The 183,900-nt window shown below is 50.8% G+C and carries 178 protein-coding genes, 2 tRNA genes and 3 pseudogenes; 101 read left to right on the top strand and 82 right to left on the bottom strand.

The features are described 5' to 3' along the window. Positions 1-351: 351 nt before the first annotated feature. The gene (asnS, locus tag A7098_RS14155) at positions 352-1,752 is read right to left on the bottom strand and encodes an asparagine--tRNA ligase (protein WP_000117892.1); all 1,401 of its coding nucleotides are present in this window, start codon (positions 1,750-1,752) and stop codon (positions 352-354) included. Positions 1,753-1,920: 168 nt separating this feature from the next. Further along, a complete protein-coding gene (gene pncB, locus A7098_RS14160) occupies positions 1,921-3,123 on the bottom strand; it encodes a nicotinate phosphoribosyltransferase (RefSeq protein ID WP_010344462.1) in 1,203 nt (400 codons plus the stop codon). Positions 3,124-3,388: 265 nt separating this feature from the next. Here pncB and pepN point away from each other — a divergent pair, with 265 nt between their 5' ends. Next, complete coding sequence (pepN, locus tag A7098_RS14165; protein WP_105280974.1) at positions 3,389-6,001, top strand: aminopeptidase N; 2,613 nt, start codon at positions 3,389-3,391, stop codon at positions 5,999-6,001. Between the two features lie 184 nt (positions 6,002-6,185). Here pepN and ssuB read toward each other — a convergent pair whose 3' ends face one another. The 5 genes from ssuB to ssuE are packed head-to-tail and all read right to left on the bottom strand — an operon-like array spanning position 6,186 to position 10,422. Beyond that, positions 6,186-6,953, bottom strand: coding sequence for an aliphatic sulfonates ABC transporter ATP-binding protein (gene ssuB / locus A7098_RS14170; RefSeq protein ID WP_105280975.1), 768 nt, complete (start codon positions 6,951-6,953; stop codon positions 6,186-6,188). Next, on the bottom strand, positions 6,950-7,741 hold the full coding sequence (gene ssuC / locus A7098_RS14175; RefSeq protein WP_105280976.1) for an aliphatic sulfonate ABC transporter permease SsuC: 792 nt from the start codon (positions 7,739-7,741) through the stop codon (positions 6,950-6,952). The genes ssuB and ssuC overlap by 4 nt, the downstream gene beginning before the upstream one ends. Positions 7,742-7,752: 11 nt before the next feature. Next, on the bottom strand, positions 7,753-8,898 hold the full coding sequence (gene ssuD, locus A7098_RS14180; protein WP_105280977.1) for an FMNH2-dependent alkanesulfonate monooxygenase: 1,146 nt from the start codon (positions 8,896-8,898) through the stop codon (positions 7,753-7,755). Continuing rightward, positions 8,895-9,854, bottom strand: a complete 960-nt coding sequence (gene ssuA / locus A7098_RS14185) for an aliphatic sulfonate ABC transporter substrate-binding protein SsuA (protein WP_001244251.1) — start codon at positions 9,852-9,854, stop codon at positions 8,895-8,897. The genes ssuD and ssuA overlap by 4 nt, the downstream gene beginning before the upstream one ends. Next, positions 9,847-10,422: an NADPH-dependent FMN reductase gene (gene ssuE / locus A7098_RS14190; protein ID WP_001263924.1), complete on the bottom strand. Its 576-nt coding sequence runs from the start codon at positions 10,420-10,422 to the stop codon at positions 9,847-9,849. The genes ssuA and ssuE overlap by 8 nt, the downstream gene beginning before the upstream one ends. Positions 10,423-10,658: 236 nt before the next feature. Between ssuE and pyrD the strand changes: the two genes are divergently transcribed. Together pyrD and zapC are read left to right on the top strand one after the other, a co-directional pair. After that, positions 10,659-11,669: a quinone-dependent dihydroorotate dehydrogenase gene (pyrD, locus tag A7098_RS14200; RefSeq protein ID WP_010344456.1), complete on the top strand. Its 1,011-nt coding sequence runs from the start codon at positions 10,659-10,661 to the stop codon at positions 11,667-11,669. Between the two features lie 173 nt (positions 11,670-11,842). Continuing rightward, positions 11,843-12,385, top strand: a complete 543-nt coding sequence (zapC, locus tag A7098_RS14205; protein ID WP_001220665.1) for a cell division protein ZapC — start codon at positions 11,843-11,845, stop codon at positions 12,383-12,385. Here zapC and ycbX read toward each other — a convergent pair. Continuing rightward, the gene (ycbX, locus tag A7098_RS14210) at positions 12,382-13,491 is read right to left on the bottom strand and encodes a 6-N-hydroxylaminopurine resistance protein YcbX (protein ID WP_032225475.1); all 1,110 of its coding nucleotides are present in this window, start codon (positions 13,489-13,491) and stop codon (positions 12,382-12,384) included. The genes zapC and ycbX overlap by 4 nt on opposite strands. Positions 13,492-13,588: 97 nt before the next feature. On the opposite strand from ycbX, the gene rlmKL reads away from it, so the two are divergent. The 6 genes from rlmKL to rmf all read left to right on the top strand — a co-directional run bounded on the left by rlmKL (position 13,589) and on the right by rmf (position 21,686). After that, positions 13,589-15,697 (top strand): bifunctional 23S rRNA (guanine(2069)-N(7))-methyltransferase RlmK/23S rRNA (guanine(2445)-N(2))-methyltransferase RlmL, encoded by a 2,109-nt coding sequence (gene rlmKL / locus A7098_RS14215; protein WP_032225474.1) that lies wholly within the window; start codon positions 13,589-13,591, stop codon positions 15,695-15,697. A gap of 11 nt (positions 15,698-15,708) precedes the next feature. After that, positions 15,709-17,616, top strand: coding sequence for an ABC transporter ATP-binding protein (locus tag A7098_RS14220; protein ID WP_105280978.1), 1,908 nt, complete (start codon positions 15,709-15,711; stop codon positions 17,614-17,616). Positions 17,617-17,804: 188 nt separating this feature from the next. Continuing rightward, positions 17,805-19,058, top strand: coding sequence for a membrane integrity-associated transporter subunit PqiA (gene pqiA, locus A7098_RS14225; protein WP_000333155.1), 1,254 nt, complete (start codon positions 17,805-17,807; stop codon positions 19,056-19,058). 4 nt (positions 19,059-19,062) lie between these two features. Beyond that, entirely contained in the window at positions 19,063-20,703 is a 1,641-nt protein-coding gene (pqiB, locus tag A7098_RS14230) for an intermembrane transport protein PqiB (protein ID WP_000445527.1), read from the top strand. Next, positions 20,700-21,263, top strand: coding sequence for a membrane integrity-associated transporter subunit PqiC (gene pqiC / locus A7098_RS14235; protein ID WP_000759125.1), 564 nt, complete (start codon positions 20,700-20,702; stop codon positions 21,261-21,263). Before pqiB ends, pqiC begins: the two co-directional genes overlap by 4 nt. A 255-nt stretch (positions 21,264-21,518) precedes the next feature. Continuing rightward, a complete protein-coding gene (rmf, locus tag A7098_RS14240) occupies positions 21,519-21,686 on the top strand; it encodes a ribosome modulation factor (protein ID WP_000828648.1) in 168 nt (55 codons plus the stop codon). Positions 21,687-21,754: 68 nt separating this feature from the next. Here rmf and fabA read toward each other — a convergent pair whose 3' ends face one another. Next, on the bottom strand, positions 21,755-22,273 hold the full coding sequence (fabA, locus tag A7098_RS14245) for a bifunctional 3-hydroxydecanoyl-ACP dehydratase/trans-2-decenoyl-ACP isomerase (RefSeq protein WP_000227927.1): 519 nt from the start codon (positions 22,271-22,273) through the stop codon (positions 21,755-21,757). A 68-nt stretch (positions 22,274-22,341) separates the two neighbouring features. Beyond that, on the bottom strand, positions 22,342-24,102 hold the full coding sequence (locus A7098_RS14250) for a Lon protease family protein (protein WP_085460592.1): 1,761 nt from the start codon (positions 24,100-24,102) through the stop codon (positions 22,342-22,344). 185 nt (positions 24,103-24,287) lie between these two features. On the opposite strand from A7098_RS14250, the gene matP reads away from it, so the two are divergent. Continuing rightward, on the top strand, positions 24,288-24,740 hold the full coding sequence (gene matP / locus A7098_RS14255; protein WP_000877169.1) for a macrodomain Ter protein MatP: 453 nt from the start codon (positions 24,288-24,290) through the stop codon (positions 24,738-24,740). A gap of 75 nt (positions 24,741-24,815) precedes the next feature. Here the strand turns inward: matP and ompA are convergent, their stop codons facing one another. After that, positions 24,816-25,868 (bottom strand): porin OmpA, encoded by a 1,053-nt coding sequence (ompA, locus tag A7098_RS14260; RefSeq protein WP_024165063.1) that lies wholly within the window; start codon positions 25,866-25,868, stop codon positions 24,816-24,818. Between the two features lie 355 nt (positions 25,869-26,223). After that, positions 26,224-26,733: an SOS-induced cell division inhibitor SulA gene (sulA, locus tag A7098_RS14270; RefSeq protein WP_105280979.1), complete on the bottom strand. Its 510-nt coding sequence runs from the start codon at positions 26,731-26,733 to the stop codon at positions 26,224-26,226. 217 nt (positions 26,734-26,950) lie between these two features. On the opposite strand from sulA, the gene sxy reads away from it, so the two are divergent. After that, positions 26,951-27,580 carry a CRP-S regulon transcriptional coactivator Sxy gene (sxy, locus tag A7098_RS14275; RefSeq protein ID WP_000839139.1) on the top strand — a complete coding sequence of 210 codons (630 nt, stop codon included), beginning with the start codon at positions 26,951-26,953 and terminating at the stop codon, positions 27,578-27,580. Here the strand turns inward: sxy and yccS are convergent. Further along, positions 27,543-29,705, bottom strand: a complete 2,163-nt coding sequence (gene yccS / locus A7098_RS14280) for a YccS family putative transporter (protein WP_123056762.1) — start codon at positions 29,703-29,705, stop codon at positions 27,543-27,545. The genes sxy and yccS overlap by 38 nt on opposite strands. Positions 29,706-29,714: 9 nt before the next feature. Next, a complete protein-coding gene (locus tag A7098_RS14285; RefSeq protein ID WP_001261238.1) occupies positions 29,715-30,161 on the bottom strand; it encodes a YccF domain-containing protein in 447 nt (148 codons plus the stop codon). A 122-nt stretch (positions 30,162-30,283) separates the two neighbouring features. Here A7098_RS14285 and helD point away from each other — a divergent pair, with 122 nt between their 5' ends. Further along, complete coding sequence (gene helD, locus A7098_RS14290) at positions 30,284-32,338, top strand: DNA helicase IV (protein ID WP_105280981.1); 2,055 nt, start codon at positions 30,284-30,286, stop codon at positions 32,336-32,338. 31 nt (positions 32,339-32,369) lie between these two features. Here helD and mgsA read toward each other — a convergent pair whose 3' ends face one another. After that, positions 32,370-32,828 (bottom strand): methylglyoxal synthase, encoded by a 459-nt coding sequence (mgsA, locus tag A7098_RS14295; protein ID WP_105280982.1) that lies wholly within the window; start codon positions 32,826-32,828, stop codon positions 32,370-32,372. Between the two features lie 95 nt (positions 32,829-32,923). Further along, the gene (locus tag A7098_RS14300; protein ID WP_000847775.1) at positions 32,924-33,586 is read right to left on the bottom strand and encodes a DUF2057 family protein; all 663 of its coding nucleotides are present in this window, start codon (positions 33,584-33,586) and stop codon (positions 32,924-32,926) included. A gap of 172 nt (positions 33,587-33,758) precedes the next feature. On the opposite strand from A7098_RS14300, the gene A7098_RS14305 reads away from it, so the two are divergent. Then, positions 33,759-34,172: a CoA-binding protein gene (locus A7098_RS14305; protein ID WP_105280983.1), complete on the top strand. Its 414-nt coding sequence runs from the start codon at positions 33,759-33,761 to the stop codon at positions 34,170-34,172. 44 nt (positions 34,173-34,216) lie between these two features. Here A7098_RS14305 and hspQ read toward each other — a convergent pair whose 3' ends face one another. After that, entirely contained in the window at positions 34,217-34,534 is a 318-nt protein-coding gene (gene hspQ / locus A7098_RS14310; protein ID WP_001295356.1) for a heat shock protein HspQ, read from the bottom strand. A gap of 57 nt (positions 34,535-34,591) precedes the next feature. Further along, positions 34,592-35,782: a 23S rRNA (cytosine(1962)-C(5))-methyltransferase RlmI gene (gene rlmI / locus A7098_RS14315; protein ID WP_000116321.1), complete on the bottom strand. Its 1,191-nt coding sequence runs from the start codon at positions 35,780-35,782 to the stop codon at positions 34,592-34,594. A 93-nt stretch (positions 35,783-35,875) separates the two neighbouring features. On the opposite strand from rlmI, the gene yccX reads away from it, so the two are divergent. Continuing rightward, on the top strand, positions 35,876-36,154 hold the full coding sequence (yccX, locus tag A7098_RS14320; protein ID WP_024212532.1) for an acylphosphatase: 279 nt from the start codon (positions 35,876-35,878) through the stop codon (positions 36,152-36,154). Here yccX and tusE read toward each other — a convergent pair. The 3 genes from tusE to A7098_RS14335 all read right to left on the bottom strand — a co-directional run bounded on the left by tusE (position 36,151) and on the right by A7098_RS14335 (position 37,524). Beyond that, complete coding sequence (gene tusE / locus A7098_RS14325; RefSeq protein ID WP_000904442.1) at positions 36,151-36,480, bottom strand: sulfurtransferase TusE; 330 nt, start codon at positions 36,478-36,480, stop codon at positions 36,151-36,153. The genes yccX and tusE overlap by 4 nt on opposite strands. Positions 36,481-36,570: 90 nt before the next feature. Continuing rightward, entirely contained in the window at positions 36,571-37,230 is a 660-nt protein-coding gene (gene yccA, locus A7098_RS14330) for an FtsH protease modulator YccA (RefSeq protein WP_105280984.1), read from the bottom strand. Positions 37,231-37,436: 206 nt separating this feature from the next. Next, a tRNA-Ser gene (locus A7098_RS14335) sits at positions 37,437-37,524 on the bottom strand. Positions 37,525-37,929: 405 nt separating this feature from the next. Here A7098_RS14335 and hyaA point away from each other — a divergent pair. The 10 genes from hyaA (at position 37,930) to A7098_RS14390 (ending at position 47,731) form a co-directional block, all read left to right on the top strand. Beyond that, a complete protein-coding gene (hyaA, locus tag A7098_RS14345) occupies positions 37,930-39,048 on the top strand; it encodes a hydrogenase 1 small subunit (protein WP_010344442.1) in 1,119 nt (372 codons plus the stop codon). Continuing rightward, positions 39,045-40,838: a Ni/Fe-hydrogenase large subunit gene (hyaB, locus tag A7098_RS14350; protein WP_105280985.1), complete on the top strand. Its 1,794-nt coding sequence runs from the start codon at positions 39,045-39,047 to the stop codon at positions 40,836-40,838. Before hyaA ends, hyaB begins: the two co-directional genes overlap by 4 nt. 18 nt (positions 40,839-40,856) lie before the next feature. After that, on the top strand, positions 40,857-41,567 hold the full coding sequence (gene hyaC / locus A7098_RS14355; protein WP_001156753.1) for a Ni/Fe-hydrogenase b-type cytochrome subunit: 711 nt from the start codon (positions 40,857-40,859) through the stop codon (positions 41,565-41,567). Further along, complete coding sequence (gene hyaD, locus A7098_RS14360) at positions 41,564-42,151, top strand: hydrogenase 1 maturation protease (protein ID WP_000003651.1); 588 nt, start codon at positions 41,564-41,566, stop codon at positions 42,149-42,151. Before hyaC ends, hyaD begins: the two co-directional genes overlap by 4 nt. Beyond that, the gene (hyaE, locus tag A7098_RS14365; RefSeq protein ID WP_000606443.1) at positions 42,148-42,546 is read left to right on the top strand and encodes a hydrogenase-1 operon protein HyaE; all 399 of its coding nucleotides are present in this window, start codon (positions 42,148-42,150) and stop codon (positions 42,544-42,546) included. The genes hyaD and hyaE overlap by 4 nt, the downstream gene beginning before the upstream one ends. Further along, positions 42,543-43,400, top strand: a complete 858-nt coding sequence (locus A7098_RS14370) for a hydrogenase expression/formation protein (RefSeq protein WP_105280986.1) — start codon at positions 42,543-42,545, stop codon at positions 43,398-43,400. Before hyaE ends, A7098_RS14370 begins: the two co-directional genes overlap by 4 nt. 134 nt (positions 43,401-43,534) lie before the next feature. After that, positions 43,535-45,079, top strand: coding sequence for a cytochrome bd-II oxidase subunit 1 (gene appC / locus A7098_RS14375; protein WP_000263590.1), 1,545 nt, complete (start codon positions 43,535-43,537; stop codon positions 45,077-45,079). An 11-nt stretch (positions 45,080-45,090) separates the two neighbouring features. Continuing rightward, positions 45,091-46,227, top strand: coding sequence for a cytochrome d ubiquinol oxidase subunit II (gene appB / locus A7098_RS14380; RefSeq protein ID WP_105280987.1), 1,137 nt, complete (start codon positions 45,091-45,093; stop codon positions 46,225-46,227). Positions 46,228-46,240: 13 nt separating this feature from the next. After that, positions 46,241-46,333, top strand: coding sequence for a cytochrome bd-II oxidase subunit CbdX (cbdX, locus tag A7098_RS14385; RefSeq protein ID WP_000270307.1), 93 nt, complete (start codon positions 46,241-46,243; stop codon positions 46,331-46,333). Positions 46,334-46,420: 87 nt separating this feature from the next. Further along, a complete protein-coding gene (locus A7098_RS14390) occupies positions 46,421-47,731 on the top strand; it encodes an AppA family phytase/histidine-type acid phosphatase (protein ID WP_024212534.1) in 1,311 nt (436 codons plus the stop codon). On the opposite strand, the gene cspH is transcribed toward A7098_RS14390, so the two are convergent. Next, complete coding sequence (gene cspH / locus A7098_RS14395; RefSeq protein WP_000087760.1) at positions 47,719-47,931, bottom strand: cold shock-like protein CspH; 213 nt, start codon at positions 47,929-47,931, stop codon at positions 47,719-47,721. The genes A7098_RS14390 and cspH overlap by 13 nt on opposite strands. Positions 47,932-48,216: 285 nt before the next feature. Here cspH and cspG point away from each other — a divergent pair, with 285 nt between their 5' ends. The 4 genes and pseudogenes from cspG (at position 48,217) to A7098_RS14410 (ending at position 48,993) form a co-directional block, all read left to right on the top strand. Then, positions 48,217-48,429 (top strand): cold shock protein CspG, encoded by a 213-nt coding sequence (gene cspG, locus A7098_RS14400; protein WP_000066493.1) that lies wholly within the window; start codon positions 48,217-48,219, stop codon positions 48,427-48,429. Between the two features lie 10 nt (positions 48,430-48,439). Then, positions 48,440-48,628, top strand: a complete 189-nt coding sequence (locus tag A7098_RS14405) for a cold-shock protein (protein WP_071524879.1) — start codon at positions 48,440-48,442, stop codon at positions 48,626-48,628. Beyond that, a pseudogene (locus tag A7098_RS23965) lies at positions 48,603-48,830 on the top strand (cold-shock protein). The gene A7098_RS14405 and the pseudogene A7098_RS23965 overlap by 26 nt, the downstream one beginning before the upstream one ends. After that, positions 48,820-48,993: an addiction module toxin, GnsA/GnsB family gene (locus tag A7098_RS14410; RefSeq protein WP_001019200.1), complete on the top strand. Its 174-nt coding sequence runs from the start codon at positions 48,820-48,822 to the stop codon at positions 48,991-48,993. The pseudogene A7098_RS23965 and the gene A7098_RS14410 overlap by 11 nt, the downstream one beginning before the upstream one ends. A gap of 48 nt (positions 48,994-49,041) precedes the next feature. Here A7098_RS14410 and A7098_RS14415 read toward each other — a convergent pair whose 3' ends face one another. After that, on the bottom strand, positions 49,042-50,115 hold the full coding sequence (locus A7098_RS14415; RefSeq protein ID WP_105280988.1) for a 4Fe-4S binding protein: 1,074 nt from the start codon (positions 50,113-50,115) through the stop codon (positions 49,042-49,044). Between the two features lie 71 nt (positions 50,116-50,186). Continuing rightward, the gene (gene torS / locus A7098_RS14420) at positions 50,187-52,931 is read right to left on the bottom strand and encodes a TMAO reductase system sensor histidine kinase/response regulator TorS (RefSeq protein WP_105280989.1); all 2,745 of its coding nucleotides are present in this window, start codon (positions 52,929-52,931) and stop codon (positions 50,187-50,189) included. Between the two features lie 82 nt (positions 52,932-53,013). Here torS and torT point away from each other — a divergent pair, with 82 nt between their 5' ends. Next, entirely contained in the window at positions 53,014-54,042 is a 1,029-nt protein-coding gene (gene torT, locus A7098_RS14425) for a TMAO reductase system periplasmic protein TorT (protein ID WP_105280990.1), read from the top strand. Here torT and torR read toward each other — a convergent pair. Beyond that, positions 54,015-54,707, bottom strand: coding sequence for a two-component system response regulator TorR (gene torR / locus A7098_RS14430; RefSeq protein ID WP_001120129.1), 693 nt, complete (start codon positions 54,705-54,707; stop codon positions 54,015-54,017). The two genes, torT and torR, sit on opposite strands and share 28 nt — an antisense overlap. Before the next feature lie 129 nt (positions 54,708-54,836). Here torR and torC point away from each other — a divergent pair, with 129 nt between their 5' ends. From torC to torD, 3 genes are read left to right on the top strand one after another with little or no spacing between them, the layout of a single operon-like run. Continuing rightward, complete coding sequence (gene torC, locus A7098_RS14435) at positions 54,837-56,009, top strand: pentaheme c-type cytochrome TorC (protein ID WP_001230242.1); 1,173 nt, start codon at positions 54,837-54,839, stop codon at positions 56,007-56,009. Continuing rightward, positions 56,009-58,555 carry a trimethylamine-N-oxide reductase TorA gene (gene torA, locus A7098_RS14440; RefSeq protein ID WP_105280991.1) on the top strand — a complete coding sequence of 849 codons (2,547 nt, stop codon included), beginning with the start codon at positions 56,009-56,011 and terminating at the stop codon, positions 58,553-58,555. The genes torC and torA overlap by 1 nt, the downstream gene beginning before the upstream one ends. Beyond that, positions 58,552-59,151, top strand: coding sequence for a molecular chaperone TorD (gene torD, locus A7098_RS14445; RefSeq protein WP_105280992.1), 600 nt, complete (start codon positions 58,552-58,554; stop codon positions 59,149-59,151). The genes torA and torD overlap by 4 nt, the downstream gene beginning before the upstream one ends. Before the next feature lie 53 nt (positions 59,152-59,204). Here torD and cbpM read toward each other — a convergent pair whose 3' ends face one another. The 5 genes from cbpM to A7098_RS14470 form a co-directional block, all read right to left on the bottom strand. Further along, positions 59,205-59,510: a chaperone modulator CbpM gene (cbpM, locus tag A7098_RS14450; RefSeq protein ID WP_000024502.1), complete on the bottom strand. Its 306-nt coding sequence runs from the start codon at positions 59,508-59,510 to the stop codon at positions 59,205-59,207. After that, positions 59,510-60,430 carry a curved DNA-binding protein gene (gene cbpA / locus A7098_RS14455; RefSeq protein WP_000420621.1) on the bottom strand — a complete coding sequence of 307 codons (921 nt, stop codon included), beginning with the start codon at positions 60,428-60,430 and terminating at the stop codon, positions 59,510-59,512. Before cbpA ends, cbpM begins: the two co-directional genes overlap by 1 nt. Positions 60,431-60,643: 213 nt before the next feature. Beyond that, complete coding sequence (locus A7098_RS14460) at positions 60,644-61,000, bottom strand: RidA family protein (RefSeq protein WP_024165060.1); 357 nt, start codon at positions 60,998-61,000, stop codon at positions 60,644-60,646. After that, positions 60,997-62,250 carry a D-amino acid dehydrogenase gene (locus tag A7098_RS14465; protein ID WP_105280993.1) on the bottom strand — a complete coding sequence of 418 codons (1,254 nt, stop codon included), beginning with the start codon at positions 62,248-62,250 and terminating at the stop codon, positions 60,997-60,999. Before A7098_RS14465 ends, A7098_RS14460 begins: the two co-directional genes overlap by 4 nt. 50 nt (positions 62,251-62,300) lie before the next feature. After that, entirely contained in the window at positions 62,301-63,215 is a 915-nt protein-coding gene (locus A7098_RS14470) for a LysR family transcriptional regulator (protein WP_000776565.1), read from the bottom strand. 272 nt (positions 63,216-63,487) lie between these two features. Here A7098_RS14470 and A7098_RS14475 point away from each other — a divergent pair, with 272 nt between their 5' ends. Together A7098_RS14475 and agp are read left to right on the top strand one after the other, a co-directional pair. Continuing rightward, positions 63,488-64,921, top strand: a complete 1,434-nt coding sequence (locus A7098_RS14475) for a hypothetical protein (RefSeq protein ID WP_001285185.1) — start codon at positions 63,488-63,490, stop codon at positions 64,919-64,921. Positions 64,922-65,078: 157 nt separating this feature from the next. Next, on the top strand, positions 65,079-66,320 hold the full coding sequence (gene agp / locus A7098_RS14480) for a bifunctional glucose-1-phosphatase/inositol phosphatase (RefSeq protein WP_105280994.1): 1,242 nt from the start codon (positions 65,079-65,081) through the stop codon (positions 66,318-66,320). 37 nt (positions 66,321-66,357) lie between these two features. Here agp and A7098_RS14485 read toward each other — a convergent pair whose 3' ends face one another. Both A7098_RS14485 and wrbA read right to left on the bottom strand, forming a co-directional pair. Further along, positions 66,358-66,585, bottom strand: coding sequence for a YccJ family protein (locus A7098_RS14485; RefSeq protein ID WP_001143120.1), 228 nt, complete (start codon positions 66,583-66,585; stop codon positions 66,358-66,360). 20 nt (positions 66,586-66,605) lie between these two features. Beyond that, a complete protein-coding gene (gene wrbA / locus A7098_RS14490) occupies positions 66,606-67,202 on the bottom strand; it encodes an NAD(P)H:quinone oxidoreductase (protein ID WP_001151442.1) in 597 nt (198 codons plus the stop codon). A gap of 361 nt (positions 67,203-67,563) precedes the next feature. Here wrbA and A7098_RS14500 point away from each other — a divergent pair, with 361 nt between their 5' ends. Together A7098_RS14500 and rutR are read left to right on the top strand one after the other, a co-directional pair. Next, complete coding sequence (locus A7098_RS14500; RefSeq protein WP_001273661.1) at positions 67,564-67,737, top strand: general stress protein; 174 nt, start codon at positions 67,564-67,566, stop codon at positions 67,735-67,737. A 221-nt stretch (positions 67,738-67,958) separates the two neighbouring features. Next, positions 67,959-68,597 carry an HTH-type transcriptional regulator RutR gene (gene rutR / locus A7098_RS14505; RefSeq protein ID WP_105280995.1) on the top strand — a complete coding sequence of 213 codons (639 nt, stop codon included), beginning with the start codon at positions 67,959-67,961 and terminating at the stop codon, positions 68,595-68,597. Between the two features lie 39 nt (positions 68,598-68,636). Here rutR and putA read toward each other — a convergent pair whose 3' ends face one another. Next, entirely contained in the window at positions 68,637-72,599 is a 3,963-nt protein-coding gene (putA, locus tag A7098_RS14510; protein WP_105280996.1) for a trifunctional transcriptional regulator/proline dehydrogenase/L-glutamate gamma-semialdehyde dehydrogenase, read from the bottom strand. 421 nt (positions 72,600-73,020) lie between these two features. Between putA and putP the strand changes: the two genes are divergently transcribed. The 5 genes from putP (at position 73,021) to phoH (ending at position 79,573) form a co-directional block, all read left to right on the top strand. Further along, the gene (putP, locus tag A7098_RS14520; protein ID WP_001018481.1) at positions 73,021-74,529 is read left to right on the top strand and encodes a sodium/proline symporter PutP; all 1,509 of its coding nucleotides are present in this window, start codon (positions 73,021-73,023) and stop codon (positions 74,527-74,529) included. A gap of 219 nt (positions 74,530-74,748) precedes the next feature. Beyond that, positions 74,749-75,579 carry an iron uptake transporter permease EfeU gene (gene efeU, locus A7098_RS14525; RefSeq protein ID WP_085460612.1) on the top strand — a complete coding sequence of 277 codons (831 nt, stop codon included), beginning with the start codon at positions 74,749-74,751 and terminating at the stop codon, positions 75,577-75,579. Positions 75,580-75,636: 57 nt separating this feature from the next. Then, a complete protein-coding gene (gene efeO, locus A7098_RS14530) occupies positions 75,637-76,764 on the top strand; it encodes an iron uptake system protein EfeO (protein WP_105280997.1) in 1,128 nt (375 codons plus the stop codon). Between the two features lie 5 nt (positions 76,765-76,769). Then, positions 76,770-78,041, top strand: coding sequence for an iron uptake transporter deferrochelatase/peroxidase subunit (gene efeB / locus A7098_RS14535; RefSeq protein WP_105280998.1), 1,272 nt, complete (start codon positions 76,770-76,772; stop codon positions 78,039-78,041). 743 nt (positions 78,042-78,784) lie between these two features. Next, positions 78,785-79,573: a phosphate starvation-inducible protein PhoH gene (phoH, locus tag A7098_RS14545; RefSeq protein ID WP_000533536.1), complete on the top strand. Its 789-nt coding sequence runs from the start codon at positions 78,785-78,787 to the stop codon at positions 79,571-79,573. Positions 79,574-79,768: 195 nt separating this feature from the next. Here the strand turns inward: phoH and A7098_RS14550 are convergent. Beyond that, positions 79,769-79,856: transfer RNA gene (locus A7098_RS14550), tRNA-Ser, on the bottom strand. A 233-nt stretch (positions 79,857-80,089) separates the two neighbouring features. Here A7098_RS14550 and ghrA point away from each other — a divergent pair. The 4 genes from ghrA (at position 80,090) to A7098_RS14570 (ending at position 82,991) form a co-directional block, all read left to right on the top strand. Continuing rightward, positions 80,090-81,028: a glyoxylate/hydroxypyruvate reductase GhrA gene (gene ghrA / locus A7098_RS14555; RefSeq protein WP_000351340.1), complete on the top strand. Its 939-nt coding sequence runs from the start codon at positions 80,090-80,092 to the stop codon at positions 81,026-81,028. 54 nt (positions 81,029-81,082) lie between these two features. After that, positions 81,083-81,820, top strand: a complete 738-nt coding sequence (locus tag A7098_RS14560) for a phosphatase (RefSeq protein WP_000283652.1) — start codon at positions 81,083-81,085, stop codon at positions 81,818-81,820. Positions 81,821-81,843: 23 nt separating this feature from the next. Next, a complete protein-coding gene (gene ycdY, locus A7098_RS14565) occupies positions 81,844-82,398 on the top strand; it encodes a molecular chaperone YcdY (RefSeq protein ID WP_001001898.1) in 555 nt (184 codons plus the stop codon). Positions 82,399-82,499: 101 nt separating this feature from the next. Next, the gene (locus tag A7098_RS14570) at positions 82,500-82,991 is read left to right on the top strand and encodes a DUF1097 domain-containing protein (RefSeq protein ID WP_032147879.1); all 492 of its coding nucleotides are present in this window, start codon (positions 82,500-82,502) and stop codon (positions 82,989-82,991) included. 62 nt (positions 82,992-83,053) lie between these two features. On the opposite strand, the gene csgG is transcribed toward A7098_RS14570, so the two are convergent. Genes csgG through csgD form a run of 4 tightly spaced genes read right to left on the bottom strand, consistent with a single transcriptional unit; the run spans position 83,054 to position 85,399 of the window. Further along, positions 83,054-83,887, bottom strand: coding sequence for a curli production assembly/transport protein CsgG (gene csgG, locus A7098_RS14575; RefSeq protein ID WP_001189336.1), 834 nt, complete (start codon positions 83,885-83,887; stop codon positions 83,054-83,056). A 26-nt stretch (positions 83,888-83,913) separates the two neighbouring features. Continuing rightward, a complete protein-coding gene (gene csgF, locus A7098_RS14580; RefSeq protein ID WP_001264078.1) occupies positions 83,914-84,330 on the bottom strand; it encodes a curli production assembly/transport protein CsgF in 417 nt (138 codons plus the stop codon). Between the two features lie 24 nt (positions 84,331-84,354). Continuing rightward, positions 84,355-84,744 (bottom strand): curli production assembly/transport protein CsgE, encoded by a 390-nt coding sequence (gene csgE / locus A7098_RS14585; RefSeq protein WP_000833234.1) that lies wholly within the window; start codon positions 84,742-84,744, stop codon positions 84,355-84,357. Between the two features lie 4 nt (positions 84,745-84,748). Further along, positions 84,749-85,399, bottom strand: coding sequence for a biofilm master transcriptional regulator CsgD (gene csgD / locus A7098_RS14590; protein WP_000481491.1), 651 nt, complete (start codon positions 85,397-85,399; stop codon positions 84,749-84,751). Between the two features lie 756 nt (positions 85,400-86,155). On the opposite strand from csgD, the gene csgB reads away from it, so the two are divergent. The 6 genes from csgB (at position 86,156) to clsC (ending at position 89,980) form a co-directional block, all read left to right on the top strand. Continuing rightward, on the top strand, positions 86,156-86,611 hold the full coding sequence (gene csgB / locus A7098_RS14600; RefSeq protein WP_010345644.1) for a curli minor subunit CsgB: 456 nt from the start codon (positions 86,156-86,158) through the stop codon (positions 86,609-86,611). Between the two features lie 40 nt (positions 86,612-86,651). Then, on the top strand, positions 86,652-87,110 hold the full coding sequence (csgA, locus tag A7098_RS14605) for a curli major subunit CsgA (protein ID WP_000771421.1): 459 nt from the start codon (positions 86,652-86,654) through the stop codon (positions 87,108-87,110). A 58-nt stretch (positions 87,111-87,168) separates the two neighbouring features. Next, the gene (gene csgC, locus A7098_RS14610; RefSeq protein ID WP_000992819.1) at positions 87,169-87,501 is read left to right on the top strand and encodes a curli assembly chaperone CsgC; all 333 of its coding nucleotides are present in this window, start codon (positions 87,169-87,171) and stop codon (positions 87,499-87,501) included. A gap of 116 nt (positions 87,502-87,617) precedes the next feature. Continuing rightward, positions 87,618-87,929, top strand: a complete 312-nt coding sequence (locus A7098_RS14615; protein ID WP_000489603.1) for a type 1 fimbrial protein — start codon at positions 87,618-87,620, stop codon at positions 87,927-87,929. Between the two features lie 94 nt (positions 87,930-88,023). Next, the gene (gene ymdB, locus A7098_RS14620; protein WP_000842234.1) at positions 88,024-88,557 is read left to right on the top strand and encodes an O-acetyl-ADP-ribose deacetylase; all 534 of its coding nucleotides are present in this window, start codon (positions 88,024-88,026) and stop codon (positions 88,555-88,557) included. Further along, complete coding sequence (gene clsC / locus A7098_RS14625; RefSeq protein ID WP_123056765.1) at positions 88,499-89,980, top strand: cardiolipin synthase ClsC; 1,482 nt, start codon at positions 88,499-88,501, stop codon at positions 89,978-89,980. Before ymdB ends, clsC begins: the two co-directional genes overlap by 59 nt. A 7-nt stretch (positions 89,981-89,987) precedes the next feature. Here the strand turns inward: clsC and mdoC are convergent, their stop codons facing one another. Next, positions 89,988-91,145: a glucans biosynthesis protein MdoC gene (mdoC, locus tag A7098_RS14630; protein ID WP_105281000.1), complete on the bottom strand. Its 1,158-nt coding sequence runs from the start codon at positions 91,143-91,145 to the stop codon at positions 89,988-89,990. Between the two features lie 392 nt (positions 91,146-91,537). Between mdoC and mdoG the strand changes: the two genes are divergently transcribed. From mdoG to A7098_RS14650, 3 genes are all read left to right on the top strand, one after another. Beyond that, positions 91,538-93,073, top strand: a complete 1,536-nt coding sequence (gene mdoG, locus A7098_RS14640; RefSeq protein WP_077629659.1) for a glucans biosynthesis protein MdoG — start codon at positions 91,538-91,540, stop codon at positions 93,071-93,073. Further along, positions 93,066-95,609, top strand: coding sequence for a glucans biosynthesis glucosyltransferase MdoH (mdoH, locus tag A7098_RS14645; RefSeq protein ID WP_071995174.1), 2,544 nt, complete (start codon positions 93,066-93,068; stop codon positions 95,607-95,609). Before mdoG ends, mdoH begins: the two co-directional genes overlap by 8 nt. Positions 95,610-95,757: 148 nt before the next feature. Further along, the gene (locus A7098_RS14650) at positions 95,758-95,985 is read left to right on the top strand and encodes a YceK/YidQ family lipoprotein (protein WP_001211109.1); all 228 of its coding nucleotides are present in this window, start codon (positions 95,758-95,760) and stop codon (positions 95,983-95,985) included. Here A7098_RS14650 and A7098_RS14655 read toward each other — a convergent pair whose 3' ends face one another. The 3 genes from A7098_RS14655 to lpxL all read right to left on the bottom strand — a co-directional run bounded on the left by A7098_RS14655 (position 95,986) and on the right by lpxL (position 98,760). Then, on the bottom strand, positions 95,986-96,360 hold the full coding sequence (locus A7098_RS14655; RefSeq protein WP_000180062.1) for a MysB family protein: 375 nt from the start codon (positions 96,358-96,360) through the stop codon (positions 95,986-95,988). An 82-nt stretch (positions 96,361-96,442) separates the two neighbouring features. Continuing rightward, positions 96,443-97,669 (bottom strand): multidrug efflux MFS transporter MdtG, encoded by a 1,227-nt coding sequence (gene mdtG, locus A7098_RS14660; protein ID WP_105281001.1) that lies wholly within the window; start codon positions 97,667-97,669, stop codon positions 96,443-96,445. Between the two features lie 170 nt (positions 97,670-97,839). Then, complete coding sequence (gene lpxL, locus A7098_RS14665; RefSeq protein WP_010345635.1) at positions 97,840-98,760, bottom strand: kdo(2)-lipid IV(A) lauroyltransferase; 921 nt, start codon at positions 98,758-98,760, stop codon at positions 97,840-97,842. Between the two features lie 224 nt (positions 98,761-98,984). Between lpxL and A7098_RS14670 the strand changes: the two genes are divergently transcribed. Further along, positions 98,985-100,037 carry a rhodanese-related sulfurtransferase gene (locus A7098_RS14670; protein WP_010345633.1) on the top strand — a complete coding sequence of 351 codons (1,053 nt, stop codon included), beginning with the start codon at positions 98,985-98,987 and terminating at the stop codon, positions 100,035-100,037. Positions 100,038-100,078: 41 nt separating this feature from the next. On the opposite strand, the gene A7098_RS14675 is transcribed toward A7098_RS14670, so the two are convergent. The 9 genes from A7098_RS14675 to mdtH form a co-directional block, all read right to left on the bottom strand. Next, the gene (locus A7098_RS14675; RefSeq protein WP_105281002.1) at positions 100,079-100,654 is read right to left on the bottom strand and encodes a YceI family protein; all 576 of its coding nucleotides are present in this window, start codon (positions 100,652-100,654) and stop codon (positions 100,079-100,081) included. A gap of 1 nt (position 100,655) precedes the next feature. Further along, positions 100,656-101,222: a cytochrome b gene (locus A7098_RS14680; RefSeq protein WP_000060038.1), complete on the bottom strand. Its 567-nt coding sequence runs from the start codon at positions 101,220-101,222 to the stop codon at positions 100,656-100,658. Positions 101,223-101,483: 261 nt separating this feature from the next. After that, positions 101,484-101,597 (bottom strand): YceO family protein, encoded by a 114-nt coding sequence (locus A7098_RS14685; RefSeq protein WP_001253424.1) that lies wholly within the window; start codon positions 101,595-101,597, stop codon positions 101,484-101,486. A 46-nt stretch (positions 101,598-101,643) separates the two neighbouring features. Beyond that, positions 101,644-102,762, bottom strand: a complete 1,119-nt coding sequence (gene solA, locus A7098_RS14690; protein ID WP_000872755.1) for an N-methyl-L-tryptophan oxidase — start codon at positions 102,760-102,762, stop codon at positions 101,644-101,646. 114 nt (positions 102,763-102,876) lie between these two features. Beyond that, positions 102,877-103,131: a biofilm formation regulator BssS gene (gene bssS / locus A7098_RS14695; protein WP_000414435.1), complete on the bottom strand. Its 255-nt coding sequence runs from the start codon at positions 103,129-103,131 to the stop codon at positions 102,877-102,879. A gap of 276 nt (positions 103,132-103,407) precedes the next feature. Continuing rightward, a complete protein-coding gene (gene dinI / locus A7098_RS14700; RefSeq protein ID WP_001217767.1) occupies positions 103,408-103,653 on the bottom strand; it encodes a DNA damage-inducible protein I in 246 nt (81 codons plus the stop codon). Between the two features lie 73 nt (positions 103,654-103,726). Next, positions 103,727-104,773 carry a dihydroorotase gene (pyrC, locus tag A7098_RS14705; RefSeq protein ID WP_000126572.1) on the bottom strand — a complete coding sequence of 349 codons (1,047 nt, stop codon included), beginning with the start codon at positions 104,771-104,773 and terminating at the stop codon, positions 103,727-103,729. A gap of 105 nt (positions 104,774-104,878) precedes the next feature. Continuing rightward, positions 104,879-105,439, bottom strand: coding sequence for a lipoprotein (locus A7098_RS14710; RefSeq protein WP_010351783.1), 561 nt, complete (start codon positions 105,437-105,439; stop codon positions 104,879-104,881). Between the two features lie 171 nt (positions 105,440-105,610). Then, the gene (gene mdtH / locus A7098_RS14715) at positions 105,611-106,819 is read right to left on the bottom strand and encodes a multidrug efflux MFS transporter MdtH (protein WP_000092224.1); all 1,209 of its coding nucleotides are present in this window, start codon (positions 106,817-106,819) and stop codon (positions 105,611-105,613) included. 235 nt (positions 106,820-107,054) lie between these two features. Between mdtH and rimJ the strand changes: the two genes are divergently transcribed. The 4 genes from rimJ to murJ all read left to right on the top strand — a co-directional run bounded on the left by rimJ (position 107,055) and on the right by murJ (position 110,867). Beyond that, on the top strand, positions 107,055-107,639 hold the full coding sequence (gene rimJ, locus A7098_RS14720; protein ID WP_000468197.1) for a ribosomal protein S5-alanine N-acetyltransferase: 585 nt from the start codon (positions 107,055-107,057) through the stop codon (positions 107,637-107,639). Positions 107,640-107,649: 10 nt separating this feature from the next. After that, positions 107,650-108,297, top strand: a complete 648-nt coding sequence (locus A7098_RS14725; protein ID WP_000877121.1) for a YceH family protein — start codon at positions 107,650-107,652, stop codon at positions 108,295-108,297. 1 nt (position 108,298) lies between these two features. Next, positions 108,299-109,222: a Gfo/Idh/MocA family protein gene (locus tag A7098_RS14730; RefSeq protein ID WP_000736172.1), complete on the top strand. Its 924-nt coding sequence runs from the start codon at positions 108,299-108,301 to the stop codon at positions 109,220-109,222. A 109-nt stretch (positions 109,223-109,331) separates the two neighbouring features. After that, complete coding sequence (gene murJ / locus A7098_RS14735; RefSeq protein ID WP_001050689.1) at positions 109,332-110,867, top strand: murein biosynthesis integral membrane protein MurJ; 1,536 nt, start codon at positions 109,332-109,334, stop codon at positions 110,865-110,867. A 39-nt stretch (positions 110,868-110,906) separates the two neighbouring features. Here murJ and flgN read toward each other — a convergent pair whose 3' ends face one another. From flgN to flgA, 3 genes are all read right to left on the bottom strand, one after another. Then, a complete protein-coding gene (gene flgN / locus A7098_RS14740) occupies positions 110,907-111,323 on the bottom strand; it encodes a flagella biosynthesis chaperone FlgN (protein WP_105281003.1) in 417 nt (138 codons plus the stop codon). 4 nt (positions 111,324-111,327) lie between these two features. After that, a complete protein-coding gene (flgM, locus tag A7098_RS14745) occupies positions 111,328-111,621 on the bottom strand; it encodes a flagellar biosynthesis anti-sigma factor FlgM (protein WP_000020870.1) in 294 nt (97 codons plus the stop codon). Between the two features lie 75 nt (positions 111,622-111,696). Next, positions 111,697-112,356: a flagellar basal body P-ring formation chaperone FlgA gene (gene flgA, locus A7098_RS14750; RefSeq protein WP_105281004.1), complete on the bottom strand. Its 660-nt coding sequence runs from the start codon at positions 112,354-112,356 to the stop codon at positions 111,697-111,699. Positions 112,357-112,509: 153 nt separating this feature from the next. On the opposite strand from flgA, the gene flgB reads away from it, so the two are divergent. The 11 genes from flgB to flgL all read left to right on the top strand — a co-directional run bounded on the left by flgB (position 112,510) and on the right by flgL (position 122,441). Beyond that, positions 112,510-112,926, top strand: a complete 417-nt coding sequence (flgB, locus tag A7098_RS14760) for a flagellar basal body rod protein FlgB (RefSeq protein WP_105281024.1) — start codon at positions 112,510-112,512, stop codon at positions 112,924-112,926. A gap of 3 nt (positions 112,927-112,929) precedes the next feature. Further along, positions 112,930-113,334, top strand: coding sequence for a flagellar basal body rod protein FlgC (flgC, locus tag A7098_RS14765; RefSeq protein ID WP_001196460.1), 405 nt, complete (start codon positions 112,930-112,932; stop codon positions 113,332-113,334). An 11-nt stretch (positions 113,335-113,345) separates the two neighbouring features. Continuing rightward, complete coding sequence (gene flgD / locus A7098_RS14770) at positions 113,346-114,041, top strand: flagellar hook assembly protein FlgD (protein WP_105281005.1); 696 nt, start codon at positions 113,346-113,348, stop codon at positions 114,039-114,041. Positions 114,042-114,065: 24 nt separating this feature from the next. Next, positions 114,066-115,271: a flagellar hook protein FlgE gene (gene flgE, locus A7098_RS14775; RefSeq protein ID WP_105281006.1), complete on the top strand. Its 1,206-nt coding sequence runs from the start codon at positions 114,066-114,068 to the stop codon at positions 115,269-115,271. Positions 115,272-115,290: 19 nt separating this feature from the next. Further along, positions 115,291-116,046, top strand: coding sequence for a flagellar basal-body rod protein FlgF (gene flgF / locus A7098_RS14780; RefSeq protein ID WP_105281007.1), 756 nt, complete (start codon positions 115,291-115,293; stop codon positions 116,044-116,046). A gap of 137 nt (positions 116,047-116,183) precedes the next feature. After that, positions 116,184-116,966, top strand: a complete 783-nt coding sequence (gene flgG, locus A7098_RS14785; RefSeq protein WP_000625837.1) for a flagellar basal-body rod protein FlgG — start codon at positions 116,184-116,186, stop codon at positions 116,964-116,966. A 51-nt stretch (positions 116,967-117,017) separates the two neighbouring features. Further along, complete coding sequence (flgH, locus tag A7098_RS14790; protein WP_010345611.1) at positions 117,018-117,716, top strand: flagellar basal body L-ring protein FlgH; 699 nt, start codon at positions 117,018-117,020, stop codon at positions 117,714-117,716. 11 nt (positions 117,717-117,727) lie between these two features. After that, the gene (gene flgI / locus A7098_RS14795) at positions 117,728-118,825 is read left to right on the top strand and encodes a flagellar basal body P-ring protein FlgI (protein WP_000589295.1); all 1,098 of its coding nucleotides are present in this window, start codon (positions 117,728-117,730) and stop codon (positions 118,823-118,825) included. After that, positions 118,825-119,766 (top strand): flagellar assembly peptidoglycan hydrolase FlgJ, encoded by a 942-nt coding sequence (gene flgJ, locus A7098_RS14800; RefSeq protein ID WP_105281008.1) that lies wholly within the window; start codon positions 118,825-118,827, stop codon positions 119,764-119,766. Before flgI ends, flgJ begins: the two co-directional genes overlap by 1 nt. A gap of 65 nt (positions 119,767-119,831) precedes the next feature. After that, complete coding sequence (flgK, locus tag A7098_RS14805; protein ID WP_085460619.1) at positions 119,832-121,475, top strand: flagellar hook-associated protein FlgK; 1,644 nt, start codon at positions 119,832-119,834, stop codon at positions 121,473-121,475. A 12-nt stretch (positions 121,476-121,487) separates the two neighbouring features. Continuing rightward, positions 121,488-122,441, top strand: coding sequence for a flagellar hook-associated protein FlgL (gene flgL, locus A7098_RS14810; protein ID WP_001212795.1), 954 nt, complete (start codon positions 121,488-121,490; stop codon positions 122,439-122,441). Between the two features lie 195 nt (positions 122,442-122,636). On the opposite strand, the gene rne is transcribed toward flgL, so the two are convergent. After that, positions 122,637-125,822, bottom strand: coding sequence for a ribonuclease E (gene rne / locus A7098_RS14815; RefSeq protein ID WP_105281009.1), 3,186 nt, complete (start codon positions 125,820-125,822; stop codon positions 122,637-122,639). A 572-nt stretch (positions 125,823-126,394) separates the two neighbouring features. On the opposite strand from rne, the gene rluC reads away from it, so the two are divergent. Next, positions 126,395-127,354, top strand: a complete 960-nt coding sequence (gene rluC / locus A7098_RS14825; RefSeq protein WP_065226606.1) for a 23S rRNA pseudouridine(955/2504/2580) synthase RluC — start codon at positions 126,395-126,397, stop codon at positions 127,352-127,354. A 111-nt stretch (positions 127,355-127,465) separates the two neighbouring features. Here rluC and yceF read toward each other — a convergent pair whose 3' ends face one another. Further along, the gene (gene yceF, locus A7098_RS14830; protein WP_010345602.1) at positions 127,466-128,050 is read right to left on the bottom strand and encodes a 7-methyl-GTP pyrophosphatase; all 585 of its coding nucleotides are present in this window, start codon (positions 128,048-128,050) and stop codon (positions 127,466-127,468) included. A gap of 198 nt (positions 128,051-128,248) precedes the next feature. On the opposite strand from yceF, the gene yceD reads away from it, so the two are divergent. The 8 genes from yceD (at position 128,249) to fabF (ending at position 134,636) form a co-directional block, all read left to right on the top strand. Further along, on the top strand, positions 128,249-128,770 hold the full coding sequence (yceD, locus tag A7098_RS14835; RefSeq protein ID WP_001174481.1) for a 23S rRNA accumulation protein YceD: 522 nt from the start codon (positions 128,249-128,251) through the stop codon (positions 128,768-128,770). 51 nt (positions 128,771-128,821) lie between these two features. Beyond that, on the top strand, positions 128,822-128,995 hold the full coding sequence (gene rpmF, locus A7098_RS14840; protein ID WP_000290727.1) for a 50S ribosomal protein L32: 174 nt from the start codon (positions 128,822-128,824) through the stop codon (positions 128,993-128,995). Between the two features lie 80 nt (positions 128,996-129,075). After that, positions 129,076-130,146, top strand: a complete 1,071-nt coding sequence (plsX, locus tag A7098_RS14845) for a phosphate acyltransferase PlsX (protein ID WP_105281010.1) — start codon at positions 129,076-129,078, stop codon at positions 130,144-130,146. A 67-nt stretch (positions 130,147-130,213) separates the two neighbouring features. After that, positions 130,214-131,167, top strand: coding sequence for a beta-ketoacyl-ACP synthase III (gene fabH / locus A7098_RS14850; RefSeq protein WP_000288127.1), 954 nt, complete (start codon positions 130,214-130,216; stop codon positions 131,165-131,167). A 15-nt stretch (positions 131,168-131,182) separates the two neighbouring features. Continuing rightward, positions 131,183-132,112, top strand: coding sequence for an ACP S-malonyltransferase (gene fabD, locus A7098_RS14855; protein WP_105281011.1), 930 nt, complete (start codon positions 131,183-131,185; stop codon positions 132,110-132,112). 12 nt (positions 132,113-132,124) lie between these two features. Next, positions 132,125-132,859, top strand: coding sequence for a 3-oxoacyl-ACP reductase FabG (gene fabG, locus A7098_RS14860; protein ID WP_001008544.1), 735 nt, complete (start codon positions 132,125-132,127; stop codon positions 132,857-132,859). Positions 132,860-133,069: 210 nt separating this feature from the next. Then, positions 133,070-133,306: an acyl carrier protein gene (gene acpP, locus A7098_RS14865; protein ID WP_000103754.1), complete on the top strand. Its 237-nt coding sequence runs from the start codon at positions 133,070-133,072 to the stop codon at positions 133,304-133,306. Between the two features lie 88 nt (positions 133,307-133,394). Further along, complete coding sequence (fabF, locus tag A7098_RS14870) at positions 133,395-134,636, top strand: beta-ketoacyl-ACP synthase II (RefSeq protein WP_000044680.1); 1,242 nt, start codon at positions 133,395-133,397, stop codon at positions 134,634-134,636. A 58-nt stretch (positions 134,637-134,694) separates the two neighbouring features. Here the strand turns inward: fabF and A7098_RS14875 are convergent, their stop codons facing one another. The 6 genes and pseudogenes from A7098_RS14875 to A7098_RS14900 all read right to left on the bottom strand — a co-directional run bounded on the left by A7098_RS14875 (position 134,695) and on the right by A7098_RS14900 (position 140,034). Further along, on the bottom strand, positions 134,695-135,222 hold the full coding sequence (locus tag A7098_RS14875) for a fimbrial protein (RefSeq protein WP_000632673.1): 528 nt from the start codon (positions 135,220-135,222) through the stop codon (positions 134,695-134,697). A gap of 14 nt (positions 135,223-135,236) precedes the next feature. Continuing rightward, the gene (locus A7098_RS14880) at positions 135,237-135,761 is read right to left on the bottom strand and encodes a fimbrial protein (protein ID WP_236582690.1); all 525 of its coding nucleotides are present in this window, start codon (positions 135,759-135,761) and stop codon (positions 135,237-135,239) included. A gap of 6 nt (positions 135,762-135,767) precedes the next feature. Next, complete coding sequence (locus A7098_RS14885) at positions 135,768-136,790, bottom strand: fimbrial protein (protein ID WP_301005543.1); 1,023 nt, start codon at positions 136,788-136,790, stop codon at positions 135,768-135,770. 1 nt (position 136,791) lies between these two features. Beyond that, positions 136,792-138,678, bottom strand: a pseudogene (locus A7098_RS14890) (fimbria/pilus outer membrane usher protein); the annotation flags it as partial. Between the two features lie 70 nt (positions 138,679-138,748). After that, entirely contained in the window at positions 138,749-139,426 is a 678-nt protein-coding gene (locus A7098_RS14895) for a fimbria/pilus periplasmic chaperone (RefSeq protein WP_000778187.1), read from the bottom strand. A gap of 74 nt (positions 139,427-139,500) precedes the next feature. Beyond that, positions 139,501-140,034, bottom strand: a complete 534-nt coding sequence (locus tag A7098_RS14900) for a fimbrial protein (RefSeq protein ID WP_000669543.1) — start codon at positions 140,032-140,034, stop codon at positions 139,501-139,503. Between the two features lie 356 nt (positions 140,035-140,390). Here A7098_RS14900 and pabC point away from each other — a divergent pair, with 356 nt between their 5' ends. From pabC to ptsG, 6 genes are all read left to right on the top strand, one after another. Further along, positions 140,391-141,200, top strand: coding sequence for an aminodeoxychorismate lyase (pabC, locus tag A7098_RS14905; protein ID WP_000478694.1), 810 nt, complete (start codon positions 140,391-140,393; stop codon positions 141,198-141,200). Positions 141,201-141,202: 2 nt separating this feature from the next. Next, positions 141,203-142,225, top strand: coding sequence for a cell division protein YceG (gene yceG / locus A7098_RS14910; RefSeq protein ID WP_105281013.1), 1,023 nt, complete (start codon positions 141,203-141,205; stop codon positions 142,223-142,225). Next, positions 142,215-142,856, top strand: a complete 642-nt coding sequence (gene tmk, locus A7098_RS14915; protein ID WP_001257008.1) for a dTMP kinase — start codon at positions 142,215-142,217, stop codon at positions 142,854-142,856. Before yceG ends, tmk begins: the two co-directional genes overlap by 11 nt. Continuing rightward, entirely contained in the window at positions 142,853-143,857 is a 1,005-nt protein-coding gene (holB, locus tag A7098_RS14920) for a DNA polymerase III subunit delta' (RefSeq protein WP_105281014.1), read from the top strand. The genes tmk and holB overlap by 4 nt, the downstream gene beginning before the upstream one ends. A 10-nt stretch (positions 143,858-143,867) precedes the next feature. Beyond that, positions 143,868-144,665, top strand: coding sequence for a metal-dependent hydrolase (locus A7098_RS14925; protein WP_105281015.1), 798 nt, complete (start codon positions 143,868-143,870; stop codon positions 144,663-144,665). A gap of 292 nt (positions 144,666-144,957) precedes the next feature. Next, positions 144,958-146,391, top strand: a complete 1,434-nt coding sequence (ptsG, locus tag A7098_RS14930) for a PTS glucose transporter subunit IIBC (protein WP_032225414.1) — start codon at positions 144,958-144,960, stop codon at positions 146,389-146,391. 59 nt (positions 146,392-146,450) lie between these two features. On the opposite strand, the gene fhuE is transcribed toward ptsG, so the two are convergent. Continuing rightward, entirely contained in the window at positions 146,451-148,640 is a 2,190-nt protein-coding gene (fhuE, locus tag A7098_RS14935; protein ID WP_032225412.1) for a ferric-rhodotorulic acid/ferric-coprogen receptor FhuE, read from the bottom strand. A gap of 333 nt (positions 148,641-148,973) precedes the next feature. Here fhuE and hinT point away from each other — a divergent pair, with 333 nt between their 5' ends. The 8 genes from hinT to A7098_RS14975 all read left to right on the top strand — a co-directional run bounded on the left by hinT (position 148,974) and on the right by A7098_RS14975 (position 155,245). Further along, on the top strand, positions 148,974-149,333 hold the full coding sequence (gene hinT / locus A7098_RS14940; RefSeq protein ID WP_000807125.1) for a purine nucleoside phosphoramidase: 360 nt from the start codon (positions 148,974-148,976) through the stop codon (positions 149,331-149,333). A 2-nt stretch (positions 149,334-149,335) separates the two neighbouring features. Continuing rightward, positions 149,336-149,713 (top strand): YcfL family protein, encoded by a 378-nt coding sequence (locus A7098_RS14945; protein ID WP_001225287.1) that lies wholly within the window; start codon positions 149,336-149,338, stop codon positions 149,711-149,713. Between the two features lie 13 nt (positions 149,714-149,726). Then, the gene (gene lpoB / locus A7098_RS14950) at positions 149,727-150,368 is read left to right on the top strand and encodes a penicillin-binding protein activator LpoB (protein WP_000164436.1); all 642 of its coding nucleotides are present in this window, start codon (positions 149,727-149,729) and stop codon (positions 150,366-150,368) included. Further along, the gene (gene thiK, locus A7098_RS14955; RefSeq protein ID WP_001116778.1) at positions 150,349-151,173 is read left to right on the top strand and encodes a thiamine kinase; all 825 of its coding nucleotides are present in this window, start codon (positions 150,349-150,351) and stop codon (positions 151,171-151,173) included. Before lpoB ends, thiK begins: the two co-directional genes overlap by 20 nt. A gap of 10 nt (positions 151,174-151,183) precedes the next feature. After that, on the top strand, positions 151,184-152,209 hold the full coding sequence (gene nagZ, locus A7098_RS14960) for a beta-N-acetylhexosaminidase (protein ID WP_105281016.1): 1,026 nt from the start codon (positions 151,184-151,186) through the stop codon (positions 152,207-152,209). A gap of 22 nt (positions 152,210-152,231) precedes the next feature. Beyond that, positions 152,232-152,774 carry an alpha/beta hydrolase YcfP gene (gene ycfP / locus A7098_RS14965; protein ID WP_000587921.1) on the top strand — a complete coding sequence of 181 codons (543 nt, stop codon included), beginning with the start codon at positions 152,232-152,234 and terminating at the stop codon, positions 152,772-152,774. A gap of 400 nt (positions 152,775-153,174) precedes the next feature. Then, a complete protein-coding gene (ndh, locus tag A7098_RS14970) occupies positions 153,175-154,479 on the top strand; it encodes an NADH-quinone dehydrogenase (protein WP_032225408.1) in 1,305 nt (434 codons plus the stop codon). 226 nt (positions 154,480-154,705) lie between these two features. After that, entirely contained in the window at positions 154,706-155,245 is a 540-nt protein-coding gene (locus tag A7098_RS14975; RefSeq protein ID WP_024212421.1) for a glycine zipper 2TM domain-containing protein, read from the top strand. A 61-nt stretch (positions 155,246-155,306) separates the two neighbouring features. Here the strand turns inward: A7098_RS14975 and comR are convergent, their stop codons facing one another. Next, on the bottom strand, positions 155,307-155,939 hold the full coding sequence (comR, locus tag A7098_RS14980; protein ID WP_032225406.1) for a TetR family copper-responsive transcriptional repressor ComR: 633 nt from the start codon (positions 155,937-155,939) through the stop codon (positions 155,307-155,309). A gap of 240 nt (positions 155,940-156,179) precedes the next feature. Between comR and bhsA the strand changes: the two genes are divergently transcribed. Next, positions 156,180-156,437 (top strand): multiple stress resistance protein BhsA, encoded by a 258-nt coding sequence (gene bhsA, locus A7098_RS14985; RefSeq protein ID WP_000800147.1) that lies wholly within the window; start codon positions 156,180-156,182, stop codon positions 156,435-156,437. Between the two features lie 80 nt (positions 156,438-156,517). Here the strand turns inward: bhsA and ldtC are convergent, their stop codons facing one another. The 3 genes from ldtC to A7098_RS15000 form a co-directional block, all read right to left on the bottom strand. Next, positions 156,518-157,480, bottom strand: coding sequence for a L,D-transpeptidase LdtC (gene ldtC / locus A7098_RS14990; protein ID WP_105281017.1), 963 nt, complete (start codon positions 157,478-157,480; stop codon positions 156,518-156,520). Between the two features lie 143 nt (positions 157,481-157,623). Then, the gene (gene mfd / locus A7098_RS14995; protein ID WP_085460632.1) at positions 157,624-161,070 is read right to left on the bottom strand and encodes a transcription-repair coupling factor; all 3,447 of its coding nucleotides are present in this window, start codon (positions 161,068-161,070) and stop codon (positions 157,624-157,626) included. Positions 161,071-161,197: 127 nt separating this feature from the next. Then, on the bottom strand, positions 161,198-162,268 hold the full coding sequence (locus A7098_RS15000; RefSeq protein ID WP_105281018.1) for an acyltransferase family protein: 1,071 nt from the start codon (positions 162,266-162,268) through the stop codon (positions 161,198-161,200). Positions 162,269-162,531: 263 nt separating this feature from the next. Between A7098_RS15000 and lolC the strand changes: the two genes are divergently transcribed. The 5 genes from lolC to cobB are packed head-to-tail and all read left to right on the top strand — an operon-like array spanning position 162,532 to position 167,446. Next, positions 162,532-163,731, top strand: a complete 1,200-nt coding sequence (lolC, locus tag A7098_RS15005; protein WP_000284716.1) for a lipoprotein-releasing ABC transporter permease subunit LolC — start codon at positions 162,532-162,534, stop codon at positions 163,729-163,731. Next, a complete protein-coding gene (gene lolD, locus A7098_RS15010) occupies positions 163,724-164,425 on the top strand; it encodes a lipoprotein-releasing ABC transporter ATP-binding protein LolD (protein ID WP_001033695.1) in 702 nt (233 codons plus the stop codon). Before lolC ends, lolD begins: the two co-directional genes overlap by 8 nt. Beyond that, positions 164,425-165,669, top strand: coding sequence for a lipoprotein-releasing ABC transporter permease subunit LolE (gene lolE, locus A7098_RS15015; RefSeq protein ID WP_001251371.1), 1,245 nt, complete (start codon positions 164,425-164,427; stop codon positions 165,667-165,669). Before lolD ends, lolE begins: the two co-directional genes overlap by 1 nt. Positions 165,670-165,697: 28 nt before the next feature. Beyond that, positions 165,698-166,609, top strand: coding sequence for an N-acetylglucosamine kinase (gene nagK / locus A7098_RS15020; protein ID WP_000291315.1), 912 nt, complete (start codon positions 165,698-165,700; stop codon positions 166,607-166,609). A gap of 15 nt (positions 166,610-166,624) precedes the next feature. Then, positions 166,625-167,446, top strand: coding sequence for a Sir2 family NAD+-dependent deacetylase (cobB, locus tag A7098_RS15025; protein WP_032225396.1), 822 nt, complete (start codon positions 166,625-166,627; stop codon positions 167,444-167,446). 163 nt (positions 167,447-167,609) lie between these two features. Here the strand turns inward: cobB and A7098_RS15030 are convergent, their stop codons facing one another. The 5 genes from A7098_RS15030 to potA are packed head-to-tail and all read right to left on the bottom strand — an operon-like array spanning position 167,610 to position 171,940. After that, on the bottom strand, positions 167,610-168,071 hold the full coding sequence (locus A7098_RS15030; RefSeq protein WP_105281019.1) for a DUF3592 domain-containing protein: 462 nt from the start codon (positions 168,069-168,071) through the stop codon (positions 167,610-167,612). Between the two features lie 57 nt (positions 168,072-168,128). Continuing rightward, positions 168,129-169,175: a spermidine/putrescine ABC transporter substrate-binding protein PotD gene (gene potD, locus A7098_RS15035; protein ID WP_000759309.1), complete on the bottom strand. Its 1,047-nt coding sequence runs from the start codon at positions 169,173-169,175 to the stop codon at positions 168,129-168,131. Beyond that, positions 169,172-169,966, bottom strand: a complete 795-nt coding sequence (potC, locus tag A7098_RS15040) for a spermidine/putrescine ABC transporter permease PotC (RefSeq protein WP_000580316.1) — start codon at positions 169,964-169,966, stop codon at positions 169,172-169,174. Before potC ends, potD begins: the two co-directional genes overlap by 4 nt. Next, complete coding sequence (potB, locus tag A7098_RS15045; RefSeq protein ID WP_105281020.1) at positions 169,963-170,820, bottom strand: spermidine/putrescine ABC transporter permease PotB; 858 nt, start codon at positions 170,818-170,820, stop codon at positions 169,963-169,965. The genes potC and potB overlap by 4 nt, the downstream gene beginning before the upstream one ends. Further along, positions 170,804-171,940 (bottom strand): spermidine/putrescine ABC transporter ATP-binding protein PotA, encoded by a 1,137-nt coding sequence (gene potA / locus A7098_RS15050; RefSeq protein WP_105281021.1) that lies wholly within the window; start codon positions 171,938-171,940, stop codon positions 170,804-170,806. Before potA ends, potB begins: the two co-directional genes overlap by 17 nt. 249 nt (positions 171,941-172,189) lie before the next feature. On the opposite strand from potA, the gene pepT reads away from it, so the two are divergent. Further along, on the top strand, positions 172,190-173,416 hold the full coding sequence (gene pepT, locus A7098_RS15060; protein ID WP_000359429.1) for a peptidase T: 1,227 nt from the start codon (positions 172,190-172,192) through the stop codon (positions 173,414-173,416). A 48-nt stretch (positions 173,417-173,464) separates the two neighbouring features. On the opposite strand, the gene roxA is transcribed toward pepT, so the two are convergent. The 8 genes from roxA to rluE all read right to left on the bottom strand — a co-directional run bounded on the left by roxA (position 173,465) and on the right by rluE (position 181,287). Next, a complete protein-coding gene (roxA, locus tag A7098_RS15065; RefSeq protein WP_000456504.1) occupies positions 173,465-174,586 on the bottom strand; it encodes a [50S ribosomal protein L16]-arginine 3-hydroxylase in 1,122 nt (373 codons plus the stop codon). 75 nt (positions 174,587-174,661) lie between these two features. Beyond that, on the bottom strand, positions 174,662-176,122 hold the full coding sequence (gene phoQ / locus A7098_RS15070; protein ID WP_105281022.1) for a two-component system sensor histidine kinase PhoQ: 1,461 nt from the start codon (positions 176,120-176,122) through the stop codon (positions 174,662-174,664). Then, entirely contained in the window at positions 176,122-176,793 is a 672-nt protein-coding gene (phoP, locus tag A7098_RS15075) for a two-component system response regulator PhoP (RefSeq protein WP_001265482.1), read from the bottom strand. Before phoP ends, phoQ begins: the two co-directional genes overlap by 1 nt. A 158-nt stretch (positions 176,794-176,951) precedes the next feature. Then, positions 176,952-178,322, bottom strand: coding sequence for an adenylosuccinate lyase (gene purB / locus A7098_RS15080; protein WP_000423715.1), 1,371 nt, complete (start codon positions 178,320-178,322; stop codon positions 176,952-176,954). A gap of 3 nt (positions 178,323-178,325) precedes the next feature. After that, positions 178,326-178,967: a high frequency lysogenization protein HflD gene (gene hflD / locus A7098_RS15085; RefSeq protein ID WP_001297479.1), complete on the bottom strand. Its 642-nt coding sequence runs from the start codon at positions 178,965-178,967 to the stop codon at positions 178,326-178,328. Positions 178,968-179,002: 35 nt separating this feature from the next. Next, positions 179,003-180,109 carry a tRNA 2-thiouridine(34) synthase MnmA gene (gene mnmA, locus A7098_RS15090; RefSeq protein WP_105281023.1) on the bottom strand — a complete coding sequence of 369 codons (1,107 nt, stop codon included), beginning with the start codon at positions 180,107-180,109 and terminating at the stop codon, positions 179,003-179,005. Positions 180,110-180,162: 53 nt separating this feature from the next. Further along, positions 180,163-180,624 carry a phosphatase NudJ gene (gene nudJ / locus A7098_RS15095; RefSeq protein WP_032225390.1) on the bottom strand — a complete coding sequence of 154 codons (462 nt, stop codon included), beginning with the start codon at positions 180,622-180,624 and terminating at the stop codon, positions 180,163-180,165. 9 nt (positions 180,625-180,633) lie between these two features. Continuing rightward, entirely contained in the window at positions 180,634-181,287 is a 654-nt protein-coding gene (gene rluE, locus A7098_RS15100) for a 23S rRNA pseudouridine(2457) synthase RluE (protein WP_001248687.1), read from the bottom strand. Positions 181,288-181,458: 171 nt separating this feature from the next. On the opposite strand from rluE, the gene icd reads away from it, so the two are divergent. Further along, on the top strand, positions 181,459-182,709 hold the full coding sequence (icd, locus tag A7098_RS15105; RefSeq protein WP_000444487.1) for an NADP-dependent isocitrate dehydrogenase: 1,251 nt from the start codon (positions 181,459-181,461) through the stop codon (positions 182,707-182,709). A gap of 113 nt (positions 182,710-182,822) precedes the next feature. Here the strand turns inward: icd and A7098_RS15110 are convergent. Next, positions 182,823-183,096 (bottom strand): annotated as a pseudogene (locus A7098_RS15110) (IS3 family transposase); the annotation flags it as partial. A gap of 226 nt (positions 183,097-183,322) precedes the next feature. Then, on the bottom strand, positions 183,323-183,616 hold the full coding sequence (locus A7098_RS15115) for a hypothetical protein (protein ID WP_024165126.1): 294 nt from the start codon (positions 183,614-183,616) through the stop codon (positions 183,323-183,325). Positions 183,617-183,900: the final 284 nt, after the last annotated feature.

Here is a 183,900-nt window from a genome sequence, read left to right on the forward strand (position 1 = left end):
TTTAATGATGTTTGCAGAGAGTTTGATCTATATATATGATTTCCTTATATTAAATTTAGCTAAACGAAAATTTTCGCTCTGATAATTCCTCTCAGTGGCTTCGCTAAAACACAGATTCAGACGTCCAGAAAGCTAATAAGAAGTATAAAAATTGTGCTATCAGCTAAGAAATAACTAATCCGCAATAAGAATGCGGATTATTTTTTGTTCATAAATATTACGTGGAAATATTCCGTAACAGGAAGGTTGTTGTGACAGGGTTGCAAATAGATTGATTGACTTAACAAACAGATAACTTGACAGAAGGGAATAGAAAAGAGCCAGCGGACGCTGGCTCTCGGAAAAACTAAATTAGAAGCTGGCGTTACGCGGAGTACGCGGGAACGGAATCACGTCACGCACGTTTTGCACACCAGTCACGTAGGCGATCAGACGTTCAAAACCAAGACCGAAACCGGAATGCGGAACAGTACCGTAGCGACGCAGATCGCGATACCACCAGTAATCTTCTTTGTTCAGGCCCATCTCCAGCATACGCTCGTCCAGCACGTCCAGACGTTCTTCACGCTGGGAGCCACCAATAATCTCACCGATGCCCGGTGCCAGAACGTCCATTGCCGCGACGGTTTTACCGTCTTCGTTAAGACGCATATAGAACGCCTTAATATCTTTCGGATAGTTTTTCACCACGACCGGCGCTTTAAAGTGTTCTTCTGCCAGGTAACGCTCATGCTCGGAAGAGAGATCCACGCCCCAGTAAACCGGGTTTTCAAATTTCTTACCGCAATTTTCGAGGATGGTTACCGCATCGGTGTAATCAACCTGCGCAAAGTCGGCTTCAATGAAGCGTTCCAGACGGCTGACAGCATCTTTATCTACGCGTTCAGCGAAGAATTTCATGTCGTCTGCACGTTCTTCGAGAACCGCTTTGAAGACATATTTCAGCATGGCTTCAGCCAGACCGGCGATATCGTTCAGGTTAGCAAACGCCACTTCCGGCTCCAGCATCCAGAATTCCGCAAGGTGACGGCTGGTGTTGGAGTTTTCTGCACGGAAAGTCGGGCCGAAGGTATAAATTTTGGACAATGCGCAAGCGTAGGTTTCACCGTTCAACTGACCAGATACGGTCAGGAAAGACTCTTTACCGAAGAAGTCTTTGTCGAAATCCACTTTGCCCTGATCGTTACGCGGCAGGTTTTCCAGATCCAGCGTTGAAACGCGGAACATTTCGCCAGCGCCTTCGGTATCAGATGCGGTAATCAGTGGCGTTGAAACCCAGAAGAATCCCTGCTCGTTAAAGAAGCGATGCAGCGCCTGTGCCAGCGTGTGGCGAACGCGCGCAACAGCGCCAATCAGGTTGGTACGTGGACGCAGGTGAGCGACTTCACGCAGATACTCAATGCTGTGGCGCTTTGCTGCCATCGGGTAAGTATCTGGATCTTCAACCCAGCCGGCAACTTCAACGTTGCTGGCCTGAATTTCAAATTGTTGCCCCTGACCCGGCGACGCCACGACTTTACCCGTCACAATGACCGAGCAACCGGTGGTCAGACGCAGGACGTCTTCATTGTAATTGGGCAGAGAATTATTGATGACAGCCTGTACAGGATCAAAGCAGGAACCGTCATAAACGGCGAGGAAGGAGATGCCAGCTTTTGAATCTCGGCGGGTACGCACCCATCCGCGCACGGTGACTTCGCTGTCAACGGCTACGCGGCCCTGGAGTACGTCGGCTACAGGCACAACGCTCATAATATTCTCTCTGTTAATAGTCGGAAAAAATAAACACTTGTCCACCCGTCAATGGGGGGATACCTATGTTACCTGGCATCTGCAATCAGACAAGCAGAATTCGCAGATGGGACAAAAGATTTCGGAATAAAAGGCAAAAAAGGGAGCCGTTATGGCTCCCTGATGATATTAACTGGCTTTTTTAATATGCGGAAGGTCGAACGCTTTACGCAGCGCACGGACAAACGCTTTGTCATGGCAGATAGTTTTGCCAGGGCTGTCAGAAAGTTTCGCCACCGGTTTACCGTTACACTCCACCAGCTTAATCACAATATTCAGTGGTTTGACCTGGGGGATATCGCAGGTCAGGCGTGTACCGATACCAAAACTTAATTGCACACGGGAAGAGAAGTGGCGATAAAGCTCGACCGCTTTGCGTAAATCCAGATTGTCAGAGAAAACCAGCGTTTTGCTCTGCGGATCAATTCCCAGCTTCTCATAATGTGCAATGGCTTTTTCGCCCCATTCTACCGGGTCGCCGGAATCATGGCGAAGCCCCTGGTAACGACTGGCAAATTCCACGCCGAAATCACGCAGAAAGGCATCCATAGTAATGCAGTCGGTTAACGCAATGCCAAGTTGGTCAGGATATTCTTCCAGCCACGCAGCAAGTGCAGCGCGCTGACTATTGGCAAGATCCGGGCTGATTTGTTGATGCGCCTGGAACCATTCATGCGCCTGTGTTCCCATCGGGGTGAGGGAAAGCCGACGTGCCAGATCGTAGTTACTGGTGCCAACGAACCAGGGTTCCTGTTGCAAACGTTTAACGATGGTTTCTTGTACTTCGCGGGAAAAACGGCGACGAGTGCCGAAATCCATCAGATGGAAGCGCGACATCTCGAGATCGGCGGTTAATGCCGAAAAGTCGACTAATTTGCTTTCCAGGGTATCGAGGGCTTGCGCAACGTCGGCCTGCGGTGAGCGATAGCGATGTACCATTTCACTGATGACCGCCAGCAGAGGAACTTCCCAGAGGATGACTTCACGCCACGGGCCGGTTAAACGAATATCCAGCTTACCGTTATCGTTGGTGACGGTGACCTGTTCCGGATTAAAGCGGAACTCGCGCAGCCAGTTGAGATAGTCGGCCTTAAAAAAAGGCAGGGCAGAGAGCCATTGATATTCATCATCCTGCAGGCGCAGGTGCTGCATCGCCTGAACCTGTTCACGAATAGCATCGGCATAAATACCCAGCAGATCGTCACCTCGGCAACGAAACTCCGCCGCGACATGCACATCATAATAGTGATGAAACACGGCTTGCTGCATATGCAACTTATAAGCATCTGTATCCAGCAACGAGTGCAGAACAGGAGAAGCGAATTGTGTCATAGGTGCGCAGTAGCGTCCTCGTACGGGAGCGTTTAGTACAATAAACATCTTCAGGAACTGCTGGAGTATACCTTGTTTCGCAATTTATTGAACCCCGATCACACCATATGCCACCTTTATGGTCGATGGCATTGCGCACCTTATGTTATAAAAATGTAGCAATAAAAGCGTTTGTACCTGAAAAGATGAAGATTCTGCGTAGCGAGATTTATGCAACAGGAATAGACTGAACACCTGACTCTATAAAAGATGCTAAAGGTTATTTATGACTCAACAGCCACAAGCCAAATACCGTCACGACTATCGTGCGCCGGATTACCAGATTACTGATATTGACTTGACCTTTGACCTGAACGCGCAAAAGACGGTGGTTACCGCGATCAGCCAGGCTGTCCGTCATGGTGCATCAGATGCTCCGCTTCGTCTGGACGGCGAAGCCCTTAAACTAGTCTCTATTCATATTAATGATGAGCCGTGGACAGCCTGGAAAGAAGAAGAGGGCGCACTGATCATCAGTAATTTACCGGAACGTTTTACGCTCAAGATTATTAATGAAATTAGCCCGGCGTCCAACACCGCGCTGGAAGGGCTTTACCAGTCAGGCGATGCGCTCTGCACTCAGTGTGAGGCTGAAGGTTTCCGCCATATTACGTACTATCTTGATCGCCCGGATGTGCTGGCGCGTTTTACCACCAAAATTATTGCGGATAAAACCAAATACCCGTTCCTGCTTTCCAACGGTAACCGTGTTGCGCAAGGCGAACTGGAAAATGGACGTCACTGGGTACAGTGGCAGGATCCATTCCCGAAACCGAGCTATCTGTTTGCGCTGGTAGCTGGTGACTTCGATGTACTTCGCGACACTTTCACTACCCGCTCCGGTCGCGAAGTGGCGCTGGAGTTGTATGTCGATCGCGGCAATCTTGATCGCGCGCCGTGGGCGATGACCTCGCTGAAAAATTCCATGAAGTGGGATGAAGAACGCTTTGGTCTGGAGTATGACCTCGACATCTATATGATCGTTGCAGTGGATTTCTTCAACATGGGCGCAATGGAGAATAAAGGTCTCAACATCTTTAACTCCAAATATGTGCTGGCGCGTACCGACACTGCAACCGATAAAGATTATCTCGACATTGAGCGTGTCATCGGTCATGAATATTTCCATAACTGGACCGGCAACCGCGTTACCTGCCGTGACTGGTTCCAGCTCAGTTTGAAGGAAGGCTTGACTGTTTTCCGCGATCAGGAGTTCAGTTCTGACCTTGGTTCCCGCGCGGTAAACCGTATCAACAACGTGCGCACCATGCGCGGATTGCAGTTTGCGGAAGACGCCAGTCCGATGGCGCACCCAATCCGTCCGGATATGGTCATTGAAATGAACAACTTCTACACCCTGACCGTTTACGAGAAGGGCGCGGAAGTGATTCGTATGATCCACACTCTGCTGGGTGAAGAAAACTTCCAGAAAGGGATGCAGCTCTATTTCGAGCGTCACGATGGTAGTGCTGCGACCTGCGACGATTTCGTTCAGGCGATGGAAGATGCGTCAAATGTCGATCTTTCCCATTTCCGTCGCTGGTACAGCCAGTCCGGTACGCCGATTGTGACTGTTAAAGACGACTACAATCCGGAAACCGAGCAGTACACCCTGACCATCAGCCAGCGCACACCAGCCACGCCGGATCAGGCAGAAAAACAGCCGCTACATATTCCGTTTGCTATCGAACTGTATGACAACGAAGGCAAAGTGATTCCGTTGCAGAAGGGTGGCCATCCGGTCAATCCGGTATTGAATGTCACCCAGGCGGAACAGACCTTTGTCTTCGATAACGTCTACTTCCAGCCTGTGCCTGCGCTGCTTTGCGAATTTTCTGCGCCGGTGAAACTGGAATATAAGTGGAGCGACCAGCAACTGACTTTCCTGATGCGCCATGCGCGTAATGATTTCTCTCGCTGGGATGCGGCGCAAAGCCTGCTCGCAACCTACATCAAACTGAACGTCGCCCGTCATCAGCAAGGTCAACCATTGTCTTTACCAGCACATGTTGCCGATGCTTTCCGCGCGGTACTGCTCGATGAGAAGATTGATCCGGCGCTGGCGGCAGAAATCCTGACGCTGCCTTCCGTCAATGAAATGGCAGAACTGTTCGATATCATCGACCCGATTGCCATTGCTGAAGTGCGCGAAGCTCTCACCCGTACTCTGGCGGCTGAACTGGCGGATGAGTTGCTTGCTATTTATAACGCGAATTACCAGAGCGAGTACCGCGTTGAGCATGAAGATATTGCAAAACGCACTCTGCGTAATGCCTGCCTGCGTTTCCTCGCTTTTGGTGAAACGCATCTGGCTGACGTGCTGGTGAGCAAGCAGTTCCACGAGGCCAACAATATGACCGATGCGTTGGCGGCGCTCTCGGCGGCGGTTGCTGCGCAGTTACCATGTCGTGATGCGCTGATGCAGGAGTACGACGACAAATGGCATCAGGACGGTCTGGTGATGGATAAATGGTTTATCCTGCAAGCCACCAGTCCGGCGGCGAATGTACTGGAGACGGTGCGCAGCCTGTTGCAGCATCGTTCGTTCACCATGAGCAACCCGAACCGTATTCGTTCGTTGATTGGGGCGTTTGCGGGCAGCAACCCGGCTGCGTTCCATGCCGAAGATGGCAGCGGTTATCAGTTCCTGGTGGAAATGCTCACCGACCTGAACAGCCGTAACCCGCAGGTGGCTTCGCGCCTGATTGAGCCGTTGATTCGCCTGAAACGTTACGATGCTAAACGTCAGGCGAAAATGCGTGCGGCGCTGGAGCAGTTAAAAGGACTGGAAAATCTTTCTGGTGATCTGTACGAGAAGATCACCAAAGCTCTGGCTTGATACAAACATGCCTGATGCGACGCCTTATCAGGCAACCTGTTGAAATTGCTGGTTTTGTAGGCCGGATAAGGCGTTCACGCCGCATCCGGCAACCATGCCCAACGGCCTGATGCGACGCTTGACGCGTCTTATCAGGCCTACAATTCCATTGAAATTGCTGGTTTTTTGCGCTGTATCCGGCATGTTAACCATGACGCCGAATCGGTTGTTCAGAGTGCCCACGCTGCATCACCCGCTGTAATACTTCCGCTTCCAGCTCCGCTAATCGCACCGACCCTAACCGGCGCGGACGGGGGATATCCACCGTCAAATCCAGACCAATTTTTCCCTCTTCAATCAACAACACCCGGTCAGCCATCGCCACCGCTTCGCTCACATCATGCGTTACCAGCAAGACGGTAAAACCGTGCTCCTGCCAAAGTGACACAATCAAATCCTGCATCTCCAGTCGCGTTAAGGCGTCCAGTGCCCCGAGCGGTTCATCAAGCAACAATAAACCCGGTCGATGAATCAACGCTCTTGCCAGCGCCACACGCTGTTTCTGCCCGCCAGACAGCGCCGCAGGCCATTCCCCGGCGCGATTCTCCAGCCCTACCGCAGCCAGCGACTGACGCGCGGCATCGCGCCACTGGCCTTTCAGACCTAACCCAACGTTATCAATTACCGATTTCCACGGCAGCAGACGGGCATCCTGAAACATCATGCGTGTATCGTCCTGAATTTCGGCAAGTGGCGTTGTACCCGCTAACACATCGCCTGCGGTTGGCGTTTCCAGCCCCGCCAGCAGGCGCAGCAGGGTACTTTTGCCACCACCGCTGCGACCGACCACTGCCACAAACTGACCCGCTGGAATATGCAAATCCAGGTGGTTCAGGACGATATTATCCGCGTAATGTTTGCATACCGCATTGAGCAACAGCGGTGTGCCCTGGTTCAGACGAGCAGTATTCATACCGTGGCCTCCTTCAGATGATAAGCCGGGTTCCAGCGCAACCAGAGGCGCTCTAATAGTTGCGCGCTGACGTCAGCAAGTTTGCCGAGCAGGGCGTAAAGAATAATGGCGACCACCACCACGTTCGTTTGCAGAAACTCCCGCGCATTCATTGCCAGATAACCAATGCCTGAATTGGCAGAAATGGTTTCGGCAACAATCAGCGTTAGCCACATCAGACCCAACGCAAAACGCACGCCGACCATAATTGAGGGCAGGGCTCCGGGCAGGATCACATGGATAAACAGCGGCACGCCGGATAAGCCATAGCTGCGCGCCATCTCTACCAGCCCGCGATCGATATTACGGATCCCATGCCAGGTGTTGATATAAATGGGGAATAGCGTGCCAAGCGCCACCAGGAAAATCTTTGCGGACTCATCAATGCCAAACCACAAAATCACCAGCGGGATCAGCGCCAGATGCGGTACGTTGCGCAACATCTGAATTGAGGTATCCAGTAGTCGCTCACCCCAGCGTGACAGCCCGCTAATCAGCCCCAGAATCAACCCCAGCGATCCGCCAATGGAAAAACCAATCAGCGCCCGCCAGGAGCTGATCGCCAGATGCTGCCACAATTCGCCGCTGGCTGAGAGCGTCCAGAACGCCGTCACCACCCCTTGCGGAGAGGGCAAAATACGCGTCGACAACCAGCCAACTGACGAGGCCAGTTGCCACACCGCCACGATGCCCACCGGTAAAAACCAGGGGGCAACGCGCAATAACCACTTTTTCACTGGCGTTGCCATCATCTTGTTCCTTAGCTTTGCGCGACTTTACGTGGGATAAACTCATTTGCCACCGCTTCGCCTTGCAGGTTCAGCGGCTGCGGTTGGGGAATCTGTGGGATGGCGACATCCAGATGTGGGAACAACAACTCGCCAACCCGATACGCTTCTTCCAGATGTGGATAGCCAGAAAGGACAAAACTGTCGATGCCAAGCGCGGCGTATTCGTTGATTCGCGCAGCGACTGTCGGCCCATCGCCCACCAGCGCCGTTCCGGCACCGCCGCGTACTAAGCCAACTCCCGCCCATAAATTGGGGCTGATCTCCAGATTGTCGCGCTTACCGTTATGCAGCGCCGCCATTCGTTGTTGACCGACTGAATCCGTCCGGGCAAATGCTTCTTGTGCTTTGGCAATCGTCTTATCATCAAGATGGGAGATTAACCGTTCGGCGGCCTGCCAGGCTTCGTCGTTGGTTTCGCGGACAATTACATGCAGACGAATACCGAAACGAATTTTGCGCCCATGCGCGGCAGCTTTTGCCCGCACTTGTTCGATCTTCTCTTTTACCCGCTCCGGCGGTTCGCCCCAGGTGAGATAAAGATCAACCTGTTCAGCAGCCAGATCCTGAGCAACGTCGGACGATCCGCCAAAGTAAAGTGGCGGATACGGCTGTTGAATCGGCGGGAAGAGCAGTTTTGCTCCGCGCACATGAATATGTTTACCGTTGAAATCGACGGTTTCTCCCTGCAATAAACGTCGCCAGACCTGAGTAAATTCCGCCGAGGCTTCGTAACGCTCGCTATGATCAAGGAACACGCCGTCGCCTGCCAGCTCTTGCGGATCGCTGCCTGTGACCAGGTTAAACAACGCGCGTCCATTAGAGAGGCGATCAAGCGTGGCAGCCTGGCGAGCGGCTACGGTAGGCGATGTCACACTTGGGCGTAGGGCGACGAGGAACTTAAGCCGTTGCGTCACCGGGATCATCGATGCCGCCACCAGCCACGCATCTTCGCAGGAACGGCCTGTTGGGATCAGCACGCCGGTATAGCCAAGACGATCCGCCGCTTGTGCAATCTGTTGCAGATACCCATGATCAACCGGGCGAGACCCTTCTTCCGTTCCCAGATAATGACCGTCACCGTGCGTGGGTAAAAACCAGAACATATTCAGACTCATAATTGTTTTCCTTCCAGTTGAGTGGGCTGCCAGATGCGTTGGCGGATATCGACTTTTTTCGGCACCAGACGATTTTCATAAAACAGGTCGGCAGTGTGTTGCTGTAAAGCGGCAACCTCGGCGTTCACGGGTTTGATGGTGGTAGGGGGACGATGGTCAAGATATGAGGCAATGACCGGCGCCGGTAAACCCATTGTTTTTGCCAACAGGGCGATGCTTTGTTCGCGCTGGCTATGGGTTAACGCATCGGCCTCGCTAAAGGTTGCCAGTACGCCCTGAATAAATGCGCCGTTTTTTTCTGCATACGGACGGGCTGCCAGATAAAACGATCCGGTTTGATTGAGATCGGTGCCATCTTTCAGCACCCGCACGCCGCCCTGCAATAACGCAGCGGAGTAGTAGGGATCCCAGATAGCCCAGGCGTCGACGTTACCCTGCTGGAATGCAGCGCGCGCATCGGCGGGCGTCAGATAGGTCGGCTGGATATCAGTGAAATTAAGCCCGGCTTGTTGCAGTGCGCGCAGTAAAAGGTTGTGCGAACTTGAACCTTTCTGAAACGCGACTTTGTGGCCCTTTAGTTCAGCCACAGTTTTGATCGGGCTGTTTTCGGGCACCAGAATCACTTCGGCTTTTGGTTTCGGTGGCTCGACACCGACGTAGACCAAATCAGCACCGGCGGCCTGAGCAAAAATTGGAGGAATGTCCCCCGTACTGCCCAGATCGATACTGCCGACGTTTAACGCCTCCAACATTTGCGGACCAGCGGGAAACTCCACCCACGAGATTTTGGTTTGCGGATAGCGTGTTTCCAGTAACTGGTGGCTTTTTGCCAGCACCATGCTGATGCTGCCTTTTTGATAACCTATCCGTAACGCTTCAGGAGAAGACTCCGCAGCAATCGTGAGCGTAGAGACGCTGAATAATCCCATCAGCACCAGTTTAAAAATATTACGCATGAGCGTTACCTCGCAGAGAGAGAAGGTCAGGAACCTGGACATCGCGGCGGTGCAGCGCCTGCCAGAAGGTATCGAGCGCGGTATCTAGACGGGATTGCAGATTCGGCGTGAATTGCGGCTTATGTTGGAAATCAAGCACCTGCGAGTCATCGGCAAATACGCCGTGTAGGATCTCCTGCGCTTTTAAGGCGCTTAGTACCGGTTTGAGGGCATAATCGACAGCCAGTAGATGAGCCACCGTGCCACCTGTCGCCAGCGGCAACACCACTTTTCCTTGTAGTGCGCGTTCTGGTAGCAGGTCGAGAAGCGTTTTCAGTGCGCCGGAATAGGCGGCTTTGTAGACGGGAGTGGCGACAATCAGCCCATCAGCCTGTTGCAACTGATCGGTGAAAGTCTTGAGTGCCGGACTATCGAAACGGGCATAAAGCAAATCTTCCGGGGCGAAGTTTTGCAGATTCCAGTGATAAACTTCCACATCCAGGCCATTCAATTTTTCCCGCGCATATTCCAGCAAAGAGCTGGAGCGAGAAGGAAAGCGAGGACTTCCTGCCAGGGTAATGACACGCATACTCTCTCCTTATAACCAATAGTTCTTGTTTTGTTAAAATTGATAACAATTCGGTCAGTCTGACAGAGAGAGCTTGTGAGTCGAAATGATTTATCTGATGAAGAAAAGCCAAAAAAAGCATAAAAAAAGCACAACAAGAAAACGTTTGCTATTTATTGCCACAGGTCAATTCCCTTTTGATCCGAACTCGCACATAATACGCACCCGGTTTGCACACCGGGAATCCAGGAGAGTTCATGTACTACCCCTTCGTTCGTAAAGCCCTTTTTCAGCTCGATCCTGAGCGCGCTCATGAGTTTACTTTTCAGCAATTACGTCGCATTACCGGAACGCCGTTTGAAGCACTTGTTCGACAGAACGTTCCAGCGAAACCGGTTAACTGCATGGGACTGACCTTTAAAAATCCGCTTGGTCTGGCTGCCGGTCTTGATAAAGACGGGGAGTGTATTGACGCTTTAGGCGCAATGGGATTTGGATCGATCGAGATCGGCACTGTCACCCCTCGTCCACAACCAGGAAATGACAAGCCGCGTCTCTTCCGTCTGGTGGATGCTGAAGGTTTGATCAACCGTATGGGCTTTAATAACCTCGGCGTTGATAACCTCGTTGAGAACGTTAAAAAAGCACATTATGACGGCGTTCTGGGAATTAATATCGGTAAAAATAAAGATACACCGGTTGAGCAAGGCAAAGATGACTATCTGATTTGTATGGAAAAAATCTACGCCTATGCAGGATATATTGCCATCAATATTTCATCACCGAATACCCCAGGATTACGTACTCTGCAATATGGCGAAGCACTGGATGATTTATTAACAGCAATTAAAAATAAGCAAAATGATTTGCAAGCGATGCACCATAAATATGTGCCGATCGCAGTGAAGATCGCGCCGGATCTTTCTGAAGAAGAGTTGATCCAGGTTGCCGATAGTTTGGTACGTCATAATATTGATGGCGTTATTGCGACTAATACCACCCTCGATCGTTCTTTAGTTCAGGGAATGAAAAATTGCGATCAAACCGGTGGCTTAAGTGGTCGTCCGTTGCAATTAAAAAGCACAGAAATTATTCGCCGCTTGTCGCAGGAATTAAACGGTCGTTTACCGATCATTGGTGTTGGTGGTATTGACTCGGTTATTGCTGCCCGTGAGAAGATAGCTGCGGGGGCTTCACTGGTGCAAATTTATTCTGGTTTTATTTTTAAAGGACCACCGCTGATTAAAGAAATCGTTACTCATATCTAATTATTTCTTTCACTTTCTCTTTATAAGATAATCAGGGCTTTATTTTCAGCCCTGGTTGTTTTATATTCATTCCTGTTACTTATTTAGACATTTTGTACTTTTCTTGTTGAGGTTATTAAGCAAAGCGACAATGGAATGTGTTGCAGTGAATTTATAGGGTAGAGGAGAGGCATATGCGAATTAAACCAGACGATAACTGGCGTTGGTATTACGATGAAGAGCATGATCGAATGATGCTTGATTTAGCCAATGGTATGCTGTTTCGCTCACGTTTTGCGCGTAAGATGTTGACGCCGGATGCTTTTTCTCCTGCGGGATTTTGCGTTGATGACGCCGCGCTCTATTTCACGTTTGAAGAAAAATGCCGCGACCTTAACTTATCAAAAGAACAAAAAGCTGAACTGGTGCTTAATGCACTGGTAGCGATTCGTTATCTCAAACCGCAAATGCCGAAAAGCTGGCATTTTGTTTCTCATGGCGAAATGTGGGCACCAGCGTCAGGTGATGCTGCCTGTGTCTGGTTAAGCGACACCAATGAGCAGGTCAATTTACTGGTTATTGAATCTGGCGAAAATGCCGCACTGTGCCTGCTGGCACAGCCTTGCGTCGTCATCGCCGGGCGCGCCATGCAACTGGGTGACGCCATCAAAATTATGAATGACAGGCTGAGACCGCATGTGAGTTATGACAGCGTCAGCCTTGAACAAGCCGTTTAACTTTTCAGTTTCAATGCAGTCTTCGGTACGCAACTACAGCAAAGAATTGTTCCATCGTCGCTCATAGCTGATTTTTTCAGCGGGGTGACTTCGCCTTCGAGAAGCTGAACACGACAACTTCCGCATATGCCGGCACGGCAAGAATAGGGAATACGAATCCCTTGATTTTCTAATTGTTCCAGCAGTACCTGTTGGTTATTACCGCGAAATGCCCGCCCTTGCCAGTTGATATCAACATTCGCGTTTGGTTGTTGTGTCGCGGAGAAAGCATCGTCGGCTGCGGCCGCACCGTAGACTTTTGCCGGTGCTGTCGCCAGGATTTCCACCTCATCGCCAACACGGATAACACCACTGTTACGGGCAATTAAGTTTTGACCGAAATCGACATCGCCGTTATCCTGGGCTGTACGGAAAGATTGCAGCGTTTTTAATGGTTCGCCAGCCGGATGCTTTTGCCCTTTTTCCGGGCTAACGGTGGTGAAAATACAACGGCTACAAGGTTTCACCACATCGAACACCACATCGCCAATACGAATCACTTTCCAGGTGTCTTCTTCCCACGCGGCTACGCCAGAAACAACCAGATTGGGGCGGAATTGTTCCATTTTGACGCTTGCCGGACAGCGTTGTTGGAGATCGCGCAATGAAGCTTCATTGACGAGCAGATACGGATAGCCATCAGCGAATGACAGGGGTACAGTGTTGTGGCGTTTTACGCGCCGCGTCATCTGTGGCCCCACCCAGCGCAATTGCACGTCGCGGGAGAAAAATCCGCTTAACCATTTGTTTATCTCATCTGGCGCAATGCGCGCAGTAAAATGGTTACCCCACACTTCCGTTGGTGCGTCCTGTTCGGCGAAATCGGCAAAGCGTACCCACGCACTACTACCATCGGGCGCAGTGAGATGCAGACCGTCATGAACGGGAGATGGGGTAAAGCGCACCATCTGTGGAAACTGACGGGCGGTAATAAATGTACCGTCGGGTTCTGTCAGCATAAAAATGCGATCGAAGGCCAGCCCGCTGATATCTGCAAGAGCGTGCGTCAGACCGATGCCACGCATGGATTTAACAGGATGAATAAAAAGCCGGGTTAATGTCGCCACGGTGCGGTCCCCAAATGAAAATAAGCCCTCAACTTTATGACATGACGGACTTATTAGCTATAATGCGCAACAATTTTCTTAGAGTAAAAGTGACGATATGAATTCTCTGTTTGCCAGTACGGCCCGTGGGCTGGAAGAGCTGTTAAAAACTGAACTGGAAAACCTGGGGGCCGTTGAATGCCAGGTGGTTCAGGGTGGGGTCCATTTCAAGGGCGACACGCGGCTTGTATACCAGAGCCTGATGTGGAGCCGCCTGGCCTCGCGTATTATGTTGCCGCTGGGCGAGTGTAAGGTTTACAGCGATTTAGACCTCTATCTCGGCGTTCAGGCGATCAACTGGACAGAGATGTTTAATCCTGGCGCGACCTTTGCTGTCCACTTTAGCGGTCTGAATGACACTATCCGCAACAGCCAATACGGTGCGATGAAAGTTAAAGACGCAATTGTTGATGCTTTCACGCGTAAAAATCTGCCGCGACCAAATGTTGATCGCGATGCGCCGGACATCCGCGTTAACGTCTGGCTGCATAAAGAAACCGCCAGTATCGCCCTTGATCTCAGTGGTGATGGTTTGCATCTGCGTGGCTATCGTGATCGTGCAGGTATTGCGCCAATCAAAGAAACACTGGCGGCAGCCATTGTGATGCGATCTGGCTGGCAGCCGGGAACACCACTGCTCGACCCGATGTGTGGTTCCGGTACGTTGCTGATTGAAGCCGCGATGCTGGCGACCGACCGCGCGCCGGGCTTGCACCGTGGGCGTTGGGGATTTAGCGGCTGGGCGCAGCACGACGAAGCCATCTGGCAGGAAGTGAAAGCGGAAGCACAAACTCGCGCCCGTAAAGGTCTGGCAGAATACAGCTCTCATTTCTACGGTTCCGACAGCGATGCGCGGGTGATTCAACGTGCGCGTACTAACGCCCGCCTGGCGGGGATTGGCGAACTGATCACTTTTGAGGTGAAAGATGTCGCGCAACTGACCAATCCGCTACCAAAAGGACCGTATGGCACCGTACTGAGCAACCCGCCGTACGGTGAGCGTCTGGACAGCGAACCGGCGCTGATTGCGCTGCATAGCCTGCTGGGTCGAATCATGAAAAACCAGTTCGGTGGCTGGAATCTCTCTTTATTCAGCGCCTCGCCGGATTTGTTAAGTTGTCTGCAATTGCGCGCAGACAAACAGTACAAGGCGAAAAATGGCCCGCTGGACTGCGTGCAGAAAAACTACCACGTTGCCGAAAGTACCCCGGACAGCAAACCGGCGATGGTGGCGGAAGATTACGCCAACCGTCTGCGTAAGAACCTGAAGAAATTCGAAAAATGGGCGCGGCAGGAAGGGATTGAATGCTACCGCCTGTATGACGCCGATTTGCCAGAATACAACGTCGCTGTTGACCGCTACGCCGACTGGGTGGTCGTGCAGGAGTACGCGCCGCCGAAGACCATCGATGCGCACAAAGCGCGTCAACGTTTGTTCGATATTATCGCTGCGACCATTTCGGTACTGGGGATTGCGCCAAACAAACTGGTGCTGAAAACCCGTGAACGCCAGAAGGGCAAAAATCAGTATCAGAAACTGGGCGAGAAGGGCGAGTTTCTTGAAGTCACCGAATATAACGCGCACCTGTGGGTGAACCTGACGGATTACCTTGATACGGGTTTGTTCCTCGATCACCGTATCGCCCGTCGTATGCTCGGTCAGATGAGTAAAGGCAAAGATTTCCTCAACCTGTTCTCCTATACCGGTAGCGCCACTGTGCACGCGGGCTTAGGCGGCGCGCGCAGCACCACCACGGTGGATATGTCGCGTACTTATCTGGAGTGGGCAGAACGCAACCTGCGTCTGAATGGCTTAACCGGTCGTGCGCATCGCCTGATTCAGGCCGATTGTCTGGCGTGGTTGCGTGAAGCTAATGAACAGTTCGATCTGATTTTTATCGATCCGCCAACCTTCTCTAACTCAAAACGAATGGAAGATGCGTTTGATGTTCAGCGCGATCATCTGGCGCTGATGAAAGATCTGAAGCGTCTGCTGCGTGTTGGCGGGACTATCATGTTCTCGAACAACAAGCGTGGCTTCCGTATGGATCTCGACGGCCTGGCCAAACTGGGACTGAAAGCACAAGAAATTACGCAAAAAACGCTCTCCCAGGATTTCGCCCGTAACCGCCAGATCCACAACTGCTGGCTGATTACCGCAGCCTGAAAGGAATAGTAATGTCATTAATCAGTATGCATGGCGCATGGCTGTCGTTCAGCGACGCGCCGCTTCTCGATAACGCAGAACTGCATATCGAAGATAACGAACGTGTTTGTCTGGTGGGCCGCAACGGCGCAGGCAAATCGACGTTAATGAAAATCCTCAACCGTGAACAAGGGCTGGATGACGGTCGCATTATTTACGAGCAAGATTTGATTGTAGCTCGTCTGCAACAGGATCCGCCGCGTAACGTTGAGGGTAGCGTTTATGATTTCGTTGCCGAAGGCATTGAAGAACAAGCGGAATACCTGAAACGCTATCACGATATTTCGCGCTTGGTGATGAATGACCCGAGCGAGAAAAATCTCAATGAACTGGCGAAAGTCCAGGAGCAGCTTGATCACCATAATCTGTGGCAACTGGAAAACCGCATCAACGAAGTATTGGCACAGCTGGGATTAGACCCCAATGCTGCGCTGTCGTCACTTTCCGGCGGTTGGTTGCGTAAAGCGGCGTTGGGACGCGCGTTGGTGAGCAATCCGCGCGTGTTACTGCTCGACGAACCGACTAACCACCTGGATATCGAAACCATCGACTGGCTGGAAGGGTTCCTTAAAACCTTCAATGGGACGATTATTTTCATCTCCCACGACCGTTCGTTTATTCGCAATATGGCGACGCGCATTGTTGATCTCGATCGCGGCAAGCTGGTGACCTATCCAGGGAATTACGACCAGTACCTGCTGGAAAAAGAAGAAGCCCTGCGCGTGGAAGAGCTGCAAAACGCCGAGTTCGACCGCAAACTGGCGCAGGAAGAGGTGTGGATCCGTCAGGGGATCAAAGCGCGTCGTACCCGTAACGAAGGTCGCGTGCGTGCATTGAAAGCGATGCGTCGTGAACGTAGCCAACGCCGGGAGGTAATGGGTACGGCGAAGATGCAGGTCGAAGAAGCCAGCCGCTCCGGTAAAATAGTCTTTGAAATGGAAGATGTTTGCTATCAGGTTGAGGGCAAACAACTGGTGAAAGACTTTTCCGCTCAGGTACAACGTGGCGACAAAATTGCGCTGATTGGCTCGAATGGCTGCGGTAAAACCACGCTGTTAAAACTGATGCTGGGGCAACTTCAGCCAGACAGCGGACGTATTCACGTTGGCACCAAACTTGAAGTGGCTTATTTCGATCAGCACCGCGCGGAACTGGATCCCGATAAAACGGTGATGGATAACCTTGCCGAAGGTAAGCAAGAGGTGATGGTTAACGGTAAACCACGCCACGTGCTGGGTTATTTGCAGGACTTCCTGTTCCATCCGAAACGGGCGATGACGCCGGTACGTGCGCTTTCTGGCGGGGAACGTAACCGTCTGCTGTTAGCACGTTTGTTCCTTAAGCCAAGCAATTTACTGATCCTCGACGAACCGACCAACGACCTTGACGTCGAAACGCTCGAACTGCTTGAAGAGCTAATCGACAGCTACCAGGGGACGGTGTTGTTAGTAAGCCACGATCGTCAGTTTGTCGATAACACTGTGACAGAATGCTGGATCTTTGAGGGCGGCGGCAAAATTGGTCGTTATGTTGGCGGTTATCATGATGCCCGTGGTCAGCAAGAACAGTATGTGGCGCTTAAACAGCCGGTGGTGAAAAAAACCGAAGAAGCGGCAGCGCCAAAAGCAGAAACTGTAAAACGCAACACTAGCAAACTAAGCTATAAATTGCAGCGCGAACTGGAACAGCTTCCGCAATTGCTTGAAGATCTGGAAGCGAAGCTGGAAGCCTTACAGGCGCAGGTGGCGGATGCCTCCTTCTTCAGCCAGTCTCATGAACATACGCAAAAAGTGCTCGCTGATCTGGCTGCTGCGGAGCAGGAGCTGGAGCAGGCTTTTGAACGCTGGGAGTATCTTGAAGCGTTAAAAAATGGTGGCTGATCGCAAAACAGTTGATTGATATAGAGGCTGATGACAAAGGTAAAATTGCCTGATGCGCTACGCTTATCAGGCATGGGGGAAATCATTTGTATTCTCTCAGACCGGTAAAGGCACCAATGCTGCATCCGGCATGAAAAAAGGACACTTTGTCAGCAATCTGTAGAATAGCGCATCATTAAGGAGTACCAATGTGCGAACATCATCATGCCGCGAAGCATATCTTGTGCTCGCAGTGTGACATGCTGGTGGCATTACCCCACCTTGAGCATGGTCAGAAAGCGGCATGTCCTCGGTGTGGCACAACGTTAACCGTTGCGTGGGACGCGCCCCGGCAGCGTCCTACCGCCTATGCGTTGGCCGCACTGTTCATGCTGTTGCTGTCCAACTTATTCCCTTTTGTGAATATGAACGTCGCAGGAGTTACCAGTGAAATTACATTACTGGAAATTCCGGGCGTGCTGTTTTCTGAGGACTACGCCAGCCTCGGCACTTTTTTCTTGTTGTTTGTGCAACTGGTTCCTGCATTTTGCCTGATTACCATACTGCTTCTGGTGAATCGCGCCGAATTACCGGTACGTCTGAAAGAGCAACTGGCACGGGTGCTCTTTCAACTCAAAACCTGGGGAATGGCAGAGATTTTCCTCGCGGGTGTGCTGGTCAGTTTCGTCAAACTGATGGCCTACGGCAGTATTGGTGTGGGCAGCAGTTTTCTCCCCTGGTGTTTATTTTGTGTGCTGCAACTGCGCGCCTTCCAGTGCGTTGATCGTCGCTGGTTGTGGGATGATATCGCGCCGATGCCAGAGCTACTTAAGCCGTTAAAACCGGGCATTACGGGTATCCGACAAGGATTGCGCTCTTGCTCTTGCTGTACGGCGATCCTTCCCGCCGATGAAACGGTGTGCCCGCGTTGCGGTACGAAAGGATACGTTCGGCGCAGAAATAGCCTGCAATGGACGCTGGCGCTGCTTGTTACGTCCATCATGCTGTATCTCCCGGCTAATCTTTTACCCATCATGGTGACTGATTTATTAGGCTCTAAGATGCCGTCAACGATTCTCGCCGGGGTCATCCTGTTGTGGAGTGAAGGCTCTTATCCTGTTGCTGCAGTTATCTTTTTAGCCAGTATCATGGTGCCAACGTTAAAGATGATCGCCATCGCATGGTTGTGCTGGGATGCCAAAGGGCACGGCAAGCGTGACAGCGAAAGAATGCATTTGATTTATGAAGTTGTTGAGTTTGTAGGCCGCTGGTCGATGATTGACGTTTTCGTGATTGCGGTGCTCTCGGCGCTGGTGCGTATGGGAGGTTTAATGAGTATTTATCCTGCAATGGGTGCGTTAATGTTTGCTTTAGTCGTCATAATGACAATGTTTTCTGCAATGACGTTTGATCCACGCTTGTCGTGGGATCGTCAACCTGAATCAGTGCATGAGGAGTCCTGACAGTATGGAATCTAATAATGGGGAAGCCAAAATCCAGAAAGTGAAGAACTGGTCTCCCGTGTGGATATTTCCTATCGTCACGGCGCTTATAGGGGCGTGGGTTCTTTTTTATCATTACAGCCATCAGGGACCGGAAGTTACCCTGATCACCGCGAATGCGGAAGGGATTGAGGGCGGCAAGACTACCATTAAAAGCCGTAGTGTTGACGTCGGCGTGGTCGAGAGCGCAACGCTAGCCGATGATTTGACGCACGTTGAAATCAAAGCGCGCCTGAACGCCGGTATGGAGAAGCTGCTGCATAAAGATACCGTCTTCTGGGTGGTAAAACCGCAGATAGGTCGAGAAGGTATTAGCGGCCTGGGCACACTGCTTTCCGGTGTGTATATCGAACTGCAACCGGGGGCGAAAGGCAGCAAACAGGCAAGTTATGATTTGCTCGATTCGCCACCGCTGGCACCGCCTGATGCGAAAGGTATTCGTGTGATTCTTGATAGCAAAAAAGCCGGACAACTCTCGCCGGGAGATCCGGTGCTGTTCCGTGGCTATCGGGTAGGTTCGGTTGAAACCAGCACCTTCGATACGCAAAAACGCAATATCAGCTATCAACTGTTTATCAATGCACCTTATGACCGGTTGGTGACCGGCAATGTTCGCTTCTGGAAAGATAGTGGCATTGCGGTTGATCTGACGTCAGCGGGAATGCGCGTAGAGATGGGATCGTTGACAACGCTACTCAGCGGCGGCGTCAGCTTTGACGTGCCTGAAGGTCTGGATTTAGGGCAGCCTGTTGCGCCGAAAACCGCATTCGTTTTGTATGACGACCAGAAGAGCATTCAGGATTCGCTATACACCGATCACATTGACTATCTGATGTTCTTTAAAGATTCGGTACGTGGCCTGCAGCCTGGCGCTCCGGTAGAATTCCGGGGTATTCGCCTGGGTACAGTAAGTAAAGTTCCTTTCTTTGCGCCGAATATGCGTCAGACATTTAATGATGATTACCGTATTCCGGTACTCATACGCATCGAACCGGAACGGCTGAAAATGCAGCTTGGCGAAAATGCGGATGTCGTTAAGCACCTTGGAGAGTTGTTGAAACGTGGCTTGCGCGGATCGCTGAAGACCGGAAATCTGGTCACTGGTGCGCTCTATGTTGATCTCGATTTCTATCCAAATACGCCTGCAATAACCGGTATTCGTGAATTTAATGGTTATCAGATTATCCCGACCGTTAGCGGCGGTCTGGCGCAAATCCAGCAACGTCTGATGGAAGCATTAGATAAGATCAACAAGCTGCCGTTGAATCCGATGATTGAGCAGGCGACCAGTACGCTGTCTGAAAGCCAGCGCACGATGAAAAACCTGCAAACGACGCTGGATAGTATGAACAAGATCCTCGCCAGCCAGTCGATGCAGCAGTTGCCAACGGATATGCAGTCAACGTTGCGTGAGCTGAATCGCAGTATGCAGGGCTTCCAGCCAGGCTCCGCAGCCTACAACAAGATGGTAGCGGATATGCAGCGGCTTGATCAGGTGTTGCGTGAACTGCAACCGGTGCTGAAAACGCTTAACGAGAAGAGTAACGCGCTGGTATTTGAAGCGAAGGACAAAAAAGATCCAGAGCCGAAGAGGGCGAAACAATGAAAAAGTGGCTAGTGACGATTGCGGCACTGTGGCTGGCCGGATGCAGCTCCGGCGAGATCAATAAAAACTATTACCAGTTACCTGTTGTGCAGAGCGGTACGCAAAGTACCGCCAGCCAGGGCAATCGCCTGTTATGGGTAGAGCAAGTCGTTGTTCCAGACTATCTGGCGGGGAATGGGGTGGTTTATCAGACCAGTGATGTGAAGTATGTGATTGCCAACAACAACCTGTGGGCCAGCCCGCTGGATCAACAGTTGCGCAACACCCTGGTGGCGAATCTGAGTACGCAACTCCCCGGTTGGGTGGTTGCCTCCCAGCCTCTGGGAAGCGCACAGGACACGCTCAACGTAACCGTAACGGAGTTTAACGGTCGCTATGATGGCAAGGTCATTGTCAGCGGCGAGTGGTTGTTGAATCACCAGGGACAATTGATCAAACGACCGTTCCGTCTGGAAGGGGTGCAAAATCAGGATGGCTACGATGAAATGGTCAAAGTGCTGGCCAGTGTCTGGAGTCAGGAAGCCGCTGCTATTGCGCAAGAGATAAAGCGTCTACCTTAATTATAAATATTTGTAAATATAACCGTCTCCGGCATGTAGCCTGAGGCGGTTTTTTTGTTTAACTCACCGAGAAAAACTTGTTCCGCTTCACATTTTTTGTACAACCAACATGCCCGTGTGGCTCACAAATATGACAGTGGCGTGAATTTTGCGCATTGACGGCAGTTATGATTCGCGGTATTGCTTAACTGTGATTGCACATTTAGTAATCACTGTTTTCTTTTCCACCAGAAACCAGTATGAGGGAAACGAGGCATGAAGAGACAAAAACGAGATCGCCTGGAACGGGCACATCAACGTGGTTATCAGGCCGGCATCGCCGGACGCTCAAAAGAAATGTGTCCCTATCAGACGCTGAATCAAAGGTCACAATGGCTGGGAGGCTGGCGAGAAGCCATGGCGGACAGGGTAGTAATGGCCTGATTCTGTCTCTTTAAAAAGAAACCTCCGCAATGCGGAGGTTTCGCCTTTAATATGTAGCCTGATTTAAATCAGAATGCAGAAGTATCCTGGAACAGACCGACTTTCAGGTCGCTGGCGGTGTAGATCAGACGACCATCTACCAGTACTTCGCCGTCTGCCAGACCCATGATCAAGCGACGGTTAACAATGCGTTTAAAGTGAATACGGTAGGTCACTTTTTTCGCGGTAGGTAGAACCTGACCAGTGAACTTCACTTCGCCTACACCCAGTGCGCGGCCTTTACCTTCGCCGCCCAGCCAGCCAAGGTAGAACCCTACCAGCTGCCACATCGCATCCAGACCCAGACATCCCGGCATTACCGGATCGCCGATGAAGTGGCAGCCGAAGAACCATAGGTCTGGATTGATATCCAGTTCTGCTTCGACATAGCCTTTGTCGAAGTTACCACCGGTCTCGGTCATTTTGACCACTCGATCCATCATCAGCATGTTTGGTGCTGGCAATTGCGGGCCTTTAGCGCCAAACAGTTCTCCGCGACCAGAGGCAAGAAGGTCTTCTTTTGTATAGGATTCGCGTTTATCTACCATGTTCTCTGTAAGCCTTATTTTAGTGAAGCACGCAGGATAGCTAACACGTGTACGCTGAACAAGTCCGATCAGTTCGGAATAAACCAGTTCAGCCAACGTAATGGCCATGGAAAACGGTGACGTCCTTCCTGTTGCGATGCTTGCGCAATACGTTCCTGGATAGTTTGCATCAGCGTTGTCTGGCCTTCACCATCCCACACAAGATTTAATAATAAAGGCAGTGCGTCAGTCACATCGTCTACTGCCCAGATGGTGAATTTGCCTTCCTCTACCGCTTTCACCAGTTCACTGTGAAGACTTAAATGGCGAACGTTAGCGGTGGGGATAATGACACCTTGTTTCCCCGTTAACTCACGTTGCTGACAAATAGCAAAGAAGCCTTCGATTTTCTCATTCAAACCACCGACCGGCTGGGCGCGACCGAACTGATCGACTGAACCTGTGATAGCGATACTCTGATTCACCGGCACATCGGCAAGGGCACTTATCAGGGCGCAGAGTTCCGCCATCGAGGCGCTATCGCCGTCCACTTCGCTATATGACTGCTCAAACGTCAGCGATGCTGAGAAAGGGATCTGTTGCTCAAGCTGAAGCTCCGACATTAGGAACGCCTGCATGATCATCATCCCCTTAGCGTGTATGTTGCCGCCAAGCTCGGCCTTGCGTTCGATATCGGTAAATTCGCCATCACCAATATGCACAACGCAGCTAATGCGAGAAGGTTCGCCAAAAGCGCGCGGATGGCCCGGAAATTCGATGACCGAAAGGGCGTTAATTTGCCCGATGCGTTCGCCTTCGGTTTCAATCAGGATCTGCTCCTGAAGGATCTCATCCTGCATTCGTTCGGCAAGGAAGCCTTCGCGCCATTCCCGTTGTTGTAGCATTAAGTTTAGCTGCTCGCCGGTAAAGCTATTGCCTTCGCACAAGGATGCGACCTCTTTACACTGGCGGAGGATCCACTGCGGGCTAAGCGGCAGTGTTTCTTGTTCACCGGTGTAGCGTGCTGCTTCGCGGATAAGTACCGGCCAGGCATCCGCTCCCGGTGCAGGTAAGTGGTTATGTCTGGCGGTAAATGTCACCCAGCGACACCACTGGTTTACTGACTCCGCATCGACAATCTGCAGAGTATCTTCAAATTCGCTATAAATAGCCTGCTCAGAAAGCTCTGGCTCCATCTCCTGGAAATCAGCCAATGATTCGCGTTCGCCTACCAGAATGACTTTCAGCTTCAATGGCATCGAAGGCACAGAGACGGGGAGAGGGCGCGACTCATCAAACGCTATCCAGTCAAAACGCTCGCGGTTAACGATGTTTTTCAACCGCATCCACAGCAGAGGTTGCGCCAGCAGAGTACGCAAAGAGATGATGAGAATACCGCCATTTGCCTGATGCACCAGGCCTGGCTGCAAGGTAATGTCGCCATTAAACTGGCGCAGGCAGCCAAAGAGTTGTTCCGCTTCTACCCAGTCGGCAGCGACAACCTGCGTTAAAGTCGCAAAATTATCATCTACGCTCACTGCGTTACTTAAGCGAATGGTGTGGCCGGAAACCTCATAGTGACCACCCACCAGTTGGCCTGCATCGCTTTGTAGCGCACGTGCGGCATCGGCAATAAGATTCAGATACTCAGACTCTTCCGGGGCCTTTGCCAGCATAAACGAGGAGGATGCTCGCGTATGCAGCAACTGCTCCAGCGCAAATTGCAGTCGCGGTTGAGTATCACTGAATAAAGGATCGTTTTCGTCAATCAAATGTGGCTGAGCAAATATTTCCTGATAGCTATCGGTATCAGGAACCAGGTCACGCCATGCAAGTTTCGTAATGGTCAAAGTTGATGTTTTTTAGTCTGTTGTCAAAGCCGCGATTATACCGTAACCGGCACTGCAGCACACGTAGAAAGCACCGACAATACTCCTTGCATGGGCGTTAAAGCTCACAGGATGGAGATTCTTTTCATCACACAGTTAAAAAACTGATATTCTGTAAAGAGTTACACGGTAACATTGAGATCGCTATGAAATATCAACAACTTGAAAATCTGGAAAGCGGTTGGAAATGGAAGTATCTGGTGAAGAAACACCGTGAAGGGGAGCTAATTACCCGTTACGTAGAAGCCAGTGCCGCCCAGGAAGCCGTTGACGTGTTGCTATCGCTGGAAAATGAACCCGTGCTGGTAAATGGCTGGATTGACAAGCATATGAATCCTGAGCTGGTCAATCGCATGAAGCAGACTATTCGAGCCAGACGGAAACGCCATTTTAATGCGGAACATCAGTACACGCGTAAGAAATCAATCGATCTGGAATTTATTGTCTGGCAACGGCTGGCTGGTCTTGCACAGCGGCGCGGTAAAACACTTTCCGAAACGATTGTCCAGCTGATAGAAGATGCGGAAAACAAAGAGAAATATGCAAATAAAATGTCTTCTTTGAAGCAGGATTTGCAGGCTTTACTCGGAAAGGAATAACTTGCCAGGGTTATTTATTTTACTGAAGACGAAAAAAACCCCGCATGAAGCGGGGTTTTTTTACCAGACGAGAACTTAAGCCTGCGGCTGAGTTACAACGTCTTTGATGCCTTTAACTTCGATCTCTACGCGACGATCCGGAGCCAGGCAGTCAATCAGTGCAGCGCGTTGTTTCACGTTGTCACAGGTGTTGCCGGTAACCGGGTTGGATTCGCCCATACCACGTGCGGAGATCTTGTCAGACGGGATACCTTTAGAGATCAGGTAATCAACGACGGACTGAGCACGACGCTCGGACAGACCCTGGTTGTAAGCATCAGAACCGATGCGGTCAGTGTAACCCAGAACAACTACGGAACCGTCTTTCGGATCCAGGTTGCTCAGCTGGCTGTACAGCTGATCCAGAGCAGCCTGACCTTCCGGTTTCAGGGTTGCTTTGTTGAAGTTGAACAGAACGTCAGACTTCAGAGTGAAGTGCTTGGTCTGTACTTCCGGAGCTGGAGCCGGAGCCGGAGCAACTACCGGAGCTGCTTCGCCCTGACCGAAACGGTAGGAAACACCCAGGCTCAGCAGACCGTTGTCCGGACGAGTACCGATGGTGTGTGCGTCACCGATGTTGTTGGTCCACTGGTATTCCAGACGGGTAGCGATTTCAGGAGTGATCGCGTACTCAACACCACCTGCGAATACCGGAGAAACGCCGGTGTCGTGGTCTTTATAGGATGCGCCACCAGGTACGTTAGCCTTGGTGTCTGCACGCCATACCATACCACCCAGACGAGTGTAGATGTCCAGATCGTCAGTGATTGGGTAACCCAGTTTAGCGGTCAGCTGAACGCCCTGAGCTTTGTATGCGCCATTGATGTTGTCGCCTTTGTACGGCATACGACCTAACCAGTCGTAACCCATTTCAAAGCCAACATACGGGTTAACCTGGTAACCACCAAAAGCACCTGCACCCAGTTGGTTTTCGTGGGTCGGACCATTGTTAGGAATGAAACCAGTGTCATGGTACTGGGACCAGCCCAGTTTAGCACCAGTGTACCAGGTGTTATCTTTCGGAGCGGCCTGCGCTACGGTAGCGAAACCAGCCAGTGCCACTGCAATCGCGATAGCTGTCTTTTTCATTTTTTGCGCCTCGTTATCATCCAAAATACGCCATGAATATCTCCAACGAGATAACACGGTTAAATCCTTCACCGGGGATCTGCTCAATATTAACTCTACCGATATCTTCGGCTTATGCCGAGCACCCCTGGCGATGTAAAGTCTACAACGTAGTTGAAAACTTACAAGTGTGAACTCCGTCAGGCATATGAAAAAAAAGATTTGTATAAGGCGCGTTTAACCTTTTTTGTTAACGACACTTTACAGCATAAAATCGCGGAAACCGCTTCAGACAAGCCTCCGCAGGGAAAGTTAGCCATGAGTGAAATCATCAGACGGGCGATAAAAAAAGTTCCAGGATTAATCCTAAATTTACTTAATGATACAAATTAGAGTGAATCTTTACCACGGAAAGTTGTCTCGTGGCGTGAGAGGTTGTGCTTACTGGACGCATAATAAACCCCATTGCGTTACCTTCATTAGCGGCATCCACAAGCTCTGCATGTTCTTCTTCTGTCAGATCATCTGCTAACCAACCGATCACCACGCTGTAATTTCCCGTGCGTAAAGCGCGAACCATTGATTCCACCGTGTGGCAAGGGGAAAGCTGGTTTATCTGCATCACTTTCGTTAAAGGTAGCCCAGCAGCCTGAACCCATTCACGACTCAGTTTTTGTTTTGGTGTTAACCATAGTTGCCAACGTGATTGCTGACCGAGTTGCTGCAACAATGGCAAAAGCAGCAGTTGCGTCATCATGGGCTGATCTTCGCGATAGACAACTTCACTAATTAGCCCAGCTGTAGTGTTTTCCGTGGAGACACGCGCAATTTTGCTTGCTGCGGATGAGAACAACGAAGAACGATGTGCATAGCCTGAAGTGTACATAATCAATCCAGCCCTGTGAGTTACTGTATGAATATACAGTACATCCAGTGGCAACAAAGATCAACCCTAATTTCGGAAAGAGCCTCGCAAATTTTGTCGTTCGTGACCTGAAAACTTAAATTAATCTTGCCCCTTGATAATAAGTTGCCTATTTTCGTATTTAACGGATCCGTTAATGTGAATCATTCTTTTATATTATGATTTTAAAAGGAATTTTATGAAAAGCCTCTCTTATAAGCGGATCTATAAGTCACAAGAATACCTGGCTACGCTGGGCACTATTGAATACCGATCATTGTTTGGTAGTTACAGTCTGACCGTTGATGACACGGTATTTGCAATGGTTTCTGATGGCGAGTTGTATCTTCGGGCTTGTGAACAAAGTGCACAATACTGTGTAAAACATCCGCCAGTATGGCTGACATATAAAAAGTGTGGGCGGTTTGTTACCCTCAATTACTACCGGGTCGATGAAAGCCTATGGCGAAATCAACAAAAGCTGGTGCGCCTGTCGAAATTTTCTCTGGACGCCGCGCTTCAAGAGAAAAGTACGCGCAATATCCGGCAACGGCTGAAAGATTTACCCAATATGTCTTACCATCTTGAGGCTATTCTCGGGGAAGTGGGGATTAAGGATGTACGGGCGTTACGTATTCTTGGGGCGAAAATGTGTTGGCTGCGACTGCGGCAACAAAACAGTCTGGTGACAGAAAAAATCTTATTTATGCTTGAAGGCGCAATTCTCGGTATTCATGAAGCTGCGCTCCCGGTGGCACGCCGCCAGGAGCTTGCAGAATGGGCAGATTCTCTTACGCCGAAACAGGAGTTTCCTGCGGAACTTGAGTAATTCTGCGCTGCAGACGACCAATTTCTGGTAGTAATGCAATCAATAATCCGACTTGCTGTACAACCAGAGGTTCTTTGCTGTCTGCCCGTGGTTCAAGTTGCTGCATCTGTTGTTTCAGGTCAGCTAATGCCTGATTGACGCGTTCTTCATCGGCAGGTTGATGATGTAGCGCGTCATCCACATAGCAAACTGCGTCATCAAGAAACGCCAGAATTTCAGGGTTAGTTAACTGCTCACGGTGTGCTCCGAGGGCAGAAATGTAACTGGTAAACGTATGGTTAAGGCAGAGTAACCGGAACGCGTCCTCGCGAATTTGCGGTGTGACATTCGGTTCGCTGGACATATTCGACACCACCGACGCCAGCTCTGCATCACGATTGTGTGCATCGCGACGAGCAATACGATATGCCAGACGGTTATCGCGCCCCTGGTGGTATTGTTCGAGAATAGCATCGAGATAACGGCAGTTAGCATCGGTTGCGCGCTCAAGCATTCGGGGCAGATTACGAAACCGCCAGTCTGGCCAGATGTAACTTACCGCTGCCCATGCAATGGCACATCCGATTAGCGTATCGATTACGCGAGGCAATGCCACTTCAAAACCTTCACCCAGCAAGTTAAAGCACAGTAGCACCAGAAGCGTAATGAACATCGTTGCATGAGCGTATTGCACGTTACGGAAGGCAAAAAAGAGAACACCGGTAATGACCAGCAGCACCAGTTGCCCTTCCAGTGACGGCACAAACCACAGCACAGGAATGCCAATCGCAATACCCACCAGCGTACCAATAATCCTTAATTTCAGGCGGTGGCGCGTGGCGTTATAGTTTGGCTGGCAGACAAACAAACTTGTCAGCAAGATCCAATATCCGTGATGCATCCCGGTTATCTGAATGATGGCGTAGCCGAAGCACAAGACCAGTGACATTCTTACCGCATGACGGAAGAGGGCGGATTCCGGCGTGAAGTGACGGCTAAGACGCAGCCAGATATCGCTCAACCCGTGCGGGCTGTCATCTGCGAGTTCATTTTCGTCATTATTATGGGGCAGCGCCTGAGCCTGTTCTGATTCAATTGTTGCCAGTTGGGCATCAATGGCACGTAAATTGTTCAGCAAAAATCCCAGTGTTTTGAGTAAATCGGCGGGCGCGCCGTTATCGCGCATTCGCTCCAGCGCAGCATCAATATGCGTAAAAGCGCGATCAAAATGCGGATCGTGTTGATAAGGCTGACGCAGCAAAATACAGCGTGACAGTTGCTGGCAGGCCTGTCCCTGCATTGACATCAGTCGCTGGAAACGGAACAGCACGTCGCTGTGGCGAAAATGTTCCCGCAACGTTTGATACTGAATATGGGAAGAGCTGGCACGTTCGTGGATATCCTGCGCTACAAAGTAGTAATGCAATGTGCGACGTGTCCCCCGCTGACCACGATCGCCGCGTAAACGAGTCAGCAACGAGAGTTTCGTCTGATTCAGTGTCGCCATCAGTTGCCCGTTGGCGAGAGCCAAATCGTACAGCGGTGCCTGGCTTTCATCCTCTATATCAGGATCGAACATGCGTGATTTCAGTTCCAGATAACGCGCCAGTTGTTCATAGCAACGCGCCAGATTGTCCTGCAATGGGCGGACAGGGAACAGTAGATGACCAATAAGCGTCAGAACGTTGTACCAGACGGCACCAGCAAGCAGATACATCGGCTGCTGATACCAGTGCTCATAGAGAGACGTCCCCAGCATGGTGTAAATGGCGATCAGCAACGCACCAAAGGCGATTGTTGCATAGCGTTGACCCAAACCGCCAAGCAAAATGAAACCGCTGGTGGAGAGCGTTAAGCCAATGGCAAATAACCAGGGCCAGGGGAAAAGGAGTTCTACCGAGGCCGAGGCAATAAAAAAGCAGAACAGCGTAATGATGAGGTTACGCAGACGCCCAGCCAGTCGGTCGTCGAGATCGGTTAGCGCCGCTGCCACCATTCCCAGCGTCAGCGGAATCGTCAGTTTTACATCACCCAGCCACCACGGAAACGCTGTGGTTCCACAAAGCGCAATAAAAATACGCACGTAATACAGCCAGGCGCTGTTCCAGGTATAGCGTTTGAGCAAAGGACTTAGCATAAAAGCCATAATGTTAGATTATTCAAAACGACGTCGCGCATTGGCTTCACGCGCAGCACGAGCTGTTTCCACAGAAACTACGCGGCGACCGACCGGCCACAGTGCAATAGCGGCAATTTTAAAATTCGCAATGCCAACCGGAATGCCAATGATGGAAATGCATTGTGCGATACCTGTCGCAATGTGCATCAGGCATAACCACCAGCCAAAGAAAATCAGCCAGAAAATATTCAGTACCGTACCGCCAGTATTCAGCAGTACATTTTTACCTGCCGGATTCAGTTCATCGACATGAATGGCCTCATTGCCGTAAGGCACCAGAGACAGTTTGGTGATCTCCCAGCAGGATCGTGTCAGCGGTAAGGTAAAAATCAGCACAATACTGACCAGGGTTGCCAACAGCCAGCCCAGAGTGGTGGCAAATCCGCCAAGCACAAAGTTCAGAATGTTCAAAACGGTACGCATAAAACCTCGCTTTACTGTGGTTTTCAGTAATGGGCGGCAATTGTAACGTTTTTTTGGGCTGGAGCACGTTTTCTCTGACGGTTACACTGATAAGAAATAACATCGTGTGGATCTACAGAGTCATGGAACTGAAAGCGACAACTCTTGGCAAACGTCTGGCACAGCACCCTTATGATCGGGCGGTGATCCTCAATGCCGGGATAAAAGTCTCCGGCGATCGTCACGAATATCTCATTCCTTTCAATCAATTACTGGCAATTCACTGCAAGCGCGGTCTGGTATGGGGTGAGCTGGAATTTGTACTACCTGATGAAAAAGTAGTGCGTCTGCACGGCACCGAATGGGGTGAGACGCAGCGTTTTCACCGCCATCTTGATGCTCACTGGCGGCGCTGGAGCGAGGAGATGAGCGAAATTGCGGCTGGCGTATTACAGCAGCAATTGGATCTTATCGCCGCACGCACCAACGATAATAAATGGCTGACGCGGGAGCAAACTTCTGGCGTGCAGCAACAAATCCGCCAGGCTTTGTCGGCGTTGCCGTTGCCGGTTAATCGACTGGAAGAATTCGATAACTGCCGTGAGGCGTGGCGCAAATGTCAGGCCTGGTTGAAAGATATTGAAGGCGCTCGGTTGCAGCATAATCAGGCGTATACCGAAACCATGCTTAATGAGTATGCGGATTTTTTCCGCCAGGTTGAATCTTCACCGCTTAATCCGGCGCAGGCTCGGGCAGTCGTTAATGGCGAACATTCTCTGTTAGTGCTGGCAGGCGCAGGAAGCGGTAAAACATCGGTGCTGGTAGCGCGTGCAGGCTGGTTGCTGGCGCGTGGTGAAGCGTCCCCTGAGCAAATTTTATTGCTGGCGTTTGGTCGCAAAGCTGCTGAAGAGATGGACGAGCGTATTCGCGACCGGCTACATACCGAAGACATTACCGCACGCACGTTTCATTCACTGGCGCTACATATTATTCAGCAATGTAGCAAAAAAGTACCCACAGTCAGCAAACTGGAAAATGACACCGCTGCCCGACATGAACTCTTTATTGCTGAGTGGCGCAAGCAATGCAGCGAGAAGAAAGCGCAGGCGAAGGGCTGGCGGCAATGGCTGACGGAAGAAATGCAGTGGTCAGTGCCAGAAGGTAACTTCTGGGATGATGAAAAATTACAGCGTCGTCTTGCCTCACGCCTCGATCGCTGGGTAAGTCTGATGCGGATGCACGGCGGTGCACAGGCAGAAATGATTGCCAGCGTGCCCGAAGAGATTCGCGCTCTGTTCAGTAAACGTATCAAGTTGATGGCCCCGTTATTAAAAGCCTGGAAAGGTGCGCTGAAGGCAGAAAACGCCGTCGATTTTTCGGGCCTTATTCACCAGGCGATTGTGATTCTGGAGAAAGGTCGCTTTATCAGCCCCTGGAAGCATATTCTGGTTGATGAATTTCAGGATATCTCGCCGCAGCGCGCAGCGTTGTTAGCGGCATTACGCAAGCAAAACAGCCAGACGACGTTGTTTGCCGTTGGCGATGACTGGCAGGCGATTTACCGCTTCAGTGGCGCGCAAATGTCGCTCACCACGGCTTTCCATGAAAACTTTGGTGAAGGCGATCGCTGTGATTTAGACACGACTTACCGTTTTAACAGTCGTATCGGTGAGGTGGCAAACCGGTTTATTCAGCAGAACCCAAGTCAGTTGAAAAAGCCGCTAAATAGCTTAACCAATGGAGACAAAAAAGCCGTCACGTTATTGGATGAGAGCCAGCTTGACGCTTTGCTGGATAAGCTCTCTGGTTATGCCAAACCGGAAGAGCGCATTCTGGTTCTGGCGCGTTATCACCACATGAGGCCTGCCAGCCTGGAAAAAGCGGCAACACGCTGGCCGAAGTTGCAAATCGACTTTATGACTATTCATGCCAGCAAAGGGCAACAGGCGGATTACGTCATCATCGTTGGCTTGCAGGAGGGGAGTGATGGTTTTCCGGCTGCGGCGCGGGAGTCGATTATGGAAGAGGCGCTACTGCCACCGGTTGAGGATTTCCCGGACGCTGAAGAACGGCGATTAATGTACGTGGCGCTGACCCGCGCACGCCATCGGGTATGGGCACTGTTTAACAAAGAGTATCCCTCTCCCTTTGTGGAAATACTGAAAAATCTGGATGTGCCGGTGGCGAGAAAACCGTAAGAAACAGGTGGCGTTTGCCACCTGTGCAATATTACTTCAGGCGTTCTGCGAGATAACGCTGATAATCGGGGATCAGAATATCGACCGCGTCGTTGAAATGCGGCGACTGGATGATGAAATCTGCCGTTGCCACGTTGGTAGCGACCGGAATGTTCCACACCGTCGCCAGTCGCAGTAACGCTTTCACGTCAGGATCGTGCGGTACGGCGTTTAATGGATCCCAGAAGAAAATCAGCACATCAATTTTTCCTTCCGAAATCAGTGCGCCCACCTGCTGGTCACCGCCCATTGGGCCGCTCAACATGGCGTTAACATTCATACCGGTAGCGCGGGAAATTAAGTTACCCGTGGTGCCCGTCGCATAAAGCTCGTGCTGTTCCAGTAATGGTTGATGCCGTTCCACCCAGCTCATGAGCATTTGTTTACAGTGATCGTGTGCCACCAGCGCAATATGTTTCCGCGCTGGTAAAATGCGAGTCGTCAGTTCCATAATTTACATCCATAGTTAACTTTCCTACAGATTACTGTAAGCACTTATCGCTGCAAGATAAAGACCGAAAAAGCCTGCGCACAGGCACAAAAATCTCAGGAAGATGGTTGTTTTTCCGCCCATTGCAGGAAGTTATTGCGCGTTTGCGGATCTGCCAGTTTAAACCAATACTTCAGCCGTTGTTCAGTGAGCACCTGGGACTGTGGTGGGATGGCATCCAGTTCGGAAACACCAGAGAGCAGTGTACTGTCATCTGCCATCATGGTGGCAAATTGCGGTAGAGAAGCGCGTTTCGCGGATTTGTTATAACGCTCGACCTCGACTTCATAATCAATCGTTTTTGCGGTTGAAGTAATAGCCAGAATATCCAGCTTTACCGGAATCGGCGTCGCATCGCCATCTAACAATTCAAGGCGCGGCGTTGTGTCGAAATGATTGGCTTCCCGTTCATTCTCCAGGCGTGGCAGGCGAAAGTTCACCTGGCTAATGAGCTGTGTATTAAAACTGACGACCAGCGGCGGGGAGATATAAAGCCGTTCTTCACTACTGGAAAGATGGATAGTCTTCTCGACGCGAAACACTAACTGATGCGGCCCATTATCCAATTCAATGCTATCCGCTCCGCGTAACAGAGAGCTTGAAACCTTTTTGCCGTCGAGTACCAGAAGATCAATATCGCTGGACAGCCGTAGCGTGGTGGCAAAAACGGATACCGGCAAACATAATGCAATCAAGGTGGTCAAAATGCCGGTTTTCATAGATAGCTCCTGTCTAATGACCGCCTGAATAATAATGTATCAAAATTTTTCTTTAATCATACTTACTAACATATAGACATGTTTTCCGCTTTTGCTCTCATTCATTCGTATTAGCTGCATGGTTGGTATGTTGGGATTGTCGTACACTTTGATAAATAGTCTGGAGGAAATGATGAAAGAGACCGATATTGCAGCCATTTTAACGTCCACTCATACCATTGCGCTGGTAGGGGCAAGTGATAAACCCGACCGTCCAAGTTATCGCGTGATGAAATACTTGCTTGATCAGGGCTATCACGTTATTCCGGTCTCACCTAAAGTCGCCGGTAAAACGCTGCTGGGTCAGCAGGGCTACGGCACGCTGGCAGAGGTTCCGGAAAAAATCGATATGGTCGATGTTTTCCGTAATTCAGAAGCCGCGTGGGGCGTGGCGCAGGAAGCTATCGCCATTGGTGCGAAAACCTTATGGATGCAGCTAGGGGTGATTAATGAGCAAGCGGCTGTACTGGCACGTGATGCCGGGTTACAGGTAGTCATGGATCGCTGCCCGGCAATTGAGATCCCTCGCCTGGGGCTGGCTAAATAAAAAATACCCGGAAGGTTTTTGCCTTCCGGGTATTTGTATGAGGGTTAGTTACGCAGACGCGGCGCCTGGAGTTGTTTGCGGATGGTCTGCGCCAGCTCATCCATGGATGGCTGTTCAGGATGTTCATCCTGCAATTCGCTACTTAGCTGGGCTTCAGCCAGGTAGGTATGAACCGGTAGGCCGTTGTCATCCTCCATCACCACGTGATACCACGGAGCGGCGCGAAGCTCATCGTTCACCGCCAGCTCATCAGGCGACGGTTCAGAGAGCGAATAAACCGGGTCGATATCCACGACCACTCCGAGATAACCTAACAGGGAATGGCGGACCTGCTGGCCGATACCGAATTTGCTGGCAATCATAGTCACCTCCCGGGAAATCTTCACCTTTGATATAAGGGTAAAATTCCACATTTCAAGTTACATGACGCGACAGGCAAACCCTTTCAGATATAGCCCTTCCGGGTAGGTAGCGATCACCGGATGATCGGCTGCCTGACGGAACTGCTCTATAAATTGTATATCACGACCGGCATCAATTGCGGCATCCGCGATGATTTTCTGAAATAAATCGCTGGTCATCAGGCCTGAACAGGAGAACGTCAGGAGAACACCGCCCTCATTCAGCAACTGAATCGCCAGCATGTTGATGTCTTTATAGCCCCGGCAGGCGCCCATCAACTGGCTTTTGTTCTCAACAAACTTCGGCGGATCCATCACGATAACGTCAAATTTCTCCCCGCGATCGCGATAAGTTCGCAGCAATTTAAAGACGTCATCACGCACGAACTCTGCCTTGCTCAGATCCAGTTTGTTCAGCTCAACGTTCTGCCGTGCAATGTCCAGTGCTTCCTGGGAGGTATCAACACTAACAACGTTGCTGCAACCGCCCATTAATGCCGATACCGCGAAACCACCGGTATAGGAGAAACAGTTCAGTACGCGTTTATTTTCAACGTAGCGGCGGGTTGCCAGGCGGCTGTCACGCTGATCCAGGTAGTAGCCCGTTTTGTGCCCGTGCTGAATGTCCACCAGCAGCTTCATACCGTGTTCTTCTATCGGCAGCAGGGCAGGAGGCAACTCGCCGGTGACGGGGCCCTGGGTCAGCTCCATCCCTTCTTTTTTACGTACCGCGACGTCGCTGCGATCGTAAATCGCACATTCCGGGTATAGCGTTTGCAGGGCGCTGATCAATGCCGCCCGCTGATATTCTGCGCCAGCACTCAGCAGTTGCAGCACCAGAAAATTACCGAAACGATCGATAGTTATACCCGGCAGGCCATCAGACTCACCGGCAATTAAACGATAGCTATCGAGGCCATCTTTTTGCGCCAGCCAGTCGCGCCACTTTTGCGCCTGTTGTAAGCGTCGGGTGAAAAAGGCAATGTCGATGGATTCCGAAGGATCGAAAGTCCAGACGCGAGCGCGGATTTGCGAAGCCGGCGAATAAGCGCCGCGTGCTAACCATTTTCCCTGATGATCAACAATATCGATGGTTTCACCGAGGCTGGCTTTACCTTCCATGCGGGCAACGGCCCCGGAAAAGACCCACGGATGGCGACGAAGTAATGATTTTTCGCGCCCTTTGGCTAACACTAAACGTACACTCATAATTTACTATTCTGTCGATGCAAAGAAATGGGCGCCATTGTCCGGAGTTTTCCATGGATTTGCAACGCAGCTATAAGAATAAGGAGAGCGGTGATGTCGAAAGTATGCATAATTGCCTGGGTTTTCGGGCGAGTTCAGGGGGTAGGCTTTCGCTATACCACGCAGTACGAAGCGAAAAAACTGGGATTAACCGGGTACGCCAAAAATCTTGACGATGGCAGCGTGGAAGTGGTTGCCTGCGGTGAAGAAGGGCAGGTGGAAAAATTAATGCAGTGGTTAAAGAGTGGCGGCCCGCGTTCTGCGCGTGTGGAACGGGTGCTCAGCGAGCCGCATCATCCCTCGGGGGAATTAACCGATTTTCGTATCCGTTAAATACATTTTACCGGTTTTGGCAGGCCAGCAATTTTGGTGGCTTGCTTAGCCGGACCTTTCGGAAACAGTCGGTATAAGTATCGGCTGTTACCTTTTTCTTCGCCAAATTTATTCGCCATCGCTTTTACCAGCATACGAATTGCCGGAGAAGTATTAAATTCCAGATAGAAATCACGCACAAAACGCACCACTTCCCAGTGTTCTGGCGACAGCGAAATCCCTTCGTTCTCTGCAATCACCACTGCCAGCGGCTCACTCCACTGGCTGCTTTCTTTGAGATAGCCTTCGGTATCGGTCTCTATCTCTTTACCTTCGAAGATCAGCATAATTATTACTACCTTAATCAGACTGGCGGCAGTGTAACAAAAAACAAAGCCCCGCATAAAGCGAGGCTATGAAAGTGTTAGCGGGTGAGATTAATCGCGGCTGGCGAAGCCCAGAATGCTCAGCAGGCTGACGAAGATGTTGTACAGCGACACATACAGGCTAACCGTGGCACGAATGTAGTTCGTTTCACCGCCATGAATGATGTTGCTGGTTTCAAACAGAATTGCGCCAGAGGAGATCAGAATGAATACCGCACTGATTGCCAGATGCAGGGCAGGCAGTTGCAGGAAGATATTCGCTACCATTCCAATCAGTACCACCACAATACCCGCCATCAGCATACCGCCGAGGAACGACATATCTTTGCGGGTGGTCAGCACATAGGCAGAGCAGCAGAAGAACACTAACGCCGTGCCGCCCAGTGCCATAGCGATTACGTTGCCCATTCCGGCAGACAGATAGGTGTTCAGAATCGGGCCGAGGATATAACCCAGAAAACCGGTAAAGGCGAACGCGGAGATAATCCCGGTCGGCTTATTCGCCGTTTTATAGGTCAGGAACATCAAACCATACATACCTACCAGCGTCAGAATCAGACCCGGAGATGGTAGCATCAGAACCGTACTGGCCGTCGCGGTAATCGCAGAAAAGGCCAGCGTCAGGCTCAGCAAGAAATAGGTATTACGCAGCACCTTATGGGTGCTAAGTAGCGATGTACGGTCATGTGAAGAACTAACTATACGATCCATGGAGTCACTCTCTATGACAGGTGTAATTAATAAAGCAGCATAATGATATTGCCGAAAGCTACCCAGAGGTTTTACCCATCTTTACGCATTTGATCTGGAACAGGTTTAGCAAAGACAGATTAAGTCATTGGGATGGCATAACGGCATGGCGATTTTGACAGGTAAAAGAAAAAGGGGTTAGCATTTAGCTAACCCCTTATCTTATTTGGCGGAAGCGCAGAGATTCGAACTCTGGAACCCTTTCGGGTCGCCGGTTTTCAAGACCGGTGCCTTCAACCGCTCGGCCACACTTCCGGAATGACGCGAACTATAAACATCCCGATGCGTCGTGTAAACCCCCAATGTGTTTGTTTGCCTGAAAAACAGACAAAATCGTGTTGATTGCGTGAAATAACAGCAATTTGCGCATTCCATCGCCATAAAAATCGCTTCATAACCTTCCTGCGGTAAACCTTAAGGAAAATAAGGTTCATTTTTATCGCTAAAAGATAAATCCACACACTCTGTGTTGTTTTGTGCAAAAGTTTCACTACGCTTTATTAACAATACTTTCTGGCGACGTGCGCCAGTGCAGAAGGATGAGCTTTCGTTTTCTGTCTCTCTCGTGAAGCGATGGTTTGCCTTGCTCCAGGGACGTCGCTTGCCGACCAAAAGCGCCCGGCACTCCAGTCGGTGTCGCAAGGAGAAGAGACGTGCTATATGAATAACGAGGAAACCTTTTACCAGGCTATGCGACGTCAGGGGGTTACCCGGCGAAGTTTTCTTAAATATTGCAGTCTGGCTGCCACGTCGCTGGGATTAGGCGCGGGGATGGCACCAAAGATTGCCTGGGCGCTGGAGAATAAACCGCGCATTCCAGTGGTGTGGATCCACGGTCTTGAATGCACCTGCTGTACCGAATCTTTTATCCGTTCTGCTCATCCGCTGGCGAAGGATGTCATTCTTTCCCTTATTTCTCTCGACTACGACGATACTCTGATGGCTGCCGCAGGCACTCAGGCAGAGGAAGTCTTTGAAGACATCATCACGCAATACAACGGCAAATATATCCTCGCAGTAGAAGGTAACCCGCCGCTGGGCGAGCAGGGGATGTTCTGTATCAGTAGCGGTCGACCGTTTATTGAGAAACTCAAACGTGCAGCTGCCGGAGCCAGTGCAATTATTGCCTGGGGCACCTGTGCGTCCTGGGGCTGTGTGCAAGCCGCCCGACCCAATCCGACGCAGGCCACCCCCATCGACAAAGTCATCACCGACAAACCGATCATTAAAGTGCCCGGCTGCCCGCCGATCCCGGATGTGATGAGCGCCATCATTACTTACATGGTGACATTCGATCGTCTGCCGGATGTCGACAGAATGGGGCGTCCGCTGATGTTCTACGGTCAGCGAATCCACGATAAATGCTATCGCCGCGCTCACTTTGATGCCGGAGAGTTCGTCCAGAGTTGGGATGATGACGCCGCGCGTAAAGGTTACTGCCTGTACAAAATGGGCTGCAAAGGGCCTACCACCTATAACGCCTGTTCCTCCACACGCTGGAATGATGGCGTTTCTTTCCCAATCCAGTCTGGTCATGGCTGCCTGGGCTGTTCTGAAAATGGTTTCTGGGATCGCGGTTCGTTCTATAGCCGCGTGGTCGATATTCCGCAGATGGGAACGCACTCTACCGCCGATACCGTGGGCTTAACCGCGCTTGGTGTCGTGGCTGCGGCTGTTGGCGTACATGCAGTCGCCAGCGCCGTTGACCAGCGCAGACGTCATAACCAGCAACTTGCAGAAGCCGAACAACAGCCGGGCAACGAGGATAAACAGGCATGAGCACTCAGTACGAAACTCAGGGATACACCATCAACAATGCCGGACGCCGCCTGGTGGTCGACCCGATTACGCGCATCGAAGGTCATATGCGCTGCGAAGTGAATATTAACGATCAGAATGTGATCACCAATGCTGTTTCCTGCGGCACTATGTTTCGCGGGCTGGAGATCATCCTGCAAGGCCGCGATCCGCGTGATGCGTGGGCGTTCGTTGAGCGTATCTGCGGCGTCTGCACTGGCGTACACGCTCTGGCTTCGGTCTATGCAATAGAGGATGCCATCGGCATTAAAGTGCCGGACAACGCCAATATCATCCGTAATATTATGCTGGCGACGCTCTGGTGCCACGACCATCTGGTGCACTTCTATCAGCTCGCCGGGATGGACTGGATAGATGTGTTAGATGCGCTGAAAGCCGACCCACGGAAAACGTCAGAACTGGCGCAAAGCCTCTCCTCGTGGCCGAAATCATCCCCTGGCTATTTCTTCGACGTACAAAACCGCCTGAAGAAATTTGTTGAAGGCGGGCAGTTGGGGATCTTCCGCAATGGCTACTGGGGGCACCCGCAGTACAAACTGCCGCCGGAAGCCAACCTGATGGGCTTTGCCCACTATCTCGAAGCCCTCGATTTCCAGCGGGAGATCGTCAAAATTCACGCCGTTTTTGGTGGTAAAAACCCGCATCCGAACTGGATTGTCGGCGGGATGCCATGCGCCATTAACATTGACGAAAGCGGCGCGGTCGGGGCGGTCAATATGGAACGCCTGAACCTGGTTCAGTCGATCATTACCCGCACGGCGGACTTCATTAACAACGTGATGATCCCCGACGCCTTAGCCATCGGTCAGTTCAACAAACCGTGGAGTGAAATCGGCACTGGTCTTTCTGATAAATGCGTCCTTAGCTACGGCGCATTCCCGGATATTGCCAACGACTTTGGCGAGAAAAGTCTGCTGATGCCTGGTGGTGCGGTAATCAATGGCGACTTCAACAATGTGCTGCCAGTGGATTTGGTTGATCCGCAGCAGGTGCAGGAGTTTGTCGATCACGCCTGGTATCGGTATCCCAACGATCAGGTTGGGCGTCATCCTTTTGATGGTATTACCGACCCGTGGTACAACCCGGGCGATGTTAAAGGTAGCGACACCAACATTCAGCAGCTGAATGAACAGGAACGTTACTCGTGGATCAAAGCGCCACGCTGGCGCGGTCATGCGATGGAAGTGGGGCCGCTGGCGCGCACGTTAATCGCCTACCACAAAGGCGATGCTGCGACCGTTGAGTCGGTCGATCGCATGATGTCGGCGCTGAACCTACCGCTTTCTGGCATCCAGTCGACGTTAGGCCGCATTCTGTGCCGCGCGCACGAAGCGCAGTGGGCCGCAAGTAAGTTGCAATACTTCTTCGACAAGCTGATGACCAATCTGAAAAACGGCAATCTTGCCACTGCCTCCACTGAAAAATGGGAGCCTGCGACCTGGCCGAAAGAGTGCCGTGGCGTCGGCTTTACCGAAGCGCCGCGCGGGGCGTTAGGCCACTGGGCCGCCATCCGCGATGGCAAGATTGATCTCTACCAGTGCGTGGTGCCGACCACCTGGAACGCCAGCCCGCGCGATCCCAAAGGGCAGATTGGCGCTTATGAAGCGGCGCTGATGAACACCAAAATGGCGATCCCCGAGCAACCGCTGGAGATCCTGCGTACTCTGCACAGCTTTGACCCGTGCCTCGCCTGTTCGACACACGTGCTGGGCGACGACGGTAGCGAGCTTATCTCCGTGCAGGTGCGTTAACAGCGAAGGAGAATCATCATGCAAGAGAAAAGCGACAACGTTGTCAGCCACTATGTCTTTGAAGCGCCAGTCCGTATCTGGCACTGGCTGACGGTGTTATGCATGGCGGTGTTGATGGTCACCGGTTACTTTATCGGTAAGCCGCTGCCTTCGGTCAGCGGCGAGGCGACGTATCTGTTCTATATGGGCTACATCAGGTTAATTCACTTCAGCGCCGGAATGATTTTTACCGTGATATTGCTGATGCGGATTTACTGGGCGTTCGTGGGTAATCGCTATTCACGCGAGCTTTTCATTGTGCCGGTATGGCGTAAAAGCTGGTGGCTGGGCGTGTGGTATGAAATCCGCTGGTATCTGTTTCTGGCAAAACGCCCGAGTGCCGACATCGGTCATAACCCCATCGCCCAGGCGGCGATGTTCGGCTATTTCCTGATGTCGGTCTTTATGATCGTCACCGGTTTTGCGCTGTTCAGCGAACACAGCCAGTATGCCATTTTCGCGCCGTTCCGTTATGTAGTGGAGTTTTTCTACTGGACGGGCGGCAACTCGCTGGACATTCACAGCTGGCATCGGCTGGGGATGTGGCTAATTGGTGCGTTTGTGATCGGTCATGTCTATATGGCGCTGCGTGAAGACATCATGTCTGATGACACGGTGATCTCCACGATGGTGAACGGTTACCGCAGCCACAAGTTTTTTAAAGTCAAAAGCAACAAGGAGCGTTCATGAGCGAGCAGCGCGTGGTGGTGATGGGGCTGGGCAACCTGCTATGGGCCGATGAAGGTTTCGGTGTGCGGGTGGCGGAACGGCTATATGCACATTATCACTGGCCCGAAAACGTGGAGATTGTCGATGGTGGCACTCAGGGGCTGAATTTGTTGGGCTACGTTGAAAGCGCCAGTCATTTGTTGATCCTCGATGCCATTGATTATGGGCTGGAGCCAGGAACGCTACGGACATATGCCGGAGAGCGCATTCCGGCATACCTTAGCGCAAAGAAAATGAGTCTGCACCAGAACAGTTTCTCCGAAGTGCTGGCGCTGGCGGATATTCGTGGACATTTGCCTGAACAAATCGCCCTGGTCGGGCTGCAACCGGCAATGCTCGACGACTACGGTGGCAGCCTGAGCGAACTGGCACGTGAACAACTGCCATCAGCAGAACAGTTGGCGCTGGCGCAACTGGCAGAGTGGGGAATCGTACCGCATCTGGCAGAGGAATCACGCTGTCTCAACTATGACTGTCTGTCGATGGAAAATTATGAAGGCGTTCGCTTACGCCAGTACCGGATGAGCCTGGAGGAGCAGGGATGATCAATGACTCTCCTTTTAATGCGTTGTGGCAGCGTATGCTGGCGCGCGGCTGGACACCTGTCACAGAATCCAGCCTTGATGACTGGTTATCGCAGGCACCAGACGGCGTAGTGCTGTTAAGCAGCGATCCGAAACGCACGCCGGAGGTCGGTGATAATCCGATAATAATTGGCGAATTATTGCGCGAATTTCCAGACTATGCGTGGCAGGTGGCGGTAGCCGATCTTGCGCAGAGCGAGGCTATCGGCGATCGCTTTGGTGTTTTTCGCTTTCCCGCCACACTGGTGTTTACCGGCGGTAGCTATCGCGGCGTGCTGAATGGTATTCACCCATGGACGGAGTTGATAAACCTGATGCGTGGGCTTGTCGAACCGCAACAGGAGCGTGCCTCATGAGTGACACTTTTTTCCATTTACTGAGGCCAGGAACGCAACCTGATGACGACAGCTTCAGTATGAATCCGCTGCCGATCACCTGCCAGGTGAATGATGAACCGAGCATGGCGGCACTGGAACAGTGTGCATATAGCCCGCAGGTGATTGTGCTGTTAAACGAACTGCAACAACAGCTAAGCCAACGTATCCCCCCTTTGGGCGAGGTGCTGGCAGTCGATCTGTTAAATCTCAACGCTTACGATCGCCACTTTATCAATACGCTTCTCGGGGAAGGGGAAGTGTCAGTTCGCATCCAACACGTTGATGGCAGTGAAAGTGAAATTCAGGAGGCAATTTTTTGCGGATTATGGCGAGTGCGCAGACGTCGCGGAGAGCAGTTACTGGAAGACCGTCTGGAGACTGGCTGCGCGCCGCTGCCTTTGTGGCAGGCGGCAACGCAAAACGTCTTGCCGACAGATTCGCTGTTACCGCCACCCATCGATGGCCTGATGAACGGACTGCCGTTGGCTCATGAATTGCTGGCGCATGTGCGTAACCCTGACACGCAGCCGCACAGTATTAACCTGACGCAATTGCCCATCAGCGAGGCTGACCGACTTTTTCTGTCGCGCCTTTGCGGGGAGGGGAATATTCAGATTCGCACCATTGGCTATGGCGAGAGCTATATCAACGCCACCGGGTTACGCCATGTCTGGCATTTACGTTGCACGGACACCCTAAAAGGCCCGCTGCTTGAGAGTTATGAAATCTGCCCTATACCGGAAGTTGTGCTGGCAGCGCCGGAAGATTTGGCTGATTCTGCGCAGCGGTTGGGCGAGGTGTGTCAGTGGCTGGTGGAAAACGAGCAACAGTGAAAACGGCGGCAAATGTCGCTTTCAGTCTTATGAATATCGCAATCAGCGAATACGACCACCTACAAACTGTAAGGATAAAAAGGGAGATCTACTATTAAAGGGTTATTTCCCTCTCTTCGCCTACAGGAGTTCGCATGTGGGATGTTATTGATTTATCGCGCTGGCAGTTTGCACTAACCGCGCTGTACCACTTTTTATTCGTGCCCCTTACCCTGGGGCTGATTTTTTTGCTGGCTATCATGGAAACCATTTACGTGGTCACCGGCAAAACAGTCTACCGCGATATGACGCGTTTCTGGGGTAAGCTCTTCGGTATCAACTTCGCTCTCGGTGTGGCCACCGGCCTGACGATGGAGTTTCAGTTTGGTACTAACTGGTCATTCTATTCCAACTATGTGGGCGACATTTTTGGCGCACCGCTGGCGATGGAAGCATTAATGGCCTTTTTCCTCGAATCCACCTTTGTCGGTCTGTTCTTCTTCGGCTGGCAACGGCTGAATAAATACCAGCATCTGCTGGTGACCTGGCTGGTGGCATTCGGTTCCAATATCTCCGCATTGTGGATTTTGAATGCCAACGGCTGGATGCAGTTCCCGACCGGCGCGCATTTCGATATCGACACCCTGCGTATGGAGATGACCAGTTTCAGCGATCTGGTTTTTAACCCTGTCAGCCAGGTGAAATTTGTCCATACGGTGATGGCGGGCTATGTGACCGGAGCCATGTTTATTATGGCGATCAGCGCCTGGTATTTACTGCGCGGACGGGAGCGTGATGTTGCGCTACGTTCGTTCGCCATCGGTTCGGTCTTTGGCACACTGGCGATAATCGGCGCGCTGCAACTTGGAGACAGTTCTGCTTATGAAGTCGCACGCGTTCAGCCGGTAAAACTGGCCGCAATGGAAGGGGAGTGGCAAACCGAACCCGCACCTGCGCCGTTCCATCTCGTTGCCTGGCCGGAACAGGATCAAGAACGTAATGCCTTTGCCATCAAAATTCCCGCACTGTTAGGGATCCTCGCCACTCACTCATTAGATAAGCCCGTTCCGGGGCTGAAAAATTTGATGGCTGAAACCTACCCACGATTGCAACGCGGACGTATGGCCTGGCTGCTGATGCAGGAGATCTCGCAAGGTAACCGGGAGCCGCATGTGTTGCAGGCATTCCGGGAGTTGGAAAGCGACCTTGGTTACGGCATGTTGCTCTCCCGCTATGCGCCGGATATGAATCATGTCACACCGGCGCAGTATCAGGCAGCAATGCGTGGCGCTATTCCACAGGTTGCGCCGGTGTTCTGGAGTTTCCGCATCATGGTGGGCTGCGGTTCGCTGCTGTTACTGGTAATGCTGATTGCGCTCGTTCAGACGCTGCGCGGTAAAATTGACCAGCATCGTTGGGTGCTGAAAATGGCGCTCTGGAGTTTGCCGCTGCCGTGGATTGCCATTGAAGCCGGGTGGTTTATGACCGAGTTTGGTCGTCAGCCGTGGGCGATTCAGGACATCTTACCGACATACTCCGCGCACTCCGCGTTAACCACGGGACAACTGGCTTTCTCACTGATCATGATCGTAGGGCTTTATACCCTGTTCTTAATCGCCGAAGTCTACCTGATGCAGAAATATGCCCGTCTGGGGCCGAGCGCGATGCAGAGTGAACAACCGACGCAGCAACAGGGGTAAAGGAGAGAATCATGTTTGATTATGAAACATTGCGCTTCATCTGGTGGCTGCTGATTGGCGTCATCCTGGTGGTCTTTATGATCTCCGATGGATTTGACATGGGGATTGGCTGTCTGTTGCCGCTGGTGGCGCGTAATGATGATGAACGTCGGATAGTGATTAATAGCGTTGGCGCACACTGGGAAGGCAACCAGGTCTGGTTGATTCTTGCGGGCGGTGCATTATTTGCCGCCTGGCCCAGAGTCTATGCAGCGGCGTTTTCCGGCTTTTATGTGGCGATGATTCTGGTGCTGTGCTCGCTGTTCTTTCGCCCGCTGGCTTTTGATTATCGTGGAAAAATCGCTGATGCGCGCTGGCGTAAAATGTGGGATGCCGGTCTGGTCATCGGCAGTCTGGTGCCGCCGGTAGTCTTCGGTATCGCGTTCGGCAATTTGTTACTTGGCGTGCCGTTTGTCTTCACGCCGCAATTACGCGTGGAGTACCTCGGTTCTTTCTGGCAATTGCTGACACCGTTCCCATTACTGTGTGGTTTGCTCAGTCTGGGCATGGTGATTTTACAAGGTGGCGTCTGGTTGCAACTAAAAACGGTCGGAGCTATTCACCTGCGTTCGCAACTGGCGACCAAACGCGCTGCGCTGTTGGTCATGCTGTGCTTTTTGCTGGCGGGGTACTGGCTGTGGGTGGGTATTGATGGCTTTGTATTGCTCGCCCAGGATGTTAACGGCCCGTCCAATCCGTTAATGAAACTGGTTACAGTACTGCCCGGTGCCTGGATGAATAATTTTGTTGAATCGCCGATTTTGTGGATCTTCCCGCTGCTGGGTTTTTTCTGCCCATTACTGACGGTGATGGCGATTTATCGGGGTCGCCCCTGTTGGGGATTTCTGCTGGCCTCATTGATGCAATTTGGCGTTATCTTCACGGCGGGCATCACGCTGTTTCCGTTTGTCATGCCTTCGAGCATCAGTCCGATCTCCAGCCTGACGCTGTGGGACAGCACCTCCAGTCAGCTGACGTTGAGCATTATGTTAGTAATTGTGCTGATATTTTTGCCTATTGTGTTGCTCTACACTGTATGGAGCTACTACAAAATGTGGGGGCGCATGACAACTGAAACGCTTCGCCGTCACGATAGTGAGCTGTACTAAGGAGGGATGATCAATGTGGTATTTATTGTGGTTCGTCGGAATTTTGTTGATGTGTTCACTCTCCACCGTGGTGTTGGTATGGCTGGAACCGCGTCTGAAAGGTTGATTTGACGCACAACAAACGTAGGCCTGATGAGACGCATCAACGTCGCATCAGGCAATAATGCGAAACATGAAAAACGGAAACCTGGCGATGAAAGCGATTTTGATCCCCTTTTTTTCTCTTTTGCTTCCGTTAACTCCGCTACCTGCATTTGCTCAGGGGGCGCCGGAACTGAAGCTGGAAAGTGTGGTGATTGTCAGCCGTCATGGTGTGCGAGCACCCACCAAATCTACGCAAATCATGCAGGACGTTACTCCAGACACCTGGCCTGGCTGGCCGGTGAAACTGGGTTGGCTGACACCACGAGGCGGTGAGCTGATCTCTTATCTCGGACATTACCAACGCCAACGCCTGGTGGCTGACGGTTTGTTGGCAAAAAATGGTTGCCCGAAAGCTGGGCAGGTCGCGATTATTGCCGATGTTGACGAGCGCACTCGTAAAACAGGCGAAGCCTTTGCTGCCGGGCTGGCTCCCGACTGTGCAATAACCGTACATACTCAGTCAGACACTTCCCGTCCCGATCCGTTATTTAATCCCCTGAAAACCGGTGTTTGCCAACTGGATAAAGTGAACGTGACTGAGGCGATTCTCAGCAGGGCAGGCGGCTCTCTCGTTGATTTTACCGATCATCGGCAAACGGCATTTCACGAACTGGAGCGGGTACTCAATTTTCCGCAATCAAGTCTGTGCCTCAAACGAGAGAAACAAGACGAAAGCTGTTCGTTCACGCAGGCATTGCCCTCTGAACTCAAGGTGAGTGCTGATAACGTCTCATTAACGGGTGCGGTAAGCCTCGCATCCATGCTGACGGAGATATTTCTCCTGCAACAAGCACAGGGAATGCCGGAGCCTGGCTGGGGACGAATTACTGATTCACATCAGTGGAACACCTTGTTAAGCCTGCATAATGCGCAGTTTTATTTGCTGCAACGTACCCCGGATGTGGCTCGTCGTCGTGCCACACCGCTGTTGGATTTAGTTCTGACGGCGTTGACGCCAAACAACCCGCAAAAATCGAACTATGGAATTACGCTGCCGACTTCACTGTTGTTTATTGCCGGGCATGATACCAACCTGGCGAATCTGGGGGGGGCACTGAAGCTTAACTGGACGCTGCCGGGTCAACCGGATAACACCCCGCCGGGTGGTGAACTGGTATTTGAACGCTGGCGGCGGCTAAGTGATAACAGTCAATGGATTCAGGTTTCGCTGGTATTCCAGACCTTGCAGCAGATGCGTGATAAAACGCCGCTATCGCTAAAAACGCCGCCTGGAGAGGTAAAACTGACACTGGCAGAATGTGAGGAGAGAAACGCGCAGGGCATGTGTTCACTGGCGGATTTTACGCAAATAGTGAATGAAGCGCGTATTCCGGCATGTAGTTTACATCAGGATAAATAAACATTTGCCGCTGTTGGTCCTCGCAGGCCATTTACGCGGCAAAATTCTACGCGTAATCCTGGGATGAGCACTTCTGCGTCGCGGGGACTGAATGCGGAAATATGAACCTGGACTTCTTTACGACCGTCGGAGGGGATGATGAATCCTTTGCCGCTTTTGCGATCAAAGGTTTTGACAATTCCTGTCATTTTACGGGACAAACAAATTCCTTACTAAAAATACTGCGCCGCACTATACGGTGTTAATAAAATAAAGCTAGCGATATTTAAGACCGCCGGACGGCTAAAATAAAATTTGCTTAATCATATTTATCATGCGTTAATAGCTGCGTCGGTTTGAAAGACAGACAGCATACAAAGTAGTTTACTAAAGCAGTTCTCATTATCAGGCATTATCCCCTTCTTTTGAGTCTCTCTCCTGAACACTAAGTAGTTTCTGTAATAAAGCCCTGTTTGCCGAAAGGCTCAAAATGAAGGAAGTAAAATATGTCTAATAAAATGACTGGTTTAGTAAAATGGTTTAACGCAGATAAAGGTTTTGGCTTTATCACTCCTGATGATGGCAGCAAGGACGTTTTCGTTCATTTCACCGCCATCCAGAGCAATGAATTTCGCACGCTGAATGAAAATCAGAAAGTCGAATTTTCTATTGAGCAGGGGCAACGTGGTCCCTCGGCAGCGAACGTTGTTACGCTCTAAGGTTGCCGTTATTACTCAACATCTCCATTTCCGCTGTCCATGTTGTCATGGTTCACAGTACCGCACATCGGCATTCGATGTGACGGAGCGAAACCCTTTGGGCGCTAAGTGTATTTTCTGTAAATCGACGATGATCACCTTTGATAACGTTGCCTTGCAAATACGCACTGACCATGCGCCGCTGGATTTCACAAAATAATATCAGGCTCCCTCGCGGAGCCTTTTTTATATCTTCTGTTTGCACTTATCCCTGTACGCATATTGAGCGATAACCTACTGATTATTGAATCTTTCATGCAGATGGCTTATAACATTTCTAACCTGACCAGGGGATCGGAACCAACACCTTGCTGGCGTGTTGCTGTCTTTTAAGACCAGAAGAGGTTAACAGTGAATATTGAAGAGCTAAAAAAACAAGCCGAAACGGAAATCTCCGACTTTATTGCGCAAAAAATCGCCGAATTGAGTAAGAACACAGGGAAAGAAGTCTCTGAAATTCGCTTTACTGCGCGGGAGAAAATGACCGGGCTTGAAGGTTATGACGTCAAAATCAAAATAATGTGATTTTGTGAACATCACCCCGTGCGAGGTGATGTTCCGCTTGTTGCTAATTTAGTGACCAATCATTGGCGCTTGTGGAATTAAGCGTCGATACAATTCTTCTGGCACCGGGCTTTGCCATACACCCGCATACATCGCATATCCAATCACCGCAAACATAATCCCCAGAACCAATAGCGTCATTAACCAGCCAGACAACGCAAAGGCCTTTTTATTTGCCGCAGGTTTTTGCAGCGAAAAAGTTAATGTTGAAGTGACCGGACATGACTCTACGCAAGTCATACAGCCGGTACATTCCACTGTTCGTACCTGAATTAATTTATCGACCGGGATCCGTGATGGGCAATTTTTTGCGCATTTGCCACAATCGATACAACTTTCGGCATTGCGACGAATCTTAAACGGCGAAAATAACGAAACCACGCCCATCAGCGCGCCATATGGGCAAAGATAACGACACCAGGCATGGCGAATAAATAGGCTGGCAATCAGCAAAACGGTCACGCTGATTAATGTCGCGGTTCCCATATGACGAAAGAAATCGAGCATTTTAACGTCCATCACCACGCTGTAGGGCGATAGCATAAAATAGTGAATTGCCTGAGCGGGCATCAATAACGCGATATAGAGAAAAAAACTCAACAGCAAATACTTCACGCCGCGCAGAGGAATATCCAGCCAGCGGGGAAGGGCAAATTGCCGACCAAACAGTTTGTTACCGAGATCGCCGATTAATTCAGAAAGCGTACCAACCGGGCATAACCATGAGCAAAAGGCTTTTTTGAGTAATAGACTGATGACGATAAAAGCGACCAATAACAGCATCGCGGCGGCATGGATGGAAGGTAGCTGGCCTGTTTCAAAGCTATATTTCAGATTCATCAGGCCGGCAATCGGTAGCCAGCCTTCGATGCCTCCTGGTCTGGCGACAAATGTCGTACTACCTGCCGTTTCGTAATAGCGCACCCAGTACCAGAAGGTGACGGCAATATAAATATTGATTGCTAACAGTAATAATTGCGTCGCTTTACGCCAGGTCGTGGCATTACGCCAGTCATTCCACGGTAATTTGCCGCCCGTCGTGCCTGGCCGCCGCTGCCAGCGGGTTCTTTTTTTCTCTGTCATGATTTTGCCAGTCCGTTAAGTTGCATACCAAATGCCACTATTCTAAATATTCTTAACTGGCTGATATTGATTCAAATCGCGTTCAGGTCTTTCTTATTCAACCACGCTTCCAGAGCGGCAACACTGCGTGTAATTTCTTCGTGTGGGAGGGGCGCAGATAATGGCTGCTGCTCCAGTTGCGCGCATAGCTGGCTGGCGCTACGCATTCCCAGACTCGCGCAGCTGCTTTTTAGCTGGTGCGCGGCACGTTTAATTTTTTCGCAGTCCTGCCTGGCGCGGGCTGCGTCTATTTCATCGAGAAGTGGCAGGGCATGTTGTTTAAATAATGTCAGCCATTCGCGAATACTCTCCGTCCCCATTAACTGAGCATCTTCATGGAGTTGCGATACATCCAGCGATTGATCTTTATTGGTTTGCAGTTGGAGATAGTGCGCCAGTAACTGACCGAGCACTTCACGCGGCACTGGTTTAGGGATAATCCCGCGAAAGAGCGAACTGGTTCGCTGGCGCAGCGTTTCGTCGATGACATGGGCGCTAAAGCCAATCAAAACCAGCGACGGATATTGCTGTGCCAGTTGTCGGGCAAGGGTAATTCCATCGATATCCGGCAGATCAAAATCCACCAGTGCGGCAGCAAATGGTTCACTATTTTGCAGCGTTTCTATCGCCTGCGCGGCATTGCCAACAGCCACGACCTGCGCACCACTGGTGTTCAGCATCTCAACGGTAATTCGCTGGGTTAGCGGGTTATCTTCAATTAACAGCAAACGTAAACCGTCCAGACGTACCGTCTGATTGACTGTTTTTGGCACGGGGGCAGTGGCAACACGTAACGGCAAGCGTAAACAAAAACAGCTTCCAGCCCCCGGCGTGCTGGTGGCGCTCATTTCGCCGCCCATCGCCTGAGCCAGACTGCTACTGATAGTCAGCCCCAGCCCGGTGCCGCCGCGTTTGCCGCTTACCTGAACAAATGGCTGGAATATTTCTGCCAGTTTCGCGGGATCAATACCGCAGCCGCTGTCTTCCACTTCGACCAACCATTGCTCGCCATCAGTGCGACTGCGCAGGACGATCTGCCCCTCGTCAGTGAAACGCACGGCGTTGCTCAACAAGTTGGTAATAACCTGGCGAATACGTCGCGGATCGCCCATTAACGCGCTCGGTACATCGTTGGCAATTGCCGTTGCCAGGCGAATCGGGCGACCTTTCACCCGCCCGCTCATTAATTGCAGGGTACTTTCCAGCAGCGGGCGTGGTTCAAAGGGGTCATCGCTGACCGAAACATTTTTGCCCCCCGCTTCGATAGCCGAATAATCGAGGATATCGTTAAGGATGGTCAGCAGCGATTCGCCGGAGTCGGTAATTGCCCGCAAATCATCACGCTGGGCGTTAAGTGCGGGGTTATCTGCCAGCAGTTGCGCGGTGCCGAGAATACCGTACAGCGGTGTGCGGATCTCATGGCTCATTGCCGCCAGAAACGCAGATTTTGCCTGGCTGGCTTTTTCGGCTTCCGCACGAGCCTGTCGATGTTCTACCACCAGTTCCTGTAATTCAGCCGTGCGCGCTTTTACTTGTGCCGCCAGCTGTTCGCGCTGGCGATTCAGCGCATGAACGCTGCTGCGAAACGCATCCATCAGCCGCCCGATGGTATCCAGCTCCCGCACGCCAGCGGTTTCCGGAAAAGGGGAGTCGATATCACCGTCCAGCAAGCGTTGCAGCGCCTGCGTTTGTTCAGCAAGTGGACGTGTGACTGAGCGATAAACCACGCGCCAGAGGATCAGAATCAGTGCGCAAAGTGAAACTATTCCCAGCAATACCAGGCTGTATTGCCCGCGTGCACTGGCTTTTTCGAGATGCGCCAGTCCGTGCTGATTGCGCAGCTCAATGGTGTCGACCAGCTGACTGACTTCACTACTAAACTGCGCGAACTGGGCGATGTTATTTTGGGCGAGAGTTTGCAGGTGATTGCTGATTTCACTGTCCTGCTGATACAGCGCCAGCAAATCGCTATATTGGCTAACGGTAGTTAACGTTGTCGCAACCTGAGCACGAACACCCGGATCTTCAATGCGTATTTGCCGACGTTGCAGAATTTTCACCGCATTATTGAGCTGCTTTTCCAGCGTTGGCGAATTTTTCTGGATCAGTTCCAGTCCCAGATTCATCACCATTTGCTGCACCCGTAGGGCGCTAAGGCGCAGTTCATTCATCTGGTTAACATACTCAAGATCGATATCAATCAGCCTGTCGAGTGCGCTTTCGGCGGCCTGACGCTGATGTTGTTCGATCAAATCGTAAATCCCGGCCTGGGTAGCTCCGGCGGAGGTCGCCGCATTATTCGCCTGACCTTGCGCCAGGCGTGCGATTTCATCGGCGGCGGCGACTATCTGCTGACTGAGTTGCTGTTGTTGCTGGCGCAGTTGCAAACGCTGCCCCACCAGCTCCCCTTGCTGACGTAACGAACGGGAGATCTCCTGCTCCTGTTGTTCAATAGCGGTGGTATCAAAACCTTGTTCCCGTAACGCTTGCAGCAACGCATTAATCTTCAGGCTTTGTGCGGTGAGCATTCGCCCCTGCGCCTGCCACATCTTTTCGTTATCGGCACTGGTCAGGTTCTGCGCGGCGAAAAGTTCCCAGGCGCTGGCTTCGCTCAACTGGCGCGCCATATTCATGGTAGGAATCAATGCCTGAGTGTTGTCTTTTTCCACCTGGCTGATAAAGCGCAGGTTGTACCATCCCACCAGGGTACTGGTCAGGGTTAACAGCGCCATCAGGGCAAAGCCCATCCAGAGTCTTCGGGTCAGGGTTAAATTCACGGTCGGTGCATTTAAGGTGAAAAATGTTGAGTCGCAAAGCGGAATACATCTAGCATAAAGCCTTATTATTGATGAGGCTATCATGCGCGTACTGCTATTTTTACTTCTTTCCCTTTTCATGTTGCCGGCATTTTCGGCTGATAACCTGTTGCGCTGGCATGATGCGCAGCATTTCACGGTGCAACCCTATACGCCGCTTAAAGCCAAACGCGCATGGAAACTGTGCGCGCTTTACCCCAGCCTGAAAGATTCATACTGGTTATCGTTGAACTATGGAATGCAGGAGGCTGCTCGCCGCTACGGTGTGGATTTAAAAGTGCTGGAGGCAGGCGGCTACAGCCAGTTAGCTACCCAGCAGGCGCAAATCGACCAGTGTAAGCAATGGGGGGCAGAGGCCATTTTGCTCGGTAGTAGCACGACGTCATTTCCCGATCTGCAAAAGCAGGTAGCAAGTCTGCCGGTGATTGAACTGGTGAATGCCATTGACGACTCACAGATAAAAAGCCGCGTTGGTGTGCCCTGGTTTCAGATGGGCTATCAACCAGGGCGATATCTGGTGCAATGGAGCCACGGTAAACCACTGAACGTGCTGTTGATGCCCGGCCCCGATAACGCCGGGGGCAGTAAGGAGATGGTAGAGGGTTTTCGCGCAGCCATTGCCGGAAGCCCGGTGCGTATTGTCGATATTGCGCTCGGCGACAACGATATTGAAATCCAGCGTAACCTGTTGCAGGAGATGCTGGAGCGCCATCCAGAAATCGACGTCGTTGCCGGAACGGCCATTGCGGCAGAGGCGGCAATGGGTGAAGGGCGTAACCTGAAAACGCCGCTTACCGTGGTGTCGTTTTATCTTTCACATCAGGTGTATCGCGGGCTGAAGCGGGGAAGAGTGATTATGGCTGCCAGCGATCAAATGGTCTGGCAGGGGGAACTGGCAGTTGAGCAGGCCATCAGGCAATTACAGGGGCAATCGGTGTCTGATAATGTCAGCCCACCGATTTTAGTCCTGACGCCGAAAAATGCCGACCGTGAACATATCCGCCGCTCGCTGTCGCCAGGGGGATTTCGTCCGGTCTATTTTTATCAGCACACATCAGCGGCTAAGAAATAACCTTCGCCATGTTGCGTCACCAGTAAATCCGCGCTGAGTTTATGGCGTAAACGACGAATTAACACATCGACGGTGCGCAGGTCAGGGTTTTCCACCCGACGCGCAGAAAGCATACGCAGCAGACGTTCACGGCTGAGAATTTCGCCCGGATTCGTCACAAATGCCACCAACATTTCATACTCTGCGCGGGTCAGTTTAATCGGCTCGCCATCCCGCTCCAGCGTATGGCGCGACACATTCAGGCAATAACCGGCAAAGCGATAGCAATTGTCCTGAGTGTGCGGTTGAGCTTGTCGCGCGAGGTCGATTCGCCAGAGCAGATTTTTTACCCGTACTACCAGCTCGCGCAGTTCCAGCGGTTTGGTGACGTAATCGTCTGCGCCCATTTCCAGCCCAACAATACGGTCAATTCGATCGCTGCGTCCGGTAACCAGAATAATCCCCACCGTCGAACGTTCCCGCAGGGCGCGGGTTAGCATCAGGCCATTTTCATCGGGCAAGTTGATATCCAGCAGAATTAAATCCACCGGCTGATTCTGCATAATTTCCCGCAGCCCGGCACCGCTCGCCGTAACGGAAACGGTATACCCCTCCTGAGTGAAGTAGGTTTGTAATCGCGCTTGGGTAACCGGTTCATCTTCAACAATAACAATGTGATGTGGCATCAGAGGGTTTTACTCATTCTGTTCATATCTGTTCATATTCTGCCGTAAGCCGTTCATCCTGACCAGTGCCGCTGTTCATATTTGCTCATTAAGATCGCTTCACTAAACCATAATTTTACAGGGGCTATTATGCGGAAACTCTGGAACGCGCTACGCCGACCCAGTGCTCGTTGGTCGGTACTGGCGCTGGTCGCTATTGGGATTGTGATTGGCATTGCGCTGATTGTATTGCCACACGTTGGGATCAAAGTCACCAGCACAACCGAATTTTGTGTCAGTTGCCACAGTATGCAACCGGTGTATGAAGAATATAAACAGTCGGTGCATTTCCAGAACGCCTCCGGCGTGCGAGCTGAATGCCATGACTGTCATATCCCGCCGGATATTCCAGGCATGGTGAAGCGCAAACTGGAAGCGAGCAACGATATCTACCAGACCTTTATTGCCCACTCCATTGATACACCTGAAAAATTCGAAGCCAAACGCGCGGAACTTGCCGAGCGTGAATGGGCGCGAATGAAAGAAAACAACTCGGCAACCTGCCGCTCCTGCCATAACTACGATGCGATGGATCATGCGAAGCAGCATCCGGAAGCGGCACGTCAGATGAAGGTGGCAGCGAAAGATAATCAATCCTGCATCGACTGTCATAAAGGTATTGCCCACCAGTTACCGGATATGAGTAGCGGCTTCCGTAAGCAGTTCGACGAGTTGCGCGCCAGTGCTAATGACAGTGGTGACACGCTGTACTCCATTGATATCAAGCCGATTTATGCGGCGAAAGGCGATAAAGAAGCGTCTGGTTCACTGCTGCCTGCTTCGGAAGTGAAAGTCCTTAAACGTGACGGCGACTGGCTGCAAATTGAGATTACCGGCTGGACAGAAAGCGCCGGACGTCAGCGTGTACTCACCCAGTTCCCAGGCAAACGCATCTTTGTTGCCTCGATTCGTGGTGATGTGCAGCAGCAGGTGAAAACGCTGGAGAAAACCACCGTTGCCGACACCAATACCGAGTGGAGCAAGTTACAGGCCACCGCGTGGATGAAGAAAGGCGACATGGTGAACGATATCAAACCGATCTGGGCTTATGCGGATTCGTTGTACAACGGCACTTGTAACCAGTGCCACGGCGCACCGGAAATCGCCCACTTTGACGCTAACGGTTGGATCGGCACGCTCAACGGCATGATTGGCTTTACCAGCCTCGATAAACGTGAAGAACGCACCTTGTTGAAATATCTGCAAATGAATGCGTCTGACACCGCAGGTAAGGCTCACGGCGATAAGAAGGAAGAAAAATAATGAACAATAACGATCTCTTTCAGGCATCACGTCGGCGTTTTCTGGCACAGCTCGGCGGCTTAACCGTCGCCGGGATGCTGGGGCCGTCATTGTTAACGCCGCGCCGTGCGACTGCGGCGCAAGCGGCTACTGAGGCCGTCACCTCGAAAGAGGGCATTCTGACCGGATCGCACTGGGGGGCTATCCGCGCGACGGTGAAGGATGGTCGCTTTGTGGCGGCAAAACCGTTCGAACTGGATAAATATCCGTCGAAAATGATCGCCGGATTGCCGGATCACGTACACAACGCGGCGCGTATTCGTTATCCGATGGTACGCGTGGACTGGCTGCGTAAGCGCCATCTGAGCGACACATCCCAGCGCGGTGATAACCGTTTTGTGCGCGTGAGCTGGGATGAAGCCCTCGACATGTTCTATGAAGAACTGGAACGCGTACAGAAAACTCACGGGCCGAGTGCCTTGCTGACCGCCAGTGGTTGGCAATCGACGGGGATGTTCCATAACGCTTCGGGGATGCTGGCGAAAGCTATTGCCTTGCATGGTAATAGCGTGGGTACGGGCGGAGATTACTCTACCGGTGCTGCGCAGGTGATCCTGCCGCGCGTAGTCGGTTCGATGGAAGTGTATGAACAGCAAACCTCCTGGCCGCTGGTATTGCAGAACAGCAAAACCATTGTGCTGTGGGGCTCCGATTTGCTGAAAAACCAGCAAGCGAACTGGTGGTGCCCGGATCACGATGTTTATGAATATTATGAGCAGTTGAAAGCGAAAGTCGCCGCCGGTGAAATTGAGGTCATCAGCATCGATCCGGTTGTTACATCCACCCATGAGTATCTGGGACGCAAGCATGTGAAGCACATTGCGGTTAACCCGCAAACTGACGTGCCGCTGCAACTGGCGCTGGCACATACGCTGTACAGTGAAAACCTGTACGACAAAAACTTCCTCGCTAACTACTGTGTGGGTTTTGAGCAGTTCCTGCCGTATCTGCTGGGTGAGAAAGACGGTCAGCCGAAAGATGCCGCATGGGCTGAAAAACTGACCGGCATTGATGCCGAAACCATTCGTGGGCTGGCGCGGCAGATGGCGGCGAACAGAACGCAAATTATTGCTGGCTGGTGCGTGCAGCGTATGCAGCACGGTGAACAGTGGGCGTGGATGATTGTCGTTCTGGCGGCGATGCTGGGGCAAATTGGCCTGCCAGGTGGTGGCTTTGGTTTTGGCTGGCACTATAACGGCGCAGGCACGCCGGGGCGTAAAGGCGTTATTCTGAGTGGTTTCTCCGGCTCTACGTCGATTCCGCCTGTTCACGACAACAGTGACTACAAAGGCTACAGCAGCACCATTCCGATTGCCCGTTTTATCGATGCGATCCTCGAACCGGGGAAAGTGATCAACTGGAACGGTAAATCGGTAAAACTGCCGCCGCTGAAAATGTGTATTTTTGCCGGAACTAACCCGTTCCATCGCCATCAGCAGATCAACCGCATTATTGAAGGCTGGCGCAAGCTGGAAACGGTTATCGCCATAGATAACCAGTGGACCTCAACCTGCCGCTTTGCCGACATCGTGCTGCCTGCGACCACGCAGTTTGAGCGTAACGATCTCGACCAGTACGGCAACCACTCCAATCGTGGCATTATCGCCATGAAACAGGTCGTGCCGCCGCAGTTCGAGGCGCGCAACGACTTTGATATTTTCCGCGAGCTGTGTCGCCGCTTTAATCGCGAAGAAGCCTTTACCGAAGGGCTGGACGAAATGGGCTGGCTGAAACGCATCTGGCAGGAAGGTGTACAACAGGGTAAAGGACGCGGCGTTCATCTGCCCGCGTTTGATGACTTCTGGAATAACAAAGAGTACGTCGAGTTTGACCATCCGCAGATGTTCGTTCGCCACCAGGCATTCCGCGAAGATCCGGATCTCGAACCGCTGGGCACGCCGAGTGGCCTGATTGAGATCTACTCGAAAACCATCGCCGACATGAACTATGACGATTGTCAGGGGCATCCGATGTGGTTTGAGAAAATCGAACGTTCCCACGGTGGGCCTGGCTCGCAAAAGTATCCGTTGCATCTGCAATCTGTGCATCCCGATTTCCGACTTCACTCACAGTTATGTGAATCTGAAACCCTGCGTCAGCAATATACGGTAGCGGGTAAAGAGCCAGTATTTATTAGCCCGCAGGATGCCAGTGCGCGCGGTATTCGTAACGGTGATGTGGTACGCGTCTTTAACGCTCGCGGTCAGGTGTTGGCAGGGGCAGTGGTTTCTGACCGCTATGCACCCGGCGTGGCGCGAATTCACGAAGGGGCATGGTACGATCCAGATAAAGGTGGCGAGCCTGGTGCGCTGTGCAAATACGGTAACCCCAACGTGTTGACCATCGACATCGGAACTTCGCAGCTGGCGCAGGCGACCAGTGCGCACACTACGCTGGTGGAAATTGAGAAGTACAACGGAACAGTGGAGCAGGTGACGGCGTTTAACGGCCCCGTGGAGATGGTGGCGCAGTGCGAATATGTTCCCGCGTCGCAGGTGAAATCATGACCACGCTGACAGCACAACAGATTGCCTGTGTTTACGCCTGGCTGGCGCAGTTGTTCTCCCGTGAACTGGACGATGAACAACTGACGCAAATCGCCAGTGCGCAGATGGCTGAATGGTTTTCGTTGCTGAAAAGCGAACCGCCGCTCACAGCGGCGGTGAATGATCTGGAAAACCGTATTGCCACGCTGACAGTACGTGACGATGCCCGTCTGGAACTGGCCGCTGACTTTTGCGGCCTGTTTCTGATGACCGACAAACAAGCCGCGCTGCCGTATGCATCGGCCTACAAACAGGACGAGCAAGAGATTAAACGCTTGTTAGTTGAGGCAGGGATGGAAACCAGCGGCAATTTCAACGAACCGTCAGATCATCTGGCGATCTATCTCGAGTTGTTGAGTCATCTGCATTTTTCGCAGGGAGAGGGGACCGTTCCTGCGCGAGGAATCGAAAGTTTGCGGCAAAAAACACTGACGGCGCTGTGGCGCTGGTTACCGGAGTTTGCTGCGCGTTGCCGTCAGTATGATAGCTTTGGTTTTTACGCGGCACTAAGCCAGTTGTTGCAGATGTTGGTGGAGTGCGACAACCAAAAGAGATAATGCCGATTTGTAGGCCTGATAAGACGCGTTAAGCGTCGCATCAGGCAACAAACTCACGGATGAGCCACAAACCGGGAAAGCCGCTGGCGCAGCAGGCGGTTTTCCTGTTTCAGATGTGCAATATCATCCATTAACGTCAGCGCCACCGCGATCCCCGGCCAGTCCAGCGCCAGCTCATTACGCAGCCGTACCGCGCGTTGCACCACGATGGCGGCATGGTCGTCAAATACCCAGGTTGTTTCCTGGATCTCACGCGGTTCAACCACCCCCAAACCGACAATTTCATTCAACTCCTCTTCAGAGATGCCGGTATGCAGGCAAAATTCGGTAATGGTAAAAGTCACCATAACATTAGCCATCATGCTTTCCCCCAATCTTTGCGTGGATCAAAAGACGACTGGGCGTCTGCCAGTTGCTGCCACAGCGCGGCAGTGTTTTCATCTGGTTTCGGCGGCATCACGATTTTCAGTACCGCATACAGATCGCCGGTCTGTTTTTTGCTCACCAGACCTTTGCCTTTAACGCGCAATCGTTGCCCGGCCTGGCTGCCAGGCGGGATAGTCAGCAAAATGCTTTCTTTCAGTGTTGGGACGGTGACTTTAGCACCCAGCGCCGCTTCCCACGGGCTAACCGGCACCACAATTTCCAGATCCTGACCGACAATATCAAACAGCGGATGCGGCGCAATATGAATCACCAGCCACAAATCGCCATTCGGGCCACCGTTTTCGCCCGGCGTCCCCTGGCCTTTCAGGCGGATGCGTTGACCATTGCCGACGCCCGCCGGGATCTTCACATTCAGCGTTTTCGGGATTTCCTGTTCGATCATGCCAAAGGCGTTATAAACCGGCAGGTTATAGCTGATGGTACGCTTGTGCTCAGTAAGCGTTTCTTCAAGGAATACCGCCACTTCGATTTCAATATCGTGGCCACGTGTGGCGGGGCGTTGGCGGCTCTGGCGGGCATGTTGACCGAAAATTGACGAGAAGATATCGTCAAAATCTTCGGCGTTAAAACTCTGACCGTCGCCATGATGGAACTGACGGTTAAATTGCGGATCGTTGCGATGTTGCCACATCTGATCATACTCAGCGCGACGTTGCTCATCACTCAACACTTCCCACGCTTCAGCGACCTCTTTGAAGCGGGCTTCGGCATCGGGTTCTTTACTGACATCGGGATGGTATTTACGGGCCAGTCGACGATAGGCGGTCTTGATTGTCTTGAGATCGTCCGTCGGTTTCACGCCCATGATGGCGTAATAATCCTTTAATTCCATAGCGTTATCTCGCGTAAATCAATACAGACAAAGGGAAACCCCTGACAAGGTATCAGTGTTAAGTGTAGGGGAAATCAGAAAAAATCGTAGGCCAGAGACAACAACATAACTAAAAATGATATTTTCAGCCTGAATGTTGGCAGGTAAAAGAGGGGACGTTTAACCTTCAGGGATGCCCCATGACGACCTTGCCAGGGGGCAGAAAATGGGGGCTTATCCCGCTTTTACCGCAGTTACCATCACTTCAACCAGAATCTCCGGGCGGGCCATCTCAGCTTGTACGGTAGCACGTGCCGGGCTATATCCTTCTGGTATCCAGCTAACCCATACGTCGTTGAAATCGGCAAAATCGCGGCTGATATCTTTTAACCATATCTGAGCGGACAAGAGATGAAATTTATCACTGTCAGCTGCCGCAAGTAATTCGTCGATTTTCTCCAGCACTTCGCGCGTTTGTTGTGCGATGGACGGGGTATTGCTCTTCGGTGTCTGACCGGAGAGAAAAACAAGATTGCCATATTCCACGCTGGCGGCAAGACGCGGTTGTGGGTTATTACGTTTGATATTCAAGCTGATTGGCTCCATGTCAGTCCATCAAGTGAAATTGCAGGGGCTTCGCCCGACAGCAGAGCGCCTAACACCACGGCACTACCCGCCGCCAGCGTAAAGCCCAGACTGCCATGACCAAGATTCATCCATAGATTTTGATACTTCGCCCGTCCTAATAGTGGCGGACCCGCAGGGGTGGATGGACGCATACCTGTCCATAATTCGGCCTCATCGATACCTTGCAGTTGCGGAAAGCTGGCCGCTACGATCTGTTTTAAAGCGCCAATGCGTTCAGAGCGCAGTTCATTACCGTCATAGCCAATATCGACCATGGCGGCGATGCGCAACCGGTCACCGAGTCGGGCATAGACAATTTTATGACCATAGTCGGTGACACTGATTTGTGGTGCGATCCCCATTTTTTGTGGGAAGGGGAGCGTCAGACTGTAACCTTTCAAACCGCAGAGCGGTACGTGAGTCCCGGTTCCGGCAAGCAAATGCGTGCTGCCATTACCGGCGGCAACGACATAATCATCCGCAACCAGCGTTCCAGTGCGGGTGGTAATAGAGACAATGCGCTCACCTTTTTTATTCAACTGCAAAACTTCACAATCGGTTTGTAGCGAAAAATTCGCGCTGGCATTAAGTTTGGCAAGTAATGCCTGACAGAACTTATAGCAATCCGCCGTTTCATCGCCGGGGGAGTAAATACCACCGCACAGGGAATGACCAATATGTTTTAGTGCAGGTTCAAGATGAACACACTCTTCGCGTGATAAAGCCTGTTGAAATTGCGGATCAATGCCTTTTGCCGCTTTGGCTAAATCTTGCTGACGGCGATGAATAATCAGTTTGCCAGAACGGCGCCAGTGAAAATCATCAAGATTATCTTCCTGCAACCATGCTTCCATGACCTGACGACTTAACAGTGATAAGCGTAAAATATGGTCGCCATTGAGTTTATTTGTCCGGCTATTACAGGACATTAAAAACGCCAGCAACCAGCGCCACTGGCTAAATGACAGGCGCAAACGCATATTCAGAGGGGAGTCACTTTTCCCCATCCATTTAAGCCCCTGCATCGGTACGCCTTTATCCGCCAGAGGGGCAACGTAGCGATAGCTGAGTTGCCCGCCATTAGCGAAACTGGTGGCGACGCCTGCCTGACTGTTGCGTTCTAACAATTGCACCTGATGGCCCTGTTTTACCAGCACCCATGCTGTCGCCAGACCAATTACCCCGCCGCCAATAACTACAATGCGTTTTTTCATCACCTGAGATATCCACCGCTAATAAGTGCGTTGGGGATATGTCAAAACATTTAGGCCTGAGGAGCAATTGACTTTTTATTTTCAGGGTATAACTCAAGGTTAATGGCTCGCAGTTGCTGACGTAATTGCTGACAGAGGAAATCGACAAATTTTTGTGTAATAGGGCTAAGCGAAACATCGGCACGGCGTAGCAAACAAAGGTCAATTTTCATTGGGGGGGCGATGGGGTGAATCGTCTCTGCCGGGAGGTTATGACGGGCAGAGAAAATATCGGTAATACTGCATCCCATTCCTCGTTTTACAAATTCAGTCGCCATGTAATAGGTCTGGACATTCAGGCGTGTCGTCAAAAAATCACGTCGTTTAGCTATTGCATCAGAAAGGGAATAGGGGCCGGGAGAAATCCAGCGTTGTTGGTCAATCTTGTCTATTTCTACCGCGCCCTGTCGATAGTCCCGGTCGATATAAACCAGCGGAACTTCGGCTATCAGCGTCGTCATAATCTCCCCCTGTTGAATCGGCTGTAGCGTCAGAGCCAGATCAATCTCGCGGAGATCAAGCTTTTTAACCAACGTTTCGGTGTGCTCTGTCGTCAGTGTCATTACCAGATTCGCATTCTGCTGGTAAAACGCAGTGACTATTTCCGGCACCAGACTTAATCCCAGGCTTGGCAGACATCCCAGAGCTATTCTGGCTCGCGGATCTCGCGTCAGGTTATCGGCCAGAAGTCGCAGGTTATCGAGTTCGTGATAAATCGACTGCGCTTTTTCAAAAAGTGTGATCGCTTCGCTGGTTGGAAGAAGCTTGCCACGCACTCGCTGAAAGAGCTGAAACCCGAGTTTTTGTTCAGCGTTTTTTAACGCTTTACTGGCGGCCGGCTGGGAAATATTCAGCGATTCCGCTGCCCGGGAAAGTGTCCCGCATGTCATTACGGCATAGAAGATTTCCAGGTGGCGCAGTTTCATTAAGAGTTAACCCAGAGTTATAGACAATAGATAAAAAGTCATTTCATGGTAACACCAAGTTAACATAAATTTAATCTGTAACGCCTGTTCTGGTAACAATGCGTTATTTGCCCACCTAAAGGGGTTAATTACGAACTCAGAATAATACCTGTAGTACCCGGACAAACCCTCAGTGCATTTTGCTAACAATAATAACGAGGGGGGATATTTTCTGAGCTGTCCAAATACATCGGCTGATATTGATGGTCGATTCGATGGGGTTAAGGAGTTATATGAGTGACTCAATGCTCGCTGGTGGTTCGCTAACCAGACAAAATATCACCAAAAAGAATGTCATTATTGGTTTACTGTTGGTTGTTTTTTTACTGACAGCGTTCTGGTGTCAGGGGCGTCCAGGTAATGAACTCGGACTGCTTGGTTTTACACCGCTGGTAGCGTTAGCGGTGCTCTCGTTGATAGGCGTCGATATTGTTCTGGCGGTTATTTCATCGATTATTATTGCGATGATAATGACTTCCACCGGCTTACCTGAAATGGGCACCATGCTGGCAAAATCGACGGGATCGTTTATCGCCACAGTTGGTCTGATCATTATGCTTGGCGCCGGTGTCGGGGAAGTGGCAACACGTACCGGAGCCGCCGTTGAACTGGTCAAATTTGTGGTACATCGTATCGGGCTTTCCAGCCAGACGCGGGTCAAATTTGGCATCGTTGTCTCTTCCATTCTCATCTGTGGCGCGCTGGGCACTATGGCAGGCGGCAATGCCATTATTGTCGCGGTGATTATTCCTGTGGCGGCGGCAGTACGGCTGACGCCTCCCACGGTGGCTGCACTGATGATGACGGCGGGTTCAGTGGGATTGTTTACCGGGCCATTTACTCCCAGTACCGTGACGATTTTACAACTCGGCGGCCTGACTTATCCGCAATACCTGATGTACGTTGGGCTACCAATGAGCGCCGTGACGTTATTCGCTGGCTGGATCATGGCCGGGCGAATTCAGAAGATGACGGAAGGAAAATTACATTACGAAGTGGATCTCTCTGAGAAAACTCAGGAAGAAGAGCAGCCCGCCCGTGTTCGCCGTCGCAAGCTCAGCGCGCTGGCATTTGCCGCAACCATTATTGTTATGGCGGTTATCGGTGTAGTGATAAAAGCAGGTTTTAGTTTTGCCATTATCGTGATGTTACTGGTGGCTTTGATCACCGGACTGGTGGGAGGATTAAGCCCTGCCGGGATACTGCAGGCGCTGTATAAGGGGTGTGGCAGACTGGTGTGGATGTTTCTGCTCTACTGGCTGTATAACCCGATTCTGGAACTTATGGATAGCCTGCAGGCGTATCAGGGGTTGCTCGAATACACACAACCTCTGTTAACCGGGATATCACCGGCATGGCTTTGCTTCTGTATTTTTGCCTTTAACATTATCGGTCATGTGCCAGGCGCCGCTGTTGCTCAGATGACCTTTACGCACAAAATATTTGGTCCGATGTTGATGGCTGCGGGAGTGCCGCCACAGGGGACAACGGCGGTATTGTTGGCCTCATCGCAAGTGGACTGGTTTGGGCCTTTCCCTTCATCGGATATGTTTGGTCAAATGGGGCTGGCACAATCAACCCATCTGAAATATATGCTTTATAACGGTTGGACCATTGTCATTGCCAATATCATTCTTTTTGCCGTGCTGTTTCAGATATTAGTTTAACGATACAAACCAGGCGATAGCGCAGCTACTGTCAGTCATCGCCTGGTGCCCTGCAAGTTTCCCGCCTCGTTATCTGCTAATTTGCGAACCGGTTCCCGGAAATAAGTCATATTTCTGTCACACTCTTTAATCATTGATAACAAAAGAGGTGTGAGGAATGAAAAAAACGCTAATCGCCGCAGCCGTGGCAGGGATGGCTTTGCTTTCTTCAAATACTCAGGCACAGGCTGTACCGGAGGGCTATCAGCTACAGCAAGTGCTTATGATGAGTCGCCATAACTTACGCGCACCGCTGGCTAATAATGGCAGTGTGCTTGAGCAGTCGACGCCGAATAAATGGCCAGAATGGGATGTTCCCGGCGGGCAGCTCACCACTAAAGGTGGCGTGCTGGAAGTGTATATGGGGCATTACATGCGTGAGTGGCTGGCAGAGCAGGGGATGGTAAAGTCGGGTGAATGCCCGCCACCGGACACCGTTTATGCCTACGCAAACAGCCTGCAACGTACCGTCGCTACCGCACAATTCTTTATTACTGGCGCATTCCCTGGATGTGATATTCCTGTTCATCACCAGGAAAAAATGGGCACTATGGATCCAACCTTTAACCCGGTCATCACCGATGATTCCGTCGCATTCAGTGAGCAGGCGGTGGCGGCAATGGAGAAAGAGTTCAGCAAACTACAACTGACTGACAGCTATCAGCTACTGGAAAAAATCGTTAACTATAAAGACTCTCCAGCCTGTAAAGAGAAGCAGCAATGTTCGCTGGTGGATGGCAAAAATACCTTCAGTGCGAAGTATCAACAAGAGCCGGGCGTTTCCGGGCCATTGAAAGTAGGCAACTCGCTGGTGGATGCGTTTACTTTGCAATACTACGAAGGTTTCCCGATGGATCAGGTGGCGTGGGGGGAAATTAAATCTGACCAACAGTGGAAGGTGTTGTCGAAGCTGAAAAACGGCTACCAGGACAGCTTGTTTACCTCACCGGAAGTAGCGCGCAATGTTGCGAAACCGCTGGTCAGTTATATCGACAAAGCCCTGGTCACCGATCGTGCCAGCGCACCGAAAATCACTGTGTTGGTAGGGCATGACTCTAATATTGCCTCGCTGCTCACCGCGCTGGACTTTAAACCCTATCAGTTGCATGACCAGAACGAACGCACGCCAATTGGCGGCAAAATCGTTTTCCAGCGTTGGCATGACAGCAAAGCCAATCGTGATTTGATGAAAATTGAATATGTTTATCAAAGTTCGGAACAGTTGCGTAATGCCGACGCGTTAACGTTACAGGCTCCGGCTCAGCGGGTGACGCTGGAATTAAGCGGTTGCCCGATAGACGCTGATGGTTTCTGTCCAATGGATAAGTTTGATAGCGTGTTGAATGAAGCAGTGAAATAACAGAAAACTCCCCCGCGAGAAACGGGGGAGTCACTGGTTAAACGTTTTTACGTTCGATGGTCTGTTCGCCCCAAAAAAGCGAATCTTTATCGGTTTTGGCAAAGGCTTTGACTAACACTTCATCGCTACCTTCTTCCCAAATTTTTTCCGCCATTTTCTCGTCGTACCCGGCGACTTCAAAAATGGCCTCGGCTATTTCCGGCGACGTATTGCGCAGAGATGCCCATTCACCCACGTGATGAGCTTTCGCTTCTTGAGTTGGCATGCGTATCCTCCTGTTGAAGATTAGCCATTAAGTTTGACTGCCAGACCAGCAACATATTCCCCCTGGTAACGTGCGATAGACAACTCTTCCTGACTGGGCTGGCGCGAACCGTCACCGCCTGCAATGGTGGTCGCGCCATAAGGCGTTCCGCCGCGAACCTGCGAGACGTCAAATAATTCCTGTGCTGCGTAGCCAATGGGGACAATCACCATGCCGTGATGTGCAAGGGTCGTCCAGGTTGAAGTGATAGTCTGTTCCTGACCGCCGCCGGTGCCGGTCGAACTAAAGACGCTCGCCAGTTTGCCGTACAGAGCGCCGGAAGCCCACAGGCCGCCAGTCTGATCCAGGAAAGTACGCATCTGGCCTGACATATTGCCAAAGCGGGTTGGTGTACCAAAAATAATCGCGTCGTAATCGGCCAGTTCTTGCGGGGTTGCAACGGGCGCAGTTTGCGTTTTACCGCCTGCTTTTTCGAATAATTGCGGCTGCATGGTCTCCGGTACACGCTTAACGACAACTTCTGCGCCATCGACTTTGCTTGCGCCTTCGGCGACTGCACGCGCCATCGTTTCGATATGTCCGTACATGGAATAATAAAGCACCAGAACTTTAGCCATTTCTAACCACTCCTCGTGTTATCTCTATTCCGTAGCGATTCGCTACCACTCATTTAAAGATAAGACGTCCTATTCAGAGTGCAAATTTCACAACCACTTATTTGATTTATAACAATTTTCACAAGCATGTAATTTTGTCGCAAAATGATACATTTTTATCCCATAGTGTTTTTTTAATCATAAGAGCGGCTTATGGCTGATTACCGGAAATGATATCTATTCTCGCTAAGAAGCTGTTGCAGGATATTACCAAACGCAGGCTTACCCGCGTCAGTTCACTAAGCTTAGTCCCACGTAGCGAAAATATGGCACCCGCCATACGCCGCGTTAATCCTGGGCACTATGATGACGGAGGTCAGTAATGGCAAACCATCGAGGCGGTTCCGGCAATTTTGCAGAAGACCGCGAAAGAGCATCAGAAGCAGGTAAAAAAGGTGGACAGCACAGCGGGGGGAATTTCAAAAATGACCCGCAGCGCGCATCTGAAGCAGGAAAAAAAGGGGGCAAAAGCAGTCACGGCAAAAGCAACAACTAGCCGGGCTACTCTATGACGAATGCGTTTTGTCTGACGCGCGTCAATACGCCACTGCCGCCGGTAATTCCGGCGGTTTTTCGTTCTGGTACTCTCCTTAATATCCTTACGTTAATACCTTTCTCGCTCATTCCACCATTATTCATTCGTGCCGTGAATGTTGATGGTCGAGGCATCGTGCTGATTTTGCTATCCTGTTGCCAGTCTACAAGAGGGGTGAGCGCATGACGCAAGGCGCAGTGAAAACAACGGGTAAACGTTCGCGCGCAGTGAGTGCGAAGAAAAAAGCGATTCTTGGTGCGGCACTGGACACTTTTTCACAATTCGGTTTTCACGGCACAAGGCTGGAGCAGATCGCAGAGTTGGCGGGTGTTTCAAAAACCAATCTGCTGTATTACTTTCCGTCAAAAGAGGCGCTGTATATTGCCGTGCTGCGGCAGATTCTCGATATCTGGCTGGCACCGTTAAAAGCGTTTCGTGAAGATTTCGCCCCGTTGGCGGCAATCAAAGAGTACATCCGTCTGAAGCTGGAAGTCTCACGCGATTATCCGCAGGCTTCGCGCCTGTTCTGTATGGAGATGCTGGCAGGCGCGCCGCTATTAATGGATGAGCTGACGGGCGATTTGAAAGCATTAATTGATGAGAAATCGGCGCTGATTGCCGGTTGGGTCAAAAGCGGCAAACTCGCGCCGATTGATCCGCAGCATCTGATTTTTATAATTTGGGCTTCCACTCAACATTACGCCGATTTCGCCCCTCAGGTGGAGGCGGTGACAGGCGCGACGTTGCGCGATGAGGTATTTTTCAATCAAACGGTTGAAAACGTGCAGCGGATTATTATTGAGGGGATTCGACCACGTTAATGATGCCGGAGGAAGTTGCAACATCCTCCGGCTATCTGTTTAACCGATCGTCATTAAACTGGCGTTACCGCCAGCGGCAGCGGTATTTACACTCAGCGAACGTTCGATATACAGCCGTTCCAGCAGGATATTGCTTTCGCCACGGGCAAAACCCTGCACCGAAACAATTGCGCCATCCCGCGCGGCAACCGCTTCACACAGTGCACGAAGCTGATCCGAATCACCGTGGAAGATCACCGCATCAAACGGTTGAGCGGTAATATTTTCCGCTTTCGCCAGTTGAATACGTTCGCTGACTGCCGATGGCAATGCCTTCACTAACTGACGATGCAGCGCGTCATCCGGCCACAGTACCTGGCTGCCCACCGCCAGCACGGCGGCGAGCTGAGTCAGCGCATCCTGTTCATCATCCGCGATACACAATACGCGCTCACGCGGCAGCAGCGTCCAGGTGTTGCGTTCACCCGTCGGCCCCGGCAGCAATCGTTGTGTTCCTGCCTGCGCCAGCTCGCCATATTGCGTACATAACGCCTGCAATTCTGCCCGGTTTGCCGCCCATTCCCGCAGTGCATTCAGTGGCTGAGTCAATGCGGCTTTCAACTGCGCATCGACCGGATACTCTGCATCCTGACGCGCGAGCGTCACTGCCAGCGCACTTTCCGGGCGATTCGCCAGCAGACGGTAGAGATAGAGCGGACCGCCTGCTTTCGGCCCGGTACCGGACAACCCTTCGCCGCCGAACGGCTGCACACCCACCACTGCGCCCACCATATTACGGTTAACATACAGGTTACCAACATGGGCCGAGCCAGTGACCTGGGCAATGGTTTCATCAATACGTGTATGAACGCCAAGCGTCAGACCATAACCGGAAGCGTTAATCTGCTCGATCAGCTCCGGCAATTGATTACGGTTGTAGCGCACCACATGCAGCACCGGACCAAAGACCTCTTTTTGCAATTCGGCAAAGTCATCCAGTTCGATCAGCGTCGGAGCAACAAAAGTGCCGCTTTGCCATTCACGGGCATCTTCGCTGTTTTCCCGCACCGCCTGGAACACCGGACGGCCTTTGCTGCGCATGGTCTGAATATGACGCTCAATATTGGTTTTCGCTTCGCGATCAATTACCGGCCCGATATCGGTGGTCAGGCGACCCGGATTACCCATTCGGCACTCAGCCATTGCGCCGCGCAGCATTTTCAGCGTGTGGTCGGCAATCTCATCTTGCAGGCACAGTACACGCAGCGCCGAACAACGCTGACCTGCACTGTCGAACGCCGAAGCCAGTACATCCACGACGACCTGTTCGGTCAGTGCTGAAGAATCGACAATCATCGCGTTCATGCCGCCGGTTTCAGCAATGAGCGGAATGGGGCGACCCTGAGCGTCCAGGCGGCTGGCGATATTGCGTTGCAGTAACGTGGCGACTTCGGTTGAACCGGTAAACATCACCCCGCGCACGCGATCATCCCCCGTCAGTTGCGCACCTACGGTTTCACCCTGACCTGGCAGCAACTGCACTACGCCTGGCGGTACACCCGCTTCCAGCAAAATGGAGATCCCTTGCGCGGCAATCAGCGGCGTTTGTTCTGCCGGTTTTGCCAGTACGCTGTTACCTGCCGCCAGTGCGGCGGCGATCTGCCCGGTGAAAATTGCCAGCGGGAAGTTCCACGGGCTGATACACACCACAGGCCCTAATGGACGGTGGGTTTCGTTAGCGAAATCATCCCGCACCTGTCCCGCGTAATAGTGGAGAAAATCGACGGCTTCACGCACTTCGGCGATGGCGTTACTGAAGGTTTTTCCGGCTTCACGCACCAGAATACCAATCAGTTGCTGCATCTGGCTTTCCATCAGCACGGCAGCGCGATGCAAAATCGCCGCGCGTTCAGCCGGAGGAGTGGCAAACCAGATTGGCGCGTTATTGACAGCATTTTCCAGTGCCTGTTCCACTTCACGCGGCGTGGCTTCACGCACATAGCCAACGATATCTTTTGGTTCTGCCGGGTTAATAACGGGCGACATTTCACCTGTCGAAACCGGCTGTTCCAGCATTGGCTGGGCCTGCCATTTTTGCAGTGCGCTGTTGAGCAGGGCAGAGGAGAGCGATGCCAGACGATGTTCATTGGCAAGATCTAATCCTGCCGAGTTATCGCGCCCCTGACCGTAAAGATCGCGCGGCAGGGGAATTTTCGGATGCGGTAAGCCTGTTTGCCCTTCCTGTTGCGCAATTTTTTCTACAGCCGCGACCGGATCGGCAACCAGTTCATCCAGTGGCAAAGAGGTGTCGGCAATACGGTTAACAAACGAGGTGTTGGCACCATTTTCCAGCAGGCGACGCACCAGATACGCCAGCAGCGTTTCATGTGTGCCGACAGGGGCATAAATACGACACGGACGATTAAGTTTACCGTCGGCGATTTTCCCGGTGACCCGCTCATACAGTGGCTCGCCCATACCATGCAGGCACTGGAACTCGTACTGACCCGGGTAGTAGTTTTGACCCGCCAGTTGATAAATTGCCGCCAGCGTATGGGCGTTGTGCGTCGCGAACTGCGGATAAATTAAATTCGGCACCGCCAGCAGCTTTTTCGCACAGGCGAGATAAGAAACGTCGGTATACACCTTACGGGTATAAACTGGATAACCTTCAAGGCCGTCCATTTGCGCACGCTTGATTTCACTGTCCCAGTACGCGCCTTTCACCAGGCGAATCATCAGACGGCGACGGCTGCGGGTGGCGAGATCAATCAGGTAATCGATCACCAACGGGCAGCGTTTTTGATAAGCCTGAATAACAAAACCGATGCCGTTCCAGCCTGCTAGTTCCGGCTCGAAACAGAGTTTATCCAACAGATCGAGGGAGATCTCCAGGCGATCGGCCTCTTCGGCATCAATGTTAATACCAATATCGTACTGACGCGCCAGCAGGGTGAGTGATTTCAGACGTGGGTAAAGCTCTTCCATTACCCGGTCATACTGGGCGCGGCTATAACGCGGATGCAGCGCCGACAGTTTGATTGAAATGCCCGGCCCTTCATAGATGCCACGACCGTTAGACGCTTTACCAATGGCGTGAATCGCCTGCTGATAGGAAACCATATACGCCTGTGCATCTGCGGCGGTCAGCGCAGCTTCGCCCAGCATATCGTAAGAGTAACGGAAACCTTTCTCTTCCAGCTTGCGGGCATTGGCTAACGCTTCCGCGATGGTTTCGCCAGTGACGAACTGCTCGCCCATCAGGCGCATCGCCATATCCACACCTTTGCGGATCAGCGGTTCACCGCTCTTACCGATAATGCGGTTCAGCGAACGGGAGAGGCTGGCTTCGTTATGGGTAGAAACCAGTTTGCCGGTAAACAGCAGCCCCCAGGTGGCGGCATTTACAAACAAAGACGGGCTACGACCAATATGTGACTGCCAGTTACCGTTGCTGATTTTGTCGCGAATTAACGCGTCACGGGTGGCTTTGTCGGGAATACGCAATAACGCTTCTGCCAGACACATCAGCGCCACGCCTTCCTGCGATGACAGTGAAAACTCCTGCAATAATCCCTGAACCATGCCTGCGCGACCACTGGCGTTTTTTTGATTACGCAGTTTATCTGCCAGTTGATATGCCAGTTTGTGCGCCTGTTCCGCAACCGGCTGTGGCAGACGAGCTTGTTCCAGCAGCATAGAAACCGCTTCGGTTTCCGGGCGGCGATAGGCAGCGGTGATGGCAGCACGGGAAACTGACTGCGGCAAAATTTGCTCGGCAAAGTCGAGGAATGGCTGGTGTGGTTCCTCTGCCGGAGTCGGTGCTTCATCGCTCTCATTGGCAGCGCCAGAAAGCAGCGCAGGCAGCTCCGGCAGGGTATCGCTGTTCTCCAGTTGTTCAAGATAAGAAAAAATCGCCTGCTTAATTAACCAGTGTGGCGTGCGATCGATACGTGTCGCGGCAGACTTAATACGCTCACGCGTCGCGTCGTCCAGCTTAACCCCCATGGTGGTGGTTCCCATGCCATTACTCCTGTTGTTCTGAAAGGTGCAACTTAACGTTATTGTGAAATATCTATTATGTTGCAACTTTGTGCAATCATGTTAAATGTGACTTACGTAGCAAGCTTAAAAATGAATTAAATGTTAATAAAAGAAATCGATATGACAGGGAATAAAAAAATAACGCAGACTTTTTCTCTGCGGCAGTTAACATTTTTGACAGGTGCAACCGCAAAAAATGTGAGGGAGTGCAACCTGATGAAAAATAGTATCGCTGGGCACTAAAATTTAATGTAAATGATGTGTTAAATCGATTGTGAATAACCAACGCTTCCGGCAGGATACGGTCGCCCTGGTAAACATAAACTCTGTTACCCCGTTCCGGTGGCAGATATAACGGCAAGTTTCGACATTGCCGATAATAATTTTTTGGAGACTTTAGATGGCTATTAGCACACCGATGTTGGTGACATTTTGTGTCTATATCTTTGGCATGATATTGATTGGGTTTATCGCCTGGCGATCGACTAAAAACTTTGACGACTATATTCTGGGCGGTCGCAGCCTTGGGCCGTTTGTGACGGCGTTATCGGCGGGTGCGTCGGATATGAGCGGCTGGCTGTTAATGGGGTTGCCGGGCGCGGTGTTTCTTTCCGGGATTTCCGAAAGCTGGATCGCTATTGGCCTGACATTAGGCGCATGGATTAACTGGAAGCTGGTGGCCGGGCGGTTGCGTGTGCATACCGAATACAACAATAACGCCTTAACCTTGCCGGATTATTTCACCGGGCGCTTTGAAGATAAAAGCCGTATTTTGCGTATTATCTCCGCCCTGGTTATTTTGCTGTTCTTCACCATTTATTGCGCTTCGGGCATTGTGGCAGGCGCGCGTCTGTTTGAAAGCACCTTTGGCATGAGCTACGAAACGGCTCTGTGGGCAGGTGCAGCGGCGACCATTCTTTATACCTTTATTGGTGGGTTCCTCGCGGTGAGCTGGACCGATACCGTACAGGCCAGTCTGATGATTTTTGCCCTGATCCTGACGCCGGTTATTGTCATTATCAGCGTCGGTGGATTTGGCGACTCGCTGGAAGTGATCAAACAAAAGAGCATTGAAAACGTTGATATGCTTAAAGGGCTGAATTTTGTCGCCATTATCTCGCTGATGGGCTGGGGGCTGGGTTACTTCGGGCAGCCGCATATTCTGGCGCGTTTTATGGCGGCGGATTCTCACCACAGCATCGTCCATGCGCGTCGTATCAGTATGACCTGGATGATCCTCTGCCTCGCTGGGGCGGTGGCTGTCGGCTTCTTTGGGATTGCTTACTTTAATGATCATCCGGCGGTAGCAGGTGCGGTAAACCAGAACGCTGAACGCGTGTTTATCGAACTGGCGCAAATTCTGTTTAACCCGTGGATTGCCGGGATCCTGCTGTCGGCGATTCTGGCGGCGGTGATGTCAACCTTAAGCTGCCAGTTGCTGGTATGTTCCAGTGCGATTACCGAAGATCTGTACAAAGCGTTTCTGCGTAAACATGCCAGCCAGAAAGAACTGGTGTGGGTAGGGCGTGTGATGGTGCTGGTGGTGGCGCTGGTGGCCATTGCGCTGGCGGCAAACCCGGAAAACCGCGTGCTGGGGCTGGTGAGCTACGCGTGGGCAGGCTTTGGCGCGGCGTTTGGTCCAGTGGTGCTGTTCTCGGTGATGTGGTCACGCATGACGCGCAACGGTGCGCTGGCGGGGATGATCATCGGTGCGCTGACGGTTATCGTCTGGAAGCAGTTCGGCTGGCTGGGGCTGTACGAAATTATTCCGGGCTTTATCTTCGGCAGTATCGGGATTGTGGTGTTCAGTTTGCTGGGTAAAGCGCCGTCAGCGGCGATGCAAAAACGCTTTGCCGAAGCAGATGCGCATTATCATTCGGCGCCGCCGTCACGGTTGCAGGAAGGTTAAGGGAAGGCGTTTTACCGAAAACCTCACGTCATAATGGGAAGCAGACAGAGGGCAATCAGTGATTGCCCTCTGTGTTTTCTCGCAAAAAAATTTTACATTTCCTCATCATTATCACTACATTCCGCTTGTGTTTTTCTTCGCCGTAATGATAATCGCTATCACTGCGATTTACTTTTCTTTGCATAGATTGACTCAGAAAAACGTTTAAGGGTGGGTGGCATGTTTGTTCCGTTTCTCATTATGTTGCGCGAAGGACTTGAAGCCGCGCTGATTGTCAGTTTGATTGCCAGCTATCTTAAGCGTACCCAGCGAGGCCGATGGATTGGTGTGATGTGGGTTGGTGTGTTGCTTGCCGCTGCGTTGTGCCTGGGGTTGGGTATCTTCATTAATGAAACTACCGGCGAATTTCCGCAAAAAGAACAGGAACTGTTCGAAGGTATCGTGGCGGTGATCGCCGTGGTGATCCTCACCTGGATGGTTTTCTGGATGCGCAAAGTGTCGCGCAACGTCAAAGTGCAACTGGAGCAGGCGGTCGATAGCGCATTGCAGCGCGGGAATCATCACGGCTGGGCGCTGGTGATGATGGTCTTTTTTGCCGTTGCAAGGGAAGGGCTGGAGTCGGTCTTTTTCCTGCTGGCGGCATTTCAACAAGATGTCGGGATCTGGCCGCCGCTCGGCGCAATGCTTGGCCTCGCCACTGCCGTGGTGCTTGGTTTCCTGCTCTACTGGGGCGGTATTCGCCTCAATCTTGGCGCATTTTTCAAATGGACCAGCCTGTTTATTCTCTTCGTCGCCGCAGGGCTGGCAGCTGGTGCTATTCGCGCATTTCATGAAGCCGGATTGTGGAACCACTTTCAGGAAATCGCCTTCGATATGAGCGCGGTGCTGTCAACTCACTCGCTGTTTGGCACGCTGATGGAAGGGATTTTTGGTTATCAGGAAGCGCCGAGCGTCAGCGAAGTCGCCGTCTGGTTTATTTATCTCATCCCGGCGCTGGTGGCGTTTGCTCTGCCGCCACGTGCAGGAACGACAGCGTCTCGCTCCGCGTAACAAATACGACGCAAACTCTTGCTTAGTTACAACATACTTTAAAGGGATAGTCTCGTCATGACCATTAACTTCCGTCGTAGCGCACTGCAATTAAGCGTGGCTGCGCTGTTCTCTTCTGCTTTTATGGCTAACGCCGCCGATATTCCGCAAGTCAAAGTGACCGTGACGGATAAGCAGTGCGAACCAATGACTATTACGGTTAACGCCGGGAAAACGCAGTTTATCATTCAGAACCACAGTCAGAAGGCGCTGGAGTGGGAGATCCTCAAAGGCGTGATGGTGGTGGAAGAGCGGGAAAATATCGCCCCTGGTTTTAGCCAGAAAATGACGGCGAATTTACAGCCTGGTGAATACGATATGACCTGCGGTCTGCTGACTAACCCGAAAGGGAAGTTGATCGTCAAAGGCGAGGCGACAGCGGATGCGGCGCAAAGTGATGCACTGTTAAGCCTCGGCGGTGCAATTACCGCATATAAGGCGTATGTCATGGCGGAAACCACGCAGCTGGTGACCGACACTAAAGCCTTTACCGACGCCATTAAAGCGGGCGATATCGAAAAAGCGAAAGCACTGTATGCACCGACGCGCCAGCACTATGAGCGCATTGAACCGATCGCTGAACTGTTCTCCGATCTGGATGGCAGCATTGACGCCCGTGAGGATGATTATGAGCAAAAAGCCGCCGACCCAAAATTCACCGGTTTCCACCGTCTGGAAAAAGCCTTGTTTGGCGACAACACCACCAAAGGAATGGATCAGTACGCTGACCAGCTTTATACCGATGTGGTTGATTTGCATAAACGCATCAGTGAACTGGCTTTCCCACCTTCAAAAGTAGTCGGCGGCGCAGCGGGACTGATTGAGGAAGTGGCAGCCAGCAAAATTAGCGGTGAAGAAGATCGCTACAGCCACACCGATCTGTGGGATTTCCAGGCTAACGTTGAAGGCTCGCAGAAAATTGTCGATCTGCTGCGTCCACAACTGCAAAAAGCCAACCCGGAACTGCTGGTAAAAGTCGATGCCAACTTCAAAAAGGTCGATACCATTCTGGCGAAATACCGTACCAAAGACGGTTTTGAAACCTACGACAAATTGACCGATGCCGACCGTAACGCGCTAAAAGGCCCGATTACCGCGCTGGCGGAAGATCTGGCGCAACTTCGTGGTGTGCTGGGGCTGGACTAAGCATTATGCAGTATGAAAATGAAAACGGCGTGAATGAACCCTCGCGCCGACGTTTACTGAAAGGGATTGGTGCGCTGGCACTGGCGGGAAGTTGTCCGGTCGCTCATGCACAAAAAGCGCAAAGTGCACCGGGCACGCTTTCACCGGATGCACGCAATGAGAAACAGCCGTTTTATGGTGAGCATCAGGCAGGGATCCTGACGCCACAACAGGCCGCAATGATGCTGGTGGCGTTTGATGTGCTTGCCAGCGATAAACCCGATCTTGAACGGTTGTTTCGCTTGTTGACTCAGCGTTTTGCTTTTCTGACTCAGGGCGGAGCGGCACCAGAAACGCCAAATCCGCGCCTGCCGCCACTCGATTCCGGCATTCTCGGCGGCTACATTGCGCCCGATAATCTCACCATCACGTTGTCTGTTGGTTACTCGTTGTTTGATGAACGGTTTGGCCTTGCGCCGCAGATGCCGAAAAAGTTGCAGAAGATGACGCGTTTCCCCAACGACTCGCTTGATGCAGCGTTATGTCATGGTGATGTGTTGCTACAGATTTGCGCCAACACCCAGGATACGGTGATCCATGCGCTGCGCGATATCATTAAACACACGCCGGATTTGCTCAGCGTGCGCTGGAAGCGGGAAGGGTTTATTTCCGATCATGCGGCGCGAAGTAAAGGCAAAGATACGCCAATTAATTTGCTGGGCTTCAAAGACGGCACTGCTAATCCCGACAGCCATAATGCGAAGTTGATGCAAAAAGTGGTGTGGGTCACGGCAGATCAGCAGGAACCTGCCTGGACCATCGGCGGCAGCTACCAGGCGGTGCGGTTGATTCAGTTTCGGGTGGAGTTTTGGGACAGAACGCCACTGAAAGAACAGCAGACGATTTTTGGTCGTGATAAGCAAACCGGTGCTCCGCTGGGAATGCAGCACGAGCATGATGTGCCCGATTACGCCAGCGATCCTGAAGGTAAGGTGATTGCGCTGGACAGCCATATCCGGCTGGCGAATCTGCGCACGCCAGAGAGTGAGTCCAGCCTGATGTTGCGCCGTGGCTACAGTTATTCACTGGGCGTCACCAACTCCGGGCAACTGGATATGGGGCTACTGTTCGTTTGCTACCAACACGATCTGGAAAAGTGCTTTCTGACAGTACAAAAAAGACTGAATGGCGAGGCGCTGGAGGAATACGTCAAACCTATCGGTGGCGGTTATTTCTTTGCATTGCCAGGGGTGAAGGACACGAACGATTATCTCGGAAGCGCATTATTGCGGGTTTAATGTTTTTAGGCGGATAGGCGTTTACGCCGCATCCGACGTTCGTGCGCTGATGCCTGATGCGATGCTTGCGCATCTTATCAGGCCTACAATCGGTGCCGGATCGGTAGGCAGGATAAGGCGTTTACGCCGCATCCGGCATTCGTGCGCTGGTGCCTGATGCGATGCTTGCGCATCTTATCAGGCCTACAATCGGTGCCGGATCGGTAGGCAGAATAAGGCGTTCACGCCGCATCCGGCAAGCACAAGGCTCATTTTACCAGCAAACGCGAATCCTGCTGAAAGTACACAGCTTTTACCATCACTGTCATCACTCTGTCATCTTTCCAGTAGAAGCTAATGCCATCTAAATGGTGCTTTGTGGTTAAATATAAGTAAATATATTGTTGCAACAAATGCGAAAACTGTTGTACTTATTAAGTAACAGCGGTAGTTCCCGGCAGTGATAGTCAGTCACTATGGAGATCGCGGATGGTAACGTCCTGTACTGGACAATGTTTTGTTAAGCAACGCTCCACCACTCGCGGAGATTTCTCCTCCGGTAGTCATCTCGTCACTCTGTATTTTTACCCACTTCCTTTCTTTATTCGTGTTACCGACGCCTTTAACGGTGCGCGTAGCCGTTTTCGGTGTTATTTCCAAAAGCAAACTATGGCTTACAAGGAAGCCAACCCTCTGATGTTCGTGCGCATAATCGCGCTGCCAACGGCGCGTGTGATGAATACAAACAACTCAAGGTGCTCTCCATGGGAAGACAAAAAGCAGTGATCAAAGCTCGTCGCGAGGCAAAACGTGTGCTGAGACGGGATTCGCGCAGCCATAAACAGCGTGAAGAAGAATCGGTCACCTCGCTTGTGCAGATGAGCGGCGTAGAAGCCATTGGCATGGCTCGCGACAGTCGCGATACCTCGCCAATCCTCGCGCGAAATGAAGCGCAATTGCACTATCTGAAGGCTATTGAGAGTAAGCAACTGATATTCGCCACGGGCGAAGCCGGGTGTGGTAAAACCTGGATCAGTGCGGCAAAAGCGGCAGAAGCCCTGATACATAAGGATGTCGACAGGATTATCGTCACCCGTCCTGTTCTGCAAGCCGATGAAGATCTTGGCTTCTTACCTGGAGATATTGCAGAAAAGTTTGCTCCTTATTTTCGTCCGGTCTACGACGTGCTGGTTCGGCGGTTGGGCGCTTCCTTTATGCAATACTGCCTGCGGCCGGAGATAGGGAAGGTCGAAATCGCGCCGTTCGCCTATATGCGTGGACGTACATTTGAAAATGCGGTCGTCATTCTTGATGAGGCGCAGAATGTGACTGCCGCACAAATGAAAATGTTTTTAACCCGTCTGGGGGAGAACGTGACGGTTATTGTTAACGGAGATATTACACAGTGCGATTTACCTCGCGGTGTGCGCTCCGGCTTAAGTGACGCGCTGGAACGTTTCGAAGAAGATGAAATGGTCGGGATTGTCCGATTCGGTAAAGAGGATTGCGTACGTTCGGCACTTTGCCAACGTACGCTACATGCCTATAGTTGAGAGTTTTAATGGTACAAAGCCCTGGCGTGGAGTGCACCCCAAAAGTTGGACACCCAACTGAGTAAGGTGCAGTCCACTCACTGCGTTCGCGGACTGTCGCCAGTTGTCGAACCCCTGTCGGGGCTTCTCATCCCCCCGGTGCGTGCAATATGCGAAAAAAAAGCCCGTACTTACGTACGGGCTCTTCTTAAAAGATGGCGGTGAGGGGGGGATTCGAACCCCCGATACGTTGCCGTATACACACTTTCCAGGCGTGCTCCTTCAGCCACTCGGACACCTCACCAAATTGTCGTTCCTGTCTTGCTGGAACGGGCGCTAATTTAGGGAAATCACGGCCTGAGGTCAACAAACTTTTTTAAAAAATAGCGCGTTTATTCAAACTTCAATCAATCTGCGCTTTTAGTAAGCAGAGTTTGCTTTTTTTGCCACCGGTAGTGGATTTGTTATGCTGAGGTGCTTTGTAGATCATAATGATAAGTGCGGGTAAATTCCGCACAACCGCTTTCGGGAGTCAGTATGGATATCATTTTTTATCATCCTGTGTTCGATACCGCCTGGTGGATTGATGCGCTGGGTAAAGCTATTCCTCAGGCCAGAGTCAGAGCATGGAAAACCGGTGATAATCATCCTGCGGATTATGCTTTGGTCTGGCATCCGCCTGTTGAAATGTTGGCAGGTCGTGACCTTAAGGCCGTGTTCGCATTGGGTGCCGGTGTTGATTCGATTTTGAGTAAATTACAGACGTACCCTGAAATGCTGAAACCGTCTATTCCGCTTTTTCGTCTGGAAGATACCGGTATGGGCGAGCAAATGCAGGAATATGCTGTCAGTCAGGTGCTCCATTGGTTCAGACGTTTTGACGATTATCGAGCGCAGCAAAATGCTTCGTTTTGGCAACCTCTGCCTGAGTATCAACGGGAAGATTTTACTATCGGCATCCTGGGGGCTGGCGTATTAGGCAGTAAAGTCGCACAGAGCTTGCAGACCTGGCGTTTTCCGCTGCGTTGCTGGAGCCGTAGCCATAAAAGCTGGCCCGGTGTACAAAGTTTTGCCGGAACTGAAGAGTTGGGCAAATTTTTGAGTCAATGTCGTGTATTAATTAATCTGTTACCGAATACGCCTGAAACCGTCGGCATTATTAATCAACAATTATTAGAAAAATTACCGGATGGCGCATATCTCCTCAACCTGGCGCGTGGCGTTCATGTGGTAGAAGATGACCTGCTTGCGGCGCTGGATAGCGGTAAAGTTAAAGCGGCGATGCTGGATGTTTTTAATCGTGAACCTTTACCGCCTGAAAGTCCGCTCTGGCAACATCCACGCGTGACAATAACACCACATGTTGCAGCCATTACCCGACCCGTTGAAGCGGTGGAGTACATTGCTCGCGCCATTACACAACTCGAAAAAGGGAAGACGGTCAGCGGACAAGTCGACCGTGTACGAGGCTACTAATAAACCATACGGATTCCTGCTATCCTTGGCGGGAATTGAATACAGGAGAGAGTTATGTATCCCGTCGACCTTCATATGCATACCGTTGCCAGTACACATGCATATAGCACATTAAGTGATTACATTGCCCAGGCCAAACAGAAAGGCATTAAACTTTTTGCGATCACCGATCATGGCCCTGATATGGAAGATGCACCGCATCACTGGCACTTCATTAATATGCGTATCTGGCCGCGAGTCGTCGATGGGGTGGGGATCCTGCGTGGCATCGAAGCCAATATCAAAAATATTGATGGTGAAATTGATTGCAGCGGCAAAATGTTTGACTCGCTGGATCTGATCATTGCTGGTTTTCATGAACCGGTTTTTGCGCCGCATGATGAAGCTACGAATACTCAGGCCATGATTGCCGCGATGGCGAGTGGGCATGTGCACGTGGTTAGCCATCCCGGAAATCCACGATATCCAATTGATTTTAAAGCTGTTGCTGAAGCTGCTGCTAAGTATCAGGTGGCGCTGGAAATCAATAACTCCTCATTCTTACATTCGCGTAAGGGCAGTGAAGATAACTGCCGTGCGGTTGCCGCTGCGGTGCGCGATGCCGGAGGTTGGGTCGCGTTAGGATCGGATTCTCATACCGCTTTTACCATGGGCGATTTTGAAGAATGCCGTAAGATCCTCGACGCAGTGGATTTTCCGGAAGAGAGAATATTGAATGTTTCGCCACGCCGTTTGCTGAATTTCCTTGAATCTCGCGGCATGGCGCCGATTGCGGAATTTGCTGATCTTTAATTGCTATTAACGGAAATAAATTAATGAACGAGTTTTCTATCCTGTGTCGTGTGCTGGGTTCGCTCTATTACCGTCAACCGCAGGATCCTTTACTGGTTCCGCTGTTTACCTTAATTCGTGAAGGGAAACTGGCGGCGAACTGGCCGCTGGAACAGGATGAATTGCTGGCGCGTTTGCAGAAAAGCTGTGATATGGCGCAAGTTTCTGCCGATTACAATGCATTATTCGTCGGTGATGAATGCGCAGTTTCACCTTATCGCAGCACCTGGGTTGAGGGCGCTACAGAAACAGAAGTCCGTACTTTCCTTTCCGAACGCGGGATGCCGTTAGCGGATACGCCAGCCGATCACATCGGTACTTTGCTGCTGGCCGCTTCCTGGCTGGAAGATCAGTCAACAGAGGATGAAAGCGAAGCTCTGGAAACACTGTTTAGCGAGTATCTGTTGCCCTGGTGCGGCGCATTTCTCGGTAAAGTTGAGGCTCATGCGACTACACCGTTCTGGCGCACCATGGCACCGCTAACCCGCGATGCAATCAGCGCAATGTGGGATGAACTTGAGGAAGAATCAGAGGAATAAATGTGATCGGAATCACTCATTACTGCAATCTATATATAGCTGTTGCATAAAATGTGTGCTCGATCTCATTCATAGTCGCGTTTTCTGCTATCATGCGCGGCATGAACATACTTCTCTCTATTGCAATCACAACAGGCATTCTCTCCGGTATCTGGGGCTGGGTGGCTGTTTCCCTTGGCTTACTTAGCTGGGCAGGTTTCCTGGGCTGTACGGCCTACTTTGCCTGTCCGCAAGGTGGGCTAAAAGGGCTGGCTATTTCCGCTGCAACACTGCTTAGCGGCGTGGTGTGGGCGATGGTTATTATTTACGGCAGTGCTCTGGCACCACATCTGGAAATTCTCGGTTATGTCATAACCGGTATTGTCGCTTTTCTGATGTGTATTCAGGCGAAACAGGTATTGTTGTCGTTTGTTCCGGGGACGTTTATTGGCGCATGTGCGACGTTTGCCGGGCAAGGGAACTGGAAGCTGGTGCTACCTTCGCTGGCGCTTGGGCTGGTGTTTGGTTACGCAATGAAAAACAGCGGTCTTTGGCTGGCGGCGCGCAGTGCTAAGTCCGCTCACCGTGAGCAACAAGTCAAAAATAAAGCGTGAGGAGCACTCACGCTTTAGATTGAATCGTAAAGGGCCGGAATAAACTCCGGCTTTTTTATGTATCAGGATTCCGGTGGTACTGATAAGTGACGGTATTTCACCAGAATGTCATTCTGCCGCTCTGATTTATTCTGTAAATCCCACAAGCCACGGTCGATGCCGTCGTTAATCAGGAAGATAACGCCTGTTTCGATGGCGGACATTAGACAGAGCATAACCGGTTCGTTAGAGGTATAACCCACTTCCCCTTCCAGTAACCGCTGGTAGTCAATAAAGCGGAAGACACCCGCCTGGACTTCATAGGAAAGGATCGTCTTACTGGTGTTCACCGAAGAGAGGATCTCACCGGTACTTACATTGACGACGCGCAGGTTCACGGCAATCTGATCAAGTTGGTATTGCGTATCTGCACCAATACCAAAATATCTCGCCCCAACACCGCCCGATTTGACGTTGCTTTCATAACCAATAATAGAGCCTTCAACCATGATATTGGCTGCGGTCAACGATTGAAGCGGGATTCGGTTGTTTACCGCGACAGTGCCGTTTTCCTGTGCCGCACGAATAATCTTGCGTTCGTTGAGCAGGTTTTGTAAGCCCTGACGTTCCAGCGGTATAAACCAGCGAGAATCTTTCAATGCCGTGACCAGCATCGCAGTGGCGCTTTGCGGAACAGCAGTGGAGAAGTTACTCGCCGGGTAGGGTTTAAATTGCCCGGTTTCGTCCTGAATGTTGTATACCGAAACAAAGATCTTACCCGTTGGCGCTGGCAGGTGGGTCAAATCTTTGTAGCTCTGGGCACGAGGCATTAATGTCGGTCTGGCGGCTTCTTTAGGTGGGGCGGTTAAGCATCCGCTCAGCAACATGACGGCAACCAAAACAAATAAGCGCTGCATGATTATTTTCCTTATGAAGCTGGGGCTTAAAAATCGGTTGAGTTATTTTGTAAACCCGAAACCTGGATGGTCGAGGTTTGTCCTGTCTTGCGATCCGTCACATTCAACTGCAATTGACCATCGCGGTTGGCAATATCAACAATATATTCATTGGTCACCATTCTCCCTGGCTGACCCGTGTTAATATTCGACAACAGTCCACCTAAAATTTGGGACTGAATGGCCTGAGTAAAGTTATCTAACGCTGATGGCGTTTCAATACCAAAGTCATCGTCATAGCTCGGATCTTTATACGAGTTCTGCGCCTGGGCACTATTTAATAAAAAAGCGCCGTTATTCGGGTTACCACCAAAGTTTGGATTGCGGAACTGGAAAGTCATATTTCCTGCCCAACTTAATGGTGAAATAAGCATGAGTAGAACTACTGCATGTTTGACACGCATTGCAGCCTCCGAACAATTTTTTATTTAAAATTCATCATGCGCCAAATCGCCCGTACTCAATAACGCCTGATTTATCTGGCGACGATTTAGTGCTTCTTCAGTTTGAATCAGTGCAAAGACAACAGTTTTCTCGAAGTCTCTTTTCAATGGGAATAAAAATGTCTGGAAAATAACGTCCTGATTCACCGTTATTGTGATCCAGCTTCCCCATCGTGCACTGGGTCTTTCATTAATTGTTAAGTTACCGGTGTAGTCACTTTCCCATTTATCACTAAAGGCACGGTAAAAATCATGGCCAATAGAGGAAACAGTATGGTCAGTTAACAATCCCGGTACTTCTACTTCAACGGCGTGAACATTTCCCGCAGCGAAGAGAAGTTCTACTGCTACAATCCAGCATAAATAACGTTTCATGGCTTTATCGCCTGAGGTTATCGTTTGCCCATGAGACCGCTTGTGTTCGGTTTTTAACTGCTATCTTTTTGAAAAGATTATAAAGATGCGTTTTTACCGTGTTTTCGCTGATGAACAGCGAACGAGCAATCTCGTTATTGGAGGCGCCGATACGCAGCTTATTAAGGATCTCTTTTTCCCTATGAGTAAGGAGGGCAGATTCCGTGCTGTTATAACGATAGTTACCGGAATGTGTAATCAAGTAACTGGCAAGCTTTTGCGTAAAGTAGCATTCACCACGTAAGACGCCTTGCAACCCATTGACTACGCGTTCTTGATCCTCCATGGCGTAAAAAACACCATTGATATGCGGCCAGTTTTCAATGTCGCGGTACGGGTAATCATCTGGAGTATTTAACAACAGCGTTTTAATGTTGTTGTGTTTTCTGCTTAATGTATCCTGCCAGTAATGAATGAGCTTTTTATCTGCTTCCATCATATCCAACAGAATAATGCAGCCAGAAGATATATCGTCCAGAGAACGTTGAATATTATGCAGTTTTCCTGTGATTGCCAGCGATTGTTTTAAATGCTGCAATAACGCGGTCGCCTGCAAAGAAGGTTTAGTGATCAACAGTAATGTATGACCATGAATACTATGGACTTCATTAAACATGATGAAACCCCGCTTTTTTTATTAATCGCACACCTGACAGCTGCCTTTATAAAATAGAGGCACCAGAAGTACTGACAGATGTTGCACTGCTGTGTGTAGTAATAAATCAACCCTAAATGGGTAAAATATAAAACTAATGGATTACATCTGATTTCAATCTAGCCATTACAAATCTTAAATCAAGTGTTAAACGTGTAACAAAATGTAATCTGGAATTTTAAAATGTTAACACGGCGTGGTTGTGGAGTTTAGAATTGATAGAAAAGTTGTACATATGGCTTTTATTGCACAATTTTAAAAAGTCATACAAATTACGCTAAGTCCATAATTATCCATATAAAAATTATTTTCACATAGTTCTTTTGTCGTGTGAAAATTTCTTACTTTCTCTGATGTTGCCCATGGACAATTTTTTGCCGTAAAAAGACGATGTTTGTCACGGCTTGTCAAACAGACATATCGACGTAATCTTCGCGAATCATGAAGGAAGGCTGACTGTCGATTTTTTGCTGTCAAAAAACGGTACTTTAAAAGAAAACAAAATAATTTTTGCGTAAATAACAGCGTATTTGCGCGAGTTTTAATACTTTGGTATGAACAAAAAAAGCAAAATACAACGCGCGGGTGAGTTATTAAAAATATTTCCGCAGACATACTTTCCATCGTAACGCAGCGTTAACAAAAAACGGTTTGCGTTAACAACCAAGTTGAAATGATTTAATTTCTTAAATGTACGACCAGGTCCAGGGTGACAACATGAAAAACAAATTGTTATTTGTGATGTTAACAATACTGGGTGCGCCTGGGATTGCAGCCGCAGCAGGTTATGATTTAGCTAATTCAGAATATAACTTAGCGGTAAATGAATTGAGTAAGTCTTCATTTAATCAGGCAGCCATAGTTGGTCAAGCTGGTACTAATAATAGTGCACAGTTACGGCAGGGAGGCTCAAAACTTTTGTCGGTTGTTTCGCAAGAGGGTAATAGCAACCGGGCAAAGATTGACCAGACAGGAGATTATAACCTTGCATATATTGATCAGGCGGGCAATGCCAACGATGCCAGTATTTCGCAAGGCGCATATGGTAATACTGCAATGATTATCCAGAAAGGTTCTGGTAATAAAGCAAATATTACGCAGCATGGTACTCAAAAAACGGCAATTGTAGTGCAGAGACAGTCGCAAATGGCTATTCGCGTGACACAACGTTAATTTCCATTCGACTTTTAAATCAATCCGATGGGGGTTTTACATGAAACTTTTAAAAGTAGCAGCAATTGCAGCAATCGTATTCTCCGGTAGCGCTCTGGCAGGTTCTATTCCTCAGTACGGCGGTGGCGGCGGCAACCACGGTGGTGGCGGCAATAACAGCGGCCCGAATTCAGAGCTGAATATTTATCAGTACGGTGGCGGTAACTCTGCTGTTGCATTGCAGGCTGATGCCCGCAACTCTGATCTGACTATTACCCAGCACGGCGGCGGTAACGGCGCAGACGTAGGACAAGGTTCTGATGACAGCTCAATTGAACTGACCCAGCGTGGCTTCGGTAACAGCGCCACTCTTGATCAGTGGAACGGTAAAAACTCTGAAATGACTGTTAAACAGTTCGGTGGTGGCAACGGTGCAGCAGTTGACCAGACTGCATCTAACTCCAGCGTCAACGTAACTCAGGTTGGCTTTGGTAACAACGCGACCGCTCATCAGTACTAATACAGAATTTGTATGACAGAAACAGGGCGCAAGCCCTGTTTTTTTTCGGGAGAATAGTATGAACGCGTTATTACTTCTCGCGGCACTTTCCAGCCAGATAACCTTTAATACAACCCAGCAAGGTGACATGTACACCATTATTCCTGAAGTTACTCTTACGCAATCATGCTTGTGCCGGGTTCAGATATTGTCACTACGCGAAGGCAGTTCGGGACAAAGTCAGACGAAGCAAGAAAAGACCCTTTCATTACCCGCTAATCAACCCATTGCCTTGACGAAGTTGAGTTTAAATATTTCCCCGGACGATCGGGTGAAAATAGTTGTTACGGTTTCTGATGGACAGTCACTTCATTTATCACAACAATGGCCGCCCTCTTCAGGAAAGTCTTAATGTATTAATAGTTGAGCATAAAACGAGCCGGAAGAGAACGGTCTGATGCGAATCGACCAACCTGAAAGCATGGATAACCCCCTCAAGGATGATTAATCATTGAGGAAACAGAATAGATGTTCAGACCGTTGTTAAACTCCCTTATGCTCGGCAGCCTGGTTTTTCCTTTCTTTGCAACAGCGGAAAGCAATGCGCAAGGTGGCGTGATTCATTTTTATGGTCAAATCGTGGAACCCTCGTGTGACGTGAGCTCCCTGCAAACGCCAGTTGAAATGACCTGTATGCAAAATGGTCCAGTACAGAGCAAAACGTATTCCAGCAAAGAGTTAATGAGTGGCAAAGTTAAAAATGCGCAAATTGCCTCAGTAAAAGTGCAGTATCTTGATGAGCAGAAAAAGCTGGCTGTGATGAACATCGAATATAACTAAGTTTCTGAACTACTCACGTTGCTGACAAGAAAAATGCGATTTACCTAAAAACACTGCTGTACACTTAAGAAACAAGAGGGTGTAAGGAGGCGTTATGAAATCGCGTATTCATGTTGTGCAGGGTGATATTACTAAACTAGCCGTTGATGTTATTGTTAATGCGGCTAATCCGTCATTAATGGGGGGCGGCGGCGTTGATGGCGCTATTCATCGCGCAGCCGGCCCGGCGTTGCTGGATGCCTGTTTGAAAGTTCGCCAGCAACAGGGCGATTGCCCCACGGGACATGCAGTGATTACTCTTGCGGGCGATCTCCCTGCCAAAGCTGTTGTGCATACCGTTGGGCCTGTCTGGCGCGGTGGCGAACAAAACGAAGACCAGTTATTGCAGGATGCCTATCTCAATAGTCTACGACTGGTAGCGGCGAACGGCTATGCGACAGTGGCATTTCCTGCCATCAGCACCGGCGTTTATGGTTACCCGCGTGCTGCAGCGGCTGAAATAGCAGTAAAAACCGTTTCAGAATTTATTACCCGTCACGCTTTGCCTGAGCAGGTATACTTTGTCTGTTATGATGCAGAAAATGCCCACCTCTACGAAAGACTCCTTACCCAACAAGGAGATGAATGATTTGCCCCGGCTGGCGAGCGCGGTGCTGCCGCTGTGCTCGCAACATCCTGGGCAGTGCGGCATTTTCCCCCTTGATAAAAGTCTGGATGCGTTTGCTGCACGATATCGTCTGGCAGAAATGGCGGAGCATACGCTGGATGTTCAGTATTACATCTGGCAGGACGATATGTCGGGGCGATTGCTGTTTTCGGCTCTGTTAGCCGCAGCGAAGCGTGGCGTTCGCGTCCGTTTGCTGCTGGATGACAATAATACTCCCGGTCTTGATGATATTTTACGCTTGCTCGATAGTCACCCGCGTATTGAAGTTCGACTTTTCAATCCTTTCTCTTTTCGCTTGTTACGTCCGCTTGGTTATATCACCGATTTTTCCCGCCTCAATCGTCGTATGCACAATAAAAGTTTTACCGTCGATGGCGTGGTAACGCTGGTGGGCGGGCGCAACGTTGGCGATGCCTATTTCGGCGCGGGAGAAGAGCCACTTTTTTCAGATTTAGATGTCCTGGCAATAGGGCCGGTTGTTGAGGATGTTGCCGATGATTTTGCCCGCTACTGGTATTGCAAATCAGTTTCACCGTTGCAGCAGGTGCTGGATGTTCCCGATGGCGAAATGGCTGACCGTATTGAGCTACCTGCGTCCTGGTACAACGACACCGAGACACATCGCTATTTGTGCAAAATGGAGTTAAGTCCGTTTATAAATCAACTGGTTGACGGAACATTGCCGCTTATCTGGGCAAGAACGCGTTTATTAAGTGATGATCCGGCAAAAGGGGAGGGCAAGGCAAAACGGCATTCACTGTTACCGCAGCGCCTGTTCGATATCATGGGCTCCCCCAGCGAACGTATTGATATTATCTCTTCCTATTTTGTGCCAACGCGCGCGGGAGTGGCGCAGCTTTTACGAATGGTCAGAAAAGGGGTCAGGATAGCTATCTTAACCAATTCACTTGCCGCTAACGATGTCGCTGTCGTTCATGCCGGGTATGCTCGCTGGCGCAAAAAATTGCTCCGCTATGGCGTTGAGTTATATGAACTGAAACCGACGCGGGAACAAAGCAGCACGTTGCACGATCGCGGTATAACTGGTAATTCCGGCGCAAGCCTTCATGCTAAAACATTCAGTGTCGATGGCAAAATAGTGTTTATTGGCTCATTCAATTTCGATCCGCGTTCAACGCTGCTCAATACTGAAATGGGCTTCGTGATAGAGAGCGAAACGCTGGCACAATTAATCGATAAACGCTTTATTCAGAGCCAGTATGATGCGGCCTGGCAGCTCCGTCTGGATCGGTGGGGACGAATCAACTGGGTCGATCGCCATGGGAAGGAGGAAATTATTCTCAAAAAAGAACCCGCCACCAGTTTCTGGAAGCGGGTTATGGTCAGACTGGCGTCAATATTGCCCGTTGAATGGTTATTGTAAGTATGGTTTAGCGAGCTGGCGCTTTGTCATTCTCGCGTTTTACGATCGGTTTGCCGGAGAACAAAAACTTCAACAACGGAATGCGTAAATGAATTTCGTACAGAATTATCGCAATCCCTACCACAAATATCAGACCGCAGAGGAAACCCAGCAGATTTGATGTAATGTGCGGAGTGATGTAAGCACCGAAAAAGAGCGTTAACGGGTGGTGAACCAGATAAATAAATAGCGACGCGTTTACAAAATAGGTTACCCGCGCTGACTGGAAATTAAGCAAACGGTGGCCAAAGGAGAAGACCACATTCACCATCCACAGGCCGAGCACCATCGTGATCACTGACTCGGTTTCATACATCCAGGCATCGCCGCTGCCGTAGCGTTGATTGAGCAAATAAGCAACAAATGCCAGTGCTGCCGCGAGAGTGCATCCACGAGACGGTGTGGTAAACAAGGCTTTTAGATTAGGAAAAATGAAAGCCAGCGCACCGAGAATAAAGAACGGCATATAAAACAGCGTCTGCATGAAAATAAAATTGAACATGCCATCGCTTAAAATGGGTGGATAAACGATAAATAGCGTTCTTCTTATTGCTGCATAGCCAGTTCCCAGACAGAAAAATAGTATCGATAGCTTAACCATCGAGAAAGTTTTATTTGTTTTATCTGAATTTTCTAAATTATTTCTTATTCGTTTAAATATCCACACGCAAAGTGTCGTCATAACGACCAACACCAGTAAAAACCACAGGTGTGAAATTAACTCCCAGGCCAGAGTATTATATTTGTCATACAATGATAGCCCAGGCCAGCTTTCCGCTTTGCCCTTGACATATTGCAGCATAATGAATTGCGGCAAGGTGAGCAGGGGAATAGCCGTTAACATCGGGATCCCTACGCGTTCAACGCGCACTTTCCACCATTTTTTCAACGGGTAGCGCAAAAACAGCATGTAGGAAAAATATCCGGAAATAACGAAAAATACCTGCATACGGAAGGCGTGGATGAAATCGTTAAAAAGCGTCAGCCACCATGACGGTTCTGCGCTATTCACATGCCAGGTGTGGCTTGAATAGATTAAAGAAATATGAAAAGGGATCCCTAACAACATCAACCATGCGCGGATGGAGTCGAGGAAATATTCACGCTGCGCGGGTACTGGATTCATATATGGTTAACTAATCTCGGATTTTTCGTCTTATCCCCGCCGGGTAATGCCTTTAGGCTTTTGCCGTAACGACACTGACCTGCTGCATGAGGTGCAGGCTTCAAATGTGTTTTTGCGCGGCATAGCCGCAATCACTAACCAAAATGGAAGCGCCTGTAAGACGGTTGATAAATAAATTTGCCGGCAAACCCTACACGAACTCGCTCCTTCTGTCTTTAGGATAAGCACGGAAAGTGAAAACGGTTGCAATCAGGTGCTTAATCCATGAGCCGGCGCGCTGAATAATACCGGGATTCTGTTGTCGGAATGGCTGGTTATCCATTAAAATAGATCGGATCGATATAAGCACACAAAGGGGGAAGTGCTTACTTATTATGAAACATAAACTACAAATGATGAAAATGCGTTGGTTGAGTGCTGCAGTAATGTTAACCCTGTATACATCATCAAGCTGGGCCTTCAGCATTGACGATGTCGCAAAGCAAGCTCAATCCTTAGCCGGGAAAGGCTATGAGGCGCCTAAAAGTAACTTGCCCTCCGTTTTCCGCGACATGAAATACGCGGACTATCAACAGATCCAGTTTAATCATGACAAAGCATACTGGAACAATCTGAAGACCCCATTCAAGCTCGAGTTCTACCATCAGGGTATGTACTTCGACACACCGGTCAAAATAAATGAAGTCACTGCAACGGCAGTAAAAAGAATCAAATACAGCCCGGATTATTTCACTTTCGGCGATGTTCAGCATGACAAAGACACGGTAAAAGACCTTGGTTTTGCCGGTTTTAAAGTGCTTTACCCGATCAACAGCAAAGATAAAAATGATGAAATCGTTAGCATGCTCGGGGCCAGCTATTTCCGCGTGATTGGCGCAGGTCAGGTTTACGGTCTTTCTGCCCGAGGCCTGGCTATTGATACCGCTTTGCCATCAGGTGAAGAATTTCCACGCTTTAAGGAGTTCTGGATCGAGCGTCCAAAACCGACCGATAAGCGTTTAACGATTTATGCGTTGCTTGATTCGCCGCGTGCGACAGGCGCTTACAAGTTCGTTGTTATGCCGGGACGTGACACGGTTGTTGATGTGCAATCGAAAATCTACCTGCGCGATAAAGTCGGCAAACTGGGCGTTGCGCCGTTAACCAGTATGTTCCTGTTCGGGCCGAACCAGCCATCTCCGGCGAATAATTATCGTCCGGAATTGCACGACTCCAACGGTCTGTCTATCCATGCTGGTAACGGTGAGTGGATCTGGCGTCCGCTAAACAACCCGAAACATCTGGCGATCAGCAGCTTCTCGATGGAAAACCCGCAAGGCTTCGGTCTGTTGCAGCGCGGCCGCGATTTCTCCCGCTTTGAAGATCTCGACGATCGTTACGATCTCCGTCCAAGCGCGTGGGTGACACCGAAAGGGGAGTGGGGCAAAGGCAGCGTTGAGCTGGTGGAAATTCCAACCAACGATGAAACCAACGATAACATCGTCGCTTACTGGACGCCGGATCAGTTACCGGAACCAGGTAAAGAGATGAACTTTAAATACACCATTACTTTCAGCCGTGATGAAGACAAACTTCACGCGCCTGATAACGCTTGGGTGCAGCAGACGCGTCGTTCAACGGGGGATGTGAAGCAGTCGAACCTGATTCGACAGCCTGACGGCACTATCGCTTTTGTGGTCGATTTTACTGGCGCAGAGATGAAAAAACTGCCAGAGAATACACCGGTCACTGCACAAACCAGCATTGGCGATAATGGTGAGATTGTAGAAAGCACGGTGCGCTATAACCCGGTCACCAAAGGCTGGCGTCTGGTAATGCGTGTGAAAGTGAAAGATGCCAAGAAAACCACTGAAATGCGTGCTGCCCTGGTGAATGCCGATCAAACGTTGAGTGAAACCTGGAGCTACCAGTTACCTGCCAATGAATAAGACAACCGAGTACATTGACGCAATGCCCATCTCCGCAAGCGAGAAAGCGGCATTGCCGAAGACTGATATCCGCGCTGTTCATCAGGCGCTGGATGCTGAACACCGAACCTGGGCGCGAGAGGATGACTCCCCGCAAGGGTCGGTAAAAGCACGTCTGGAACAAGCCTGGCCAGATTCACTCGCTGATGGACAGTTAATTCAAGACGACGAAGGGCGCGATCAGCTTAAGGCAATGCCGAAAGCAAAACGTTCTTCTATGTTCCCCGATCCGTGGCGTACTAACCCGGTTGGTCGTTTCTGGGATCGTCTGCGTGGGCGCGATGTGACGCCGCGCTATCTGGCGCGATTGACCAAAGAAGAGCAGGAGAGCGAGCAAAAGTGGCGTACCGTCGGCACCATCCGTCGTTACATCCTGCTTCTTCTCACTCTGGCGCAAACCGTCGTCGCTACCTGGTATATGAAGACCATTCTGCCTTATCAGGGGTGGGCGCTGATTAATCCAGTTGATATGGTCGATCAGGATTTGTGGGTTTCCTTTATGCAGCTTCTGCCTTACATGCTGCAAACCGGTATTCTGATCCTCTTCGCTGTTCTTTTCTGCTGGGTGTCAGCCGGTTTCTGGACGGCGTTGATGGGCTTCCTGCAACTGCTTATTGGTCGCGATAAATACAGTATTTCCGCTTCAACCGTTGGCGATGAACCGTTAAATCCGGAGCATCGCACAGCATTGATCATGCCTATCTGTAACGAAGACGTGAATCGCGTTTTTGCAGGTCTGCGTGCAACGTGGGAATCCGTGAAAGCGACTGGTAATGCCAAACACTTTGATGTTTATATCCTGAGTGACAGCTACAACCCGGACATCTGTGTGGCAGAACAAAAAGCCTGGATGGAGCTGATCGCCGAAGTGCAGGGCGAAGGCCAGATTTTCTATCGCCGTCGCCGCCGTCGCGTGAAGCGTAAAAGCGGTAACATTGACGATTTCTGCCGTCGCTGGGGTAGCCAGTACAGCTACATGGTGGTGCTGGATGCGGACTCGGTGATGACCGGTGATTGTTTGTGCGGTCTGGTGCGCCTGATGGAAGCCAACCCGAACGCCGGGATTATCCAGTCGTCGCCGAAAGCGTCTGGTATGGATACGCTATATGCACGTTGCCAACAGTTTGCGACCCGTGTCTATGGGCCATTGTTCACTGCCGGCTTGCATTTCTGGCAGCTCGGCGAGTCGCACTACTGGGGGCATAATGCGATTATCCGCGTGAAACCGTTTATCGAGCACTGCGCGCTGGCGCCGCTGCCTGGTGAAGGATCATTTGCGGGTTCAATCCTTTCGCACGACTTCGTGGAAGCCGCACTGATGCGCCGTGCAGGCTGGGGGGTATGGATTGCTTACGATCTCCCTGGCTCTTATGAAGAACTGCCGCCTAACCTGCTTGACGAGTTAAAACGTGATCGCCGTTGGTGCCATGGTAACCTGATGAACTTCCGTTTGTTCCTGGTTAAAGGGATGCACCCGGTTCACCGCGCGGTGTTCCTGACGGGCGTGATGTCTTATCTTTCCGCACCGCTGTGGTTTATGTTCCTTGCGCTCTCTACCGCATTGCAGGTCGTGCACGCGCTGACCGAACCGCAATACTTCCTGCAACCACGGCAGTTATTCCCGGTCTGGCCACAGTGGCGTCCTGAACTGGCGATTGCGCTGTTTGCCTCGACGATGGTGCTGCTGTTCCTGCCGAAGTTGTTGAGTATTTTGCTTATTTGGTGCAAAGGGACTAAAGAGTATGGCGGCTTCTGGCGAGTTACGTTATCGCTGCTGTTAGAAGTGCTGTTCTCCGTGCTGTTGGCGCCAGTGCGTATGTTGTTCCATACGGTATTCGTGGTTAGCGCCTTCCTTGGCTGGGAAGTGGTGTGGAATTCCCCGCAACGTGATGACGACTCTACCTCCTGGGGCGAAGCGTTTAAACGCCACGGCTCACAGTTGCTGCTGGGGTTAGTGTGGGCGGTCGGTATGGCGTGGCTGGATCTGCGTTTCCTGTTCTGGCTGGCACCGATTGTCTTCTCGCTGATTCTGTCACCGTTTGTTTCGGTGATCTCCAGCCGTACAACCGTTGGGCTGCGCACGAAACGCTGGAAACTGTTCCTGATCCCGGAAGAGTATTCACCGCCTCAGGTACTGATCGATACCGATCGTTTCCTTGAGATGAACCGTCAACGTTCTCTCGACGATGGCTTTATGCATGCAGTGTTTAATCCGTCGTTTAACGCTCTGGCAACGGCAATGGCCACTGCGCGTCACCGCGCCAGTAAGGTGCTGGAAATCGCCCGTGACCGCCATGTTGAACAGGCGCTGAACGAGACGCCAGAGAAGCTGAATCGCGATCGTCGTCTGGTGCTGCTAAGCGATCCGGTGACGATGGCTCGTTTGCATTTCCGCGTCTGGAATTCCCCGGAGAGATATTCTTCATGGGTGAGTTACTACGAAGGGATAAAGTTGAATCCACTGGCATTGCGTAAACCGGATGCGGCTTCGCAATAAAAGTGTAGATACCTGCAATATATTGAATTTGCAAGGTTTCGTAGGCCGGGTAAGGCGTTCATGCCGCATCCGGCAAAAACAACAAGCATTTTGTCAGCAATAAAAATACCGGCGTTATGCCGGTATTTTTTTACGGAAGAGGGTTCAAATGCGTTTCATCGTAGTCAGCATCATGGTTACCTTGCTGAGTGGTTGTGGCAGCATCATTAGCCGCACCATACCGGGACAGGGGCATGGCAACCAATATTATCCCGGCGTGCAATGGGATGTACGTGACTCCGCATGGCGCTATGTCACAATCCTTGATCTCCCTTTCTCTTTAGTCTTTGATACCTTACTGCTACCGATCGACATTCATCACGGAGCATATGAGTAATTAACGCTCATCCCACTCATCTGCTGCTGCGCGTCCTTCTTCGGTATCCAGCGGTGGTTCAAGCTGAAATTCACCTTCGTCCCATTCATGCAGGGTATTTTCTTCCTGCCATTCCTGGCGGATTTCAATCTCATCATAGTCGCCATCAAAGATGCTTTGTGCGGCTTCTCCACTGAACATTGGCAGGCATTCACCTTCTTCGCCCTCATCGGCTAAAAACTCAACCTGCCACATAATGTCGCCATCTTGCAGAATATATTTCTGGACATTGAACTGTTGCACATTCGCTTCTTCGGCGTCGATGCCGGGGTTGTCAGCAAGAAATTCTTCGCGTGCGGCATCAATGGCTTCTTCAAGCGTTGCGTACATAGTCATCACGACTCTCCCTTTGATTTGCTGAGGTGTTCAGGGAAAGAATAGCTGATTCTCCGCTTTTGCAAGTATGAAAGGCGAAAAATCAGTTCGATACCTGGGGGAGTCGGCGACGGCGCAGGCTGTTCCACGAATAGACCGCGTTAAACAAAACGACTCCGGCGGTAACCAGAAATACAGCACGAAAGCCGTAGTGTGCTGAAATAGCTGCGCCCATCAACGGCCCCGTAACGTTGCCAATATCGCGAAACGACTGGTTATAGCTGAAAATGCGTCCGGCGATTTGGTTGGTCGAATTATAAACCAGCAACGTTTGTACGGCTGGGAGCAGAGCGCCGTCTGCGGCGCCGAGCAAAAAGCGTAAAATCCCCAGTTGCAGTGGTGTCTGGACATAAGACATTGGGATCAACAGCAGCACAGAAAAGATCAGCGCAGTTATCAGGATCTTTTCTGGCCCGATACGATCGCCAAGTTTACCGAGTCGTGGAGCACTTAGCAGTGCAGCAACGCCGGGCACGGAGGCGATCATGCCGCTAATAAAGGCGATATTACTGACATTTCCTGCCAGTTCGCGGACATACAGCGTCAGGATTGGCGCGATAGATCCAGTAGCTATCTGGATAATTAATGTTGTGACAAACAGGCTAAGTACCAGTTTCGGATTTTTAAGCGATGTTACGACTTCCCGCATGTGCAGCATCTCTTTTTTGCTGACGGGCTGGAATTTTTCTCTGATACAAAACAGGGTGACGAAAAAGCAGAGTATGAGCACACTGGCGGTAATAAAGAATACCGGACGTAAGCCGTAGTTATCAGCGAGTAAGCCACCAGCCATCGGGCCGAGCAACGCGCCGCTAACGCCGCCGGTGGAGAGCGTGCCCAGCGCCCAGCCGCTTTTATTACGCGGTACTTGTGTGGCGATAAGAGCATTGGCGTTGGGGACAAATCCGCCAAGCAAACCAAGCAGCGCCCGCAGAATCAAAAACTGCCAGATATTTTGCGCCAGCCCCATCAGCACCATCACGACGCCCATGCCGAGAGCAGAACGCAATAACATGATTTTTCTGCCTTTGCGGTCGGCAAGCCCGCCCCAGAAAGGGGAGGCGATGGCGGAAAATAAAAAGGTAATACTGAAGACAATCCCCGACCACATATTCAGCGCGCTGTGGCCGGTGATGCCAAGTTGCTCAACGTAGAGGGGTAAGAATGGCATCACCAGACTGAAGGCGGCACCGGTAAGAAAACAACCTAGCCAGGCAACGATCAGGTTTCGTTTCCAGTTTATGGGGGTGTCATTTTCACAGAGTGACATAGCAATCCGCTGTTGGTGCGCCAGGCGCGGTGATTAAAAGAAGAAAAAGTAAGCACACTAATTATGCGCCTGACTTATAGGTGACGCAATGTACAGAGCTTTTATCGCTAAATCAGGAGGATTTGTAGTGGTAATGCCGGATGCAGTTCGAAACATCCGGCAAGGGAGATTTAATAGCGTGAAGGTACGCCTTCCGGGCGCGTTTTAAAGCGACGATGCAGCCACATATACTGTTCCGGTGCCATCATGATGCATTTTTCGACCACTTTATTCATCCATGCAGCGGTGATTTCAGCGTTATCCAACGGAGGTGAACACTCTGGCGGCAGCATGATCAACTGATACCCTTTGCCGTCTGGCTTACGACGCGGAACAAACGGCACCAGGCACGCACCAGACATTTTCGCCAGCATCCAGGTGCCACTGGTGGTCGCCGCCTGCTCAACAGCAAACAGCGGCACGAAAACACTTGAGCGCGGGCCGTAATCGTGATCTGGCGCATACCAGACCACTTCGCCTTTCTTTAGTGCCCGGATCATTCCTTTTAAGTCTTTGCGATCAAGCATCGATTTATTCGAACGCAGGCGCCCCCAGGTTTGCAGCCAGTCGAGCAACGGATTATCGTTTGGGCGATAGACGCCGATACCCGGTTCCTGCATACCAAATTGCCTTGCGCCCAGCTCCAGCGTCAGGAAATGGATGCCGACCAACAGAATGCCGCGCTTTTGCGCCTGCACGTCACGGATATGTTCCATGCCAATCACTTCCGTCCAGCGGGCAATTCGACGATCCGACCAGAACCACGCCATGCCGGTCTCCATCAGCCCCATCCCAACGGATTCGAAATTCTTCACCATCATTTCATGGCGTTCTTGTTCGCTCATCTCCGGGAAGCACAGTTCCAGATTGCGATGTACAATTTTGGCGCGACGTTTCATAACATGTAACGCCAGTTTTCCTAATCCACAACCGAGACGGTAGATGACCGGGTAGGGCAATTGCACGACCAACCAAAGTACGCCAATACCCAACCAGGTTAACCAATAACGCGGATGAAGCAGTGCGGTGGAGAACTTGGGTAGATTCGTCATATAAATCCTGTCTTTCAACCTATACGGGCAATTGTATGTATTGTCGCATTTTTTCGTCCGCAACCAAAATTTGTGACCGAAGACTGGGCGAAATTACCGCGTATGTAAATCATTAATAATTTTTAATGCGCAAATGTAGCGTAAAATGTATGGATGTTAATTGTCGATAATTGCTATATCATGCTGCGGATTTTTACTTTCCCACCCCGCAGGAACCGTACACCATGCCAGTGTTACACAACCGCATTTCTAATGACGCGCTGAAAGCCAAAATGCTGGCCGAGAGCGAACCACGTACCACCATTTCGTTCTATAAATATTTCCACATTACCGATCCCAAAACGACCCGCGATGCTTTATATAAGCTATTTACCGCGTTGAATGTCTTTGGGCGGGTCTATCTGGCGCATGAAGGGATCAACGCACAAATCAGCGTACCGGCGAGCAACGTAGAGACATTTCGCGCACAGCTTTATGCTTTTGATCCTGCTTTAAACGGTTTACGTCTGAATATTGCGCTGGATGATGACGGGAAATCCTTCTGGGTGCTGCGCATGAAGGTTCGCGACCGAATTGTTGCCGATGGTATTGACGATCCTCAATTTGATGCCAGTAACGTGGGGGAATACCTGCAAGCAGCGGAAGTGAATGCCATGCTTGATGATCCCGATGCGCTGTTTATCGATATGCGCAACCACTATGAATATGAAGTGGGGCATTTTGAAAACGCGCTGGAAATTCCGGCAGATACCTTTCGCGAACAACTGCCAAAAGCGGTTGAGATGATGCAGGTGCATAAAGATAAAAAAATTGTGATGTACTGTACCGGTGGTATTCGTTGCGAAAAGGCCAGTGCCTGGATGAAACATAACGGATTCAATAAAGTCTGGCATATTGAAGGCGGGATTATTGAATACGCTCGTAAGGCGCGTGAACAAGGTTTGCCTGTCCGCTTTATTGGTAAAAATTTTGTTTTTGACGAGCGGATGGGCGAGCGGATCTCTGACGAAATTATTGCGCATTGTCATCAGTGCGGCACACCTTGTGACAGCCATACCAATTGTAGAAATGATGGCTGTCATCTGTTGTTTATCCAGTGTCCGGCATGTGCCGAGAAATTCAAGGGCTGTTGTAGTGAGATTTGCTGTGAAGAAAGCGCATTACCGCCAGAAGAACAGCGCCGCCGTCGTGCCGGGCGAGAAAATGGCAATAAGATCTTTAATAAATCGCGTGGACGGCTGAACACGACGCTGGTCATTCCTGATCCAACAAAATAAACATTCGTGCCGGATGCGCGTCATCCGGCAACATCTATGCATTACTTCTGCTGTACACCTTCCACCGAAATAATCAGATCAACCTCCTGCGAAGCTGGACCTAAATCAGTCTTAATGTTGAAGTCTTTCAGCTTAATTTTGCCTTCTGCCTCGAAGCCCGCACGTTTACCGCCCCACGGATCGTCGCCCTGACCAATCAATTTTGCTTCCAGCGTTACTGGTTTGGTTACGCCATTGAGTGTCAGATCACCCGTAATATCCAGCTCATCACCGTCTTTCTTCACGCTGGTAGAAGTGAACGTCGCCTGCGGATATTTTGCGGTGTTGAGGAAATCTGCGCTGCGAAGATGCTTATCACGTTCGGCGTGATTGGTATCGACGCTGGTGGTGTTAATTGTCACATTCACTTTATCAGCAGCTGGGTTCTTTTCATCAAAGGTAAAAGTACCGTCGAAATCTTTAAAGGTGCCATATAACCAGCCATAGCCAAGATGCTGGATGCGGAAATTGACAAAGGCGTGCTGACCTTCTTTGTCAATTTTGTAATCGGCGGCGACAGCTGAACCGGCAGAGAACATCAGGGAAGCGAAGGTTAAACCAAGCAGGCTTTTTTTCATTTTATACTCCATAGTCAGATGACGATTTTCCCAGCATACGCTTAAGGGTGTCGTCTTTATCGATGAAATGATGCTTCAGGGCCATAAATCCGTGCATAACGGACAGTACAACGACGCTCCACGCTAGCCAAAAATGCAGGGCACCGGCTAAGTCAGCCTGTGCGCCAGCATCGGCAAGGGTCGCGGGGATGTCAAACCAGCCAAAAACGCTGATTGGTTTGCCATCGGCGGTCGAGATGAGATAGCCGCTGATGCCAATGGCGAAGAGCAAAAGGTATAGCGCGAGATGTCCAATTTGTGCGCCGAGACGCGTCATGGTCGAATAACTTTGCAACGGACCAGGTGGTGGGGATATAACACGCCACAGAATGCGTATAACCAGCCCCATCATGAGCAGAATACCGACGCTTTTATGCAGCTCTGGTGCTTTGTGATACCAGCCATCGTAATAACTGAGTGTTACCATCCATAGCCCTAAAGCAAACATGCAGTAGATAATGATTGCACTCAGCCAATGAAAGGTCATTGATATAACACCATAGCGTTTGGGGGTATTTGTAAGGGACATCAGTACATCCGAAACTTATTTGCGAAAGAATGAAAATGGCGCGTTGGAGAATGAATTGCAACTTAAAAATAACAATTCAAATGATATTTATTTTTATTTCAATAATTTTGATTTAATAATGAAAGAATCTTCATAAGTTTAGTGGTTTCAGGATGAGGTATGTCTGGGGAGTGAAGTTAAGAGACACATAAGCTTATTCAATTTTTCACACCAAATGAAAGAGAGATTAAGTTTTTGTCAATTTATGTCAGTGCTGCGTGGTTAAAAATAAATCACGTAGATCAGATCCATAATGGCCAATAATCCCCACAGAAAAAGATAAAGCATCAGATGCTCGCGAATATTATTGATGAGATAGTTCAACAGCCGACGCATTAAATACTCCTGTAAAAACGGCCTCATTTTGAGGCCGTGATGATGATTATTTGAAGCGGGAAAGTCTGAATGGCGTCAAATCAAAATCGCTATTTATACCTTGCGCAAAATCGGCGGCTATTTCCCCTAATACCGATGCAAATTTAAATCCGTGACCACTCAGGCCGGTAATCAGCAGCGTATTATCGTGACCGGGCAGGGTGTCGATAATAAAATCTTCATCAGGCGAATTATCGTAGGTACAGGCAGCTCCGTACAGGCAGCAACCAATGCCCGGCAGTATGCTACGTAAGAAGGGAAATGCTTCAGAACCGTCACTGGCGATTTCAGCAAACGGAACGCGTTCATCCGCTGAATGAATCACCTGACCACCATTATGTTTTCCAATTTTCAGAGCGTCATTTTCGGCGGGAAAGCCGTAATACTGATCGCCATTGGGCAGTTCTCCGGTAAAGGCCGGAAATTTATTTTTCACGCTATAACGACCATCGGCCTGATACCAGGCGAACACTTTGCGTACTGGCTGGACAGGCAGTTCTGGCAGCAGGTCTTTTACCCATGTTCCCGCGCAGACGATCGCTTTTTTCGCCTGATACTCGCCGTCAGCTGTTTCAATAGTTACGCCGTCATCGTCATGACGAATTGCGGTGACCGGGCAGTTGAACAGTTGGGCACAGCCAGCTTCCTTCGCCAGTTGGATCCAGGTTTTAATTGCCAGTTCGCTGCGCAGAAAGCCAGAATCAGCCTCAAACAAGCCGATGTAATTGTCAGGGACGCGTATTTCAGGCCAGCGAGCCATAATGGTTTGCGCATCCAGTTTTTCGACGTTGAGTTGCCATTGTTCCGCGCTGTGGGCGACATTGGCGAGGAATTCGGAGTCGGCTGGGCCGAGGTTAATGACGCCAGAGCGCACAAAAATGGGGTCTTCTTCGTTGTAACGGGAGAGTTCATCCCACAGGGTTTGCGCGCGAAGTACCAACGGAACATACTTTTCACCTTCACCATAAGCATGGCGAATTAATCGTGTATCACCGTGGTGGCTGCCGTGTTGGTGCGGCGGCATATGGGCGTCGGTCATCAGCACTTTCAAACCGGCCCGAGTGGCATAATACCCGGCTGCAGCGCCTACGGAACCGCTGCCAATAATGATGAGATCGTATTTCATTTTTTTCTCTCTGCTCTCATGGTTTAAGCAGAGTAATTAAGTGAATGCAGATATACAACCCAGAAATAGTAAAGGCACCAATCTGGTGCCTTTTGGGTGGATGGTCATGTCAAGTTAATGACGACGATACTCATTTACATGGAAATCACCAGATTCAATTTTGGCGATTCCTGCTTCTAATATCGAAATAAATTGTCTGGCAACATCAGTAGTTAACCAGAGTGTCTGACCAACTTCAGTCCCTTCCTGCTCGGACTTATTTGGGGTCTGGTAGTGCAAACGCAACATCAGAGCATCATAGCTATCAACGGTGCTGATGTCCCACCCTACGAGCGGATGAGTCTGAATGACTTCATTGTTTTTTTCCATCATGGCCCCCTAATTCGTGTTACTAGACAACGTTATTCGAGGTTCAATGCATTTTTATCTGAAGCAACTTCAGTATACCAATAAGTAAGGGTATCCACAGAATTTTTAAAGGGGGAAAGAGATATTTTTTTGTTTTTAAGATTTATATGAACAATAAAACAGCATGTCATTCATATTTTTTTAGCATATCGTGCAATTATTTTGAGGAAGTGTAGAAATTTTGTGCTGAAAATAAAAAAGCCGGGGCGACCCGGCAAAAACAAACATTACTGCATATTATTCGCTAACGAACCAGTCATCTGCGCTTTCCCATGTTTCTTGCAGAATTTCGCTAATGCGCTGTTTATCTTCTTTTGTTGCGCCAATAACCGATAAATTATTAGCTGCGGCATAACGAACAGAAACATGACCTTCGTTATCAGGAAACGCATATTGAATACGGCGGGAAAGTTCAACTGCCAGAGCGTCAATGGCTCCGGCAGGTAATGGAGAAGTTTTCGCTATGGTGACTTCAATTCTCATAATAGCCCCCTGTTTAATATACTGGTTATTTATACAGGTAAAATAACCTAATGACAACAGGGAACTACGTTTTTTATTGTTTAACTGTCCAGCGTACTGTTTCTCCGGCCAGGAATGGCACCAACGTGTCGTCAGTCAGAGCGATGCTTTCAGCCACTTTCTGCTCTTCGCGTACCAGTTCAATAAACGATTCGTTGACTGGCAAACCATAGAACTGCGGGCCGTTTAAAGAACAGAATGCTTCAAAGTGCTGTAACGCATTCATTTCTTCAAAGACAGTGGCGTAACTGCCCAGCGCCGTTGGGGCATTAAAACAGCCGGCACAACCGCAGCTACTCTCTTTGCGATGACGCGCATGTGGCGCGGAGTCAGTCCCAAGGAAAACGCGACTAAAGCCACTGGCGACCAGTTCACGCAGCGCCTGTTGATGCACATTACGTTTGAGAATGGGCAGGCAGTACAGATGCGGACGTATGCCACCAACCAGCATATGGTTACGGTTAAACATCAAATGCTGGGGTGTAATGGTAGCAGCCAGCAGTTCATTACCGTCACGAACATATTCAGCGGCATCTTTCGTCGTGATGTGCTCAAAAACCACTTTCAGCCCAGCCAGACGTTGGCGTAGCGGCTCCATAACAGTTTCAATAAAGCGCGCTTCACGGTCAAAAATGTCGATGTCGGCGTGTGTCACCTCTCCGTGTACCAGCAGTGGCATACCCATTTTTTCCATTCGCTCCAGTACGGGCATGATAGCGTCAACCGACGTCACGCCGTGGCTGGAGTTGGTGGTCGCGTTTGCTGGGTAAAGTTTTGCAGCGGTGAACACGCCTTCGTTAAACCCTCGCTCCAGTTCGTCTGCATCCAGTGAATCAGTTAGGTAGCAGGTCATCAGCGGGATGAAGTCGTGCCCGGCAGGGACGGCGTCAAGAATACGTTGACGATAAGCCACGGCAGCTTCAACGGTCGTCACGGGCGGTGCCAGATTGGGCATAACGATGGCCCGACCATAGGTTTGGCTGGTATACGGCACGACAGTTTTTAACATGTCGCCATCGCGGAGGTGAAGGTGCCAGTCGTCTGGGCGGCGGATCTTTAATACCTGGGATGGTGCAGTCATTAATCTCTATGCTCCGGCTGAAGGGATGTTTTTGCCGGACACAAAGGATAAGCGGAAACGTTTTCCTTTGCACGAAAAATAAAGGGCGCGAATGCGCCCTCGTGTTTAATCAGTAAACGGAATGACAATTTCGCCAGGTTTCACCTCAATGCCTTTCGCCAGTTTTTTCGCCATTGCTTCACCTTTGCTGCCATCTTCGCGCAGAATGTAAGCCGGTTGCTGGTTAAAGTAGTTGCGTAGTGCCTGATTTAAATAGGGGAGCAACGTTTGCATGACTGTCTGCATTTTTTCCGGTTGTACCGTCGCATCGACCACTTCCATTTCCTTCAGGAAGATAGCGCCTTTTTCTTTATCGAAAACCGGCAGTGCTTTCAGTTTTAGTTTCATGGTCGCTTTCTGGCTGCCGAACAGGGAGTTCATATCCAGATTTGCATCCCCGGTTAAGGTTATCTTATTCGGCTCTTCGCGACCAATTTGGCTGGTCAGGTTTGTCAGAACAATATGGGCATCCGCTACGCCGGGCAAACCGATATCTTTCGAGAAATTATTATGTTTCTCAAGTGACTGGTTAATTTCTTGTTCGCTAATCGTGTACTGGGTGAGTTGATTACAGCCAACGAGCAGGCCGCTGACGAGCAATGCAGCGGCAAATAAAAACTTGTTCATGGTAGTCCTCGACATGAAATCTGCGTCAATATCCTGACACAACGCAGCATGTGCCACCAGCGTTAAACTCGCCAGCAGAAAAAACTGAATTCTGCGGCGGCAGGTAATAACAAGCTGTTAAGGCGCGTCAGGTTGACAGGGCGAGCAATGGTAACAGAAAGCATCGCGTTTTCAGGCGTCGCGTTCCAGCAACCGACGCGCCGCGCGTTTCTGGCTAAATTGCCAACCCAGCGCAAGGAAGGTGATTATGCCAATAATGCCCAACATCATCCACGGTAACTCTGGTTGTTGTGCCGACTTTCCCAGATCAAACAGCCAACCGCCGCCGATATAGCCAATAGCTCCGCCAATGGCCAGACCCAGACGGCTAAAACCCATATAGCTGCCGCGTGCTCGCGCATCCGCCAGCGAGGCACTTAAGGTTTCACGCGCAGGTTCGGCAATGATCGAACCGATATAAAACAGACAAATCAGGGTGAAAAGTTGTTGCAGGCTGCTGACCATGCCCACCGGCATCATGCTTAATGACATTATCAACAACCCAGCCATCAACCGGTGTTCCAGACGAAAGCGCCTTTCGCTCCAGCGAGCGATAGGGTAGAGCAAGGTTAAGGAGAGACATGCTTCAATGGCATACATCCATTTAACGGCAGAGGGCGCTCCGGCGACGTCGTTGACCATAATCGGCAGCATCAACATCACCTGAACGGCAAGCATGTAGTAGCCCGCCAGCGTCAGGACGTAGGTGACAAAACGTTTATCACGCATCACGCGAGCCATGCCTTCGCGGACTGGCGTGCGCACGGTAGAGAGTTTCCATGCCGGTAACAACCAGGCATTAAACGCTGCACACAGTACAAATAGAATCGCCCCTGTGGCGCAGACCAGGCGGAAATCATATTGCAACAGCCAGCTTCCCAACAAAGCGCCAATGACCGCACCGGCACTGTCCTGCATCATCAACAACGAGAAAAAGCGCCCACGTTGCTGCGGGCGAATCAATTTGACCACCAGCGCCGAACGCGGCGGATCGAAAAGAGTGCCGCCAAGACCTGAGAGAAGGCAGGAAAACCACAGTAACCAGGGCTCCTGGGCGATGCCCATAGTGGCGAATCCGGCGGCGCGCATCAGCATACCGGTGACAATCATTGGTTTAGCGCCAAAGCGGTCGGCAATTGCGCCGCCAAAAATACCCAACCCTTGCTGAATGAACTGACGCAGACCGAGGGCAATACCGACCATCACGGCGGCCCAGCCCATTTGATCAACGAAGCGGATGGAGATCAGCGGGAAGACAACAAAGAACCCCAGCACGACCAGCATATTATCGATGAGCAGGAAATATTTACCCAGGTTCCTCGCCTGCGACACGCGCGACATTTCCCCTCCTGGGAAATAAAAGATGAGCACTTTCTATTCTGCATGGTCGCTAATACTTTTCCCACAATTACCGGGACAATATTTTTTTATCGAAAGCCCTCTTTGATAGAGAGTTTTTATCAAATATGTGAATAATGCAGGAAATGGCATTTTGGACTTTTCACAGGCTCTGGTTGCGCAGGTATAGTAATACTTACAGCGTATTAAAGACGTTACGGGAAGGAGTAGGTATAGAATGTTTGGCTATCGCAGTAACGTGCCAAAAGTGCGCTTAACCACGGACCGACTGGTCGTGCGTCTGGTGCATGATCGTGATGCCTGGCGGCTGGCGGATTATTACGCAGAGAATCGCCATTTCCTCAAGCCCTGGGAACCAGTGCGCGACGAAAGCCACTGCTATCCTTCAGGCTGGCAGGCCAGGTTAAGCATGATTAATGAATTTCATAAACAAGGTTCTGCATTCTATTTTGGGTTGTTCGACCCGGATGAGAAAGAGATTATTGGCGTTGCCAATTTTTCTAATGTGGTGCGAGGATCTTTTCATGCCTGCTATCTCGGTTATTCGATTGGGCAAAAATGGCAGGGCAAAGGGCTAATGTTTGAAGCCCTGACCGCCGCCATTCGTTATATGCAGCGCACCCAACATATTCATCGCATTATGGCCAACTATATGCCGCACAATAAACGCAGCGGTGATTTACTTGCGCGACTGGGTTTTGAAAAAGAAGGCTATGCGAAAGACTATCTGTTGATTGATGGACAATGGCGCGATCACGTACTGACGGCATTAACCACCCCAGACTGGACGCCCGGCCGCTAAGGAGAATCTCATGAAATATCAACTTACTGCACTAGAAGCCCGCGTGATTGGCTGCTTGCTGGAAAAACAGGTGACAACGCCGGAGCAATATCCGCTTTCTGTAAATGGTGTAGTAACGGCCTGTAATCAGAAAACGAACCGTGAACCGGTAATGAATCTGAGTGAATCCGAGGTGCAGGAGCAGCTGGATAATCTGGTCAAACGTCATTATTTACGCACGGTGAGCGGTTTTGGTAATCGGGTCACCAAATATGAGCAACGCTTTTGTAATTCAGAATTTGGCGATCTGAAACTGAGTGCCGCAGAAGTGGCGTTGATAACCACTTTGTTGTTACGCGGTGCCCAGACGCCAGGCGAATTGCGCAGCCGCGCGGCGCGGATGTATGAATTTAGCGATATGGCGGAAGTGGAGTCCACGCTGGAACAACTGGCTAATCGTGAAGACGGGCCTTTTGTGGTTCGCCTGGCTCGTGAACCGGGTAAACGTGAAAGCCGTTATATGCATCTTTTCAGCGGTGAAGTTGAGGATCAGCCGGTGTTAACGGAGTCGTCGAACGCGGTTGACGGCGATTTACAGGCTCGTGTCGAAGCACTGGAAATCGAAGTGGCAGAACTGAAACAGCGTCTTGATTCATTGCTGGCCCATCTGGGAGATTAAAGTGAAAAAATTACGTATCGGCGTAGTGGGATTAGGTGGTATCGCGCAAAAAGCGTGGTTACCGGTGCTGGCGGCAGCATCAGACTGGACGTTACAAGGCGCGTGGTCGCCAACGCGTGAGAAAGCCCTGCCAGTTTGTGAAAGCTGGCGCATTCCCTACGCTGATTCGTTATCCAGCCTCGCCGCCAGTTGCGATGCGGTTTTCGTGCATTCAAGCACTGCCAGCCACTTTGAGGTTGTCAGTGCGCTGTTAAATGCGGGGGTGCATGTTTGTGTTGATAAACCGCTGGCGGAAAATCTGCGTGATGCCGAGCGGCTGGTGGAACTGGCAGCACGGAAAAAACTCACCCTGATGGTCGGTTTTAACCGCCGTTTCGCACCTCTCTACTGTGAGTTAAAAACGCAACTCGCTACGGCGGCCTCGCTAAGAATGGATAAGCATCGTAGCAATAGTGTCGGGCCGCACGATCTTTATTTCACGTTGCTGGATGATTATCTGCATGTGGTGGATACCGCGCTGTGGTTGTCTGGCGGCAAAGCCTCTCTGGATGGCGGCACGCTACTGACTAACGACGCTGGCGAAATGCTATTTGCCGAGCACCATTTTTCTGCGGGTTCTTTGCAGATTACCACCAGTATGCATCGCCGTGCCGGAAGTCAGCGTGAAGCCGTGCAGGCCGTGACTGACGGTGCGCTCATCGACATTACGGATATGCGTGAATGGCGTGAGGAGCGCGGGCAGGGGGTAGTGCATAAACCGATTCCAGGCTGGCAGAGTACCCTTGAGCAGCGTGGATTTGTTGGTTGCGCACGTCACTTCATTGAATGCGTGCAAAATCAGACAGTTCCGCAAACCGCCGGTGAACAGGCGGTGCTGGCGCAGCGCATCGTTGACAAGATCTGGCGCGACGCGATGAGTGAATAAACCCTGTAACATCTGGCGGTAGCAATTCACCATAATCCAGGTAGACTATTCGCCTCTTTCAGCGCCTGCCTTGCAGGCGTTTTGCCCGTGGGTCTGGATTAGAACACCGATGAATTTATTAAAATCGCTGGCCGCCGTCAGCTCGATGACCATGTTTTCGCGTGTGCTTGGCTTCGCACGTGACGCAATTGTCGCCAGAATCTTTGGCGCAGGGATGGCAACCGACGCCTTTTTTGTCGCTTTTAAACTTCCTAACTTGTTGCGCCGTATTTTTGCTGAAGGAGCCTTCTCCCAGGCATTTGTGCCGATTCTGGCGGAATATAAAAGCAAGCAGGGTGAAGATGCCACGCGGGTCTTTGTCTCTTATGTTTCTGGTCTGCTGACACTCGCGCTGGCGGTTGTGACGGTTGCCGGGATGCTCGCCGCGCCGTGGGTAATCATGGTGACCGCGCCGGGCTTTGCTGATACTGCCGACAAATTTGCCCTGACTACCCAGCTATTACAGATTACTTTTCCCTATATTTTGCTGATCTCCCTGGCATCGCTGGTGGGGGCGATTCTCAATACCTGGAACCGTTTTTCGATTCCGGCATTTGCCCCGACGTTACTTAACATCAGCATGATTGGTTTTGCGCTGTTTGCCGCGCCGTACTTTAATCCGCCTGTGCTGGCGCTGGCGTGGGCTGTAACGGTGGGCGGTATCCTGCAACTGGTTTATCAGCTACCGCACCTGAAGAAGATAGGCATGTTGGTTTTGCCACGCATTAACTTCCACGATGCGGGTGCGATGCGCGTGGTGAAACAGATGGGACCGGCGATTCTTGGCGTCTCTGTCAGTCAGATCTCCTTGATCATTAACACCATTTTTGCCTCGTTTTTGGCATCCGGTTCTGTGTCCTGGATGTATTACGCCGACCGTTTAATGGAGTTCCCGTCTGGCGTACTGGGCGTGGCGCTGGGCACCATTTTGCTACCGTCGCTGTCGAAAAGTTTTGCCAGCGGCAATCACGATGAATACAACCGCTTGATGGACTGGGGGCTGCGTCTTTGTTTCTTGCTGGCGCTGCCAAGCGCGGTGGCGCTGGGTATCCTTTCCGGGCCGTTGACCGTTTCACTGTTTCAATACGGTAAATTTACCGCCTTTGATGCGCTGATGACCCAGCGGGCGTTAATTGCTTACTCGGTGGGTTTGATTGGCCTGATTGTGGTGAAAGTGCTGGCTCCGGGCTTTTATTCCCGCCAGGACATTAAAACACCGGTAAAAATAGCCATCGTCACGCTGATCCTGACGCAATTGATGAACCTGGCGTTTATCGGCCCGTTGAAACATGCCGGATTGTCGCTTTCCATTGGTCTGGCGGCTTGCCTGAATGCTTCGCTGCTGTACTGGCAGTTGCGTAAGCAGAAAATCTTCACCCCGCAGCCCGGCTGGACTGCGTTTCTGTTGCGTTTGTTGGTAGCCGTATTGGTGATGTCAGGCGTGCTGTTAGGTATGTTACACATCATGCCAGAGTGGTCATTGGGCACTATGCCCTGGCGCTTACTACGCTTGATGGCGGTTGTTGTTGCGGGGATCGCGGCATACTTTGCCGCGCTGGCGGTGCTGGGCTTCAAAGTTAAAGAGTTTGCCCGTCGGACGGTGTAATAATGCGTTCCGGCCTGCATTGCAGGCCGGAGAAAATCTTCAGATAGATATCTTTTTACTGCCGCGATGGGACATTGAGGTTTGACCGTTAGCCCCGTACAGCGTCGGTTCCTGATGCGGTTTCAGCATCTCCAGCGCCTGTTGATTGCGCTCAATCTGTCCTTCCAGAAGCCAGCCGTTATGTTGATTTAACTGGCGCAGTTGCTGCGTTTTCACGGTAATTTCCTGCCATCGCTGTGCGATCTCGTCGCTGTTTACAGTATCCAGTGTTTGCCGACGTAACTGCTCAAGGTAATCCAGCGTTGCCAGCAGTGAGCTTTTTTGTTCTGTAGTCCATTGCAACTGGCTGCCGTTGATCTGCCCCATAGAGAGATGTTGTTGCTCTTGATCCATCACCATTTTAAGCTCGTTAAGCACTGCGGACATCTGGTCGAGGATCTCTGCAAGACGCGTCATAAGCCTATTTACTCAGTAAGTCTTGTTGTACTTCGCTGATCAGCGCGTCGGCAATTTTGCCGATATCCATTTTTAGCTCACCGTTACGAATCGCCTGTCTCAACGCTTCTACGCGTTCAAGATTGATATCACTGCTGCCTGGCTGCATCAATTTTGCCTGCGCATCGCTTAACGTGACGTTGGTGCTGGTGGCTGCGGTCGTTTTAGTCGAGCGGGTATTGGCTACCGGCGCGTCAGTGTTTTCGCGTGGCTGAACGGTGCTTACGGGCTTCAGAGGTGAAGTGCGGTCAATACTCATGGTTTATTCCTCATTGAGGGCGCTTTTATCATTTGTTGCTTATTTATCGGCAATAGTCGGTCAATCTTTAACAGCTTACAGGTTTATAAGAATATTCCCATCAGCATCCACCACGCCACTGACCACCTGACCCGACACCATGCGGACACGAGCATTTTGCGCGACGGCGGCATTGTTCAGTGCCTGACCTTCAGCATTGGCGCTGAATCCATCGCCGCTGGCAATCACATTGACGCGTTGACCGGCTTTGACTCGCCAGGCCTGGCGCAGCATGGTTAGCTGTACAGGCTGTTCGGGCGCCAGATCGCGCAGGCTGACGGCATCAACAAGTTGATTGACATCCAGCACAGTACGCGGCGGTAAGGTATCCAGCCGTCCGCGTTTTAGTTTGACACTGCCAGATTCCAGTTTTCCCCCACGCACAACGGGCATCGCAGCAACCACATAATTTCCCGTGGCCTGCACATTAACCTGCAAATATCGTTTGTCGTTGCCGCAGCGCGCCAGCACATTCACATTGCCCCACAGGCGGGAATTGCTGGTCATCGACAGCAATGGCTGTTCACACGGAGGCAGTAAATGGGGCGCAGTACGAATAGAGACCCGGACTTCATCACTCAACCCTGCCAGTTGTGCGGCAAAAAAGGTTTGCAATTGTGATGTGAGATCGCCAGCCGCACTCAGCGGACTGAACAGTATCGCGATGATCGCCATACAACGCTTCATTGCCAGCATTTTCACCTCCAGCCATTTCTACAGGCCAAATTGTACCCGCGCGCTGTGACCATCAACGGCATAAATAGCGACCCATTTTGCGTTTATTCCGCCGATAACGCGCGCGTAAAGCCTTTAAGCTGGCGGCAGAATTTTGATACCTGCGGAGGAGATATGCTCGATAAGCTCGACGCCGCCTTACGTTTTCAACAAGAGGTGCTCAATCTGCGCGCCCAGCGTCAGGAAGTGCTGGCGGCAAATATCGCCAATGCTGATACCCCTGGTTATCAGGCGCGCGATATAGATTTTGCCAGTGAACTTAAAAAAGTGATGCAGCGTGGACGAGATGAAACCAGCGTGGTTGCGCTGACCATGACCTCAACGCAACACATTCCGGCGCAGGCGCTGACGCCTCCTTCCACAGAACTGCAATACCGTATTCCGGATCAGCCTTCGCTGGACGGCAATACCGTCGATATGGATCGCGAACGTACCCAGTTTGCCGATAACAGCCTGCAATACCAGATGAGCCTTAGTGCGTTGAGTGGGCAAATCAAAGGCATGATGAACGTTTTACAGAGCGGAAATTAACGGATGGCACTGCTGAATATTTTTGATATCGCCGGATCGGCGTTAACTGCTCAGTCCCAGCGTCTGAACGTGGCGGCCAGTAATCTGGCGAATGCCGACAGTGTGACTGGCCCAGACGGACAACCTTATCGGGCAAAACAGGTGGTGTTCCAGGTGAACGCCGCGCCAGGCGCTGCTACAGGCGGCGTAAAGGTTGCCGATGTTATTGAAAGTCAGGCTCCGGACAAACTGGTTTATGAGCCGGGTAATCCGCTGGCGGACGCGAAGGGCTACGTGAAAATGCCAAACGTTGATGTTGTCGGGGAGATGGTTAACACCATGTCGGCGTCGCGCAGCTATCAGGCCAACGTGGAAGTGCTTAACACGGTGAAAAGCATGATGCTGAAAACCCTCACGCTCGGTCAATAAAGGAGAAAGCCATGTCCATTGCGGTAACCACCACCGATCCGACAAATACCGGCGTCAGCACTACCAGCAGTAGTTCGATCACGGGCAGTACCGCCGCAGATTTACAAAGCAGTTTTCTGACCTTGCTGGTGGCACAACTAAAAAACCAGGACCCGACCAATCCAATGGAAAACAACGAGCTGACGTCGCAACTGGCGCAAATCAGCACGGTCAGTGGGATTGAAAAACTCAATACTACGCTCGGTTCGATTTCCGGGCAGATAGACAACAGTCAGTCGCTACAGGCCAGTAACCTGATTGGTCACGGTGTGATGATCCCCGGCACCACTATTCTTGCCGGAACCGGCAGTGAAGAAGGTGCGGTAACCACGACCACACCGTTCGGTGTTGAACTGCAACAGGCGGCAGACAAAGTCACTGCCACTATCACTGATAAAAACGGCGCGGTTGTGCGCACTATTGATATCGGTGAACTGACCGCCGGCGTCCACAGTTTCACCTGGGACGGTACGTTAACTGATGGCACAACCGCTCCAAATGGTTCTTATAACGTGGCGATTAGCGCCAGTAATGGTGGTACGCAGTTAGTGGCTCAACCGCTGCAGTTTGCTCTGGTACAGGGCGTGATTCGCGGCAACAACGGGAATACGCTGGATCTTGGTACTTACGGCACCACCACGCTCGACGAAGTACGGCAGATAATCTAAGCCTTCACATTTCAGGAGTCAGTCATGGCCTTTTCTCAAGCGGTAAGCGGATTAAACGCTGCCGCCACCAACCTCGATGTCATTGGCAACAATATCGCCAACTCCGCCACCTATGGCTTTAAATCCGGCACGGCTTCATTTGCTGATATGTTCGCGGGTTCTAAAGTGGGACTGGGAGTAAAAGTTGCTGGCATCACCCAGGATTTTACCGATGGCACGACCACCAATACCGGACGTGGTCTTGACGTTGCTATCAGCCAGAACGGTTTTTTTCGCCTGGTAGACAGCAACGGCTCGGTGTTTTATAGCCGTAACGGGCAATTCAAACTCGATGAAAACCGCAACCTGGTGAATATGCAAGGTTTACAGTTGACAGGTTATCCGGCAACCGGCACGCCGCCGACCATTCAGCAAGGGGCGAATCCGACCAATATTTCGATTCCAAATACCTTGATGGCGGCAAAAACCACCACCACGGCGTCGATGCAGATCAACCTGAACTCCAGTGATCCGCTTCCGTCGGTGACTACCTTTGATGCCAGTAATGCGGATAGCTATAACAAAAAAGGCTCGGTGACTGTTTTCGATAGTCAGGGGAATGCTCATGACATGAGCGTCTACTTTGTGAAGACCGGGGATAATAACTGGGATGTTTACACCCAGGACAGCAGTGATCCAACAGGCACAGTGAACCACGCAACGACGCTAGCGTTTAATGCCAATGGCATATTGACTTCGGGGGGGACAGCGAACATTACCACCGGCGCAATCAATGGCGCAGATCCTGCCTCATTCTCGTTAAGTTTCCTCAATTCTATGCAGCAAAACACCGGCGCAAACAACATTGTGGCAACCACGCAGGATGGCTACAAACCTGGCGATTTGGTGAGCTATCAAATCAACGATGACGGCACGGTAGTCGGTAACTATTCCAACGAACAAACCCAGTTGCTGGGGCAGATTGTGCTGGCAAACTTCGCTAACAACGAAGGGCTGGCTTCCGAAGGCGATAACGTCTGGTCTGCGACGCAATCTTCTGGCGTGGCGCTGCTGGGGACTGCCGGAACGGGTAATTTTGGCAGTCTGACCAACGGCGCGCTGGAAGCGTCCAACGTCGATCTCAGCAAAGAACTGGTCAATATGATTGTCGCCCAGCGTAACTATCAGTCCAATGCTCAGACCATCAAAACCCAGGATCAGATCCTTAACACGCTGGTTAACTTACGCTAATCGCTGACGGAATAGCTCAATGGATCACGCAATCTATACCGCAATGGGCGCCGCCAGCCAGACGCTGAATCAGCAGGCGGTGACCGCCAGTAATCTGGCAAATGCCTCGACACCGGGTTTTCGCGCGCAGTTAAACGCCTTACGTGCGGTGCCGGTGGAAGGGCTTTCTCTGCCCACGCGTACGCTGGTGACCGCGTCAACGCCGGGTGCAGACATGACTCCCGGCAAGATGGATTACACCTCGCGCCCGCTGGACGTTGCGTTGCAGCAGGATGGCTGGCTGGCCGTGCAGACCGCTGACGGCAGCGAAGGGTATACGCGTAATGGCAGCATTCAGGTTGATCCCACCGGGCAACTGACAATTCAGGGGCATCAGGTGATTGGCGAGGCGGGACCGATTGTTGTACCGGAAGGGGCAGAAATCACGATTGCCGCCGATGGCACGATTTCGGCGCTGAATCCCGGCGATCCGGCAAATACCGTCGCGCCAGTGGGTCGTCTGAAACTGGTGAAAGCCACGGGCAGTGAAGTACTGCGTGGTGATGATGGTATTTTTCGTTTAAGTGCGGAAAGCCAGGCAACGCGTGGCACGGTGCTGCAGACTGACCCGACGTTGCGCGTGATGTCGGGCGTACTGGAAGGCAGTAACGTCAATGCCGTTTCGGCAATGAGCGACATGATTGCCAGCGCGCGGCGTTTTGAAATGCAGATGAAGGTGATCAGCAGCGTCGATGATAACGCAGGCCGTGCCAACCAACTGCTGTCGATGAGTTAATTAAACGATTGATGACATTGCAATAAAAGCGAGCGGACTATTCCCTCGCCCCTTTGGGGAGAGGGTTAGGGTGAGGGGAAATTCGCACCGCCGCGTGCTTTTGCTCTGCTTGTCAGCAATCCACCACAGGATATTTTATGATCAGTTCATTATGGATCGCCAAAACGGGTCTCGACGCCCAGCAAACCAATATGGACGTTATTGCCAACAACCTGGCAAACGTCAGCACCAACGGTTTTAAGCGCCAGCGGGCGGTGTTTGAAGATCTGCTTTATCAAACCATTCGCCAGCCGGGGGCACAGTCTTCCGAACAAACCACCTTACCCTCCGGATTACAAATCGGCACGGGGGTTCGCCCGGTCGCCACTGAACGCTTACATAGCCAGGGCAACCTGTCGCAGACCAACAACAGCAAAGATGTCGCGATTAAAGGGCAGGGCTTTTTCCAGGTGATGTTGCCAGATGGCTCATCAGCCTATACCCGTGACGGCTCTTTCCAGGTGGATCAGAACGGGCAACTGGTGACGGCCGGTGGCTTTCAGGTGCAGCCAGCAATCACCATTCCGGCGAATGCGTTAAGTATCACCATTGGTCGTGATGGCGTGGTAAGCGTTACCCAGCAAGGTCAGGCGGCGCCGGTTCAGGTTGGACAACTCAATCTCACTACCTTTATGAACGACACCGGGCTGGAGAGTATTGGTGAAAACCTCTACACCGAAACGCAATCCTCCGGTGCACCGAATGAAAGCACGCCGGGCCTGAACGGTGCAGGACTGTTGTATCAAGGGTATGTTGAAACATCTAACGTCAACGTGGCGGAAGAACTGGTCAACATGATCCAGGTACAGCGCGCCTACGAAATCAACAGTAAAGCGGTATCCACTACCGATCAAATGCTGCAAAAACTGACGCAACTCTAAGGCATACCGGTGGGGACTCTCACCGGTTTACTGATTTTGAAGATGATAGCCATGCAAAAAAACGCTGTGCATACTTACGCCATTTCCAGCTTGTTGGTGCTTTCACTATCCGGCTGTGCCTGGATACCCTCCACGCCGCTGGTGCAGGGGGCGACCAGTGCACAGCCGGTTCCCGGCCCGACGCCCGTTGCCAACGGTTCAATTTTTCAGTCTGCCCAGCCGATTAACTATGGCTATCAACCGCTGTTTGAAGATCGCCGACCGCGCAATATTGGTGACACGCTGACCATTGTGTTGCAGGAGAACGTCAGCGCCAGCAAGAGTTCCTCTGCGAATGCCAGCCGTGACGGTAAAACTAATTTTGGCTTTGATACTGTGCCGCGCTATTTGCAGGGGCTGTTTGGTAACGCCCGCGCCGATGTCGATGCCTCTGGTGGCAATAGTTTCAACGGTAAAGGCGGTGCTAATGCCAGCAATACCTTTAGCGGCACATTAACAGTGACGGTCGATCAGGTGCTGGTCAACGGTAACCTGCATGTGGTGGGTGAAAAACAGATCGCCATTAATCAGGGCACTGAATTTATTCGCTTCTCCGGCGTGGTCAATCCACGCACCATCAGTGGCAGCAATACCGTACCGTCTACTCAGGTGGCGGATGCACGTATTGAGTACGTGGGTAACGGTTACATTAACGAAGCGCAAAATATGGGCTGGTTACAGCGTTTCTTCCTTAACCTGTCGCCAATGTAAGTGAGGCTGTAGTGATTAAATTTCTCTCTGCGTTCATTCTTTTGCTGGTTGCGACGGTGGCGCAGGCCGACCGTATTCGCGATCTCACCAGCGTTCAGGGCGTACGGCAAAACTCGCTGATCGGTTATGGGCTGGTCGTTGGCCTGGATGGTACAGGCGACCAGACGACCCAGACGCCGTTTACCACTCAAACGCTTAATAACATGCTCTCGCAGTTGGGAATTACCGTTCCGACTGGCACTAATATGCAACTCAAAAACGTGGCTGCGGTAATGGTGACGGCGTCGCTTCCGCCATTTGGTCGCCAGGGGCAAACCATCGACGTGGTGGTTTCTTCTATGGGAAACGCCAAAAGTCTGCGTGGCGGCACGTTGTTGATGACACCGCTTAAGGGCGTTGATAGCCAGGTGTATGCGCTGGCGCAGGGCAACATTCTGGTTGGCGGCGCGGGCGCATCAGCGGGAGGCAGCAGTGTCCAGGTTAACCAACTGAACGGTGGACGGATCACTAATGGTGCGATTATTGAGCGTGAATTGCCCAGCCAGTTTGGCGCTGGCAATACCCTCAATTTGCAGCTAAATGAGGAAGATTTCACCATGGCGCAGGAAATTGCCGATACCATCAACCGCACACGTGGATACGGTAACGCGACGGCGTTAGATGCGCGGACTATTCAGGTACGCGTGCCGAGTGGCAACAGTTCCCAGGTGCGTTTCCTTGCTGATATCCAGAATATGCAGGTTAATGTCATCCCGCAGGACGCCAAAGTGATTATTAACTCGCGTACTGGTTCAGTGGTGATGAATCGTGAAGTGACGCTGGACAGTTGCGCGGTAGCACAGGGGAATCTCTCGGTTACGGTAAATCGTCAGGTTAACGTGAGCCAACCAGACACACCGTTTGGTGGCGGGCAGACCGTTGTCACGCCACAAACCCAGATCGACTTACGCCAGAGCGGCGGTTCGCTGCAAAGCGTACGTTCTAGTGCCAGCCTCAATAACGTGGTGCGCGCGCTCAATGCGCTGGGCGCTACGCCGATGGATCTGATGTCCATACTGCAATCAATGCAAAGCGCGGGATGTCTGCGGGCAAAACTGGAAATCATCTGATGATTAGCGACAGCAAACTACTGGCAAGTGCCGCCTGGGATGCGCAATCGCTTAACGATCTGAAAGCGAAAGCGGGCGAAGATCCGGCGGCAAATATTCGTCCGGTTGCCCGCCAGGTGGAAGGGATGTTCGTGCAGATGATGCTGAAAAGTATGCGTGAAGCCCTACCGAAAGATGGCCTGTTCAGTAGTGAGCACACTCGCCTCTACACCAGTATGTATGACCAGCAGATTGCCCAACAGATGACGGCGGGCAAAGGTCTGGGACTGGCGGAGATGATGGTAAAACAGATGACGCCAGAACAACCACTGCCAGATGAAGCGACGCCAACGGCACCGATGAAATTCCCGCTCGAAACCGTGGTGCGTTATCAAAATCAGACACTCACGCAGCTTGTGCAAAAAGCCGTGCCACGTAACTACGATGATTCGCTGCCAGGTGACAGTAAAGCATTCCTCGCCCAACTCTCATTGCCCGCCCAACTGGCAAGCCAGCAAAGCGGTGTGCCACATCATCTGATCCTCGCCCAGGCCGCGCTGGAATCAGGCTGGGGTCAACGGCAAATTCGTCGTGAAAATGGTGAACCAAGCTATAACCTGTTTGGCGTCAAAGCCTCTGCCAACTGGAAAGGGGCGGTGACTGAAATTACCACTACCGAATATGAAAACGGCGAAGCGAGGAAAGTGAAGGCGAAGTTTCGGGTCTACAGCTCTTATCTTGAAGCATTGTCGGATTATGTAGGACTGTTAACGCGTAATCCGCGTTACGCTGCCGTGACGACCGCCCCAAGCGCCGAGCAGGGCGCGCAGGCATTACAGGACGCGGGCTATGCTACCGATCCTCATTATGCCCGCAAACTCACCAATATGATTCAACAGATGAAATCGGTAAGCGACAAGGTGAGTAAGACCTACAACATCAGTATCGATAATCTGTTCTGAACAACTCAAGTCCGGCGGGTCGCTGCCGATAATGCTCTGTAATTGAAAGCTTATAAGGAACCTCCATGTCCAGCTTGATCAATAACGCCATGAGCGGACTTAACGCGGCTCAGGCGGCGTTAAATACGGCGAGTAATAATATTTCCAGCTATAACGTTGCCGGATATACTCGTCAAACGACCATTATGGCGCAGGCCAATAGCACTCTGGGGGCAGGCGGCTGGGTTGGCAATGGCGTCTACGTTTCCGGCGTACAGCGTGAGTACGACGCCTTTATTACCAACCAGTTACGTGCGGCGCAGACTCAGAGTAGCGGCCTGACTTCCCGCTATGAGCAGATGTCGAAAATCGACAATATGCTCTCTGGCAGCACCACGTCGCTGGCAACACAGATGCAGGACTTCTTCACCAGTCTGCAAACGCTGGTCAGCAACGCGGAAGATCCAGCAGCACGTCAGGCGCTGATTGGTAAATCAGAAGGGCTGGTGAATCAGTTTAAAACCACCGATCAGTATCTGCGCGACCAGGACAAACAGGTCAATATTGCGATAGGTGCCAGCGTTGACCAGATCAACAATTTCGCTAAACAAATCGCCAGCCTGAACGATCAAATTTCACGCCTGACAGGTGTGGGGGCAGGGGCGTCACCCAACAATCTCCTGGATCAACGCGATCAACTGGTGAGTGAATTAAACCAGATTGTTGGTGTAGAAGTCAGCGTTCAGGATGGCGGCACTTATAACATCACGATGGCCAATGGTTACTCGCTGGTACAAGGTAGTACGGCGCGCCAGCTGGCGGCAGTACCGTCCAGCGCCGATCCTTCTCGTACCACTGTCGCTTATGTTGATGGGACAGCAGGCAATATTGAGATCCCGGAGAAGTTGCTGAATACCGGGTCGCTGGGCGGCATTCTGACATTCCGTTCTCAGGATCTTGACCAGACGCGCAATACGCTCGGGCAACTGGCGCTGGCATTTGCCGAGGCTTTCAATACCCAACATAACAAGGGATTTGATGCCAATGGTAAGGAAGGGCAGGATTTCTTTGCCATCGGTAAGCCGGCTGTACTGGAGAATACTAAAAACCAGGGTAACAGCGCGATTAGCGCCACAGTGACCGATGGCTCTGCCGTGCTGGCGACAGATTACAAAATCTCCTTTAGCAACGATCAGTGGCAGGTCACCCGCCTTGCCAGCAATACCACTTTTCCGGTGACGCCGGATGCTGACGGTAAAGTCACGTTTGATGGTCTGGAGTTGACGTTTACTGGCACACCAGTCGCTAACGACAGCTTTACGCTGAAACCGGTAAGCGATGCCATCGTCAATATGGACGTTTTAATCACCGACGAAGCAGAAATCGCCATGGCGAGTGATAAAACGGCTGGTGAGAGCGACAACCGCAATGGTCAGGCGCTGCTGGATTTGCAAAGCAACGGTAAAACGGTGGGCGGGGCGAAATCCTTTAACGACGCCTATGCCTCGTTGGTCAGCGACATCGGTAATAAAACCGCTACGTTGAAAACCAGCAGTACCACGCAAGGTAATGTGGTAACGCAACTTTCTAATCAGCAGCAATCTATTTCCGGCGTCAACCTCGACGAAGAGTACGGCAACCTGCAACGCTTTCAGCAGTATTACCTGGCGAATGCGCAGGTTTTGCAGACGGCGAACGCCATTTTTGATGCGCTGATTAACATTCGCTAAGGGAGAGAAAAAATGCGTTTCAGTACTCAAATGATGTACCAGCAGAACATGCGCGGTATCACCAGTTCTCAGGCGGAATGGATGAAGTACGGCGAACAGATGTCGACGGGTAAGCGAGTCGTTAACCCTTCAGATGATCCCATTGCTGCATCACAAGCCGTAGTGCTCTCACAAGCGCAGGCGCAAAACAGCCAGTACACGCTGGCGCGTACTTTCGCGACTCAAAAAGTGTCACTGGAAGAGAGTGTGCTTAGCCAGGTGACCACTGCTATCCAGAATGCTCAGGAGAAAATTGTCTATGCCAGCAACGGCACCTTGAGTGACGATGACCGGGCATCGCTGGCAACGGATATTCAGGGGCTCCGTGACCAGTTGTTGAATCTGGCGAATACCACTGACGGTAACGGGCGCTACATTTTTGCGGGTTATAAAACAGAAACCGCGCCGTTTAGCGAAGAGAAAGGTAAATATGTCGGCGGAACAGAAAGTATTAAGCAACAGGTCGATGCTTCGCGTTCGATGGTGATAGGGCATACCGGCGACAAAATTTTTAATAGCATTACCAGTAATGCAGTAGCGGAACCAGACGGTAGCGATTCTGAAACCAATCTTTTTGCCATGCTGGATAGCGCCATCGCTGCGCTTAAAACACCGGTTGCGGATAGTGAAGCGGATCAAGAAACCTCCGCTGCGGCGTTAGATAAAACCAACCGTGGCCTGAAAAACTCGCTGAATAATGTGCTCACCGTACGCGCGGAATTAGGTACGCAGCTGAACGAGCTGGAGTCGCTGGATTCTTTAGGTAGCGATCGCGCTCTGGGCCAAACGCAGCAGATGAGTGATTTGGTTGATGTGGACTGGAACGCGACTATTTCGTCTTACATCATGCAGCAAACAGCATTGCAGGCGTCGTACAAAGCGTTTACTGATATGCAGGGGTTATCGCTTTTCCAGCTCAACAAATAAGCACTTTTTCAAACATATCATGAAACTGGGTATGTTTTGTCTGCCTGCTCTGGGATCGCCGGGGCGGGCATTTTTTTTGCCTGATTTGAGTAGTTGGCTAGCAAGAATGCCATTTGATGAATTTGAATATGTTGATTCAAAGATGAAATAAAAAGCCCCGGCGGTTGCCAGGGCTTGATTACTTTGAGCTAATGATTACTCAACAGGTTGCGGACGCGCAGGAGCGGCAGAGGCATGATGCGTTGCCGTATGACCACCTGCGGCACCTTTACCTTCGAAGGCAAAAGTAGGGCGCTGCCAGTCACTGTGACGCGGTGCTTCCGGAACATATTCCGGTGCCGGAGCGCGTGTCATCGGTGCGGTAGCGTGGTTATGCTCAACGGTAATCTCAGGTTCAACAGCGGCTACCGTTTCAACTTCTGCTGCGACTTCAGCGACCACAGGTGCGGCAGGTTGAGCGACAACTTCAGGTTCGGCAACTACAACCTCGGCAGTTTCGGCAACTTCTTCAATATCTGCCGTCTCTTCCTGCGGTTCAACTACCGGTTCCACGTGTTCTGCAACGTCCTGCGCTACAGCAACATCAGCCTCGGCAATCACCTGTGGCTGTTCAGTTACCGCTGCGGCAATCACTTCAGGATGCGTCGTTTCAACCACTTCCGGTTGCGCTTGTGCAACCGGAACCGGTGCTTCTATAGTTTCGGTCACTTCTTCAATAACCGGCGCGGCAACGACAGGTTCGACAGCGGCGGCGACAGGGACTTCAGTCACCATCGGCTGCATCTGTACTTCTTCCTGTTCTCGTTGCTCTTCAACCTGTACATCTTGCGGACGTACAACCGGATAGCGGATCCAGACTTTGCCAGAGGCCAGTTCCGGAGACGCACACGCTACGGTTAACGGCATTGGTGACTGAACCGGATAACGCTCGTCACGATAGCGACGACGACGCTGACCACTCACGCGCAGATGGCGAGGCGAGCGACGAGAACGACGCGGCATACCGCCGTTGTCACGGTTATCGACATTGTTATCTTCTTGTTGTTCCGGCGCAGTTTGTGCAACGACTGGCAATGGTACTTTCACCAGTTCAGTACGTTGGGCAGACGCTTCCTGCATAACAGGTTCGGCGGCGACGGTTTCTTCAACCACCGGAGCGGCTACCACTTCTTCCGCAACGCTTTGCTCGTAACGCACTTTCTGATTTAGCTGGCGCTGTTTACGACGCGGTTGAACCGGACGTACACGCTCCTCCTGTTCTGTTTCCTGAACAGATTGCTCCTCAACATTCAGTGCCTTCGCTTCTTGTTGTACCTGACGTTTATCATCGTTGCGGCGACGACTACGCTCACGACGCGGTGTTTGCTGCTCGTCGGTGGTACGCGCTTTTTCTGTTACATCAGCCTGCTGACGGCTCTCACGCGTCTCGGCAGTTTGCTGCTGTGACTGGCGACGATTACGACGGTTTTCTTCGCGATTATCGCTACCCTCTGTACGTTCGCTACGCGTGTCGCGGCGTTCATTACGGTCACGGCGATTGTTCTGACGAGGCTTACGGCGATCCTGTTGACGTTCCGGTTTCGTTTCTGCTTTTGGTGCAGGTTGCTCGGTTGGTTTGGTTTCTTCACCACCGCTGAACAGCGATTTCAGGGCGCTAAAGAGACGGCTTAACAGGCCTGGTTGTGCAGGAGCAGCAGGTGTTGTCGGCGCGGCTTTAGGCGCTGTGGCTGCCGCAGGCGTTACAGGTTCTGCCGGGGCTGGAGCTGGTGGCACATCCGGCATGGCAAAAGTCGCCAGTGCAGGTTGTTCCGGACGTTTACGCTCCGCAAACTCTTCTTCTGACGGCAGCGCCATTGCTTCTTCATGCAGCTTCGGCAGCATGTAGCTTAAGGTCGGCGTCTCTTCCCCTTTACGCACGCGCAGTACGTGGTAGTGCGGGGTTTCCATCTGATCGTTTGGTACAATCACACAGCGCACGCCGTCCTGACGGGTTTCAATTGCATTTACCGCAGAACGTTTTTCGTTCAGCAGGTAAGAGGCAATAGGGACAGGAACAATGGCGTGGACTTCCTGGGTGTTCTCTTTCAGGGCTTCTTCTTCAATCAAACGCAGAATAGAGAGCGACAGGGATTCATTATCACGCACGGTGCCAGTACCGGAGCAACGCGGGCAGACGTGATGGCTGGATTCACCCAGCGACGGGCTCAGGCGCTGACGGGACATCTCGAGCAGGCCAAAGCGAGAAATATGGCTGATTTGAATACGCGCACGATCTTGACGTACCGCTTCACGCAGACGGTTTTCCACCGCGCGCTGATGGCGTACAGGCGTCATGTCGATGAAGTCGATAACAATCAGACCGCCGAGGTCACGCAGGCGTAGCTGACGAGCAATCTCATCGGCTGCTTCCAGGTTAGTGTTAAATGCAGTTTCTTCGATATCGCCGCCGCGAGTTGCACGCGCGGAGTTGATGTCGATGGCGGTTAACGCTTCGGTGCTGTCGATAACAATGGAGCCACCAGACGGCAGACGGACTTCACGCTGGAAGGCGGACTCGATCTGCGATTCGATCTGGTAGTGGCTGAACAGGGGAATTTCACCCGTGTACAGTTTGATTTTGCTGCTGAAATCCGGGCGACCCAACGCGGCGATATGCTGACGCGCCAGTTCGAGTACTTTCGGATTATCGATAAGGATTTCGCCGATGTCCTGGCGTAAGTAATCGCGGAATGCGCGAACGATAACATTGCTCTCCTGATGGATCAGGAACGGAGCTGGGCGGCTTTCAGCGGCTTTTTTGATGGCTTCCCAGTGTTTCAGGCGGAAGCTTAAATCCCATTGCAGCGCCTCAGCAGATTTGCCGACGCCAGCGGTGCGCACGATAAGCCCCATGCCTTCCGGCAGTTCAAGGCTCGCCAGTGCTTCTTTTAATTCGGTACGGTCGTCGCCTTCGATACGGCGAGAAATGCCACCCGCGCGCGGGTTGTTCGGCATCAGAACCAGATAGCTACCCGCCAGGCTGATAAAAGTGGTTAATGCCGCGCCTTTGTTGCCGCGCTCTTCTTTATCGATCTGAACAATGACTTCCTGACCTTCGCGTAACACATCTTTAATGTTAGGACGGCCATGAGCACTGTAATTAGCAGGGAAATATTCGCGGGCAATTTCTTTTAGTGGGAGGAAACCGTGACGTTCAGCGCCGTAATCAACAAAAGCAGCTTCCAGACTCGGTTCAATGCGGGTGATTTTACCTTTGTAGATGTTCGCCTTTTTCTGTTCATGCCCTGGACTTTCGATATCCAGATCATACAGACGCTGCCCATCTACAAGGGCAACGCGCAACTCTTCCTGCTGAGTTGCGTTGATTAACATTCTTTTCATCGTAACTTACTCATTATTCTTACATTGACGACTAAGCTGCGGGCAAAGTAACGCCTTTCCGGGTGTGAACCGATGGCCTCGTGTCTAGTCGCGTCGCCAACCTCACGGTTATCGTCAGCTCAAAGAGGCGCAGAGTGTCGGTTGCCCGTTTTTCATGCGGAAAAACAGCGCAATTATCAGAGAAACAGACTGGGTATTACTCTCCAGAAATATTTCCATCTACCGGTAAGGACTGCAACCCGCAGCCCGCTAACTGCCTGAAAGATCAATACGTCTTACGCCATTGCTGCGTTGATGATCGGTCGGGCAAAATGGGGTATTCCGTAAAATTTCTTGTTTTAACAAGGTTGGACACGGAAACGTTCTCATTATTCCACTGCAAGCCTTGTTATAGCAAGATGACTTTTACCATTTATCACCCACTTACTCACAGTTTTTTCACTTCTTACTGGCGATTGGTCTAATAACCATCAATTAAGTGATTGCACTGGGAAGTAATAAGGTGCAGAACTAAATATAAGCATAGAAAAATGAGTGGCGCGAATCCTGTTGGCTATTTAGAATCGCCCACCATGAAAACAGAGACTCCATCCGTAAAAATCGTTGCTATTACCGCTGATGAAGCGGGGCAACGTATCGACAACTTTTTGCGCACCCAATTGAAAGGCGTACCAAAAAGTATGATTTACCGTATTTTGCGTAAAGGCGAAGTGCGGGTGAACAAAAAACGTATTAAGCCTGAATATAAACTCGAAGCCGGTGATGAAGTGCGTATTCCGCCGGTTCGCGTTGCTGAACGGGAAGAAGAGGCCGTTTCGCCGCATCTGCAAAAAGTGGCGGCGCTGGCGGACGTCATCTTATATGAAGATGATCATATCCTGGTGCTGAATAAACCCTCAGGTACGGCGGTGCATGGCGGCAGTGGTTTAAGTTTCGGCGTTATTGAAGGGCTGAGGGCGTTGCGCCCGGAAGCGCGATTCCTTGAACTGGTGCATCGACTCGACCGGGACACTTCAGGTGTATTGCTGGTAGCGAAAAAACGTTCGGCGTTACGTTCTCTGCATGAGCAATTACGTGAAAAAGGGATGCAAAAAGATTATCTGGCGCTGGTGCGCGGTCAGTGGCAGTCACACGTGAAGAGTGTCCAGGCTCCGCTGCTGAAGAATATTCTGCAAAGCGGTGAACGTATCGTGCGTGTCAGTCAGGAAGGCAAACCGTCGGAAACACGCTTTAAAGTGGAAGAACGCTATGCGTTTGCCACGCTGGTTCGTTGCAGTCCGGTTACCGGACGTACGCACCAGATCCGTGTGCATACTCAATACGCTGGTCATCCGATTGCCTTTGACGATCGCTACGGTGACCGTGAATTTGACAGACAGCTCACTGAAGCAGGCACGGGATTAAATCGTCTGTTCCTGCACGCCGCAGCGTTGAAGTTTACCCATCCGGGGACCGGTGAGGTGATGCGTATTGAAGCGCCGATGGATGAAGGTTTGAAGCGGTGTTTGCAAAAGCTGCGTAACGCGCACTGATACAAGCATATAAGCCTGATAATGGGCGGTTGGCCTGATAAGGCGTTTACGCCGCCTCAGGCCGCCAGCACCGATTGCCGGATGCGACGTAACCGCATCCGGCGCAAACAACTACCCCATCAGTGGGTTTTTCCCTTCCCGACGTAACATCTGACAGAGTGCGATAAGCGGCAAACCAACCAGTGTGTTAGGGTCACGTCCTTCTAAACGCTCGAATAACGTAATGCCAAACCCTTCACTCTTAAAACTGCCAGCGCAGTGCAGGGGATGTTCTTTACGCACGTAATTATCAATCTCCGCCTCGCTTAAGTGGCGGAAATGAACGTCAAAAGGCTCCACTTCTGTTTGCAGATGCCCATTCGCCGAATTAAATAGCGCCAGTCCAGTATAGAAGGTGACGATATTGCCGCTGGCTTTGCGTAATTGCAGACGCGCATTTTCTTCCGTTAACGGTTTACCGGTGATTTCCCCATCAAGAACACACACCTGGTCTGAACCAATAATTAAATGAGAGGGATAACGTGACGCTAAGGATTGCGCTTTTTCTTGCGCCAGCCGGAGCACCAGCTGGCGCGGTGATTCATCGCTATGCGGGGTTTCGTCGACCTCCGGGGCGGCACATTCGAAAGAGATTTGTAGTTTTTCAAGTAGGGCGCGGCGCCAGGGCGAAGTGGAGGCTAAAATAAGTTTAGACATATTTTTTTCCATCAGATATAGCGTATTGATGATAGCCATTTTAAACTATGCGCTTCGTTTTGCAGGTTGATGTTCGTTATCAGCACTGAACGAAAATAAAGCAGTAACCCGCAATGTGTGCGAATTATTGGCAAAAGGCAACCACAGGCTGCCTTTTTCTTTGACTCTATGACGTTACAAAGTTAATATGCGCGCCCTATGCAAAAGGTAAAATTACCCCTGACTCTCGATCCGGTTCGTACGGCTCAAAAACGCCTTGATTACCAGGGTATCTATACTCCTGATCAGGTTGAGCGCGTCGCCGAATCCGTAGTCAGTGTGGACAGTGATGTGGAATGCTCCATGTCGTTCGCTATCGATAACCAACGTCTCGCAGTGTTAAACGGCGATGCGAAGGTGACGGTAACGCTCGAGTGTCAGCGTTGCGGGAAGCCGTTTACTCATCAGGTCTACACAACGTATTGTTTTAGTCCTGTGCGTTCAGACGAACAGGCTGAAGCACTGCCGGAAGCGTATGAACCGATTGAGGTTAACGAATTCGGTGAAATCGATCTGCTTGCAATGGTTGAAGATGAAATCATCCTCGCCTTGCCGGTAGTTCCGGTGCATGATTCTGAACACTGTGAAGTGTCCGAAGCGGACATGGTCTTTGGTGAACTGCCTGAAGAAGCGCAAAAGCCAAACCCATTTGCCGTATTAGCCAGCTTAAAGCGTAAGTAATTGGTGCTCCCCGTTGGATCGGGGATAAACCGTAATTGAGGAGTAAGGTCCATGGCCGTACAACAGAATAAACCAACCCGTTCCAAACGTGGCATGCGTCGTTCCCATGACGCGCTGACCGCAGTCACCAGCCTGTCTGTAGACAAAACTTCTGGTGAAAAACACCTGCGTCACCACATCACTGCCGACGGTTACTACCGTGGCCGCAAGGTCATCGCTAAGTAATCACGCATCTGCGTGATGAAGCTTAGTGAGGATTTTCCCCAGGCAACTGGGGAAAGACCAAACCGGGCGGCGACGATACCTTGACACGTCTAACCCTGGCGTTAGATGTCATGGGGGGCGATTTTGGTCCTTCTGTGACAGTGCCTGCAGCTTTGCAGGCACTGAACTCTAATTCGCAACTCACTCTTCTTTTAGTCGGTAATCCCGACGCCATCACGCCATTACTTGCTAAAGCTGACTTCGAACAACGTTCTCGTTTGCAGATTATTCCTGCGCAGTCAGTTATCGCCAGTGATGCCCGGCCTTCGCAAGCTATCCGCGCCAGTCGCGGTAGCTCAATGCGCGTGGCGCTGGAACTGGTGAAAGAAGGTCGAGCGCAAGCCTGTGTCAGTGCTGGCAATACCGGGGCGCTGATGGGGCTGGCTAAATTATTACTCAAGCCCCTGGAGGGGATTGAGCGCCCGGCGTTGGTGACGGTGTTACCGCATCAACAAAAGGGCAAAACGGTGGTTCTCGATTTAGGAGCCAACGTCGATTGTGACAGCACAATGTTGGTGCAATTTGCCATTATGGGCTCAGTTTTGGCTGAAGAGGTGGTGGAAATCCCCAATCCTCGCGTGGCGTTGCTCAATATTGGTGAAGAAGAAGTAAAGGGTCTCGACAGTATTCGGGATGCCTCAGCGGTGCTTAAAACAATCCCTTCTATCAACTATATCGGCTATCTTGAAGCCAATGAGTTATTAACTGGCAAGACAGATGTGCTGGTCTGTGACGGCTTTACAGGAAATGTCACATTAAAGACGATGGAAGGTGTTGTCAGGATGTTCCTTTCTCTGCTGAAATCTCAGGGAGAAGGGAAAAAACGGTCGTGGTGGCTACTGTTATTAAAGCGTTGGCTACAAAAGAGCCTGACGAGGCGATTCAGTCACCTCAACCCCGACCAGTATAACGGCGCCTGTCTGTTAGGATTGCGCGGCACGGTGATAAAAAGTCATGGTGCAGCCAATCAGCGAGCTTTTGCGGTCGCGATTGAACAGGCAGTGCAGGCGGTGCAGCGACAAGTTCCTCAGCGAATTGCCGCTCGCCTGGAATCTGTATACCCAGCTGGTTTTGAGCTGTTGGACGGTGGCAAAAGCGGAGCTCTGCGGTAGCAGGACGCTGCCAGCGAACTCGCAGTTTGCAAGTGACGGTATATAACCGAAAAGTGACTGAGCGTACATGTATACGAAGATTATTGGTACTGGCAGCTATCTGCCCGAACAAGTGCGGACAAACGCCGATCTGGAAAAAATGGTGGATACCTCTGACGAGTGGATTGTCACTCGTACAGGCATCCGCGAACGCCACATTGCCGCGCCAAACGAAACCGTTTCAACCATGGGTTTTGAAGCGGCGACACGCGCAATTGAGATGGCTGGCATCGATAAAGACCAGATTGGGCTGATCGTTGTGGCAACGACTTCTGCTACGCACGCTTTTCCGAGCGCAGCATGTCAGATTCAAAGCATGTTGGGCATTAAAGGTTGCCCGGCGTTTGACGTTGCCGCAGCATGTGCAGGTTTCACCTACGCGTTGAGCGTAGCCGATCAATACGTGAAATCTGGTGCGGTGAAGTATGCTCTGGTTGTCGGTTCCGATGTACTGGCGCGCACCTGCGATCCGACAGATCGCGGGACTATTATTATTTTTGGCGATGGCGCGGGCGCTGCAGTGCTGGCTGCCTCTGAAGAGCCAGGAATTATCTCAACGCATCTTCATGCTGATGGCAGCTATGGTGAATTGCTGACGTTGCCTAATGCCGACCGTGTGAATCCTGAAAATTCAATTCATCTGACCATGGCGGGCAACGAAGTCTTCAAGGTTGCAGTAACCGAGTTGGCGCACATCGTTGATGAGACGCTGGCGGCAAATAATCTTGACCGTTCTCAACTGGACTGGCTGGTTCCGCATCAGGCTAACCTGCGTATTATCAGCGCAACGGCGAAAAAACTCGGCATGTCGATGGACAATGTCGTGGTGACGCTGGATCGCCACGGTAATACTTCTGCCGCTTCTGTCCCGTGCGCGCTGGATGAAGCTGTACGCGACGGGCGCATTAAGCCTGGGCAGTTGGTTCTGCTTGAAGCCTTTGGCGGTGGGTTCACCTGGGGCTCCGCGCTGGTTCGTTTCTAGGATAAGGATTTAAAGATGACGCAATTTGCATTTGTGTTCCCTGGACAGGGCTCTCAAACCGTTGGAATGCTGGCTGATATGGCGGCGAGCTATCCCATTGTCGAAGAAACGTTTGCTGAAGCTTCTGCGGCGCTGGGCTACGACTTGTGGGCACTGACCCAGCAGGGACCTGCCGAAGAATTGAATAAAACCTGCCAAACCCAACCAGCACTGTTGACGGCATCTGTTGCGCTGTACCGTGTGTGGCAGCAGCAGGGCGGTAAAGCACCGGCGATGATGGCCGGTCACAGCCTGGGTGAATACTCCGCGCTGGTTTGCGCTGGTGTGATTGATTTTGCTGATGCGGTGCGTCTGGTTGAGATGCGTGGCAAGTTCATGCAGGAAGCTGTACCGGAAGGGACAGGTGCAATGGCGGCAATTATCGGTCTTGATGATGCGTCTATTGCTAAAGCGTGTGAAGAAGCTGCAGAAGGTCAGGTCGTTTCTCCGGTAAACTTTAACTCTCCGGGGCAGGTCGTTATTGCCGGTCATAAAGAAGCGGTTGAGCGTGCAGGCGCTGCCTGTAAAGCTGCGGGCGCAAAACGTGCGCTGCCGTTGCCTGTAAGCGTACCGTCACACTGTGCGCTGATGAAACCGGCTGCCGATAAATTGGCTGTTGAATTGGCGAAAATCACCTTCAATACCCCAACCGTTCCGGTTGTGAATAACGTTGATGTGAAATGCGAAACTAATGGCGATGCTATCCGTGATGCGCTGGTACGTCAGCTGTATAATCCGGTTCAGTGGACGAAATCTGTTGAATACATGGCAGCGCAAGGCGTTGAACATCTTTATGAAGTCGGCCCGGGCAAAGTGCTTACTGGCCTGACGAAACGCATTGTCGACACCCTGACCGCCTCGGCGCTGAACGAACCTTCAGCGATGGCAGCGGCGCTCGAGCTTTAAAAGAGGAAAAATATGAATTTTGAAGGAAAAATCGCACTGGTAACCGGTGCAAGCCGTGGGATTGGCCGCGCAATTGCTGAAACGCTCGCAGCTCGTGGCGCGAAAGTTATCGGTACTGCGACCAGTGAAAGCGGCGCTCAGGCGATCAGCGATTATTTAGGTGATAACGGTAAAGGTCTGATGTTGAATGTGACCGACCCGGCATCTATCGAATCTGTTCTGGAAAAAATTCGCGCAGAATTTGGTGAAGTCGATATCCTGGTCAATAATGCCGGTATCACTCGTGATAACCTGCTAATGCGAATGAAAGATGATGAGTGGAACGATATTATCGAAACCAACCTTTCATCTGTTTTCCGTCTGTCAAAAGCGGTAATGCGCGCTATGATGAAAAAGCGTCATGGTCGTATTATCACTATCGGTTCTGTGGTTGGTACCATGGGAAATGGCGGTCAGGCCAACTACGCTGCGGCGAAAGCGGGCTTGATCGGCTTCAGTAAATCCCTGGCGCGCGAAGTTGCGTCACGTGGTATTACTGTAAACGTTGTTGCTCCGGGCTTTATTGAAACGGACATGACACGTGCGCTGAGCGATGACCAGCGTGCGGGTATCCTGGCGCAGGTTCCTGCGGGTCGCCTCGGCGGCGCACAGGAAATCGCCAACGCGGTTGCATTCCTGGCATCCGACGAAGCAGCTTACATCACGGGTGAAACTTTGCATGTGAACGGCGGGATGTACATGGTCTGACCGCGATTTGCACAAAATGCTCATGTTGCGCGCAGTCTGCGTGGTTATGAGTAATAATTAGTGCAAAATGATTTGCGTTGTTGGGGGGTATGGCCTCAAAATAACGTAAAATCGTGGTAAGACCTGCCGGGATTTAGTTGCAAATTTTTCAACATTTTATACACTACGAAAACCATCGCGAAAGCGAGTTTTGATAGGAAATTTAAGAGTATGAGCACTATCGAAGAACGCGTTAAGAAAATTATCGGCGAACAGCTGGGCGTTAAGCAGGAAGAAGTTACCAACAATGCTTCTTTCGTTGAAGACCTGGGCGCGGATTCTCTTGACACCGTTGAGCTGGTAATGGCTCTGGAAGAAGAGTTTGATACTGAGATTCCGGACGAAGAAGCTGAGAAAATCACCACCGTTCAGGCTGCCATTGATTACATCAACGGCCACCAGGCGTAAGTGAACATCTCCAGGCGGTCGTTCGACCGCCTGAGTTTTATCTTTTTGTCCCACTAGAATCATTTTTTTCCCTCCCTGGAGGACAAACGTGTCTAAGCGTCGTGTAGTTGTGACCGGACTGGGCATGTTGTCTCCTGTCGGCAATACCGTAGAGTCTACCTGGAAAGCTCTGCTTGCCGGTCAGAGTGGCATCAGCCTAATCGACCATTTCGATACTAGCGCCTATGCAACGAAATTTGCTGGCTTAGTAAAGGATTTTAACTGTGAGGACATTATCTCGCGCAAAGAACAGCGCAAGATGGATGCCTTCATTCAATATGGAATTGTCGCTGGCGTTCAGGCCATGCAGGATTCTGGCCTTGAAATAACGGAAGAGAACGCAACCCGCATTGGTGCCGCAATTGGCTCCGGGATAGGCGGCCTCGGACTGATCGAAGAAAACCACACATCTTTGATGAACGGTGGTCCACGTAAGATCAGCCCATTCTTCGTTCCGTCAACGATTGTGAACATGGTGGCAGGTCACCTGACTATCATGTATGGCCTGCGTGGCCCAAGCATCTCTATCGCGACCGCCTGTACTTCCGGCGTGCACAACATTGGTCATGCTGCGCGTATTATCGCGTATGGCGATGCTGACGTGATGGTTGCAGGTGGCGCAGAGAAAGCCAGTACGCCGCTGGGCGTTGGCGGTTTCGGCGCGGCACGTGCATTATCTACCCGCAATGATAACCCGCAAGCGGCTAGCCGCCCGTGGGATAAAGAGCGTGATGGCTTCGTACTGGGCGATGGTGCCGGTATGCTGGTACTTGAAGAGTACGAACACGCGAAAAAACGCGGTGCGAAAATTTACGCTGAACTCGTCGGCTTTGGTATGAGCAGCGATGCTTATCATATGACGTCACCGCCAGAAAATGGCGCAGGCGCAGCTCTGGCAATGGCAAATGCTCTGCGTGATGCAGGCATTGAAGCGAGTCAGATTGGCTACGTTAACGCGCACGGTACTTCTACGCCGGCTGGCGATAAAGCTGAAGCGCAGGCGGTGAAAACCATCTTCGGTGAAGCTGCAAGCCGTGTGTTGGTAAGCTCCACGAAATCTATGACCGGTCACCTGTTAGGTGCGGCGGGTGCAGTAGAATCTATCTACTCCATCCTGGCGCTGCGCGATCAGGCTGTTCCGCCAACCATCAACCTGGATAACCCGGATGAAGGTTGCGATCTGGATTTCGTACCGCACGAAGCGCGTCAGGTCAGCGGAATGGAGTATACCTTGTGTAACTCCTTCGGCTTTGGAGGTACTAACGGTTCGTTGATCTTTAAACGCGTTTAATCCTTAAGTAGATAGTTAAAAAGCGAAACACAATGTGTTTCGCTTTTTTTACGTCAACTTATTGATAAGTAAACGTAAACTGCACAACAGTATGGAATTCACCTGCCGTGACCGTACCGGTAGGTGTATACATCCGTGCAGCAAGTGGGAAGGTCGCTTTTCTACTGGCCTGGTCGACGTTTACCGTCATTTTACCATTCGGGCTTATTTCCGTTATGTGGTCATCCGTCATAATCTGCAGCGCCATCCCGGTGGCATCCCCAAGTGTATTCGCGAACTTCGTCTGGTCAACAAGATCGCTTTCCCCGGTAAACAACGCTGTAACACTGCTTGTTGATGCAGGGCAAGAAGATAAATTCAGACTAAAGTTCTGCCACTCACTGGTATGGCCGACCGTGTCGTAATTAACGGCTCGCGCCTGCTCAAAGCTGACAGTTTGATCCTTCGTTTGTGTGTCTATGACGCATGCTGATGCTACCACCGTGCCATTAATGTTAATATCAGCCGCTTGGGCAGAGTGAAATGCACATAAAGGCCAGAGCGTTACCAGTAAGGTAAAAATTGTGGCACTTCGTTGAGTAATCATGGCGCTAGCACCTGTTACTGATAAGTAAATGTTGCCTGAACCAGGCCGGTGATTGAACCAGGCATCACATTTCCTTTCGATACAGCCCGCGTACGAAGCTGAAGGTCATAGGCGTGAGAACCAGGAATAGGGGTATTATTGATTGATGAACCATTACCCAACGTTGTAGAACCATCCTGCGTAGTGAGCTCAAGAGAGAGATTAGTTGCTGAACCAGTATTGGCGTAGTTTGTGGCAATATCACCGTCCGGCGTACCAGAGAAAGCGACGCTAAAGCTGGAGGTTGAGAGTGGGCAATTGGTTAATTGCAAAGAGAAGTCTTTCCAGGTGGATGCGCTTCCCGCAGCCGAAAGAGAATCCGCCTGAATATTATCGCCAATATTTACATTCACGGCACTATTCCCACCATTAACGACGCACGGAGATGCCAGTACTAATCCATTAATATTGATATCTACCGCATTAACGGAGGAAGCCCCCAGAAGACTGCTGGCGATAACAAATATTATAAACTTACGCTTCCATATTATATTCATCATTTTTCCTTAATTATATTGTACAGTAAATTGCAATGCGGATTTTACCTGGCCGGTGGTTATGTTATTAACATCGTCAATGTAATAAGCTACTTTATATTCGGGTATTGTATAATCACCTGAGCCGATATAATTCAATGCAAAGTTATTGTTAAACTGATCGAATCCGCTTCCATCGGGGTTTTGAAATTGCACATATACGCCTTGCGCATAACCGGTTCCGGTCTCACCGTTCATCACGCCATCCACCGAGCCGTGAGTTCCGTATAAGGCGCTAAATTTGTAAGAGATACCCGTAATTGCGCCCGGACAATTTGTTAATGTTATTGTAGGTATTGGCGTAGCCAGTTGTGCCCCACTAACTGCATTACCGCCATAAAGTGTTGTAAGGTTCACTTCTTTTGGAGCATTTATTGTGCATGGCGTCATGGTAGGCTGCGAAGAAACTCCTGAGCGTGCAAGAAATGATTTATCCGAATAAGTGCTTCCCGGCGGGTTGTGATAATTTAATGTGACGTCAGGAACAGTGACAAGAGGTCCTGGCGGTATCTGCTCTGTAAGACGAACTAATTCATACTTGATGTGTAGGTAACCACTCTTGCTTAAACCTTCCGGGAAAGTCAGCGTGTGAGGCGCTGCTATCGCCCAATTTGGTGTGGTATCTGCTGGGGTTGAAAAATTGAGTTGATATGCAACGCCAATACCTGGATTGCTAGTTTGATATATGGTTGCTCCGTCAGCTGTTGTTCCGATCACCGTCCCATTTACTGTAAGATCGGCATATGCACTGCCAGAACCTCCGGACGCGATATTGATCCAATAAATTTTATTCCAGTCATCAAACCAGGTTGTTCCACCGACACTCGTTGGTATGGTCCACGTTGAAAAATCATGAGAGTAAGTGACTACCTGTGCATTATCAGTCTGAAATTGCGATGCCGTTGCTATTAACGGCAGTGATGCAATGCCTGAGAGAAAAAAGATGATTACCCTTTGTTTATTCATAGCATTGTTTCCTCTTTTCTGGCTCAATTTATTCGCACCTTCCATGGCTCTCTAATACACTATTTGTCGATTGCTGTTGAGTGACGTTGAATTCAACCCGGCAATTTTGGTGCGCATTGTTTCCCCATTTAACGGCGAGTACACCACTGTCCGGCATACCTGTCATATAGACTTGTCCGTTATCGCCGACGATAAAGCTGTTTGCATTTTCGCTGTTAAGCAGGGTGACAATGGCTCCGAAAGGTATCGCTTCTCCCGATGGTTTATCCAGCATCATTAATACACGATTACCTATGCGAATATTAAAGTTTGCTCGCGCAATAGCGCCACGTGTTGGCGTTACGGTACGTGAGGAGAGCTCAACATCTGCATTTTCAGGTAATGCTTCAGTGTTAAGTGAAATAGTGTTTTCACGATAGGGGCTGATATAAGGAACGATCGTGTAGCCACGAAAGTCGGTGTTTACACCGGTCTGGTTACTGATATTTACACCGCTGGCACCTGGCGCTTCAACCAGTGCAGTGGTTTCTCCCAGGGACTGGCTTAGTGTGATGCCATTGGCATGAACAACAATACCCCCATCAATACCATAGTTCACCCGGTGCTGGTTCTGGTCATAACTGTACGCAGCATTGACGCGACCATAGGTTCCCTGATAGTCCAGGCTGGCATAACCGCCATTACCTACACCGTGATCCGTTTCACTTTCCTGAATATTCCAGTTGAGGTTCTGATCGTCAAGCGCAGAACCATTCAGGCCTACAGAATGACTGGTATCGCCGTGTTTACTGGTATTCAGACTGTAGCTCGCCCAACTGTTATTCAACCAGCGATTTAATGGAATATTGATATTAAATGAGAAAATCTGATCGCTATTGTAGTACTTATTACGCGTTGTATTATTGTCGCGGTAATTACTATTGTCGTTGGTATTACGGTTATAACTGTAATTCAGGCTGTAAGTCATGCCGCTCCAGCTATTACTGTAGCCAACGCCAACAGAACGCATTTGTCGATCGCTGTTCCAGTAATCTTCGCTAATGGCATTAAGCGATACTGAACCAGCATTCTGTCCAAGATTTTGGTTAAGCAGGAACTCCGCTCGATTACGCCGCCGTTCTGGCATGTTTTGATTATTTTCACGCCAGGTGTCGAGCGTTTCTTGTAGTGAATAATAACCCGATGTGGAATAGCGGTAGCCCGCGATAGAAACGTTAGTCCCGGTGGCGAGAATGTTTTTACTATAGCGTACCCGTACTGACTGACCGCTGGTTTTCTCTTGTTCCTGCTGTTGGGACCAGGCCTGGGCGGTATCGATAGATAAGGCACCCATTTCACCCAGGTTTTTACCCATACCGAAAATTAATGATTGATAATGCTGCGAGAATTGCCCACCGCCATACAAGGTAAATCCAACGGGCAGGCCATATATGGCAGTTGCTTGCGTGAAATACTCTTTATCAACACGACTGTCATAAGAGCGGTATTTCCCGCTGGTCACGCTATATTTCAGGCGGCCTTCACGTTGCAACACGGGGAGCGATGCAAAGGGAACAACCTGGTGCTGTTCACTGCCATCCGCTTCTTTAACCGTTACGTCCAGATCGCCGCTACTTCCAGTCGGATACATATCCGTGATTTCAAATGCGCCTGGCGAAACATAAGTTTGATAAATGGTATAACCATTTTGTTTAACAATAACCTGCGCATTGGTTCTGGCGATTCCGCGTACAACAGGTGCATAACCACGCATACTGTCAGGTAACATATCGTCATCAGAAGCTAGCTGCACACCGCGAAACGGAACGCTATCAAACATATCTGACGGAGAAGAGCTTTCTCCAAGCGTGAGCTGGCTCTTGAGCGAAATGATATTTCGCTGGGCATAGGTATACAGAGAATCCCAGTTGTTCTGGGTATCACTACCATTTTCTTTTTATTGATTCTTGAACTCATTACACATCCTTATGCAGTTAAATGACGTCTTACAAAGAAGCGTTGTGTACGTCGCCTGCTGCACCGTAATCACTGATGATTGTCCAGCTTACATTTCCTGTTGTGTTGGCTGGAATTTGAAATGTCGCACTACTCATAGGAGCAACATATGTGGCATCAGGTAATGCTTTTCCGCCAATCTTGACCTGACTGAAGTTCATATAGTAAGCAGTTGGGTTGGTGACAGTGATTTGCTGTCCGCTACGTCGCCAGGTCAAATTTTTCACGACTTGTTCTGGTAATGTGGACGAAATCTCATGTGGTCGATAAATCAATTTAATTCGCGTTTTAATGGCAATTTGCAAGGTGTTGACATTTTCCTGCTTTTCAGTTGCAGGTATCGTTTTAATATTCATCCAGTACATCGTTTCGCGATCTGTCGGCAGATTGCCGCCAGCGCGAATAATGCGCAACGCATTTTCTTCAGTGGCGCCTAGGCGGAACAGAGGGGGGGTAATAATAAAAGGGGCTTTGGCGTTGGTTTGCGGATCTCCATCGACCCATGATTGAATAAGGTAGGAGGATTTATCCGGATTTTTCAGGTGCAGAGACGTTTCTTTTTTATCGCCGTTATAAATAACTCGTGTTCCTCCAACAATGACACCCGCCTGTGCAACAGAGTTGGATAATAACAATGCAGTAGCAAGAAAATAAGTCGATAATTTCATCTCAAAAACCTTTAAAAGGTAAAACCGAGTAACTCGGTTTTACCTGACGTAATTATATTAAAATCAGGCGTATCTTAGTTATACGCTAACGTAAAGTTCACAGTACCATTTGCACTACCAACCGCTATGGTATCTTCTGTAGCGATATAACGTGCAAAGAAGTCCAGGTTAGTGTCGCCAGTGCTATTGAGAGCCGTGCTATCGGATTCAGTACCGAGAGGCAGCACGCTACCGGAAGAATTCATGAGCTGAATTGCAACACCTTTTGCTACACCGGTTGTACCGTAATCAGTAACTTGTAAAGCATCCTGATTGATCTGATCCGGAGTACCATCGTATTTAACAGCAACATTTTTGAGCTCATTCGGGCAATTTTTTAATACCAGTGTAAATTTGGTATTTGCAGCAGTAGTCCCAGCCGTAGCGTTAAAAGCTGTTTTAGCAATTGTGCCTAATTTCACTGTCATTGGAGATGACAGCGTACTGTTAACTTCACAGCCTGATTCAATGATATCTCCAATAAAATTTATTTTACCATCATCTGCAGAGGCGACAGAGCTAAGACCAGCGGTTGTTACTAAAACCAGAGCGGCTAGTTTGAATTTCATTTACATTATCCTTGAGATTGCAGCAAATATGCTTACTTTGACAGTACTAAGGCACTGCCATCACTCCAGTGAATTTTAAATTCCTCAGGAACAAATATAATATTAAAGCACGAAACGTTAAACACCTTATTTTTACTTAAATATGTTTTTAGGCATACTTAATTGATTCGTATTGCGTATGATTGGTGGTGAAGTTTGTGAGGATTGCTGGGGAGGGTGTACAATCATATTGATGATTTAAATGTGTGCTGTCGTATAAATATCTTTGGGCAATCAAAAAGAGGCCAGTGAACAGATAAATTTGAACATAGAAGCTAAAATAATTTACTGTATTTCTTTGTTTATTGGGGAAGTGAATGTTTTTAATTAATGGAAAATGTAACAATGAGTTACCGGCTTGTGACAGGAGCATACAGTTCGGTGATGGATGTTTTACAACGGCTGTGATAAACCGTGGGCAGGTAGTACTCTTGACCGCGCATTTAACACGTTTACGTGAAGCCTGCTCCCGTTTAAGCATTCCTTATTCCGACTGGTCTATACTGGAAGATGAGATGCAAAGTCTGGCACGACAAGCTGAGCGTGGCGTTTTAAAAGTTATTATCACTCGCGGCAGTGGTGGTCGAGGATATAGCATCGCCCACTGCGAATCGCCTGGGCGCATTTTATCTGTCTCCCCCTTTCCTGAACATTACACCCGCTGGCGGCGGGAAGGTATTACTCTGGCGCTAAGTCCAGTGCGCCTTGGACGTAATCCTTATCTCGCAGGAATTAAACATCTTAATCGGCTTGAGCAAGTACTGATCCGCTCTCATCTTGAGCAGACAAACGCCGATGAGGCGCTGGTTCTTGACAGCGATGGGTGGGTTACGGAATGCTGTGCGGCTAATTTGTTCTGGCGCAAGGGCAACGTAGTTTATACGCCGCGTCTGGATCAGGCTGGTGTCAACGGCATTATGCGACAATTCTGCATCGGTTTACTGGCACAATCCTCTTATCAGCTTGTCGAAGTACAAGCCTCGCTGGAGGAGGTGATGCAGGCAGATGAGATGGTAGTCTGTAATGCGTTGATGCCAGTGATTCCCGTGCGTGCCTGTGGCGAAGCCTCCTTTTCGTCAACAACGCTATATGAATATTTAGCCCCACTTTGTGAGCACCCGAATTAGTCATGAAAAAAGTGTTATTGATTGTCTTGTTATTGCTGGTGGTACTGGGTATCGCCGCTGGTGTGGGCGTCTGGAAGGTTCGCCATCTCGCCGACAGCAAATTACTTATTAAAGAAGAGACGATATTTACCCTCAAACCGGGAACCGGACGTCTGGCGCTCGGTGAACAGCTTTATGCCGATAAGATCATCAATCGCCCACGGGTATTTCAATGGCTGCTGCGTATCGAACCGGATCTTTCTCACTTCAAAGCCGGGACTTACCGCTTTACACCGCAGATGACCGTGCGTGAGATGCTGAAATTGCTGGAAAGCGGTAAAGAAGCACAGTTTCCACTACGCCTGGTGGAAGGGATGCGTCTGAGCGATTACCTCAAGCAATTGCGTGAGGCCCCGTATATCAAGCATACGCTGAGCGACGATAAGTACGCCACCGTAGCGCAGGCACTTGAACTGGAAAACCCGGAGTGGATTGAAGGCTGGTTCTGGCCAGACACCTGGATGTATACCGCCAATACCACCGATGTTGCGTTACTCAAGCGAGCACACAAGAAAATGGTGAAAGCGGTTGATAGCGCCTGGGAAGGGCGTGCGGACGGTCTACCTTATAAAGATAAAAACCAGCTGGTGACGATGGCATCAATTATCGAAAAAGAAACCGCCGTTGCCAGTGAGCGAGATCAGGTTGCCTCGGTCTTTATCAACCGTTTACGCATTGGTATGCGCCTGCAGACCGACCCGACGGTGATTTACGGGATGGGAGAGCGTTATAATGGCAAACTTTCTCGTGCAGATCTGGAAACGCCAACAGCGTATAACACCTACACCATTACCGGTTTGCCGCCAGGCGCGATTGCTACGCCGGGGGCTGATTCGCTGAAGGCTGCTGCGCATCCGGCAAAAACGCCGTATCTCTATTTTGTGGCCGATGGTAAAGGTGGTCACACGTTTAATACCAATCTTGCCAGTCATAACAAGTCTGTGCAGGATTATCTGAAAGTGCTTAAGGAAAAAAATGCGCAGTAAGTATATCGTCATTGAGGGGCTGGAAGGTGCAGGCAAAACCACCGCGCGCAACGTGGTGGTTGAGACGCTTGAGCAACTGGGTATCCGCGACATGGTTTTCACTCGGGAACCTGGCGGTACGCAACTTGCCGAAAAGTTAAGAAGCCTGGTGCTGGATATCAAATCGGTAGGCGATGAAGTCATTACCGATAAAGCCGAAGTGCTGATGTTTTATGCCGCGCGTGTACAGCTGGTAGAAACCGTCATCAAACCGGCACTGGCAAACGGCACCTGGGTGATTGGCGATCGCCACGATCTCTCCACTCAGGCGTATCAGGGCGGTGGTCGTGGTATTGACCAGCATATGCTGGCAACGTTGCGTGATGCCGTTCTTGGGGATTTTCGCCCTGATTTAACGCTCTATCTCGATGTTACCCCAGAAGTCGGCCTTAAGCGCGCGCGCGCGCGCGGCGAGCTGGATCGCATTGAGCAAGAGTCTTTTGATTTCTTTAATCGCACCCGCGCCCGCTATCTGGAACTGGCTGCACAAGATAAAAGCATTCACACTATTGATGCAACACAATCGCTGGAAGCCGTCATGGACGCGATTCGCACCACCGTGACTCACTGGGTTAAGGAGCAGGGCGAATGAGATGGTATCCATGGTTACGACCTGATTTCGAAAAACTGGTAGCCAGCTATCAGGCCGGAAGGGGTCACCATGCGCTACTGATTCAGGCATTACCTGGCATGGGCGATGATGCCTTAATCTACGCTCTTAGCCGTTATTTACTTTGCCAACAACCGCAGGGGCACAAAAGTTGTGGTCATTGTCGCGGATGCCAGTTGATGCAGGCGGGGACGCATCCCGATTATTACACTCTTGCTCCCGAAAAAGGGAAGAATGCTCTGGGCATTGATGCCGTGCGTGAAGTCACTGAAAAGCTGAATGAACACGCACGATTAGGCGGTGCGAAAGTTGTCTGGGTCACCGATGCCGCCTTGCTGACCGATGCTGCTGCCAATGCCTTGCTGAAAACGCTGGAAGAGCCGCCAGCGGAAACCTGGTTTTTCCTCGCTACACGAGAACTTGAACGCTTACTGGCAACACTGCGCAGCCGTTGTCGCTTACATTACCTTGCACCGCCGCCAGAACAGTACGCAGTGAGCTGGCTTGCGCGTGAAGTGACAATGTCACAAGAGGCCATAATAACCTCATTGCGTCTGAGCGCCGGTTCGCCTGGCGCAGCGTTGGGGCTGTTTCAGGGAGATACCTGGCAGGCACGTGAGATACTTTGTCAGGCATTGGCACACAGCGTGCAATCGGGTGACTGGTATTCGATATTGTCGGCACTGAACCACGAACAAGCTCCGGCGCGTCTGCACTGGTTGGCAACTTTGTTGATGGATGCGCTCAAATGCCATTATGGTGCTTCACAAGTCACCAATGTTGATGTTCCTGGTGTTGTCACCGCACTGGCAAACCAGCTTTCTCCCTCTCGCCTGCAGGCTATACTGGGGGATGTTTGCCAAAGTCGTGAGCAGTTAATTTCTGTCACAGGCGTAAACCGCGAGCTTGTCATCACCGATCTTTTACTGCGTATTGAGCATTACCTGCAACCGGGTGTTGTGTTACCGGTTCCTCATCTTTAAGAGAGACATTATGTTTTTAGTCGACTCACACTGCCATCTCGATGGTCTGAATTATGAATCTTTGCACAAGAACGTGGATGACGTTCTGGCGAAAGCCGCTGCGCGCGATGTGAAATTTTGTCTGGCGGTCGCCACGACATTGCCCGGTTACCTGCATATGCGGGATCTGGTCGGCGAACGTGACAACGTCGTTTTTTCTTGCGGCGTGCATCCGCTAAATCAGAATGATCCCTACGATGTGGAAGATTTACGCCGTCTGGCAACAGAAGAGGGCGTTGTTGCGCTGGGTGAAACCGGGCTGGATTATTATTACACGCCGGAAACAAAAGTCCGTCAGCAAGAATCCTTTATTCACCATATCCAGATTGGTCGCGAACTGAACAAGCCGGTTATCGTCCATACGCGTGACGCCCGCGCCGATACGCTGGCTATTCTGCGCGAAGAAAAAGTGACGGATTGTGGTGGCGTACTACACTGTTTTACAGAGGACAAAGAAACGGCGGGCAAGTTACTGGATCTCGGATTTTACATCTCCTTTTCCGGCATTGTGACCTTCCGTAATGCGGAACAACTGCGCGATGCCGCGCGTTATGTCCCGCTGGATCGACTCCTGGTGGAAACTGATTCGCCTTACCTGGCGCCAGTGCCACATCGAGGAAAAGAGAATCAACCTGCAATGGTTCGTGACGTTGCAGAATACATGGCTGTGTTGAAAGGTGTTGCCGTTGAAGAACTGGCGCAGGTAACCACCGATAACTTCGCCCGTCTGTTTCACATCGACGCTTCCCGCCTTCAGTCCATCAGTTGAATGAATTTTTTTTAAGCTCGTAATTAATGGTTAAAACGAGTAAAGTTCACCGCCGCAAATTGGGCGGTGGCTAACCATGTTTGTAATATCTTGACATATGTTTTGTCAAAATGTGCAACTTCGCTAAAGACCTGAAGTTGAAACGTGATAGCCGTCAAACAAATCGACACTGAATTATTTTACTCTGTGTAATAAATAAAGGGCGCTTAGATGCCCTGTACACGGCAAGGTTCTCCCCCCTTGCCACGCGTGAGAACGTAAAAAGCACCCATACTCAGGAGCACTCTCAATTATGTTTAAGAATGCATTTGCTAACCTGCAAAAGGTCGGTAAATCGCTGATGCTGCCGGTATCCGTACTGCCTATCGCAGGTATTCTGCTGGGCGTCGGTTCCGCGAATTTCAGCTGGCTGCCAGCCGTTGTATCGCATGTTATGGCAGAAGCAGGCGGTTCCGTCTTTGCAAACATGCCACTTATTTTTGCGATCGGTGTCGCCCTTGGCTTTACCAATAACGATGGCGTATCCGCTCTTGCCGCAGTTGTTGCCTATGGCATCATGGTAAAAACCATGGCTGTGGTCGCGCCGCTGGTACTGCATTTACCTGCTGAAGAAATCGCCTCTAAACACCTGGCGGATACTGGCGTACTCGGGGGGATTATCTCCGGTGCGATCGCAGCGTACATGTTTAACCGTTTCTACCGTATTAAGCTGCCTGAGTATCTTGGCTTCTTTGCCGGTAAACGCTTTGTACCGATCATTTCTGGTTTGGCTGCCATCTTTACTGGCGTTGTGCTGTCCTTCATTTGGCCGCCGATTGGTTCCGCAATCCAGACCTTCTCCCAGTGGGCTGCTTACCAGAACCCGGTAGTTGCGTTTGGTATTTACGGCTTCATCGAACGTTGTCTGGTGCCGTTTGGTCTGCACCATATCTGGAACGTACCTTTCCAGATGCAGATTGGTGAATACACCAACGCAGCAGGTCAGGTTTTCCACGGCGATATTCCGCGTTATATGGCGGGTGACCCGACTGCGGGTAAACTGTCTGGCGGCTTCCTGTTCAAAATGTACGGTCTGCCGGCAGCTGCGATTGCTATCTGGCACTCTGCTAAACCAGAAAACCGCGCGAAAGTGGGCGGTATTATGATCTCCGCTGCGTTGACCTCGTTCCTGACCGGTATCACCGAGCCGATCGAGTTCTCCTTCATGTTCGTTGCGCCGATCCTGTACATCATCCACGCGATACTGGCTGGTCTGGCATTCCCAATCTGTATTTTGCTGGGAATGCGCGACGGTACGTCGTTCTCACACGGCCTGATCGACTTCATCGTACTGTCTGGTAACAGCAGCAAACTGTGGCTGTTCCCGATTGTCGGTATTGGTTATGCGATTGTTTACTACACCATCTTCCGTGTGCTGATTAAAGCTCTGGATCTGAAAACGCCGGGCCGTGAAGACGCAACTGAAGATGCGAAAGCTACCGGCACCAGCGAAATGGCACCGGCTCTGGTTGCCGCATTTGGTGGTAAAGAAAACATCACTAACCTCGATGCATGTATTACTCGTCTGCGCGTCAGCGTTGCTGATGTGTCCAAAGTGGATCAGGCTGGCCTGAAGAAACTGGGCGCAGCGGGCGTAGTGGTTGCTGGTTCTGGTGTTCAGGCAATTTTCGGTACTAAATCCGATAACCTGAAAACCGAGATGGATGAGTACATCCGCAACAACTAATCAGTAAAATGTTGGGGAGACTAAGGCAGCCGGATGGCTGCCTTTTTTACAGGTGTTAATCAGAACTGATACGTGCCGGTAATACTAAAATTACGTGGTGCGCCGTAGACGACAGAACCTTCCACGTTAGTGTCATAGGTTTTATCGAACAGATTATTGACGTTACCCTGCAACGAGAAGTTTTTTGTCACCTGGTAGCGGGTGAACAGATCCACCAGCGCGTAGCTACCTTGCTCGACGCGGAAGGTGCCATACGGTGTCACGGTGTCGGTATACACGCGATTTTGCCAGTTAACACCACCGCCGACCGTCAACTCTGGCATGACAGGCAACCGATAGCTGGTAAACATTTTAACCGTGGTACGCGGCAGATTCGGGTTAACGGCATTCCCTTCGTTATCTTCCGCCAGATAGCGCGTTGCGCCAAACGTCAGTTGCCAGTTGTCGGTAATTGCGCCGTTAAGTTCAAATTCCACGCCTTTACTTACTGTCCCATCCACCGCTTTATAGGCGGTTTCGCCGTTACTGCCGGGGATAGGCATTCCGGTGGACTGGGCGACATTATCCTGCTCAATACGGAAGATGGCTAACGTGGTGGTCAGACGGCTATTCATCCAGTCTGATTTCAGACCCAGTTCGTAGTTGTTACCGGTGATCGGCGCCAGATATTTACCCGAACTGTCACGATCATTTTGTGGCTGGAAAATAGAGGTATAGCTGGCGTAGGTCGACCAGTTGTCATTGATGTCAAACACCAGACCAGCATAAGGCGTGGTGTGGTTTTTCTCCATGCTGTAAGTCAGCGTATCAACCCGCCAGTTGGTATAACGTGCGCCGAGGATCAGATGCAGCGGATCGGCGAGGGTGACGCGGGTGGCGGCATACAACGATTTCATATGTGTGGTATCGTCCTGTGCCAGGCTTTGCGGTGCCCAGTTGGTCTGCGGGAAGTTACCGTTGAAGTTGTAGAAACTGCCAATTTCATTGGGGAAAACGTTGGCCCAGGAGCTGAAATAGCGGTTGTTTTGTTTACTGTAGCTACCGCCGAGCATCAGATTGTGCTGGCGACCAAACACTTCATAACTACCGTCGGCAAACAGATCCAGCGCGTCAACTTTACGTTTGCCACTGTTCCAGCCAGTGCCGCCCACATAATCAAATCCGGGGCCATAGCTGCCATATGGTCCCACCAGCGTTCCATCTGCTTTATTTACGTAGGCGTCGACATACATCATTTTGCTGTCAAATTCGACTTCGGAATGGGTGGCATTCAGCGTCGCCTGCCAGGTATCGGCAAATCGTTGCTTCAGTGACAGAAAGACTTTGTTGATCTCTTTGTCGTTATACGCCCAGTCAGGCGCGGTGCTGCGGGCACGATCGTAACTGTTGCTGCTGCCATCGGTATTCCAGCGTGGCAGGCCACCCCAGGTTGGGCTATTAACATCAATACGTTGATATTCATAACCGGCAGAAAGCGTGGTCAGCTCGCCCAAATCAGCATCCACAATGCCGGAGAAGAAAGTCTTTTCGCTGTTGTAGCGATCCAGCCATAAATCGTTGTTCTGATAGCCGCCGACAATTCGCGCGCGGACTTTACCATCTTCCGTGAGCGGACTTTGTAAATCCGCCACATAACGTTCTTTGTTCCAGCTTCCGTATTCCGCCGAGACATCGCCTTTAAATTCACGGCTGGTGGCATGTTTACGAACCATATTAATCGCCGCAGAAGGATTGCCAGTACCCGTCATTAGCCCGGTCGCGCCACGCACCACTTCTACACGCTCGAACAACGCCATATCAGTGAGTGCATCGCCCAGATTCCAGCGTGATTCAAAATAGGTGGGAATACCATCGACCATATAGTTATCGATCTGGAATCCACGCGAATAATAGAGGGTACGGTCAGAGTCAGCCTGGCTTTTGCTAATCCCGAGGGTATTTTCCATCACTTCGCCCAGCGTTTGCAGTTGTTGATCTTCCATTCGCTGCTGGCTGACAATAGTGACCGACTGTGGAATATCACGTTGGGTCATCTGCATTTTAGTACCTACAGAGGTAGACGTTACGCTGTAATCATTTTCGTCATCAACTGGAGCATTGGTTGCTCCCTCAACAATCACCGTTTCTTCGGCGGTTGGCACGGCCAGAGTGGAGGAAGGAAATAAGGCCAGAGCAATGCAGGCTGCGAGCAGCGACGGCGTGGCTGCGGCTTGATGCTGATTATCCCTGTTAAATTGTGTCGAAAGCATCTGAAATCTCTTGATTTATGTTGTAGTCAGGCTCATTCCAGAGGAAGGTGATGAGCGTTTATATTTAGCGCGCTAATAATTCTGCATGGTAATGCAAATGAGAAATATACGCATTCATATTTAACATGTAAACCAAAGAGAAAGTGTGTTTTCGGTTCATTCACAGGCATAAAGGGGAATAATGGCGATGTATGCGGCAGTAAAACGGTTTTTTGCTTAATAAATCGTGGGTTAAGGTTGAAAGAGCGGGTTTAACTCGACCATACTCTATACTCGCAGTGTGGCGCGGCGTAGCATGGCGCAACGCATGGCTATTTAAAAAAGGAAAATGTCGTGGCAGAAGAAACTATTTTCAGCAAAATTATTCGTCGTGAGATCCCCTCCGATATCGTCTACCAGGATGATCTGGTAACGGCGTTTCGCGATATTTCGCCGCAAGCGCCAACACATATTCTCATCATTCCTAATATCCTGATTCCTACCGTGAACGACGTCTCTGCCGAGCATGAGCAGGCGCTGGGACGCATGATCACTGTAGCGGCAAAAATTGCTGAGCAAGAAGGCATTGCCGAAGATGGCTATCGTCTGATCATGAACACCAACCGCCATGGCGGGCAAGAGGTGTACCACATCCATATGCACTTGCTGGGTGGCCGTCCTCTTGGCCCAATGCTGGCGCATAAAGGTCTGTAACGATGAGAAAAGGATGCTTTGGGCTGGTGTCTCTGGCGCTGTTATTGCTGGTGGGGTGTCGTTCACATCCGGAAATTCCGGTGAATGAAGAACAGTCGCTGGTGATGGAGTCATCTCTTCTGGCTGCGGGCATCAGTGCAGAAAAGCCCGTTCTTTCAATGTCTGATATTCAGCCTTCAGCATCCTCGACGCTTTATAACGAAAGGCAAGAACCCGTTACCGTTCATTATCGTTTTTACTGGTATGACGCCAGAGGGCTGGAGATGCATCCTCTGGAAACGCCCCGCAGCGTTACCATTCCCGCACGTTCGGCGGTAACTCTGTACGGCAGCGCCAATTATCTGGGGGCGCACAAAGTCAGACTTTATCTATATTTGTAAGGGGTGAATCTTGATGACAAAAATGAGTCGCTACGCCTTAATCACCGCGCTGGCGATGTTTCTCGCCGGGTGTGTGGGGCCTCGAGAACCTGCACCGGTAGAAGAGGTGAAACCTGCGCCGGAGCAACCAGCCGAGCCGCAACAGCCAGTACCAACCGTGCCATCGGTGCCGACGATCCCGCAGCAGCCAGGGCCAATTGAGCACGAAGATCAAACTGCACCGCCTGCGCCGCATATTCGTCATTATGACTGGAACGGCGCAATGCAGCCGATGGTCAGTAAAATGCTTGGGGCTGATGGTGTGACCGCAGGCAGCGTTCTGCTGGTTGATAGCGTTAATAACCGTACTAACGGTTCGCTGAATGCCGGAGAAGCGACCGAAACGCTACGTAATGCGCTGGCCAATAACGGTAAATTTACACTCGTTTCTGCCCAACAGCTTTCAATGGCCAAACAGCAGTTAGGTTTGTCGCCGCAGGACAGTTTAGGCACTCGCAGTAAAGCGATTGGCATTGCCCGTAACGTCGGCGCTCATTATGTGCTGTACTCCAGTGCCTCTGGTAACGTCAACGCACCGACCCTGCAAATGCAACTCATGCTGGTGCAGACGGGTGAAATTATCTGGTCAGGTAAAGGTGCCGTTCAGCAACAATAATCCCATCACGCGCGACGAATTATTGTCGCGCTATTTCCCGCAGTATCATCCCGTCGCGACGTTTAATCATGGACTTAGCGGCGGGAGTTTTCTCATTGAACATCAGGATCTGCGTTTCGTTGTGCGTCAGACTCACGATCCTGATGCACCGCAGTCCGTGTTTCTGCGCCAGTATCGGGCGTTATCACGATTGCCGGCATACCTTGCACCGAAGCCACATCTCTATCTCCGTGGCTGGATGGTGGTCGACTATTTGCCCGGCGAGGTAAAAACGCAATTGCCGGATACCGACGAACTGGCAGGCTTGCTGTATTATCTGCATCAACAACCGCGTTTTGGCTGGCGAATAACCCTACTACCGTTACTGGAACGGTACTGGCAGCGAAGCGATCCGGCGCGGCGGACAGCGGATTGGCTGCGACTATTAAAACGTCTGCGCAAAATACGGGAACCACAGCCATTACGCTTAAGCCCATTGCATATGGATGTTCATGCCGGAAACTTAGTGCATAGTGAGTCAGGGTTAAAACTCATTGACTGGGAGTATGCCGGTGATGGCGATATCGCGCTGGAACTGGCGGCGGTGTGGGTGGAAAATACTCACCAGCATCGGCAATTGGTCAATGACTATGCCGCGCGTGCGAAGATTAATCCGGCGCAATTATGGCGTCAGGTCAGGCGCTGGTTTCCCTGGTTGCTGATGCTCAAAGCAGGGTGGTTTGAGTACCGTTGGCAACAAACCGGCGATCAACAATTTATCAGGCTTGCCGATGACACCTGGCGGCAGCTATCAATAAAACAATAAGGAGAGCAGTGTGGGTCCAGTAATGTTGGATGTTGAAGGTTACGAACTGGACGCGGAAGAGCGTGAAATACTGGCGCACCCGCTGGTGGGAGGGCTGATTCTCTTTACGCGTAACTATCATGATCCTGCGCAATTACGCGAACTGGTGCGCCAAATCCGCACAGCTTCGCGCAATCATCTGGTGGTGGCGGTGGATCAGGAAGGTGGGCGAGTGCAGCGTTTTCGTGAAGGTTTTACCCACTTGCCAGCGGCGCAATCATTCGCTGCGCTGTTGGGAATGGAAGAAGGCGGCAAACTGGCGCAAGAGGCAGGCTGGTTGATGGCCAGCGAAATGATCGCCATGGATATTGATATCAGCTTTGCACCCGTGCTGGACGTAGGGCACATTAGCGCGGCGATAGGCGAGCGTTCTTACCATGCCGATCCCGAAAAAGCCCTCGCAATCGCCAGCCAGTTTATTGATGGTATGCATGAAGCCGGAATGAAAAGCACCGGTAAACATTTTCCTGGCCACGGTGCAGTAACGGCGGATTCGCACAAAGAGACACCGTGCGACCCACGTCCGCAAGCGGAAATTCGCGCCAAAGATATGTCGGTCTTCAGTACGTTAATTCGCGAAAATAAACTCGACGCCATTATGCCTGCGCATGTGATCTACAGCGATGTTGATCCGCGTCCGGCTAGCGGTTCTCCCTACTGGTTGAAAACTGTTTTACGTCAGGAGCTGGGGTTTGACGGCGTGATTTTCTCAGACGATTTATCGATGGAAGGTGCCGCGATTATGGGCAGTTATGCCGAACGTGGGCAGGCATCACTGGATGCGGGTTGCGATATGATCCTGGTCTGCAATAATCGTAAAGGGGCCGTCAGCGTGTTAGATAATCTGTCACCGATCAAGGCAGAGCGTGTTACACGTTTGTATCATAAAGGTTCATTTTCGCGACAGGAGCTGATGGACTCGGCTCGCTGGAAAGAGATCAGCGCCCGTCTGAATCAGTTACATGAACGCTGGCAGGAAGAGAAAGCAGGTCACTAACCCTGGCTTATGTGAGGAAGCGATGATTATCTATTTACACGGTTTTGACTCTAACAGTCCGGGTAACCACGAGAAAGTTTTACAATTGCAGTTTATTGACCCGGATGTGCGCTTGATAAGCTACAGCACTCTGCATCCGAAACACGATATGCAGCATCTGCTCAAAGAAGTAGACAAAATGCTGCAACTGAACGTCGACGAGCGCCCGCTAATTTGCGGCGTTGGTCTGGGCGGATACTGGGCGGAACGGATTGGTTTTCTCTGTGATATCCGCCAGGTGATCTTCAACCCTAATTTGTTCCCTTACGAGAACATGGAAGGGAAGATTGATCGCCCGGAAGAGTACGCCGACATCGCGACTAAATGTGTGACTAACTTCCGCGAGAAGAATCGCGATCGTTGTCTGGTGATATTGTCGCGTAATGATGAGGCGCTTAATAGTCAGCGGACATCTGAAGAGTTGCATCATTATTACGAGATTGTCTGGGACGAAGATCAGACGCACAAATTCAAAAATATCTCTCCGCATTTGCAGCGCATTAAGGCGTTCAAAACCCTCGGTTAAAGCTATCCTCGGTCGCATCAGGTAACCTTGCCTATATCTGATGCGCCCCGGATTCTGTAGGTTGGATGAAGCGTCCACGCCACATCCGACAGCCGTGTACCAATGCCTGATGCGATGCTGCGCATCTTATCAGGCCCACCAACTGCCCTCTATATACGCCTCACTCTCCCGAGTCCGCTTAAATAATAAACAATAAACTCTGTTTTTTGATCTCACCCGGTAAAGTCGCCTATCTTTTCAGCAACAAAACTTGATTAACATCAATTTTGGTATGACCAATGCACCATTCATGTTATTCTCAATAGCGAAGAACATTTTCATTGCTGTAACCTGTTGTTAATTAAGAGCTATCTTAATAACTATTAATTAACAATTGGTTAATAAATTTAAGGGGGTCACGTTGACTACGCCATTGAAAAAAATTGTGATTGTCGGCGGCGGTGCTGGTGGGCTGGAAATGGCGACACAGCTGGGGCATAAGCTGGGACGCAAGAAAAAAGCCAAAATTACGCTGGTCGATCGTAACCACAGCCACCTGTGGAAACCGCTGCTGCACGAAGTGGCGACTGGCTCGCTTGATGAAGGCGTCGATGCACTGAGCTACCTGGCTCATGCGCGTAATCATGGTTTTCAGTTCCAGCTGGGTTCCGTAATTGATATTGATCGTGAAGCGAAAACAATCACTATTGCAGAACTGCGCGACGAAAAAGGTGAACTGCTGGTTCCGGAACGTAAAATCGCCTATGACACGCTGGTGATGGCGCTGGGCAGCACCTCTAACGATTTCAATACGCCGGGTGTAAAAGAGAACTGTATTTTCCTCGATAACCCGCATCAGGCGCATCGTTTCCATCAGGAGATGCTGAATCTGTTCCTGAAATACTCCGCCAACCTGGGCGCGAATGGCAAAGTGAATATTGCGATTGTTGGCGGCGGCGCGACGGGTGTAGAACTCTCCGCTGAATTGCACAACGCCGTCAAGCAACTGCACAGCTACGGTTACAAAGGCCTGACCAACGAAGCGTTGAACGTAACGCTGGTAGAAGCGGGCGAACGTATTTTGCCTGCGCTGCCGCCACGTATCTCTGCTGCCGCCCACAATGAGTTAACGAAACTGGGCGTTCGCGTGCTGACGCAAACCATGGTCACCAGCGCCGATGAAGGGGGGCTGCACACTAAAGATGGCGAATATATTGAGGCTGATCTGATGGTGTGGGCTGCCGGGATCAAAGCGCCAGATTTCCTGAAGGATATTGGTGGGCTGGAGACCAACCGTATCAACCAGCTGGTGGTGGAACCGACGCTGCAAACCACGCGCGATCCAGACATTTATGCTATTGGCGACTGTGCGTCATGCCCGCGTCCGGAAGGGGGTTTTGTTCCGCCGCGCGCTCAGGCCGCACACCAGATGGCTACCTGCGCAATGAACAATATTCTGGCGCAGATGAATGGCAAACCGCTGAAAAATTATCAGTATAAAGATCACGGTTCGCTGGTATCGCTGTCGAACTTCTCTACCGTCGGTAGCCTGATGGGTAACCTGACGCGCGGCTCAATGATGATTGAAGGACGTATTGCGCGCTTTGTGTATATCTCGCTGTACCGAATGCATCAGATTGCGCTACATGGTTACTTTAAAACCGGATTAATGATACTGGTGGGGAGTATCAACCGCGTTATCCGTCCGCGTTTGAAACTGCATTAATCAACTTGTACTGGCGGATGCGGCGTAAATGCCTTATCCGCCCAGGATAAATAGTATGAGCGGCAGGCCTGATAAGACGCGTTAAGCGTCGCATCAGGCATTCCCTCAGACTCCTCCGAATCCTTAAGTATTTCCTGCCATTCCTGCGCTTTTCATCTTCTGTCTGATGGTTGTTTCACCCCTTCGCTTGCATGATTGACATAACTGCAAAGAAGGAGGTGTTCCCGTGAATAAATCAATGTTGGCGGGTATCGGGATTGGTGTCGCGGCTGCGCTGGGCGTAGCGGCAGTGGCCAGCCTGAACGTGTTTGAACGTGGCCCGCAATACGCTCAGGTTGTTTCTGCAATCCCAATCAAGGAAACGGTTAAAACACCGCGCCAGGAGTGCCGCAATGTCACAGTGACTCATCGCCGACCGGTGCAGGATGAAAATCGCATTGCGGGTTCGGTTCTGGGCGCTGTGGCTGGTGGGGTGATAGGGCATCAGTTTGGCGGTGGTCGCGGTAAGGATGTTGCTACAGTCGTCGGGGCGCTCGGTGGTGGATATGCTGGTAACCAGATTCAGGGCTCTCTCCAGGAACGTGATACTTACACCACCACCCAACAGCGTTGTAAAACGGTGTATGACAAGTCAGAAAAAATGCTCGGCTATGACGTGACCTATAAGATTGGCGATCAGCAGGGCAAAATTCGTATGGACCGCGATCCGGGTACACAAATCCAATTAGATAACAACGGACAACTGGTTCTGAATAACAAAGTATAACAAGGCTGTACTCTGCAATTTAGCCCCTCATTCGCTCAGGCTGAGGGGCTTTTTTTGCACTTTATTTCACCAGTTCCGGCCATAAACGCAAAGTGGTTCGGGCAATCTGCATCAGTTTTTCCAGCGATGCGCCTTCGCGGGCGCTGATCGACATCCCCTGAATAATACAGTTAAGGAATTCCGCCAGATGCGTTACGTCACAGTGGGCAGGGATTTCCCCGCGCGCCTGGCGTTGACATAAAAACTGATGCAAGGTGCGTTCTTGCATCGCGTGGCGTGATTTCAACGTATTGGCGATATCTCCTGAATCCGGGGAGAGCGTGGTGCAGTTGTTGATCATAAAGCAGCCAGCAGGGGTGTCTTTGCTGGTAAAGCAGTTGGCGATGGCTGCGAAATAGTCAGTCAGCGCAGACTCCACACTTTTCTCTTCACAAAACAGTTGTGCTTCGTGCTTTGCGGCAAAACGGTCGATATAGCGATCAAGTACGGCGCGGAATAATCCCTCTTTATTGGTGAACTCCGCATATAGCGTTGGCGCTTTGGCTCCGGTCGCTTCGACGAGATCGGCAAGAGAAGTGGCTTCATAACCATGCTGCCAGAACAACTTCATGGCCTTATCAAGCGCGGCTTCCCTGTCGAACACTTTTGGGCGACCACGGCTTTTTTTTACACAATGTGTTGAGTCAGTTGCCATGATGCCGTTGTACCTTGTAGCTGTGAATGAACGGTTATTATAAAAATAATCACTTCCGTTCACCAGTCCAGAAGACAGAAAAATAAATTTCCTCTATTTAACTGAAATTTAAAGGGTTTTAATTTAATTAATGATTGTTATAAAAAACATCTTGTATGTGATCAAGATCACATCTATCATTTAGTTATCGATCGTTAAGTAATTGCTTGCGACGCTATTCATCTGCATAAGGTCACTATTATGAAAAATGTAAAAACCCTCATCGCTGCGGCGATTTTAAGCTCCATGTCATTTGCCAGCTTTGCGGCTGTCGAAGTTCAGGCAACACCAGAAGGTCAACAAAAAGTGGGCACTATCAGTGCTAACGCGGGGACAAATCTGGGATCGCTGGAAGAACAACTGGCACAAAAAGCGGATGAGATGGGCGCAAAATCTTTCCGTATTACTTCAGTAACCGGTCCGAATACCCTCCACGGAACGGCGGTAATTTATAAATAAGCATTAACCCTCATTAATGCCTGTTATTGCTGCTATTTCCCCGCAACAACCTGTGCTGCGGGGATTTTTTTGTCCGCGATTTACAGCGTTTGCTGATTCACTTGATGACGACGCACATCAGCCGGCATTCCGGAACGCACGTCCATTACGTGCTGCATCACTTCGGCGTCAGTTTGCGCAGCATTTTTAAATGCCTGCATCGCACTGTTGAGCGTAATCGGCAACAATTGCGGATCGTCATCTATCTTCTCTGACAGCGGCTGGTGCACTTCCACCAGACGTGCGCCGTTTGGTTCAGCGGAGACTTTAATCGGCGTGTTGATAATGTTCACTTTGGTGCCGGGGCTGACCTGACTGAAAAGTGTTTTGATATCGTCATCACGCAGACGAATACAGCCAGAACTTACCCGCATACCAATACCGAAATCGGCGTTCGTACCGTGAAGCAAATAGACACCGCCATAGGCCGCCAGACGAATCGCATGATGGCCCATCGGGTTATCCGGTCCTGCCGGAACGACTGGTGGAAGCTCAATCCCCTGGGCTTTATAACGGGCGCGGATGTTTGCAGTCGGCGTCCAGGTTGGGTTTGCACGCTTGTCCGAAACGGTAGTCACCATTGTCGGCGTCAGCGTGTCACCCCCCAACTGACCAATGCCGATGGGGTACACGGTCACTGAATTTTTGCCCGGTGGGTAGTAATAGAGACGCAACTCCGCAATGTTGATCACAATGCCTTCACGCGGCGCGTCTGGCAGTAAAGTTTGCAATGGAATGGTTAACACACTGCCTGCGCGCGGTACATACGGATCAACGCCGGGGTTGGCCTGTAACAGCGCGAGGAAACCGACGTTATATTTTTTGGCGATCGCTTCCAGCGAACCGCCGTCATTTTCCACCACATGAAATTTGTTTTCGCCCACCAGACGACTGCCCGCAGGCGGCAGCGGCCAGGTGTTGGCTTTTGCCGGTAGCGTCAGCGCCACGGCAGCGGCGAACGTAAAAAACGTTAGCCAGCGAGAAAAACGCGTTTTGATCATCACCAAAAGTCCATAATAAATATAAGGTTATTGTAATAAAAAGATAAGTCTGAATTATGGATGGTGACAGTGTCGGATAGTGCAGGGAAGTGCAAAGAATTTGTAAATGTTGGGGATGGGGGCGAAGAAACGCCCCCAATTTACCATTAAGCGATCGCGTTCTCTTCCAGTTCACGCATAAACTGGCGCACCCATTCGATTCGCGTTTTCCGCTCGCTCAAATCCTGAATAAACTTCAGGCGCGTCGGGCCATCAAGGCGGTAATGCTGCGGCTGTTTTTGCAGCAAACCAATCAGCCAGGCAGGATTCACGTGATTCTTCTCAGCAAATTCGATCACACCGCCTTTCTCGTTTCCTTCCAGCTTCCTGATCCCCAGCTTCTGCGCTTGCTGGCGCAGACGGGCAATATCCAGTAGGGTTCGCGCCGGATCCGGCAGCAGGCCGAAGCGATCGATAAGTTCGACTTTGATCTCTTCCAGCTCGCTTTCCGTTTTGGCGCTGGCAATACGTTTATAGAACGACAGACGGGTATTTACATCAGGAATGAAGTCATCCGGCAACAGCGACGGCATCCGCAGTTCGACTTCCGTTTGCTGGCTGGTGAGATCTTCGAGCGACGGCTCGCGTCCGGCTTTCAGTGCATCGACGGCGTTTTCCAGCAACTCCATATAAAGCGAGAAACCGATAGTTTCCATCGAGCCACTTTGTTCTTCGCCGAGCAGTTCACCGGCGCCGCGAATCTCCAGATCGTGCGTTGCCAGCGCAAAGCCCGCGCCAAGGTCTTCCAGAGAAGCAATCGCTTCGAGACGTTTTTGCGCATCGGTAGTCATCGCTTTCGGGTGCGGCGTCAGCAGCCATGCATATGCCTGGTGATGCGAACGTCCGACGCGGCCGCGCAACTGGTGTAGTTGCGCCAGACCGAAGTGATCTGCGCGTTCAATAATAATGGTGTTGGCGGTAGGGATGTCGATCCCGGTTTCGATAATTGTGGTACAAACCAGCACGTTAAAACGCTGATGATGGAAATCATTCATCACCCGTTCCAGTTCGCGCTCACGCATCTGCCCGTGACCGATGGCGATCCGCGCTTCTGGCACCAGTTCTGCCAGCCGTTCGGCGGCTTTCTGAATGTTTTCCACATCATTGTAGAGATAATAAACCTGTCCCCCGCGCAGAATTTCACGCAGGACAGCCTCTCTGACCACCAGACTGTCATACTCACGGACAAAGGTTTTAACTGCCAGACGACGGGCGGGCGGCGTGGCGATAATCGACAGATCGCGCATTCCGCTCATCGCCATATTCAGCGTTCGTGGGATCGGCGTTGCGGTAAGTGTCAGAATATCCACGTTCGCGCGCATCGCTTTAATGCGCTCTTTATGACGCACCCCGAAGCGGTGTTCTTCATCGACAATCAGCAGGCCTAAATCTTTAAACTTGACGTCACTTTGCAGCAGTTTGTGCGTACCGATCAGAATATCGATTTTCCCTTCCGCCACTTCCGTAAGGATTTGCGTCTGCTCTTTGGCGCTGCGGAAACGGGAGATCATTTCGATGCGTACCGGCCAGTTGGCGAAACGGTCGCGGAAGTTGTCGTAATGCTGCTGCGCGAGCAGAGTTGTTGGCACCAGCACCGCCACCTGCTTGTGGTTCTCTACCGCCAGGAAAGCGGCGCGCATCGCTACTTCTGTTTTACCAAAGCCAACATCGCCGCACACCAGACGATCCATTGCCAGCGGCTGACACATGTCGCTAAGCACCGCATTAATGGCCTGCGCCTGATCCGGCGTGGTTTCGAACGGGAAGCTGTCGCAGAACAATTGATATTGCTCACGATCGTGTTTAAACGCGAAACCCTCTTTGGCGGCGCGTTGAGCGTAGATATCCAGCAATTCCGCCGCCACATCACGCACTTTTTCTGCCGCTTTCTGCCGAGCGCGTGACCACGCATCGCCGCCAAGTTTATGCAGCGGGGCATTTTCTTCCGCGCCACCCGCGTAACGGCTAATCAGATGCAGCGACGACACCGGAACATACAGTTTGGCGTCGTTGGCATAGGTGAGCATCAGATACTCGCCGGTAATGCCGCCAGCTTCCAGCGTGGTCATTCCGGCATAGCGCCCGACACCGTGCTCCAGATGCACCACCGGCTGACCAATATGCAGTTCCGCGAGATTGCGGATCAGTGTATCGGGGTTGATGGCGCGGCGAGAATCCTGACGACGACGGGCAACGCGTTCACCGAGCAGATCGCTTTCGCAAATCAGTGCCAGATTACGCACCGTATCGACAAAACCATGTTCGGCAGCGCCAATCATCAGATAACGCCCACGGTCGCTGGCCTCATCGAGGCGCATAATGCGTTGCGGAGCAATTTTAATACGGGCGAGCAGTTCACCGAGTGCTTCACGGCGACCTTCACTTTCTACCGAGAACACCACCGGGCCGTCGAAAGATTCAAGAAATTTACGCAGCGCATCCAGCGGGGCTTTTTGCTGCGCCTGAACGGCAAGGTCTGGCAGTTTCTGAAAGCCTAAATTGGCATTCGCTGCTTTTGTCGGTAAATGTTCATTTTTTAGCTGTACACGCGGCCAGTTTTTCAGCTCTGAGAACAGTTCATCGACCCGCAGCCAGAGCGATTGTGGCGGCAGTAGTGGACGCATCGGATCGACGCCGCGATTCTCAAAACGCGCCAGCGTGTCAGCCTGGAAACGTTCGGCACTGTTTTCCAGATCGCCAGTATTCACCAGCAGTGTATTTGCAGGGAAATAACTGAACAGTGGCGGCAACGGTTCGCTGAAGAACAGCGGTTGCCAGTACTCGATCCCGGCAGGCAATGTGCCTTTGCTCACTTGTTGATAAATATGTTCTGGATCGCGTTTTACTTCGAAAGAATCACGCCACTGACTGCGGAACAGTTCAATTGCCGCTTTATCGGTCGGAAATTCGTGTGCGGGCAGTAGGTTGATGGCTTCAACTTCCTCCAGCGTGCGCTGGCTATCGACATCAAATACTCGCAGGCTGTCGATTTCATCATCAAAGAAATCAAGACGATAAGGCAGCTCACTCCCCATCGGGAAGAGATCCAACAACGCACCGCGCGTGGCGTATTCACCGTGCTCCATTACCTGATCAACATGGCGATAACCGGCGCTGTCCAGTTGGGTACGCAATGCATCTCGTGACAGGCGCTGACCTTTTTTCATCACCAGCGCATGACCGTGGAGAAAACTGTGCGGGCAAACGCGCTGCATAAGCGTATTCACCGGAACAATCAGTACACCACGCTGCATTGTTGGTAACTGGTAAAGGGTGGAAAGACGCGAGGAGATAATATCCTGATGAGGCGAAAAACTGTCGTAAGGGAGGGTTTCCCAGTCCGCCAGATTCATCACCATCTGGTCGGTGAACTGGCTGATTTCATCATGCAAACGCAGAGCATTTTGCATATCTGGTGCGATGAGCACCACCGGTCCGGCGTGACGTTCGGCAATTTCCGCTACCAGCGTCGCACAGGCAGCGCCGGTTAACTCGCCCAGCAGACGCTGTTCACCCGCTTTGACGGGCAGCGTATAACGATATTGTTCAGGCATAACGGTTGTCAGATTCTCGTTAGGATATGCCTCAACATATGGGGGCATATCTCTGATAAGCAATGCTGTTCATTATCCGGAATCGACATGGTTTAGCAAATTGAATCGCCCCGGCTGGGGCGATGGCTTAGCGAGAGTAACTGGTTGCAGGCAGAGAAGGCGGGGAGAACAACAGATCGCTGAATGCGCGTTGTGAAATTTTGCGTACCAACAAGCCAGCAACAGTACAAATCAACAAACTGACAAAGGGGTAAACCAGCAGGAGCGTCAGTTCGAGTTGCGGCGACCAGCGTGCTGCGTTCATTTGCGGAATCAGACTCAAGCTGAATATCTCTACCAGAATGCGATGGGTGGTGTAGATGGCAATGGTGTTGGAACCAATCACATTCAGCAGGCTGGAGGAGCGCATACTGAAACGCTGCTCGTACTGATAAAACAGCTTCATGATCACCACAATCGATACCAGCGACAGGAGTAGCGACACGTTAAACAACCAGGCACTGACCGCCAGAACGGCCAGCAGCGAAGACATCAGCAGATGGCGGCGCAACGGTACTTCTTTAACACAGGTCATTAATGTTGCGCCAAACCAAGCGCCAAGGCTGTAATAAGGCAAATTGCGGATCACACTGTTCATTCCCCACCACGGCGTGGGAACGAAATTAACAGCCACACTCATTAGTACAAACAGGGCGAATAATGGCAGCGCCAGGCGGTTAAAAATTTTACACACCACGAAATAGACAATTAAAGCATACAGATACCACAAGCTGGTGCTGGCGGTGATCATCCCGTGCAGGAACTCACCGGTGGAATCGGCATAAGCGGCATTGGAGGCATTGCTTAAATCGCGCTCAGGTGCCAGCCACTGATTCAGTGCGCTCAGCGCCAGCCACTGGACGATACCCCACAGCGCCAGCACCCAGAAGATGCTCCAGATCCGTTTATCGAGACAATTTCCCCACGGCACACTGTCGATATAGCGGCGAATCAAATAGCCGGAGATAAAGAAAAAAACCGGCATACGGAAGGGCGCAAGGTAAAGATTGAAATAGATCCAGCATTTGCTCAGGACTTCCGATAACGGATGCTGAAAAGTGGTCAGATGCGGGTAAAAGGTGATTACCGAGTGATAAACCACCACAAGACAGATGCATAACCCTTTGATCTGGTTAATCCATAGTTCTTTTTGTTTCATCAGAAGAACACGCTCTTTTATTAATTTACCAACAACTGATCCTGCTGGTTATTAACCGAGGTGTAATGGGTATCTGTCTGTATTAGATGATTTTTCAGATTAAGATCAGGCTGCAAGCCTGCTGGTAAAATATGGCAATTTAGCCGATTGATTTATGGATGCTTTTCAGATTAGCCCTGATGATCACTTACAGTTCAGGCGTTTACCCATCCTGCTTTCGCTTATATACTCGTGTCTTTGCTAACAGCAACCAGACGGATTTCATGTACCAACCTGTCGCTCTATTTATTGGCCTGCGTTACATGCGTGGGCGTGCAGCGGATCGCTTCGGTCGTTTCGTCTCCTGGCTTTCTACCATCGGCATTACCCTCGGGGTGATGGCGCTGGTCACAGTATTGTCAGTGATGAACGGCTTTGAGCGCGAGCTGCAAAACAACATCCTTGGCCTGATGCCACAGGCGATCCTCTCTTCGGAGCAGGGCTCTCTTAACCCGCAGAAACTCCCGGAATCGGCAGTCAAACTGGACGGCGTAAATCGCGTCGCGCCTATCACTACTGGTGATGTGGTGCTGCAAAGCGCACGCAGCGTGGCGGTAGGCGTCATGCTAGGTATCGATCCGGCGCAAAAAGATCCGCTAACCCCGTATCTGGTCAATGTGAAGCAAGCCAACCTCGAGCCGGGGAAATATAATGTCATCCTCGGTGAACAGCTTGCCTCACAGTTAGGTGTCAATCGCGGCGACCAAATCCGCGTGATGGTGCCTTCCGCCAGCCAGTTCACGCCGATGGGGCGTATTCCAAGTCAGCGTCTGTTCAATGTGATTGGCACTTTTGCCGCCAACAGTGAAGTCGACGGCTATGAAATGCTGGTGAATATTGAGGATGCCTCGCGTCTGATGCGTTATCCGGCAGGTAATATCACCGGCTGGCGTCTGTGGCTGGATGAGCCGCTGAAAGTGGATTCGTTAAGCCAGCAAAAACTGCCAGAAGGCAGTAAATGGCAGGACTGGCGCGACCGTAAAGGTGAGCTGTTCCAGGCCGTGCGTATGGAAAAAAATATGATGGGCTTGCTGCTGAGCCTGATTGTCGCCGTTGCGGCGTTTAACATTATTACCTCGCTGGGGCTGATGGTGATGGAGAAGCAGGGCGAAGTGGCGATTTTGCAAACGCAAGGTTTAACTCCGCGACAAATCATGATGGTCTTTATGGTACAGGGTGCCAGCGCCGGAATTATTGGTGCGATCTTGGGCGCGGCGCTTGGTGCGCTGCTTGCCAGCCAGTTGAATAATCTGATGCCGATAATCGGCGTCCTGCTTGATGGCGCGGCGCTGCCGGTCGCTATCGAACCTTTACAGGTCATTATTATTGCGCTGGTGGCGATGGCTATCGCGCTGCTTTCTACGCTTTACCCTTCCTGGCGCGCTGCCGCCACTCAACCCGCTGAGGCTTTACGTTATGAATAAGATCCTGTTGCAATGCGACAACCTGTGCAAACGCTATCAGGAAGGCAGTGTGCAAACCGACGTGCTGCACAATGTCAGTTTCAGCGTGGGTGAAGGCGAAATGATGGCTATCGTCGGCAGTTCAGGTTCCGGTAAAAGTACCTTACTGCACCTGCTGGGCGGGCTGGATACGCCAACTTCCGGTGATGTGATTTTTAACGGTCAGCCGATGAGCAAACTGTCGTCGGCGGCAAAAGCAGAACTGCGCAACCAGAAGCTGGGCTTTATTTATCAGTTTCACCACCTGCTACCGGATTTTACCGCCCTGGAAAACGTAGCTATGCCGCTGCTGATTGGCAAGAAAAAGCCCGCTGAAATCAACAGTCGAGCGTTGGAAATGTTAAAAGCGGTGGGGCTGGAGCATCGCGCGAATCACCGTCCATCCGAACTTTCCGGCGGCGAACGTCAGCGTGTGGCGATTGCCCGTGCGCTGGTCAATAACCCGCGTCTGGTACTGGCAGATGAACCTACCGGTAACCTTGACGCACGTAACGCCGACAGCATCTTCCAGTTGCTTGGGGAGTTGAATCGCTTGCAGGGCACCGCCTTCCTGGTGGTTACTCACGATCTGCAACTGGCGAAACGTATGAGCCGCCAGTTAGAAATGCGTGATGGTCGTCTGACGGCGGAACTGAGCCTGATGGGGGCGGAGTAATGGCGATGCCTTTATCGTTATTAATTGGTCTGCGTTTTAGTCGCGGACGGCGGCGTGGCGGCATGGTGTCGCTGATCTCCGTCATTTCTACCATTGGCATTGCACTTGGCGTGGCGGTATTGATCGTCGGCTTAAGCGCGATGAACGGCTTTGAACGTGAACTGAATAACCGCATTCTGGCGGTAGTACCGCATGGCGAAATTGAAGCAGTGGATCAGCCGTGGACTAACTGGCAGGAAGCACTGGATAACGTGCAAAAAGTGCCAGGTATTGCCGCTGCTGCGCCGTATATCAATTTCACGGGGCTGGTGGAAAGCGGAGCAAATCTGCGCGCGCTTCAGGTTAAAGGGGTTGATCCGCAACAGGAACAGCGCCTAAGTGCGCTGCCCTCGTTTGTTCAGGGTGATGCCTGGAACAATTTTAAAGCCGGTGAGCAGCAGATTATTATCGGCAAAGGCGTAGCGGATGCGTTAAAAGTGAAGCAGGGCGATTGGGTGTCGATCATGATCCCAAATTCGAATCCCGAGCATAAACTGATGCAGCCAAAACGTGTGCGCTTGCAAATTGCCGGAATTTTGCAGCTGAGCGGTCAACTCGATCACAGTTTTGCCATGATCCCGCTGGCGGATGCCCAACAATATCTTGATATGGGTTCCAGTGTGTCAGGTATTGCCCTTAAAATGACGGATGTATTTAACGCCAACAAACTGGTGCGTGACGCGGGCGAAGTGACCAATAGCTATGTTTATATCAAGAGCTGGATCGGCACTTACGGCTATATGTATCGTGATATCCAGATGATCCGCGCCATTATGTATCTGGCGATGGTACTGGTGATTGGCGTAGCCTGTTTCAACATCGTCTCCACTTTAGTGATGGCGGTAAAAGACAAGAGTGGCGATATCGCAGTATTAAGAACGCTGGGCGCGAAAGACGGTTTAATTCGCGCCATTTTTGTCTGGTATGGATTACTGGCAGGGTTGTTCGGCAGCTTGTGTGGTGTGATTATCGGCGTAGTGGTTTCGCTGCAACTTACTCCGATCATCGAGTGGATTGAAAAGCTGATCGGTCATCAGTTCCTCTCCAGCGATATCTATTTTATTGACTTCCTGCCATCGGAATTGCACTGGCTGGATGTCTTCTACGTACTGGTCACAGCATTGTTGCTGAGTCTTTTGGCAAGTTGGTATCCGGCGCGGCGCGCCAGCAATATTGACCCTGCGCGAGTCCTTAGCGGCCAGTAAAGGCAGTACATTAAAACAAGGAGCGGCAATGTATTACGGGTTTGATATTGGTGGAACAAAAATTGCGCTTGGCGTATTTGATAGCAGTCGGCAGTTGCAGTGGGAAAAGCGGGTGCCGACACCGCGTAACAGCTATGACGCATTTTTAGATGCAGTGTGCGAGCTGGTCGTCGAAGCCGATCAGCGTTTTGGCTGTAAAGGTTCTGTCGGCATCGGTATTCCGGGAATGCCGGAAACAGAAGATGGCACGCTGTATGCCGCCAATGTCCCCGCTGCCAGCGGTAAACCGCTGCGTGCCGACCTGAGCGCACGTCTTGAGCGCGATGTGCGACTTGATAATGACGCGAACTGTTTTGCCCTTTCTGAAGCCTGGGATGATGAATTTACCCAATATCCGCTGGTGATGGGGTTAATTCTCGGCACTGGCGTTGGCGGTGGACTGGTGTTTAACGGTAAAGCGGTGACGGGTAAAAGCTATATTACCGGCGAGTTTGGTCATATGCGTCTGCCGGTCGATGCGTTAACCATGATGGGGCTTGATTTCCCATTACGCCGCTGCGGCTGTGGTCAGCATGGCTGCATTGAAAATTATCTGTCTGGTCGCGGTTTTGCGTGGCTGTATCAACACTATTATCATCAACCGTTGCAGGCTCCCGAAATTATTGCGCTTTATGATCAAGGCGATGAGCAGGCAAGGGCGCATGTTGAGCGTTATCTGGATCTATTAGCGGTTTGTCTGGGAAACATCCTGACCATTATTGACCCTGATCTGGTGGTCATTGGCGGTGGGTTATCCAATTTCCCGGCAATCACAACGCAACTGGCGGACAGGCTGCCTCGTCATCTCTTACCTGTAGCTCGTGTTCCGCGCATTGAACGCGCGCGCCACGGTGATGCAGGCGGAATGCGTGGAGCTGCCTTCCTACATCTAACCGATTAAACAACAGAGGTTGCTATGCTGTCGCGTCGGGGTCATCGGTTAAGTCGTTTTCGTAAAAATAAACGCCGCCTGCGCGAGCGTTTACGTCAGCGTATTTTTTTCAGAGATAAAGTGGTGTCGGAAGCAATGGAAAAACCAAGAGTACTCGTACTGACAGGGGCTGGTATTTCTGCGGAATCAGGTATTCGTACCTTTCGCGCCGCAGATGGCCTGTGGGAAGAACATCGTGTTGAAGATGTTGCGACGCCAGAGGGCTTTGATCGCGACCCTGAACTGGTGCAAGCGTTTTATAACGCTCGTCGCCGACAGTTACAGCAGCCAGAAATACAGCCTAACGCCGCGCATCTTGCGCTGGCTAAACTGCAAGATGCCCTCGGCGACCGCTTTTTGCTGGTGACGCAGAATATCGATAACCTGCATGAACGCGCAGGCAATACCAATGTGATTCATATGCATGGAGAATTGCTGAAAGTACGTTGTTCGCAAAGCGGGCAGGTTCTCGACTGGACTGGTGATGTTACGCCAGAAGATAAATGTCATTGCTGCCAGTTTCCGGCTCCGCTGCGCCCGCACGTGGTGTGGTTTGGCGAAATGCCGCTTGGCATGGATGAAATTTATATGGCACTGGCGATGGCGGATATTTTCATTGCCATTGGCACATCCGGGCATGTTTATCCGGCGGCCGGTTTTGTTCATGAAGCAAAATTGCATGGCGCGCACACCGTGGAACTCAATCTTGAGCCGAGCCAGGTTGGTAACGAATTTGCCGAGAAATATTACGGCCCGGCAAGCCAGGTGGTGCCAGAGTTTGTTGAAAAGTTGCTGAAGGGATTATAAATCAGGAGTAATAGCCTGATGCGCTACGCTTATCAGGCCTACGATAGGGCGCAATTAATTGAATTTGCGGGTTTTGTAGGCCTGATAAGGCGTTAACGCCGCATCCGGCATAATACACGCGCACTTTATCGGCCTCTTTTAACTTTTACTCGTATGAATTTTTTCATGGGCGGGACTTCCTGTTCCTGCGTGATTTTTTAGAGGAGGGGACCATGATTATCAGACCGATACCACCGAAAATAATGCCTGCTATGCCAACAAAGCCCCATTCAAAAAAATTAACCCAGGGATTGTTTATTTCGGCTTCTTCTGGATGCCCTGGCGGATAATAGACATTGACTTTGTCACCTTCGCTATCTTCATAAAAATCACTACCAATATTTGAATTAAAAATTAGCGTGTAATCTGGTGTAGGGCGAAAGGCAACCACTGGATACCAGGAACCATTATCACCGACGTCGTTTGAATGATTGTTGTACCAGACGGCATCAACAATGACCCCTTTGGTATGCATCGCATTTTTGGTATAGGTGAACTGGTTGTAAAATATAACAACAGAAATAACGAGCAGTACCAAACCAATACCGACGAAAGAGCGGGATAAAACGTTACTGTCCTGACTCATATGTCACTTCCTTGCTAAATAAAAAACGGGCGGTAATACCACCGCCCGTTTGCTGAATTAACGTCCTGCTTTCAGCTTCTGATAATACTCTTCATAAATGCTGCTGGCTGCGCCAACGTCATTCTGCCATTCACCATTTTTAATGGTTTCAGCATCCGGGTAGAGCGTTTTATCGTTCGCTACTTCCGGGCTTAACAGCTTACGCGCCGCAAGGTTTGGCGTTGGATAACCGATAGTTTCGGCAACCTGTTTTGCCACATCCGGGCGCAGCAGGAAGTTGATCAATTTCAGCGCGCCTTCTTTGTTTTTGGCATTTGCCGGGATCGCCAGGCTGTCCATCCAGAAAATGCCGCCTTCTTTCGGCCACACCACGTCAATTGGCGTACCCGCCTGGCGCGCAACGAAAGCAGAACCGTTCCAGATCATGCCGAGGTTAACTTCGCCTTCCATGTACGGGTTAGCCGGGTTATCGGAGTTAAACGCTGCCACGTTTGGCATCAGTTTTTTCAGCTCGTTATATGCAGCTTCAATCTCTTTCGGATCGGTGGTGTTACCGGAGTAGCCCAGCTTACGCAGTGCCATCTGGAATACTTCACGGGCATCATCGGTCAGCAGCAGGCTGCCTTTGTACTCAGGCTTCCAGAGATCGGCCCAGCTGGTAACGGATTTCGGATCCACCGCATCACCGTTAACGCCAATCGCCGTCGCACCCCAGATATACGGAATGGAGTAGTCGTTATTCGGGTCAAAAGGCTTGTTGAGCATGTCTGGATCGAGGTTGCTGAAGTTGCTTAACTTCGACTTATCGATCTTCTGGATCATCCCTTCTTTACGCATTTTATCGACGTAATAGGTTGAAGGAACCACCAGGTCATAGGCACCGTCTTTGTACGTTTTCAGTTTTGCGTACATGGTTTCGTTCGACTCGTAAGTCGAATAGATAACCTTAATACCGGTTTCTTTGGTGAACTGTTCAAGCAGTCCTGGCGGCACGTACTCGGTCCAGTTGTAGAAATACAGCGTGTTGTTGTCATCGGCGTGAGCGGCGCTCATGCCCAGTGCCAGAGCACCCGCCGCGAGCAGGTGGCGTGACCATTTTTTCATTTAACGTCCCCTGTGTTACCTTTCGTTTTGTCACGAGCAATAAGCTGGCTGGCAATTACCATTACCAGCGACAGCACCAGTAATATGGTTGCCAGCGCGTTAACTTCTGGCGATACGCCGACTTTGACCATCGAATAAATTTTTAACGGTAGAATTTCATAGCTCGGTCCGGTGACAAACGACGAAACTACCACATCGTCCATCGACAGGGTAAAGCTTAGCACCCAGCCCGCAGCCACAGCCGGCATTGCCAGTGGCAAAATGATTTTCCGTAGAATGGTAAATTCGCTGGCACCGAGATCTTTCGCCGCTTCCAGCATTCGCACGTCAAAACCTTTCAGGCGCGAATACACTGTCACCACCACAAATGGCAGGCAGAAGGTGATATGCGAGAACAGCAGCGACCAGAAGCCAAGCTGAATACCCAGCAGCATAAACAGCACCAGCAGCGAAATCGCCATCACGATATCTGGTGACATCATCACCACAAACAGCATTCCGCTAACGAACGGCTTACCACGAAAGCGATAACGGTACAGCGCAACTGCCGTCAGTGAACCGATAAGCGTAGCAAACGTCGCCGAAAACACCGCCATTGTTAGTGAATGCTGCGCTGCCTGTAACAAGCTGTCGTTGTTCATCAGCAGGCTATACCATTTGGTGGTAAAACCCTGCCAGTTGATGCCAAAGCGCGAGCTGTTAAAGGAGTTCACAATCAAAATAATGATTGGGATATACAGGTACGCGTAGATAGCGGTCATAAAACCGCCGCGAAGCAGTCGACCGATCATTCGAGTTCCACCTTCTTATTCAGCAGACGAGAAGCGCGCCAGTAAACCAGCAACATCAGGCCCATTACGATAGTCAGCGTAATGCTGGTGGCTGCACCAAACGGCCAGTCACGAATATTGAGGAACTGTACCTTGATGACGTTACCGATCAGCAGGTTTTTCGCACCGCCCATCAGGTCGGACACATAGAACAAGCCCATGGCTGGCAGCATCACCAGCAGACATCCGGCAATAATCCCCGGCATCGTCAGTGGAATAATGATGCGGATAAAAGTCTGTAACTTGCTGGCACCGAGATCGCGCGCTGCCTCAAGCAACGGCTTATCCAGTTTTTCGATACTGGAGTACAGCGGCATCACCATAAACGGTAGCAGAATGTAAACCAGACCGATAATCACCGCGCTGGGGGTGAACATGATGCGAATTGGGGTATCAATAACGCCCAGCCACAGCAGGAACTCGTTGAGATAGCCTTTGGTGCTGAGGAAAATTTTTAGCCCGTAGATACGAATCAGCGAGTTTGTCCAGAACGGAACAATCAGCAGAAACAGCAGCAGCGGTCGCATTTTATGCGGCAGTTTTGCCAGAAACCAGGCAAACGGGTAGCCCAGCACCAGGCAGGCGAGAGTGGCGATCAGCGCCATATTCAGTGAGTGCACGAGCACTTCAAAATAGAGCGGATCGAGCAGACGTGTGTAGTTATCCAGCGTAAAGACCATTTTGACGAAACTTGCGTCGTCGCGGGTCAAAAAGCTGGTGCCAATGATCATCAGGTTGGGCAGAAAGACAAACAACACAAGCCAACCGACGATAGTGACAATCACTACATTCTGGAACTTACTTGTGTTCTTCATCAGCCAGTACGACCTCCCAGCTTTCTACCCAATTAATGGCCATTTTCTGGTCGAGAGAGTGGTCAAAGTCAGGATCATCTTCATTAAAGAATTCGCTGACCATCACCATCTTGCCATTTTCCAGTTCGACAACTGACTCCAGCGTCATGCCTTTGTAGTTGCGTTCGCGAACGTAACCAATCAACCCTTCGACGTGGTTATCATCGTTAATCTCTTCAACACGTAAGTCTTCCGGGCGTAACAGAACATGCAGTTTTTGCCCAGGTTCAACGGCGAAGTTAACGTAGATATTACACTCGCGGCCTTCAACGTTGGCGCGTACGCGTTGCTCGTCGAGACGTTCGATCACCGTGGCGTTAAACATATTGATTTCGCCAATGAATCCGGCAACAAACAGGTTTTTGGGTTCTTCGTAGATTTCACGTGGTGTGCCGTCTTGTTCAATGCGACCATCGCGCATCACCACAATCCGGTCAGACATAGTGAGTGCCTCTTCCTGGTCGTGGGTAACGAAGACGAAAGTAATGCCAAGTTTTCGCTGTAACGCTTTTAACTCGTTCTGCATCTGTTTGCGCAGTTTGTAATCCAGCGCGGAAAGCGATTCATCAAGCAACAACAGACGAGGCTTGTTAACCACCGCGCGGGCAATGGCCACACGTTGCTGCTGACCGCCGGAGAGTTGATGCGGTTTGCGTTGAGCGAAGGTTTCCAGTTGCACCATCCGCAGGGCTTCCATCACGCGAGGCGTAATTTCAGCAGCGGGGGTTTTTTGCATACGCAACCCAAAGGCCACATTTTCGAATACGGTCATGTGGGGGAATAACGCGTAGCTTTGGAAAACGGTGTTCACATAGCGGTTTTCCGCCGGAACGTGGGTGATGTCCTCGTTATCCAGCATGATGCGCCCGGAATCAACAGTTTCCAGACCCGCAATCAGGCGAAGAACGGTTGTTTTACCGCAGCCAGAAGGGCCAAGCAGCGTGAGGAACTCGCCATTGTTGATAGTCAGATCAAGCTGGGGAATGACTTCTTTACCATCAAAGCATTTGCGAATTCCCGCCAATTGCACCAGCGGTGAAAGCGAACTCGGTTGTTTATTCAATTTTTTACTCTGTCCCATGTAAACGCAACGGATGGCTTACCGATGCGGGGTTTGTGGTTAACCACCTTGGTGACTCTTAATGAGGGCGGTAATTCTACGGCAAACCATCGGAATCGCCAATCCTTGTTGTGAATTACTGGCTTAGCTTTATATTGATTAAGGTAATGTTGATAAATATTCCCGCTTGCAGGGGTAAAAGTGACCTGACGCAATATTTGTCTTTTCTTGCTTCTTAATAATGTTGTCACGAAAAGTGAGGGTGACTACATGGATAAACTACTTGAGCGTTTTTTGAACTACGTGTCTCTGGATACCCAATCAAAAGCGGGAGTGAGACAGGTTCCCAGCACGGAAGGTCAGTGGAAGTTATTGCATTTGTTGAAAGATCAGCTCGAAGAGATGGGGCTTATCAATGTGACCTTAAGTGAGAAAGGAACGCTAATGGCGACGTTACCGGCTAACGTTCCTGGCGATATCCCGGCGATTGGTTTTATTTCTCATGTGGATACCTCTCCGGATTGCAGCGGTAAAAATGTAAATCCGCAAATTGTTGAAAACTATCGTGGTGGGGACATCGCGCTGGGTATTGGCGACGAAGTCTTGTCACCAGTGATGTTCCCGGTTCTGCATCAATTGCTGGGGCAGACGCTGATCACCACCGATGGCAAAACGCTATTGGGCGCTGACGATAAAGCCGGTATTGCGGAAATTATGACCGCGCTGGCGGTATTGCAGCAGAAAAACATTCCGCATGGCGATATTCGCGTCGCCTTTACGCCAGATGAAGAAGTGGGGAAAGGGGCGAAACACTTTGATGTTGACGCCTTTGATGCTCGTTGGGCTTACACCGTCGATGGTGGTGGCGTAGGCGAACTGGAGTTTGAAAACTTCAACGCCGCATCGGTGAATATCAAAATTGTCGGTAACAACGTTCACCCTGGCTCGGCAAAAGGCGTGATGGTTAACGCGCTATCGCTGGCCGCACGCATTCATGCAGAAGTTCCGGCGGATGAAAGCCCAGAAACTACCGAAGGTTATGAAGGTTTTTATCACCTGACGAGCATGAAAGGCACCGTTGAGCGCGCCGATATGCACTACATCATTCGTGATTTCGATCGTAAACAGTTTGAAGCGCGTAAACGTAAGATGATGGAGATTGCCAAGAAAGTGGGCAAAGGGCTGCACCCTGATTGCTACATTGAACTGGTGATTGAAGACAGTTACTACAACATGCGCGAGAAAATTGTGGATCATCCGCATATTCTCGATATCGCCCAGCAGGCGATGCGCGATTGTGATATTGAACCGGATCTGAAGCCGATCCGTGGCGGCACCGACGGCGCGCAGTTGTCGTTTATGGGATTACCGTGCCCGAACCTGTTCACTGGCGGTTACAACTATCATGGTAAACATGAGTTTGTGACCCTGGAAGGAATGGAAAAAGCGGTGCAGGTGATCGTGCGTATTGCCGAGTTAACGGCGCAACGGAAGTAAGCGAAAAGGGATGCGGCATGTGATGCCGCATCCGGCTTACATCCAAACTTACCCTTCGAAGAACCAATACCCGCTATTGACCAGCGCCGCGAGCATCGCGAGGAATGACGGATCTTCCAGCGCATCGCCAAAATTCTCGGCGGTCAGCACAATATTACTGGCGAGCGCATCCAGTGCCGGACGGTGCGGAGAATCGATCTTTTCACCATTGGCGTATACATCATCACCAATGCGCAATACGCGCAGACCACCCAGGCGCACCAGCACATCACCTTGTTTCAGCGCATCGTAGATTTCATCCGGCTGATAAGGCGGCTCTGGCGGCGCGATATCCAGTTCATGACGTGACTGGGAAATAAACTCGCCAAACCACTGTTTAAAGTGTTCCGGCTGGTTGATCAGTTCAAGCATCATCTCACGCAATTTATCCATCTCTTGCGGCAGAACATCAGCCGGATGGGCGCGAGGAGGGATATCCGGATCGCTGTAATAATTACCGCCCAGCTCACGTTGCAGAACATAATCGGCAAAACCGCTGATCAGCTCCCGCGTATTGGGCGCACGAAAACCGACAGAGTAGTTCATCGCATTTTCCAGCGCGTAGCCCTCGTGCGGGAATCCCGGCGGAATATAAAGAATATCGCCAGGCTCCAGCTCTTCATCGATGATGGCTTCGAACGGATCGACCTGTAACAGATCCGGGTGCGGGCAGTGCTGTTTCATTTGCAGCTTTTCGCCCACTCGCCAGCGACGACGACCGGTTCCCTGGATAATAAACACATCGTATTGATCGAGATGCGGGCCGACGCCGCCGCCGGGTACGGAAAATGAGATCATCAGGTCGTCAATGCGCCAGTCCGGCAGTTCACGAAACGGACGCATCAGCGCGGCGGTTGGTTCATGCCAGTGATTTACTGCCTGCACCAGCAATGACCAGTTGGTCTCACCGAGATGATCGTAGCTTTCGAATGGACCGTGGCTGACCTGCCATTTACCATCCTGGTGACTGACCAGCCGACTGTCGACTTCGCTTTCCATCGCCAGACCCGCTAACTCGTCTGGAGAGATTGGGTCAATAAAATTATTAAAGCCGCGTTTTAACACTACCGGACGTTTCTGCCAGTGGCGTTCAAGAAAATCGGGCCAGTTAAGGGTAAGTTGGTATTCCATGTTAAGCATCCACAGGCTGGTATCTGCAACCGATTATAACGGATGCTTAACGTAATGCGTGAAGAAAGGGCATATTTATTCACTCTTTGGCGAAGAATGCTGGCGACCAAAAATCACTTCCATTCGTGCACCGCCGAGCATACTCTCTCCGGCGATCATTTTTCCGTCGTATTGCTCGGTAATTTCACGTGCGACTGCCAGACCGACACCTTGTCCTGGGCGCAAAGTGTCAACACGTTGACCACGGTCGAAGACCACTTCACGCTTGCTTTTCGGGATGCCGGGGCCATCATCCTCGACAACAATATAGAGATGATCATCGGTTTGTCTGGCTGAAATTTCGACAAACTCAAGACAGTATTTACAGGCGTTATCCAGTACGTTGCCCATCACTTCGACAAAATCATTCTGCTCACCCACAAAGCTGATTTCTGGCGAGATATCGAGGGAAATATTAACCCCTTTACGCTGATAAACTTTGTTCAGCGCCGAGGTGAGATTGTCCAGCAGTGGGGCGACAGGATGCAATTCGCGGCTAAGTAATGTTCCACCGCGCATACTGGCGCGATGCAGGTAGTAGCCAATTTGTTGCGAGATGCGGCTGATTTGTTCCAACATTACCGGCTCTGCTTCGCTGACGCTCATCTTCTCACTACGCATGGAACGTAGCGTACTTTGCAGCACCGCCAGCGGTGTTTTCAGACTGTGCGTCAGGTCGGTGAGCGTAGTGCGGTATTTGTCGTAACGTTCACGCTCACTTTTTAACAGTCGGTTCAGGTTACGTACCAGGCTGGTAAGTTCCCTCGTGGTGGTAGGGTTGAGTAGTTCCCGGTTGTGCTCTTCCAGTTCGCGGACTTCTTTTGCCAGGGCTTCGATAGGGCGTAAACTCCACCAGGCGGCGACCCATAACAGAGGGATCACTAACAGCAGGTTGGCTGAGAGCACATAGACAAACCAGCTCCACACCATATAGGAACTTTTAAGCTCTACAGGGATGGTATCAACCACCACAATGGTTAACTTCGGCATCTGCGACGTTGCCGGATAGATGTTTACTGCCACCGAGTGAGTCATCTCAGCGTCGTCGTCATCCTCCCGTACTTCCTGCAACTGTTGCTGTATAGAATGATCTTCACTCAGCAAAATGCTGGTATCGTTAACATCCGCTTCTATTTCATGGAAGCCATTAGATTTCAGCCAGTCAGGCTGGATCATTTTCATCAGCCAGGGAACGTCACGCTGCGCCCATAAAAGTTGCCCGTTCTCACCATAGATCAGTGTCATTGTAGGGCTTTGCTTGTCGATATTTTCTGGCAATTCGACATGCAATTTGTTGTTTTCCCACTTCGCGAGGGTATAGAACAGGTTGCTCTCGCCACGTAACAGCCGAAACGTGGTTTTATCGAAACTGACGCTATAACCGATCAGCGCGACCATCCCGTAGGCAAGCGAAAGCACCAGCACTACCGCTGCCGTTGCCAACAGAAAACGAACCCGTAGCGAGAGTGGGGAAAAAATACGCAGTAATTTTTTCATCAGCGCAATTCGAACAGATAGCCCTGGCCGCGAACGGTGGTAATCACTTCTTGCGGATATTGCGTCTGAATTTTCTTACGCAGTCGGCCCATTAATACATCAATGGTATGGCTTTCCCGCAATTCGGCATCCGGATAGAGCTGTAACATCAGCGAATCTTTGCTGACCACTTTGCCGTTATTACGGATTAGCGTTTCCATAATGGTGTATTCAAACGCGGTCAGTTTGATCACTTCGTCGTTAATGGATAATTCACGGCGGGAGAGATCAACCTGAAACGGTGGCAGCGAAATAACCTGTGAAGCCAGACCGCTATTACGCCGCATCAACGCCTGCATACGCGCCATCACCTCTTCAATATGAAACGGTTTGGTCACGTAATCATCAGCACCGGCACTTAAGACTTCGACTTTGTCCTGCCAGCTTTCACGGGCGGTCAATACCAGAATCGGTAGTGAAACATCATTGCTACGCCAGCGGCGGATCAGCGACAGACCATCTTCATCAGGCAAGCCAAGATCGACAATGGCAATATCAGGTAAATGTTCATTGAGATAATAATCTGCTTCTTTGGCATCTTCTGCGTCATCGACCTGATGACCAGCGTCCTGAATCTGAACTTTAAGATGGTGACGTAACAACGCATTGTCTTCGACAACCAGTACGCGCATTTTTATTTCTCCCTGTCTTAATTATTAAAATAGTGTAACGCGATTATGTATTTATGGGAGTAAACATTAATTAAACCAGCGGGTAGGGGAGGCAACACAGGAAAAGATTCGCTTAAGAAGCAGGCCGGACAGCATCGCCATCCGGCCTTGACAGGGGATTATTTCAGCTCATCAACCATCGTGATGGCACGACCAATATAATTAGCCGGCGTCATCGCTTTCAGGCGCGCTTTCTCTTCTTCTGGCAGCGCCAGACCGTCGATAAATTGCTTCATGCCTTCGGCGTCAACGCGCTTACCGCGAGTCAGCTCTTTCAGCTTTTCATACGGTTTTTCAATGCCATAGCGACGCATGACTGTCTGGATCGGCTCAGCCAGCACTTCCCAGTTGTGATCCAGTTCATCCAGCAGATGGTCACGGTTCACTTCCAGTTTGCTCACGCCTTTCAGGGTAGACTGGTAAGCAATCAGTGCATAACCAATACCCACGCCGAGGTTACGCAGCACGGTGGAGTCGGTCAGGTCACGCTGCCAGCGGGAAACCGGCAGTTTGCTGGCCAGGTGCTGCAACACTGCGTTGGAAAGCCCCAGGTTCCCTTCGGAGTTTTCGAAGTCGATCGGGTTAACCTTATGCGGCATGGTGGAAGAACCAATCTCACCAGCAATGGTTTTCTGTTTGAAGTGGTTAAGAGCGATATAACCCCAGACGTCACGGTCAAAGTCGATCAGAATAGTGTTAAAGCGCGCAACGCAATCAAACAGCTCGGCAATGTAGTCGTGCGGTTCAATCTGCGTGGTGTACGGGTTCCACTGAATACCCAGCGAGGTGACGAACTCTTCGCTAAACTGATGCCAGTCAACTTCCGGGTAAGCGGCGATGTGGGCGTTATAGTTACCGACGGCGCCGTTGATTTTGCCGAGGATCTCCACCTGGTTAAGTTGGCGGTACTGGCGTTCCATACGGTAGGCAACGTTAGCCATCTCTTTCCCGATGGTTGACGGCGTGGCTGGCTGACCGTGGGTACGGGACAGCAGCGGAATATCGCGGTACTGAATAGCGAGATCTTTAATGCCATCAATCAGTTGACGCCAGTATGGCAGGATCACTTCATCACGCGCGGTTTTCAGCATCAACGCGTGGGAGAGGTTATTGATATCTTCCGAAGTACAGGCAAAGTGAATGAATTCAGATACCGCGTGCAGTTCCGGGATATCTGCCACTTTTTCTTTCAGGAAATACTCAACCGCTTTAACGTCGTGGTTAGTGGTACGCTCGATGGTTTTGATGCGTGCAGCATCTTCTTCGCTGAAATTAGCGACGATTGCATCAAGGTAACCGATTGCGTCGGCAGCAAAAGCAGGAACTTCCTTGATCGCTGCGTGCGCGGCTAGTTTTTGCAGCCAACGTACTTCAACTTGTACACGGAATTTCAGCAAACCATATTCGCTGAAAATCCCGCGCAGCGCGCTGACTTTATCGCCGTAGCGTCCATCGACAGGGGAAACGGCGGTCAGTGAGGATAATTCCATAGATCACAACTCCGGGGTTAAATGAGCAAGAATTTGTTTTGCCTGAGTGGTCAGGCGATTACGAGAAAACATCAGTTGCAGACGTCCACCGCCGACCTGGTGCCAGAGCACGGCGGCGCGAATGCCTGCCAGCAGGGTTGCGCGAACTTTCGCCTGCACCTGCGGGCTTTGCAGTACAGCAGGGGAACCGGTGACCTGAATGCGCGGGCCAAGCGGGCTGATAACATCAACATAGATGGCGGCCATCGCGCTCATCAGCGTTTCGGACTGTAAATCGAAGTGTTCGAGCTGGCGTTGCAGGCCGTTGATCCGGTTGCCCAGAGTGTCGAGCGCACCTTTGGCAGATGAAAGTTTACGCTCAAGCACCATCAGGCTAAGGGTGTAGCGGGTTAACTCAGCGTTCAAACCCTGGCGACTGCTGGCATTGAGCACGCCGAGCAGGGTTTCCAGCCCGACGCGCAGGTTGGCTTCGCTACCGCCAAAAACCGCCAGCGTGGAGCTGGGGTTCATATCAATAATACTGTTGAGTGAAACGTGTAGCGCATCGGCATCACAATGCCCCTGGTGAGCGAGTTGTTGCACCAGGCGAGCCGACTGACAAATACCAGCCAGGGCGAGGGTGATGTCATAGTAATTCTTTGCCACGTTCACTGCTTCCTTGTTTTAAGTAAAGATAATAATCAGACCGGCAGCGGCAGACGCTGCTCAATAATACCGCCACCGAGGCACACTTCACCGTTGTACAAGACGGCAGACTGACCCGGAGTCACTGCGGCAACGGGTTCATCGAAAATCACTTCAATGCGATCATCGTCCAGCGCCTTGACGGTGCATGGGATGTCGGTCTGGCGATAGCGGGTTTTTACCGTGCAACGCATAGTGCCGGTGAACGGTTCACGATCGACCCAGTGCAACTGCTGGGCAATCAACCCAACAGACATCAGACGTGGATGCTCATGACCCTGCGCGACAACCAGAATGTTATTCTCGACGTCTTTATCGACGACGTACCACGGTTCTTCGGTGCCATCTTTAGTGCCACCGATACCCAGACCTTTACGCTGACCGAGGGTGTGATACATCAGCCCCTGGTGTTCGCCAATTTCATCGCCATCAACGGTAATGATTTTGCCCGGTTGCGCCGGGAGATAACGCCCCAGGAACTCGCGGAATTTACGTTCGCCAATAAAGCAAATGCCGGTAGAGTCTTTTTTCTTCGCGGTAACCAGACCGAGATCTTCAGCAATCTTACGCACCTGCGGTTTTTCCAGTTCGCCGACCGGGAACAGGCTTTGCGCAATCTGCTCATGGCTAAGCGTGTAAAGGAAGTAGCTCTGGTCTTTGTTGCTGTCCAGACCACGCAGCAGGCGGCTCTTGCCATCGACATCTGCGCGACGAACGTAATGACCGGTAGCGATATAATCGGCACCTAAATCTTCGGCGGCAAATTCGAGGAAGGCTTTAAATTTGATCTCTTTGTTGCACAGAATATCCGGATTCGGCGTGCGACCGGCTTTATATTCGGCAAGAAACAGTTCGAAGACGTTGTCCCAGTATTCAGCAGCAAAGTTGACGGTGTGCAGTTCAATGCCGAGCTTGTCGCAGACAGCCTGGGCATCAGCCAGATCCGCTGCCGCCGTGCAATATTCCTCACCGTCGTCTTCTTCCCAGTTCTTCATAAACAGGCCTTCGACCTGATATCCCTGTTGTTGCAACAGCCAGGCAGAAACGGAGGAATCGACACCGCCGGACATGCCGACGATTACTTTTTTTGCGGTTTCAGACATTGGATCACTCACGACATTGAACTTCAAGGCGGCGTATTCTATCACGCAGCCTTTTAGATGACACCCTTTGTAAAAGGCCAGTTAAAATCGCCAATCATCTCCAGCGGATAGTGTTGCCCGCTTTGATAACAACGAATACTTTCCGCCACCAGCGGCGAACGAAGATTTGACGCCTGTAAAATTTCTTCGGCGCTGACCCAACGGCAGCAGTCGATATCGCTGTCATGAGGCTGGGTCGGGCATATTTGCTCAAGTTCAATGGCAAAGAGGAAACGCAAAAACGGCGTTTTATCTGGCGCAATCCACTGATGCATACGGATGAAATGTTGCGGTTTCGCGCTGATGCCCGTCTCTTCCCACAGCTCACGCGCGGCGGCTTCCACTAAGGTTTCATCTGCTTCCAGATGCCCGGCAGGTTGGTTCCATAACGCTTTACCATTAATCGTCTCTTCAACGACTAAAAATTTGCCTTCTGCGTGCACCACGCAGGCAACGGTAACGTGCGGTTTAAACATTGTGCTTCCTTATTCTGTGGTTTCTCGCCATTCGCCATTAGCAAGATTATCCAGCGTGTAACTCCCCATCGCATAGCGAATCAGTCGCAGTGTGGGGAAACCAACATGGGCGGTCATGCGGCGTACCTGGCGATTACGTCCTTCATATAAGGTGATCTTCAGCCAGCTGGTGGGAATACTTTTTCGTTCACGAATTGGCGGATTACGCGGCCATAACCACTCCGGTTCTTCAGCCAATTCCACGCCAGCGGGCAGGGTAGGGCCATCATTTAAGGTTACGCCATTGCGCAAGGCTTCAAGAGCGTCTTCCGTAGGAATGCCTTCCACCTGCACATAATAGATTTTCCCGGTGCGTTTGCCCGGCTGGGTTAAACGCGCCTGTAACGCGCCATTATTAGTCAGCACCAGTAACCCTTCGCTATCTCTGTCGAGACGACCAGCCGCATAAACGCCCTGAACCGGGATGAATTCTTTTAATGTTTTACGCCCTGCTTCATCGGTGAACTGCGGAAGAACATCGTAGGGTTTATTGAACAGGATCACACGCGTGGGCTGGTTTTCAGGTTTACGCCTGGTAGAACGTTGCGAGCTGAATCGCTTAACCTGGTGATTTCTAAAAGAAGTTTTTTGCATGGTATTTTCAGAGATTATGAATTGCCGCATTATAGCCTAATAACGCGCATCTTTCATGACGGCAAACAATAGGGTAGTATTGACAAGCCAATTACAAATCATTAACAAAAAATTGCTCTAAAGCATCCGTATCGCAGGACGCAAACGCATATGCAACGTGGTGGCAGACGAGCAAACCAGTAGCGCTCGAAGGAGAGGTGAATGGAAAGTAAAGTAGTTGTTCCGGCACAAGGCAAGAAGATCACCCTGCAAAACGGCAAACTCAACGTTCCTGAAAATCCGATTATCCCTTACATCGAAGGTGATGGAATCGGTGTAGATGTAACCCCAGCCATGCTGAAAGTGGTCGACGCTGCGGTCGAGAAAGCCTATAAAGGCGAGCGTAAAATCTCCTGGATGGAAATTTACACCGGTGAAAAATCCACACAGGTTTATGGTCAGGACGTCTGGCTGCCTGCTGAAACCCTTGATCTGATTCGTGAATATCGCGTTGCCATTAAAGGCCCGCTGACCACCCCGGTTGGTGGCGGTATTCGTTCTCTGAACGTAGCCCTGCGCCAGGAACTGGATCTCTACATCTGCCTGCGTCCGGTACGTTACTATCAGGGCACTCCAAGCCCGGTTAAACACCCTGAACTGACCGATATGGTTATCTTCCGTGAAAACTCGGAAGACATTTATGCGGGTATCGAATGGAAAGCTGACTCTGCCGACGCTGAGAAAGTGATTAAATTCCTGCGTGAAGAGATGGGCGTGAAGAAAATCCGCTTCCCGGAACATTGCGGTATCGGCATTAAGCCGTGTTCTGAAGAAGGCACCAAACGTCTGGTTCGTGCCGCGATCGAATACGCAATTGCTAACGATCGTGACTCTGTGACCCTGGTGCACAAAGGCAACATCATGAAGTTCACCGAAGGCGCGTTTAAAGACTGGGGCTACCAGCTGGCGCGTGAAGAGTTTGGCGGTGAACTGATCGACGGCGGCCCGTGGCTGAAAGTTAAAAACCCGAATACCGGCAAAGAGATCGTCATTAAAGACGTGATTGCTGATGCATTCCTGCAACAGATCCTGCTGCGTCCGGCTGAATATGATGTTATCGCCTGTATGAACCTGAACGGTGACTACATTTCTGATGCCCTGGCAGCGCAGGTTGGCGGTATCGGTATCGCCCCTGGCGCAAACATCGGTGACGAATGCGCCTTGTTTGAAGCTACCCACGGTACTGCGCCGAAATATGCCGGTCAGGACAAAGTAAATCCAGGCTCTATCATCCTCTCCGCTGAGATGATGCTGCGCCATATGGGCTGGACTGAAGCCGCAGATCTGATTGTTAAAGGTATGGAAGGCGCGATTAACGCGAAGACCGTAACCTATGACTTCGAGCGTCTGATGGAAGGCGCTAAACTGCTGAAATGTTCAGAGTTTGGTGATGCGATCATCAAGAACATGTAATTTCTGCATGTGTTAAAAACTGTAACGGGCGTATAACACGCCCGTTGTTTTATGTTAGCTTGCTAAGGGTTATCAAAACCTCCTGATAGTTTGGTGGGGCAGATAGCAGTTCTACTCATTGTGGCGATACTTTTTTCTCCGGCTGAACCGTGGCTGATGCTATGTAGCTCAAGTACCTGACTGCGTAATACAGCACGTCTGCCGTCTGGTTAGTATTTGTAGCTAATGCGATGAACCCCGAACACATGGCTGAGAGTGACCACAGGATAACGCGCCCTGAGTTTTCCGATTATCGAGAACTGTTCAAGGGAGCCGCATCAAGAGCACGGTAGCCTTTTTAAATATTTCGTTTTCCATTTAAATTCGTTGTCGCTTTTTCTTTAGCTCACTTTTTCCCGTATCTGTGATAAGTTAAGCGCAATGATAGACTTTTTATGTCTGTGTTAGGATATTAATACAAACCCGCAGATATACAGTTTTTTGCATCGGTAATTCACAGGTAAATCCGAAAAAGATCTTCGTCAGCGGACTGTCGGAGATGAAATGTTCAGCAATTTCGGAAAGCTGACTTGTTGATATATAGTGTGGACTGTAAATACATTGATTGTGAACGTCAATATCTTGTCAGGGTCTCACTACATAGTCGCAATGCATCATTCAGAACCTTATAACTCTCCTGTGTTGCATCTTTTATACCAGCCTCCCTTATTGGTCTTCCTTCTGTTGAATATTCGATCCAGAATGAACCGGAGAAGTTTGACATTTTGTATGTTGCGAATTCTTTTGCATTAATAGGCAGCCTGGTGCCGTTTAGATCCATTATATAACCACTTTCCTGGATGGAGCGGGAAAGACAATTGATTATTTCGTTTGTTGGTATCCTACTGTCTAAGTGAGGATGATCCACAACGGCTCCTGTACAGAGAATACTTAAAAATATTATAAAAACATTTTTTTTCATAGTTAAGATATTTTGTAATGTTTTTGATATGTGGTCTATCGTGGTGATAGATATATCTGTTGAATCCTTTTGTTTCAAAATATGATGAAATTTTTGTTTTGATAATGGTTAAAGCCTTACTTGTTTTTATAAGGTGATATAAATCATCAAAATATACAATGCGATTAATATCTGTAATAGATAAGAAAATATCAATTTTTTATTTTTTATTAATAATGCGATAATGTAGA

Source organism: Escherichia sp. MOD1-EC7011, assembly GCF_002965005.1.
Classification (GTDB): domain Bacteria; phylum Pseudomonadota; class Gammaproteobacteria; order Enterobacterales; family Enterobacteriaceae; genus Escherichia; species Escherichia ruysiae.

Bases quoted from the DNA above. Each gene is read 5' to 3' on its own strand.
- csgG (WP_001189336.1), bottom strand. From the start codon at position 83,887: ATGCAGCGCTTATTTGTTTTGGTTGCCGTCATGTTGCTGAGCGGATGC.
- helD (WP_105280981.1), top strand. From the start codon at position 30,284: ATGGAACTGAAAGCGACAACTCTTGGCAAACGTCTGGCACAGCACCCT.
- A7098_RS14500 (WP_001273661.1), top strand. From the start codon at position 67,564: ATGGCAAACCATCGAGGCGGTTCCGGCAATTTTGCAGAAGACCGCGAA.
- yccS (WP_123056762.1), bottom strand. From the start codon at position 29,705: ATGGCTTTTATGCTAAGTCCTTTGCTCAAACGCTATACCTGGAACAGC.
- A7098_RS15000 (WP_105281018.1), bottom strand. From the start codon at position 162,268: ATGAAACAAAAAGAACTATGGATTAACCAGATCAAAGGGTTATGCATC.
- torD (WP_105280992.1), top strand. From the start codon at position 58,552: ATGACCACGCTGACAGCACAACAGATTGCCTGTGTTTACGCCTGGCTG.
- csgD (WP_000481491.1), bottom strand. From the start codon at position 85,399: ATGTTTAATGAAGTCCATAGTATTCATGGTCATACATTACTGTTGATC.
- A7098_RS15030 (WP_105281019.1), bottom strand. From the start codon at position 168,071: ATGAGTCAGGACAGTAACGTTTTATCCCGCTCTTTCGTCGGTATTGGT.
- pepT (WP_000359429.1), top strand. From the start codon at position 172,190: ATGGATAAACTACTTGAGCGTTTTTTGAACTACGTGTCTCTGGATACC.
- A7098_RS14945 (WP_001225287.1), top strand. From the start codon at position 149,336: ATGAGAAAAGGATGCTTTGGGCTGGTGTCTCTGGCGCTGTTATTGCTG.
- rluC (WP_065226606.1), top strand. From the start codon at position 126,395: ATGAAAACAGAGACTCCATCCGTAAAAATCGTTGCTATTACCGCTGAT.
- ycdY (WP_001001898.1), top strand. From the start codon at position 81,844: ATGAACGAGTTTTCTATCCTGTGTCGTGTGCTGGGTTCGCTCTATTAC.
- pqiA (WP_000333155.1), top strand. From the start codon at position 17,805: ATGTGCGAACATCATCATGCCGCGAAGCATATCTTGTGCTCGCAGTGT.
- potA (WP_105281021.1), bottom strand. From the start codon at position 171,940: ATGGGACAGAGTAAAAAATTGAATAAACAACCGAGTTCGCTTTCACCG.
- flgL (WP_001212795.1), top strand. From the start codon at position 121,488: ATGCGTTTCAGTACTCAAATGATGTACCAGCAGAACATGCGCGGTATC.
- comR (WP_032225406.1), bottom strand. From the start codon at position 155,939: ATGGCAACTGACTCAACACATTGTGTAAAAAAAAGCCGTGGTCGCCCA.
- mdoH (WP_071995174.1), top strand. From the start codon at position 93,066: ATGAATAAGACAACCGAGTACATTGACGCAATGCCCATCTCCGCAAGC.
- A7098_RS14875 (WP_000632673.1), bottom strand. From the start codon at position 135,222: ATGATTACTCAACGAAGTGCCACAATTTTTACCTTACTGGTAACGCTC.
- A7098_RS14710 (WP_010351783.1), bottom strand. From the start codon at position 105,439: ATGAACAAGTTTTTATTTGCCGCTGCATTGCTCGTCAGCGGCCTGCTC.
- tmk (WP_001257008.1), top strand. From the start codon at position 142,215: ATGCGCAGTAAGTATATCGTCATTGAGGGGCTGGAAGGTGCAGGCAAA.
- wrbA (WP_001151442.1), bottom strand. From the start codon at position 67,202: ATGGCTAAAGTTCTGGTGCTTTATTATTCCATGTACGGACATATCGAA.
- A7098_RS14390 (WP_024212534.1), top strand. From the start codon at position 46,421: ATGAAAGCGATTTTGATCCCCTTTTTTTCTCTTTTGCTTCCGTTAACT.
- tusE (WP_000904442.1), bottom strand. From the start codon at position 36,480: ATGCTGATCTTCGAAGGTAAAGAGATAGAGACCGATACCGAAGGCTAT.
- pqiB (WP_000445527.1), top strand. From the start codon at position 19,063: ATGGAATCTAATAATGGGGAAGCCAAAATCCAGAAAGTGAAGAACTGG.
- flgG (WP_000625837.1), top strand. From the start codon at position 116,184: ATGATCAGTTCATTATGGATCGCCAAAACGGGTCTCGACGCCCAGCAA.
- efeU (WP_085460612.1), top strand. From the start codon at position 74,749: ATGTTTGTTCCGTTTCTCATTATGTTGCGCGAAGGACTTGAAGCCGCG.
- mdtG (WP_105281001.1), bottom strand. From the start codon at position 97,669: ATGTCACTCTGTGAAAATGACACCCCCATAAACTGGAAACGAAACCTG.
- sxy (WP_000839139.1), top strand. From the start codon at position 26,951: ATGAAAAGCCTCTCTTATAAGCGGATCTATAAGTCACAAGAATACCTG.
- pqiC (WP_000759125.1), top strand. From the start codon at position 20,700: ATGAAAAAGTGGCTAGTGACGATTGCGGCACTGTGGCTGGCCGGATGC.
- fabA (WP_000227927.1), bottom strand. From the start codon at position 22,273: ATGGTAGATAAACGCGAATCCTATACAAAAGAAGACCTTCTTGCCTCT.
- efeO (WP_105280997.1), top strand. From the start codon at position 75,637: ATGACCATTAACTTCCGTCGTAGCGCACTGCAATTAAGCGTGGCTGCG.
- hspQ (WP_001295356.1), bottom strand. From the start codon at position 34,534: ATGATTGCCAGCAAATTCGGTATCGGCCAGCAGGTCCGCCATTCCCTG.
- A7098_RS14370 (WP_105280986.1), top strand. From the start codon at position 42,543: ATGAGTGACACTTTTTTCCATTTACTGAGGCCAGGAACGCAACCTGAT.
- nudJ (WP_032225390.1), bottom strand. From the start codon at position 180,624: ATGTTTAAACCGCACGTTACCGTTGCCTGCGTGGTGCACGCAGAAGGC.
- mdoC (WP_105281000.1), bottom strand. From the start codon at position 91,145: ATGAATCCAGTACCCGCGCAGCGTGAATATTTCCTCGACTCCATCCGC.
- roxA (WP_000456504.1), bottom strand. From the start codon at position 174,586: ATGGAATACCAACTTACCCTTAACTGGCCCGATTTTCTTGAACGCCAC.
- A7098_RS14220 (WP_105280978.1), top strand. From the start codon at position 15,709: ATGTCATTAATCAGTATGCATGGCGCATGGCTGTCGTTCAGCGACGCG.
- mdoG (WP_077629659.1), top strand. From the start codon at position 91,538: ATGATGAAAATGCGTTGGTTGAGTGCTGCAGTAATGTTAACCCTGTAT.
- A7098_RS14655 (WP_000180062.1), bottom strand. From the start codon at position 96,360: ATGACTATGTACGCAACGCTTGAAGAAGCCATTGATGCCGCACGCGAA.
- lpxL (WP_010345635.1), bottom strand. From the start codon at position 98,760: ATGACGAATCTACCCAAGTTCTCCACCGCACTGCTTCATCCGCGTTAT.
- csgE (WP_000833234.1), bottom strand. From the start codon at position 84,744: ATGAAACGTTATTTATGCTGGATTGTAGCAGTAGAACTTCTCTTCGCT.
- rlmKL (WP_032225474.1), top strand. From the start codon at position 13,589: ATGAATTCTCTGTTTGCCAGTACGGCCCGTGGGCTGGAAGAGCTGTTA.
- flgM (WP_000020870.1), bottom strand. From the start codon at position 111,621: ATGAGTATTGACCGCACTTCACCTCTGAAGCCCGTAAGCACCGTTCAG.
- mfd (WP_085460632.1), bottom strand. From the start codon at position 161,070: ATGCCTGAACAATATCGTTATACGCTGCCCGTCAAAGCGGGTGAACAG.
- fabD (WP_105281011.1), top strand. From the start codon at position 131,183: ATGACGCAATTTGCATTTGTGTTCCCTGGACAGGGCTCTCAAACCGTT.
- potB (WP_105281020.1), bottom strand. From the start codon at position 170,820: ATGAAGAACACAAGTAAGTTCCAGAATGTAGTGATTGTCACTATCGTC.
- csgB (WP_010345644.1), top strand. From the start codon at position 86,156: ATGAAAAACAAATTGTTATTTGTGATGTTAACAATACTGGGTGCGCCT.
- sulA (WP_105280979.1), bottom strand. From the start codon at position 26,733: ATGTACACTTCAGGCTATGCACATCGTTCTTCGTTGTTCTCATCCGCA.
- ompA (WP_024165063.1), bottom strand. From the start codon at position 25,868: ATGAAAAAGACAGCTATCGCGATTGCAGTGGCACTGGCTGGTTTCGCT.
- purB (WP_000423715.1), bottom strand. From the start codon at position 178,322: ATGGAATTATCCTCACTGACCGCCGTTTCCCCTGTCGATGGACGCTAC.
- fabH (WP_000288127.1), top strand. From the start codon at position 130,214: ATGTATACGAAGATTATTGGTACTGGCAGCTATCTGCCCGAACAAGTG.
- A7098_RS14880 (WP_236582690.1), bottom strand. From the start codon at position 135,761: ATGATGAATATAATATGGAAGCGTAAGTTTATAATATTTGTTATCGCC.
- mnmA (WP_105281023.1), bottom strand. From the start codon at position 180,109: ATGTCTGAAACCGCAAAAAAAGTAATCGTCGGCATGTCCGGCGGTGTC.
- A7098_RS14615 (WP_000489603.1), top strand. From the start codon at position 87,618: ATGTTCAGACCGTTGTTAAACTCCCTTATGCTCGGCAGCCTGGTTTTT.
- csgC (WP_000992819.1), top strand. From the start codon at position 87,169: ATGAACGCGTTATTACTTCTCGCGGCACTTTCCAGCCAGATAACCTTT.
- pncB (WP_010344462.1), bottom strand. From the start codon at position 3,123: ATGACACAATTCGCTTCTCCTGTTCTGCACTCGTTGCTGGATACAGAT.
- appB (WP_105280987.1), top strand. From the start codon at position 45,091: ATGTTTGATTATGAAACATTGCGCTTCATCTGGTGGCTGCTGATTGGC.
- ssuD (WP_105280977.1), bottom strand. From the start codon at position 8,898: ATGAGTCTGAATATGTTCTGGTTTTTACCCACGCACGGTGACGGTCAT.
- A7098_RS14900 (WP_000669543.1), bottom strand. From the start codon at position 140,034: ATGAAATTCAAACTAGCCGCTCTGGTTTTAGTAACAACCGCTGGTCTT.
- hyaA (WP_010344442.1), top strand. From the start codon at position 37,930: ATGAATAACGAGGAAACCTTTTACCAGGCTATGCGACGTCAGGGGGTT.
- flgE (WP_105281006.1), top strand. From the start codon at position 114,066: ATGGCCTTTTCTCAAGCGGTAAGCGGATTAAACGCTGCCGCCACCAAC.
- ycfP (WP_000587921.1), top strand. From the start codon at position 152,232: ATGATTATCTATTTACACGGTTTTGACTCTAACAGTCCGGGTAACCAC.
- lolC (WP_000284716.1), top strand. From the start codon at position 162,532: ATGTACCAACCTGTCGCTCTATTTATTGGCCTGCGTTACATGCGTGGG.
- torT (WP_105280990.1), top strand. From the start codon at position 53,014: ATGCGCGTACTGCTATTTTTACTTCTTTCCCTTTTCATGTTGCCGGCA.
- pepN (WP_105280974.1), top strand. From the start codon at position 3,389: ATGACTCAACAGCCACAAGCCAAATACCGTCACGACTATCGTGCGCCG.
- A7098_RS14465 (WP_105280993.1), bottom strand. From the start codon at position 62,250: ATGAAAAAACGCATTGTAGTTATTGGCGGCGGGGTAATTGGTCTGGCG.
- A7098_RS14685 (WP_001253424.1), bottom strand. From the start codon at position 101,597: ATGCGTCGGCTGTTGAACTATCTCATCAATAATATTCGCGAGCATCTG.
- mgsA (WP_105280982.1), bottom strand. From the start codon at position 32,828: ATGGAACTGACGACTCGCATTTTACCAGCGCGGAAACATATTGCGCTG.
- bhsA (WP_000800147.1), top strand. From the start codon at position 156,180: ATGAAAAATGTAAAAACCCTCATCGCTGCGGCGATTTTAAGCTCCATG.
- matP (WP_000877169.1), top strand. From the start codon at position 24,288: ATGAAATATCAACAACTTGAAAATCTGGAAAGCGGTTGGAAATGGAAG.
- flgB (WP_105281024.1), top strand. From the start codon at position 112,510: ATGCTCGATAAGCTCGACGCCGCCTTACGTTTTCAACAAGAGGTGCTC.
- nagK (WP_000291315.1), top strand. From the start codon at position 165,698: ATGTATTACGGGTTTGATATTGGTGGAACAAAAATTGCGCTTGGCGTA.
- clsC (WP_123056765.1), top strand. From the start codon at position 88,499: ATGATGCAGAAAATGCCCACCTCTACGAAAGACTCCTTACCCAACAAG.
- ssuB (WP_105280975.1), bottom strand. From the start codon at position 6,953: ATGAATACTGCTCGTCTGAACCAGGGCACACCGCTGTTGCTCAATGCG.
- yceF (WP_010345602.1), bottom strand. From the start codon at position 128,050: ATGTCTAAACTTATTTTAGCCTCCACTTCGCCCTGGCGCCGCGCCCTA.
- torA (WP_105280991.1), top strand. From the start codon at position 56,009: ATGAACAATAACGATCTCTTTCAGGCATCACGTCGGCGTTTTCTGGCA.
- A7098_RS14725 (WP_000877121.1), top strand. From the start codon at position 107,650: ATGAAATATCAACTTACTGCACTAGAAGCCCGCGTGATTGGCTGCTTG.
- ghrA (WP_000351340.1), top strand. From the start codon at position 80,090: ATGGATATCATTTTTTATCATCCTGTGTTCGATACCGCCTGGTGGATT.
- A7098_RS14475 (WP_001285185.1), top strand. From the start codon at position 63,488: ATGAGTGACTCAATGCTCGCTGGTGGTTCGCTAACCAGACAAAATATC.
- A7098_RS14680 (WP_000060038.1), bottom strand. From the start codon at position 101,222: ATGTCCCTTACAAATACCCCCAAACGCTATGGTGTTATATCAATGACC.
- cbpA (WP_000420621.1), bottom strand. From the start codon at position 60,430: ATGGAATTAAAGGATTATTACGCCATCATGGGCGTGAAACCGACGGAC.
- torR (WP_001120129.1), bottom strand. From the start codon at position 54,707: ATGCCACATCACATTGTTATTGTTGAAGATGAACCGGTTACCCAAGCG.
- flgC (WP_001196460.1), top strand. From the start codon at position 112,930: ATGGCACTGCTGAATATTTTTGATATCGCCGGATCGGCGTTAACTGCT.
- holB (WP_105281014.1), top strand. From the start codon at position 142,853: ATGAGATGGTATCCATGGTTACGACCTGATTTCGAAAAACTGGTAGCC.
- pyrD (WP_010344456.1), top strand. From the start codon at position 10,659: ATGTACTACCCCTTCGTTCGTAAAGCCCTTTTTCAGCTCGATCCTGAG.
- rne (WP_105281009.1), bottom strand. From the start codon at position 125,822: ATGAAAAGAATGTTAATCAACGCAACTCAGCAGGAAGAGTTGCGCGTT.
- A7098_RS14670 (WP_010345633.1), top strand. From the start codon at position 98,985: ATGCCAGTGTTACACAACCGCATTTCTAATGACGCGCTGAAAGCCAAA.
- rmf (WP_000828648.1), top strand. From the start codon at position 21,519: ATGAAGAGACAAAAACGAGATCGCCTGGAACGGGCACATCAACGTGGT.
- asnS (WP_000117892.1), bottom strand. From the start codon at position 1,752: ATGAGCGTTGTGCCTGTAGCCGACGTACTCCAGGGCCGCGTAGCCGTT.
- yccA (WP_105280984.1), bottom strand. From the start codon at position 37,230: ATGGATCGTATAGTTAGTTCTTCACATGACCGTACATCGCTACTTAGC.
- flgA (WP_105281004.1), bottom strand. From the start codon at position 112,356: ATGCTGGCAATGAAGCGTTGTATGGCGATCATCGCGATACTGTTCAGT.
- hyaD (WP_000003651.1), top strand. From the start codon at position 41,564: ATGAGCGAGCAGCGCGTGGTGGTGATGGGGCTGGGCAACCTGCTATGG.
- lolD (WP_001033695.1), top strand. From the start codon at position 163,724: ATGAATAAGATCCTGTTGCAATGCGACAACCTGTGCAAACGCTATCAG.
- efeB (WP_105280998.1), top strand. From the start codon at position 76,770: ATGCAGTATGAAAATGAAAACGGCGTGAATGAACCCTCGCGCCGACGT.
- lpoB (WP_000164436.1), top strand. From the start codon at position 149,727: ATGACAAAAATGAGTCGCTACGCCTTAATCACCGCGCTGGCGATGTTT.
- ssuC (WP_105280976.1), bottom strand. From the start codon at position 7,741: ATGGCAACGCCAGTGAAAAAGTGGTTATTGCGCGTTGCCCCCTGGTTT.
- lolE (WP_001251371.1), top strand. From the start codon at position 164,425: ATGGCGATGCCTTTATCGTTATTAATTGGTCTGCGTTTTAGTCGCGGA.
- A7098_RS14650 (WP_001211109.1), top strand. From the start codon at position 95,758: ATGCGTTTCATCGTAGTCAGCATCATGGTTACCTTGCTGAGTGGTTGT.
- flgD (WP_105281005.1), top strand. From the start codon at position 113,346: ATGTCCATTGCGGTAACCACCACCGATCCGACAAATACCGGCGTCAGC.
- hyaC (WP_001156753.1), top strand. From the start codon at position 40,857: ATGCAAGAGAAAAGCGACAACGTTGTCAGCCACTATGTCTTTGAAGCG.
- pabC (WP_000478694.1), top strand. From the start codon at position 140,391: ATGTTTTTAATTAATGGAAAATGTAACAATGAGTTACCGGCTTGTGAC.
- flgN (WP_105281003.1), bottom strand. From the start codon at position 111,323: ATGACGCGTCTTGCAGAGATCCTCGACCAGATGTCCGCAGTGCTTAAC.
- fhuE (WP_032225412.1), bottom strand. From the start codon at position 148,640: ATGCTTTCGACACAATTTAACAGGGATAATCAGCATCAAGCCGCAGCC.
- icd (WP_000444487.1), top strand. From the start codon at position 181,459: ATGGAAAGTAAAGTAGTTGTTCCGGCACAAGGCAAGAAGATCACCCTG.
- flgH (WP_010345611.1), top strand. From the start codon at position 117,018: ATGCAAAAAAACGCTGTGCATACTTACGCCATTTCCAGCTTGTTGGTG.
- rutR (WP_105280995.1), top strand. From the start codon at position 67,959: ATGACGCAAGGCGCAGTGAAAACAACGGGTAAACGTTCGCGCGCAGTG.
- A7098_RS14560 (WP_000283652.1), top strand. From the start codon at position 81,083: ATGTATCCCGTCGACCTTCATATGCATACCGTTGCCAGTACACATGCA.
- csgA (WP_000771421.1), top strand. From the start codon at position 86,652: ATGAAACTTTTAAAAGTAGCAGCAATTGCAGCAATCGTATTCTCCGGT.
- A7098_RS14925 (WP_105281015.1), top strand. From the start codon at position 143,868: ATGTTTTTAGTCGACTCACACTGCCATCTCGATGGTCTGAATTATGAA.
- solA (WP_000872755.1), bottom strand. From the start codon at position 102,762: ATGAAATACGATCTCATCATTATTGGCAGCGGTTCCGTAGGCGCTGCA.
- ssuA (WP_001244251.1), bottom strand. From the start codon at position 9,854: ATGCGTAATATTTTTAAACTGGTGCTGATGGGATTATTCAGCGTCTCT.
- yceD (WP_001174481.1), top strand. From the start codon at position 128,249: ATGCAAAAGGTAAAATTACCCCTGACTCTCGATCCGGTTCGTACGGCT.
- A7098_RS14305 (WP_105280983.1), top strand. From the start codon at position 33,759: ATGAAAGAGACCGATATTGCAGCCATTTTAACGTCCACTCATACCATT.
- A7098_RS14470 (WP_000776565.1), bottom strand. From the start codon at position 63,215: ATGAAACTGCGCCACCTGGAAATCTTCTATGCCGTAATGACATGCGGG.
- zapC (WP_001220665.1), top strand. From the start codon at position 11,843: ATGCGAATTAAACCAGACGATAACTGGCGTTGGTATTACGATGAAGAG.
- ymdB (WP_000842234.1), top strand. From the start codon at position 88,024: ATGAAATCGCGTATTCATGTTGTGCAGGGTGATATTACTAAACTAGCC.
- A7098_RS14570 (WP_032147879.1), top strand. From the start codon at position 82,500: ATGAACATACTTCTCTCTATTGCAATCACAACAGGCATTCTCTCCGGT.
- rimJ (WP_000468197.1), top strand. From the start codon at position 107,055: ATGTTTGGCTATCGCAGTAACGTGCCAAAAGTGCGCTTAACCACGGAC.
- A7098_RS14895 (WP_000778187.1), bottom strand. From the start codon at position 139,426: ATGAAATTATCGACTTATTTTCTTGCTACTGCATTGTTATTATCCAAC.
- hyaB (WP_105280985.1), top strand. From the start codon at position 39,045: ATGAGCACTCAGTACGAAACTCAGGGATACACCATCAACAATGCCGGA.
- yccX (WP_024212532.1), top strand. From the start codon at position 35,876: ATGTCGAAAGTATGCATAATTGCCTGGGTTTTCGGGCGAGTTCAGGGG.
- ptsG (WP_032225414.1), top strand. From the start codon at position 144,958: ATGTTTAAGAATGCATTTGCTAACCTGCAAAAGGTCGGTAAATCGCTG.
- yceG (WP_105281013.1), top strand. From the start codon at position 141,203: ATGAAAAAAGTGTTATTGATTGTCTTGTTATTGCTGGTGGTACTGGGT.
- rpmF (WP_000290727.1), top strand. From the start codon at position 128,822: ATGGCCGTACAACAGAATAAACCAACCCGTTCCAAACGTGGCATGCGT.
- putP (WP_001018481.1), top strand. From the start codon at position 73,021: ATGGCTATTAGCACACCGATGTTGGTGACATTTTGTGTCTATATCTTT.
- csgF (WP_001264078.1), bottom strand. From the start codon at position 84,330: ATGCGTGTCAAACATGCAGTAGTTCTACTCATGCTTATTTCACCATTA.
- pyrC (WP_000126572.1), bottom strand. From the start codon at position 104,773: ATGACTGCACCATCCCAGGTATTAAAGATCCGCCGCCCAGACGACTGG.
- mdtH (WP_000092224.1), bottom strand. From the start codon at position 106,819: ATGTCGCGCGTGTCGCAGGCGAGGAACCTGGGTAAATATTTCCTGCTC.
- A7098_RS14285 (WP_001261238.1), bottom strand. From the start codon at position 30,161: ATGCGTACCGTTTTGAACATTCTGAACTTTGTGCTTGGCGGATTTGCC.
- A7098_RS14675 (WP_105281002.1), bottom strand. From the start codon at position 100,654: ATGAAAAAAAGCCTGCTTGGTTTAACCTTCGCTTCCCTGATGTTCTCT.
- fabG (WP_001008544.1), top strand. From the start codon at position 132,125: ATGAATTTTGAAGGAAAAATCGCACTGGTAACCGGTGCAAGCCGTGGG.
- hyaE (WP_000606443.1), top strand. From the start codon at position 42,148: ATGATCAATGACTCTCCTTTTAATGCGTTGTGGCAGCGTATGCTGGCG.
- flgJ (WP_105281008.1), top strand. From the start codon at position 118,825: ATGATTAGCGACAGCAAACTACTGGCAAGTGCCGCCTGGGATGCGCAA.
- acpP (WP_000103754.1), top strand. From the start codon at position 133,070: ATGAGCACTATCGAAGAACGCGTTAAGAAAATTATCGGCGAACAGCTG.
- potD (WP_000759309.1), bottom strand. From the start codon at position 169,175: ATGAAAAAATGGTCACGCCACCTGCTCGCGGCGGGTGCTCTGGCACTG.
- agp (WP_105280994.1), top strand. From the start codon at position 65,079: ATGAAAAAAACGCTAATCGCCGCAGCCGTGGCAGGGATGGCTTTGCTT.
- A7098_RS14300 (WP_000847775.1), bottom strand. From the start codon at position 33,586: ATGAAAACCGGCATTTTGACCACCTTGATTGCATTATGTTTGCCGGTA.
- phoQ (WP_105281022.1), bottom strand. From the start codon at position 176,122: ATGAAAAAATTACTGCGTATTTTTTCCCCACTCTCGCTACGGGTTCGT.
- cobB (WP_032225396.1), top strand. From the start codon at position 166,625: ATGCTGTCGCGTCGGGGTCATCGGTTAAGTCGTTTTCGTAAAAATAAA.
- cbpM (WP_000024502.1), bottom strand. From the start codon at position 59,510: ATGGCTAATGTTATGGTGACTTTTACCATTACCGAATTTTGCCTGCAT.
- flgK (WP_085460619.1), top strand. From the start codon at position 119,832: ATGTCCAGCTTGATCAATAACGCCATGAGCGGACTTAACGCGGCTCAG.
- appC (WP_000263590.1), top strand. From the start codon at position 43,535: ATGTGGGATGTTATTGATTTATCGCGCTGGCAGTTTGCACTAACCGCG.
- rluE (WP_001248687.1), bottom strand. From the start codon at position 181,287: ATGCGGCAATTCATAATCTCTGAAAATACCATGCAAAAAACTTCTTTT.
- torC (WP_001230242.1), top strand. From the start codon at position 54,837: ATGCGGAAACTCTGGAACGCGCTACGCCGACCCAGTGCTCGTTGGTCG.
- cspG (WP_000066493.1), top strand. From the start codon at position 48,217: ATGTCTAATAAAATGACTGGTTTAGTAAAATGGTTTAACGCAGATAAA.
- A7098_RS14485 (WP_001143120.1), bottom strand. From the start codon at position 66,585: ATGCCAACTCAAGAAGCGAAAGCTCATCACGTGGGTGAATGGGCATCT.
- putA (WP_105280996.1), bottom strand. From the start codon at position 72,599: ATGGGAACCACCACCATGGGGGTTAAGCTGGACGACGCGACGCGTGAG.
- murJ (WP_001050689.1), top strand. From the start codon at position 109,332: ATGAATTTATTAAAATCGCTGGCCGCCGTCAGCTCGATGACCATGTTT.
- phoH (WP_000533536.1), top strand. From the start codon at position 78,785: ATGGGAAGACAAAAAGCAGTGATCAAAGCTCGTCGCGAGGCAAAACGT.
- ssuE (WP_001263924.1), bottom strand. From the start codon at position 10,422: ATGCGTGTCATTACCCTGGCAGGAAGTCCTCGCTTTCCTTCTCGCTCC.
- bssS (WP_000414435.1), bottom strand. From the start codon at position 103,131: ATGGAAAAAAACAATGAAGTCATTCAGACTCATCCGCTCGTAGGGTGG.
- flgF (WP_105281007.1), top strand. From the start codon at position 115,291: ATGGATCACGCAATCTATACCGCAATGGGCGCCGCCAGCCAGACGCTG.
- dinI (WP_001217767.1), bottom strand. From the start codon at position 103,653: ATGAGAATTGAAGTCACCATAGCGAAAACTTCTCCATTACCTGCCGGA.
- phoP (WP_001265482.1), bottom strand. From the start codon at position 176,793: ATGCGCGTACTGGTTGTCGAAGACAATGCGTTGTTACGTCACCATCTT.
- A7098_RS14415 (WP_105280988.1), bottom strand. From the start codon at position 50,115: ATGACAGAGAAAAAAAGAACCCGCTGGCAGCGGCGGCCAGGCACGACG.
- potC (WP_000580316.1), bottom strand. From the start codon at position 169,966: ATGATCGGTCGACTGCTTCGCGGCGGTTTTATGACCGCTATCTACGCG.
- cbdX (WP_000270307.1), top strand. From the start codon at position 46,241: ATGTGGTATTTATTGTGGTTCGTCGGAATTTTGTTGATGTGTTCACTC.
- rlmI (WP_000116321.1), bottom strand. From the start codon at position 35,782: ATGAGTGTACGTTTAGTGTTAGCCAAAGGGCGCGAAAAATCATTACTT.